The organism is Comamonas sp. GW821-FHT11H03 (genome assembly GCF_058807955.1).
In genome coordinates, this window is record NZ_JBXARF010000002.1 from 1 (window position 1) to 226,124 (window position 226,124).

Annotated in this window: 188 protein-coding genes and 1 riboswitch (1 of these 189 running past the window's edge); of the genes, 114 read left to right on the plus strand and 74 right to left on the minus strand. The window is 64.0% G+C overall.

Features of this window, described 5'->3' with window-relative positions:
• Positions 1-125 precede the first annotated feature (125 nt).
• Positions 126-1,211, minus strand: a complete 1,086-nt coding sequence (locus tag AC1RTQ_RS04550) for an MBL fold metallo-hydrolase (RefSeq protein WP_492874522.1) — start codon at positions 1,209-1,211, stop codon at positions 126-128.
• 121 nt (positions 1,212-1,332) lie between these two features.
• Between AC1RTQ_RS04550 and AC1RTQ_RS04555 the strand changes: the two genes are divergently transcribed.
• The 11 genes from AC1RTQ_RS04555 to AC1RTQ_RS04605 all read left to right on the plus strand — a co-directional run bounded on the left by AC1RTQ_RS04555 (position 1,333) and on the right by AC1RTQ_RS04605 (position 12,085).
• Positions 1,333-1,734, plus strand: coding sequence for a MerR family transcriptional regulator (locus AC1RTQ_RS04555; protein WP_302092443.1), 402 nt, complete (start codon positions 1,333-1,335; stop codon positions 1,732-1,734).
• Between the two features lie 48 nt (positions 1,735-1,782).
• A complete protein-coding gene (locus AC1RTQ_RS04560) occupies positions 1,783-2,241 on the plus strand; it encodes a PaaI family thioesterase (protein ID WP_409817224.1) in 459 nt (152 codons plus the stop codon).
• Positions 2,242-2,280: 39 nt separating this feature from the next.
• Complete coding sequence (locus AC1RTQ_RS04565) at positions 2,281-3,468, plus strand: isovaleryl-CoA dehydrogenase (protein ID WP_302092441.1); 1,188 nt, start codon at positions 2,281-2,283, stop codon at positions 3,466-3,468.
• A 50-nt stretch (positions 3,469-3,518) separates the two neighbouring features.
• The gene (can, locus tag AC1RTQ_RS04570; RefSeq protein ID WP_302092440.1) at positions 3,519-4,181 is read left to right on the plus strand and encodes a carbonate dehydratase; all 663 of its coding nucleotides are present in this window, start codon (positions 3,519-3,521) and stop codon (positions 4,179-4,181) included.
• Between the two features lie 103 nt (positions 4,182-4,284).
• Entirely contained in the window at positions 4,285-6,132 is a 1,848-nt protein-coding gene (gene aceK, locus AC1RTQ_RS04575) for a bifunctional isocitrate dehydrogenase kinase/phosphatase (RefSeq protein WP_492874523.1), read from the plus strand.
• Positions 6,133-6,173: 41 nt separating this feature from the next.
• On the plus strand, positions 6,174-7,358 hold the full coding sequence (locus AC1RTQ_RS04580; protein WP_492874524.1) for an acetyl-CoA C-acyltransferase: 1,185 nt from the start codon (positions 6,174-6,176) through the stop codon (positions 7,356-7,358).
• Positions 7,359-7,465: 107 nt separating this feature from the next.
• A complete protein-coding gene (locus AC1RTQ_RS04585; protein ID WP_492874525.1) occupies positions 7,466-8,578 on the plus strand; it encodes a hypothetical protein in 1,113 nt (370 codons plus the stop codon).
• Positions 8,575-9,204, plus strand: a complete 630-nt coding sequence (locus AC1RTQ_RS04590) for an MSMEG_1061 family FMN-dependent PPOX-type flavoprotein (RefSeq protein ID WP_409817237.1) — start codon at positions 8,575-8,577, stop codon at positions 9,202-9,204. The genes AC1RTQ_RS04585 and AC1RTQ_RS04590 overlap by 4 nt, the downstream gene beginning before the upstream one ends.
• A 77-nt stretch (positions 9,205-9,281) precedes the next feature.
• Entirely contained in the window at positions 9,282-9,953 is a 672-nt protein-coding gene (locus tag AC1RTQ_RS04595) for an SDR family oxidoreductase (protein WP_492874526.1), read from the plus strand.
• 45 nt (positions 9,954-9,998) lie between these two features.
• Positions 9,999-11,129 carry an acyl-CoA dehydrogenase family protein gene (locus AC1RTQ_RS04600; RefSeq protein WP_302092434.1) on the plus strand — a complete coding sequence of 377 codons (1,131 nt, stop codon included), beginning with the start codon at positions 9,999-10,001 and terminating at the stop codon, positions 11,127-11,129.
• Between the two features lie 164 nt (positions 11,130-11,293).
• On the plus strand, positions 11,294-12,085 hold the full coding sequence (locus AC1RTQ_RS04605; protein WP_304349595.1) for an alpha/beta fold hydrolase: 792 nt from the start codon (positions 11,294-11,296) through the stop codon (positions 12,083-12,085).
• Positions 12,086-12,117: 32 nt separating this feature from the next.
• On the opposite strand, the gene AC1RTQ_RS04610 is transcribed toward AC1RTQ_RS04605, so the two are convergent.
• Positions 12,118-12,609, minus strand: a complete 492-nt coding sequence (locus AC1RTQ_RS04610) for a DUF421 domain-containing protein (RefSeq protein WP_302092432.1) — start codon at positions 12,607-12,609, stop codon at positions 12,118-12,120.
• 130 nt (positions 12,610-12,739) lie between these two features.
• Between AC1RTQ_RS04610 and AC1RTQ_RS04615 the strand changes: the two genes are divergently transcribed.
• Positions 12,740-13,153 (plus strand): YchJ family protein, encoded by a 414-nt coding sequence (locus tag AC1RTQ_RS04615; RefSeq protein WP_492874527.1) that lies wholly within the window; start codon positions 12,740-12,742, stop codon positions 13,151-13,153.
• Positions 13,137-14,966, plus strand: coding sequence for a hybrid sensor histidine kinase/response regulator (locus AC1RTQ_RS04620; protein WP_492874528.1), 1,830 nt, complete (start codon positions 13,137-13,139; stop codon positions 14,964-14,966). The genes AC1RTQ_RS04615 and AC1RTQ_RS04620 overlap by 17 nt, the downstream gene beginning before the upstream one ends.
• Here AC1RTQ_RS04620 and AC1RTQ_RS04625 read toward each other — a convergent pair.
• Positions 14,963-15,658: a response regulator transcription factor gene (locus AC1RTQ_RS04625; protein WP_492874529.1), complete on the minus strand. Its 696-nt coding sequence runs from the start codon at positions 15,656-15,658 to the stop codon at positions 14,963-14,965. The two genes, AC1RTQ_RS04620 and AC1RTQ_RS04625, sit on opposite strands and share 4 nt — an antisense overlap.
• 155 nt (positions 15,659-15,813) lie before the next feature.
• On the opposite strand from AC1RTQ_RS04625, the gene AC1RTQ_RS04630 reads away from it, so the two are divergent.
• A complete protein-coding gene (locus AC1RTQ_RS04630) occupies positions 15,814-16,896 on the plus strand; it encodes a hypothetical protein (RefSeq protein WP_492874530.1) in 1,083 nt (360 codons plus the stop codon).
• A gap of 102 nt (positions 16,897-16,998) precedes the next feature.
• Positions 16,999-17,724, plus strand: a complete 726-nt coding sequence (locus AC1RTQ_RS04635) for an HAD family hydrolase (RefSeq protein WP_492874531.1) — start codon at positions 16,999-17,001, stop codon at positions 17,722-17,724.
• A gap of 3 nt (positions 17,725-17,727) precedes the next feature.
• Here the strand turns inward: AC1RTQ_RS04635 and AC1RTQ_RS04640 are convergent, their stop codons facing one another.
• Positions 17,728-18,423, minus strand: a complete 696-nt coding sequence (locus AC1RTQ_RS04640) for a DUF4336 domain-containing protein (protein WP_492874532.1) — start codon at positions 18,421-18,423, stop codon at positions 17,728-17,730.
• A gap of 15 nt (positions 18,424-18,438) precedes the next feature.
• Positions 18,439-19,515, minus strand: a complete 1,077-nt coding sequence (locus AC1RTQ_RS04645) for an AraC family transcriptional regulator (protein WP_492874533.1) — start codon at positions 19,513-19,515, stop codon at positions 18,439-18,441.
• Positions 19,516-19,650: 135 nt separating this feature from the next.
• Between AC1RTQ_RS04645 and AC1RTQ_RS04650 the strand changes: the two genes are divergently transcribed.
• Positions 19,651-21,426: an AMP-binding protein gene (locus AC1RTQ_RS04650; protein WP_492874534.1), complete on the plus strand. Its 1,776-nt coding sequence runs from the start codon at positions 19,651-19,653 to the stop codon at positions 21,424-21,426.
• A 104-nt stretch (positions 21,427-21,530) separates the two neighbouring features.
• Here the strand turns inward: AC1RTQ_RS04650 and AC1RTQ_RS04655 are convergent, their stop codons facing one another.
• A complete protein-coding gene (locus AC1RTQ_RS04655) occupies positions 21,531-23,261 on the minus strand; it encodes a Na+/H+ antiporter (protein WP_492874535.1) in 1,731 nt (576 codons plus the stop codon).
• A gap of 221 nt (positions 23,262-23,482) precedes the next feature.
• On the opposite strand from AC1RTQ_RS04655, the gene AC1RTQ_RS04660 reads away from it, so the two are divergent.
• From AC1RTQ_RS04660 to AC1RTQ_RS04720, 13 genes are all read left to right on the plus strand, one after another.
• Entirely contained in the window at positions 23,483-25,090 is a 1,608-nt protein-coding gene (locus tag AC1RTQ_RS04660; RefSeq protein ID WP_492874536.1) for a carboxyl transferase domain-containing protein, read from the plus strand.
• 20 nt (positions 25,091-25,110) lie between these two features.
• The gene (locus AC1RTQ_RS04665; RefSeq protein WP_492874537.1) at positions 25,111-26,049 is read left to right on the plus strand and encodes an alpha/beta hydrolase family protein; all 939 of its coding nucleotides are present in this window, start codon (positions 25,111-25,113) and stop codon (positions 26,047-26,049) included.
• Positions 26,046-26,828, plus strand: coding sequence for an enoyl-CoA hydratase/isomerase family protein (locus AC1RTQ_RS04670; protein WP_302092420.1), 783 nt, complete (start codon positions 26,046-26,048; stop codon positions 26,826-26,828). The genes AC1RTQ_RS04665 and AC1RTQ_RS04670 overlap by 4 nt, the downstream gene beginning before the upstream one ends.
• A gap of 60 nt (positions 26,829-26,888) precedes the next feature.
• Positions 26,889-27,641: a DUF4126 domain-containing protein gene (locus tag AC1RTQ_RS04675; protein WP_492874538.1), complete on the plus strand. Its 753-nt coding sequence runs from the start codon at positions 26,889-26,891 to the stop codon at positions 27,639-27,641.
• A 58-nt stretch (positions 27,642-27,699) separates the two neighbouring features.
• Positions 27,700-29,736 carry an acetyl/propionyl/methylcrotonyl-CoA carboxylase subunit alpha gene (locus AC1RTQ_RS04680; RefSeq protein ID WP_492874539.1) on the plus strand — a complete coding sequence of 679 codons (2,037 nt, stop codon included), beginning with the start codon at positions 27,700-27,702 and terminating at the stop codon, positions 29,734-29,736.
• Between the two features lie 178 nt (positions 29,737-29,914).
• Positions 29,915-30,838, plus strand: coding sequence for a 2-hydroxyacid dehydrogenase (locus tag AC1RTQ_RS04685; RefSeq protein WP_302092417.1), 924 nt, complete (start codon positions 29,915-29,917; stop codon positions 30,836-30,838).
• 16 nt (positions 30,839-30,854) lie between these two features.
• Positions 30,855-31,763: a hydroxymethylglutaryl-CoA lyase gene (locus AC1RTQ_RS04690; RefSeq protein WP_492874540.1), complete on the plus strand. Its 909-nt coding sequence runs from the start codon at positions 30,855-30,857 to the stop codon at positions 31,761-31,763.
• A gap of 51 nt (positions 31,764-31,814) precedes the next feature.
• A complete protein-coding gene (locus AC1RTQ_RS04695; RefSeq protein WP_492874541.1) occupies positions 31,815-32,393 on the plus strand; it encodes a DUF2799 domain-containing protein in 579 nt (192 codons plus the stop codon).
• A gap of 12 nt (positions 32,394-32,405) precedes the next feature.
• Complete coding sequence (locus AC1RTQ_RS04700) at positions 32,406-33,470, plus strand: hypothetical protein (protein ID WP_492874542.1); 1,065 nt, start codon at positions 32,406-32,408, stop codon at positions 33,468-33,470.
• A gap of 40 nt (positions 33,471-33,510) precedes the next feature.
• Positions 33,511-34,008, plus strand: coding sequence for a YbaK/EbsC family protein (locus AC1RTQ_RS04705; protein ID WP_302092413.1), 498 nt, complete (start codon positions 33,511-33,513; stop codon positions 34,006-34,008).
• A complete protein-coding gene (locus tag AC1RTQ_RS04710) occupies positions 34,005-34,304 on the plus strand; it encodes a DUF1289 domain-containing protein (protein WP_302092412.1) in 300 nt (99 codons plus the stop codon). The genes AC1RTQ_RS04705 and AC1RTQ_RS04710 overlap by 4 nt, the downstream gene beginning before the upstream one ends.
• A gap of 22 nt (positions 34,305-34,326) precedes the next feature.
• Entirely contained in the window at positions 34,327-34,962 is a 636-nt protein-coding gene (locus AC1RTQ_RS04715; protein ID WP_492874543.1) for a 2-hydroxychromene-2-carboxylate isomerase, read from the plus strand.
• 158 nt (positions 34,963-35,120) lie between these two features.
• A complete protein-coding gene (locus AC1RTQ_RS04720; RefSeq protein WP_492874544.1) occupies positions 35,121-35,894 on the plus strand; it encodes an SDR family oxidoreductase in 774 nt (257 codons plus the stop codon).
• Between the two features lie 169 nt (positions 35,895-36,063).
• Here AC1RTQ_RS04720 and AC1RTQ_RS04725 read toward each other — a convergent pair whose 3' ends face one another.
• Entirely contained in the window at positions 36,064-36,822 is a 759-nt protein-coding gene (locus AC1RTQ_RS04725; protein ID WP_492874545.1) for an IclR family transcriptional regulator, read from the minus strand.
• A 131-nt stretch (positions 36,823-36,953) separates the two neighbouring features.
• On the opposite strand from AC1RTQ_RS04725, the gene AC1RTQ_RS04730 reads away from it, so the two are divergent.
• From AC1RTQ_RS04730 to AC1RTQ_RS04740, 3 genes are all read left to right on the plus strand, one after another.
• Entirely contained in the window at positions 36,954-37,946 is a 993-nt protein-coding gene (locus AC1RTQ_RS04730) for a Bug family tripartite tricarboxylate transporter substrate binding protein (protein ID WP_492874546.1), read from the plus strand.
• Positions 37,947-38,140: 194 nt separating this feature from the next.
• Positions 38,141-38,827: an RraA family protein gene (locus tag AC1RTQ_RS04735; RefSeq protein WP_409817290.1), complete on the plus strand. Its 687-nt coding sequence runs from the start codon at positions 38,141-38,143 to the stop codon at positions 38,825-38,827.
• On the plus strand, positions 38,824-39,747 hold the full coding sequence (locus AC1RTQ_RS04740) for an NAD(P)-dependent oxidoreductase (RefSeq protein ID WP_492874547.1): 924 nt from the start codon (positions 38,824-38,826) through the stop codon (positions 39,745-39,747). The genes AC1RTQ_RS04735 and AC1RTQ_RS04740 overlap by 4 nt, the downstream gene beginning before the upstream one ends.
• A gap of 237 nt (positions 39,748-39,984) precedes the next feature.
• On the opposite strand, the gene AC1RTQ_RS04745 is transcribed toward AC1RTQ_RS04740, so the two are convergent.
• Positions 39,985-41,103: an NADH:flavin oxidoreductase/NADH oxidase gene (locus AC1RTQ_RS04745; RefSeq protein ID WP_492874548.1), complete on the minus strand. Its 1,119-nt coding sequence runs from the start codon at positions 41,101-41,103 to the stop codon at positions 39,985-39,987.
• Between the two features lie 355 nt (positions 41,104-41,458).
• Between AC1RTQ_RS04745 and AC1RTQ_RS04750 the strand changes: the two genes are divergently transcribed.
• Positions 41,459-42,379 (plus strand): LysR family transcriptional regulator, encoded by a 921-nt coding sequence (locus tag AC1RTQ_RS04750; protein ID WP_302092408.1) that lies wholly within the window; start codon positions 41,459-41,461, stop codon positions 42,377-42,379.
• A gap of 92 nt (positions 42,380-42,471) precedes the next feature.
• On the opposite strand, the gene AC1RTQ_RS04755 is transcribed toward AC1RTQ_RS04750, so the two are convergent.
• Positions 42,472-44,205, minus strand: a complete 1,734-nt coding sequence (locus AC1RTQ_RS04755; protein WP_492874549.1) for a cation acetate symporter — start codon at positions 44,203-44,205, stop codon at positions 42,472-42,474.
• The gene (locus AC1RTQ_RS04760) at positions 44,202-44,510 is read right to left on the minus strand and encodes a DUF485 domain-containing protein (protein ID WP_302092406.1); all 309 of its coding nucleotides are present in this window, start codon (positions 44,508-44,510) and stop codon (positions 44,202-44,204) included. Before AC1RTQ_RS04760 ends, AC1RTQ_RS04755 begins: the two co-directional genes overlap by 4 nt.
• Before the next feature lie 292 nt (positions 44,511-44,802).
• On the opposite strand from AC1RTQ_RS04760, the gene AC1RTQ_RS04765 reads away from it, so the two are divergent.
• From AC1RTQ_RS04765 to AC1RTQ_RS04795, 7 genes are all read left to right on the plus strand, one after another.
• Complete coding sequence (locus AC1RTQ_RS04765) at positions 44,803-46,485, plus strand: MFS transporter (protein ID WP_492874550.1); 1,683 nt, start codon at positions 44,803-44,805, stop codon at positions 46,483-46,485.
• A gap of 258 nt (positions 46,486-46,743) precedes the next feature.
• Positions 46,744-47,793, plus strand: coding sequence for a porin (locus AC1RTQ_RS04770; protein ID WP_492874551.1), 1,050 nt, complete (start codon positions 46,744-46,746; stop codon positions 47,791-47,793).
• Between the two features lie 220 nt (positions 47,794-48,013).
• Positions 48,014-48,151, plus strand: coding sequence for a hypothetical protein (locus tag AC1RTQ_RS04775; RefSeq protein ID WP_196354110.1), 138 nt, complete (start codon positions 48,014-48,016; stop codon positions 48,149-48,151).
• 157 nt (positions 48,152-48,308) lie between these two features.
• Complete coding sequence (gene uvrA, locus AC1RTQ_RS04780; protein ID WP_492874552.1) at positions 48,309-54,245, plus strand: excinuclease ABC subunit UvrA; 5,937 nt, start codon at positions 48,309-48,311, stop codon at positions 54,243-54,245.
• 15 nt (positions 54,246-54,260) lie between these two features.
• Complete coding sequence (locus AC1RTQ_RS04785) at positions 54,261-55,022, plus strand: hypothetical protein (protein WP_492874553.1); 762 nt, start codon at positions 54,261-54,263, stop codon at positions 55,020-55,022.
• A gap of 380 nt (positions 55,023-55,402) precedes the next feature.
• On the plus strand, positions 55,403-59,509 hold the full coding sequence (locus tag AC1RTQ_RS04790; protein WP_492874554.1) for a Pls/PosA family non-ribosomal peptide synthetase: 4,107 nt from the start codon (positions 55,403-55,405) through the stop codon (positions 59,507-59,509).
• A complete protein-coding gene (locus AC1RTQ_RS04795; protein ID WP_492874555.1) occupies positions 59,509-60,120 on the plus strand; it encodes a 4'-phosphopantetheinyl transferase family protein in 612 nt (203 codons plus the stop codon). The genes AC1RTQ_RS04790 and AC1RTQ_RS04795 overlap by 1 nt, the downstream gene beginning before the upstream one ends.
• Positions 60,121-60,194: 74 nt before the next feature.
• On the opposite strand, the gene AC1RTQ_RS04800 is transcribed toward AC1RTQ_RS04795, so the two are convergent.
• From AC1RTQ_RS04800 to AC1RTQ_RS04820, 5 genes are all read right to left on the minus strand, one after another.
• Positions 60,195-61,481, minus strand: coding sequence for a TRAP transporter large permease (locus tag AC1RTQ_RS04800; RefSeq protein WP_492874556.1), 1,287 nt, complete (start codon positions 61,479-61,481; stop codon positions 60,195-60,197).
• 314 nt (positions 61,482-61,795) lie between these two features.
• The gene (locus tag AC1RTQ_RS04805; protein WP_302092397.1) at positions 61,796-62,311 is read right to left on the minus strand and encodes a TRAP transporter small permease; all 516 of its coding nucleotides are present in this window, start codon (positions 62,309-62,311) and stop codon (positions 61,796-61,798) included.
• A 201-nt stretch (positions 62,312-62,512) separates the two neighbouring features.
• Positions 62,513-63,499, minus strand: coding sequence for a TRAP transporter substrate-binding protein (locus tag AC1RTQ_RS04810; RefSeq protein ID WP_034364127.1), 987 nt, complete (start codon positions 63,497-63,499; stop codon positions 62,513-62,515).
• Positions 63,500-63,750: 251 nt separating this feature from the next.
• Entirely contained in the window at positions 63,751-64,563 is an 813-nt protein-coding gene (locus tag AC1RTQ_RS04815; RefSeq protein WP_492874557.1) for an HAD-IIB family hydrolase, read from the minus strand.
• Between the two features lie 151 nt (positions 64,564-64,714).
• The gene (locus tag AC1RTQ_RS04820) at positions 64,715-66,343 is read right to left on the minus strand and encodes a peptide chain release factor 3 (RefSeq protein WP_211457893.1); all 1,629 of its coding nucleotides are present in this window, start codon (positions 66,341-66,343) and stop codon (positions 64,715-64,717) included.
• A 290-nt stretch (positions 66,344-66,633) separates the two neighbouring features.
• On the opposite strand from AC1RTQ_RS04820, the gene AC1RTQ_RS04825 reads away from it, so the two are divergent.
• The 12 genes from AC1RTQ_RS04825 (at position 66,634) to AC1RTQ_RS04880 (ending at position 82,097) form a co-directional block, all read left to right on the plus strand.
• Positions 66,634-67,908 carry an MFS transporter gene (locus AC1RTQ_RS04825; RefSeq protein WP_492874558.1) on the plus strand — a complete coding sequence of 425 codons (1,275 nt, stop codon included), beginning with the start codon at positions 66,634-66,636 and terminating at the stop codon, positions 67,906-67,908.
• Between the two features lie 108 nt (positions 67,909-68,016).
• Complete coding sequence (gene kdpF, locus AC1RTQ_RS04830; RefSeq protein ID WP_003061706.1) at positions 68,017-68,112, plus strand: K(+)-transporting ATPase subunit F; 96 nt, start codon at positions 68,017-68,019, stop codon at positions 68,110-68,112.
• Positions 68,113-68,227: 115 nt separating this feature from the next.
• A complete protein-coding gene (gene kdpA / locus AC1RTQ_RS04835; protein ID WP_492874559.1) occupies positions 68,228-69,934 on the plus strand; it encodes a potassium-transporting ATPase subunit KdpA in 1,707 nt (568 codons plus the stop codon).
• Positions 69,935-69,998: 64 nt separating this feature from the next.
• Positions 69,999-70,712, plus strand: a complete 714-nt coding sequence (kdpC, locus tag AC1RTQ_RS04840; RefSeq protein WP_492874560.1) for a K(+)-transporting ATPase subunit C — start codon at positions 69,999-70,001, stop codon at positions 70,710-70,712.
• 3 nt (positions 70,713-70,715) lie between these two features.
• Complete coding sequence (gene kdpB / locus AC1RTQ_RS04845) at positions 70,716-72,806, plus strand: potassium-transporting ATPase subunit KdpB (RefSeq protein ID WP_492874561.1); 2,091 nt, start codon at positions 70,716-70,718, stop codon at positions 72,804-72,806.
• A gap of 87 nt (positions 72,807-72,893) precedes the next feature.
• The gene (locus tag AC1RTQ_RS04850) at positions 72,894-73,781 is read left to right on the plus strand and encodes a TorF family putative porin (protein ID WP_492874562.1); all 888 of its coding nucleotides are present in this window, start codon (positions 72,894-72,896) and stop codon (positions 73,779-73,781) included.
• Between the two features lie 29 nt (positions 73,782-73,810).
• The gene (locus AC1RTQ_RS04855) at positions 73,811-76,504 is read left to right on the plus strand and encodes a DUF4118 domain-containing protein (protein ID WP_492874563.1); all 2,694 of its coding nucleotides are present in this window, start codon (positions 73,811-73,813) and stop codon (positions 76,502-76,504) included.
• A gap of 34 nt (positions 76,505-76,538) precedes the next feature.
• The gene (locus AC1RTQ_RS04860) at positions 76,539-77,246 is read left to right on the plus strand and encodes a response regulator (protein WP_492874564.1); all 708 of its coding nucleotides are present in this window, start codon (positions 76,539-76,541) and stop codon (positions 77,244-77,246) included.
• Between the two features lie 18 nt (positions 77,247-77,264).
• Positions 77,265-77,362: riboswitch (S-adenosyl-L-homocysteine riboswitch) on the plus strand.
• Positions 77,363-77,437: 75 nt separating this feature from the next.
• Positions 77,438-78,868, plus strand: a complete 1,431-nt coding sequence (ahcY, locus tag AC1RTQ_RS04865; RefSeq protein ID WP_302092386.1) for an adenosylhomocysteinase — start codon at positions 77,438-77,440, stop codon at positions 78,866-78,868.
• Positions 78,869-79,177: 309 nt separating this feature from the next.
• Positions 79,178-80,374, plus strand: a complete 1,197-nt coding sequence (locus AC1RTQ_RS04870) for a TlyA family RNA methyltransferase (RefSeq protein ID WP_302092385.1) — start codon at positions 79,178-79,180, stop codon at positions 80,372-80,374.
• 78 nt (positions 80,375-80,452) lie between these two features.
• Positions 80,453-81,280 carry a methylenetetrahydrofolate reductase [NAD(P)H] gene (metF, locus tag AC1RTQ_RS04875; protein ID WP_302092384.1) on the plus strand — a complete coding sequence of 276 codons (828 nt, stop codon included), beginning with the start codon at positions 80,453-80,455 and terminating at the stop codon, positions 81,278-81,280.
• A 139-nt stretch (positions 81,281-81,419) separates the two neighbouring features.
• Positions 81,420-82,097: a septal ring lytic transglycosylase RlpA family protein gene (locus tag AC1RTQ_RS04880; RefSeq protein WP_302092383.1), complete on the plus strand. Its 678-nt coding sequence runs from the start codon at positions 81,420-81,422 to the stop codon at positions 82,095-82,097.
• A gap of 113 nt (positions 82,098-82,210) precedes the next feature.
• On the opposite strand, the gene AC1RTQ_RS04885 is transcribed toward AC1RTQ_RS04880, so the two are convergent.
• A complete protein-coding gene (locus tag AC1RTQ_RS04885) occupies positions 82,211-83,077 on the minus strand; it encodes a 23S rRNA (adenine(2030)-N(6))-methyltransferase RlmJ (protein WP_302092382.1) in 867 nt (288 codons plus the stop codon).
• A 332-nt stretch (positions 83,078-83,409) separates the two neighbouring features.
• Between AC1RTQ_RS04885 and rplM the strand changes: the two genes are divergently transcribed.
• The 11 genes from rplM to AC1RTQ_RS04940 all read left to right on the plus strand — a co-directional run bounded on the left by rplM (position 83,410) and on the right by AC1RTQ_RS04940 (position 96,536).
• Positions 83,410-83,838 (plus strand): 50S ribosomal protein L13, encoded by a 429-nt coding sequence (gene rplM, locus AC1RTQ_RS04890; protein WP_003059004.1) that lies wholly within the window; start codon positions 83,410-83,412, stop codon positions 83,836-83,838.
• A 10-nt stretch (positions 83,839-83,848) separates the two neighbouring features.
• Positions 83,849-84,241, plus strand: coding sequence for a 30S ribosomal protein S9 (rpsI, locus tag AC1RTQ_RS04895; protein WP_003059002.1), 393 nt, complete (start codon positions 83,849-83,851; stop codon positions 84,239-84,241).
• Positions 84,242-84,452: 211 nt separating this feature from the next.
• On the plus strand, positions 84,453-84,818 hold the full coding sequence (erpA, locus tag AC1RTQ_RS04900; RefSeq protein ID WP_003059000.1) for an iron-sulfur cluster insertion protein ErpA: 366 nt from the start codon (positions 84,453-84,455) through the stop codon (positions 84,816-84,818).
• Between the two features lie 64 nt (positions 84,819-84,882).
• Positions 84,883-86,355 carry a multidrug transporter subunit MdtD gene (gene mdtD, locus AC1RTQ_RS04905; RefSeq protein WP_304351936.1) on the plus strand — a complete coding sequence of 491 codons (1,473 nt, stop codon included), beginning with the start codon at positions 84,883-84,885 and terminating at the stop codon, positions 86,353-86,355.
• Between the two features lie 318 nt (positions 86,356-86,673).
• Positions 86,674-88,284, plus strand: a complete 1,611-nt coding sequence (gene xdhA / locus AC1RTQ_RS04910; protein ID WP_492874565.1) for a xanthine dehydrogenase small subunit — start codon at positions 86,674-86,676, stop codon at positions 88,282-88,284.
• A gap of 1 nt (position 88,285) precedes the next feature.
• The gene (xdhB, locus tag AC1RTQ_RS04915) at positions 88,286-90,712 is read left to right on the plus strand and encodes a xanthine dehydrogenase molybdopterin binding subunit (protein WP_492874566.1); all 2,427 of its coding nucleotides are present in this window, start codon (positions 88,286-88,288) and stop codon (positions 90,710-90,712) included.
• Positions 90,713-90,874: 162 nt separating this feature from the next.
• On the plus strand, positions 90,875-92,176 hold the full coding sequence (locus tag AC1RTQ_RS04920) for an NCS2 family permease (protein ID WP_302092378.1): 1,302 nt from the start codon (positions 90,875-90,877) through the stop codon (positions 92,174-92,176).
• Between the two features lie 422 nt (positions 92,177-92,598).
• Positions 92,599-93,582, plus strand: a complete 984-nt coding sequence (locus tag AC1RTQ_RS04925) for an ABC transporter substrate-binding protein (RefSeq protein WP_492874567.1) — start codon at positions 92,599-92,601, stop codon at positions 93,580-93,582.
• A gap of 12 nt (positions 93,583-93,594) precedes the next feature.
• Entirely contained in the window at positions 93,595-94,452 is an 858-nt protein-coding gene (locus tag AC1RTQ_RS04930; RefSeq protein WP_492874568.1) for an ABC transporter permease, read from the plus strand.
• Positions 94,449-95,174: an ABC transporter ATP-binding protein gene (locus tag AC1RTQ_RS04935; protein ID WP_492874569.1), complete on the plus strand. Its 726-nt coding sequence runs from the start codon at positions 94,449-94,451 to the stop codon at positions 95,172-95,174. Before AC1RTQ_RS04930 ends, AC1RTQ_RS04935 begins: the two co-directional genes overlap by 4 nt.
• 12 nt (positions 95,175-95,186) lie before the next feature.
• On the plus strand, positions 95,187-96,536 hold the full coding sequence (locus AC1RTQ_RS04940) for an LLM class flavin-dependent oxidoreductase (RefSeq protein ID WP_492874570.1): 1,350 nt from the start codon (positions 95,187-95,189) through the stop codon (positions 96,534-96,536).
• Positions 96,537-96,564: 28 nt separating this feature from the next.
• Here AC1RTQ_RS04940 and AC1RTQ_RS04945 read toward each other — a convergent pair whose 3' ends face one another.
• Together AC1RTQ_RS04945 and AC1RTQ_RS04950 are read right to left on the minus strand one after the other, a co-directional pair.
• The gene (locus tag AC1RTQ_RS04945; RefSeq protein WP_492874571.1) at positions 96,565-97,704 is read right to left on the minus strand and encodes an anhydro-N-acetylmuramic acid kinase; all 1,140 of its coding nucleotides are present in this window, start codon (positions 97,702-97,704) and stop codon (positions 96,565-96,567) included.
• 142 nt (positions 97,705-97,846) lie between these two features.
• Positions 97,847-99,205 (minus strand): M23 family metallopeptidase, encoded by a 1,359-nt coding sequence (locus AC1RTQ_RS04950; protein WP_492874572.1) that lies wholly within the window; start codon positions 99,203-99,205, stop codon positions 97,847-97,849.
• 191 nt (positions 99,206-99,396) lie between these two features.
• On the opposite strand from AC1RTQ_RS04950, the gene tyrS reads away from it, so the two are divergent.
• The gene (gene tyrS / locus AC1RTQ_RS04955; RefSeq protein WP_492874573.1) at positions 99,397-100,629 is read left to right on the plus strand and encodes a tyrosine--tRNA ligase; all 1,233 of its coding nucleotides are present in this window, start codon (positions 99,397-99,399) and stop codon (positions 100,627-100,629) included.
• Positions 100,630-100,825: 196 nt separating this feature from the next.
• Here tyrS and AC1RTQ_RS04960 read toward each other — a convergent pair whose 3' ends face one another.
• The gene (locus tag AC1RTQ_RS04960) at positions 100,826-101,806 is read right to left on the minus strand and encodes a LysR substrate-binding domain-containing protein (RefSeq protein WP_492874574.1); all 981 of its coding nucleotides are present in this window, start codon (positions 101,804-101,806) and stop codon (positions 100,826-100,828) included.
• A gap of 104 nt (positions 101,807-101,910) precedes the next feature.
• On the opposite strand from AC1RTQ_RS04960, the gene glmU reads away from it, so the two are divergent.
• Positions 101,911-103,359, plus strand: a complete 1,449-nt coding sequence (glmU, locus tag AC1RTQ_RS04965) for a bifunctional UDP-N-acetylglucosamine diphosphorylase/glucosamine-1-phosphate N-acetyltransferase GlmU (protein WP_302092373.1) — start codon at positions 101,911-101,913, stop codon at positions 103,357-103,359.
• Positions 103,359-104,156, plus strand: coding sequence for a sensor histidine kinase (locus AC1RTQ_RS04970; RefSeq protein WP_492874575.1), 798 nt, complete (start codon positions 103,359-103,361; stop codon positions 104,154-104,156). The genes glmU and AC1RTQ_RS04970 overlap by 1 nt, the downstream gene beginning before the upstream one ends.
• Before the next feature lie 4 nt (positions 104,157-104,160).
• Here AC1RTQ_RS04970 and AC1RTQ_RS04975 read toward each other — a convergent pair whose 3' ends face one another.
• Both AC1RTQ_RS04975 and AC1RTQ_RS04980 read right to left on the minus strand, forming a co-directional pair.
• Complete coding sequence (locus AC1RTQ_RS04975; protein WP_492874576.1) at positions 104,161-105,294, minus strand: sensor domain-containing diguanylate cyclase; 1,134 nt, start codon at positions 105,292-105,294, stop codon at positions 104,161-104,163.
• A gap of 127 nt (positions 105,295-105,421) precedes the next feature.
• Positions 105,422-105,922: an Lrp/AsnC family transcriptional regulator gene (locus AC1RTQ_RS04980; RefSeq protein ID WP_492874577.1), complete on the minus strand. Its 501-nt coding sequence runs from the start codon at positions 105,920-105,922 to the stop codon at positions 105,422-105,424.
• A gap of 136 nt (positions 105,923-106,058) precedes the next feature.
• Here AC1RTQ_RS04980 and glmS point away from each other — a divergent pair, with 136 nt between their 5' ends.
• Positions 106,059-107,975, plus strand: coding sequence for a glutamine--fructose-6-phosphate transaminase (isomerizing) (glmS, locus tag AC1RTQ_RS04985; RefSeq protein ID WP_492874578.1), 1,917 nt, complete (start codon positions 106,059-106,061; stop codon positions 107,973-107,975).
• A gap of 397 nt (positions 107,976-108,372) precedes the next feature.
• On the opposite strand, the gene AC1RTQ_RS04990 is transcribed toward glmS, so the two are convergent.
• The 4 genes from AC1RTQ_RS04990 to AC1RTQ_RS05005 form a co-directional block, all read right to left on the minus strand.
• Positions 108,373-109,668: a TRAP transporter large permease gene (locus AC1RTQ_RS04990; protein WP_492874579.1), complete on the minus strand. Its 1,296-nt coding sequence runs from the start codon at positions 109,666-109,668 to the stop codon at positions 108,373-108,375.
• Positions 109,661-110,167 carry a TRAP transporter small permease gene (locus AC1RTQ_RS04995; RefSeq protein ID WP_304351207.1) on the minus strand — a complete coding sequence of 169 codons (507 nt, stop codon included), beginning with the start codon at positions 110,165-110,167 and terminating at the stop codon, positions 109,661-109,663. Before AC1RTQ_RS04995 ends, AC1RTQ_RS04990 begins: the two co-directional genes overlap by 8 nt.
• A gap of 80 nt (positions 110,168-110,247) precedes the next feature.
• Positions 110,248-111,231, minus strand: a complete 984-nt coding sequence (locus tag AC1RTQ_RS05000) for a TRAP transporter substrate-binding protein (RefSeq protein ID WP_182285590.1) — start codon at positions 111,229-111,231, stop codon at positions 110,248-110,250.
• A 171-nt stretch (positions 111,232-111,402) separates the two neighbouring features.
• Complete coding sequence (locus tag AC1RTQ_RS05005) at positions 111,403-112,080, minus strand: GntR family transcriptional regulator (protein WP_492874580.1); 678 nt, start codon at positions 112,078-112,080, stop codon at positions 111,403-111,405.
• Between the two features lie 291 nt (positions 112,081-112,371).
• Here AC1RTQ_RS05005 and AC1RTQ_RS05010 point away from each other — a divergent pair, with 291 nt between their 5' ends.
• The 7 genes from AC1RTQ_RS05010 (at position 112,372) to AC1RTQ_RS05040 (ending at position 121,548) form a co-directional block, all read left to right on the plus strand.
• Positions 112,372-113,091, plus strand: coding sequence for a DUF969 domain-containing protein (locus AC1RTQ_RS05010; protein WP_492874581.1), 720 nt, complete (start codon positions 112,372-112,374; stop codon positions 113,089-113,091).
• Positions 113,088-114,041, plus strand: coding sequence for a DUF979 domain-containing protein (locus AC1RTQ_RS05015; protein WP_492874582.1), 954 nt, complete (start codon positions 113,088-113,090; stop codon positions 114,039-114,041). The genes AC1RTQ_RS05010 and AC1RTQ_RS05015 overlap by 4 nt, the downstream gene beginning before the upstream one ends.
• A gap of 12 nt (positions 114,042-114,053) precedes the next feature.
• Complete coding sequence (gene pcp, locus AC1RTQ_RS05020) at positions 114,054-114,716, plus strand: pyroglutamyl-peptidase I (RefSeq protein WP_492874583.1); 663 nt, start codon at positions 114,054-114,056, stop codon at positions 114,714-114,716.
• Between the two features lie 20 nt (positions 114,717-114,736).
• On the plus strand, positions 114,737-115,504 hold the full coding sequence (locus AC1RTQ_RS05025; RefSeq protein WP_302093147.1) for a LamB/YcsF family protein: 768 nt from the start codon (positions 114,737-114,739) through the stop codon (positions 115,502-115,504).
• A 5-nt stretch (positions 115,505-115,509) separates the two neighbouring features.
• On the plus strand, positions 115,510-117,141 hold the full coding sequence (locus AC1RTQ_RS05030; protein WP_492874967.1) for a 5-oxoprolinase subunit B/C family protein: 1,632 nt from the start codon (positions 115,510-115,512) through the stop codon (positions 117,139-117,141).
• 11 nt (positions 117,142-117,152) lie between these two features.
• A complete protein-coding gene (locus AC1RTQ_RS05035) occupies positions 117,153-118,877 on the plus strand; it encodes an acetyl/propionyl/methylcrotonyl-CoA carboxylase subunit alpha (protein ID WP_492874584.1) in 1,725 nt (574 codons plus the stop codon).
• Positions 118,878-119,064: 187 nt separating this feature from the next.
• A complete protein-coding gene (locus AC1RTQ_RS05040; RefSeq protein WP_492874585.1) occupies positions 119,065-121,548 on the plus strand; it encodes a heavy metal translocating P-type ATPase in 2,484 nt (827 codons plus the stop codon).
• A 57-nt stretch (positions 121,549-121,605) separates the two neighbouring features.
• On the opposite strand, the gene AC1RTQ_RS05045 is transcribed toward AC1RTQ_RS05040, so the two are convergent.
• The 5 genes from AC1RTQ_RS05045 to hglS form a co-directional block, all read right to left on the minus strand.
• Positions 121,606-122,313 carry a riboflavin synthase gene (locus tag AC1RTQ_RS05045; protein ID WP_003074301.1) on the minus strand — a complete coding sequence of 236 codons (708 nt, stop codon included), beginning with the start codon at positions 122,311-122,313 and terminating at the stop codon, positions 121,606-121,608.
• A 93-nt stretch (positions 122,314-122,406) separates the two neighbouring features.
• A complete protein-coding gene (locus tag AC1RTQ_RS05050; protein WP_492874586.1) occupies positions 122,407-123,276 on the minus strand; it encodes a hypothetical protein in 870 nt (289 codons plus the stop codon).
• A gap of 144 nt (positions 123,277-123,420) precedes the next feature.
• Entirely contained in the window at positions 123,421-123,600 is a 180-nt protein-coding gene (locus AC1RTQ_RS05055) for a hypothetical protein (RefSeq protein WP_492874587.1), read from the minus strand.
• Positions 123,601-123,793: 193 nt separating this feature from the next.
• Positions 123,794-125,032: an aminotransferase-like domain-containing protein gene (locus AC1RTQ_RS05060; protein ID WP_492874588.1), complete on the minus strand. Its 1,239-nt coding sequence runs from the start codon at positions 125,030-125,032 to the stop codon at positions 123,794-123,796.
• Entirely contained in the window at positions 125,029-126,459 is a 1,431-nt protein-coding gene (hglS, locus tag AC1RTQ_RS05065) for a 2-oxoadipate dioxygenase/decarboxylase HglS (protein WP_492874589.1), read from the minus strand. The genes AC1RTQ_RS05060 and hglS overlap by 4 nt, the downstream gene beginning before the upstream one ends.
• A gap of 171 nt (positions 126,460-126,630) precedes the next feature.
• Here hglS and AC1RTQ_RS05070 point away from each other — a divergent pair, with 171 nt between their 5' ends.
• Entirely contained in the window at positions 126,631-127,551 is a 921-nt protein-coding gene (locus tag AC1RTQ_RS05070; protein WP_492874968.1) for a LysR family transcriptional regulator, read from the plus strand.
• A 122-nt stretch (positions 127,552-127,673) separates the two neighbouring features.
• On the opposite strand, the gene AC1RTQ_RS05075 is transcribed toward AC1RTQ_RS05070, so the two are convergent.
• Entirely contained in the window at positions 127,674-128,585 is a 912-nt protein-coding gene (locus AC1RTQ_RS05075) for a transporter substrate-binding domain-containing protein (RefSeq protein WP_304351216.1), read from the minus strand.
• A 465-nt stretch (positions 128,586-129,050) separates the two neighbouring features.
• Here AC1RTQ_RS05075 and AC1RTQ_RS05080 point away from each other — a divergent pair, with 465 nt between their 5' ends.
• The gene (locus AC1RTQ_RS05080; RefSeq protein ID WP_492874590.1) at positions 129,051-129,728 is read left to right on the plus strand and encodes a DUF2760 domain-containing protein; all 678 of its coding nucleotides are present in this window, start codon (positions 129,051-129,053) and stop codon (positions 129,726-129,728) included.
• Between the two features lie 3 nt (positions 129,729-129,731).
• The gene (locus AC1RTQ_RS05085) at positions 129,732-131,711 is read left to right on the plus strand and encodes an Hsp70 family protein (RefSeq protein ID WP_492874591.1); all 1,980 of its coding nucleotides are present in this window, start codon (positions 129,732-129,734) and stop codon (positions 131,709-131,711) included.
• 356 nt (positions 131,712-132,067) lie between these two features.
• Here the strand turns inward: AC1RTQ_RS05085 and AC1RTQ_RS05090 are convergent, their stop codons facing one another.
• A complete protein-coding gene (locus AC1RTQ_RS05090; RefSeq protein ID WP_304351219.1) occupies positions 132,068-133,099 on the minus strand; it encodes a porin in 1,032 nt (343 codons plus the stop codon).
• 196 nt (positions 133,100-133,295) lie between these two features.
• Here AC1RTQ_RS05090 and AC1RTQ_RS05095 point away from each other — a divergent pair, with 196 nt between their 5' ends.
• The 18 genes from AC1RTQ_RS05095 (at position 133,296) to AC1RTQ_RS05180 (ending at position 158,207) form a co-directional block, all read left to right on the plus strand.
• Complete coding sequence (locus tag AC1RTQ_RS05095) at positions 133,296-136,169, plus strand: Hsp70 family protein (RefSeq protein ID WP_492874592.1); 2,874 nt, start codon at positions 133,296-133,298, stop codon at positions 136,167-136,169.
• 195 nt (positions 136,170-136,364) lie between these two features.
• Positions 136,365-137,393, plus strand: coding sequence for a Bug family tripartite tricarboxylate transporter substrate binding protein (locus AC1RTQ_RS05100; protein ID WP_304351220.1), 1,029 nt, complete (start codon positions 136,365-136,367; stop codon positions 137,391-137,393).
• 58 nt (positions 137,394-137,451) lie between these two features.
• On the plus strand, positions 137,452-137,832 hold the full coding sequence (locus AC1RTQ_RS05105; RefSeq protein ID WP_492874969.1) for a ribosomal maturation YjgA family protein: 381 nt from the start codon (positions 137,452-137,454) through the stop codon (positions 137,830-137,832).
• Between the two features lie 145 nt (positions 137,833-137,977).
• On the plus strand, positions 137,978-139,252 hold the full coding sequence (locus AC1RTQ_RS05110) for a nitrate- and nitrite sensing domain-containing protein (RefSeq protein WP_492874593.1): 1,275 nt from the start codon (positions 137,978-137,980) through the stop codon (positions 139,250-139,252).
• 259 nt (positions 139,253-139,511) lie between these two features.
• Entirely contained in the window at positions 139,512-140,786 is a 1,275-nt protein-coding gene (locus AC1RTQ_RS05115) for a CmpA/NrtA family ABC transporter substrate-binding protein (RefSeq protein ID WP_492874594.1), read from the plus strand.
• 26 nt (positions 140,787-140,812) lie between these two features.
• The gene (gene ntrB, locus AC1RTQ_RS05120; RefSeq protein ID WP_302092337.1) at positions 140,813-141,805 is read left to right on the plus strand and encodes a nitrate ABC transporter permease; all 993 of its coding nucleotides are present in this window, start codon (positions 140,813-140,815) and stop codon (positions 141,803-141,805) included.
• A 109-nt stretch (positions 141,806-141,914) separates the two neighbouring features.
• A complete protein-coding gene (locus tag AC1RTQ_RS05125; RefSeq protein ID WP_492874595.1) occupies positions 141,915-142,727 on the plus strand; it encodes an ABC transporter ATP-binding protein in 813 nt (270 codons plus the stop codon).
• 289 nt (positions 142,728-143,016) lie between these two features.
• On the plus strand, positions 143,017-145,491 hold the full coding sequence (nirB, locus tag AC1RTQ_RS05130) for a nitrite reductase large subunit NirB (protein WP_492874596.1): 2,475 nt from the start codon (positions 143,017-143,019) through the stop codon (positions 145,489-145,491).
• 177 nt (positions 145,492-145,668) lie between these two features.
• Positions 145,669-146,067, plus strand: a complete 399-nt coding sequence (gene nirD, locus AC1RTQ_RS05135; RefSeq protein ID WP_492874597.1) for a nitrite reductase small subunit NirD — start codon at positions 145,669-145,671, stop codon at positions 146,065-146,067.
• A gap of 189 nt (positions 146,068-146,256) precedes the next feature.
• The gene (locus AC1RTQ_RS05140) at positions 146,257-149,118 is read left to right on the plus strand and encodes a nitrate reductase (RefSeq protein ID WP_492874598.1); all 2,862 of its coding nucleotides are present in this window, start codon (positions 146,257-146,259) and stop codon (positions 149,116-149,118) included.
• Positions 149,119-149,154: 36 nt separating this feature from the next.
• Complete coding sequence (cobA, locus tag AC1RTQ_RS05145) at positions 149,155-149,997, plus strand: uroporphyrinogen-III C-methyltransferase (protein WP_492874599.1); 843 nt, start codon at positions 149,155-149,157, stop codon at positions 149,995-149,997.
• Between the two features lie 145 nt (positions 149,998-150,142).
• Positions 150,143-151,585 carry an NAD-dependent succinate-semialdehyde dehydrogenase gene (locus tag AC1RTQ_RS05150; protein ID WP_492874600.1) on the plus strand — a complete coding sequence of 481 codons (1,443 nt, stop codon included), beginning with the start codon at positions 150,143-150,145 and terminating at the stop codon, positions 151,583-151,585.
• 249 nt (positions 151,586-151,834) lie between these two features.
• Entirely contained in the window at positions 151,835-153,796 is a 1,962-nt protein-coding gene (locus AC1RTQ_RS05155; RefSeq protein ID WP_492874970.1) for a TonB-dependent receptor plug domain-containing protein, read from the plus strand.
• 5 nt (positions 153,797-153,801) lie between these two features.
• Positions 153,802-154,707: a substrate-binding domain-containing protein gene (locus AC1RTQ_RS05160; RefSeq protein WP_492874601.1), complete on the plus strand. Its 906-nt coding sequence runs from the start codon at positions 153,802-153,804 to the stop codon at positions 154,705-154,707.
• A gap of 13 nt (positions 154,708-154,720) precedes the next feature.
• A complete protein-coding gene (locus AC1RTQ_RS05165) occupies positions 154,721-155,269 on the plus strand; it encodes a DUF2478 domain-containing protein (protein ID WP_492874602.1) in 549 nt (182 codons plus the stop codon).
• A complete protein-coding gene (locus AC1RTQ_RS05170) occupies positions 155,263-156,315 on the plus strand; it encodes an iron ABC transporter substrate-binding protein (RefSeq protein ID WP_492874603.1) in 1,053 nt (350 codons plus the stop codon). The genes AC1RTQ_RS05165 and AC1RTQ_RS05170 overlap by 7 nt, the downstream gene beginning before the upstream one ends.
• A gap of 135 nt (positions 156,316-156,450) precedes the next feature.
• On the plus strand, positions 156,451-157,452 hold the full coding sequence (locus AC1RTQ_RS05175) for a FecCD family ABC transporter permease (protein ID WP_492874971.1): 1,002 nt from the start codon (positions 156,451-156,453) through the stop codon (positions 157,450-157,452).
• A complete protein-coding gene (locus tag AC1RTQ_RS05180) occupies positions 157,452-158,207 on the plus strand; it encodes an ABC transporter ATP-binding protein (protein WP_492874604.1) in 756 nt (251 codons plus the stop codon). Before AC1RTQ_RS05175 ends, AC1RTQ_RS05180 begins: the two co-directional genes overlap by 1 nt.
• Positions 158,208-158,212: 5 nt before the next feature.
• On the opposite strand, the gene AC1RTQ_RS05185 is transcribed toward AC1RTQ_RS05180, so the two are convergent.
• The 3 genes from AC1RTQ_RS05185 to AC1RTQ_RS05195 form a co-directional block, all read right to left on the minus strand.
• Complete coding sequence (locus tag AC1RTQ_RS05185) at positions 158,213-160,207, minus strand: FUSC family protein (protein WP_492874605.1); 1,995 nt, start codon at positions 160,205-160,207, stop codon at positions 158,213-158,215.
• The gene (locus AC1RTQ_RS05190; protein WP_304351235.1) at positions 160,204-160,695 is read right to left on the minus strand and encodes a MarR family winged helix-turn-helix transcriptional regulator; all 492 of its coding nucleotides are present in this window, start codon (positions 160,693-160,695) and stop codon (positions 160,204-160,206) included. The genes AC1RTQ_RS05185 and AC1RTQ_RS05190 overlap by 4 nt, the downstream gene beginning before the upstream one ends.
• A 180-nt stretch (positions 160,696-160,875) precedes the next feature.
• On the minus strand, positions 160,876-161,964 hold the full coding sequence (locus AC1RTQ_RS05195) for a YeiH family protein (protein ID WP_302092324.1): 1,089 nt from the start codon (positions 161,962-161,964) through the stop codon (positions 160,876-160,878).
• 216 nt (positions 161,965-162,180) lie between these two features.
• Between AC1RTQ_RS05195 and AC1RTQ_RS05200 the strand changes: the two genes are divergently transcribed.
• Positions 162,181-163,125: a LysR family transcriptional regulator gene (locus AC1RTQ_RS05200; protein ID WP_492874606.1), complete on the plus strand. Its 945-nt coding sequence runs from the start codon at positions 162,181-162,183 to the stop codon at positions 163,123-163,125.
• A 139-nt stretch (positions 163,126-163,264) separates the two neighbouring features.
• The gene (locus tag AC1RTQ_RS05205; RefSeq protein WP_003058848.1) at positions 163,265-163,486 is read left to right on the plus strand and encodes a hypothetical protein; all 222 of its coding nucleotides are present in this window, start codon (positions 163,265-163,267) and stop codon (positions 163,484-163,486) included.
• Between the two features lie 70 nt (positions 163,487-163,556).
• On the opposite strand, the gene AC1RTQ_RS05210 is transcribed toward AC1RTQ_RS05205, so the two are convergent.
• The gene (locus tag AC1RTQ_RS05210) at positions 163,557-164,057 is read right to left on the minus strand and encodes a CreA family protein (protein WP_492874607.1); all 501 of its coding nucleotides are present in this window, start codon (positions 164,055-164,057) and stop codon (positions 163,557-163,559) included.
• 274 nt (positions 164,058-164,331) lie between these two features.
• Between AC1RTQ_RS05210 and AC1RTQ_RS05215 the strand changes: the two genes are divergently transcribed.
• Positions 164,332-165,531: an MFS transporter gene (locus AC1RTQ_RS05215; RefSeq protein WP_492874608.1), complete on the plus strand. Its 1,200-nt coding sequence runs from the start codon at positions 164,332-164,334 to the stop codon at positions 165,529-165,531.
• A gap of 11 nt (positions 165,532-165,542) precedes the next feature.
• Here the strand turns inward: AC1RTQ_RS05215 and AC1RTQ_RS05220 are convergent, their stop codons facing one another.
• From AC1RTQ_RS05220 to AC1RTQ_RS05235, 4 genes are all read right to left on the minus strand, one after another.
• Entirely contained in the window at positions 165,543-167,849 is a 2,307-nt protein-coding gene (locus tag AC1RTQ_RS05220; RefSeq protein WP_492874609.1) for a TonB-dependent receptor, read from the minus strand.
• 84 nt (positions 167,850-167,933) lie between these two features.
• Positions 167,934-168,308, minus strand: a complete 375-nt coding sequence (locus tag AC1RTQ_RS05225) for a DUF2946 family protein (RefSeq protein ID WP_302093142.1) — start codon at positions 168,306-168,308, stop codon at positions 167,934-167,936.
• A 321-nt stretch (positions 168,309-168,629) separates the two neighbouring features.
• A complete protein-coding gene (cphA, locus tag AC1RTQ_RS05230) occupies positions 168,630-171,200 on the minus strand; it encodes a cyanophycin synthetase (RefSeq protein WP_326999389.1) in 2,571 nt (856 codons plus the stop codon).
• Positions 171,201-171,295: 95 nt separating this feature from the next.
• Entirely contained in the window at positions 171,296-173,476 is a 2,181-nt protein-coding gene (locus AC1RTQ_RS05235) for a cyanophycin synthetase (RefSeq protein ID WP_302092318.1), read from the minus strand.
• A 225-nt stretch (positions 173,477-173,701) separates the two neighbouring features.
• Here AC1RTQ_RS05235 and AC1RTQ_RS05240 point away from each other — a divergent pair, with 225 nt between their 5' ends.
• The 3 genes from AC1RTQ_RS05240 to AC1RTQ_RS05250 all read left to right on the plus strand — a co-directional run bounded on the left by AC1RTQ_RS05240 (position 173,702) and on the right by AC1RTQ_RS05250 (position 177,130).
• The gene (locus tag AC1RTQ_RS05240; RefSeq protein WP_492874610.1) at positions 173,702-175,999 is read left to right on the plus strand and encodes a cyanophycin metabolism-associated ABC transporter; all 2,298 of its coding nucleotides are present in this window, start codon (positions 173,702-173,704) and stop codon (positions 175,997-175,999) included.
• A complete protein-coding gene (locus AC1RTQ_RS05245; protein WP_302092316.1) occupies positions 175,996-176,487 on the plus strand; it encodes a cyanophycin metabolism-associated DUF1854 family protein in 492 nt (163 codons plus the stop codon). Before AC1RTQ_RS05240 ends, AC1RTQ_RS05245 begins: the two co-directional genes overlap by 4 nt.
• 205 nt (positions 176,488-176,692) lie before the next feature.
• Complete coding sequence (locus tag AC1RTQ_RS05250; protein WP_492874611.1) at positions 176,693-177,130, plus strand: hypothetical protein; 438 nt, start codon at positions 176,693-176,695, stop codon at positions 177,128-177,130.
• Positions 177,131-177,196: 66 nt separating this feature from the next.
• On the opposite strand, the gene AC1RTQ_RS05255 is transcribed toward AC1RTQ_RS05250, so the two are convergent.
• From AC1RTQ_RS05255 to gspF, 4 genes are all read right to left on the minus strand, one after another.
• Entirely contained in the window at positions 177,197-177,664 is a 468-nt protein-coding gene (locus AC1RTQ_RS05255; RefSeq protein ID WP_492874612.1) for an EF-hand domain-containing protein, read from the minus strand.
• Between the two features lie 71 nt (positions 177,665-177,735).
• Positions 177,736-178,653 (minus strand): 5'-nucleotidase, encoded by a 918-nt coding sequence (locus AC1RTQ_RS05260; RefSeq protein ID WP_492874613.1) that lies wholly within the window; start codon positions 178,651-178,653, stop codon positions 177,736-177,738.
• A 61-nt stretch (positions 178,654-178,714) separates the two neighbouring features.
• Positions 178,715-179,917: an ammonium transporter gene (locus AC1RTQ_RS05265; RefSeq protein ID WP_302092297.1), complete on the minus strand. Its 1,203-nt coding sequence runs from the start codon at positions 179,915-179,917 to the stop codon at positions 178,715-178,717.
• Positions 179,918-180,048: 131 nt separating this feature from the next.
• Positions 180,049-181,272: a type II secretion system inner membrane protein GspF gene (gene gspF, locus AC1RTQ_RS05270; protein WP_492874614.1), complete on the minus strand. Its 1,224-nt coding sequence runs from the start codon at positions 181,270-181,272 to the stop codon at positions 180,049-180,051.
• A 175-nt stretch (positions 181,273-181,447) separates the two neighbouring features.
• On the opposite strand from gspF, the gene AC1RTQ_RS05275 reads away from it, so the two are divergent.
• Positions 181,448-182,197 carry an SDR family NAD(P)-dependent oxidoreductase gene (locus AC1RTQ_RS05275; protein WP_302092295.1) on the plus strand — a complete coding sequence of 250 codons (750 nt, stop codon included), beginning with the start codon at positions 181,448-181,450 and terminating at the stop codon, positions 182,195-182,197.
• 71 nt (positions 182,198-182,268) lie between these two features.
• Here AC1RTQ_RS05275 and AC1RTQ_RS05280 read toward each other — a convergent pair whose 3' ends face one another.
• The 14 genes from AC1RTQ_RS05280 to gspG form a co-directional block, all read right to left on the minus strand.
• Positions 182,269-182,925, minus strand: coding sequence for a glutathione S-transferase family protein (locus AC1RTQ_RS05280; protein ID WP_492874615.1), 657 nt, complete (start codon positions 182,923-182,925; stop codon positions 182,269-182,271).
• A gap of 93 nt (positions 182,926-183,018) precedes the next feature.
• The gene (locus AC1RTQ_RS05285) at positions 183,019-183,708 is read right to left on the minus strand and encodes a helix-turn-helix transcriptional regulator (RefSeq protein WP_492874616.1); all 690 of its coding nucleotides are present in this window, start codon (positions 183,706-183,708) and stop codon (positions 183,019-183,021) included.
• Positions 183,709-183,843: 135 nt separating this feature from the next.
• Positions 183,844-184,848 (minus strand): LLM class flavin-dependent oxidoreductase, encoded by a 1,005-nt coding sequence (locus tag AC1RTQ_RS05290; RefSeq protein WP_409813716.1) that lies wholly within the window; start codon positions 184,846-184,848, stop codon positions 183,844-183,846.
• Between the two features lie 46 nt (positions 184,849-184,894).
• Positions 184,895-185,179: a hypothetical protein gene (locus tag AC1RTQ_RS05295; protein WP_302092291.1), complete on the minus strand. Its 285-nt coding sequence runs from the start codon at positions 185,177-185,179 to the stop codon at positions 184,895-184,897.
• A 151-nt stretch (positions 185,180-185,330) separates the two neighbouring features.
• Positions 185,331-186,692 carry a GspE/PulE family protein gene (locus AC1RTQ_RS05300; RefSeq protein WP_302092290.1) on the minus strand — a complete coding sequence of 454 codons (1,362 nt, stop codon included), beginning with the start codon at positions 186,690-186,692 and terminating at the stop codon, positions 185,331-185,333.
• 13 nt (positions 186,693-186,705) lie between these two features.
• Positions 186,706-189,084, minus strand: a complete 2,379-nt coding sequence (gspD, locus tag AC1RTQ_RS05305) for a type II secretion system secretin GspD (RefSeq protein WP_492874617.1) — start codon at positions 189,082-189,084, stop codon at positions 186,706-186,708.
• 3 nt (positions 189,085-189,087) lie between these two features.
• Positions 189,088-189,918 (minus strand): type II secretion system protein N, encoded by an 831-nt coding sequence (gene gspN / locus AC1RTQ_RS05310; RefSeq protein ID WP_492874618.1) that lies wholly within the window; start codon positions 189,916-189,918, stop codon positions 189,088-189,090.
• Between the two features lie 9 nt (positions 189,919-189,927).
• The gene (locus AC1RTQ_RS05315) at positions 189,928-190,470 is read right to left on the minus strand and encodes a type II secretion system protein M (protein ID WP_492874619.1); all 543 of its coding nucleotides are present in this window, start codon (positions 190,468-190,470) and stop codon (positions 189,928-189,930) included.
• Complete coding sequence (gspL, locus tag AC1RTQ_RS05320; RefSeq protein ID WP_492874620.1) at positions 190,467-191,693, minus strand: type II secretion system protein GspL; 1,227 nt, start codon at positions 191,691-191,693, stop codon at positions 190,467-190,469. Before gspL ends, AC1RTQ_RS05315 begins: the two co-directional genes overlap by 4 nt.
• Before the next feature lie 45 nt (positions 191,694-191,738).
• On the minus strand, positions 191,739-192,809 hold the full coding sequence (gene gspK / locus AC1RTQ_RS05325) for a type II secretion system minor pseudopilin GspK (RefSeq protein ID WP_492874621.1): 1,071 nt from the start codon (positions 192,807-192,809) through the stop codon (positions 191,739-191,741).
• Positions 192,806-193,498, minus strand: a complete 693-nt coding sequence (locus AC1RTQ_RS05330) for a PulJ/GspJ family protein (RefSeq protein ID WP_492874622.1) — start codon at positions 193,496-193,498, stop codon at positions 192,806-192,808. The genes gspK and AC1RTQ_RS05330 overlap by 4 nt, the downstream gene beginning before the upstream one ends.
• Before the next feature lie 3 nt (positions 193,499-193,501).
• Complete coding sequence (gene gspI / locus AC1RTQ_RS05335; protein ID WP_034357356.1) at positions 193,502-193,867, minus strand: type II secretion system minor pseudopilin GspI; 366 nt, start codon at positions 193,865-193,867, stop codon at positions 193,502-193,504.
• A complete protein-coding gene (locus AC1RTQ_RS05340; RefSeq protein ID WP_492874623.1) occupies positions 193,864-194,304 on the minus strand; it encodes a prepilin-type N-terminal cleavage/methylation domain-containing protein in 441 nt (146 codons plus the stop codon). Before AC1RTQ_RS05340 ends, gspI begins: the two co-directional genes overlap by 4 nt.
• A 164-nt stretch (positions 194,305-194,468) precedes the next feature.
• Positions 194,469-194,897, minus strand: a complete 429-nt coding sequence (gspG, locus tag AC1RTQ_RS05345) for a type II secretion system major pseudopilin GspG (protein WP_302092282.1) — start codon at positions 194,895-194,897, stop codon at positions 194,469-194,471.
• Between the two features lie 70 nt (positions 194,898-194,967).
• Between gspG and AC1RTQ_RS05350 the strand changes: the two genes are divergently transcribed.
• Complete coding sequence (locus AC1RTQ_RS05350; protein ID WP_492874624.1) at positions 194,968-195,438, plus strand: type II secretion system protein N; 471 nt, start codon at positions 194,968-194,970, stop codon at positions 195,436-195,438.
• Here the strand turns inward: AC1RTQ_RS05350 and AC1RTQ_RS05355 are convergent.
• The 3 genes from AC1RTQ_RS05355 to ilvA form a co-directional block, all read right to left on the minus strand.
• Positions 195,431-195,994, minus strand: a complete 564-nt coding sequence (locus AC1RTQ_RS05355; RefSeq protein WP_492874625.1) for a histidine phosphatase family protein — start codon at positions 195,992-195,994, stop codon at positions 195,431-195,433. The genes AC1RTQ_RS05350 and AC1RTQ_RS05355 overlap by 8 nt on opposite strands.
• A gap of 271 nt (positions 195,995-196,265) precedes the next feature.
• Complete coding sequence (locus tag AC1RTQ_RS05360) at positions 196,266-197,093, minus strand: adenosylcobinamide-GDP ribazoletransferase (protein WP_492874626.1); 828 nt, start codon at positions 197,091-197,093, stop codon at positions 196,266-196,268.
• Positions 197,094-197,199: 106 nt separating this feature from the next.
• Entirely contained in the window at positions 197,200-198,753 is a 1,554-nt protein-coding gene (ilvA, locus tag AC1RTQ_RS05365) for a threonine ammonia-lyase, biosynthetic (protein WP_302092278.1), read from the minus strand.
• 383 nt (positions 198,754-199,136) lie between these two features.
• Here ilvA and AC1RTQ_RS05370 point away from each other — a divergent pair, with 383 nt between their 5' ends.
• The gene (locus AC1RTQ_RS05370; protein WP_435386791.1) at positions 199,137-199,589 is read left to right on the plus strand and encodes an OsmC family protein; all 453 of its coding nucleotides are present in this window, start codon (positions 199,137-199,139) and stop codon (positions 199,587-199,589) included.
• Positions 199,590-199,654: 65 nt separating this feature from the next.
• Here the strand turns inward: AC1RTQ_RS05370 and coq7 are convergent, their stop codons facing one another.
• Positions 199,655-200,272, minus strand: coding sequence for a 2-polyprenyl-3-methyl-6-methoxy-1,4-benzoquinone monooxygenase (gene coq7 / locus AC1RTQ_RS05375; RefSeq protein WP_302092276.1), 618 nt, complete (start codon positions 200,270-200,272; stop codon positions 199,655-199,657).
• 330 nt (positions 200,273-200,602) lie between these two features.
• On the opposite strand from coq7, the gene AC1RTQ_RS05380 reads away from it, so the two are divergent.
• On the plus strand, positions 200,603-201,673 hold the full coding sequence (locus AC1RTQ_RS05380; RefSeq protein WP_492874627.1) for a porin: 1,071 nt from the start codon (positions 200,603-200,605) through the stop codon (positions 201,671-201,673).
• A 229-nt stretch (positions 201,674-201,902) separates the two neighbouring features.
• Entirely contained in the window at positions 201,903-203,072 is a 1,170-nt protein-coding gene (locus tag AC1RTQ_RS05385) for a porin (RefSeq protein ID WP_492874628.1), read from the plus strand.
• A gap of 162 nt (positions 203,073-203,234) precedes the next feature.
• Here AC1RTQ_RS05385 and groL read toward each other — a convergent pair whose 3' ends face one another.
• Together groL and groES are read right to left on the minus strand one after the other, a co-directional pair.
• Positions 203,235-204,878, minus strand: coding sequence for a chaperonin GroEL (groL, locus tag AC1RTQ_RS05390; RefSeq protein ID WP_302092274.1), 1,644 nt, complete (start codon positions 204,876-204,878; stop codon positions 203,235-203,237).
• A gap of 92 nt (positions 204,879-204,970) precedes the next feature.
• Positions 204,971-205,261 (minus strand): co-chaperone GroES, encoded by a 291-nt coding sequence (gene groES, locus AC1RTQ_RS05395; RefSeq protein ID WP_003058782.1) that lies wholly within the window; start codon positions 205,259-205,261, stop codon positions 204,971-204,973.
• 245 nt (positions 205,262-205,506) lie between these two features.
• Between groES and AC1RTQ_RS05400 the strand changes: the two genes are divergently transcribed.
• Positions 205,507-208,158 carry a chemotaxis protein CheW gene (locus AC1RTQ_RS05400; protein WP_492874629.1) on the plus strand — a complete coding sequence of 884 codons (2,652 nt, stop codon included), beginning with the start codon at positions 205,507-205,509 and terminating at the stop codon, positions 208,156-208,158.
• Between the two features lie 12 nt (positions 208,159-208,170).
• Here the strand turns inward: AC1RTQ_RS05400 and AC1RTQ_RS05405 are convergent, their stop codons facing one another.
• From AC1RTQ_RS05405 to AC1RTQ_RS05430, 6 genes are all read right to left on the minus strand, one after another.
• The gene (locus tag AC1RTQ_RS05405) at positions 208,171-208,509 is read right to left on the minus strand and encodes an H-NS histone family protein (protein WP_003058775.1); all 339 of its coding nucleotides are present in this window, start codon (positions 208,507-208,509) and stop codon (positions 208,171-208,173) included.
• A gap of 188 nt (positions 208,510-208,697) precedes the next feature.
• The gene (locus AC1RTQ_RS05410) at positions 208,698-209,192 is read right to left on the minus strand and encodes a GNAT family N-acetyltransferase (protein WP_492874630.1); all 495 of its coding nucleotides are present in this window, start codon (positions 209,190-209,192) and stop codon (positions 208,698-208,700) included.
• Positions 209,193-209,258: 66 nt separating this feature from the next.
• Positions 209,259-210,419, minus strand: coding sequence for a bifunctional nicotinamide-nucleotide adenylyltransferase/Nudix hydroxylase (locus AC1RTQ_RS05415; protein WP_492874631.1), 1,161 nt, complete (start codon positions 210,417-210,419; stop codon positions 209,259-209,261).
• Between the two features lie 208 nt (positions 210,420-210,627).
• Entirely contained in the window at positions 210,628-212,331 is a 1,704-nt protein-coding gene (locus AC1RTQ_RS05420; RefSeq protein ID WP_492874632.1) for an NAD+ synthase, read from the minus strand.
• A 16-nt stretch (positions 212,332-212,347) separates the two neighbouring features.
• Positions 212,348-213,553 (minus strand): nicotinate phosphoribosyltransferase, encoded by a 1,206-nt coding sequence (gene pncB, locus AC1RTQ_RS05425; protein ID WP_302092269.1) that lies wholly within the window; start codon positions 213,551-213,553, stop codon positions 212,348-212,350.
• A gap of 154 nt (positions 213,554-213,707) precedes the next feature.
• Entirely contained in the window at positions 213,708-214,556 is an 849-nt protein-coding gene (locus tag AC1RTQ_RS05430; RefSeq protein ID WP_492874633.1) for a cysteine hydrolase family protein, read from the minus strand.
• Between the two features lie 121 nt (positions 214,557-214,677).
• Here AC1RTQ_RS05430 and AC1RTQ_RS05435 point away from each other — a divergent pair, with 121 nt between their 5' ends.
• Positions 214,678-215,361, plus strand: coding sequence for an NUDIX hydrolase (locus AC1RTQ_RS05435; RefSeq protein WP_304350193.1), 684 nt, complete (start codon positions 214,678-214,680; stop codon positions 215,359-215,361).
• A gap of 86 nt (positions 215,362-215,447) precedes the next feature.
• Here AC1RTQ_RS05435 and AC1RTQ_RS05440 read toward each other — a convergent pair whose 3' ends face one another.
• Both AC1RTQ_RS05440 and metK read right to left on the minus strand, forming a co-directional pair.
• Positions 215,448-215,621 carry a DUF1328 domain-containing protein gene (locus AC1RTQ_RS05440; RefSeq protein ID WP_003058756.1) on the minus strand — a complete coding sequence of 58 codons (174 nt, stop codon included), beginning with the start codon at positions 215,619-215,621 and terminating at the stop codon, positions 215,448-215,450.
• A gap of 194 nt (positions 215,622-215,815) precedes the next feature.
• Positions 215,816-217,003, minus strand: coding sequence for a methionine adenosyltransferase (gene metK / locus AC1RTQ_RS05445; RefSeq protein WP_302092265.1), 1,188 nt, complete (start codon positions 217,001-217,003; stop codon positions 215,816-215,818).
• Positions 217,004-217,129: 126 nt separating this feature from the next.
• Here metK and AC1RTQ_RS05450 point away from each other — a divergent pair, with 126 nt between their 5' ends.
• Positions 217,130-217,981, plus strand: a complete 852-nt coding sequence (locus tag AC1RTQ_RS05450; protein WP_492874634.1) for a lysophospholipid acyltransferase family protein — start codon at positions 217,130-217,132, stop codon at positions 217,979-217,981.
• A complete protein-coding gene (locus tag AC1RTQ_RS05455) occupies positions 217,978-218,859 on the plus strand; it encodes a lysophospholipid acyltransferase family protein (RefSeq protein ID WP_428176135.1) in 882 nt (293 codons plus the stop codon). The genes AC1RTQ_RS05450 and AC1RTQ_RS05455 overlap by 4 nt, the downstream gene beginning before the upstream one ends.
• Before the next feature lie 69 nt (positions 218,860-218,928).
• Here the strand turns inward: AC1RTQ_RS05455 and AC1RTQ_RS05460 are convergent, their stop codons facing one another.
• Both AC1RTQ_RS05460 and yihA read right to left on the minus strand, forming a co-directional pair.
• Positions 218,929-219,828 carry an alpha/beta fold hydrolase gene (locus tag AC1RTQ_RS05460; protein WP_492874635.1) on the minus strand — a complete coding sequence of 300 codons (900 nt, stop codon included), beginning with the start codon at positions 219,826-219,828 and terminating at the stop codon, positions 218,929-218,931.
• Between the two features lie 44 nt (positions 219,829-219,872).
• The gene (gene yihA / locus AC1RTQ_RS05465) at positions 219,873-220,628 is read right to left on the minus strand and encodes a ribosome biogenesis GTP-binding protein YihA/YsxC (RefSeq protein ID WP_492874636.1); all 756 of its coding nucleotides are present in this window, start codon (positions 220,626-220,628) and stop codon (positions 219,873-219,875) included.
• Positions 220,629-220,705: 77 nt separating this feature from the next.
• On the opposite strand from yihA, the gene AC1RTQ_RS05470 reads away from it, so the two are divergent.
• The 4 genes from AC1RTQ_RS05470 to msrP form a co-directional block, all read left to right on the plus strand.
• Complete coding sequence (locus tag AC1RTQ_RS05470; protein ID WP_003058744.1) at positions 220,706-221,329, plus strand: c-type cytochrome; 624 nt, start codon at positions 220,706-220,708, stop codon at positions 221,327-221,329.
• A gap of 130 nt (positions 221,330-221,459) precedes the next feature.
• Positions 221,460-223,640, plus strand: coding sequence for a cytochrome c biogenesis protein ResB (locus AC1RTQ_RS05475; protein ID WP_492874637.1), 2,181 nt, complete (start codon positions 221,460-221,462; stop codon positions 223,638-223,640).
• A complete protein-coding gene (gene ccsB / locus AC1RTQ_RS05480; RefSeq protein WP_302092260.1) occupies positions 223,637-224,971 on the plus strand; it encodes a c-type cytochrome biogenesis protein CcsB in 1,335 nt (444 codons plus the stop codon). Before AC1RTQ_RS05475 ends, ccsB begins: the two co-directional genes overlap by 4 nt.
• Before the next feature lie 194 nt (positions 224,972-225,165).
• Positions 225,166-226,124 carry the 5' portion of a protein-methionine-sulfoxide reductase catalytic subunit MsrP gene (msrP, locus tag AC1RTQ_RS05485; RefSeq protein WP_492874638.1) on the plus strand. The gene runs 34 nt beyond the window's last position, so 959 of the gene's 993 nt are visible here — the first part of the coding sequence; its start codon is at positions 225,166-225,168; the stop codon falls past the right edge of the window.

The window sequence follows — 226,124 nt, forward strand, 5'->3', positions numbered from 1 at the left end:
TCGAAAGATTACGGGGTTTTTTATTGGGCGCTTCGAAATAGGGAGCGTTTGCCGCAGGCTGTCAAAGGATTACAGCTACAAAAATACCGGAAACCCATAAAAAGAGAGCGCTAGGCGCTCTCTTTTTATTTCTGCATATCAGGGGCGTAGAAGCGCAGGATGCCGTTTTCATCCAGCCGCCGCGTCAGTTGTCGGCTGAACCAGAGGTAGTGCAGATGGGCCAGAGCCTCGCCCATGGCGAAAGTCATCTGGTGAGTGTCCAGTTGGCGTTTGAAGAGGATGGGAAGGATGTCGGCAGCGCTTAGTCCTTGCTGCCGGGAGGCCTGCATGATGTCGTTCAGACGCTCCTGATGATGGTCCAGCAGTTGCTGGACACGGGCATGCAATCCCGTGAATGGTTTGCCATGCGAGGGCAGAACAAAGGTGTTCTGGGGGAGAGCGAAGTAGCGCTTTAGCGATGTGAGAAACAGCTGTAGCGGGTTGGCTTCAGGCTCGGAAGCATGCACGCTGACATTGGCGGAAATACGGGGCAGCACCATGTCGCCGCTGATCAGTGTCTCGAGCTCGGCGCAGTAAAGCGCCATGTGCTCCGGCGCGTGACCATAGCCGGCAATGCACTGCCATGTGCGGCCGTTGATGTCTATCTCGTCGCCATCCATGATGCGGTGATAGATGTCGGGGACGGGGGCTACCAGGGAAGAGTAGTAGCTGCCGCGGCCGCGCACATGGAGCAGAAATTCCTCATCTCTTTGTCCGTGCAGGCTGTAGAAGTCCGCACCGGATTCGCCGCCGAAGCCGTCTCTGTCTTTCATGGCGACACGGGCGACGTTGTAATCGGTGGCACTGATCCACAAGGGCGCATTCCATTGATGGCAGAGCCAGCCAGCCAAACCGATATGGTCGGGGTGCATATGGGTGACGATGACTCGCAAAATAGGCAGGCCTTCAAGCGCAGAGGCAAAAATCTGTTCCCATTGCTCGCGGGCTTCGCTGCGATTGACGCAGCAGTCGATGACGGTCCAGCCCTCGCGTACCTGGCCATGCAGATCGCTCTGACGATCACGCAGCAGCCAGAGGTTGATGTGATCGAGGGCAAACGGCAAGGTCATGCGGATCCACTTGACGCCGGGTGCCACATCCAGAGTCTGGGCCGGACCGGGCAAGGTATCGCCGAGTGGGTAATGCAGTGCGGATTCTTGGCTTGAGGTCATGAGGCGGTATTTCGTTTAGCATTGACGTTAACGTAAACGTCAGTTTTGTCAAAGCATTTTAGAGACCGGCCTGCCTCGTGCAGTCACCTGTGAGATGCATGGCTTACAACCCTACAGAATCATGTCGACCATCTACACCATCAGTGACCTTGCCAAAGAGTTCGATCTCACGACCCGGGCCATCCGTTTTTATGAGGATATGGGCTTGCTGCAGCCGGAGCGCTCCGGCGCAGGCGGTCGCAATCGCGTGTATTCATCGAGAGACCGCGCACGTCTGCGCCTGACGCTGCGGGCCAAGCGCCTGGGACTGTCGCTGTCGGAGGCCAAGGAAATCATCGACATGTATGACAGCCCGCGCGATACGGGCGTGCAGTTGCGCAAGTTCCTCGATGTGCTGGCGATCCACCGCAAGCAGCTCGAAGCGCAGATGGCCGATCTGCAGGTGACTCTGGATGAGGTGCGAGAGCAGGAAAAAGAGGCTCGCATGCTATTGAAAAGGAGCGAGAGCAAAAATGGCGCATAATTGACGTTTACGTAAACGTCAATTTCAAAGCTTTGCTGGAGAGTTGCCATGTCTGTTGCAGGTGTTACCGAGTCTCTGGATTTTGTTCATCGGGTGAAGCAGAGCTTCGCGAAGCAAGGCGCCATGGCTACGATTGGCGCGCAGCTGACTCTGGTGGAGCCAGGCGTTGTCGATATCTGTCTGGACTGGGCTCCGGGCCTGACTCAGCAGCACGGCTTTTTGCACGCCGGCATGGTCTCCACTGCACTCGATTCGGCCTGCGGCTATGCGGGGCTGACGCTGATGCCAACGGATGCCGCCGTGCTGACCATCGAATTCAAGATCAATCTGCTCGCCCCGGCCAAAGGCCAGCGCTTTCGCATGGAGGGCCGGGTCATCAAGCCCGGGCGCACCATCACCGTATCCGAAGGCAAGGCCTTTGCCATTGACCAGGGAAAAGAGAAACTGATTGCCACAATGGGCTGCACTCTGATGTGTGTGCAGAACCGTGAAGGCATACAGCACTGACAAGACGATTCGTCAGACCCATATCTACAGGAGACAACCATGAGCCTTGCCAATCTGCCCGGACTGAACTTCCAGCTCGGTGAAGACATCGATGCGCTGCGCGACGCGGTGCGTGAATTTGCCCAGAGCGAGATTGCTCCGCGCGCGGCCGAGATCGACCGCAGCGACCAGTTCCCCATGGATCTGTGGCGCAAGTTCGGCGAACTGGGCGTGCTCGGCATCACCGTATCCGAGCAGTATGGCGGTGCCGACATGGGCTATCTGGCGCATATGGTGGCGATGGAGGAAATCTCGCGCGCCAGTGCCTCGGTGGGCCTGTCCTATGGCGCTCACAGCAATCTGTGCGTGAATCAGATCAATCGCAACGGCAGCGAGGCGCAAAAGGCCAAGTACCTGCCCAAGCTCATCAGCGGCGAGCATGTGGGGGCACTGGCCATGAGCGAGCCCGGCGCCGGCTCTGATGTCATCAGCATGAAGCTCAAGGCCGAGGACAAGGGCGGCTATTACCTGCTCAATGGCAGCAAGATGTGGATCACCAACGGGCCCGATGCCGACACCTTGGTGGTCTATGCCAAGAGCGAGCCGGAGATGGGCGCTCGTGGCGTGACGGCCTTTCTGATCGAGAAGGGCATGAAGGGCTTCTCGATCGCGCAAAAGCTCGACAAGCTGGGCATGCGCGGCAGCCATACGGGCGAGCTGGTGTTCCAGAACGTGGAGGTGCCGGCGGAAAACATACTGGGCGGCCTGAACATGGGCGCCAAGGTGTTGATGAGCGGCCTGGACTATGAGCGTGCCGTCCTGACTGGCGGCCCGCTGGGCATCATGCAGTCCGTCATGGATAATGTCGTCCCCTATATCCACGACCGCAAGCAGTTTGGCCAGAGCATCGGCGAGTTCCAGCTGATCCAGGGCAAGGTGGCAGACATGTACACCGTGCTGCAAGCAGGCCGCTCTTTTGCCTATACGGTCGCTAAAAACCTGGATCTTCTGGGAACCGATCATGTGCGCCAGGTTCGCAAGGACTGCGCCAGCGTGATCTTGTGGTGCGCCGAGAAGGCCACCTGGATGGCCGGCGAGGGCGTGCAAATCTATGGCGGCAATGGGTATATCAACGAGTATCCGCTCGGTCGCCTGTGGCGAGATGCGAAACTCTATGAGATTGGCGCTGGCACCAGCGAAATTCGCCGCATGCTCATAGGTCGCGAGCTGTTTGCTGAAACCTGCTGAAAAAGCAGGAGCTGCGCCGTTCTTTCAACCACAAAAAGAAGGATAGCTTCATGACAACGACCTCCATCGAAGAACTGTTTGTCCACAACCGCGAATGGGCAGACCAGATGGAGCGTGATCGTCCTGGTTTCTTTACCGGACTGATGGCGCAGCAAAAACCCAAATACATGTGGATCGGCTGCTCGGACAGCCGCGTGCCGGCCAACCAGATCACGGGTCTGGAGCCTGGCGAGGTGTTCGTGCATCGCAACGTGGCCAACGTGGTGGTGCCCAGCGATCTGAACTGCCTGTCCACCATCCAGTACTCGGTCGATCATCTGAAGATCGAGCATCTGATGGTTGTGGGCCACTATGGCTGCGGCGGCGTGTATGCGGCGCTGAACAATCTGCGCCTGGGCCTGGTGGACAACTGGACCCGCCATGTGCGCGACGTGCGTGACAAGCACATCAAGCTGCTGGAAGGCATCTCCACTCAGTTCCGCCACGATGTGCTGTGCGAGCTCAATGCCATCGAGCAGGTGGTCAACGTGGCCCAGTCCACCGTGATGCAGGACGCCTGGGCCCGCGGCCAGCAGGTGACTCTGCACGGCTGGTGCTACAGCCTCAACAACGGCCACATCACCAACCTCGAAATGACCGTGCCTGGTGTGGGCGGCCTGCAAGATGTCTACAACAAGGCTGTCGAGAAGGTCGCTGCGCGCAAGCGCGACTGATCGCTGCCGCTGCGCAGCTGCAGTGCCCTCAAGCGGACCCAAGGCCTGTGCCGCTTGTTCCGCTTGAGAGTGCTGCTCACTTATCTGGAGCGACTGGCCCGCCATGTTTCCGCAACGACTGGACGCCCCCGAGGCCTATGCCATTGCGCAGGCCCTGATGCACGGCTACAACCAGCATTACCGCATGTTCAGTGCGGAAGCTGCCCGAGCCAAGCAGCGCTTCGAGACCATGGACTGGCCGGGCCAGCAGCAGGCTCAGCGTGAACGCATAGAGTTCTACGACCGGCAGGTGCGTGCCTGCATCCAGAGGCTGGAAGAGGAGTTTGCCGCCAGCCTGCAGAGCATGGCTGTCTGGCAGCAGGTCAAGCTGCATTACATCGGGCTGATGGTCGACCATCTGCAACCCGAACTGGCCGAGACCTTCTTCAACTCGGTCACCACCAAGATTTTGCATCGCACCCATTTCCAGAACGACTTCATCTTCGTGCGTGCTGCCGTCAGCACCGAGTATCTGGAAAACACCGCGCCGGGTGCCGTACCCATCTACCGAGCCTACTACCCCGGCAACCTCGCCCAACTCGAAGGGACGCTGCAGACCCTGTTCGAGCAGCTGCAGCTGCAATGCCGCTTTGAAGACCTGCAGCGCGACGTGCACCTGCTGGCCGAGCGCATACGCCAGAGGCTGGCGGGCCTGACGCTCAGGGCCAACTTCCAGCTTCAGGTGCTGTCCAGCCTGTTCTATCGCAACAAGGGGGCGTACCTGGTGGGCAAGATCATCACCGGCTATACCGAGCTGCCGCTGGCGATCCCCATTCTGCATGGAGAGCAGGAGCAGCTCATACTGCATGCGGCCCTGTTCGGCGAGGACGACCTGCATGCGCTGTTCAGCTTTGCGCGCGCCTACTTCATGGTGGATATGGAAGTGCCCAGCGCCTATGTGAGCTTTTTGCGCAGCCTCATGCCGCGCAAGCCCAAGGCGGAAATCTATAACGCCCTGGGTCTGGCCAAGCAGGGCAAGACGCTGTTCTACCGCGACTTTCTGCATCACCTGCGCCATTCCAGCGATCAGCTGCGCATTGCGCCCGGCATCAAGGGCCTGGTCATGCTGGTGTTCGATCTGCCCAGCTTCCCCTATGTGTTCAAGCTCATCAAGGACCGTATCGCCAGCAGCAAGGATGTGTCGCGTCCCCAGGTCAAGGCCAAGTACCAGCTGGTCAAAAAGCATGACCGCGGCGGTCGCATGGCGGACACCATGGAGTACAGCCTAGTGGCTTTTCCCAGAGACCGTTTCAGCGATGAACTGCTGGCCGAGCTGCACGCCCAGGCTCCCGAGCAGATCGAGATCAGCGACCGTGATGGCGACGGGCAGGTGGAAGTCATCATCAGCCATCTCTACATCGAGCGCCGTCTGGTGCCGCTGAACCTGTTTCTGATGGAGTGCCTGGCCGAGGCAGATACCAAGCCGGAGCGCCGCGCTGCCATGGAGCGCGCGATTCTCGAATACGGCAATGCCATCAAGGACCTGGTGGCCACCAATATCTTTCCCGGCGACATGCTGTGGAAGAACTTTGGCGTCACGCGTGGCGGCAAGGTGGTGTTCTACGACTATGACGAGATCGAATACCTGACTGACTGCAACTTCCGCCAGGTGCCGCAGCCGCGAACCGAGGAAGAGGAGATGTCGGGCGACATCTGGTATTCGGTCGGCCCCAGGGATGTCTTTCCCGAGACTTTCGGACCTTTTTTGCTGGGCCATCCGGCCGTGCGCGACATCTTCATGCGCCATCACGCCGACCTGCTGGAGGCCGAGTTCTGGCGTGGTCACCAGAGCCGTATCCGTGACGGTCATTTCCTGGACGTGTTCCCCTACGAGCGCAGCCGCTTTCTGCATGCCGGCGACGCCGGACTGGACACGCAGCGTTTCGCCATTCCCGCCAATAGCCTCGCTTGAAGAGGCAGATCACAACCCTCCATTTCTGAAGGAGACAAACCATGCATCAGGATCCCGTAGTCATCGTCAGCGCCGCCCGCACTCCCATGGGCGCGTTCCAGGGCGATTTTTCCGATCTGGCCGCCCATGACCTGGGTGGCGCAGCCATCAAGGCCGCAGTCGAGCGTGCCGGCATCCGGCCCGAGCTGGTGGAGGAAGTGCTGTTCGGCAACTGCCTGATGGCCGGCCAGGGCCAGGCTCCGGCTCGTCAGGCCGGCTTCAAGGGCGGCCTGCCGCAAAGCACGGGCGCCGTGACCCTGTCCAAGATGTGCGGCGCCGGCATGGAAGCGACCATCCTGGCGCACGACCAGCTCATCGCCGGCAGCCGCGATGTGATGATTGCCGGCGGCATGGAGAGCATGACCAATGCGCCCTACCTGCTCAAGAAGGGGCGTGGCGGCTACCGAATGGGACACGACAAGATCTTCGATCACATGATGCTCGACGGTCTGGAGGACGCCTATGAAGCCGGCCGCACCATGGGCACCTTCGGTGAGGACTGCGCCGCCAAATACCAGTTCACGCGTGAAGCGCAGGACGCCTTTGCCATTGCCAGCGTGCAGCGCGCCCAGGCCGCAGCGCAAAGCGGTGCCTTCGATGCCGAAATCACGCCCGTCACCGTCAAGACCCGCAAGGGCGACGTGACCGTCAGCCTGGACGAAGGCCCGGCCAAGGCCAAGCTGGACAAGATCTCCAGCCTCAAGCCTGCGTTCAAGAAGGACGGCACCATCACGGCGGCGTCGAGCTCCAGCATCAACGATGGCGCAGCAGCCATGGTGCTGATGCGCGAGTCCACGGCCAAGCAGCTGGGCTGCAAGCCACTGGCGCGCATCGTCTCGCACGCCACCTTTGCGCAGGCCCCCGAGTGGTTCACCACCGCGCCCGTGGGCGCTACCGAAAAGGCGCTCAAGAAGGCCGGCTGGGCGGTGGAGGATGTGGACCTGTGGGAAATCAACGAAGCCTTTGCCGTGGTGCCCATGGCGCTGATGGCCGATCTCAAGGTCTCACATGACAAGGTCAACGTCAACGGCGGCGCCTGCGCTCTCGGACACCCGATTGGCGCCAGCGGCGCGCGCATTCTGGTCACCCTGCTGCACGCACTGAAGACACGCGGCAAGAAGAAGGGCCTGGCCACGCTGTGCATCGGCGGCGGCGAGGCCACGGCCATGGCCGTTGAGCTGATCTGACGCTATTTGCTCAGAATCGTCACCAGTTTGCTCTACAGTGAACGCATGTTCAACGGATTGCACGCATTCGCGCTGAATGTGTGCAGCTCACATTGCGGAAATCATTCATGAGCGCAGACATTCACCACGACGAGAGCGAGACCATCAAGCCGCTGGAGCCGCAGCAGATTGATGCTTTCTGGGGCGATTTTTCCAACCAGCTCAGTCAGCTGGAGGAGCTCGATCGCCATGAGTTTGTGGAAAGCTCCAACGAGTTGCTGCACCAATATGCGCCGGGCCTGAGTCTGGAGCTGGAAGGCAAGCTCGGGGAGGCAGGCTCCCGTCTGGTGATCTCGGCCCATGGCAACACGGCGCAGTTCGAGAATGCCCAGGCACTGGTCCGCCAGGCGCCGCGTTTCGAGCATTACAGCGTGCAGGCGTTTCGCAGCCGCGCGCTGGGCAGCAACTTCGGCATGCGCATGGACGGCTTCGAGCTGGCCTGCTCGGATATCCGCGTGGGCTATTACGATGCGGGCGGCATCATCGGCCTCAAGCTCTCGTTCGAGAAGCCCATTGCCAGGGACCTGGCCGAGCATGCGCAGCACATGGCTTTCATCATGCTGGACCATGTGCTGGGCGAGTGGGATTTTTCCGTGCGCGTGGGCCCGGTCGAGTTTGCCTCCGAGGCCGCGGCCGATGTCTACGGCTCCGCACTGCTGTCGGAGTTCCCGCCGCTGTTCGATGGCTTTATCCGCCAGCAGCTGGGCCGCAGCTATGAATTCCCCAAGGAGGACAGCGACCGCTGGCTTTCTCTGGAGGTGCGCGCGCAGGATGCCGACGAGGAGGCTCCGCCCGACATCCTGACGTTCCACGACGGTGCCAACGCCGTGGCCACGCGCGCCGATCTGTCGCACTTCATGGAGTGGCGCTTCAGCTTCTCGAGCCAGCAGGAGCTGGATGGCGTGCGCGATGCCCAGGATGCGCTGGATGAACAACTCAGCCGCGAGCAGCGCGGCATTCTTGCCTTCTCGCGTGTGGAAAACATGAGTGCCCGCGTGGCCACCTACTATGTGGAAGACCCTGCCCATGCGGTGCAGCTGGCCGCACAGCTGGGCCGCCAGCATGTGCCTGAGCTGGAGGGCGAGCTCAGCCTGAGCTTCGACCCTTCCTGGAACGAGTTCCTGTCGCTGTACGCCGCCATTCACCGCAACGACCGTCCCGAGGAGGTCCTGGCTTCATGATCACTTCGCGCGAACAACTGCTGCAGTTGTACGACCCTCCTGCCGAGCGGGCGCTGCTCAAGCAGCAGTGGGAGCTGGATCGGCATTGCCTGCGCTTTATCGCGCTGTCGCCGTTTCTGGTCATGGCCACGGGCGGTGCGGGCGGCGCCTTGCTCGATGCCTCGCCACGAGGCGGCAAGCCTGGCTTCGTCAAGGCACCGGACGCCAATACCTTGCTCATTCCCGATGCGGGCGGCAACAACCGGCTGGACAGCCTGAGCAATCTGCTCGACGACCCGCGCCTGGGCCTGCTGTTCCTTGTGCCGGGCTTCGACGAAACCCTGCGTGTCAACGGCACGGCCCAGCTGCGTGACGAGGCGCATTACACGGCCTTGTTCGCCAGCGATCATTTCCGCCCCAAGCTGGTGATCGAAGTCCGTGTGCAGGAAGCCTATCTGCACTGTGCCAAGGCGATGATGCGCTCGCGCCTGTGGAGCGAGGAAGCCAAGGTGGCACGCAACGTCATGCCCACGCTCAATCAGATCATCCATGCCCAAATGGGGCTGACCGCGCAGCCTGAATCGCAGGAAAGCATGGTGGCCCGCTATGGCGCCATGATTGCCGCCGAGCAGATCAAGAAAAATTGATAGCTGACAGCGCTTGTCATGAAAGGATTCTGGATGCAAAACGTTTTGAAACCCAACACTCATAGGCGCAAATAGCTATGGCTTTGATACTGATTTTAGGCGCATCACGCGGCCTGGGGCGAGCCCTGGCAGAGGCCTATCTGGCGCAGGGCCACCAGGTGATAGCCACCGTGCGCAAGGCTGAAGACATGGTCGAGCTGCAGGCACAGGGCGCTCGGGTGCTGCAGGTCGATCTGGCAGATCCTGCCAGCGTCAGCGGCCTGGCATGGCAGCTCGACGGGGCCAGCATCGATGTCGCGCTTTACGTGGCCGGCGTCTGGGACAGTCATGCCGCAGGCGTGCCGCCCACCCAGCAGCAGTTCGATCTGGTGATGCACAGCAATGTGCTGGGCTTTATGCAGGCCCTGCCGCAGATTGCTCCCATGGTGCAGGAGGCTGGCGGCGTGATCGGCGCCTTCTCCAGCGGCATGTCCCTGCTGGCCGATGCGGACGAGAGCGCCTGGCTGTACCGCGTCAGCAAGGCTGCGCTCAATATGGCCGTGGTCTCGGCCTGCCGCCAATGGCCGGGCCTGACGCTGCTGGCGCTGGACCCGGGCTGGGTGCAGACCGAGATGGGCGGTGCTGCGGCCCCGCTGTCGGTGGCTCAAAGCGTGCAGGGGCTGATGCAGGCCCTGGCGCAGGTCAAGCCCGAAGACCGTGGTCAGCTGCTGCGCCACGACGGCAGATACATCAAGCTTCTAGACGCCTAGCCCAGGCTGGACAACGGGCATATAGCTATAAATATCGGAGACAACATGCTGCTGAATCAGGACCAGGAAATGATCCGCGACGCTTTGCGCGATTTTGTGCGCGAGCAGATCACACCCCATGCCGCGCGCTGGGACAAGGAGCACGAGTTCCCCAAGGACGTGCACCAGGGACTGGCCGCGCTCGGTGCCTATGGCATCTGCGTGCCCGAGGAACTCGGCGGTGCGGGCCTGGACTATGTGAGCCTGGCGCTGGTGCTCGAGGAAATTGCCGCTGGCGATGGCGGCACCAGTACCGTCATCAGCGTGACCAATTGCCCGGTCAATGCCATCCTCATGAAGTACGGCAATGCCGGCCAGCAGGAGCAATGGCTGCGTCCGCTGGCGCAGGGCCAGATGCTGGGTGCCTTCTGCCTGACCGAGCCCCATGTGGGCAGCGATGCCTCGGCGCTGAGGACCACGGCCGTGCGCGATGGTGGCGACTACGTCATCAACGGAGTCAAGCAGTTCATCACCAGCGGCAAGAATGGCGATGTAGCCATCGTCATCGCCGTCACCGACAAGGCGGCGGGTAAAAAAGGCATGAGCGCCTTCATCGTGCCCACCGGCAATCCCGGCTACCAGGTGGCACGTCTGGAGGACAAGCTGGGCCAGCACAGCAGCGATACAGCGCAGATCAATTTCGAGAACTGCCGCATTCCCGCATCGAACCTGATCGGGGCCGAGGGCGAGGGCTACAGGATTGCGCTGTCCGCACTGGAGGGCGGGCGTATCGGCATTGCTGCGCAAAGCGTGGGGATGGCGCGTGCGGCCTTTGAATGCGCGCTGCAATACAGCAAGGAGCGCGAGAGCTTTGGCCAGCCCATCTTCAACCATCAGGCCGTGGGCTTCAGGCTTGCCGAATGCGCCACGCAAATTGAAGCGGCCCGGCAACTGATCTGGCATGCTGCCAGCCTGCGTGATGCGGGTCTTCCCTGCCTCAAGGAAGCCGCCATGGCCAAGCTCTTTGCCAGCGAGATGGCCGAGCGCGTATGCAGCGCCGCCATCCAGACCCTGGGCGGCTATGGCGTGGTGAGTGACTTCCCCGTGGAGCGCATCTATCGCGATGTGCGCGTGTGCCAGATCTACGAAGGCACCAGCGATGTGCAGAAGATATTGATCCAGCGGGCGCTGGCCTGATCTGTGCCTGGCGGCAAAAGCCCGCCGTTGTCAACTGCTGTGCACGAGGCTGTGGCACATCAGGGGACGGGCCGGTTGCCGATGTGATACGGCCTGCTTAGGATGTGCTCAGTTGGGGGGAGTTTCCCCAGGGGTTTCAACCATTTGCAGCAGGAGTCCACCGCATGCCTTTTGCCCAGGTCAATGGTCAGAATATCTACTACGAGGACACGGGAGGGCGTGGCCCGGCCATTGTGTTCTCGCACGGCCTGCTCATGGATCACACCATGTTCGAGCCACAGGTGCAGGCCTTGCAGGGGCTGTATCGCTGCATCAGCTGGGACGAGCGTGGTCACGGGCAGACGGCAGACCCCGAGCATTGCGAAGCGTTCAGCTACTATGACTCGGCCGACGATCTGGCGGCCTTGCTCAAATATCTGGGTGTGGAAAAAGCGGTGCTGGTGGGCATGTCGCAAGGCGGCTATCTGTCGCTGCGCTGCGCGCTGATTCATCCGGATGTCGTGGGCGCGCTGGTGCTGATAGATACCCAGGCGATGCTGGAGGATCCCGAACAGATGCCGCACCATGAGGCGCTGCTCAAGGCCTGGATGGAGCATGGGCTGTCGGATGACATGGCCACCATCGTGGAGCACACGATTCTGGGCCAGGGTTGGCCGGGTGCCGAGCAGTGGCGTGCCAAATGGAAGCAGGCCTCGCCGATCAACCTGGGACAGAGCTTTGCGACGCTGGCGCTGCGCGATGACATCAGCCCGCGCCTGGCCGAAATCAAGGTGCCTGCGCTGGTGATTCATGGCGACAAGGATGCGGCCATCGGCGTGGAGCGTGCGCGGGCCATGTTCAAGGGCTTGCCCCAGGCCCAGTGGGTGGATGTGGCCGGCGCGGGCCATGCGGCCAACCTCACGCATCCGGAACCCGTGAATGCGGCCATCAGGCAGTTTCTGGACGGCCTGCACTGAGAGCGTAGGCACGCTCTGACGCTTCGAGGCTCTCAGGCCTCCCCCAGCTCAGCCATGCTGCGCTTGCGCAGCACCACGGTGATCTGGCCGTTGGTCTCGATCGTGGCGCGCTCCACCTCATGCGCGTTGAGGCAGCCATTGGAGCGCAGGGCCGCCGCCAGGTCTTCGGCGGTGATCTGCTCCTGCGTCATCAGACTGGGTTGGACAATGCCCTGGTGAATCAGGACCTTGGGTTTGCCATTCACCAGCCTGCGAAGCCTTGCAAAGCGGTAACTCAGGCGGGAGAGCAGCGCATGGCAGGCCAGCAGCGTGCTGGCGCTGATCAGGCCGCCGATCAGCGAGTTGTCGCCCGCATTCATGGAGTTCTGTACTGCGTTGGAAAGAATCAGCAGCAACACCAGATCGAAAGGTGCGTACTGGCCGGTCTGGCGCCTGCCGGTCAGGCGCAGAAACACCAGCAGAAACAGGTAGACAGTAGTACCGCGAATCACGAACTCCCACCAGGGAGCTGCCATGGAGAACATAGGAAAGCCTTTGAGCAGCGAGCTTTGAACTGCCGCTACTGTGCAATGAGGTGACGGACTGCGCAAGCCGGCTTGCTCGTTGTTCGACTTGGCCGACAATGCAGCATTGCCAATCAAGACTGCCAAAGTTGTGAAAGAAGCCGAGAACAAGCGGGACTGTCCCTGTGGACGCAAGAATGCCAAAGGGCGGCTGCTGGCCTATGCCGATTGCTGCGGCCGCTATATCGACCACTGGGATGCCCGGCCCGCTCCCGATGCCGAGGCGCTGATGCGCTCGCGCTATACGGCCTTCGTGTCTGAGAATCAGGAATATTTGCAAGCCACCTGGCATGCCAGCCAGCGCCCGTTGCAGCTCGACTTTGATGCTGCCACCCAATGGCTGGGGCTGGATGTGAAGCAGTTTCAGCCGACCGGCGATGCCTCTGCGGAGGTCGAATTCGTCGCCCGCTATCGTCTGTCGGGTCGTGCCGTGCGCCTGCATGAGCGCAGCCGCTTTGTGCTCGAGGGTGGGCGCTGGTTCTACGTCGATGGCGACCAATTCTGAAGTCGATTCGGCGCAGTCGACCCGGCTGCAGGCCGGTCTGCGCCTGCTGCAGTCACTGGCTTCGCGTGGCTCCTCCGAAATCGCCGCATTGCTGATTCCGGCCCTGCTGCTGTGGGTCAGTACCCGCAACAGCCCAGCCGTCAGCGCTGGGCTGGCCTGGTGGTGGGGGTTGATGATCGTCATGGCGCTGGGCTTTTTGCTGTTTCGCCGCAGCCTGCATCGCCAGTGGCGGTCGGCGCGCGACTGGGAGCCATCGCGACTGCAGGCGGCATTGACAGCCTGGCAGCGACAGCTGGCGCTGGCCGCGTTGATCAACGGCCTGCTCTGGGTCAGCGTGCTGGCCTTTACCTGGAGTGGCAGCCATAGTGAGCTGCGCCTGCTGATCTATCTGGTGCTGCTGGGCGTGATGGCATCGGCCGCCACTTTTCTGGCGCCGGTGCCGCAGGTGTTCGCGGCCTTCATGGCGGGCATCTACTTGCCGATGTTGCTGTGCACGCTGCATTACTTTCCGCACAAAGGCCCTTATCTGTTGCCGCTGCTGCTGCTGTACGGCGCCATACTTGCCCGCCACGCCTGGGGGGCGCGGCGTTTTGTGCAGCAGCAGATGGCGCACGAGCTGGAGCGTCAGGCACTGGCGGAGCGCTACCGCGAAGCCAAGGAGCAGGCAGAGAATGCGCTGGCCGAAAAGAACTGGTTTATCTCCGCCGCCAGCCACGATCTGCGGCAACCCCTGCATGCCATGGGCCTGATGCTGCAAGCCGCTCATCAGCGCAATCAGGATGACGATCTGGCGCAGCTGCTGCAGGAGATGCAGGCCTGCACGCGCGATCTGGGCTCCATGTTCAACGACCTGATGGATCTGTCGCGACTGGAGGGCGACAGCTTCGCACCGCAATGGCAGGCGGTATCCATGAGTGCGGTGCTCGACGAAGCCCGGCGCCTGTTCGCGCGCGAAGCAGCGCAGCGCGGTCTGCGTCTGCGCGTGAGGCAACCAGCCCATATGCCGGCACTGTGCACGGATGCGGTACTGCTGCGGCAGATGGTTTTCAATCTGCTGCAAAACGCGCTGCGCTACACCGACCAGGGCGGGGTGCTGCTGGCGCTGCGGCACAGGCAGGGACGTTGGCTTTTGCAGGTGTGGGACAGCGGTTGTGGCATGAGCGAGCAGGAATGCGCACAGGTCTTCATGCGTCACTATCGCAGCCCTGCACGCCAGCAGCGCGATGCCAGGGATGGCGTGCCGGCGCCATTGCGCGGGCGTGGCCTGGGCCTGTCCGTGGTGGCACTGGCGGCGCAGCGGCTGGGTGTGGAATGCGGGGTTCAGTCGCGGCCGGGAACGGGGTCATGTTTCTGGCTGCGCTGGCCGCAGGATGCCGAGCAGTGGCAGGCATCGTCTGTGCTGCCGGCACCGCCGATATTGACTGGGCCGCAGTGGTTCGCCCCCTTGCAGGGGCACTGCCTGGTCGTGGAAAACGATGCGCAGCTGGCCCCGGTGCTGGTGCAGATCTTGCAGAGCTGGGGTGTGCAGGTGCAAAGAGCGCGCAGCTTGGTTGAGGCGCAGCAACTGCTGGCCGATGGATTGTGGCCAGACTTTGTGTTGTGCGACCAGCGATTGAAGGATGGCGCAAGCGGGCTTGAGTGTTTGATGCTGCTTCTGGATCAGCGTCCGCAAGCCAGCGGTGCTTTGATGAGCGGCGACGAGGAAATGCTGGAGCAGGTGCAGGATCAGGGCTATCTGGCCCTGGCGACGCCGCTGCAGCCCGACCAGCTGCATGCGGTGCTGGCCCGCTGCATGGCGATCCGCCAGCCTTAGCCCAAGTCGACCTCTATGCCTCGCATGCGCGTGATCAGCGCCACGCGGTTGCTGGCGCCCAGGCGCTGAAGCAGGGCGGTGACATGTTCCTTGACTGTGTATTCGGACAGGTTCAGTGCCTGTGCAATGGCGCGGTTGGGCTTGCCCTGCAGCAACAGGCTCAGCACCTGTGCCTGGCGGGCAGTGATGCCGAGCTCTCTGGCGCTCATATGCAGGATGCTGCCCGCAGCTGGCGCCGGAGGGGCGGTGGGGATGGGAGGCTGGGCCTCAAACCAGGTGCGGCCGCTCAGCAGGGCTAGCACTGCTGCCTGGAATTCGTGAGACGGACTGCTTTTGTGCACAAAGCCATGCACACCTGCGGCTGCGGCCTTGCTGACGATGGCCGGGTGCTTGTCGCCGCTGGTCACCAGAATGCGTGTGCCAGGAGCCAAGGCCAGAATACTGTGCACAAATTCCAGAGATGCACCGTCCTCCAGCCAGAAGTCCATAACGGTGATGACGGGCTCGCCCAGCGCAGCAATCATGGCCAGCGCCTCATTGCCGTGCGCCGCGCAGCGCACCCGCTGCACGCCGGCGCTGGTCATCAGCACATGCGCTGCACCTTCCGCGACCAGCGGGTGATCATCCACCACCAGCGCATAGGGCTGTGCGCCCAGTTGAGTGGTGCTCAGGATTTGCAGTAGATCGGGCATGAGCCTTCCTTTGGGCTTGGTAACAAAGACCCCTCCTCGGTAGGGAGCGATCTGCGCGAAAGCCTTCTGACAATGCATGTAAGGCGACGCTGATGGCTATCTCAGTGTCGGGATATGGACATTTTCAACCAACATCAAGACCGAGGAGCAAGCCCGTGCCATCTCTCAAGCAAATCACTCGTAGAACCGCAGCCCTGCTGCTGATTTCCACCCTGGCCGCCTGTGGTGGTGGTGGTGGCGGAGACGGAGGCAGCGGCACAGGCTCAGGAGGCGGCTCCGAAGGCGGCGGCAGTACGGGAGGCGGGGACAACGGCGGCGGCAATGGTGGCGGTACTGATGGTGGCACCGGCAATCAGGCCGTCACGGGGACCTACAAGATGGGCGCTCAGACCGCTACCAGCCATGCACAGATGCTGGATGCCGCCAACAGCATGGGTGCGGACGGCTATGTGCTGTTCAGTTCTCTGGCAGGATCGATCACTTCGACCGGTGCGGAGATCGGCGACTTCTATCTCACGGATACCGCGCATGCAGGGCGCAAGTTCAGCTATGTCAATCCTGCGGCGCAGCCGTCGCGCACCGCCTTTCTGGCCCAGCTGAACCAACAGGGCAGCAGCGGCTATATGTACAAGTCCGACGCCGTGTTCAGCGATGTCAGCGATATCCGCAGCGTCTATGTCAAGGACCACAGCCGCAGCGACCAGTTCAGCTACAGAACGGTGACGCCGGTGGCCACGACTGCCGAAGCCTTTGCCACGGAGCTGAACGGCCAGGGCGCCGAAGGCTATCGCTATCTGGGTCCCCAGATCATCAACAACGAGCTGTTCAGCCTGTATGCCAAGCGCAACGACAGCGTCACCTATACCTATCAGGTCGACAAGCTCCCCAGCGCATCTTCGGCCGCCGATGCGGCAGCGATGAGAACGCGCCTGGCCCAGAAGGGTGCGGACGGCTGGTTCATCCGTGGCACGCAGGGTCTGGGCAGCGACCCGCTGAACATGAACTATGTGGATGTCTTCGAGAAAAGCTCGGCGCAGAATGGCGCCATCGAGTATCTGGTCGAGGCCTCGTCAGTCAATGACGCGCTCACGACCCAGCTGAGCAATATGAATGCCAATGCGGCCAACGGCTTCTTCTATTTCAGCGGCATCATGACCGCCGACAACAAGACCAGCACCATCTACGCCAAGAACAGCGCATGGATGATTCATCCGCTGGCCGGAGTGTCCTTCCCCTGAACTCGAAAAGGGGCATGAGCGCATAATCACGCCCTCTGTTTTTTGATCCGAGGCGCCGTTGGGCGCCTTTTTTGCATCCCCTGATACGCTGGTAATGCTTCCATGACTGCTTTTGACGCTGTGCTTTTCGACTGTGATGGTGTGCTGGTGGACAGCGAATCCATCACCAATCGCGTGCTGTGCACCATGCTCAATGAATCCGGCTGGGCCATCAGCCAGGAGCAGTGCACGCGCGACTTCATCGGCAAGACGGTGCGCAGCCAGGCGGCCGTGATCGAGGCCCATACCGGCAAGCCGCTGACCGATGCCTGGATGGCCGAGTTCTACGAGCGCCGCAATGCCGCCCTGCGTGCCGAGCTGGTGGCCATCGATGGCGCGCTGGAAGCGGTCAGGCAGATTCATGCGCTGTGCAACGGGCGCATTGCCTGCGCCTCCGGTGCGGACCGTGCCAAGGTGGAGATGCAGCTCGCCAAGGTGGGCATGGAGCCTTATTTTGCAGGCCATGTCTACAGCGGCCATGAAATGCCGCGCAGCAAGCCCTTTCCGGATGTCTATCTGGCAGCGGCAAAGGCGCTGAAGGCCGATCCGGCCAAATGTCTGGTGATCGAGGACACCATGACCGGCGTTCAGGCCGGCGTGGCCGCCGGTGCCACCGTCTGGGGCTATTTCCCAGCCGATCAGGGTCATGCCACGGCAGAGCAGTTGCTCGAGGCTGGCGCCGCCTGCGTGTTCGGCGACATGGGCGATCTGCCCGCCATGTTCGATGCCGTGCGCAGGAGTGCCGCCAGCGCCTCGGCCGGCGATGTCGACGAGCACGACCTGCGCTAAAGCTCAGTCCCAGATCGACAGCGCCTCGCGCAGCTTCTTCATGGGCTGATCGTCGATCACGCTGTTGTGCAGCAGGATCACGCGCTGTACGGGCCAGCTTTCGAGCCGCTTCACCCAGTTGCGCACGGCGGCCCGGTCCCTGACCAGCAGGCGCACGGTGCGCGGCACGGTCAGGCGCTCATGCCCGCCCGTCAGGCCCAGATACATGCGTACCGGCATGCTCAGCGGTCCCTTCCAGCATTGCAGCACGTCGGTGGCGATGAGGCTGCCGCTGGCCGGATGGAACCACAGCGTCTCGTCGAGCAAGGGAAGGCCGTCCAGTGGCAGGCATTGCAGCTCGCCTGCCCAAGGGGCTTCGGAGTCCGGCGGCAAGGGCTCCAGCAGCGGCAGGTCCGGGCGCTTGCTCAGCACGCCCTGTGTGCCATAGATCCGGGCCTGTGGATAAAGCCTTGCCAGTTTGCCCACGAACAAGTGGTGCATGGCGCTGGGGGCGACGATGTGCTGCAGCGGTCCCAGGGCGTCGAGCGCCGCTTTCTGCCCGTCTGTCAGTGGCACTGCAGAGTGCGAGAACAGGCTGCCGTCGGCCAGCCGGATCACCGTCATGCGTGTGCTGACCTTGAGTCCCGCATTGCTGAAGTGATAGTTGAGTGTCCATATCCCGTCGGCGATTGGGCACCAGTTTTCTGAGGATTCCTGCATGGAGAGTTCCTTGCGTCAGACGGCACGCTGGCCGGCGGTTTTGCGAAATTCCGAAGGGGACAGCCCTGTCCAGAGGCGAAAGGCGCGGATAAAGCTTTTGTCGTTGAGAAAGCCGCAGGCCTGGGCCACGCGCTTGATGGGGCGGCTGGTGCGCAGCAGCAGCGCAATCGCACGCTCACGCCGGATATCGTCCTTGAGGGACTGCAGCGAAATACCTTCTTCCTTGAGCTGGCGGTGCAGGCTGCGCTGGGACAGATGCAGCTGGCGGGACAGCGTTTCAGCTGTCTGCTGCTCTTCCCCGCTGGCGGCCAGCAGATGGCGCACTCGCTGCACCAGAGTCTTCTCGCGTTGGTAGGGGCGCACCTGGATCGGCAAGGCGCGCTGCAGCATGCGGTTGAGGGCCGCCTCGTCGCGCGCCAGAGGCGCCTGCAGCCAGCGTGCTTCAAACTGCAGGCTGGCGACGGGGGCATCAAAAGCGATGCTGCCCGGTGCGAACAGCACCTTGTAGACGCTGGCATGTGCGGGCTCGGAAAACGGAAAGCTGGCATGCAGCAGGCTGATCGGTTCGTTGATCAGCCAGCTTGCAAAGCCGTGGATATTGCGCAGCACCGATACCATGCAGAACTCGCGCATGTCCCCCAGCGGGCGGCTTTCATGCAGGGTGAGGGTGGCAATGCCGGCTTGCTCGCTGAGCTGAAGCTGTATGTCCTGCGCAATCAGTCCGTGATGGCGGCACCAGCGCGCCAGCGCCAGGCCCAGTTGCGGAGCGCTGATGCTGGCACGCGCCAGCATGCCGTAGCTGCCCCAGGGCAGGCGGCGCTCGAACCAGCCCAAGGCTTCATCGTCCAGCTCGCGCATGGCTGCGTCGGAAAGTGCCTCCATCTGCAGGGCCGTGATGCGCTCGTCGGCATCGTCAACCAGATCTGGCGGGATTTGTGCCTTTTGCAGAGCGCCTAGCGCTGACATCTGCCTTGCTTCATAGGCGCGGACAATGGCTTGAACAAACGCCATGGGGGTAATTGCCGGGTGCGATTTGAGCACGGAACTGGCATGGTGTGGCAGTGGAGTCTTGACCAGGGAGGGGGTGAGCATTTGGCAATTATTGCAACCTTTGTGACCTCTTCTGGACAGGGCTTGCCCTTATTCTGAGGCGCAGAAAACGGTGCTGAATGGACGCTGCGCAGCCAGTTCGCAGGTGGCTGCCGGCACGCAAGGAGACACAAGACCATGCCATCGCAAGTGAACGTGCTGACCGCCAGCTATGCCAAGGGGCGCACGGATGTGCCGCTGATCGAGCAGACGATTGGCGATTTTTTTGCGGCAATGGCCGCGCGCCAGGGCTCGCGTGATGCGCTGGTCAGCCGTCATCAGGGTCTGCGCTACAGCTATGCCCAGCTGCATGTGGCCGCGCGCCAGCTGGCCAGCGCGCTGTTGTCGCAAGGGCTGGTCAAAGGCGACCGGGTGGGTATCTGGAGCCATAACAATGCCGAGTGGGTGCTGATGCAGCTGGCCACGGCTCAGGTGGGTCTGGTGCTGGTCAATATCAATCCGGCCTATCGCACCGCCGAAGTCGAATATGCGCTCAACAAGGTGGGCTGCAAGGCGCTGGTATCCATGCCGCGGTTCAAGACCAGCGACTATCTGGGCATGCTGCGCGAGCTGGCGCCCGAGCTGGCGAGCTGCGCGCCAGGCCAGCTGCAATCCCAACGCCTGCCGACCTTGCGCACCGTGGTGTGGATTGACGCGGCCTGCTCAGGCGCAGCCGGCTCAGGTGCGGCCGGCTGTGCGAGCGGCACAGGTGCAGTGGATCTGGACGCCGAACAGCCCGGCATGCTGCGCTTTTCGCAGCTGATGGCGCAGGGCACCAGTGCGGATGAGCGCATCGATGCGATTGCGGCCACGCTCAGCAACCACGATCCCATCAATATCCAGTTCACCAGCGGCACCACGGGCTTTCCCAAGGGCGCGACGCTGACGCACCGCAACATCCTCAACAACGGCTTTTTCATTGGCGAATGCATGCGCCTCACGCCCGAGGACAGGCTGTGCATCCCCGTGCCGCTGTATCACTGCTTCGGCATGGTGCTGGGCAATCTGGCCTGCTTCACCCATGGCTCGACCATCGTCTATCCCAATGACGGCTTTGACCCCCTCACGGTGCTGGAAGCGGTGCAGGCCGAGAAATGCACGGGTCTGCACGGCGTGCCCACCATGTTCATTGCCGAGCTCGATCATCCGCGCTTTGTCGAGTTCGATCTGTCCACGCTGCGCACCGGCATCATGGCCGGCTCGCCCTGTCCCATCGAGGTGATGAAGCGCGTGGTGCGCGACATGCATCTGAGCGAGATCACCATCGCCTACGGCATGACGGAAACCAGCCCCGTGAGCTGCCAGAGCGATGCCGACACGCCTCTGGAAAGACGTGTTGCCACCGTGGGCAAGGTGCAGCCGCATCTGGAGGTGAAGATTGTGGATCCGTCCACGGGCGAGGTCATGCCGCCGGGCCAGTCGGGCGAGCTGTGCACGCGCGGCTATTCCGTCATGCACGGCTACTGGGAAGACGAGGCCAGGACCCGCGAGGCCATCGACGCCGAGCAGTGGATGCATACCGGCGATCTGGCGACCATGGACGCCGAAGGCTATGTGAATATCGTGGGCCGCATCAAGGACATGGTGATCCGTGGTGGCGAGAACATCTACCCGCGTGAGATCGAGGAATTCCTCTACCGCCACCCCAAGGTGCAGGATGTGCAGGTGGTGGGCGTGCCCGATGTGCGCTATGGCGAGGAGCTGTGTGCGTGGATCATTGTCAAGCCCGGCCAGGAACTCGGCGAGGATGAGGTGCGCGACTTCTGCAAGGGGCAGATCGCGCACTACAAGGTGCCGCGCTATATCCGCTTTGTCCAGGCCTTCCCGATGACGGTGACGGGCAAGATCCAGAAGTTCAAGATTCGCGACGAGATGATCGAGTTGCTGGATCTGCGCGTCATCAAGACGGCCTGAATATGCGCTACCCCCTGAGCGGCTTCGCACCTTCCCTGCGCCGGGTGCCCCCCAAGGGGAGCGACACCCTCGGTGCGGTGCGGCCCTTCCTCGGTGTCTCTGGCCTAGTGATTGGGCGGCGTGCTGGCCGTGGGCAGACCCGCTGCGCGGCGCGCCACGATCAGACGCTTGCGCATGGCGATTTCCTGCATGTCCAGCTCGCTGACCAGACTGCGCAGCGACTCGTCGTTGATACGGTGGGCCTGTCTTTCGGCGTAGTAGAAGTCCCGCTCGGCATGAATGCACTCGATGCGGGTTTCGATCTCCATCACATAGCGCAGCTTGCGCTGGCGCACGACTTCGGGCGCCTCGCGCAGCAGCTCTATGCTTTGCGCGGCGCCGCTGCCGTCGTCGAGCAACTGGATGCGGTTGCGGTACTCCTGGGTCAGGTGACCGTTGACCTCCTGGCGCATCGCCACCCATTCGGGGTCGCGGCGCAGGATTTCCTCTTCGCTCAGCGTGAGCTTGGCCATGGCCGCCATGCAGGCCTGTTCGCGCGCCAGGCGCTCCTCGCGCACGGTGGGCGACTCTTCGTGCGGGGGCAGATGGCGCAGCACGATGGGCAGGCCCACGGCACCGATCACCAGCGTGAACAAAATGGTGCCGGTGGCGAGAAAGACCAGCATGTCGCGGCCCGGGAAGGGCTGGCCGTTGTTCAGCAGCATGGGCACGGACAGCGCACCGGCCAGCGTGACCGCGCCGCGAATGCCGGCCAGCGTGGTGGCCAGGTTCAGCAGTGGCGAGGGCCGCTCGGACATCTTGCCTTGCCGGTGGGCGCGCAGCAGCGAGCCATGCACACCCAGCACCAGCCAGATCCAGCGCATCAGCAGCAGCGCAAACGAAATCGCGGCCACATAGCCGACCAGAATCCACCAGTCATGGCCGGCCTGATGCAGCGGCACGCCGATGATGGATGGCAGCTGCAGGCCCAGCAGCAGGAAGATGGCGCCGTTGAAGGCAGCTTCCACCATGCTCCAGGTGCCTTCGGTCTGCAGGCGTTCGCTGATATAGCTGCTGCGCTCCAGGTCGGCGAAATTGGTGGCGATGCCTGCGGCCACGGCAGCCAGAATGCCGGAGACACCGATTTTTTCGCCCACGATATAGGCGGCAAAAGGCAGCAGCACCAGCAGCAACACCATCTGCGTGGCGGCGACGTCACCCAGGCGGCGTGTGATGGTGCCGCGCGCATGGCTGAAGCCCCAGCCTATCAGCGCACCCACACCCAGGCCGCCGACGGCCATCCAGGTGAATTCCTTGGCGACTTCGCCCCAGGAGAACATGCCGGTCAGCGTGGCGGCAATCGCAAATTTCAGCGCCACCAGGCCCGATGCATCATTGAGCAGCGACTCGCCCTCCAGCACATGCATGGTCTTCTCGGGCATGCCCAGATTGCGCGTGATGGCCGAAACGGCCACGGCATCGGTGGGCGAGATCACGGCGGCCAGGGCAAAGGCCACGGTCAGCGGAATCTCGGGAATCATCCAGTGGATGAGATAGCCCAGGCCCAGCACGGTGAACAGCACCAGGCCCAGGGCCAGCAGCAAAATGGGTTTGGCCAGCGCAAAGAATTCACGCTTGGGGATGCGCCAGCCGTCGGCAAACAGCAGCGGCGGAATGAACAGCAGCAGGAACAGCTCGGGGTCGAACGCGATGTGCAGACCGGCTTGCGGCCAGGCAATCAGCGCACCCAGTGCGATTTGAATCAGAGGCAGGGGGATGGCCCGTATATAGCGGGCCACAATGCCTGTCAGCGCTCCCAGCAGCAAGACAAGCAGAACAGTTTCAACAGCGTGCATGAGGCATTTTCTTCAACTGCCGTGGCAGTGCTGTGTCCGAGCAAGAAAAAAACCAAGCTCTCACATCAGTTATCAAGCGGCAAAGTACGAGCCGTACCCCATGAAACTGGCGTGTGCCAAGCACGGGACGGCCGGCAAGGGCCGCCCCGCCGCGAGGCCGTCGTCCCCCTAGGGGGAAGCGGCGCAGCCGCTCAGGGGCAATCATTTTTTAAGGGCAAGCGATGAGCATTCTGGGTACACAACTGAATCCGCGTTCGGCAAATTTCCTGGCCAACGCTGCCGCCATGCAGGCACTGGTCAATGAGCTGCACGCACGCTGCGATCAGAACGCACTGGGTGGCAATGAGGCGGCACGCGCCAAGCATGTGGCGCGCGGCAAGCTGCTGCCGCGAGAGCGCGTGCAGCGGCTGCTGGACCCCGGCACGCCGTTTCTGGAGCTGTCGCCGCTGGCCGCGCTCAATATGTACAACAACGATGCGCCGGGCGCCGGCGTGATCGTGGGCGTGGGCCGCGTCAGCGGCGTGGACTGCATGATCGTCTGCAACGACGCCACCGTGAAGGGCGGCACCTACTACCCGATGACGGTGAAAAAGCATCTGCGCGCCCAGGAAGTGGCGGCGCAGAACCGTCTGCCCTGCATCTATCTGGTCGATTCGGGCGGTGCCAATCTGCCCAATCAGGACGAGGTCTTCCCCGATCGCGAGCATTTCGGCCGCATCTTCTACAACCAGGCCAATATGAGCGCCCAGGGCATCGCCCAGATCGCCGTGGTCATGGGCTCATGCACGGCAGGCGGCGCCTATGTGCCGGCCATGAGCGACGAGTCCATCATCGTCAAGAACCAGGGCACCATCTTTCTGGGCGGCCCTCCTCTGGTCAAGGCTGCCACCGGCGAGGTGGTCAGTGCCGAGGACCTGGGCGGCGGCGATGTGCACACGCGTCTGTCGGGTGTGGCCGATCATCTGGCCGAGAACGATCTGCATGCGCTGGCGCTGGCACGCCAGGCGGTGGCGAACCTGAACAAGGCCAAGCCCGCGTCACAGGCCGATCATGCGCCAGCGGCGCCCCTCTTTGAGAGCGAAGAGCTGTATGGCGTGATTCCCGTCGATACGCGCAAGCCCTTCGATGTGCGCGAGATCATTGCCCGCATCGTGGACGGCAGCCAGTTCGACGAGTTCAAGGCCCGCTTCGGCAACACCCTGGTCTGCGGCTTTGCACGCATCGAGGGCATGCAGGTCGGCATCATCGCCAACAACGGCATCTTGTTCAGCGAGTCGGCCGTCAAGGGCGCGCACTTCATCGAGCTGTGCTGCCAGCGCAAGACTCCGTTGGTGTTCCTGCAGAACATCACGGGCTTTATGGTCGGGCGCAAATACGAGAACGAAGGCATTGCCCGCCACGGCGCCAAGCTGGTCACGGCTGTGGCCACGGCTGCGGTGCCGAAGTTCACCATCATCATCGGCGGCAGCTTTGGCGCGGGCAACTACGGCATGTGCGGCCGCGCCTATTCGCCCCGTTTCCTCTGGATGTGGCCCAACGCGCGCATCAGCGTCATGGGCGGCGAGCAGGCGGCCAGCGTGCTGGCCACCGTCAAGCGCGACGGCATCGAGGCCAAGGGCGGCAGCTGGAGTGCCGAAGAGGAGGAGCGCTTCAAGGCGCCTATCCGCCAGCAGTATGAAGATCAGGGCCATCCCTATTACGCGACGGCGCGTCTCTGGGACGACGGTGTGATCGATCCCGCCGACACGCGCCGCGTGCTGGCGCTGGGTCTGGCTGCCGCGCGCAATGCGCCGATTGAGGACACGCGCTTCGGCGTATTCCGCATGTAAGCGGGCAGAGGCTGTCAATCATGTCGCGTCGCCATTTCCTCACCTGCTTGCCGCCAGTCCTGCTGTCGGCTGCGCTGGCCATGCCCATGGCTGGCGCTGCCGAGCCAGCGGTGCAGCGCATGGATGCACGCATTCCGGTCTGGGTGCCAGCGAGCGGCGATTCGCCCGCGCACCGCGCCGAGTTGGCTGGCCATGTCTATCGTCCTCAGGGGCAGGGCCCTTGGGGGCTGATCGTGCTCAGCCACGGCACGCCCGGCGGCAAAGAGGCGCGCGAAGCCATGACCGATCGCTACGGCCCGCAGGCGAGCGCTCTGGCCGAGCTGGGCTATGTGGTGGTGACGGCTTTGCGCCGCGGCTATGGCGCATCGGACGGTCCTCTGGCCGACCGCTACGGTAGCTGCGATGCCCCCGACTACGCCCATGCGGCCCAGGAGGCTGCGCGCGATGTGGCGGCCATCATGACTTACGGGCAACAGCTGCCCTATGTCGATGGCTCGCATGTGCTGCTGCTGGGAAAGTCCGCCGGCGGCTTTGCATCGCTGGCTCTGGCGGCGCAGCAGCCTGCGGGCTTGCGCGGCGTCGTCAACTTTGCCGGCGGCCGGGGTTCACAGCCGCAGATGCGTGAGAAAGCAGCGGTTTGCGGCGAGGCGCAACTGCTCAAGACCGTGGCTGGCTTTGCCGCCACCAGCCGTGTGCCCCAGTTGTGGATCTATGCCGAGAACGATAGCTACTTTCGCCCGCCGCTGGTGCGCAAGATGGCGCAAAGCTATCTGGCCACAGGCCAGAATCTGAAGCTGGTGTTTGCGCCATCCAGTGGCGCGGAGGGACACCAGTTCTTTGACCGGGCAGCCAATATCGGGCAATGGCTGCCGCAGGTCCGTGAATTCCTGATGCAGCAGCTGCCGGGCACGGCGGCTGCGCAACTGCAAACCCCTAACTCACTGGGAGACAAGCCATGACTGCTTTGACTTTGACCGTGGATGGCGGCATCGCCCGCGTCACGCTGGCTCAGCCCGCCATTCGCAACGCCTTCAGCGATGCGGCGATTGCCGAGATCACCGCCGCCTTCCTTCAGGTCGGCGAGCGTGCCGATGTGCGTGCCGTGGTGCTGGCCGCCGAAGGACCCGCATTCTGCGCGGGCGCGGACCTGAACTGGATGCGCCGCATGGCCGATTACTCGCGCGACGAAAACCGTGTCGATGCGGGTTTGCTGGCCGAGATGCTGCGCGTCATCTACGAATGCCCCAAACCCACGATTGCGCGTGTGCAGGGCGATGTCTATGCGGGCGGCATGGGCCTGGTGGCCTGCTGCGATATGGCGGTGGCGGCCGACACGGCGGGCTTTTGCCTCAGCGAGGTCAAGATCGGCCTGATCCCCGCCACCATCAGCCCCTATGTGATCCGCGCCATGGGTGCCAGGGCCGCGCACCGCTACTTTCTCACGGGCGAGCGCTTTTCGGCGCAGGAGGCGCATCGCATCGGCTATGTGCATGAGGTGGTCGATGCCGACGGGCTGGATGCCGTTGTCGACGGCTGGCTCAAGCATTTGCTCAGCGCTGGCCCCGCCGCCGTGCGGGCCTGCAAGCAGCTGGTGCTGGACATGGCCGAGCGCGAAATCAGCGAGCAGCTGATTGCGGCGACGGTGGAGTCAATTGCCACCATCCGCGCCAGCAGCGAAGGCAAGGAAGGCGTGCAGGCCTTTCTCAACAAGCGCAAACCCAACTGGCTGCCCGGATGAGATGACCGACCTGGCGGCCGGGGCGCTTCAGCCTGCGGGCTCGCTTAGGGAATGAACACCATGGATATCTGGCAAACCATCATCGACTGGCTGCACCGAACCGGCCTGCATATCGACCCCGATACGGCCAGGGCCGTGGGCGATGCTGCCGGCCAGGTCGGAGACGTGGCTGCCAGGGCCGGGCAGGCCGTGGGACAGATGGACATGGCGTCCATGCTGGCGCTGGCGGCAGCCCTGGGCTGGGCCAGCGGCTTTCGCCTCTATGCCGTGGTGTTCGCCGTGGGCCTGCTGGGAGCCAGCGGTCTGATGCCGCTGCCCGGCGGTCTGCATGTGCTGCAGCATCCGATGGTGCTGGTCATCAGCGGCGGTCTGCTGTTCGTGGAGTTCTTTGCCGACAAGATTCCCGTGGTCGATTCGGTCTGGGACCTGTTCCAGAGCGTGTTGCGCATTCCTGCCGGCGCGGCGCTGGCGGCCTCGGTCTTTGCTGCCGACAGCACCACCATGGCCATGGCTGCGGCGCTGATGGGCGGCACGCTGGCCGCGACCAGCCAGGCGGCCAAGACCACGACGCGAGCCCTCATCAACACCTCGCCCGAACCGTTCTCCAACGTGGGAGCCAGTCTGGCGGAAGACACGGTATCGCTGGGTGCCCTCTGGCTGGCGCTGACCCATCCGCTGGTGTTTGCCGCCGTGCTGCTGGTTGTGGTGATAGCGATGTGGCTGGCGATCTGGGCGCTTTGGCGCTTTCTCAAGGCGATTATTCGACGCCTGCGCGGCAGTGGTGAGGCGCAGGATCCATTGCAAAAAACATAGCTGCTTGCGTTTGACGGATATGCGCTGAGTGGTGATTTGACCGATAACCGGAGACGATATGTTCAAGAAAATTCTGATTGCGAATAGAGGTGAAATCGCCTGCCGCGTAGCCGCCACCGCCCGTCGCATGGGTGTGAAGACCGTGGCGGTGTATTCGGATGCCGATGCCCGGGCCAAGCATGTCGCGGCCTGCGACGAGGCCGTGCATATCGGCGGCAGCGCGCCCAAGGACAGCTACCTGCGCTGGGAGCGCATTCTGGAAGCTGCCAAGGCCACGGGTGCCGAAGCCATCCACCCCGGTTATGGCTTTCTCTCCGAGAACGAGGACTTTGCCAATGCCTGCGCAGCGGCCGGCCTGGTCTTCATCGGCCCGCCCGCCAGCGCGATTCGCGCCATGGGTCTCAAGGCCGAGTCCAAGCAGCTGATGGAAAAGGCCGGCGTGCCGCTGGTGCCCGGCTATCACGGTCACGACCAGAACCCCGAGCTGCTGCAACGGGAGGCCGACCGCATTGGTTACCCCGTGCTCATCAAGGCCAGCGCGGGCGGCGGCGGCAAGGGCATGCGTCTGGTGGAAAAGAGCGAGGACTTTGCGGCCTCGCTGGAGTCCTGCAAGCGCGAGGCCATCAACAGCTTCGGCAACGACGCCGTCTTGATCGAGAAATACGTGCTGCGCCCGCGCCATATCGAGATCCAGGTGTTTGGCGACACGCAGGGCAACTGCGTCTATCTGTTCGAGCGCGACTGCTCGGTGCAGCGCCGCCACCAGAAGGTGCTCGAGGAAGCGCCGGCGCCGGGCATGACTGCCGCGCTGCGCCAGAAGATGGGCGAGGCCGCCGTGGCCGCCGCCAAGGCCGTGAACTATGTGGGCGCGGGCACGGTGGAGTTCATTGTCGAGCAGCCCGGTGGCTACGACCAGCCGGAAGCCATGAAGTTCTACTTCATGGAAATGAACACCCGGCTGCAGGTGGAGCACCCCGTGACCGAAGCCATCACGGGCGAGGATCTGGTGCGCTGGCAGCTGCTGGTGGCTTCGGGACAGCCTTTGCCCAAGGCGCAGTCGGAACTCCGTATCCAGGGGCATGCCATCGAGGCGCGCATCTGCGCCGAGAACCCCGAGAACAACTTCCTGCCCGCTACCGGCCATCTGGCCGTCTATCGCAAGCCCGAATGCAGCAGCTTCGAGATCAGCGATGTGCGCGTGGACGACGGCGTGCGCGAGGGCGATGCGATTAGCCCCTTCTACGACTCCATGATCGCCAAGCTGATCGTCCATGGCGACGACCGTGCCCAGGCGCTGGCGCGTCTGGATGCGGCGCTGGCCCGGACCCATATCGTGGGCCTGACGACCAATGTGCAGTTTCTGCGCCAGGTGGTGAAGAGCCAGGCTTTCTCCAACGCCCAGCTCGATACCGCGCTGATCGAGCGCGAGCGCGAGGCCTTGTTCGGCAAGGATTTCGTGGGCCGCGACCTGGCCGTCGCCGCCGCCATGGCCTGGCAGCTGCAGGTTGAGCAGGCAGCGCAGGGCGCAGACCCCTTCAGCCGCCGCGACGGCTGGCGCATGTCTGGCCGCTATGTGCGTGCGTTCGGCTTTGCCTACCGCGGCGAGGACTTCACGGCCGGCCTGGCATACGGCCGCGGCACGCAGGCGGCGCAGACCTATCAGCTCGGCATTGGCGAGGGCGAGAGCTGCAGCGATGCCGTGCTGCAGTGGCGCGCACTGGCCGACGGCCGGCTGGAGCTGGGCCTGGACGGCAAGCGCACGGTGGTGGTGGTCCATGCCCAGGGCGACCAGCTGTCCATCTTCACCGAGGCGGGCAGCACCCAGATCACCGTGGTCGACCAACTGGCCCATGCGGGCGACACCGGCCATGAAGGCGGCCGCCTGACGGCGCCCATGCCGGGCAAGGTGGTGTCCTTCACGGTCAAGGCCGGCGACAAGGTCAGCAAGGGCCAGCCGCTGGCGGTGATGGAGGCCATGAAGATGGAGCACACGATTGCCGCCCCCGGCGATGGCGTGGTGCTGGAGCTGCTGTATGTGCCCGGCGACCAGGTCAGCGAAGGAGCCGAGCTGCTGCGCATCGAGGTGGCCGCCTGATCCGGCCAGGGTTGAACTGTTTAACAAAATGAGCGGCTTGCGCCCGACCATCCATGAATTCAGTCACTTTCAATGATGAAATCAAGACAGGTAAAGCGCAAGAAGCTTCTTTTTTGATAGCGGTCCATTTGCCATTCGCGTCTGCAGCGGGCATGGCAAAGCGTTAGGCTTGGCATCCATGAAAGTCTTATTTTGCTGTGACGATACGCGGCCGGAACCCTGGCTCAAAGGTTTGCATGACGCGCTGCCGGGCGCGGAGATTGCCATCTGGGAGCCGGGCGCACCCCAGGCCGACTATGCGCTGGTCTGGGCGCCGCCCCAGCAGTTCCTCGACGAGCAGGCGGCTGGCCTCAAGGCCATGTTCAACATCGGCGCGGGCGTGGATGCGCTGCTGCCGCTGACTATCCCTGCGGAGTTGCCCGTCTACCGTCTCGAAGATGCGGGCATGGCCGTGCAGATGGCCGAGTATGTGGCCCAGGCCGTGATCCGATTCTTTCGCGGCCTCGATCGGTACGAGGCCGATATGGCGCAGGGCCTGTGGCAGCACCAGCGCAACCCCAGGCGTGTGGACTATCCCGTGGGCGTGATGGGCCTGGGCAAGATGGGCGAGCGCGTGGCCAGGGCGCTGACGGTGTTCGATTTCAAGGTCAATGGCTGGAGCCGCTCGCCGCGCGAGCTGCAGGGCGTTGAATGCTTCAGCGGCATGGACAGCCTGGACCGCTTTCTGTCCGAGACGCGCATTCTGGTCAACCTGCTGCCCCTGCACGACGAGACCCGCGACATCATCAACGCCCGCACGCTGGCGCTGCTGCAGCCCGGCTCCTATGTGATCAACGTGGGGCGCGGCGGCCATGTGGTCGATGCCGACCTGATTGCGCAGATCGAGTCCGGCCATGTCAGCGGCGCCATGCTGGACGTGTTCCGCGAGGAGCCGCTGCCCGAGAATCATCCGTTCTGGGAGCAGTCCAGAATCATCCTCACCCCCCATACCTCGGCCCGCACGCTGGCGGCGGACAGCATTGCCCAGATTGTGGGCAAGGTCGCCGCCATGAGCCGGGGCGAGCCCGTCACAGGTCGAGTCGACCTTGGCAAGGGCTATTGATAGCAAGGAGACAAGAATGAAATACCCCGCACGCGTCAAGATCATCGATGTGGGCCCGCGCGACGGCCTGCAGAACGAAAAGCAGCCTGTGCCTGCCGCCGTCAAGATCGAGCTGGTGCAGCGCCTGCAGGACGCAGGCCTCCAGGAGATCGAGGTCACCAGCTATGTGTCGCCCAAATGGGTGCCGCAGATGGCGGACAACGCACAAGTCATGGCTGGCATCGTGCGCAGAGCCGGGGTGCGGTATTCGGTGCTCACACCGAATCTCAAGGGCTTCGAAGCCGCGCTGGCCGGAAAGCCCGACGAGATCGTGGTGTTCGGTGCGGCCAGCGAGGCCTTCAGCCAGCGCAATATCAACTGCTCGATTGCCGAGAGCATCGAGCGCTTTGCGCCCGTGGTGCAGGCGGCTCTTGAGGCCGGCATTGCCGTGCGCGGCGCCATGAGCTGCACCGTGGGCTGCCCCTACGAGGGCGAGATCGCGCCCGAGAAGGTGGGCTATCTGGCCGGGCTGATGAAGGGCATCGGCGTGCAGCGCGTGGACGTGGCCGACACCATCGGCGTGGGCACGCCCGTCAAGGTGCAAAAGGCGCTGGAGGCCACGCTGGCACACTTCGATCTCGACCAGGTGTCCGGCCATTTCCACGATACCTACGGCCAGGCCCTGAGCAACACGCTGGCGGCGCTGGATCTGGGGGTCTGGAACTTCCAGTCCTCGGTCGCTGGCCTTGGCGGCTGTCCCTATGCCAAGGGCGCCACGGGCAATGTGGCCACCGAAGACGTGGTCTATCTGCTGCAGGGCATGGGCATAGAGACCGGCATCGACCTCGACAAGCTGATCGATGCGGGCCAGTTCATCAGCGAGCATCTGGGCCGCCCCACGCAGTCGCGCGTGGCCAAGGCCTTGCTGACCAAGCGCGCGGGTTGAGGCCCGGCCCGGCCAAGCCCGGCCCAACCGGCCCGAGCGGCCCGGACAGGCATGGGCGTTGTTACCATCGCCGCCATGCAAGCAAGATCACATTTTTCGCGGGCCCTGTGTCTGGCGGCAGCTGCCCTGCTGGGCGGCTGCGCCGGCATGGATGCCCAGGAGTGCAAGGACACGGACTGGGCCTATCTGGGCCAGCTGGATGCCATGGACGGCAAGCAGGACATCACCACCCGGGCCAAGCGCCATTTCCGTACCTGCAAGGACAACGGCGTGCAGATGGATGTGCGGGCCTATCAGCAGGGCTGGCAGCAGGGACTGCGGGGTTTTTGCACGGCTGAAAGCGGCAAGGCTTTTGCAGAGACGGGCCGCAAATACCAGTATGGCTACTGCCCGGCGCAGGTGGAGTCTGCCTTTTTGCAGGGCTATGGCCCGGTGCGCGAGCGGCTGGACATGCAGGAAGAAATGGCCCAGCTGCAGCAACGCATCGACATGAAGAAAAAAGAGCTTCGCGAAGCACGCAGCGCCAAGAACAGCTCCAGTCATATTGCTTATGTGGAGAAAGACTTGCGTGATCTGAATCTCGAGTTGCTGCAACTGCGCTTCAAGCTCGCGCAGATGCCGCCCAAGTAGGCGCAGCCGCAGATGCAGACAGCAGCAGATTTCATTGCGGCACTGGATGTGGACGAATCCGTCAAGGCCGTGCAGCTGGAGTCGATCTCGCGCGCGCTCATGCCCTGGCTGCAGCAGGCGCCAGCGGCCGAGGTCAAGCAACTGGCGCAGGCGCTGCTGGCGGGCAATACGCGCTGGCATGTGACGCTGCACGACACGTTGTCCTGGCTGGCCGACGACGACTGGCCGGCGCTGGTGGCCGCAGCCCTGCAATCGGCCCAGGCGCGCGGCAGCATGAGCGAGGCAGAGCGCACGGTGCTGGAAGCGGCCAGCTATCAACAGCCCGAACTCATCAAGCCTTTGATAGCGCCTCTTGCAGAACTGGACTGCGATGTCGAGTCATTTGAGGCTGAAGCGCAGGTGCAGAGTGCGCAAGCAGCGATGCATTTGATATTCCCTGCGCGCTATCTGGATCACGCAATTGCCTGGATTCCCCGGCACTGGCACCCCAGCTGGAATCTGCAGCACGGCCCTGAACGCTATCGCTTTGGCGGCGCGGGCGCAGGCAACTGCCAGCATTGCGGCGAGCCGCTGCAGCACCTGATCAGCTTGCCGGCCAGCAAGGTGTTTGGCCGCGATCAGCCTGCTGAGCCAACCGTGCATCTGCAGCTATGCCTGTCCTGCATGGAAAGCGGCGTGGGCGAGCTGCATTACCGCCACGATGAAACAGGCCAGGCGCATTGCCTGAACGCGGCCGCAGATGGTCAGCTGCAGGAGCCGGACTGGGAGTACGGGCCTTTGCGCGCTACCGAGGTGGCACTGGCAGAAACGCCCGCACGCTGGCAGCGCCAGGATTGGGGCCAGTCCAACGGCCGCGAGAATCTGTACCGCGTGGGGGGCGAGCCTGCGTGGATTCAATCGCCCTGGCAGCCGCTGTGCACCTGCTGCGGCCAGAGCATGCGCTTTGTGCTGCAGCTGGATTCTCAGATTCCGCAGGCTGATGGTGCAGACGCTCATTACTGGGGCAGCGGCGGCATGCTTTACGGCTTTGCCTGTACGCCTTGCGCGTGCAGCGCCTTCATCACTCAGTACACTTGATGCACGGGGCGCGGTGGGCGCTCTTTCTTCGAGAGTTTGTATGTGTGGATCAGAACTTCATGCGCTGCCGGAAGGCGTGCAGCGCGTCAGCCGCTTTTTGCAGGATGCCGGTCATCCGCATGCGCCGCAGATGCTGGATGGCGCGGCCCGCACTGCACAGGAGGCCGCCGATCAGCTCAGTATTCTGGTCGGGCAGGTGGCCAAGAGCATCATCTTCAAGCGCAGGAGCGATGGCGCGGCCGTTCTGGTCGTGACCTCGGGCGACAAGCGTGTCGATGAAACGAAAGTGACGCAACTGGTGGGCAAGGTCGGCCGCGCCGATGCCGAATTCGTCAAGTCCAGCACCGGCTTCTCGATTGGCGGCGTCAGCCCCGTGGCGCATGCCACCAAGGTCGTGACCTTGATGGATGCCGAGCTGCAGCGCTTCGAGACCGTGTGGGCCGCAGCGGGCCATCCGCACGGCGTGTTTCCCGCATCGCCCGCGCAGCTGCAGGCGCTGACGGCCGCCCCCTGGTCGGACGTGGTGGAGCAGGCATGAGTACCGAACTTCTTCAGGAACAGCAGGCCCTGCAGGCTCAGCAGGCCCAGCAGCTGACGCAACTGGCCGCCAAGGCCGAGGTGGCCCTGGTCTGGGCCGAGGCCGACCAGCCCGTGGCATCGCCCTGCATCAACGTCTGCCGCATGACGCAGGACCGCAGCCATTGCCAGGGCTGCTTCAGAACCATTGACGAGATTCGCGCCTGGTCCAAGGGCGATGCCGAGCTGCGTCTGCAGATCTGGAGCCAGCTGCTGCAGCGCGCAGGCCTCAAGGACCCGCGCCAGGCCGAGATCTGATCACCCTTTGAGGAGAGCCGACATGAAGCACATCACCTGTTATCTGGACTTTGTGTCGCCTTATGCATGGCTGGCGCTGGAGCAGATGCCCAAGGCGCTGCAAGGGCTCAGCTATCACGTGGATTACCGCCCGGTGCTGCTGGGGGCCTTGCTGCAAGGCAATGCCAACCCCGGGCCGGCCGGTATTCCTGCCAAGCGCGCCTGGACCTACCGCCATGTCACATGGCTTGGCCGGTCGCTGGGCATACCGCTGCAGATGCCGGCCCGGCATCCGTTCAAGCCGTTGCCGCTGCTGCGGCTGGCGCTGGCCCACGGACGTGAAGGCAGCATCAACCGCTTTGTGGCGCAGGCGGTGATGCAGCATGTCTGGCAGGGCGGCCATGAGGCCAATGACGCACAGCGCCTGCAGGTGCTGCGCGAGCAGCTGAAGGAGCAGCTGCGCCATGAGGAGGACGGTGCCGAGGTCAAGCAATGGCTGCGCAGCAATACGGAGCAGGCGCAGCAGGCCGGCGTATTCGGCGTGCCGGCCTGGGTCGTGGACGGCCATGTATTCTGGGGCCTGGACGGCCTGCCCATGCTGCAGGCCTATCTGCGTGGCGACGAGTGGTTTGCGCAGCAGTGGGAGGCCGCAGCCGGCGTGTCCTGGGGGCTGGAGTAGGGCTGCCGGTGTGGGGCCGCAGGTATGGGGCCTGAGCCGGGATCGAGGCGCAGGACGGTGCTTTCTGCCTGGCATCGGCCATGGCGCCTAGGCGACGCCGGGCGTGGCGGGCCTTGCATAAGCTGGTGCGGTTTGAACACCATCAAGGAGACCGCACCATGGATACCCAGCAGATGTTTTCGCTCAAGGGCCGCACGGCTCTTGTCACCGGTGGTTCGCGCGGTATCGGCCGCATGATCGCCGAAGGCTTTGTGCGCCAGGGCGCGCGCGTGTACATCTCGGCGCGCAAGGCCGAGGCCTGCGAGCAGACGGCGCGCGAGCTGTCGCAGCTGGGCCACTGCGTTTCGCTGCCCGCCGACGTGTCCACCATGGACGGCGTGAAGTCGCTGGTCGATGCCTATGCGGCGCACGAAGGCCAGCTGGGCATCCTCGTCAACAACGCGGGCGCGGCCTGGGGCGCGCCCTATGACGAATTTCCCGAAAGCGGCTGGGACAAGGTCGTGGACCTGAACATGAAGTCGCCCTTCTTCCTGACCCAGGCGCTCACGCCCATGCTGCGCAAGTCGGCCGCGGGCGCGCAGCTGGCCAAGGTCATCAACATCGCCTCCATCGACGGCGTCTCGGTCAACGCCTGGGAGACCTACTCCTACGCGGCCAGCAAGGCCGGCCTGATCCACCTGACCAAGCGCATGGCCCTGCGCCTGGCGCCTGAGCGCATCGTGGTCAGCGCCATCGCGCCGGGCCCGTTCGCCTCGGAGATGAACAAGAACGCGCGCGACCACGCGGAGGAGGCCGCAGGGCGCGTGCCCCTGGGCCGCATCGGCGAGCCCGAGGATATGGCCGGCGCGGCCATCTTCCTGGCCTCGCGCGCCGGCGACTATGTGGTGGGCTCCACCCTGGTCGTGGACGGCGGCTGCGCCTGGGCGCGCTGAGCTCGCCCGAGCGCATTCAACGCATAAAACGATAGCTGTTAGCGATTTATATATAAGAAACTCAGATACAAAAGTATTTGAGTTTCAATTTCAGTAAGCGAGAGCAGCTATTGTTTTTGAACCTTCCTTCCGACAGAAATGAATCCTTCCGGGGGCCGGTTCCCGGCCCTCAGGGATGCCACTGCGTGGCGCGCACGGGGCTGGCGGCCGGCGTGGCGGAGTTGCCGGCCAGCGCATAGGACAGCTTGTTGGCGGCGGCGATCACGGTCCGGGCCAGGGCTTCGAGCCTGGCCTCGGGCAGGCGCGATGCGGGGCCCGAGATGCAGACCGATCCCATGAGCCGCCAGTGCATGCCGAACACTGGCGCCGAGACCGTAGCCACTCCTTGCTCACGCTCGCTGATGGAGCAGTGGTAGCCCTTTTGGCGGATCTGCTCATAGACCTCGCCGGGCTCGCCCGAGAACGCCAGGATGACGCGGCCCGGCGAGCCTTTGTCCAGTGGCAGCCCCTCGCCCATGCGCGCATGGTGGCGCAAGGCCTGTGGCCCTTCCACGCGTACCAGGCAGGTGCGCACATGGCCTTCGCGCACGTAGAAGGCGGCGCTCTCGCCGCTGAGTTGGGTGAGCTCGCGCAGCGCGGGCTCCAGCACGTTCTGCACATCGAAGCCCGCCTGGTAGCGCGCGCCCAGCCAGCCCGAGGAAGGACCCAGCCGCCATTCCCCGTCCTCGCGCTGCACCATGTAGCCCGACCGGGCCAGCGTGCGCGCCAGCCGCAGCACCGTGCTCTTGTGCAGGCCGCAGCGCCGGCTGAGTTCGGCCAGCGAAAGATGCGATTCGCCCAGCGCAAAGGCCTCGAGCAGCAGCAGCGCGCGGGTGACGGCGATGACGCCGTCGCCGGACTGCTGCGCGGGTTGGGTGGGGTTGCTCATGATGCAATGCGTTTCATTGTGCGAAACAGCATTGTATGGGTTGAAACGTTTGCCTACAGTCGCTCCAGCGGTCGGGGATTCTGTCCGCACACATCAGAAAACGCTTCAAAGCGACCAACAGGAGACAACAGATGAACTTTCGCCCGCTTTCGCGCGCCCTGCCTGCCGCCGTGCTCGGCTTCGTGGCTGCCGTCACTGCCTTCGACGGCGCGCTGGCGCAGTCCGCCTATCCGGCCAAGCCGATCCGCCTGATCGTGCCGTTCCCGCCCGGCGGCGGCACGGACATGATTGCGCGCACCGTGGCCCAGAAGATGGCCGAGCAGCACAAGTGGAGCGTGGTGGTGGACAACCGCCCCGGCGCGGGCGGCAACCTGGGTGTGGACGCTGCGGCCAAGGCCGCGCCCGACGGCTACACCCTGGTCATGGGCCAGACCAGCAATCTCGCCATCAACCCCTGGCTCTACGTCAAGCTGCCCTACGACCCGATCAAGAGCCTGGCGCCCGTGGCCCTGGTGTCCTCGGCGCCCATCGTGATGGCGGCTCCCGCCAACACGCCCTACAAGACCTTTGCCGAGCTGGTGACGGCGGCCAAGGCCAGGCCCGACGGCATCACCCTGGGCTATTCGGGTAACGGCACCGTGGCCCATCTGGCGGGCGAGCAGGCCCAGAAGATCTCGGGCATGAGCCTGCGCCATGTGCCCTACAAGGGTGCAGGCCAGGCCATGACGGACCTGGTGGGCGGACAGATCGACCTGTACATGTCCGCCATTCCCACGCTGCTGGGCCAGGTGCGCAACGGCAAGCTGTGGCCCATTGTCGTGACCTCGCTGGCGCGCTCCAGCCAGCTGCCCGACACCCCCACGCTGGCCGAGCTCGGCTACAAGGACTTCGAGGCCAGCTCCTGGTATGGCGTGCTGGCGCCCGCAGGCACGCCCGAGGCCATCGTGCAGCAGCTCAACAAGGCCATCAACCAGGCTCTGAAGCAGCCCGATGTGGCCGAGAAGCTGCGCTCCGAGGGCGGCGACGTGCTGGGCGGCACGCCCCAGGCCTTTGCCCAGTTGCTGCGCACCGAGGTGCCGCGCTGGGGCCGCATCGTCAAGGACTCGGGCGCCAGCCTGGACTGAGGCCGATCACGCCACCGCGCCATCGCGCCAACCACCACCCACCACCCACCACCCACTCCCGCACACCTGCCGCGCCATGCCTGGTGCACATGCCTGGCATGTGCCCTCGCGGGCAGGACGCGGTGCGCCCGGCCACTCCTGCTCCTTCTTCACTTTCACCTCTGCAAGCGGACCGAACCGCGAACCTGACCATCATGAGCCAACTTTCAGAAATCATCCGTGACATCGAGCGCGTCAGCGCCGAGGTCGTCCAGAAGGCGTCGAGCTTTCAGGCCGCCATCCTGGCCGACGTGGCAGGCCGCCGCGGCACCATGAACGCACGTGTGGCGCCCGTGCACCAGGACATGAAGCTTGCCGGCCCGGCCTTCACCGTCGAGGTGCGCCCCGGAGACAACCTGATGATCCACGCCGCCATCGCCCTGGCCAAGCCCGGCGATATCCTGGTCATCGACGGCAAGGGAGACCAGACTGCGGCCCTGATGGGTACGCTGATGCTCAGCGCCTGCAAGAAGACAGGCCTTGGCGGCGTGATCGTCGATGGCGCGATCCGCGACAAGCTCGAGCTGCTGGAGCTGGGCTTTGCGGTGTTCAGCGCCGGCTTCAATCCTGCAGGTCCGACCAAGTTCGTGCCCGGTCGCATCAATCACCCCATCTCCTGCGGCGGTGCGACGGTGAACCCGGGCGACCTGGTGGTGGGCGACGCCGACGGCGTGGTCGTGATCGAGCGCGCCAAGGCACCGGCCATGCTGGCGCTGGCCGAGAGGAAAGTGGCCGACGAGGCCGCGCGCATCGAGGCCATCGCCCGCGGCGACACGGCCTCGAAGTGGCTGCCCGCCGCGCTGCGCGCGGCCGGCGTGCTCAAGGAGGGAGAGACGCTATGAGCACCATCATCGTCACGGGCGCAGACCTGGCACAGCAGGCACTGGATCTGCTGCAAGGCCACGACATCGTCTACGCGGGCAAGACGCCCACCGAGCAAGACCTGGTGGCCCTGTGCCGCCGGCATGATCCCGTCGCCATCATCGTGCGCTACGGCAAGGTGGGGGCCGCAGTCATGGACGCCGCACCTTCGCTCAAGGTGATTTCCAAGCACGGCAGCGGCACGGACACCATCGACAAGGCAGCGGCCGCGCAGCGCGCCATCGAGGTCGTGGCGGCGGTCGGTGCCAACGCGGCGGCCGTGGCCGAACAGGCGCTGGCCCTGCTGCTGGCCTGCGCCAAGTCGGTGGTGCAGCTGGACTCGCGCATGCACTCCGGCCATTGGGACAAGTCCACGCACAAAAGCCTGGAGCTGGCCGGGCGCACTGTGGGGCTGGTCGGCCTGGGGGCCATAGGGCTGCGCTTTGCGAAGATGGCCGATGCACTGGGCATGCGCGTGATCGGCTTCGATCCCTTTGCGGGCCAGCTGCCCGGCTACGTGCAGGCCGTAGACCTGGATACGCTGTGGCGCGAAAGCGATGCGATCTCGCTGCACTGCCCGCTGACCGAGGACAACCGCAACCTGCTCAACGCCACCACCCTGGCGTGCTGCAGGCGCGGCGTGATTGTGGTGAACACCGCACGCGGCGGTCTCATCGACGAGGCCGCGCTGCTGGCCGCCGTGCAGCAAGGCCAGGTCAGCGCCGCAGGCCTGGACAGCTTCGCCGTCGAGCCCATGGCGGCCGGCCACCCTTTCCTGCACCAGCCGGGCTTCATCCTCAGCCCGCACATCGGCGGCGTGACCTCGGATGCCTATGTGAACATGGGCGTGGGAGCGGCGCGCAACGTGCTGGCGGTGCTGGAGCGCGCCAGCGTCTGCTGAGCCGGCGCCTGTCCCGCAAGGCCGCTGAGACTGGCTGTGGGCTTTGCGGCAAGTGGGTGAGGTATCGATGCGGTGCGCTCTCTCCCGCCCTTGCGCGCGGTGGCGTCCAGTCCTGCGGTACTGGTCGTGGGGCGGGTCCGCCGGTGAAAACCGTGGCCGGCTGCATGGCGCAGGAGCGCAGGCAGCCGGGCCTCCTTGCGATCGAGATCTTTGGCGCGTTGAGGGGCGACGGCCCACTCAGGCTGCGGCCTGCTTGGCGGCGCCGCGATAGCGTTCCAGCCAGTGGGCATAGGGTGCGGGCAGGGTCCAGTCGGGGCGGGCCACGCCCAGGCTTTGCGCCAGCTGGTAGGTGTAGTGCGGATTGGCCAGATGGGCGCGGCCGATCATGACCAGATCGACCTGGCGCTCGGCCACGATGCGCTCGGCAATCTGCGGATCATCCATGCCCCAGCTCGATGCCACGGGCAGGCCGGCACTGCGGCTCACGCGCTGGGCAATGGGAGCCAGGAAGGCGGGCGTGCCCCAGGGGATCTTCACATCGGGAATCACGAAGTTGACGCTGACATTGAGCAGGTCCAGGCCGCGCTCGCGCATCTGGCGCGTGACGGCGATGGATTCCTCCAGCGTTTCCTCATCGCGGCCGTCGTACTCGATGACGCCGAAACGCGCCGTCAGTGGCAGATGCTCGGGCCAGACCTCGCGCACCTTGGCCACGGTCTCCAGCAGAAAGCGGGCGCGGTTGCTGAAGCTGCCGCCATAGGCGTCGTCGCGCTGGTTGCTGTGGGCCGAGAAAAAGCTCTGCGCCAGATAGCCGTGGGCAAAGTGCAGCTCCAGCCATTCGAAGCCGGCTGCAAGGGCGCGGCGGGCTGCCGCGACAAAGTCGCCCTGCACGCGGGCGATGTCCTCCAGTGTCATGGCGCGGGGCACGCGCGGCAGACCGCCGCCAAAGGCGATGGCCGATGGCGCAATCGGCTGCCAGCCGCGGGCATCGCCTTCGGCAATATGGTCGTCGCCTTCCCAGGGGTTGTTGGCGCTGGCCTTGCGCCCGGCATGGCCGATCTGGATGCCGGGCACGGCGCCTGCGGCCTTGATGCCGGCGGCAATGCGCGACATGCCTTCGATCTGGGCGTCGTTCCACAGGCCGGTGCAATCGGGCGAGATGCGGCCCTCGGGCGACACGCCCGTGGCTTCGACAATCACCAGCCCCGCGCCGCCGCGCGCCATGGAGGCGTAGTGAACCTGGTGCCAGTCATTGGTGAGTCCGTCCACGGCGCTGTACTGGCACATCGGCGGAATGGCGATGCGGTTGCGCAGGGTCAGGCTTTTGAGGGTGAATGGGGTAAAGAGTGCAGACATGCGGAGTATCGGTGGTGCGAATGGAATGAGTCGGCAGTCCTGCGGCAGAGCAGGATGCCAAAGGTTTGATAGCGCCTAGCGCTCTTCATTGCTGGTTTTCAGCATTAAAGGAATCTGAAAATCAATGAATGAAGGTGCTGGCAGCTATCAAAAAATCAAGGGCAGCGAAGCTCGGAAAACGGTGAATACAGGCCCTGGGCCATGAGCTGGCTGGAGACGAAGTGTTCGGTGGTGCCCGGCATGTAGTCGGCGGGCCAGTGAATGCAGTGCATGCAGGGCTTCTGTCGAAGGGAATGGGGAAATGATGGGGTCTATGGTGAAATAAATCCAATCGATATTTCTGATTTGTGAAATCATGCCGACTGATATCAAGAGTCTGGACCTGAATCTGCTCAAGGCCCTGGATGCGCTGCTGGACGAGCGCAGCGTGACGCGCGCTGCCGAGCGTCTGGCGCTGACCCAGCCGGCGGTCAGCGGCATGCTGACGCGACTGCGCGAGAGCTTCGACGACCCGCTGTTCGTGCGCACGCAGCGCGGCATCGCCCCCACGCTGCGGGCGCTGGCACTGGCCGGGCCGCTCAAGGAATTGCTGTGCAATGCCGAAGCGCTGCTGCGCCCCCAGGCCTTTGATCCGGCTACGGCACATATGACGCTGCGCATTGCCGCCACGGATTACGCGCTGCAGGCGGTGGTGCTGCCGTTTCTGGCGGTGTTGCGTCAGCGCGCGCCCGGCCTGTGTGTGGCCGTGGTGCCGGCCCAGCATCTGCCGCTGCACGAGCGGCTGGAGCGCGGCGATATCGATCTGGCGCTGGTCACGCCGGAGCGCACGGCCCCCGATCTGCATGCGCGTCGGCTGTTCGACGAACGCTATGTCTGTGTGATGCGCCAGGGCCATCCCGATGTGCGCCGGCGTGGCCTGTCGCTGGAGCGCTTCTGCGCTCTGGACCATGCGCTGGTGTCCTATGACGGAGGCAGTTTCCATGGTGTGACGGACGAGGCGCTGGAGCGCCTGGGGCGCAAGCGGCGTGTGGCGCTGTCCGTGACCAGCTTTCTGGTGCTGCCCGAAATCCTGCGCAGCAGCGATCTGATTGCCGTCGTGCCGCGGCGTCTGGTCCAGCCCGACTCGGGGCTTTTGGTGCTGGAGCCGCCGCTGGAGATTCCGGGTTTCACCAAGACGGCTGCCTGGCATGCACGCACCCATCGCTCTGCCGGACACCAATGGGCGCGCGAGCTGCTGTTCGAGCTGGCGCAGGGCGGCGGGCTGGACGTGGAATGAGCGCGGCCCGCAAAAACCGTAGCGGTCTCTGCGGGCCGAGGTGAGGGCAGATTTCTGCCCGGGCCCGGCATGGCGCCGGGCCATTCACATCATCAGTGGCCGGATGCGCCTGCGGCACCCAGACCGGTTTCCGAACGCACTTGCTGCGCAGGGAACACGGCGCGCTCCTTGGCAGCCTGCGCGCTCTTGTCGAGCACGGAGAACAGCCACACGCCGAAGAAGCCGATGGCCATGGAGAACAGCGCAGGCGAGGCATAGGGGAACCAGGCCGAGCCGGCGGGATGACCCAGAGTCGCTTCCCACACCGAGGGCGAAACGATGGTCAGGCCCACGGAGGAGAACAGGCCCATGAAGCCGCCGATCACGGCGCCCTTGGTGGTGCAGTTCTTCCACAGCACCGATAGCAGCAGCGGCGGGAAGTTGGCGGAAGCCGCCACCGCAAAGGCCAGCGAGACCATGAAGGCGATGTTCTGCTTCTCGAACACAATGCCCAGCAGCACTGCCACAAAGCCCAGGCACAGCGTGGTGATGCGCGAGACCTTGAGTTCGGAGGCGCTGTCGGCCTTGCCCTTCTTGATGACGGTGGCGTAGAGGTCGTGCGAGACGGCCGAGGCGCCGGACAGGGTCAGGCCTGCGACCACGGCGAGAATCGTGGCAAAGGCCACGGCCGAGATAAAGCCGTAGAACACATCGCCGCCCACGGTCTTGGCCACCAGCACGGCCGCCATATTGGCCGTGCCTGCGCCGCCGTGGATCACACCCTTGGCCGTGTCTGCCATTTCGGGGTTGGTGAGCACCAGGGTGATGGCGCCGAAGCCGATGATGAAGATCAGTACATAGAAGTAGCCGATCCAGGTCGTGGCCCAGAACACGCTCTTGCGTGCTTCCTTGGCGTCAGGCACGGTGAAGAAGCGCATCAGGATGTGGGGCAGGCCCAGCGTGCCGAACATCAGCGCCATGCCGAAGCTGATGGCGGAGATCGGGTCCTTGATGAAGCCGCCCGGTCCCATGATGGCCAGGCCGAGCTTCTCGGCCACAGAGGCCTCGGCACCGCCATTGGCCGCGATCTGGGTACGCACCTTCACGCCTTCGGCAAACAGTGCCTCGGGGCTGAAGCCATACTTGGCCAGCACCATGAAGCCCATGAAGGTCACGCCGGCCAGCAGCAGGCAGGCCTTGATGATCTGCACCCAGGTGGTGGCCGTCATGCCGCCGAACAGCACGTAGATCATCATCAGGCCGCCAACCATCACCACGGCGATCCAGTAGTCCAGGCCGAACAGCAGCTTGATGAGCTGACCGGCACCGACCATCTGGGCAATCAGATAGAAGGCCACCACGACCAGCGTGCCGCAGGAGGCAAAGATGCGGAACGGCGTCTGCGCAAAGCGGTAGCCGGCCACATCGGCAAAGGTGAAGCGGCCCAGATTGCGCAGGCGCTCTGCTAGCAAAAAGGTGAGCAGGGGCCAGCCGACCAGAAAGCCGATGGAGTAGATCAGGCCGTCATAGCCGCTGGCCATGACGGAGGCCGAGATGCCGAGGAAGGAGGCGGCGGACATATAGTCGCCCGCAATCGCCAGACCGTTCTGAAAGCCGGTGATGCCGCCGCCTGCGGTATAGAAGTCGGAGGCCGACTTGGTGCGGCCCGCCGCCCATTTGGTGATCCACAGGGTGGCCAGCACAAAGGCGGTGAACATGATGATGGCCGTCCAGTTGGTGGCCTGCTTGGCGGCGTTGCCGACGTCACCGCCGGCGGCCAGCACAGGAGCTGTCGCGGCCAGCGCCGCAGCGCCCGCCAGCCATTGGGAAAAGATGCGCTGCTTCATTGCTTGATGCCTTTGAGAATGTCGCGGGTGAGCTGATCAAACTCGTTGTTGGCGCGGCGCACATACAGGCCGGTAATGATCACGGAAAAAATGATGACGCCCATGCCGATGGGAATGCCCAGCGTGGTCACTCCGGCACCGATGGGCCGGGCCAGGAACTCCTTGTCGAACGCGATCAGCGCGACATAGCCGTAGTACACGACCAGCATCAGAACGGTCAGCGCCAGGCCCAGGCGGTTGCGCTTGCGGCGCAGTTGCTGGTAGGCGGGGTTGTTTTGGATTGTCTCTATCACCGGGTCTCGCACAGCGTTGTCTCCTTTGAAGTTTTCCAGCCTGCCATCCGGTGCACGGTGGCTTGCCTGCAATGCATTCTGAGAAGCCCGTCTGACCGCCTCCTTACTTACGATATCGGTGTTTGCCCCTGGTTTTTCACATCAAAAAAAAACGAATCCGGGTAAGTGCGGAGAGGGTCGGGTAATGCCCAGTCTTGAATTTTTGAGAAGCTTTTTTTTGTAAGTTAGCGGTCAGTTGTCGCTTTGATATTGGACAACCAGGTGAGTTGGCAGCGCCTGACATTCCAAAACCTAGGAGACAAACATGGCCATCAATGCGACAGCACATATGGGAGGTAAATCGGCCCCAAGGCCGATGAGCCCGGAAGAGCGCAAAGTCATCTTTGCGTCTTCACTCGGAACCGTTTTCGAGTGGTATGACTTCTATCTGTACGGATCTCTGGCGGCCATCATCGCCAAGCAGTTCTTCAGCGGTCTGGATGCAGGATCGGCCTTCATCTTCGCGTTGCTGGCCTTTGCGGCAGGCTTCATCGTGCGCCCTTTCGGCGCGCTGGTGTTCGGCCGTCTGGGCGACATGATCGGGCGCAAGTACACCTTCCTGGTGACGATTCTGATCATGGGCCTGTCCACCTTCATCGTCGGTATCCTGCCCAACTACGCCAGCATTGGTGTGGCCGCCCCCGTCATCCTGATCGCGCTGCGCATGCTGCAAGGTCTGGCCCTGGGCGGTGAGTACGGCGGCGCTGCCACCTATGTGGCAGAGCATGCGCCGCATGGCAAGCGCGGTGCTTACACCTCGTGGATTCAGACCACGGCGACGCTGGGCCTGTTCCTGTCGCTGCTGGTGATTCTGGGCGTGCGTACCTCGATGGGCGAAGAGAAGTTCGCCGACTGGGGCTGGCGCATTCCATTCCTGGTCTCCATCTTGCTGCTGGCCATCTCGGTCTGGATTCGCATGACGCTGTCCGAGTCTCCTGCCTTCCAAAAGATGAAGGCAGAAGGCAAAGTGTCCAAGGCGCCTCTGACTGAATCGTTCGGTCAGTGGAAGAACCTCAAGATCGTGATTCTGGCGCTGGTCGGCCTGACGGCAGGTCAGGCTGTGGTCTGGTATACCGGCCAGTTCTATGCGCTGTTCTTTCTGACGCAGCAGCTCAAGGTCGATGCCGTGACGGCCAATCTGATGATTGCCGCCGCACTGCTGATCGGCACGCCTTTCTTTGTGATCTTCGGCACGCTGTCCGACAAGATCGGCCGCAAGCCCATCATCATGCTGGGCTGCATTCTGGCCGTGTTGACCTACTTCCCGGTCTTCAAGGCGCTGACCGAAGCCGCCAACCCCGACCTGGCTGCGGCTCAAGCCAAGAACAAGGTGGTCGTCGTGGCCGATCCTGCGGAGTGCTCCTTCCAGTTCAACCCCACAGGTACGACCAAGTTCACCAGCTCCTGCGACGTGGCCAAGCAGGTGCTGGCTGCGGGTTCCGTGAGCTATGAAACCGAAGATGCTGCTGCAGGCACGCAGGCCATGATCCGTATCGGTGCGACCGAGATTCCCTCGTTCTCGCTCAAGGGTCTGAGCCCTGAAGACGCCAAGGCCAAGGACGGTGCGTTCAAGAAGACGGTGGCCGCCGAACTGGCCAAGGATGGCTATCCCACCAAGGCCGACCCCGCCAAGATGAACAAGGTCATGATGGTCGTGATCCTGACCTATCTGGTGCTGCTGGTGACCATGGTCTACGGTCCCATCGCGGCCATGCTGGTGGAGCTGTTCCCGACCCGCATCCGCTACACCTCGATGAGCCTGCCCTATCACATCGGCAACGGCTGGTTTGGCGGTCTGCTGCCCACCATGTCCTTCGCCATCGTGGCGCAGACCGGCAATATGTACAACGGCCTCTGGTACCCCATCATCATCGCCGGCGTGACGGCCGTGATCGGTACGCTGTTCATGCCCGAAACCAAGGATCGCGACATCTACGCCGAAGACTGATGCCAAGCGCCGATGCTGCAATTTATGCAGCATCGCATCGAAGATCTGCAAGGCTTGTGCTTTGCAGATCTTTTTTTTTGCCGCAGCACTAATGGGTTACAGCAGTGTGGCAACAAAGCATCATTGCGTTACTTTTTTGCGATGGAAATCATGCTTTCGAGAGGGGCCAACCTAGAATCACACCTAGCCGCGAGAGGGCCAACAACCTACAAGCCAATGCGGTGCAAAAAACACTATCCCAGGACATAGGAGCATTGAATGAGCAAGATGACTCGCATCGCACTGGCCGCACTGGCTGTGATGGGCGCAACCACCGCAATGGCACAAAGCAGCGTGACGCTGTACGGCCGCGTGAACACTTCGATTGAGCACCAGAAGCTGGGCGACACCTCCGCTACGGGCATGGTCAACAATGCTTCGCGCTTCGGTATCCGTGGAACGGAAGATCTGGGTGGCGGCCTGAAGGCTGGCTTCACGTTGGAGTCCGGCTTCAATTCGGATGACGGCGCAGGCACTCCCTGGACTCACGGAACTGGTTCCGGCCTGACTTTTGGTCGTCAAAGCGAGGTGAACCTTTCTGGCGGCTTCGGTATGGTCCGTCTGGGCAACTTCGTTCCCGAGTCCTACTACGCAACGGCTGACTACATCAGCATGCACAACCACGACACCGGCCCATCTTCGGATGCGCTGTACTACGATCCCGTCTGGTTCGGCGGTCTGAGCACCAAGAACAAGGTCGGCTATCGCACCCCCAACATGGGTGGCCTGACAGTGGATGCCTCCGTGTCGATGCACGAGAAGGATCCCTCGGTCGGTCCTCGCAAGAATGGCTACGATCTGGCAGCCAACTACGCCACCGGCCCCCTGCACCTGGGCGCCGGCTTCAGCAAGGTGGGCGACAACTGGCAAGCTGCCCTGCGCGGCCTGTACACATTCGGTCAAGTGACTCTGGGTGCCTACTACCAGCGTAACAAGGACGACAACCAGATCAGCGGCACCGGCGCTGGTTCGCGCAACAACTTCCGTCTGTCGGCCATGTACACCATGGGCGCTTCGGAATTCCATGCCAACGTGGGTCACGCCAACAAGTGGAGCCATATTGCTGATTCTGCGGCAACGCAATGGACGCTTGGCTACAACTACAACCTGAGCAAGCGCACCAAGGTCTATACGTACTACACACGTATCAACAACAGTAACGGCATCAGCTATCTCAATGGCGGTAGCACTATTTCCTCTCTGCGTGCAAGTGGTGGCGCAGGCAAGGACTTCAGCTCCTTTGCAGTGGGTATCCGTCACAACTTCTAATTTGTGCACCGCGCAAGCGGTGTCTCCAGCAGCTGCAGCTGATAATGCAGACCATTACTCCAAGTTCACACCCCATGTCGCAAGGCATGGGGTTTTTTCTTATGTGCAGCCTGTCTGGCAGTAAGCCACGCGCAAACTCGCTCAGGCTCAATGGTCGTGCTGACTGGCGTGGCACGAGCGGCTGCACCGGCTGCTTGTTCATAACACTCTGGAGACTGATATGTGGAAGCTGGCGATTGGTTTTGTGGTGTTTGCCGCCGTGGCGCTGTTTGTCATCATGAAGGCCGGTGACAAGGTGGATATGAGTGGAGAAAAGCATGGTGCCGAAGCGATCCATGCACCGGCGGAGTCCAAATAAAGACTGCCGCAAGCGATCAAAGGATCAAAGCCCCATCGGTCGGGGCTTTTTTATTGCACTTTTCAATGCTGCTGCGCAGCCGGAATGCACATGCGCAACCCAGGCTCTTGCCAGGACTGCCTAGAATGTTTGGCCTCCATAGAAAAGACCGCAGAACATGACGCAGGGCCTGATCCGTATCCGTGGTGCTCGCCAGCACAATCTTCGCAATCTGGACATCGATATCCGTACTGGTGAGCTGACCGTAGTCACCGGCCCCAGCGGCTCGGGAAAGTCCAGTCTGGTGTTCGACACGCTGTACGCCGAAGGTCAGCGCCGCTATGTCGAGACCTTCTCCGCCTATGCGCGCCAGTTCCTCGATCGCATGGACAAGCCGGCGGTGGACAAGGTCGAGGGTGTGCCGCCCGCGATTGCCATCGACCAGACCAACCCGGTGCGCAACTCGCGCTCCACCGTGGGCACGATGACGGAGATCAACGATCACCTCAAGCTGCTGTTTGCGCGCGCGGCCCAGCTGTTCGACAGCAGGACGGCCCTGCCGGTGCGCCACGACACGGCGGACAGCATCTATGCCGAACTGGCCCAGCGCTGCGAGGCCGCAGGCGACCCGCGCATTGCCATCACCTTCCCGGTGGAGCTGCCGGCCAATACCTCGGCCGAAGAGGTGGAGCAATGGCTGTCTGCCAGCGGCTTCACCAAGGTGCAGGCCGAGCGCGAAGTGGAGCGCGCTCACGCCGCCGCCGATGAGGTCGCCAAGGGCAAGAAAAAAGCCAAGCCAGCCCCCGAGAAGATCAAGGTGCTGGATGTGATTGCCGACCGCTTTCGCCTCGGCAAGGCCGAGCGTTCCCGCGCCATGGAGGCGATCGAGGTGGGCCTCAAGCGCGGCAGCGGCAGGCTCACGGTCTATGTGTTGCCTGAAAGCGCTGCCGAGGCGGGCGAGCCCGAGCTGTGGAAGTTCTCGCTGGGTCTGCACTGCCCCGAAAGCAATCTGACGTATCAGGAGCCGATTCCCTCGCTGTTCTCCTTCAACTCCGCGGTGGGCGCCTGCGATGCCTGCCGTGGTTTCGGTCGCGTCATCGGGGTCGACTGGGGACTGGTGGTTCCGAACGAAAAACTCACCTTGCGCACCGGTGTCATCAAGCCGATCCAGACGCCGGCCTGGAAGGAGATTCAGGACGACCTGATGCGCCATTCCGAGGCCGAGGGCATTCCGCGCGATACGGCCTGGTCCAAGCTGACCCGCGAGCAGAAGGACTGGGTGATCGAAGGCTCGCCCAACTGGAACGGCAAGTGGAGCCAGACCTGGTATGGCATTCGCCGCTTTTTCGAGTACCTCGAAAGCAAGGCCTACAAGATGCATATCCGGGTGCTGCTGTCCAAGTACCGCAGCTATACCGAATGCCCGAGCTGCGGTGGCGCCCGCCTCAAGACCGAAAGCCTGCTCTGGCGCATTGGCGGCAAGCAGGCAGCGGATGCCGTGCTGCCGCCCGGCGATGAAGGCGGGCGATACCAGCGCTTCATGCCGCAGGCGGTGGGCTGGAGCCGCGAGCAGCTCGACAGCCTGCCGGGCCTGTGCCTGCATGACCTGATGCGTCTGCCGATCACGCGCCTGCGCGACTTCTTTGCGCAGCTGGCGCCAGACAAGGATGCCGTTAAAAATGATGGCGAAGCCCAGGCCTTGAAGATGCTGCATGCAGAAGTCATGACGCGGCTGCAGTACCTGTGCGATGTGGGCATCGGCTACCTCACGCTGGACCGCCAGAGCCGCACGCTGAGCGGCGGCGAGGTGCAGCGCATCAATCTGACCACGGCGCTGGGGACCTCGCTGGTCAACACCTTGTTTGTGCTCGACGAGCCTTCGATCGGCCTGCACCCGCGCGATATGGAGCGCATCACCGAAGCCATGCAGCGCCTGCGCGATGCGGGCAATACGCTGGTGGTGGTGGAGCATGACCCCGCCGTGATGTTTGCCGCCGACCGCATGATCGACATGGGGCCGGGCCCCGGTGCGCGCGGCGGCCAGATCGTGTTCGACGGCACGCCCGAGGATCTGCGCAAGGCCGATACCCTGACCGGCGCCTATCTGGGCGGGCGCAAGCAGGTGGGCTTCGGGCTCAAGCGCATGGTGACCGAGAGCACGCCGCGCCTGATTCTCGAAGGCGCGCGCGAGCACAATCTGCGTGATATCAGCGTGGACTTTCCGCTGCAGCGCCTGGTCACCATCACCGGCGTTTCGGGCTCGGGCAAATCCACGCTGATCCAGGATGTGCTGGTGCCTGCGCTGATGCGTCACTTCGGCAAGCCCACCGATGCTGCGGGCGCGTTCGAGCGCCTGCTGGGCGCGGATCATCTGGCCGATGTGATGTTTGTGGACCAGTCGCCGATCGGCAAGACGGCGCGCTCCAACCCGGTCAGCTATGTGGGTGCCTGGGATGCGCTGCGCGAGCTGTTCGCCGTGGCTGCACTGTCACGCCAGCGCGGCTACACGGCTGCCAAGTTCAGCTTCAACAGCGGCGACGGCCGCTGCCCGACCTGCGGCGGCTCGGGCTTCGAGCATGTGGAGATGCAGTTCCTCTCGGACGTCTATCTGCGCTGCCCCGACTGCAACGGCACGCGCTATCGCCCCGAGATCCTGGAAGTGAAAATCGAGCGCAACGGCCAGTCGTTGAATGTGGCCGATGTGCTGGAGCTCACGGTGGCCGAGGCCGCGCTGCTGTTTGCGCAGGACCGTGACGTGATCCGCGCGCTGCAGCCCATCGTCGATGTGGGCCTGGAATATGTGAAGCTGGGCCAGCCCGTTCCCACCTTGTCGGGTGGCGAAGCGCAGCGCTTGAAACTGGCAGGCTTCCTGGCGGAGGCGGCTCGCGCGCAAAGCAAGTCCAAGCAGTCGCTGGCCAAGAAAGGCACGTTGTTCCTGTTCGACGAGCCCACGACCGGCCTGCATTTCGAGGACATTGCCAAGCTCATGCGCGCATTGCGCAAGCTGCTGGAAGCCGGCCACTCGCTGATCGTCATCGAGCACAATCTGGACGTGATTCGCGCCAGCGACTGGCTGATCGATCTGGGCCCCGAAGGTGGTGACGGCGGCGGTCTGATCGTGGCCGAGGGCACGCCCGAGGAGGTGCGCCATGTGAAGGAATCGCATACGGCCCAGGCCCTGCGCGAATACGACCTGGCCATGGGCGTGGGCGGCGAGGCGGTGCGCGAAGTCGCTCCCATGCTCTACAAGCCCCAGCGCAAGGCCCAGGCCGAAAAGGCACCGCAGGCCAAGAACGTGATCGAGATCGTCAATGCCAAGGAGCACAACCTCAAGTCCCTGAGCGTTCAAGTTCCGCGCGGCAAGTTCAATGTGGTGACCGGGGTGTCGGGTTCGGGCAAGTCCACGCTGGCTTTCGACATTCTGTTCAACGAAGGCCAGCGCCGCTATCTCGAATCGCTCAATGCCTATGCGCGCTCCATCGTGCAGCCTGCGGGCCGTCCCGAGGTCGATGCGGTCTATGGCATACCGCCCACGGTGGCCATCGAGCAGCGCCTGTCGCGCGGTGGTCGCAAGTCCACGGTGGGCACGACCACCGAGGTCTGGCACTTTCTGCGCCTGCTCTATGTGAAGCTGGGCGTGCAGCACTGCATCCACGACGATGCCATCGTGCAGCCGCAGACCGAGGAAAGCATTGCCGCGCAGCTGATGACGAACTTCCGTGGCCAGACCATCGGTCTGCTGAGCCCGCTGGTCGTCAACCGCAAGGGCGTCTATACCGAGCTGGCCGACTGGGCCAGACCCAAGGGCTACACGCATCTGCGCGTGGACGGCGAGTTTCTGCCGACCACGGGCTTCCCGCGCATAGACCGCTTCAAGGAACACACCATCGAGCTGCCCGTGGCCAGCGTGACGGTGACCGCGGCCAACGAGAAGGAGCTGCGCGGCCATCTGCGCCAGGCGCTGGAAATCGGCAAGGGCGTGCTGCATGTGCTGTCCGGCATCGAGAACCTGGCCGATGCCATGCAGGGGGGCCAGAGCACGGCCGGCATCGGCGCGCTGCAGGTGTTCTCCACCCAGCGTGCCTGCCCGGTCTGCGCCACCAGCTATGCCGAGCTGGATCCGCGTCTGTTCTCCTACAACAGCAAGCACGGCTGGTGCCCCGATTGCGTGGGCACGGGCGTGAAGCTGAACAAGGACCAGCGCAAGGTCTATGACGACACCCTGCTGGCCGAGGACAACCGGGGCCGTGAGGTGAAGTTCGAGGGACAGGAAGTGGAGGACCTGGCCGAGGTCGAATGCCCCAAGTGCCACGGCACACGTCTGAACCCTGTGGCGCGAGCCGTGAAGTTTCACGACGAGGCGATTACGGATATTGCCCAGTTGTCAGTCAGTGATGTGCGCCACTGGATACAGAGTCTGGAGCTTACGGGCCGCGAAGCCGATATTGCGCGCGATCTGATTCCCGAGATCCAGAGCCGTCTCGAATTCCTGGAAGAAGTCGGTCTGAACTATCTGACGCTGGACCGCGGCGCCCCCACCCTGAGCGGGGGCGAGGCCCAGCGCATCCGCCTGGCTGCGCAGCTGGGCAGCAATCTGCAAGGCGTCTGCTATGTGCTGGACGAGCCCACCATCGGCCTGCATGCGCGCGACAACCAGATCCTGCTCAATGCCTTGCACAAGCTCGGTGACAAGGGCAACACGCTGGTGGTGGTGGAGCACGACGAAGACACGATTCGCCGTGCCGACCACGTGATCGATATCGGCCCCAGCGCCGGCATTCGCGGCGGCCGTCTGGTGGCCGAAGGCACGGTGGCCGACATCATGGCGGCCGAGGATTCGGTCACGGGTCGCTATCTGCTGCACGCCATGCGCCACCCCTTCAAGCCGCGTCTGTGGGTGGGAGAGGGCGAGCCACCGGTGCAACCGGACGCTATCAATACAGAAGCTTCTGGCACCGGTGATATGGTGGTTTCAGATAAGAAAACATCCAAAACCAAGAAAAAGAAAGCGGTAGCTGCTACTGAAATTGCACTACAGCAAGAGAGCGACGCATTGCACTGGCTGACGGTGCTGGGCGCGAACCTGCACAATCTGCAGAATGTGGAGGCCCGGGTTCCGCTCAAGCGGCTGGTGGCCGTAACCGGCGTTTCCGGCTCGGGCAAGTCCACGCTGGCGCGCGATGTGCTGCTGAGCAATGTGGCGGCCTGGGTGCAGCAGCGCTCGACCAAGGCCGGGCGCGATGCCATGGATGCCGGCAAGTCGCCGGCGCTCGTGGGCTGCAAGGGGATCAAGGGCTTCGAGACCATCGATCGCGTGCTCGAAGTCGACCAGACGCCGATCGGCAAGACGCCGCGCTCCTGCCCCGCGACCTATATCGGCTTCTGGGACACGATTCGCAAGCTGTTTGCCGAGACCCTGGAGGCCAAGGCCCGGGGCTATGCGGCCGGTCGCTTCTCGTTCAACACCGGCGAAGGCCGCTGCCCGGCCTGCGAAGGCCAGGGCGTGCGCACCATCGAGATGAGCTTTCTGCCCGATGTGAAAGTGCCTTGCGAGGTCTGCCACGGTGCGCGCTTCAACCCCGAAACGCTGGCCGTGAGCTGGCGCGGCAAGAGCATTGGCGATGTGCTGAAGATGGAGGTCGACGAGGCCGTGGAGTTCTTCGCCTCCATGCCCTCGATTGCCCATCCGCTGCAGTTGCTCAAGGACGTGGGTCTGGGCTATCTCACCCTGGGTCAGCCGTCGCCCACGCTGTCGGGCGGCGAGGCCCAGCGCATCAAGCTGGTGACCGAGCTGACCAAGGTGCGCGATGATATCGGCCGCCGCGGGCAGAAGGCCCCGCACACGCTGTATGTGCTGGACGAACCCACCGTGGGCCTGCACATGGCCGATGTGGACAAGCTCATCCATGTGCTGCACCGCCTTGTCGACGGCGGCCACAGCGTGGTGGTCATCGAGCATGACCTCGACGTGATTGCCGAGGCGGACTGGATCATCGATCTGGGCCCCGAAGGCGGCAAGGAAGGCGGGCGCATCGTGGCCACGGGAACTCCCGAGGAGCTGGTCAGAATCGGCACCCATACCGGCAAGGCACTGGCGCCGGTGCTGGCGCGGTAAGAGGCGGCGCGCACCATGTCCTTCTCGCCCAGCAGCTTTCCTGCACCGGCGGATCTGGCAGCCTCGCGTGTCGCGTGGATGGCGCAGATCGAGCGCCCACCGCAGCCACCGGCGGTGCAGGCCTGGATGACCTGGGCGCTTGGCTGGCAGGATGCGCTGCCGTGGCTGCAGCTTCCTGCATGGCGTGAAGGCGCAGGCAACTGGCTCGCTATGCAGCGTGCCACCGATGCGGCCGGGCTGTGGTCCCAGACTGGTGAGTACCGCTTCGGTCTGGACCTCAAGGCCAGCACGCCCGGTGATCTGCGCTGGATCGATGGTGCGGTGGCGGATGGCTGGAGCCCGCACTGGCTGGTGCTGACCCACGGCCTGGATGGCGACCCGCTGATCGGTGACATGAGCCGGCCCGAAGTGCCTGTGCTGTGGAAGTGGCATGACGAGCCTCACCGCGCGGCCAGGCCATTGTTTGCCTCGCTCGAGGAGTTGATGGCGCACGTTCAGTCCAAGGCAGCCAAAGCGCCGCTGGTGCCGCTTGAAACGCGTTCTTCCATCATCTTCTACACCGTGCGCCTGCTGGAGCTGGGGCCCGATCCGGCCAGGGTCATGCTGGCGCTCAGGAAAATCTTCACGACGATGTCTGCGCAGGAGCTGCTGAAACTCAAGACCCGGCTGCCGCTGACGCTGCTGGACGATAGCGTCAGCGCCTTGCAAAAGGACCGCCTGGTGCAGCATTTCGAGGGTCTGGGCGCCCGTGTGGAAGTGAGTGAACGGAGCTTGTAGCGCACGCAAGGGCGGCCGATACGGCGCATGCAGTGCGTTCTTCCACAACACACCTCACCATCATCACGCATCACGCATCACGCATCACGCATCACGCATCACGCATCACGCATCACACGCGCCATTTCTGCAAAGGCAGGCTCATGGTGCTCATGGGGCAGTGGCACCGATTTTTGATCGAAGAAAAGCCCCCGTGATGCACGAAGGCCTGGCCGGTCCGCTGCAGCGACTGCTCTTCATGGATGCAAATATGTGCAACGCCGGAGCGGGAAGCCGGCTGTGCAACACTTAAAACGGTCACTCCGCTCAATAATGGCGGACAGAAAAGAGCGGTACCACCAGGTTCGGATGCATGGTTGCTCCGGGTAAGCCGCTGATCTATGTCTGACACTGTTGTTTTACGTGGGCCCGAGCGGCCAGACCTGCTGCGCCATGAGGTGCTGGCCGATATCTTCGAAGCGACTGCCGCCGCCCACCCCGAACAGATCGCGCTGATCGAGGGACAGGGCGAGACGCTGCGCCAGCGCAGCTATGCGGAGCTGGACGCCGATGCCAGCCGCGCCGCGCACCGGCTGATCGAGGCCGGCATCCGCCCCGGCGACATGGTGGGCCTGTGGCTGCCGCGCGGCATGGAGCTGCTGACGCTGCAGCTGGCGATCGCCAAGACCGGCGCGGCCTGGCTGCCCTTCGATGCCGAAACGCCCACCGAACGCATCGCCACCTGCCTCGACGATGCGAATGCCAAGGCGCTATTGATAGCGCAGCGGCAGACGCATCTGGTGAGCGCCCAGGCAGGTATTTCAGCGCAGGTCTTCAGCGACGCCGCACTGCTGGCGCCGCTGCCGGCGGGCACGGCGCTGCGCCGGCGAGATGGCGCGCAGCCCGGCCACCCGGCCTATGTGATCTATACCAGCGGCTCCACGGGCAAGCCCAAGGGTATCGCCATCACCCAGGGCAGCATCTGCCACTTTCTGCGCAGCGAGAATGCGCGGCTTGGCGTGCACCGGGGCGACAAGGTCTACCAGGGCTTCTCGGTGGCCTTCGACATGTCGTTTGAGGAGATCTGGATCAGCTATCTCGTGGGGGCGACGCTGTGGCTGGCGCCGCGAGAGATCGCCGGTGATCCGGAGGCGCTGCCGCGCGCGCTGATAGAGCAGCAGGTGACGGTGCTGCATGCCGTGCCCACGCTGCTGGCGCTGTTCGCGCAGGACGTGCCGAATCTGCGCCTCATCAATCTTGGCGGCGAGATGTGCCCCGAATCGCTGGTGGCGCGCTGGGCCAACCGGGGGGGCGGTGATCCGCGTCAGATGTTCAACACCTATGGGCCGACCGAGGCCACGGTGTCCGCGAGCCTGGCCGAGCTGCGGGCCGGCGAGCCCGTGACCATAGGCACGCCGCTGCCCAATTACGGCCTGGTGGTGGTGCGGGTGATCGAGGCCGACAGCTTTGCAGCTGGCACCGCGCCCGCTCTGGTGGGCTTGCCGCAGGGCGAGGTCGGCGAGCTGTGCATCACCGGCCCCGGCGTGGCGGCCGGCTATCTGGGTCGCCCCGATCTGACGGCCGAGAAATTCCTCCCCAACCCCTGGGCTCAGGGTCCGCACGATACGCGGCTGTACCGCACCGGGGATCTGGCGCGTATCGACGAGCATGGCCAGATCCACTGCCTGGGTCGGGCCGACGATCAGGTCAAGATCCGCGGTTTTCGCGTGGAGCTCGGCGAGATCGAAGCCGTGCTCGCTCAGCAGCCGGGCGTGGGCACCACGGCGGTGCTGCTGCGCCAGGACGAGGGCATAGACCAGCTGGTTGCCTTCTACGTGCCCACCGAGATTGCCCCGCCGCCCGTGCATTCCGCGCTGCGGGCCTCCCTGGCCGAGCGCCTGCCGCCCTATATGGTGCCCGCGCGCTTCGAGGCGCTGGCCGAGATGCCGCGCCTGACCTCGGGCAAGATAGACCGCAAGGCACTCAAGGTCCAGCAGCTGTCCTCGGCGATGGATGCTTCCGGCTCCGACCTGCCCGAGACTCCGGCCGAGGAGGTGTTGTTCGCGGCCCTGGCCCAGCTTTTTCCGGGGCAGTCCATACGCCGCGGGCTGGATTTCTTCAGCGACCTGGGCGGGCATTCCCTGTTCGCGGCGCGGCTGACCTCGCTGCTGCGTGCCGATGCGCGCTTTGCCCGGGCCACGGTGAGCACCATCTACCAGCAGCGCCACATAGGCCTGATCGCCGATGCGCTGCAGGCCGTCCAGCTGGCCGACGATGAGGCGGCAGCCGGCGTTGCGCAGAGGCCGTTCCGCATCCATTCCGCGTGGCGGCGCTGGCGCTGCGGCGCGGCCCAGGCAGTGGCGATTCCGCTGCTGGTGCTGATCAAGATGGCACAGTGGCTGGCGCCGTTCTTCACCTATCACTTCTTCACCGGCGACGAGAACGACTCGGTCGGGTTTGCCGTGGCCATGTCGGTGCTGGCTTTCGCGATCGCCACCCTGGCCGAATTCGCGATCGCCTGGGCCGGCAAATGGCTGGTCGCCGGGCGCCTCAAGCCGGGGCGCTACCCGCTGTGGGGGTGGACCTATTTCCGCTGGTGGTTTGCCGACCGGCTGGTGGAGGCCGTGCCCATCGCGATGATCACCGGCTCCTCGCTGCACCCGCTGTGGCTGCGTGCGCTGGGCGCGAAAGTGGGGCTTGAGACCAATATCGGCTCGATGACGGTGCGGGTCCCCGACCTGCTGGTCATAGGCGACGGCGTGAGTGTGGGCAATGCCGTGAGCATGGAGAACGCGCGCGTCGAAGGCGGTGAGCTGGTGCTGGGCCGTATCGCCATCGGCAACGAGGTCTGCATAGGCTCGTATGTGGTTGTGGAAGGCAATACCCGTCTCGAAGACTGGGCCCACCTCGAGGGGCAGTCGGCGCTGGCCGACGGCATGGTCCAGCCCGCGCGCAGCATCTGGGCCGGCTCGCCGGCGCGGGCGGTGGGCGAGTTCGACCCTGGCAGCTTGGCGCCGCGCCAGAGTGCCGGGCGGCTGCGCCAGGCCCTGGAGATGCTGGTCTTCCTGGCGGGGGGGCTGCTGGTGGCCACGCTGTTCTTCATGCCGGTGTTCCCGACCTTCATGCTGATCGACGTGCTCGACGTCGAGGCGATCTCGGTGCGGCCGTTGCTGGAGCAGGGCGTGGTCGATGCGGGTGGGGCCTTCGTGCTGCGCCTTCTCAAGTTCTTCGTTCTGGCGCTGCCCTCCAGCCTGGTGCTGGTGGCCTGCACGGTGCTGGCGGCAGCGCTGGTGCGCTATCTGTTCCTGCCGCGTACGCGGGCCGGCACCTGGTCGGTGCACAGCGGGCGCTACCTGGGCAAATGGCTGGTCAACCAGATCCAGGAGGCGAGCCTGTCCACGCTGCACGGCATCTACGCCACGGTCTACTCCTCCACCTGGTACCGGCTGCTGGGCGCCAAGGTCGGCAAGCAGACCGAGCTGTCCACGGCGCTGGGCGTGGTGCCCGATATGCTGACGCTGGGTGACGAGTGCTTTGTGGCCGATGCAGTGATGTTGGGCGACGAGCTCATCGACGGCGGCTGGATGACGGTCAAGCCCACGGTGGTGTCGCGCCGCAGCTTCATCGGCAACGGTGCCTATGTGCCCGATGGCTCGACCATTCCCGAAAACGTGCTCATCGGCGTGATGACGGCCGTGCCGCGCAATGCGGACATGCAAAGCGGCGACACCTGGCTGGGGGCGCCCGCGATCAATTTGCCGGCGCGCGAGGTCGCACAGGGCTATCCCGAGCATCTGACTTTTGCGCCCTCTGCATGGCGGCGAGTCGCGCGCGGATTGGTGGAGGCCGTTCGCATTGCCGTTCCCCATGCGCTGGTGATTGCCGTGGGCTACGCCATTGTGCTGGATGCGATGCCTCTGGCTTCCGAAGAGCGCTGGGGGGCCGTGGTGCTGGAGCTGGCCATTTCGGGGGTGCTCTTTGGAGTCGTGGCGTTCTTTGTGGTGGCGCTGTTCAAATGGCTGGCGATCAGGCGCTACGGCAAGACGGCCGTGCCCATGTGGACGCCTTTTGTCTGGCTCTCCGAAGCCGCGACCAATATGTACGAGGGCATGGCCGTGCCCAATTTCCTGCGTTACCTGCGTGGCACGCCCTGGCTGCCACTGGCCATGAACCTGATGGGCTGCAAGATTGCGCCCAGCGTCTATCTGGATACCACCGACATCACCGAGCATGACTGCGTGACGATCGGCGCCCACAGCGAGCTCAACGCGCTGTGCTGCCCGCAGACTCATCTGTTCGAGGACCGGGTGATGAAGATAGACCATGTGTCCATAGGCAGCCGCGTGACCATGGGCGCGCGCTGCACGGTGCTCTACAGTGCCAGCGTTGGCGATGATGTGCAGCTCGGGCCGCTGACCCTGGTGATGAAGGGCGAGACCCTGCCCGCGCGCACGCGCTGGGAGGGCGCGCCGGCCGCACCGGCCCGACGCCGCACCGGGGTGGCCTGATGCAGATCCGGCCCTGCCTCTTTGCCGGCGAGCAGCGAGCCGCAGCGCCACAGTTGAGGCTGGTGCAGGGCCTGGACGCCACAGACCGTGACAGGGCGCGCGGCCAGGCCCGGGCGGCGCTGCGTACCTGTCTGGCACCGGAGCTGGGCTGTACCGAGGCCGAGCTGGAGGTCAGCAACCTGCGCAACCGGGCACCGCGGCTGTTGCTGCGCGGCAAGCCGCTTGCGGCGCCGCACTGCTCCATCAGCCATGCGCCGGGACTGGCACTGCTGGCGTGGCATGGCCGGGGTGCGGTAGGTGTGGATATCCAGGCCGTGGACGCGACCGTGCCGCGCCACGAGCTGGAGGATGTCGTGCGTCTGTTTCTGAGACCGGAAACCGCTCAAAAGCTTCTGGACATTGCGCCGGATACTCTTTTTTTTGAAGCATTTGCGAGCGCCTGGACGCAGCACGAAGCCAGGCTCAAATGCGCTGGCCTGGGTCTGGCGGAATGGAGCGGCTCGCTGCAGGCGCGGCTGACGGGCATGGACTGCGCACCGCTGGAGACTGCAGCCGGGTATGCGGGCGCTGTGGCCTGGTACGGAGCTGCCGGCAGCGGCGGCCTGCGCTGAACAGGCGGCAGATCAGGATTCCGATCGCCCAAAAAAAGGCTGCCGGAGGCAGCCTTGTCGGGTGAGCGCAGTGCTTATTGGAAGCCCAGCGTATGCGGCAGCCAGGTCGACAACTCGGGGATAAAGGTCAGCAGGCACAGCACGATGAAGTGGGCCAGCAGGAACAGCGGCATCTCGCGCGTCAGATCGGTGATGGACACGCGCGTTGACACGGCAGTCACGAACAGCAGGCCGCCGACCGGCGGCGTGATCATGCCCAGCGTGAGGTTGACGATCACCACCATGGCGAAGTGCGTGGGATCGATGCCCAGGCTGAAGGCGATGGGCGCGAGAATGGGCACCAGAATCATCACGCCGGGCAGCGGCTCCATGAAGATGCCGAAGACCAGCAGCAGAATGTTCACGGCAATCAGGAACATGACGGGCGAGAGTTCCCAGCTCACGATCAGCTCGGACAGATACTGCGGAATGCCTTCCACCGTGAGCACCCAGGCAAAGGCGGCCGAGGTCGCCATCACCAGCAGCACCGAGGCCGTGAGCATGGCCGAGCGCGCCAGAATGCCGGGCAGGGCCGACCACTTGAGCGTGCGGTAGACCCATTTGCCGCAGACCAGCGCATAGAACACGGCCACGACGGAGGCTTCCGTGGGCGTGAAGATGCCGAAGCGGATGCCGACCACGATGAGCACGATGAGCATCAGCGCGGGGATGGCCTTGAAGCTGGTGCTCCACATCTCGCGCGCCGAGGGACGCGGCTCGGTGCTGCGGTAGTCGCGCTTCTTGCAGACCCACCAGTTGACGGCCGCCATGGCCAGCGCGATCAGAATGCCGGGAATGAAGCCGGCCATGAACAGGCCGCCTACGGACACGTGCTCATCCTGCAGCGCATAGATGATCATGCTGACCGATGGCGGAATGATGGGGCCGACGATGGCGGTGCTGGCCGTCAGCGCGGCCGCATAGGGGCGGCTGTAGCCGGCCTTGTCCATCATCTTGACCATCATGGAGCCGGGGCCGGCTGCATCGGCCAGGGCCGAGCCGGAGATGCCCGAGAACATGGTCAGCGACAGCACATTGGCATAGCCCAGGCCGCCGCGCAGATGGCCGACGAACTGGGCGGCAAAGCGCAGCAGCACGGCCGTGAGCGCGCCGCCCGACATCAGCTCTGCGGCCAGGATGAAGAAGGGCACGGCCATCAGCGGAAAGCTGTCGATGCCCGTGAACATTTCCTTGAAGACGATCAGCTGTGGATAACGTCCGCCAACAAAGACCGCCAGGGCTGCCGCAATGGCCAGCGCAAACGCCACCGGAAAGCCCAGCGTGAGCAGGGCGACGATGGCAACAAATAAAGTGATACCCATGGTGTTTCAGTCAATCAGTGATTCATGGTGTGGCGCATCAATTCGTGCGCGCACCAAGCCAGGGACAGCGAGCAAGGGCCTAGGCCGGCCGCGCCGCCCCGCAGCGGGGGCTGCCCCAGCGAGGGCTGCCCCAGCGAGGCTGTCGTCCCCCTTCCAGGGGGAAGGCGCATAGCGACTCAGATTTGCGGCGCAACGCATAAAACTGGCCTGACCCAAGCCAGGGACAGCGAGCAAGGACCGCCCTGCAGCGAGGCTGTCGTCCCCCTCCCGCGAAGCGAGAGAGGGGGAAGGCGCATAGCGACTCAGGGGGTGTTTCATATCGATGCTGCAGCGTCCGCATCCATTTCATCGGACTCGGCGAAGCTGCCGGCGGCGATGTAGCCGCGTGCGATGAACAGCAAATGGATCAGCATCAGCACAAAGCCCACGGGCATGGCACCGTAGATATAGGAGATCGGGATGTCCGTGGCCGCCGTGGTCTGAAAGCGCGTGGCGTACACGTACTGCGACGAGGTCACGGTCATCACGGCAAAGAAGATCGCCAAAATGAGCACGACAAAGCCGCGCATGGCCTGTGCCTTGCGGGTGCTCACGCTGCGGTGCAGATTGTCGATGGCCACATGGCCGCCAAAGCGCAGCACCAGGCCTGCGCCCAGGAAAGTGACCCAGATCATCATGTGGCGGGCCACTTCTTCGGCCCAGACGATGGAGTCGCCCGTGGTGTAGCGCAGCACCACGTTGGCAAAAACGATGCAGGCCATGGCCAGCAGCAGCAAGATCAGCAGCCAGCGATTGCCGGCCACGAGAAGGCGTTCGATACGATCAAGCATAGGAGTGGGGGTGAGCTGAGGCAGCGGTGAAACCAGGCGCAAGAGCCGGCTGCGTCACAAAGTTGAAGGCTGCGTCATCATCGGCGGGAATTGGCGCAAGTCCATTCGTGCTGACCGCAGCCGGGCAAGGTCCTGCCTTGCCCAGGTGGGAGAAAAATGCACGGGCCCGCCTGCACGGAGACCGGTCCATGCCGGCAGTGCTTACTTGACGGCGGTGATGGAGTCCAGCGTCTTCTGGCCGAACTTCTTGGCGTATTCCTTGTACGCGGGCTCCAGCGCGGTGCGGAAAGCGGTCTGGTCGACCTTTTCCACGACCTTCATGCCGTTGGCCTTGGCTTCTTCCACGCCCTTCTTCTCCACGTTGTCCACAAAGGCGCGCGAGGCCAGTGCACCCTTCTTGGCGGCTTCGGTGAAGGCGGTCTTCTGGGCGGCGTTCAGCGATCCCCAGAACGAGGGCGACACGATCAGGGCCATGGGGGCGTAGACGTGGGAGGTCAGGGTCAGGTGCTTTTGCACCTGCCACAGCTTGGCGGACACCAGCACGGAGATGGGGTTCTCCTGGCCGTCAATCGTGCCTTGCTGCAGCGCACCGATGACTTCGGGCCAGGACATGGGGGTGGGCGAGGCACCCAGGGTGCGGAAGGCCGTGATGTGCACGGGGTTCTCGGTCACACGGATCTTCAGGCCCTTGAGGTCGGGCACGCCATTGACGGCATGCTTGTTGTTGCTCAGATGGCGAAAGCCCTGCTCGCCCCAGGCCAGCGCGATCAGGCCGCGCTTTTGGAACTTGGCCAGCAGCTCCTGACCGAAAGCGCCGTCCATCACTGCTCGTGCGTGCTGGGTGTCGCGGAACAGGAAGGGGATGTCGACCACGCCCACATCGGGCACGAAGTTGCTCAGGGCGCCGGTGGAGACGATGGCGGCTTCCACGGTGCCCAGTTGCAGGCCTTCGATCAGCTCGCGCTCGCCACCTAGGGCGGAGGCGGGGAACTGCTTGAACTTGTAGGCGCCGTTGGTGCCTTTTTCCACGCCTTCGGCCCAGGCGTTGGCGGCCGCGCCGTAGTGGGAGTTGACGGCCAGCGCATAGCCGATCTTGACTTCCTTGCCCTGGGCAAATGCAGTGCCGGCGGTCAGGGCGGCTGTTGCGGCCACGGCCGTGGCGACGAAGGTGCGGCGAATCATGCGCATGGTGTTGGTCTCTCAGAAATGTTTTGAAATGAATCAAAAATTGTAGTGAGTGCCAACCGTGGGTTTTTACGCATCCGGGGGTCGTCTTGTACGGGTGGGTGCATCGTGTCCGGCGATGGGTGGGCATCAAAAAAGGCCTCTGTGCCGGCAAGCACGGAGGCCTTTAAAAATGAGAGCTTCTTGCGCTTGTTTTCAAACGATTTCAGGTTGTTTTTATATTGAAATCATTATGCAAAGAGCGGTTGCAGCTACTATTTTTGCTGAGCCAGCAACTGATCCAGCAACTGATCGACAAGCTGCACAAAGCCGTCGCCGCGCTCGGCCGTGGTCACATGGCGCGGCAGATGCCTGAGCTGGGGCACGAAGCGCGCGATATTGGCCACGCCCACGCTGTGGGGCATGTGCTCGAACATCTGCTGGTCGTTGGTCGAATCGCCGATATACACCCAGCGCGCCAGCGTGGCGTCCAGATCGATGTCGAACAGCTCGCGAGCGATCCAGCGCGCGCCTTCGAGCTTGTTGTGCTCGCCGAACCAGCCGTTGATGTGAATGGAGCTGACGGTGGCATTCATGCCGGCCGCCTTCATGATGGCCACGCATGCATCGATCTGTGCCTGGGGCATGTTCGTGAATTCGCTGTGGTCCACGGCGATATCGCATTCGCGGCCGGCCGAGTCCGTGGCGCGTTGGGCGCCGGGCACGGTGGCCTCGATCTGCCCGAGCACCTGCTGCATACGGGCAAAGTTGCGGGCGCGCTCATCGGCAGACTGCTGGTAGAGCTTGTCCAGGCCGCCCTGGGCATTGCGGCGCAGGGCCACGGCACCGTTCTCGGCCACGATGGCGTCCACGGGCCAGGCCGATGCAAACGGCACGCTCCAGCCGACGGGTCGGCCGGTGATGGGCACCACTTTCAGACCCGCATCCTTGAGGCGCGCAATCGCGGCCACCACATGCTCGGGCACCACGCCGTCGGTGGTCAGCGTGTCGTCGATATCGGTCAGCACGCCCAGCAGGTTCTGGGGAACCTTCAGTTCAGACAAGGGGCGCAGAAATTCTTGGCTCACAACAAACTCTCTCGATGTTGATCCTCGCCTGAAGCTAGCGCGGTCCAACTCAGAGACATCGAGCAAGAGCCGCCTCGCAGCGAGGATGTCGTCCCCCTCCGGCGAAGCCAGAGAGGGGGAAGGCGCGAAGCGCCTCAGGGGGTGACCACGCTCAGTTCGCCGAGCCCAGTGCCAATCCCGCATGCTCGCGCAGCGGGTGGAAGTGGATCTTGGGGAAACGCTCCTGGGCCAGGCGCACGTCATAGGGGCTGGTGCACAGATAGGCCAGGGTGTCGGCCGCATCATGCGCCAGGCGCATGGGGTAGGCGTTCTCGAACTCGCGCAGCTCGGCGGGCGAATCGGCAGTGATCCAGCGTGCACCTGTGTACTGGCAGCCTTCCAGGCGGACGTCGCAGTCGTACTCGGTCTTGAGGCGGTGCTGCACCACTTCGAACTGCAGCTGACCCACGGCGCCCAGCAGCATATTGCCGCCGACATCGGGCTTGAACACCTGGATCGCACCTTCCTCACCCAGCTGCATCAGGCCTTGCTGCAGCTGCTTGGTACGCAGCGGGTTCTTGAGCACCACGGTCATGAACATTTCGGGCGCGAAGAAGGGCAGGCCGGTGAACTGCAGATTGGGGCCGTCGGTGATGGAGTCGCCCAGTTGCACGCCGCCGTGAATCGTGAAGCCGATGATGTCGCCCGCATAGGCTTCGTCGACGGCTTCGCGGCGCTGCGACATGAAGGTCACCACGGACGTGGGACGCAGTTCCTTGCCGGTGCGCTGCACCTTCATCTTCATGCCAGGGGTGTACTTGCCGCTGGCCACGCGCACGAAGGCGATGCGGTCGCGGTGGTTGCTGTCCATATTGGCCTGCACCTTGAACACCACGCCTGCGAAGGTCTTGTCTTCGGGGTTGATGGTGACTTCTTCGCGCTGGCGGTTCACTTCGGTGAAGGCAACGCGCGGGCCGGGTGGGGGCGACATGTCGACCACGGCGTCCAGCACTTCCATCACACCGAAGTTGTTCACACCGGAGCCGAAGAACACGGGGGTCAGCTTGCCTGCCAGGAAGGCCTCATGGTCCCATTCGGCCGAGGCGCCAACAGCCAGTTCCATGGATTCCAGGGCATCGTCGAAAGCCTTGCCAAAGCGCGCGCGCAGCTTGTCGCCTTCGCTCAGCGGAATGACTTCAAAGTCCTTGGGGCCGCGGTCGCTGCCGGGCGTGAACACCGTCATGCTCTGCGTGCGCAGATTGATGATGCCGCCGAAGCTCTTGCCCTGACCCACGGGCCAGGTGATGGGGCAGCAGGGCATGCCCAGCTCGCGCTCGACTTCGTCCATGATGTCCAGCGGGTCGCGCACTTCCCGGTCGAACTTGTTGACGAAGGAGATGATGGGCGTGTTGCGCTGGCGGCAGACCTCGATCAGGCGGCGGGTCTGCGATTCCACGCCGTTGGCCGCGTCGATCACCATCAGCGCCGAGTCCACGGCCGTCAGCACGCGGTAGGTATCTTCCGAGAAGTCCTTGTGGCCGGGAGTGTCGAGCAGGTTGATCACATGATCGCGGTAGCTCATCTGCATCACCGACGAGGCCACCGAGATGCCGCGCTGCTTCTCGATTTCCATCCAGTCGGAGGTGGCGTGGCGCGAGGCCTTGCGGCCCTTGACGGCGCCGGCAATCTGGATCGCGCCCGAGAACAGCAGCAGCTTTTCGGTCAGCGTGGTCTTACCCGCGTCCGGGTGGGAGATGATGGCGAACGTACGACGGCGCCGGGTTTCTGGGGCGTATGACACAGTATTGAGAGCTGTAAATACAGCCGGAGAACGCCGGCTGTGACAACAAAAGGTGCGGCGGTCCGTTTGCCGCACCAGGCCCGCACCCATGCAGGGCAGACCTGTGAATAAGTCTTGAGGGCGCTTATTTTAACGGCAGGGCCAATTCTTGGAGAGGCTGCGGCCAATGCGGGACGGGCGATGCCAATGACGACGCCATTGGCTAATGGCTAAGACTAAGGCTTGCGGCTGTGGCTGGCGGCAGATGCGCAGCACAATAGCGGCCTAGTCTCAGGCCCTCATTTTTCCCCATGAACAGCGCCCCGCAGGAGGTGAACACCTCCTTAGCCACCCAGTCTCCAGCCTCTGCCGCCCCGGTATGGATCCAGCGCGGCACGCCCGAATACTGGCGGGTCAGCGTAGCGCTTTTCCTGGCGGGGTTTGCCACCTTCTCCCTGCTGTACTGCGTGCAGCCGCTGCTGCCGGAGCTGGCACACAGCTTTGCCATCAGTCCGGCCCAGAGCGCGCTGGCGCTGTCGGTCTCTACGGCCTGCCTGGCCGGCTCCATCGTGCTGGCAGGGGCCTTGTCCGAGGGGCTGGGGCGGCGCAAGCTGATGTTCATCTCCATGGCACTGGCGGCGCTGTGCAATCTGCTGGCTTCGTTGATGCCGCAGTGGCATGCGCTGCTGGCCGCACGCGCGCTGGAAGGCTTGCTGCTGGGCGGCGTGCCCGCCGTGGCCATGGCCTATCTGTCCGAAGAGATCGATCCGCCGGGCCTGGGCTTTGCCATGGGCCTGTATGTGGGCGGCACGGCACTGGGCGGCATGCTGGGCCGGGTCGGCATGAGCGCGATGACCGAGTTCTGGGGCTGGCGCCACGCCATGGCTGCGCTTTCGGTGCTCGATCTGCTGGCCGCCCTGGGCTTTGTCTGGCTGTTGCCCAACTCGCGCAACTTCGTCAAGAAGACCGGGCTGGGTGCCCGGTATCACCTGCAGGCCTGGGGGCGGCATCTGCGCCACCCGGGCCTGCCGCTGCTGTTCCTGATGGCCTTCGGCCTGATGGGCGTGTTTGTCAGCATCTACAACTATGCCGGCTTTCTGCTCAGTGCTTCGCCCTATGGTCTGAGCCAGCTGCAGATCAGCCATATCTTCTACGCCTATCTGCTGGGCACGGCGGCGTCGCCGATTGCCGGGGGGCTGGCCGACAGGCTGGGCCGCGGGCCGGTGCTGCTCGCAGGCACTTTGCTGATGGCCGCAGGCGTGGTGCTGACCCTGTTTCAGCCCCTGGCCGCCATCGTGGCCGGCATGGTGCTGCTGACGGCCGGCTTCTTTGTCGCGCATTCGGTGGCCAGCGGCTGGGTGGGGCGTCTGGCCACGCAGTCCAAGGGGCATGCGTCATCGCTATACCTCTGGGGCTATTACATGGGCTCCAGCGTGCTGGGGGCCGGGGCGGGCTGGTTCTGGTCGCGCTGGGGCTGGACGGGCGTCGGCTCCGTGGCCTTGGCTGTGCTGGCGCTGGTCAGCATGCTGGCGCTGCGCGTGCAGTGGCTGGCCGGGGTTGCGGCCGCGAATCGGGCCGCTTCTTGATGCCATCTTGATATCGGCAAGCCCAATCTCTACCCGTTCTTGACGGGCGAATTTCTACAGTTCCTCCATCGCAATCAAGCCGCGTGAACGGCTTGCGGGAGGAATGAAATGACCATCACCTGGATTGAAGCCCTGGCCGCCCTGACGGCGCTGGGGCTGTTTGCCTATTTGGGCTATGCGCTGCTGCGCCCCGAGAAATTCTGAAGGGGCTGCCATGCAAGTGCTGCAAGACCTGATTTTTGTGAGCCTGACGGTGGTCTGCTTTGTCGGACTGCTGGGCTTTGTGCGCGCCCTGGCGCGTCTGTGAAAGGGGTACATCATGTGGTTACCCTGGATGGAATTTGCCGCCGTGCTGACTGCGGCAACCTTGCTGACCATACCCATGGGCCAGTGGCTGGCGCGCTGCTTTACCAGCGAGCGCCATGGCTGGCTGGAGCGCCTGAGCTACCGGGCCATGGGCGTGAATCCGCAGGAGCGCATGGGCTGGAAGCGCTATGGCGCCGCTCTGTTGCTGAGCAATGCGCTGATGATGCTGCTCGGTTATCTGCTGCTGCGCCTGCAGGGCGCACTGCCGCTGAACCCGCTGGAGATTGCGGCGCAGGCGCCCGACCTGGCCTTCAACACCGCAGCCTCCTTCATCACCAATACCAACTGGCAGGCCTACGCGGGTGAGAACAGCCTGAGCAATGCGACGCAGATGGTAGTCATCACCTTCCTGATGTTTGCCGGTGCCACCACCGGTGTCGCCGCAGGCGCCGGTTTTGTGCGCGGTCTGGCGCGATCAAGCGCACAGGATGTCGGCAACTTCTGGGTCGACTTCGTGCGCGTGTTCTGGCGCGTTCTGCTGCCGCTGTCCTTCATCATGGCTCTGGTCTATGTCTGGCAGGGCATCCCGCAGACCCTGCACGCCGAAGCCGTGGCGACGACGCTCGAAGGGGGCCGGCAGCAGCTGCTGATGGGACCCGTGGCCAGCCTGGAGAGCATCAAGCATCTGGGCACGAATGGCGGTGGCTTCTTCAGCATGAATGCAGCCCATCCGTTCGAGAACCCGACGCCGCTGACCAACCTGCTGCATATCCTCTCGATGCTGCTGATCCCGGCCGGCATGACTTACGCCTTTGGCTCCATGCTGCTGCGCCGCAAGCAGGGCTGGGTGCTGTTCGCGGCCTGCATGGTGATGTTCGTCGGCTTTCTGAGCCTGGTGTTCGTGGCCGAGCAAAACGGCAGCCAGCTGCTGGCGCGCGCCGGAGCCGATCAGCAATACAGCCTGACCCAGAGCGGCGGCAATATGGAGGGCAAGGAGCTGCGCTTCGGCATTGCCGATACGGCCATGTTTGTGGCCACCACGACAGCGGCCACCACGGGCTCGGTCAACGCCATGCATGATTCTCTGACCCCGCTGGGCAGCATCACGCCGCTGGCGCAGATGATGCTCAACTGCGTCTTCGGCGGTGACGGCGTGGGACTGATCAATCTGATCCAGTACGCCATCCTCACGGTGTTTCTGGCCGGCATGATGATTGGTCGCACCCCTGAATTCCTGGGCAAGAAGATCGAGGTGCGCGAGATCAAGCTGGTCATGCTCGCGGTGCTGGTGCCGCCGGCCTGCATTCTGGGATTCACGGCCCTGGCCGTGCTATGGCCCGATGCCGCAGCCAGTCTCAACAACCGCGGCCCGCATGGCTTCTCGGAGATTCTCTACGCCTATGCCTCGGCCACGGCCAACAACGGCTCGGCCTTTGCAGGGCTGAATGCCAACACGCCCTTCTTCAACACCACCACGGGCCTGGCCATGCTGGCGGGGCGCTTTCTGACGCTTGTGCCCATGCTGGCCGTGGCCGGCAGCCTGGCGGCCAAGGCCACCGTGCCCGCAGGCCCGGGCACCTTCCCCACGGCCACGCCGCTGTTCATGGGTCTGCTGGTGTTCGTCGTGCTGGTGGTGGGAGGGTTGACCTTTTTGCCGGCGCTGGCCCTGGGGCCCGTGATCGAACACCTGCAAATGCTGGTGGCTCAGCTGTACGCCTAACGTTCAATCCAATTGATGCCAATGGTCTGCAGCCCATGCACGGCTGCAGATCAGGGAGCAAACCATGAAAACTTCGACTCAAACACTTTGCGCTTCAGTGCTGCCTAGCCACGCACAAGCGCAGCCCGAGGCGCAAGCCGCCTCCTGGTCACGTCTGCTGGGCTCCAGCGTGCGCGCCGCCCTGCTGGTAATGGTGGTCTCGGGCATTGCCTATCCCTTGCTGACCACGGGCGTGGCGCAGGCACTGTTTCCCCAGGCGGCCAATGGCAGCCTGATCGAGCGCCAGGGCCGGATCGTGGGCTCTGCACTGATCGGCCAGCAATTCACCGGGGCGCAGTACTTCCATGGCCGTCCCAGCGCCACGGTCGCTCCCGATCCGGGCCAGGAAGGGGCAAGCATTGCGGCTCCCTACAACGCCGGCCTGTCTGGTGCCAGCAACCAGGGGGTAACGCACAAGGACTTGTCCGAAGCCGTGGCGCAGCGTGTCACGCAGTACCGCGCCGACAACGGTCTGGCTGCAGACCAGGCGGTGCCGGTGGATGCGGTCACGGCGTCGGCATCGGGCCTGGATCCGCATATCTCGATGGCCAATGCGCTGCTGCAGCTGCCGCGTGTGGCGAAGGCGCGAGGGCTCTCGCCAGAGCAGGTGCAGCCATTGCTGGCGCAGAAAACAGAGCAGCGCACGCTGGGCTTGCTGGGCGAGCCGCGCGTGAATGTGCTGCAGCTCAATCTGGCGCTGGACGCCTTGCAGCCCGCCGCCAGCGCAGTGAAGGAGTAAGCCATGAGCACAAAGAAAATGACGGCAGGCCGCAGCCTGCTCGATGCCAAGCTGGTGAAGTCGGCTCTGTGGAATGCGGTGCGCAAACTTTCGCCGCGTACGCAGTGGGCCAATCCAGTGATGTTTGTGGTGTATCTGGGTGCGATCCTTAGCAGTCTGTTGTGGTGGCAGAGCCTGATGGAGCCGGGCAGCGAGAACAGCGGCTTTGTTCTGGCGATTGCGCTGTGGCTGTGGTTCACCGTGCTGTTTGCCAACTTTGCCGAAGCATTGGCCGAGGGCCGCAGCCGCGCCCAGGCCGCCAGCCTGCGCGGCATGAAGCGCGATACCGTGGCCAAGCTGCTGCAGCAACCGCATTTCGGCAGCTCATGGATTCCCATGCGCGCCAGCGAACTGCGCAAGGGCGTGGTCATCTTCGTGGAAGCCGGCGACACGATTGCGCTTGACGGCACGGTGATAGAAGGCGTTGCGTCGGTGGACGAAAGCGCGATCACCGGCGAATCCGCGCCCGTGATCCGCGAGGCCGGAGGCGACTTCTCGTCGGTGACCGGAGGCACACGCGTGCTGTCGGACTGGCTGGTGGTGGAAGTCACGGTCAACCCTGGCGAGTCGTTTCTGGATCGCATGATCTCCATGGTCGAGTCGGCCAAGCGCCAGAAGACGCCGAACGAGTTGGCGCTGACGATTTTGCTCGTGGGGCTGACGCTGGTCTTCCTGCTGGTCATCGTCACGCTGTGGCCTTTCTCGGCCTTTGCGGTGACGCAGGCCGGAACGGGCTCGGTGGTCGGTATTGCCGTGCTGATTGCGCTGCTGGTATGCCTGATCCCGACCACGATTGGCGGCCTGCTGTCGGCCATTGGTGTGGCCGGCATGAGCCGCATGATGCAGGCCAATGTCATCGCCACTTCGGGCCGGGCCGTGGAGGCTGCCGGTGATGTGGACGTGCTGCTGCTGGACAAGACCGGCACCATCACCCTGGGCAACCGCCAGGCCTGCGAGTTTTTGCCGGCGCCCGGAATGAGCGCCGCGCAGCTGGCCGAAGCCGCACAGCTGTCGTCTCTGGCAGATGAAACACCTGAAGGCCGCAGCGTGGTGGCTCTGGCCAGGGAGCGCCATGGCTTGCCCGATCGCAGCAGTGCGGATTTTCCGGGCGAGTTCATCCCCTTTACCGCGCAGACGCGTATGAGTGGGGTGGATCTGCAGAGCCCGCAAGGTCTGCGCAGCTTGCGCAAGGGTGCCGCCGATGCCGTGCGCCGGCATGTCGAGGCGGCGGGAGGCAGCTTCCCGGCTCAGGTGCAACTGTCCGTGGATAACGTCTCGCGCAAGGGCAGCACGCCTTTGGTGGTGGCCGATGGCGCCAAGGTGCTGGGCGTGATCGAGCTCAAGGACATCGTCAAGCCAGGCATGCGCGAGCGCTTTGCCGAACTGCGCCGCATGGGCATAAAGACGGTGATGGTGACGGGCGACAACCCGCTGACGGCAGCCGCCATTGCCGCCGAGGCCGGCGTCGATGATTACCTGGCCGAAGCCAGGCCCGAGGACAAGCTGCAGCTGATCCGCTCGCACCAGGCGGCCGGCCGTCTGGTGGCCATGACGGGGGACGGCACCAACGATGCGCCGGCCCTGGCCCAGGCTGATGTGGCCGTGGCCATGAACAGCGGCACCCAGGCTGCCAAAGAGGCCGGCAACATGGTGGATCTGGACAGCAACCCCACCAAGCTGATCGAGGTGGTGGAAACCGGCAAGCAGATGCTGATGACGCGCGGCGCGTTGACCACCTTCAGCATTGCCAACGATGTGGCCAAGTACTTCGCCATCATTCCGGCCGCCTTTGTGGGCACTTATCCGCAACTGGCATCGCTCAACGTGATGCAGCTGCACAGCGCCGATTCCGCCATCCTGAGCGCCGTGATCTTCAATGCACTGATCATCATCGCCCTGGTGCCGCTGGCCTTGCGTGGTGTGCAGTATCGCGCCGTGGGTGCGGCCCTGCTGCTGCGCCGAAACCTGCTGATCTATGGCCTGGGCGGGCTGATCGTGCCGTTTGTGGGCATCAAGCTCATCGACATGCTGCTGACCGTGCTCGGCCTCGTCTAAGTCCTATCCAGGCCTAGCTTTCTCGTCTTTGTGGCTTGTCCGCGCTCCCTGCGGGCGCGGCAAGTCTGATCTGTTTGCTTCACCATCATGCGTCTCTCTTTCCCCCAAAAAACATTCCACGCATCGCACTCCTGGGTCATCAGCTCTGCGTTGTTGATGACAGCTTTGAGCGGTGCCAATTCTTTTGCTGCCGAGGAGGCAAAAGCGCAATCTGTTTCTGAAACCACAGCGGCTGTGCCGGCCGACAGCAAGTCCTCCCTGACCGGCTCGCTGAGCCTGATCAGTGACTACCGCTTTCGCGGCATCTCGCAGACCTGGCAAGGTGCGGCAGTGCAGGGCGCAGTGGAGCTGGCCTTGCCCAAGGGCTTTTATGTGGGCACGTCGCTGTCCAATGTCTCTACCAACAGCTACGGCCGGGGCCAGGGGCTGGAGCACGATATCTATGGTGGCTGGCGCGGCGAGCTCGTGGCTGACTGGTTGCTCGATGCCGGGCTTTTGCAGTACCGCTATCCCGGCGCACGCCTGGGCGCAAGCGATGGCAGCAGCAAACGCTTTGACACCACCGAGCTCTATCTGGGGGCGACCCATGGTGGTCTGAGCCTTAAATGGTCTGTGGCACTGACGCCTTATTTCGGCCTGGGCGAGAGTACCGCCGACTCGGCGTTCGCCACTGCGCTGCGACCAGCGGGCAGCAGCCGCGGCAGCCAGTATCTGGATCTGAACTATCAGCATCCGCTGGGCGATCTCGCCACCTTGGGCCTGCATGGCGGCTATACCTGGGTGCGCAATTACAGCGATGTTTCCTATGCCGACTGGCGCATCTCGCTGTCCAGGGCCTGGGGCCCGTGGACCGCATCGCTTGCCTACGCGGGTACCTCGGCCGATGCCAGGTACTACAGCGCCGTCAACAGTCGTGGCCAATGGCGTGATCTGGCTCGCAGCGGCTGGCTGCTGGGCCTGAGTGCCGGGTTTTGACCGCACTTGAGTGATACGCTGATCGCCTGATGCCTTCATCCACACCCTCATCCGCCGCGCAGCGCCCCGACCCCGACGCGCTGGTCGCTCAACTGCAGGCAGATCGGCAGCGCGCCCATCTCGGCAAGCTACGCATCTACTTCGGCTCCAATGCCGGAGTGGGCAAGACCTATTCCATGCTGGCGGCCGCGCAGCGCGAGCGGCAGGCCGGGCGCAAGGTTCTGGTGGGGCTGGTGGAGACGCATGGCCGTGCCGAGACCGAGCAGCAACTGCATGACCTGGAACTGCTGCCACGGCGCACGCTGGCCTACCAGGGCAGGCAGCTGGACGAGTTCGACCTCGATGCAGCTCTGGAGCGCCGCCCGGAGGTGCTGCTGCTCGACGAGCTGGCACACAGCAATGTGAGCGGCTCGCGCCACCCCAAGCGCTGGCAGGATGTGCAGGAGCTGCTGGAGGCGGGCATCGAGGTGTGGACCACGCTCAACGTTCAGCACCTGGAAAGCCTCAACGATGTGGTGGGTGGCATTGTGGGCATACAGGTCCATGAGACCGTACCCGACCATATCTTTGACGATGCCGACGAGGTCATCGTGGTCGATATCCCGCCCGAGGAGCTGCTCAAGCGCCTCAAGTCGGGCAAGGTCTACCCGCTGGAGCAGGCCGAGCGGGCTTCGCGCAATTTCTTTCGCCAGGGCAATTTGCTGGCGCTGCGCGAGCTGGCCTTGCGCCGCACGGCCGATCGTGTCGATGAAGACATGCGCGACTACCGCCGCGAGCGCTCCATCGGCGATGTCTGGCCCACGCGCGAGCGTCTGCTGGTGGGTGTGGGCGGCCGCGCCGGTGATGATGCCCTGGTGCGCCAGGTGGCACGCCTGGCAAGGCGGCTGGAGGCCGACTGGGTGGTGGTCTATGTGGATGCGCCGGAGCGCCAGCATCGGCCTCGGGCGGCGCAGGAGGCCGTGCTCAAGACACTGGCGCTGGCTGCGCGTCTGGGCGCGGACACGGCCACCATTCCCGGTGCCCGTGTGGCCCAGGCTCTGGTGGACTTTGCGCGTGAGCGCAATGCCAGTCATCTGGTGCTGGCACGTGTGCATGAACCGTTGGGGCGCTGGCTGCGCTGGCGTGCCCCCAGCCTGTCCGAGCAGATTGCTGCGCTGGATCCCGGCCTGGACGTGCTGCTGCTGTCCGTCAAGCAAAGCAAGAATGACAGCCCCTTGCGATTGCCGGCGGCGCGTGAAAAGACCATTCCGTGGAAGGGCTATGCGGGCGTGACCTTGGCATGTCTGGCCGCTACGGCGGTGGCGGAGCTGCTGCTGCAGGTGTTCGACCCGGCCAATGTGGTCATGCTTTTCCTGCTGGTGGTGGTGCTGTCGGCCGTGCGCTGGGGGCGCGGTCCCGGAGCATGGGCGGCCCTGCTGTCAGTGCTGCTGTTCGACTTCTATTTTGTGCCGCCGCGCAACTCTTTCAGCGTCAACGATACGCAATACCTGTTCACCTTCAGCCTGATGCTGGGTGTGGCCCTGGTCTGCGGCCAGCTGACGGCGCGGCTGCGCCACGAGGCGCGCGTGGCCGCAGAGCGCGAAAGGCGGGCCGGCGCGCTGGCCAGGCTGGCGCGTGACCTGTCGGGTGCGCTGACGCAGGAGCAGGTCACGCAAATCGCGCTGACTACGATTTCAGGCGTTTTTGATGCCCAGACCGGGCTGCTGGTGCCCGATGCCGATGAGCGCTTGCAGCTGGCGAAGGGCAGCGAAGGTCAGATCGACATCAGCGTGGGCCGCTGGAGCATGGAGCATGGCCAGATGGCCGGCCACGGCACCGATACCCTGGCCGCCGCGCCGGCGCTTTATGTGCCGCTGATGGCACCCGTGCGCTCGCGCGGCGTGCTGGTACTGCAGTTGCGTGCGCCGCAGAAATTGCGGGTGCCCGAGGAGCGCCGCCTGCTCGATGCCTGTGCCAGCCAGATTGCCCTGGCACTGGAGCGTGTGCATTTTGTGGAGGTGGCGCAGCAGACCCAGATCGCCATGGAGGGCGAGCGCATGCGCAACACCTTGCTCTCGGCCGTCTCGCACGATCTGCGCACGCCGCTGACGGGCATCCTGGGCGCGGCCCAGGCGGCCTTGCCGCATGCGCCCCAGGGGCCGGCGCATCACATGCTGGTGCAGATCCGCAATCAGGCACAGGCGCTGCAGCAACTGGTGGACAACCTGCTGGCCATGGCGCGCCTGCAACAAGGCGGCGTGCAGCTCAAGCGCGAATGGCTGCCGGTGGACGAGCTGGTGGGCAGCGCGCTGGCGCAGATGCGCGAGCGACTGGCCGCTCATGTGCTGCAGACCTCGCTGCCGGCCGATCTGCCTTTGCTGCAGCTCGATGCCGTGCTGATGGAGCGTGTGCTGGTCAATCTGCTGGACAACGCCATCAAGTACACGCCCGAAGGCACGACGATCACCGTGACAGCGAGCGTGGCCGATGGCGACTGTGTGCTGAGCGTGCAGGACGCGGGGCCGGGCCTGCCAGTGCATCTGTCCCCCGAGCAACTGTTCGAGCCGTTCACGCGTGGGCAGGCAGAGAGTGCCGTGTTCGGCATGGGGCTCGGGCTGGCTCTGGCTCAGCGCATTGTGCAAGCCCATGGCGGCAGATTGCGGGTCGCGGCGGCAGACCCCGGGCCGGGCACCATTTTCAGCGTGCACCTGCCCGTGCCCGAGCAACCGGCCATGGACGAATGAGCCGACAATCCCGTGCATCCATTGAAACTCCGACATGACGAGCACCGCCCCCCGCATCCTGCTGATTGAAGACGACGCCAGCATCCGCCGCTTTGTGCGACTGGCATTGGAGGACGAAGGCTGGCAGGTGTTCGAGTCCGAAACCGCCAGGCGCGGCCTGATCGAGGCCGCCAGCCGCCAGCCCGACGCCGTCGTGCTGGACCTGGGGCTGCCCGATGCGGATGGCAAGACCGTGATTGCCGAGCTGCGCAGCTGGAGCCAGTTGCCGATTCTGATCCTGTCCGCGCGCGAGCGGGAAGAGGAGAAGGTGGCGGCGCTGGATGCCGGGGCCGATGACTACCTGACCAAGCCCTTTGGCGTGCCGGAGCTGCTGGCCAGGTTGCGCGTGATGCTGCGCCGCCGCCAGCAGGCATCGGGGGCAGACAAGCCCGGCAACTGTGCGCGTTTCGGCACGGTGGTGGTGGATCTGGCGGCGCACGATGTCAAGCGTGACGGAGTGGCCGTGCACCTCACACCCATTGAGTTTCGTCTGCTGGCGACGCTGATTGCCGGTCATGGCAAGGTGCTGACGCATCGCCAGCTGCTGCTGCAGGTCTGGGGGGCGGAGTATCTGGACCGCCCTCACTATCTGCGCGTGCACATGGCCAACCTGCGCCAGAAGATAGAGAGCGATCCGGCCCAGCCCCGGCATCTGGTAACCGAGTTGCAAGTCGGTTATCGCTTGGTGGGCCTGGAAGGCTGATTCCTTTATAATCGCCGTCCATCCGAGGAGCGTTGCAGCGTTCCCCCGGCCAGCCATGAGCTGGTCTGCGCGGGGCGTGAGGCTCGGATTTCATCCCGCAACGACGCTCGCCCACGCTTTCTGTGCGGTGAGCCGGTTCATTCCCCCTCTGCTGCAGAACGTGGTTTTTCATTCAAGATTTGGAGAAAACCATGAACGCTGCCGTGCGCTTCAACCCCGCTGATTCGGCCATTACCGATATTTCCCTGGCTGCCTGGGGCCGCAAGGAAATCAGGATCGCCGAAACCGAAATGCCCGGCCTGATGGCTGTGCGTGAAGAGTTCGCCGCTGCCCAGCCCCTGAAGGGCGCGCGCATCACCGGCTCGCTGCACATGACCATCCAGACGGCCGTGCTGATCGAGACGCTGACGGCTCTGGGCGCACAAGTGCGCTGGGCTTCGTGCAACATCTTCTCGACCCAGGACCATGCAGCAGCTGCCATCGCCGAAACCGGCGTGCCTGTCTACGCCATCAAGGGCGAGTCGCTGGAAGACTACTGGAACTACACCCACAGCATCTTTGAATTCGGCGCCGCCGGCACCGAAGGCGAAGGCCCCAACATGATCCTGGATGACGGCGGCGATGCCACCATGCTCATGCACCTGGGCAAGCGCGCCGAGAAGGACCTGTCCGTGCTGGCCAACCCCGGCTCGGAAGAAGAGCGCATCGTCTTCGCCGCCATCAAGGCCAAGCTGGCCGTGGACCCCACCTGGTACAGCCGCAAGTCGGCCCAGATCCTGGGCGTGACCGAAGAAACCACCACTGGCGTGCACCGCCTGAACGAAATGTCTGCCAACGGCAGCCTGCTGTTCCGCGCGATCAATGTGAATGACTCGGTGACCAAGTCCAAGTTCGACAACCTGTACGGCTGCCGCGAATCGCTGGTGGACGGCATCAAGCGCGCCACCGACGTGATGATCGCCGGCAAGGTTGCCGTGGTCGCCGGTTATGGCGACGTGGGCAAGGGCTGCGCCCAGGCGCTGTCTGCGCTGCGCGCTCAAGTGTGGGTGACCGAGATCGACCCCATCAATGCCCTGCAGGCCGCCATGGAAGGCTACAAGGTCGTGACCATGGAATATGCCGCCGACAAGTGCGACATCTTCGTGACCACCACCGGCAACAAGGACATCATCCGCCACGAGCACATGGTCGCGATGAAGGATGAGGCCATCGTCTGCAACATCGGTCACTTCGACAACGAAATCGATGTCGCTTCGATCGAGAAGTACGAGTGGGAAGAGATCAAGCCCCAGGTCGACCACATCACCTTCCCCGACGGCAAGAAGATCATCCTGCTGGCCAAGGGCCGTCTGGTGAACCTGGGTTGCGCCACCGGCCACCCCAGCTTTGTGATGTCCAACTCGTTTGCCAACCAGACCCTGGCGCAGATCGAGCTGTTCACCCGCCCCGACGCCTACGAAGTGGGCAAGGTCTATGTGCTGCCCAAGGTGCTGGACGAGAAGGTCGCACGCCTGCACCTGAAGAAGGTCGGCGCCCAGCTGACCGAGCTGAGCGACGAGCAAGCCGCTTATATCGGCGTGAGCAAGCAAGGCCCTTACAAGCCTGAAACTTATCGCTATTAATAGCACCCCCTGAGGCGCTTTGCGCCTTCCCCCTCTCTCTACGCGCTGCGCGCTAGGGGAGGGGGACGACAGCTTTGCTGCGCGGCGGCGCTTGCTCGCTGTCACTTTGCTAGGCTCTGCCAGTATTAGTGAGCGGCTGTCGTGGTTTAAATTTAATAGCTGCTTGCGCACGTCATATATAGATTTCAGGTGAATATTTATCTGAAATCAAGATGTATCAAGCGTAGGCTGCTATCTCAAAAGATTTCTTTTGCCCGCTGCATCTTTGTGCAGCGCCTGGCGCCGGTTTATTTCAAAGGAAGCGACGCTATGCGCGCAGATGTTTTTTTGGTTGAAGCAGGTCATGCTGCCACCCGTTCCCAGGCCCAGCGCCTGATCGCCTCGGGTGTGGAGTGGCGCCTGACGCCACTGGCGCCATGGAAGAAAGTGGCCAAGAACGGCGACGAGATCCCTGCCGGTGCCGAGCTGCAGCTGCTGGACGCCGCCGAGGCCAAATACATCTCACGCGGCGGACTCAAGCTCGAGGGCGCGCTGGCCGCGACCGGCCTGAGCGTCAAGGGCTTGCGCTGCCTGGATGTGGGTCAGAGCACGGGCGGCTTCACCGATTGCCTGCTGCAGGCCGGTGCGACCCAGGTCATCGGCATCGACGTGGGTCATGGCCAGCTGCACGAGCGCCTCAAAAGTGACGAGCGCGTGGTCTGCGTCGAGGGCTTCAACGCCCGCGCGCTGACGCCCGAGCTGCTGGAGAAGGCCTGCGACGAGGCGCTGTGCGAAGTCATCGAGGAAGAAGAGGACAACGACACCCAGCCCGTCGCTCCCTACGCCTGGATGCGCAACGGCGGTCAGGTCGATGAAGACTATGACGACAGCGACGATGCCAAGGAGCAGGAAGTCGAGAGCTTCAAGGCCGAGCGCGCCGCCAAGGCCAAGGCCCGGGCCGAAGGGCTGGCTCCGGTGGAGTTGCGCCGCAAGCCCGGCACCGAGCATATCGACATCAGCCCGACGTTTGATTTCGTGACCGGCGATCTGTCCTTCATCTCGCTGACCCTGGTGCTGCCTGCCGTGGTGCAGCTGCTCAAGCCCCATGGCCAGCTGCTGATGCTGGTCAAGCCCCAGTTCGAGCTGCAGCCCGGCCAGATCGGCAAGGGCGGCATTGTGCGCGACACGGCCTTGTACGCCGAGGTCGAAAAGCGCATTCGCGACTGCCTCGGCGATCTGGGGCTGAGCGTCAAGCAGTGGCTGGACTCGTCCATTGAAGGCGGCGACGGCAATCACGAATTCTTTGTCTGGGCCCAGCAGGGCGCTGAAGTCAAGGCTCCGGCCCCGGCTGTTGCAGACGAATCGGCTGCGGCCAGGCCAGCCGTCAAGGCGGCCGCCAAGCGCCCTTCGCGTGCCGACATCAAGGCCCAGCGCGCCAAGCAGGAGCTCTACGAAGACCCCGAGGTGGCCAGCTTCGGTCAGCCCGGCCCGGCCCGCAGCAAGCAGAAAAAGCGCAACGACCGTTGAGCGTTGAGTAAAAAAGCGTGGCGGGTGCCGAGCCTTCGACGCCCGCCCATGACCCAGGATTCAGAGACATAGACCGCCATGAGCTTTCCCGTCAGCTTCGAGTTTTTCCCCACCAAGACGCCCGAAGGCGCTGCCAAGCATGTGGGCGTACGCCAGGCCCTGTATGCGCGCAAGCCCGAGTTCTGCTCCGTGACCTATGGCGCGGGCGGCTCCACCCAGGCCGGCACCTTCACCATGGTGCGCGACATCCAGAACGAAGGTGTGGGCGCAGCCTCGCACTTCTCCTGCATCGGTGCCACGCATGAGAAAGTGCGCGCCGAACTGAGCGAACTCAAGGCCATGGGCGTCAAGCGCATCGTCGCCTTGCGCGGTGACCTGCCCAGCGGCTACGGCCTGGGCGGCGAGTTCCAGTACGCCAGCGATCTGGTGGCATTCGTGCGCCAGGAGTTCGGAGACTGGTTTCACATCGAAGTGGCCGCCTATCCCGAAACTCACCCCCAAGCAAAGTCCCCTCGCAGCGATCTGGACGCATTTGTTGCTAAAGTGCGCGCTGGTGCAGATTCCGCCATCACGCAATACTTCTACAATGCCGACGCATACATGCGCTTTGTCGATGAGGTGAAGGCTCTGGGGCTCGACGTGCCGGTCGTGCCAGGAATCATGCCCATTACCAGCTCTACGCAGCTGATGCGCTTCTCGGATGCATGTGGTGCCGAGATTCCGCGCTGGATTCGTCTGCGTCTGCAGGCGTTCGGAGATGACACCGCTTCCATTCGTGCGTTCGGTCTGGATGTCGTGACTCATCTATGCGAGCAGTTGCGCAGCCAGGGTGCTCCCGGGCTGCACTTCTATACGATGAACCAGAGCGTCGCCACTCTGGAGATCTGCGACCGTCTGGGCCTGTAAGCCAAAAGCTTGCCGGCCGCGAGGCGGCCGGTCTTGGGCGGCTCTCACTTGAGCTTTCAAGGAGATTGCGCCCGTGCAACCGAAATTTTGGCGCTTGCGTTGTTGTCAGTGGATAGGTCTTGCCGTCGTCACCGCGACCATGGCCGGCTGTGCTCCACTGTCGCAAAAGCCTGAGGAACAGCCTCCCGTCGTTCAGAGCCAGCCCCGAAAAAAGGGCGCGCAGCCCACGGTCTCCGCCCCCCTGCTGCCCGACGCCTATGCGCGCAGCAACTATCGCGACAAAGGCCTGGGCGTCAAGGCCAACAAGCCTGCGGATGCCGACAAGGCAGACCTGCCCGAAGACAGCACCAAGTACGAGCTGAGCCCGCCGCGTGAAAGCGACCAGGCGGGCCTGGCCTCCTGGTATGGCGAGCAGTTCCACGGCCGCAAGACGGCCAGCGGCGAGCGCTTTGACAGCATGGACTTGACGGCAGCGCACAAGACCCTGCCCTTTGGGACGCGCGTTTGCGTGCGTAGCTCCGTGACCGGCAAGAGCGTGGTGGTGCGAATCAATGACCGCGGCCCCTTCGCGCCCGGTCGCGTCATCGACCTGAGCAAGGCCGCCGCCCAGGAGCTGGGCATGCTGGGCCTGGGCATCAAGCCCGTGGAGCTGTGGCAGCTGGACGCCGATGAAGACGAGTGCCCGGCCACGCTCAATGCGTCGAGCCGAAAGCGTCACCCCAGCGTGGCGCAGGGCGCTGCCGCCGCCAAGACGCGCGCGGCATCCGCGAATCAGCCCGCGCGCAAGGTCTCCCACGCCGCCAAGCGCAAGCGCTGAACCATCATTGCCGGTTGAAGGCGGCGCGCCGCCTGCGCAACTGGTGCGCCCGGGCTGCAAGGGCGGGCAAAGGGCCGGCAAAGGTCGGCAAGGGCCGACCTGCAGCTGCTCTGTTAGCCGCCGGACTCCAGCGTGAATCCTGCATTGCTGTCCTGACCCAGCAGCTTGACCAGCTGCGGCATGGCGGGCTTGAGCTGATCCTTGAGATTGAACGGCGGGTTGATCAGAAACATGCCGCTGGCGGGCAGGCCGCCGCGCTCGGAGGTCTTGTTGCTCTTGACCGTGAGCGTTGCATGCAGCCAGCTCTTGCCGGCCTTGGTGGCCATGGTCTTGAGCCGCTTGGGCAGATCATGGGCGTCGGGGCGCGGGATGATGGGATACCAGACGGCGTAAGTGCCTGTGGGAAAGCGCTTGAGGCCGTCCGCCACCATGTCCAGCACGCGGCCGTAGTCGGTCTTCAGTTCGTAGCTCGGATCGCAGAGCAGCAAGGCGCGGCGCGATGGCGGAGGCAGGAATTTCTTCACGCCTTCAAAGCCATCCTCGTGCAGGATGACGACCTGGCGCCTGGCTTCCAGCTGGGCCATGTTGCCGATCAGCGAGCGCATGTCCGTGGGGTGCAGCTCAAAGGCCTTGAGACGGTCATGACCGCGCAGCAGTGCCTGGGTGATGAAGGGCGAGCCGGGGTAGTTGCGTATGGCATTGCCCTGGTTGAAGCGACGCACCATCTGAAGATAGTCCTGCAGCACCGGGGCCAGCTCGGCCTCCTTGGCGGCAGCCAGGCGCAGCACGCCTTCTTCGGCCTCGCCGCTCTTGCTGGCGTAGTCGCCGTCCAGGCGGTACAGGCCTGCGCCGCCGTGGGTGTCGAGCACCGTCAGCGCAGCCTCTTTTTGCGTGAGGTATTGCACGGTGGCAATCAGAACGGTGTGCTTGAGCACATCGGCGTGATTGCCTGCATGGAAGGCGTGGCGGTAACTGAACATAGAAATGGATGGTAACCAGCAGGGCAAGAGGGGAACAGCACTTTTTACCCTGTGGTCTTTAAAGGCTGTCGTCGCCTGGGTGCAGAGGGAGAAACAGGCACTGGGGGCTGTTTCACAACAGGCTGCTGCACGAAAACACGCAGATTCTGGCGTTTTTGTATAATGGCGGGCTTCGCAGCGATTTTATGGTTCCCGCGGCGAAGGCTTGGGCCAAGTTTAAATGGGTCCGAGTAACCCCGCCTAAGAGGCTTCCTTTAAAAGACCCGTCTTTTTCAAGAAGAAGCACCGACCGCGGAAAAGGGACCGCCAAACCCTCTTGAAAGAGAAAACTCATGTCTACATTCAGCGCAAAGCCCGCTGAGGTGCAACACGAGTGGTTTGTGATTGACGCCACCGATAAGGTGCTCGGACGTGTCGCCAGCGAAGTGGCACTCCGTCTGCGCGGCAAGCACAAGGCCATTTACACACCTCACGTTGACACCGGTGACTACATCGTCATCATCAACGCCTCCAAGCTCAAGGTCACTGGTACCAAGAACCTGGACAAGGTGTACTACCGTCACTCCGGTTTCCCCGGTGGCATCACTGCTACCAACTTCCGCGACCTGCAAGCCAAGTTCCCTGGCCGTGCTCTCGAGAAGGCCGTCAAGGGCATGCTGCCCAAGGGTCCTCTGGGCTACGCCATGATCAAGAAGCTGAAGGTTTACGGCGGTGCTGAGCACCCCCATACCGCACAGCAGCCTAAGGCTCTGGAAATCTAAGGAGACCTAGATGATTGGTGATTGGAATAATGGCACAGGCCGTCGCAAGTCCAGCGTCGCTCGCGTGTTTCTGAAGAAGGGCTCCGGCAAGATTACTGTGAATGGCAAAGACATTCAGCAGTACTTCGGCCGCGAAACCTCCATCATGATCGCAAAGCAACCCCTGGTTCTGACTGAGAACCTGGAGACTTTCGACATTCAAGTGAACGTCCATGGCGGCGGCGAATCCGGTCAAGCCGGTGCAACCCGTCACGGCATCACTCGTGCCCTGATCGACTATGACGCAGCTCTGAAGCCTGCACTGAGCCAAGCCGGCTTCGTGACTCGCGACGCTCGTGAAGTCGAACGTAAGAAGGTCGGTCTGCACTCCGCACGCCGCGCCAAGCAGTTCTCGAAGCGTTAATCCGCGTCCCCTGCAGGAAAGACTCTTCGGAGTCTTTTCAAGAAAAGCCGCCTCGAATGCAAGTTCCAGGCGGTTTTTTCATGGGCGGCCTGCGCCTTGTCCAGCGCTTGCGCAAAGCCCCCACTTGCTCTGGCGACAAACAGATACGGCCGGTATTCCCGAGCCCCTTGCTGTACCATTTCAGGCAATCAAGAAACTACGGAGTAATGCCATGAGCGCCGTTGCTGAAACCACGACCACCGAAATGCCTTCCCCCATCGTCTTCACCGACAGCGCTGCTGCGAAGGTGGCCGACCTGATCGCCGAAGAAGGCAATCCCGATCTGAAGCTGCGCGTTTTTGTGCAAGGTGGTGGCTGCTCCGGTTTCCAGTACGGTTTCACCTTCGACGAGATCACCAACGACGACGACACCACCATGACCAAGAACGGTGTCTCGCTGCTGATCGACTCCATGAGCTATCAGTATCTGGTGGGTGCCGAGATCGACTACAAGGAAGACCTGCAGGGCGCTCAGTTCGTGATCAAGAACCCCAATGCCTCGACCACCTGTGGTTGTGGCTCCAGCTTCTCGGTCTGAGTGAGATGATTGTCTGCGCGCCGGCCGCTCTGGTCTGGCGCTTGCATATTGCTTAAGCCGCTGCCTGTCAGCGGCTTTTTTGTTGCCGTGCCGCCTTGTTCCGGAGCTGCCCATGGGTGAGATGCCCGCTGCGCACCATAGTGCCCCCCATAAAGAAAGACTGCTGTGGCTGGTGGCCATAGGCTTTTTCATGCAGTCGCTGGACGCGACCATTCTCAACACGGCCTTGCCGGCCATGGCGACCGAGCTGGGCGAGAGCCCGATGAAGATGCAGTCCGTCATCGTGGCCTATGCGCTGACCACGGCCATGCTGATTCCGGCCACGGGCTGGGTGGCCGACCGCTTTGGCACGCGGCGCGTCTATGGCTGGGCGATAGGGCTGTTTGTGCTGGGCTCGGTGCTGTGCGCGCTCTCGCCCAGCCTGCCGTTTCTGATCGCGGCGCGCGTGGTGCAGGGCGTGGGTGGGGCCATGATGCTGCCCGTGGGGCGGCTGGCCGTGCTGCGCACCTATCCGCGTGGCGAGTTCATTCGCGCCATGAGCTTTATCGCCATTCCCGGCCAGGTCGGGCCGCTGCTGGGGCCTACCCTGGGCGGCTGGATGGTGGAGTACGCCAGCTGGCATTGGATCTTCTGGATCAATGTGCCCGTGGGCCTGATCGGGCTGTGGGCGACCTGGCGCTGGTTCCCGCGCAGCGCGCCCGTGCCCGTGCACCGCTTTGACGGCACGGGCTACGCCATGCTGGCCTTCGGCATGGTGGCCATTTCCATCGCGCTGGACGGCCTGTCCGGCATGGGGCTGGGCATGGCGCTGGTGGTGGTGCTCATGGTGTTCGGCCTGGCCAGCCTGGCCAGCTACTGGATGCATGCGCTGCGCGTGGATGAGCCGTTGTTCCCGCCGGGCCTGTTCAAGGTGCGCTCGCTGCGCGTGGGGCTGCTGGGCAATCTGTTCACCCGTTTCGGCAGCGGCGCCGCGCCGTTCCTGATCCCGCTGATGCTGCAGGTCGGCCTCAAGATGTCGCCCATGAACGCGGGTCTGATGATGCTGGCCACGGTCACCGGCAGCATGCTGGTCAAGCGCGTCGCGGTGCGCACGGTGCAGCGCTTCGGCTACAAGCGCGTGCTGCAGGTCAACTCGGTGATGCTGGCCTTGATGCTGGCCTCGTTCGGGCTGGTGGTGCCGGGAACGCCGGTCTGGCTGCTGCTGGTGCAGCTGTTCATCTTCGGCGGCTTCAACTCCATGCAGTTCTCGGCCATGAATTCGGTCACGCTCAAGGATATGGAGGGCGAGTCGGCCAGCAGCGGCAACAGCCTGCTGTCCATGGTGCAGATGCTGGCCATGAGCATGGGCGTGGCCCTGGCCGGAGCCTTGCTGACGGGCTTCAGCGATATGTGGCCGGCGCACAGCGACGAGCGCATGCAGGCCATTCGCGCGACCTTTGTGACGGTGGCTCTGATGACGCTGGCGGCAACGCTGGTGTTCAGCCAGCTCGATGCCGACGAGCCCGTGCGCCCGGCTCCGGATGGCGGCGACGCCTGAAAATTTGATAGCTGTTAGCGCTTTTCAATAAACGATTTCAGATAGTTTTGTCTTTGAAATTGTTGATTGGAGGGTGCTATTAGCTATTGATATAGGAGCGTGACTTCGCTCCCACTTCCTGGGACTTACCCGTAGGTAACCGGGTTTTGTACGGGTTCTCCCTTGATTTTGGTCATGGATATATGACGCACTACATAGCCCCTATGAGCGCGTCCATATGAGAAGCTGCCCCTGCAGGCGTAGCCTTCGATCTTGACGAATGCTGCGTTTGGAATGCATCTTGCATGCAGGCATTCAATCTCACCCAGTCCCACGATCATGAGCACCAGTCAGAACTCTCAACCGATACGCTTCTTCCACCGCGGCGAGGTGGTGGAAGTGCAAGGCCCGCACCCCACACGCTCCGTGCTGCAATGGCTGCGCGAGGATGCCCATTGCACCGGCACCAAGGAAGGCTGCAACGAAGGCGATTGCGGTGCCTGCACGGTCGTCATCGGCGAGCTGGCCGAAGCCGGCGATACCGAGGCCATCAACGGCCTGCGCCTGCAGACCGTCAATGCCTGCATTCAATTTCTGCCCAGTCTGCATGGCAAGGCCTTGTTCACGGTGGAAGACCTCAAGAGCCAGTGCGCGGGCAAGTCTGCCTGCGCCGGCAAGCCGGCGGTCCCGCAAAGCCTGCATCCGGTACAGCAGGCCATGGTGGAGTGCCATGGCTCGCAATGCGGCTTCTGCACGCCCGGCATCGTGATGACGCTGTGGTCGGCCTATGAGCATCACCAGCAGCAGGGCAGCGAGCCCACGCGCCAGCAGCTGGCCGACGAACTCTCGGGCAATCTGTGCCGCTGCACGGGCTACCGCCCGATTCTCGATGCCGGTCAGCGCATGTTCGATCTGCCTGCCGCGCGACTGGATACGGCGCCCGTGGTGGCTGCGCTGCAGGGGCTGAAGGCCGAGGCTGGCGATGCAGGGCTGAACTATGCGGCCCCCCAGGGCCTGCGCACCGACTTCTTCCACGCTCCGCGCACGCTGGCAGAGCTGGCCGGCCTGTGCGAGGCCAAGCCCAAGGCGCGCATTGTGGCCGGCTCCACCGATGTGGGGCTCTGGGTCAACAAGCAGTTTCGCGACCTGGGCGACATGATTTACGTCGGCGACGTGGCCGAGATGAAGCGCATCGAAGTGCGGCCCGACGCCGAGGGCGGCGAGCTGTATATCGGCGCCGGTGCTTCGCTGGAGTCCGCCTGGAGCGCGCTGGTGCAGCGCTGGCCCAGCCTGACCGATGTCTGGCTGCGCTTTGCCTCCACACCCATCCGCCATGCGGGGACCATGGGCGGCAATGTGGCCAACGGCTCGCCGATCGGCGACTCGCCGCCCGTGCTGATGGCGCTGGACGCCCAGATCGAGCTGCGCAAGGGCGAGCGTGTGCGCCGCATGCCGCTGACGGAGTTCTATCTGGACTATATGAAGAACCAGCTGGAGGCGGGAGAGTTCGTGCAGGCCCTGGCGGTGCCGCTGGCGGCCATGCAGCGCCAGGTGCGCGGCTACAAGATCAGCAAGCGCTTCGACTGCGATATCTCGGCCCTGTGCGCCGGCTTTGCCATCGAGCTCGATGGCGAGGTGGTGCAATCCATCCGACTGGCCTTTGGCGGCATGGCGGCCACGGTCAGAAGAGCGGCGGGCGCCGAAGCGGCCCTGCTGGGCAAGCCCTGGAGCCTTGAGAACGTGAAGGCCGCACAGGCTGCGCTGGCCCAGGATTTCAAGCCCATGAGCGATATGCGCGCCAGCGCCGATTACCGTCTCAAGGTGGCACAGAACCTGATTCAGCGTCTGTGGCTGGAAACGCGTGCCGACCAGCCGCAAAGTACCGAGGCGACCAGTGTCTGGAGCGTGATGCCCCATGTTGTTCCTGCCGCCGTGGAGCAAGGAGTCTGAAATGAACCACCCCCTTGAATTGACGAATGAACTGGTGGCGGAAGCCTTTGCCGACTACCGCAAGAACCAGGCCTATCGCATCGACGAAGTGACCGAGGCCAAGGCCCATGACCAGGGCGCGCGCGTGGGTGTCAGCCGCAAGCATGAGTCCGCACACCTGCATGTGGCCGGCGAGGCCGCCTATATCGACGACCTGCCCGAGCTGGAAGGCACGCTGCATTGCGCCCTGGGGCTCTCGCCCGTGGCTCACGGCCGTCTGACGGCGCTGGCGCTGGAGGCCGTGCGCGCCATGCCCGACGTGGTGGACGTGATCACGGCGGCCGATATTCCCGGCGTCAACGACTGCGGCTCCATCATTCATGACGACCCGATCCTGTGCGATGGCGAGATCCGCTACGTAGGCCAGCCCCTGTTCGCCGTGATTGCCCGCTCGCGCGATGCGGCGCGGCGTGCGGCTGCCCTGGCCAAGGCGGTCGCCACCATCAGTGAGCTGGCGCCCGTGCTGACGCCGCGCCAGGCCCATGAGCTGGGCCAGTACGTGATGCCGCCCATGCACCTGGAGCGCAGCACCCGCGAAGGCGGCGCGCGCGCCGCCATGGATGCCGCGCCGCACCGCCTCAAGGGCTCCTTCGATGTGGGCGGGCAGGAGCAGTTCTATCTGGAAGGGCAGATCAGCTACGCCACGCCCAAGGAGGACGGGGCCGTGCATATTCACTGCTCCACCCAGCATCCCAGCGAGATGCAGCATCTGGTGGCGCATGCCCTGGGCGTGGCTTCGCACTGCGTGCATGTGGAATGCCGGCGCATGGGCGGCGGCTTCGGCGGCAAGGAGTCGCAGTCGGCGCTGTTTGCCTGCGTGGCGGCCGTGGCGGCCACCCGGCTGCGAAAGCCGGTCAAGCTGCGCCTGGACCGCGACGACGACTTCATGATCACCGGTCGCCGTCACTGCTTCTGGTATGAGTACGACGTGGGCTATGACGATGAGGGCCGCGTGCTGGGCGCCGAGATCTCCATGGTCTCGCGCGCCGGTCACTCTGCCGATCTGTCGGCGCCGGTGATGACGCGTGCGCTGTGCCATTTCGACAATACCTACTGGCTGCCCGATGTGCTCATGCATGGCTATATGGGCAAGACCAATACCCAGAGCAATACGGCTTTCCGTGGCTTTGGTGGCCCCCAGGGCGCGATTGCCATCGAGAACATTCTGGATACGGTGGCCCGCAGCCTGGGGCGCGATCCGCTCGATGTGCGGCGCGTCAACTTCTACGGCAAGAGCGAGCGCAACATCACGCCCTACGAGCAGGTCGTGACCGATAACGTGATTCACGAGCTGGTGACCGAGCTGGAGGAGTCCAGCGACTACCGCGCGCGCCGTGCGGCCGTGAATGCCTTCAACGCCGGCAGTGCCGTGCTCAAGCGCGGCCTGGCGCTGACACCGCTGAAGTTCGGCATCTCCTTCAATGTGGCCCACTTCAATCAGGCCGGCGCACTGGTCCATATCTATACCGATGGCTCGATTCTCGTGAACCATGGCGGCACCGAAATGGGCCAGGGCCTGAACACCAAGGTGGCCCAGGTGGTGGCGCATGAGCTGGGCGTGGCCTTCGAGAATGTGCGTGTGACGGCCACCGATACCAGCAAGGTGGCCAACACCTCGGCCACGGCGGCTTCGACGGGGGCCGACCTCAACGGCAAGGCCGCGCAGGATGCCGCACGTCAGCTGCGCGAGCGTCTGGCCGAATGCGCAGCGCGCCTGCATGGCGGCGAAGCGCATGACGTGCGCTTTGCCAACAATGCGGTGCAGGTCAATGGCCAGAATGTGCCGTTTGCCGAGCTGGTGCGCGCCGCCTATCTGCAGCGTGTGCAGCTGTGGTCGGATGGCTTCTATGCGACGCCTGGCCTGCACTGGGATGGCAAGCGCATGAAGGGCCACCCCTTCTTCTACTTTGCCTATGGTGCAGCCGTCAGCGAAGTGGTCATCGATACGCTGACGGGCGAATGGAAGCTGTTGCGCGCCGATGTGCTGCATGACGTGGGCCGCTCGCTGAACCCGGCCGTCGATGTGGGCCAGGTGGAGGGCGCCTTTATCCAGGGCATGGGCTGGCTGACCACCGAAGAGCTGGTCTGGCATCCGCAAACCGGAAAGCTCACGACCCATGCGCCCAGCACCTACAAGATTCCTACTGCCAATGACTGCCCGCCGGTCTTCAATGTGCGCCTGTTCGAGGGTGACAACTATGAAGACTCCATCCACCGCAGCAAGGCCGTGGGCGAGCCGCCGCTGCTGCTGCCGTTCTCGGTGTTCTTCGCGATTCGCGATGCGGTGTCTGCCGCCGGCGAGCACCGGATGAACCCTCCACTGCAGGCACCTGCCACGTCAGAAGCCATCCTGCGCGCAGTGGAAGCCGTTCAAGGGCACACTGGCTAGTTTTTCCTCACAGGTGTTGTCGCCTTGCGGGGCGGCAGCCATTTGAGTCATGGCTGTTTGCCGCGGGGCAAGGCCATGTGCTGCGCCGCTCATTTGGCGGCGCAGGACCGGGCGCGTTCCTCGCGTTGCGCCTTGCATGCAAAACAACACGGAGACTATGCAATGAATTGGACAGAGCGGATATTCAAACTCAGGGAGCACAACACCAATGTGCGCACCGAACTGGTCGCAGGACTGACGACCTTTCTTTCAATGGCCTACATCATGTTCGTCAACCCCTCCATTCTGGGGGATGCGGGCATGCCCAAAGGCTCGGTCTTTGTCGCCACCTGCCTGATCGCAGCGCTGGGCTCGACCATTATGGCGCTGTATGCCAACTACCCGATCGCGCTTGCGCCGGGCATGGGGCTGAACGCCTATTTTGCCTACGTGGTGGTGCTCAAGATGGGCTATACGTGGGAGGCGGCTCTGGGGGCGGTGTTCATCTCGGGATGTCTGTTCCTGATCTGCACGATGCTGGGCCTGCGTGAGCTCATCATCAAGGGCATACCGCAGTCCATACGCGTGTCCATCACCGTCGGGCTGGGACTGTTCCTGGCGCTGATTGCGCTCAAGACCGCCGGTGTGGTTGCCGCTGACCAAAATACCTATGTGACGCTGGGCGATCTGCACAAGCCCGAGGTCATCATGGCGCTGCTGGGCTTTTTGCTGATCGTGGTGCTGGACCGTCTCAAGGTGCCGGGCGCATTGCTGATCGGCATCCTGGCCGTGACGGTGGCCTCGTTCTTCTTCGGCGGCAATACCTTCCACGGCATCTTCTCGGCACCTCCCTCCATCGAGCCCACCTTCATGAAGCTCGACATCAAGACGGCGCTGACCACGGGCTTCCTCAATGTGGTGCTGGTGTTCTTCCTGGTGGAGCTGTTTGATGCCACCGGCACGCTGATGGGCGTGGCGCGCCGCGCCGGCCTGCTGGTGCCTGAGCGCATGGGGCGTTTCAACCGCTCGCTGCTGGCCGATTCAGGCGCGATTTTCGTGGGCTCCATCCTGGGCACCTCCAGCACCACCGCCTATGTGGAGAGCGCTGCCGGTGTGCAGGCCGGCGGCCGTACCGGTCTGACGGCTCTCACGGTTGCCATGCTGTTCCTGGCCTGCCTGTTCATCGCACCGCTGGCCAGTGTGGTCCCCGGCTATGCCACTGCGCCTGCTTTGCTGTTCGTGGCCTGCCTGATGCTGCGTGACCTGACGGAAGTGCAGTGGGATGAAACCACCGAAGCCATACCGGCAGTCGTCACTGCGCTGATGATGCCTTTCACCTACTCCATCGCCAACGGTCTGGCCTTCGGCTTCATCACCTATGCGGTGCTCAAGCTGTGCACGGGCAAGGTCAAGGAGGTGCACTGGATCATGTGGGTGATTGCTGCCCTGTTCCTGTTCAAGTTCATCTACGTCGGCGGTCACTGAGCGTTCATGCGCTGATCGAACCCGGCCTGGCTCGATGGAGCCAGCCGGGCAGGACATCCAAGATGCGAAAAGCAGTCCGGCTACTGGTGGGTCGGGCTGCTTTTTTGCATTGCGAGCATCAGGCCTGCCGATGGCCTGTGCCTTGATGGGCAGAGGCCCGGGCGGGCGCCCATTTCCCTGGGCTTCTACAACATTGATTTCATGAGCATATTGCTGAATCAAAGCTTGTTGTGCGTTTGTGCGCCTGGCCTCGATGGGCGCCTGCCGTCTTAAGTGCCTGACAGCACAGCGAAATCCATGTGCGTCCGCTGGACCGGCACCGGCGCTCGGATGAGTTGGTTGTTTCCAAATTTGAAATCAATATTTTTGAATCGATCGACGGCTCCCTAGCATCTGCCCCATTGCATTCATGGGAGAAGAAAGTGGACAAGCGTCGATTTCTGCTGGCCGGGCCTTCGTGGCTGGCAATGGCGGCAGCCGGCATCACCGGTGCTGCGCATGCTGCGGTGGACGCCAAGACCAGGCTGGTCGTCGCTGACCAGAGCGAGCTGATTCGCCATCTGCTGGATGCAAGCGGCGAACGCAAGAAGACCGGCTTTCAGCTGGAGCTGCCCAATTTTGCCGGCGGTCCGGCCATTTTCGAGGCCATCCGCGCCGGAGCGCTGGACATGGCTTATGTCGGTGACACGCCCCCCATACAGGCGCGGGCCGCAGGCGTGAACCTGCCCATCATCGCGACTTTCACCCGGGCGAGAGCTGAATATCGTTTGCTCCAGCATGCCGGCGCGGGGGTGGAGCGCCTGAGTGATCTGCGTGGCAAGCGCGTGAGCTATGTGGAAGGCTCGGGGCGCCAGGTTTTTCTGATCGAGGCGCTGAATCGGGCGGGCCTGACGCTCAAGGATGTCACGCTGGTGCATCTGCGCGTGGCCGAACTCAACGATGCCTTGCGCGCCCGTGCCGTGGATGTCGCCACCATTGCCGAGCCGCATGTCACGCGGCTGTCCAGGCAGATCGGTGCGCGTGTGGTGCCTGATCCACTGGAGCGTCAGCTGCTACCGTCCACCTCCTATATCTATGCCCGTCCGGATGTGCTGGCCGATCCGCAGAAGGCCGAGGCCATCCGCGAATTCCTGGCCTCCTTCGTGCGCGCGGGGCGCTGGAGCAATACCCATCGCAAGGAATGGGAGCAGCATTACCTGCGCAACTTCCAGCGTCTCGATGCCGAGAGTGCGGCTGCCATCCAGGCTGCACAGGCTCCGCTCGAGTTCCAGACCGCTGCACAGGCTCAGCCTCACCACCAGAAGCTCATCGACATCCTGCATAGCGCAGGCAGTCTGCCCCAGCGTCTGGATGCCAGGGACTCCTTCCTGGCGAGCTATGACGGCGTGATCGTCGCCAATCGCTGAGGAGTGGCCGTGATGACACCGATTCCTCTGGAAGCGCGCTTGGCCGGCTGGCAGTCTCAGACCGGATCGCCGCTCGCCGCGCCACACCGCAAAGCCCCGGCGCTGGTGCCGGCCCGCCTGTCGCCGCGCATGCTGCTGGCCGGGCCGGTCCTGCTGCTGCTGGTGTGGGAGGCTGCGTCGCGCCTGGGCTATCTTGCGCCCGAGACGCTGACCGCGCCGTCGCAGGCCCTACGCACAGGCTACGAGCTGGCCCTCGACGGAAGCCTGCTGCCGCATCTGCTGGCTTCGGCTGGGCGTGCCTACACGGGGCTGTTTCTGGGCATTGTGGTGGGCGTGCTGCTGGCGCTGGCCGCCGGACTGAGCCGCAGCGGAGAGGCCCTGATCGATGGCCTGGTGCAAATCAAGCGAGCCGTGCCCACGCTGGCGCTGATTCCGCTGGCCATCATCTGGCTGGGCATCGGCGAGGCGATGAAGATCTTCCTCATCTTTACCGCAGTGCTGATTCCCATCTACATCAACACGCATGCAGCGCTGCGCAGCATCGACATCGGCCATGTGGAGCTGGCGCAGACGCTGGGACTGTCGCGTGCCGAATTCATCCGCAAGGTGGCGCTGCCGGGAGCCTTGCCGGGCTTTTTTGTGGGCCTGCGCATGGCGGTCTCGCTGTGCTGGACGGCGCTGGTGGTGCTGGAGCTGATCAACACGCAGACCGGCATCGGTTACTTGATGAACCGTGCGCGCGATTGGGGGCAGACCGATGTGATCGTGGTGGGCATCCTGATCTACGCGCTGCTGGGTCTGCTGTCGGACGCCGCGGTGCGGCGCCTGGAGGCACGTGTGCTCTCCTACCGCAGGTCGCTCGGATCATGAGCAATCCAGCATTGACCGGTTCCGTGCAACTGCACGGATTCAGCCGCAGCTTTCAAGGCAAGCAGGTGCTCGATGACATCCATCTCGATATTGCTCCCGGGCAGTTCGTGGCACTGCTGGGGGAGTCGGGCTCGGGCAAGACCACGCTGTTGCGAGCCCTGGCCGGCCTCGATGCCGAGGCCCTGAGTTCGGGCGCGGCGCTGGCGCATGGCAATGTCAGCGTGCTGTTCCAGGACTCGCGCCTGCTGCCGTGGCTCACGGTGCTGGACAACCTGACGCTGGGCCTGGACGCGCAGGCGGCCCGGTCCACTGCGGTGCAATTGCTGCGCGAGGTGGGTTTGGCGGACAAGGCCGCAGCCTGGCCTGCCACCTTGTCCGGTGGGCAAAAGCAAAGGGCTGCACTGGCTCGCTCCTTGTTGCGCGAGCCTCATGTGCTGCTGGCCGACGAGCCTTTCGGGGCCCTGGATGCCCTGACCCGCATGCGCATGCAGGGCCTACTGCGGCGCATGGTGGAGCGCATACGCCCGACGGTGATCCTGGTCACCCACGATGTGGATGAATCCCTGCTGCTGGCAGACCGGATTCTGGTGCTCAGGGACGGAAAGATTGCTGAAGACCATGCGCTGGATCTGGCCCATCCGCGGCGACCCGATCACCCCGCTTTCATGCAGCTGCGCGCGACCTTGCTGCGCAGTCTGGGTGTGGAAGCCGAATTTGCCTGAAAGAAGCTTGCCATGACAAGACAACTACACCTGAACCTGTTTCTGATGACACGAGGCCACCACGAAGGTGCCTGGCGTCACCCCGGCGCCAATCGCAAGGCCCTGACCGACCTGGATCTGTATGTGGATGCCGCCCGCATCGCCGAGGCGGCGAAGTTCGACGCCGTGTTTCTGGCGGACGGGCTGGTCGGGCCCGACAACGGGCAGATGGCCTCTTCAGGCCAGCTGGAGCCGCTGCTGCTGCTGGCCGCACTGGCGCAGCATACCGAGCGCATCGGGCTGATCGGCACAGCTTCAACCACCTACAGCCTGCCCTATACGCTGGCGCGGCAGTTCGCCACGCTGGACCATCTCTCCAAGGGGCGGGCGGGCTGGAATATCGTGACCTCCTGGCTGCCCAGGGCCGGCGAAAACTACGGGCTGCAAGAGAACGTGGAGCATGCAGAGCGCTACCGCATCGCCGACGAGTTCGTGGCCGCAGTGGATGCGCTATGGCGCAGCTTTCCGAGCGGGGCTGTGGTGGATGATGCCGAATCGGGCCGGTTCCTGGACATCGGCCAGGTGCGCCCCGTCAACTATGCGGGCACGCATATCCGTACGCGCGGACCGCTGAATGTGCCGGGCAGTCCCCAGGGCCGTCCGGTGCTGGTGCAGGCCGGGCAGTCCGAAACCGGCCGGGCCTTTGCCGCGCAATGGGCCGAGGCCATTTTCACGGCGCATGGCAGCAAGGAGTCGGCACAAGGCTTTTATGCCGATATCAAGGGGCAGGCGAAGTCCCTGGGGCGCAGTGCCGAGGGCATTGTGATTCTGCCGGGCATCAGCGCCGCGATTGGATCGACGGAGTACGAAGCCCGTCAGGTGTGGGAGGAGCTCGACAGCCTGACCAGCATCGACGTGGGGCTGGGGCGCCTGTCGGCCCGTTTTGGCGGCTATGACTTCAGCAGTCTGCCGCTGGACCGTCGGCTCACGCGGGACGACTTTCCGGACCCCGCGCTGGTCGAGGCTTCCAGGAGCCGTGCCATGGGCTATGTGGAGACCACGCTGCGCGACGGACTCACGCTGCGCCAGCTGCTCAGGCGACTGGCCGGCGCGCGCGGGCATCTGGCGATTGCGGGGACGCCCGAGCAGGTGGCGGACACGATTGAAGACTGGTTCCGCACGGGTGCTGCCGATGGTTTCAATGTGATGCCACCGGTGATCACGCAGCAGCTGGAGCTGTTTGCCAGTGAGGTCGTGCCCATTTTGCGCAAGCGCGGGCTGTTCCGCAGCGACTACCAGAGCAGCACGCTGCGTGGTCACTTCGGCTTGCCCGATCTGCCCGTGGTGACGCACAAGGCGCAGGCAGCCGAAGTCGCGGCCTGAGCCTGCAAGCGGGCCGGCAACTGCGCTGTCAAGCGGGGTGGATGGCGCCCAGAATGCGCGGGGCGCTGGCGCCCGTCACGCTGGCCAGATTGCCGGGCAGGCCCAGCAGGCATTGGCGTGCCAGCCAGGCAAAGGCGGCGGCTTCCACTTCCAGCGGGGGCAGGCCGCGCTCTGCCGTGGAGGCTACCGTCACGCCCGGCAGCAGGGCGGCCAGGCGTTGCATCAGATAGGTGTTCAGTGCACCGCCGCCGCAGACCAGCAGTTCGGTGCCGCCCCTGCCGAAACGCTGCACGGCATGGGCGCAGCTGGCGGCCGTGAATTCGGTCAGGGTCGCCTGCACATCGAGCGCGGCGGCCTGCGCCGCATGTTGCTGCAGATGCCGCTCCAGCCAGCCGGCATGAAACAGATCGCGCCCCGTGCTCTTGGGCGGCTGCTGGGCCAGATAGGGATCGCCCAGCATGGCGGCCAGCAGTTCGGGCAGGACCTTGCCGCTGGCGGCCCACCGGCCGCTGTCGTCATAGCTCTTGCCGGTATGGCGCAGGCACCAGGCGTCCATCAGCGCATTGCCGGTGCCGGTATCGAAGCCCAGCACCGAGCCGTCGGCATCCAGCACGCTGAGATTGGCAATGCCGCCGATATTGAGCACCAGGGCTGTTTCCCCGGGCTTGCCGAACACGCTTTGATGAAATGCCGGCACCAGCGGCGCACCCTGGCCGCCCGCCGCCACATCGCGGCTGCGCAGGTCGGCGACGACGGTGATGCCGGTCAGCTCGGCCAGCAGGGCGGGACTGTTGAGCTGCAGCGTATAGCCCGTGCCATCGAACATCTGCGGACGGTGGCGCACGGTCTGGCCATGGGCGCCTATGGCCGCGATCTGCCCGGGCTGGACGCCGGCTGCAGTCAGCAGTTGCTGCACCACCTGTACATAGTGGCGCACCAGTGCATTGGCAGCCAGGGCCGCGCGATGCAGCTCGTCCTGGCCGCCAGCGGTGTTGAGGGCCAGCAACTCGGCGCGCAATGCCGCGTCGAAGCCGCAGCTGGCATGTTGCAGCACGCGCGTTGCCTGGCTGAAGTCCACGAGAACCCCGTCGACGCCGTCCAGCGATGTGCCGGACATCAGGCCGATATAGAGGGAGCTTTGAGCGGCTTGTTCAATGGGATTGGGCATGGCAGATCAGACGGGTTGGCGTGCGGTTTACTATCTTAGCTATAGCGTTTGCGGCTTTCCTGGCTGTGGCTGCAAACGATCCTGATGCGGAAATGAAAAAGGGCTGCAATGTGCAGCCCTCAGGTTGTTTCGCGGCGATGGATCAGCGCGCGCTGGCCACGGCGAAGGCCTGCGTGCCGGCGTTGAGTTCGATGCGCATCTGCGCTGCCTGCTGCTCGAAGGCCGGGCGAGCGGCCTTGGAGATGGGCTGGGCGGCATCGGTGATCTGGGCAATGGTCAGCGGGTCGCGCTGCTCGCCCTTGTCGCGGAACTCGAAGTGCAGATGAGGGCCGGTGGCCCAGCCCGTGGAGCCCACGGCGCCGATGATGTCGCCCTGGTCCACGCGTTGACCGCGCTTGACGTCGATGCGGCTCAGGTGGGCATACACGGTGGTGTGCTGGTTGGCGTGATCGACAAAGATCACATTGCCGTAACCGTTTTGTACGCCGGCAAAGGACACGACGCCGTCGCCCACGGTGCGCACCTTGGTGCCCGTGGGTGCCGCGAAGTCGGTGCCCAGATGGGCGCGCCAGGTTTTCTGGATGGGGTGCACGCGCATGGAAAAACCGCTGCTGATGCGCGAGAACTCCACGGGGTAGTTCAGATACGCCTGGCGCAGGCTCTTGCCGTCCAGCGTGTAGTAGGCGCCTTTCTTGCCGGCTTCCTGGAACCACATGGCCTGATGCGACTTGCCATTGTTGTAGAACTCGGTGCTCAGCACGCGGCCGGCGCGCAGCGGCTCGCCATCGGCTTCCAGCGATTCATAGACGACGGCAAAGCGGTCGCCCTTGCGCAGGCCACGGCGGAAGTCCAGCTCGCCCTGGAAGATGTCGGCCATCTGCATGGAGACACTGTCGGGAATGTCGGAGGCATCCGTGGCGGCAAAGAAGGAGGAGCGGATCACGCCACCCGCGAGGCGGGGGCTGGCCGTGAGCTTGCCGGTCTCGATCTTGGACTGCAGCTTGCCGTCCACGCGTTCCACGGTCAGGCGCTGAAAGCTGCCGTCTTCGCTGGGGGCCCAGCGCACGGTCAGCTGGCTCAGCTGCTGGTCGGGCGTGGTCTCTGCGGACACCAGGCGGCCGGCGCGGCCCAGCACGTTCTGGCGCACGGCTTCATTGCTGCGCATGAAGGCTGCGGCCTGAGGGTCGGCAATGCCAAGGCGCTGCAGCAGCGACTCGGTGGTGTCGTTGCTGCGGGTGTATTCGGAGCGGTAGAGGGAGAAGGACTGCAGATCCGTCAGATCGGCCAGATCCTGGCCGGCGGCCAGGGAGGCGACGGGTTCGGTCAGTGTGCGTACGGGGAGGTCGGCGGGGTCGGGGCCCAGGCTGGCCACTGCGAAGGCACCGCTGCCACCGGTCAGCAAAACAGTCGCCAGCGCCGCCGTGGCGCGCTTGGGGTGTTTTTGCAGAGCCGATGTCAGCCGTGCAAGCAGGGCACCGCCGGCATTTTTCAAGCCAGTCATCAAAACATCAAATCCTTGGGAAAGCGTGTCGGTGGAGTTGGTATTTGTTACGACTGACACGTCTCCAGCAGCTCTACCGTGCCATAAGTCCATCCAAAGAGGTCTTTATGAGGGAGCAGTCTAGAATTGACCGTAACACCAAACCTCCAAGTATATCGGCCGCGTCCTACCTCGCCTGCCGAAAAACCCTTATGAATCAATCTGCTGTTACAAGTTTTCCCGTGACCGACAGAGTGAACCAGGCGCTGGAAGTCACTCTGCGTGGAGTCGATGAGCTGCTGCCGAGGGACGAGTGGGTCCAGAAGCTGGCCAGGTCCGAAGCCACCGGCGTGCCCCTGCGCATCAAGCTGGGTCTGGATCCGACAGCTCCCGACATTCACCTGGGCCATACCGTGGTGCTCAACAAGATGCGCCAGTTGCAGGATCTGGGCCATCAGGTGATTTTCCTGATCGGCGATTTCACCACGCTGATCGGCGACCCTTCGGGCCGCAACTCCACGCGCCCGCCGCTGACGGCCGAGCAGATCAAGCTCAACGCCGAGACCTATTACACCCAGGCCGCCAAGGTGCTGGACCCGGCCAGGACCGAGGTGCGCTACAACAGCGAGTGGTGCGACCAGCTGGGCGCGCGCGGCATGATCCAGTTGTCGGCCAAGTACACGGTGGCGCGCATGATGGAGCGCAACGACTTCCATACGCGCTTCACCGACGGCAGCTCCATCAGCCTGCACGAGTTTCTCTATCCGCTGCTGCAGGGCTATGACTCGGTGGCGCTCAAGTCCGATCTGGAGCTGGGCGGCACCGATCAGAAGTTCAACCTGATGATGGGTCGTCATCTGCAGGCTGAGTATGGTCAAGAGCAGCAGTGTGTGCTCACAATGCCGTTGCTGGTGGGCCTGGACGGCGTGCACAAGATGTCCAAGTCCAAGAACAACTACATCGGCATCACCGAGGACGCCAACACCATGTTCGCCAAGGTGCTGTCGATCTCGGACGAGCTGATGTGGGACTGGTACACCCTGCTGTCCTTCAAGAGCCTGGCCGAGATCGCTGCGCTCAAGGTCGAGATCGAGGCCGGCGGCAATCCCAAGCATGCCAAGGTGGCGCTGGCCAAGGAGATCACCGCGCGCTTTCACAGCGCCGAAGCCGCCGATGCGGCCGAGCAGGATTTCATCAACCGCTCCAAGGGCGGCATCCCCGACGACATCCCCGAGCTGAGCCTGTCGGGTGCGCCCGCCGGCATTGGCGCGCTGCTCAAGCAGGCCGGCCTGGCGGCATCGACCGGCGAAGCCAACCGCCTGATCGATGGCGGCGGTGTGCGTGTTGACGGCAACGTCATCAGCGACCGCGCTCTGAAGCTGGATGCCGGCACCTTTGTGCTGCAAGTGGGCAAGCGCAAGTTTGCGCGTGTCACGCTGAGCTGAGGGCCCTGGGGCGTCTTGCCCCATTCGCCCCATTCGCCTCTTTTGTGTTTCGCGCCACAGGGCAAGACCTTTGCCGCTGTGGCGTTGCCGAAAGAGGGGGTGGTAAAAATGAGAGCTGTTTACGCTTGATACATATGCGTTTCAAATCATTTTTTATTTGAAACCGTTACAGATCATGCGTGAGTAGCTCTCTTTTTTATTGCTCGCTGTGGCTCGCGCCTTGCATGGCGCTGCGGGTCTGCAGGGCTTCGGTCATCAGCCATTGGCAGAAGGCCTGCACTTCGGGCCGTTCGCTGCTGCGCGGGCCTTGCAGCAGCCAGTACGACAGGGGCGATGCCAGGCGATGCTCTGGCAATACCTCGACCAGGGTGCCGGCCGCCAGCGCATCGGCCACCAGCGGCAGGCGCGCGATGGCCAGGCCCTGGCCCGCCAGCGCGGCCTGCACGATCTGGTGGGCGTAGTTGAAGTACAGCCAGCGCGGCGGCTGCAGCTGGTCGCAGCCGTTGGCGGCAAACCAGCGCTGCCAGCTCAGCCACTCCAGCTGGGGCATGCGGTGCACGTCGCCGGTTTCAATCAGCGTGTAGCGGGCCGCATCGGCGGGGCTGCGCACGGCGGGGCCGCTCTTGAGCAGGGCTGGGCTTGCGACCAGCACCAGCTCTTCGCCAAACAGGGCCTTGGCCGCGGCATCGGAGACTCCGGCGCTGTAGCGTATGGCCAGGTCCACATCGGTGGTCTCCAGATCCACCACGGCGTCGCCCGTGTCGATGCGAATGTCGATATCGGGATGGGCGCGCTGGAAAGCTTCCAGGCGCGGAATCAGCCACATGGCGGCAAAGCTGGCCCAGGTGGTGATGGCCACGCTCTTGCGGCCCACAGTCTGGCGGATCTGGCGCACGGTGGCGTCGATCGACTCCAGCGCAGGTTGCACGGCATGCAGCAGCTGGGCACCGGCACCCGTCAGTTCCACGGCGCGCGAATGGCGCAGAAACAGCGGAATGCCGACCTCGTCTTCCAGCGACTGGATCTGTCGGCTGACGGCAGACTGGGTCAGTGCCAGCTCGTTCGCTGCGGCACGAAAGTTCAGGTGTCGGGCTACGGCCACAAAGGCGCGCAGATGGCCTGCGCCGACGGCGCGGGTGCGAAGCAGCGGAGTGGGGCTGGTGGTTGCATGAGGCATGGCAGGCAAAGCATAAGGCGTTTGCGGCCACTGTTGCCTGCGCTTGCAGTTGCCGAGCACGGCTATGGGTCGATAATCAGGCGGTTTTCATCCCACAAATCAATATGACTGCACCTCTGGACATCGTCGTCATGGCTGCCGGCAAAGGCACCCGCATGAAAAGCCGCCATCCCAAGGTGCTGCAAAAGCTGGCCGGTCGTGCCCTGTTGCAGCATGTGCTGGATACCGCTGCGCAGCTCAAGGCGCGCTCGGCGGTGGTGGTGACGGGCCATGGTGCTGCAGAAGTTGAAGCGGCCATCGCCGCTGCCAATGGCGCGAGTGGCGCGGATGGCACCCATGGTGCAATGGATCTGAGGTTTGTGCGCCAGGAGCCCCAGCTGGGAACCGGCCATGCCGTGCAGCAGGCCGTGCCTGCGCTCAAGGACGATGGTCTGGTCGTGGTGCTGTCGGGTGATGTGCCGCTGACCCAGGCCGACACGCTGCAAGGTCTGCTCGATGCCGCAGGCAGCGACAAGATGGCGCTGCTGACCGTGACCATGGCCGATCCCACGGGCTACGGCCGCATCGTGCGCAACGATGCCGGCACGGTACAGCGCATCGTCGAGCAAAAGGACGCCAGCGAAGCCGAACGTGCCATCACCGAGATCTACAGCGGCATCATGGCCGTGCCAGCCAGGCATCTGACGGCCTGGCTTGCCAAGCTCGACAACAACAATGCCCAGGGCGAGTACTACCTGACCGATATCGTCGCCATGGCCGTGGCCGACGGCGTGCCCGTGGTGGGCCACCGCATTGCCGATGCACTGCAGGTGGCGGGCGTCAACAGTCCGCTGCAACTGGCCGAGCTGGAGCGCGCCCACCAGCTGCGCCAGGCGCGCCAGCTGATGGAGCAGGGCGTGCGCATGGCCGATCCTGCGCGCTTCGACCTGCGTGACGATGCTCGCGGCACCAAGGCCAGCCTGAGCTGCGGCCAGGATGTGGAAATCGACGTGAACTGCATCTTTGCCGGCAAGGTGACGATTGGCGCCGGCGCCAGGATCGGGGCCAACTGCCATCTCAGCAATGTGAGCATTGCCGAGGATGCCGTGATCCACCCCTTCACGCATATCGATGGCGAGAAGGCCGGTGTGGAAGTGGGCCAGGGCGCGCTGATCGGCCCGTTTGCCCGCCTGCGCCCCGGAGCCAGACTGGGCCGCGAAGTGCATATCGGCAACTTCGTGGAAGTGAAGAACTCCACCCTGGCCGATGGCGCCAAGGCCAACCACCTGGCCTATCTGGGCGACGCCACGGTGGGCGAGCGCGTGAACTATGGTGCAGGCAGCATCACTGCCAACTATGACGGCGTGAACAAGCACCGCACCGTGATCGAGGCCGATGTGCATATCGGCAGCAACTGCGTGCTGGTGGCTCCGGTGACGATTGCCGCCGGCGGCACGGTGGGCGGTGGCTCTACCGTGACCAAGAATACGGAGGCAGGAGCGTTGACGGTAGGACGTGGCAGGCAGGTCAGCATCCGCAACTGGAAGCGCCCTGAGAAACTGCCCAAAGCCTGATGGAACAAGTGCAGCAAGCTTTGGAGCGCCTGGCGCCTCAGTCCCTGGACGAGGCGCTGGCGCTGCTGGCCAGGCGCGAGGCCGAGCTGGCCGCCTTGCGCACGGCCCAGCAGGAATGGATGCATGCCGTCTCGCATGATTTGCGGGCGCCGCTGCGCCATCTGCTGGCTTTCAATCCGCTGGTTGCCGAGTTGCTGCAGTCCCCCAGCCCTGGTGTCGAGGACCTGGAGGAAGCGCGCAGCTTTTTGCAGACCATGGACCAGTCTGCCCAGCGCATGGCGGCCATGTTCGACGGTTTGCTGCAGCTGAATCGGGCTCAGATGCATGTGCTGCGGCCGCAGCCCGTGGACTTGCAGGCCTTGCTGCCCGGTATTCGGCAGCGTTTGCAGGCTGGCTCGGAAGTCCGAAGCATCGAGTGGTGTCTGCCTGCTGCAGCGCCCATGTTGCTGGCCGATCCTCATCTGCTGGAGCAGGCTTTGACTGCGGCTCTCGCCAATGCCGTCAAGTTCACGCGCACCATGTCTCTGGCGCGCATTCAGGTCGATGTGCAGCGCGACGGGCAAGGCGGTTGCTGCATCTCGGTGACGGACAACGGAGTCGGCTTCGAGCAGGCGCGCGCGGGCAAGCTGTTTGGCGTCTTTCAGCGCATGCATCGCGAGGCCGAGTTCGAGGGCCTCGGTGTCGGTCTGGCACTGGTGCGCGATATATGTCGTCGCCATGGTGGCGAGGCGGAAATCCAGGCCCGGCCCAATGCGGGATGCCAGTTGCAGATGCACTGGCCAACCTGCCTGCCCTGAGTGCTCAGACCACGTCGCGGTCCAGGTTTTCCTGCCCGGCGCTCGATGGGCTGATTCGCGTGGATTCCGCTCGCATGGGCATGGTCGAGGGACTGTGCTGCCGCTCGGGTTGCTGCGTGGCATCCATCACCTGGTCGCGCCCGCCGCTCTTGGCGCTGTAAAGCGCACTGTCGGCCGCTTTGATCCACTCGGTCACCGAGCCAAAACTGTGATCGGCGGCCGCAACGCCGATACTCGCACTGAGGTGCAGCTGTGGATATTCGCGAATGCGTATCTGAGCAATTTTTTCGCAAATACGCATGGCGACCGAATATGCCTCCTTGGCCGTGGTGTGCTTGCAAAGCACGGTGAATTCATCGCCACCGTAGCGCCCTGCAATATCGTTGTTGCGCAGGCTGCTTCTAATCGCCAGCCCGATCATTTTCAAAACATCGTCGCCCACAATATGGCCGTACAGATCATTCACGCTTTTGAACCGGTCAATGTCAATCACCAGCAGGCAGGTCTGCTCCTTGACGGTGCGGTGCTGGTGCAGCGCGACACGGGCTTTCTTCCACCAGTAATCGCGGCTGTATACCGTGGTCAGCGGATCAATGCGCCCCAATAACTTGAGCTGCAGGTTCTGCCTGGCCAGAGCCTTGAGCATCCGGCTGTTGGACCAGCTGGCATAGGCGCTGTGCAAAATGATCAGCGGCAGCAGGCTGAGCTGCACCGCCAGTGGTGCGTCCCATTGCGGGGTGGGCGTTATGGCGATGCCCATGAACAGCATGCCGCACAGCAGCGCGATCAGGGAAGGCAGCCAGCGGCGCTTCAAACCGGTATAGAAGCGGTCGGCCACGCCGATGGCCAGAATGCAGATGCTGGGCAGCAGGCCCCAGTGCATCAGAGAAATCCAGCAGCCGACGATCAGCGCATCTATCAGAGAATTGAAATACTCCGCATGGAACTGATCCTGTTGCCGGCTCGAATGCAAAAACGCAATATGCGGCCATAGCAGCGCACTGACCGCAGTGAATGCCCACCAGGCGAGATTGGTCGGGAGATACGACAGGCTCGCTGCCACCACTGCTCCGCCCAGTGCCATATAAGAGGCGCGTAGAGGGTAGGTCCGGCGGTGAATATCTCGATGCAAGGGCATCTGGTGGAGTTGGCTTAAGTCAAGGTTGCGAGAATAATCCAATTAATACAATTTGTATCAATCATTGAGGGGCTTGCGCGGCGTCCGCACCACACATGGCGGTCCAAAAATAAAGGCGTGCAAGTCCCTAATGATTGGGGACGGGCAAGGGCAGTGCGGTACTGAATTTGGCTCGCTTGATGCTGAAGAAGGCTTTGACATTGCGCACATTGGCATCCTGCGTGAACAGCTTCTGGCTCAATGCCAGGTAGGCCGGCATATCGATGCTGGCAATGACAAGGATGAAGTCGGGGCCGGGAGAGACGCGCCAGCATTGCTGCACGCCTGGTTCGGCCACTGCTTTGTGCTCGAATTGCAGCAGTGAGCTGCTGTCTTGTCGGTCCAGCGAGACTTCCACAATGGCCTGCAGGCCATGACCGGTGAGGCGGGCGATGTGTTCGCTGCTCAGAATGGCGACTTGTTTCTCGATCAGGCCCAGCTCCTGCAGGCGCTTGACCCGGCGCAGGCAGGTAGGGGCAGACAGCTCGAGATGCCGGGCCAGGGCCTGGTTGCTCAGGCTGGCATCCAGCTGCAATTGCTGTAGCAGTTGCAAGTCGGTATCGTCCAGATTGATGGAATTTTCATTCATTTATATGAATTTTATTGAATAAATAATCAATATTCCGATTTGGTGAAATTTTCAATCATTTCGTTGTTTTTATTGATTGAAAATTTTTTATTGCAGCCGTTAGCATGCTCGCTCAAACAACCTAAGGTGTACCTCTATGTGTGGCATTGTTGCTGCGGTGTCTCATCGCAATATCGTTCCGGTTCTGGTCCAGGGTCTGCAGCGACTCGAGTATCGCGGTTATGACTCCTGTGGTGTGGCTGTACAGGCCGCAGATGCCAACGGCTTGAGCCAGGGCTTGCAGCGCGCGCGCTCTACAGCCCGCGTGGCCGAGTTGATGGAGCAGGTCAAGACCGAGCATGTGGAAGGTTTCACCGGCATTGCCCATACCCGCTGGGCCACTCATGGCGAGCCTGCGGTGCGCAATGCCCATCCGCACTTCAGCCATGGTCCCGGCATCTCGCCCGTGGCCGATGCCGATGCACCGGCACGCGTGGCATTGGTGCACAACGGCATCATCGAGAACTACGAAGCCTTGCGTGCCGAGCTGCAGGCCAAGGGCTATGTATTTGCCAGCCAGACCGACACCGAGGTCATTGCTCACTTGGTGGACAGTCTCTACAACGGCGATCTTTTCGACGCCGTGCAAGCCGCAACGGCTCGCCTGCATGGCGCCTATGCGATTGGCGTGATGCACCGGGACGAACCTCGCCGTGTGGTGGGTGCTCGTGCCGGCTCGCCGCTGATTCTGGGTGTGGGCAAGGACGGCGCGGAGCATTTCCTGGCCAGCGATGCCATGGCGCTGGCGGGTGTGACCGACCAGATCGTGTACCTGGAAGAGGGCGATCTGATCGATCTGCAGCCGGGACGCTACTGGGTCATCAGCAAGAGCGGCGAGCGCCTGACAGAGCAGCAGCGGCCGGTCAGAACCGTGATGGCGCACAGCGGCGCAGCCGAACTGGGCCCTTATCGCCACTATATGCAGAAGGAAATCTTCGAGCAGCCGCGCGCTTTGGGCGATACGCTGGAAGGGCTGAAGAACATTGCCCCCGAGCTGTTTGACGGGGTTACTTCGGAAGGCAAGACCGGCGCGGCGGCCTGGCGAGTATTCAAGGAAATTGATCGGGTCCTGATTCTGGCCTGCGGCACCAGCTATTACAGCGGCTGCACGGCCAAGTACTGGATAGAGGCGATCGCCGGCATTCCCTGCAATGTGGAGGTGGCCAGCGAGTACCGCTATCGCACCAGCGTGCCCGATCCCAAGACGCTGATCGTGACCATCAGCCAGTCGGGCGAGACCGCCGATACATTGGCGGCCCTGCGCCATGCCCAGAGCCTGGGCATGAAGCACAGCCTGACCATCTGCAATGTGGCCACCAGCGCCATGGTGCGCGAGTGCGAGCTGGCCTACATCACGCGCGCCGGCGTGGAGATCGGCGTGGCATCGACCAAGGCCTTCACGACACAGCTTGCAGGCCTGTTCCTGCTGACGCTGGCGCTGGCTCAGTCCAAGGGACGCCTGGCTGAAGAGAAGGAGCAGCAATATCTGACGGCCATGCGCCACCTTCCCGTGGCCCTGCAATCCGTGCTGGCGCTGGAGCCGCAAATCATCAGCTGGGCTGAAGACTTTGCAAAGAAGGAAAACGCACTGTTCCTGGGTCGCGGCATTCACTACCCCATTGCACTGGAAGGTGCGCTCAAGCTCAAGGAAATCAGCTACATCCACGCCGAGGCCTATCCCGCCGGCGAGCTCAAGCATGGCCCGCTGGCACTGGTGGACAGCCAGATGCCTGTGGTCACCGTGGCTCCCAACGACGAACTGCTGGAAAAGCTCAAGAGCAATATGCAGGAAGTGCGTGCGCGCGGCGGTGTTCTCTATGTGCTGGCCGATGCCAAGACCAATATCGAAAGCAGCGAAGGCATGCATGTGATTCGCATGCCCGAGAACTATGGTGCGCTGAGCCCCATCCTGCACGTGGTGCCGCTTCAGCTGCTGGCCTATCACACGGCGGTGGCACGCGGCACCGATGTGGACAAGCCGCGCAACCTGGCCAAGTCGGTCACGGTGGAATAAGCCAATGGCTTCGTGCCACGAAAAAGCGCTCCATGGGAGCGCTTTTTTGTTTGGGCATGGCAGGAGGATGGCTGGCTTCAGCGCTGGCTAGACTCCTGCCGCTTTGAAGACCCGGCGCAGTACCTGCATGGGCAGAAACTTCACGCGGCGGCGTTTGAGTTCATGTCGGTAGAGGCGCTCCCTCTCAATGAAGTTGATTTTTTCTTTCATTGGATGTGTCTGGATGGCTAACCCGACTAATCTAACAGCGTAGTGCGCATTTTCCGTAACACCCTGTCAGCGGGATTCGGCATCCACATCCCGGAGCTGACGCCTACATGGGCTGGCATGCATCCAGCCATCCTGGTTCGCCCATGAAAAACGCCCCTTTCGGGGCGTTGGTGCCAAGCGATTTTGCTTACATATTGTTGGGCAGCACGGTCACGATCTGCGGGAAGAACCACAGTATCACGAGTGCCAGCACCATCAGCAGGAAGTACGGCGCGCAGACGCGGGCCAGATAGGTGATCTGCTTGCCCGTCATGCCCTGGAGCACAAACAGGTTGAAGCCCACCGGTGGCGTGATCTGGGCGGTCTCCACCGTGATCACGAGGAAGATGCCGAACCACAGGGGGTCGATTCCTGCAGCCTGGATGATGGGCAGAACCACGCTGGAGGTCAGCACAATGGTGGAGATGCCGTCCAGAAAGCAGCCGATGAGAATGTAGAACAGACCCAGCACCACAATCAGCATGGCTGGCGACAGGTTCAGGCTGCCCACGTATTCGGCCAGTTGGCGTGGCAGGCCGATATAGCCCATGGACAAGGTCATGAAGGCTGCACCGGCGAGGATCAGCGCAATCATGCAGTACAGACGGGTGGCTCCGAACAGCGATTCCTTGAAGTTCTGCCAGGTCAAAGCTCCTTGCAGGGCCGACAGAATCAGCGCTCCCGTCACGCCGATGCCGGCCGCTTCGGTCGCGGTGGCGATGCCGCTGTAGATGCTGGCAATCACGCCCGAGATCAGCAGCACGACAGGGATCAGGTGCCGCGACTCGTAGACTTTTTGCCTGAAGCTCATGGAGCTGTCGGCCTTGGGCACCTTGTCCGGGTTCATCAAGGCCCAGACCATGATCCAGCCGCTGAACATCAGTGCCAGCATGATGCCCGGCAGCACGCCCGCCATGAAGAGCTTTGAGATCGACAGCTCGGCCGACACGCCATAGACGATCAAGATGATGGAGGGCGGGATCAGCAGACCCAGTGTGGCGGGGCCGCCCAGTGAGCCGATCACCATGCTCTCGGGATAGCCGCGTTTGCGCAGCTCGGGCACATTCATCTTGCCCACGGTGGCGCAGGTGGCGGCCGAGGAGCCGGACACCGCTGCGAAAATCGTGCAGCCGATGACATTGGTGTGCAGCAGGCGGCCCGGCAGCGCGTTGACCCAGGGTGCCAGACCGCGGAACATGCTCTCGGACAGATTGGTGCGGTAGAGAATCTCGCCCATCCAGACAAACAGCGGCAAAGCCGTCAAGGTCCAGCTGCTGGCAGAGCTCCAGATGGTCATGGCCATGGCATCGCCCGCAGCGCGCGCGGTGAAGAACTCCATGCCGAACCAGGCAACGCCTGCCAGAGTCAGTCCGACCCAGACACCGCCGCCAAGCAGGATCAGCAGCACCACGATCAGAGCAATGCTTGCGGTGATTTCATTCATGAGGGGTTCCCTCCTTCTCTACCGCCTTGCGTTTGCCCAGCAGCTCCAGCACCAGTTCGTCGCAGAACGCGATGCAGAAAACAATCGTGCCCAGAGCCATGAAAATCTGCGGAATCCACAGCGGTGTGGCGTCGATGCCCACGGAGATGTCTTCGATCTCCCAGGACTGCCAGACCAGGCGCGTGGAATAGAAAGCCAGAAAGGCCGAAAGAATGGTGGCGATGCCAAGGGCGGTCAGCTCCAGCACCTTGTAGGCCTTGCCCTTGAGCGCGCCCAGCAGCAGGGTGACGCGGATATGTTCACCTTTCTTCAAGGTGCTGGCCAGGGCCATGAAGCCGGCCCCGGCCATGGCGTAGCCTGCGTAGGCATCGGTGCCGGGGGCGCTGAAACCAAAGAGTCGGCTGGTGATGGTCAGCAGCACCATCGCCAACACGCCGATCATGGCGATGCCGGCAAGCCAGGCACTGCCGTCATAGAGGCCGTTGAGTAACTTGCGCATACTTGTCTTCCTGAGCGGATGAGGTCATCGGCCGCGCGGCCCCGAATGCCAGGGCCGGGCGGCCAGATGCAATCTGCGCCTTACTTGCCAGCCTTGTAGCCGTCGAGAATGGCCTGGCCGTCAGCACCGGCCTTGTCCGTCCATTCCTTGATCACGGTCGCGCCGATCTTGCCCAGGTCTGCCTTGAGCTGGGCGGAGGGCTGCTCGACCTGCATGCCGCCTTGCTTGAGGGCTGCTATCGAGCGCGCATCCACTTCCCTGGACTCTTTCCAACCGCGCTGCTCGGCGGCGGCAGCGGCCTTGAGCACGGCCTCCTGTGTGCTCTTGTCCAGTGCGCCAAAGGCCTTCTTGCTCACTGTCACGGCATTCTTGGGAATCCAGGCCTGCACGTTGTAGTAGTACTTCAGGCTTTCAAACAGCTTGTTGTCGGCACCGGTTGCGCTGGAGGTGATCAGGCCATCCACCACGCCGGTAGCCAGAGCCTGGGACAGCTCGGCCTCCTGCACGGTCACGGGCTGGGCGCCGATCAGCTCGCCAATGCGGGCGGTGGTCGGGGAGTAGACGCGCCACTTCATGCCCTTGAGATCGGCCGCAGAGTTGACGGGCTTTTTGGTGTAGATCCCCTGGGGAGGCCAGGCCACGGAATACAGCAGTACCTGCCCCTGCTTGTCCAGCAGCTTTTGCAGCGCGGGTTTCTGCGCCTGATAGAGCTTGTAGGCGTCGTCATAGTTGCTCACCAGGAACGGGAGTCCGTCGACACCGAAGATCTGCGACTCGTTCTGAAAGCTCACCAGAAAGAATTCGCCCATCTGTGCATTGCCGGTTTGCACGGCACGCTTGATTTCGGGCATCTTGAACAGCGATGCACCAAAGTGCGGCGTGATCTTGAGCTTGCCGCCCGTGGCGGCATCCACATCCTTCACGAACAGTTCGTTGTTTTTGGAGTGAAAGTTTCCAGGCCCGTATGCGGTGGCGAAATCCCACTTGGTTTGTGCCATGGCATGACCGGCAATGCCGATGCCGGCGAGCAAGGTTGCGGTGGCGCAGAAGATGCGACGCTTCATGAGAACTCCTCGGATAAGAGATGCGGACAAATGAACTCAGGCAAGAGTTGTGCCAAAAGTAGCATTTGTCTCAACAAACATCCATGAGGGATTTCAACGAGTTTCAAAGAAACGTAGGGTGCTTTATTGCTTTGTTTCTATTGAAAATGCCATTTTGTTGAACAAAATACCTCAAGGGGCCTTGATCCCCGCCTCTGCCAGACGTCGGGCATAGGCGGCCAGAATGATGCGTTCCGAATGCACCAGGTAGGCACTGAGCTCCTGTGCCGCCTCCGCAGGCCTGCCGGCTTCGAAGATCTGCAGAATCTTCAGATTCATGGCCACATAGGGGGCATGCAGAAAATGCGGGTCGCGCAGCAGGCCGAAGGCCAGGCGCAACTCCGCCAGCAGATGCGAGAACATCTCGTTGAGGCGTTCGCTGTCTGCCAGGGCCACGATGGCTTTGTGAAACGCCATATTGGCGGTACCCACCTCGGACCAGTCCTCGGCCTCGCTGTGCCGCTGGCCGCTTTCCACGGCCTCGCGCATCCGCGTCAGTGCAGGGTGCATGGGGTAAGCCTGTGCCAGGGCCTGGCACTCGATCATGCGTCGCACGCGATAGATGTCGATGATGGACGCCATGCTGGGCACGGCCACCGATACGCCCTTGTTGGGCTCGTGTACCAGCAGACCTTCCTTGGTCAGCATGCGAAACACCTCGCGCAAGGTGTTGCGCGAAATATCCAGCGCTTCGCTGAGTGCTGCTTCTGACAGTCGCTGGCCCGGGCTCAGCACGCCCTTGACCAGCTGGCTGCGTATTTCTTCGGCGATGCGTTCGGTCAGGTTCTGGACCTCTGCGACGACTTTCATGGCATTCCCTTTTGGCTGTCGCCAGAGTGTAGCCATCGTTCTGTTGACCCAGAGAAGTTCAAAAGAGTGGTGAGACCTAGGGTTTGCTCTATTACAAAGTCTGTTTGTTCTGCAAACAATTTCATTTGTGGAATCAATCTAAATAGATTGTTCAACAATTTGAGGAATGAAGCAGATCTGAAACAGAGCTGATCAACCTTCTTCGAAAGAGCTGGGCGGGGGCCGATAGCGTTCCCGTCTTTGGTAGAGCCCGCCGCGCAGCGGATCAGGGCGTGATTTCCGGAGGCTTCCATGCCTGTAGACGTAAACCTGTGGCCGCTGATCGGCGTGCTCATCATCATTGCCGGCTTCGCGCTGCGCTTTAACCCCATGCTGGTGGTCATCGTGACCGCCATCGGCACGGCCTTTGCGGCGGGCTTTCCGCTGGACAAGGTTCTGGCCGCCATCGGGACCGGCTTCATCAAGACCCGCAATCTGCCGCTCATCATCTTGCTGCCGCTGGCCGTGATCGGCCTGCTGGAGCGTCATGGCCTGCGTCAGCATGCGCAGAACTGGATCAGCTCCATCAAGTCGGCCACCGCCGGTCGCCTGCTGATCGTCTACCTGGCAGCGCGTCAGCTCACGGCAGCCATCGGGCTGACCAGCCTCGGCGGGCATCCCCAGATGGTGCGTCCGCTGCTGGCCCCCATGGCCGAAGGCGCGACCGAAAACCGCTACGGCAAGCTGTCGGGCAAGGTGCGCGAGAAGCTGCGTGCCATGTCGGCTGCCACGGACAACGTGGGCTTGTTCTTTGGTGAAGACATCTTCGTGGCCTTCGGTGCGATCGTGCTGATGACCACCTTCCTGAAGGAGGCGGGCATTGAGGTCGAGCCGATTCATGTCGCGTTGTGGGGCATTCCCACGGCCGTCTCGGCCTTTGTCATCCATGCCGTGCGCCTGCACCGCCTGGACAAGCAACTGGCGCGTGACATTGCTGCGGAAAAGAAAGCTGCTCAGGGAGAACAGGCATGACCATCACCATTCAATACCTGTACTACCTCGTCGGCCTGGTGCTGGCGGTGACGGCCTTGATGACGCTGCGCGACGGCAGCAACCCGCGCCGTTTCTCGGCGGGCCTGTTCTGGGCGCTGTACGCGCTGGTGTTCCTCGTCGGTGATCTGCTGCCGCCCGTATGGGTGGGGGCGGTCGCGGTCGTCATGGCCCTGATTGCCGGCTTCGGCGGCGTGATGGGCGGCAAGCATCAGCCGCGCACCGATGCGCAGTACCTGGAAAGCGCCAAGCGCCTGGGCAACAAGCTGTTCGTGCCGGCGCTGGCCATCCCGCTGATCACCATGGTGGGCACGCTGTCGGCCAAGCATCTGGTCTTTGGCGGCACTCCCCTGATCGACCCCAAGAACAGCACGCTGGTCAGTCTGGGCATCGGCTGCGTGATTGCGCTGGTGCTGGCCTGCAAGATGACACGCGAGACCCCCGTGCAGGGCCTGCGCGAGTCGCACCGCCTGATCGACGCGCTGGGCTGGGCCCTGGTGCTGCCGCAGATGCTGGGCATGCTGGGTCTGGTGTTCTCGGATGCCGGCGTGGGCAAGGCAGTGGCCTATGTGACCACCACCTACATCAACATGGATGTGCGCTTTGTGGCCGTGGCCGTGTATGTGATCGGCATGGCGCTGTTCACCGTCATCATGGGCAACGGCTTTGCGGCCTTTCCGGTGATGACCGGCGGCGTGGGCGTGCCCGTGCTGGTTGGCGTCTACCATGGTGACCCGGCCGTGATGGCGGCAGTCGGCATGCTGTCGGGCTACTGCGGCACCTTGCTCACGCCCATGGCGGCCAACTTCAACCTGGTGCCCGCAGCACTGCTGGAAATTGACAAAAATGCCGTCATCCGTGCGCAGGTTCCCACGGCCATCACGCTGCTGATCGTGAATGTGTTCCTGCTCAACTTGCTGATGTTCCGATAAGAGAGAGTTGCCATGACTGAGGCTGCCCACCGAATCCTGCTGACCGGCTTTGAGCCCTTCGATAAAGATAGCGTCAACCCCTCGTGGGAAGTGGCGCGCGCGCTGGACGGCGAGCTGATCGCGGATGGCGTGGTGCATGCTGTGCAACTGCCCTGCGTGTTCGGCGCGGCCATGGAGGCGCTGGACGAGGCGCTGGCGCGGCTGCAGCCCTCGCTCATCATCAGCCTGGGGCTGGCCGGTGGGCGATCGGAAATCACGCCCGAGCGAGTGGCCATCAATATCGACGATGCCCGCATTCCGGACAACGCGGGCCATCAGCCCGTCGATCAGAGCGTGGTGCGCGATGCGCCTGCGGCCTATTTCTCGACCCTGCCCATCAAGGCCATGGTGCGCCATCTGCGGGACGCGGGCATTCCGGCTTCGGTATCGAACACGGCGGGCACTTTTGTCTGCAACCATGTGTTCTATGCCCTGATGCACAGGCTGTCGCGCCGTGCGGGCCCCGGCGTGCGCGGGGGCTTTATTCACATACCCGCGCTGCCGCAGCAGGCCGCGCGCCAGCCCGGCATGGCCAGCATGGCGCTGGAGACACAGATTCAGGGCATCCGCGCTGCCATTCATACGGCCATGACGGTGCAGCAGGATTTGCTGGAACACGCAGGTCAGCTGCATTGATGCTGACCGGGAGACGAATGATGAAAATGGATTTGAACAGCGATCTGGGCGAGAGCTTCGGCGCCTGGCGCATGGGCGACGATGCGGCCATGCTGGACATCGTCAGCAGCGCCAATGTGGCTTGCGGCTTTCATGCCGGCGACGCGGCCGGGATACTGGCCACGCTCAAGGCCGCCAAGGCGCGCGGCGTGGTCGTCGGCGCGCATGTGGCCTACCGCGATCTGTCGGGTTTCGGGCGTCGCAACATGGATGTGGCCAGCGGCGATCTGGTGGCCGATGTGATCTACCAGATCGGCGCTCTGCAGGGCCTTGCGCAGGCGGCCGGTACCAGCGTCCAGTACGTCAAGCCGCACGGCGCGCTCTACAACACCATTGCCCAGGACAGACGTCAGGCCATGGATGTGATCAATGCCATCAAGGCCATCGATCCCAGGCTGGTGCTGATGGCGCTGGCAGGTGCGCCCCTGATCGAGTGGGCCCGCGATGCGGGCCTGAACGTGGTGGCCGAGGCCTTTGCCGATCGCGGCTATACGCCGGGCGGTGCCCTGGTCTCGCGCCGCGAGCCCGGTGCCGTGCTGCACGATGAAAACCTGATTGCCCAGCGCATGTTGACCCTGGTGCGTGAGGGCGTGATCGAGGCCGTGGACGGCACTCTGGTGCGTGTGCAGGCCGACTCCATCTGCGTGCATGGCGACAGCCCCGGTGCCGTGGCCATTGCGCGCAACATCCGCCAGCGCTTCGAGCAGGAGGGTGTGCAGATCACCTCTTTTGTGGACACCGCGCCATGAGTGCCATGCGCTTTTTGCCCGTCAACCGCCACGCCATCCTGGTGGAGCTGGCCGACCTGCAGCAGACGCTGGTGCTGCTGGGCGCCTTGCAGGCCAGTCCCATAGAAGGCGTGCAGGAGCTGGTGCCTGCCGCGCGCACCATTCTGGTTCAGTTCGCGCCCCATATCATCGGCGCGGCGCAGCTGGTGCGGCGCATTGCTGCCTGCGATCTGAGCGGCAGCGTGCAGCGCTCGGACGTGCTGGTGCAGATTCCCGTGCGCTATGACGGCGAGGATCTGGCTGAAGTCGCCCAGATACTGGGCATCACCGCCCAAGAGGTGGTGCGCCGCCACACGGGCAGCGAATGGTCGGTGGCCTTTACCGGCTTTGCGCCGGGCTTTGCCTATCTGAGCGGCGGCGACCCCGTCTTCAATGTGCCGCGCCGGGCCACGCCACGCACCAAGGTGCCTGCGGGTGCCGTGGCGCTGGCCGGCAGCTTCAGCGCGGTGTATCCACAGGCCAGCCCCGGCGGCTGGCAGATCATCGGCGTGACCGATGCCGCGATGTGGGATCTGGCGCGTGATCTGCCGGCCTTGCTGCAGCCCGGCTATCGCGTTCAGTTTGTCGATATTGCTATGCAAAAGGAAGCTGCTAGCGCTCTACCTAATTCGATTTCAGATAGAAAAATATCTGAAATCAATAAGGAACATGCGCAAGCAGCTACGAATCTTGAGGCGAATGCCGGTGCCTTGCGTGTGCGCGCCACAGGCCTGCTCACGCTGTTCCAGGACCGGGGTCGCCATGGCCAGGCCGGCCAGGGCGTGTCGGCCTCAGGTGCCATGGATCAGGCGGCGTTCAAGACGGCCAACCGGCTGGTCGGCAATGCCAGCCATTTGCCGGTGCTGGAGACGGTAGGCGGCGGCCTGTCGCTGCAAAGCGTGGGCGAGAACGTGGTGGCCGTGACCGGCGCGGACGCTCCTCTTGGCATCACCACGGCCGACGGACGCCGCTGGTCTGCGCCGCGCTGCGCCGCAGTTGCGCTGGCCGATGGCGACACGCTAAGCCTTGGCCAACCCGTGGCCGGTGCCCGCTGCTATGTGGCGGTGCGCGGTGGCTACGAAGTGGCACCCGTGCTGGGCAGTGCTTCGACGGACACCCTGGCCCATGTCGGCCCGCCCGCCCTGCACAGCGGCCAGTTGCTGGCAGTGCTGCCGGCCCCCCATGCCGTGGTGGCCGAGCTGGCCCTGCCGGTGCAGGAGCTGCCGGCCCCGGACGGCGAGGTGGTGCTGGATGTGGAGCTGGGCCCGCGCACCGACTGGTTCACGCCCGAGGCCGTAGCCTTGCTGGCTGCCCAGCGCTGGCAGGTCACGCCACAGTCCAATCGCGTGGGCTTGCGCCTTGCCGGCGAGCAGGCGCTGACGCGCGCCGTGACCAGCGAGCTGCCCAGCGAAGGCACGCCACTGGGGGCCATCCAGGTTCCCGCCAGCGGCCAGCCCGTGCTGTTTCTGGCCGACCACCCCCTGACCGGCGGCTATCCCGTCATCGGCTGTGTGGCTCCCCATCATCTGGACCTTGCGGGGCAGATTCCCGTAGGTGCCTGGATTCGTTTTAACCCCATCCGCGCCTTTGCAGAGCTGGTGCCTGCAGCCGCAGAGTGAGGAGTGAGTTGATGAAAAAAGTTCTGATTGCCAACCGTGGCGAGATCGCTGTGCGCATCGCGCGAGCCTGCGCCGACTATGGCGTGAAATCCGTCGCCGTCTATGCCGATGCTGATATCGATGCCCTGCATGTGCGCCGTGCCGATGAAGCCTACGGCCTCGATGGCGACAAGAGCGCGGACACCTATCTGAACATCGCCAAGCTGATTGCGATCGCCAGGCGTTCGGGGGCCGACGCCGTCCATCCCGGCTACGGCTTTCTGTCCGAGAGCGAAGCCTTTGCGCAGGCCGTGCTGGATGCCGGTCTGATCTGGATCGGCCCGCGCCCCGACACCATTGCCAAGCTGGGCGACAAGGTCGAGGCGCGCAAGATTGCGCTGCAGGTCGGAGCGCCGCTGGTGGCCGGCACGCCCGATCCCGTCAAGGATGCCGACGAAGTGCTGGCCTTTGCCCAGCAGCATGGTCTGCCCATCATCATCAAGGCTGCCTTTGGTGGCGGTGGCCGTGGCATGAAGATCGCCTGGCGCATGGACGAAGTGGCCGAGCTGTATGCCTCTGCCGTGCGCGAGGCGGTGACGGCTTTCGGTCGCGGTGAATGCTTTGTGGAGCAGTTCCTCGACAAGCCGCGCCATATCGAGGCGCAGGTGATTGCCGACACGCATGGCAATGTGGTGGTGCTGGGCACGCGCGATTGCTCGCTGCAGCGCCGCAACCAGAAGCTGGTGGAAGAAGCGCCGGCCCCCTTCATCACCGAGGCCCAGCGCGAACGCATTCACAGCGCGGCGAAGGCTATCTGCGCGCAAGCCGGCTATGTCAGCGCCGGCACCGTGGAGTTTCTGCTTAGCGGCAATGGTGCCATCTCCTTCCTCGAGGTCAATACCCGCTTGCAGGTCGAGCACACTGTGACCGAGGAAACCACGGGCATCGATCTGGTGCAGGAGCAGCTGCGTGTGGCCGACGGCCTGCCGCTGTCTTTCACGCAGACACCGGCGCCGCGTGCCCATTCCATCGAGTTCCGTATCAATGCCGAAGATGTGGGGCGCGGCTTTCTGCCCACACCGGGTCTGATCACGCGCTTTGCGCCTCCTTCGGGGCCGGGTGTGCGACTCGATTCGGGCGTCGAAACCGGCTCGGTGATTCCCGGCTCCTTCGACTCCATGATGGCCAAGCTCATCGTCACGGGGGCCACGCGTGAGCAGGCCCTGGCCCGTGCGCGCCGCGCACTGGCCGAGTTCCGCATCGAGGGCGTGGCCTCGGTGCTGCCCTTTCACAAGGCCGTGCTGAATCAGGCCGACTTTGTGGGAGCGAATGGCTTCAATGTCCACACCCGCTGGATCGAAACCGAGTTTGCCGAGCCACTGGCCGCAGCCGCCCGCGCCGAACCTGTGGCCGACACCAGCCTGCTGCGCACCGCCATCGAGATCGACGGCCGCCGCGTGCAGCTGGGCCTGCCCGCCATGCTGCTGCAAGGTCTGTCTGCGCCGACGACGGGCGTGGCTCAGGCCGCCGCGCAGCAAAGCGTGGACCCTGATGCGGTCATCTCGCCCATTGCCGGCAATCTGCATGCTTGGAAGGTCGCCGATGGCGACGAGGTCAAGGAAGGCGATGTGATCGCCGTGATGGAAGCCATGAAAATGGAGATGCAGGTCTCTGCCCACAAGAGCGGTCGCGTCACGCTGGCCGTGCAGCCGGGCACTGCGCAGGCCCTGAGTGCCGTGATCGCGCATATCCGATAGGCCCCGCCAGGCCCGGCCCGGCCCGCACAAAGCGCGACCTCTGTGTCGCGCTTTGTTTTTTCTGGCCTTGCTGCACACAAGCCAAACTCCGCATGTTTGCACCCTGCCGAAAGAGGTTCTTGCCGGGCGCTTGACATTTACATGATGTCAATCTTTACAGTGGCCTTCAACGTGAATGGAGAACGCGATGAATGCACTGACCAAAAGCGGAGCCTTTGAGCTGTCTGTGGAAGGAATGACCTGCGCTTCCTGCGTGGGCCGGGTGGAGCGTGCGCTCAAGAAAGTGCCCGGCGTGCAGGAGGCCGTGGTCAATCTGGCCACGGAAAAAGCCAGCCTCACCGTGGCCGATCCGGCGCAGGCTGCAGCCATCTTGCCGCAGGCCGTAGCGGCGATTGAAAAAGCGGGCTACGCGGTGCCCGCGCAAAGCGTGGATCTGCAGGTGGGCGGCATGACCTGTGCGTCCTGCGTGGGCCGTGTGGAGCGTGCGCTCAAGAAAGTGCCCGGTGTCCAGAGTGCAGTGGTGAATCTGGCGACCGAGCGTGCCAGCGTGCAACTGCAGGGCAACGTGGATGTAAGCCGCTTGATTGCAGCGATCGAAAAGGCCGGCTATGAAGCGCAAGCCGTGCTGCACAACGCTGGCGCGACTGGCGAGGACGCCACAGCCCAGCGCCAGGCGCAGGAGCGCGAGTCGCTCAAGCGTTCGCTGATCTTTGCGACCGTGTTCGCACTGCCCGTGTTTGTGCTGGAGATGGGCGCTCACATGGTGCCCGCGTTTCATCACTGGATTGCGGGCACCATCGGCACGCAGAACAGCTGGTACATCCAGTTCGCGCTGACGGCCGTGGTGCTGTTCGGGCCGGGTCGGCGCTTTTTCGAGAAGGGCGTGCCCGCGCTGCTGCGCGCAGCGCCCGACATGAATTCGCTGGTCGCGGTGGGCACCTCGGCGGCATTTGCCTATTCGGTGGTGGCGACCTTTGTGCCGCAATGGCTGCCCGCAGGCACCGTGAATGTGTACTTCGAAGCCGCGGCCGTCATCGTCGCGCTGATCCTGCTGGGCCGCTTTCTGGAGGCGCGTGCCAAGGGCAATACCTCGGAGGCCATTCGCCGCCTGGTGCAGCTGCAGGCCAAGACTGCGCGCGTGCGCAAGGGCGGCGTGGTGCAGGAAATCGACATTGCCCAGGTGCGCGGCGGCGATGTGATCGAAGTGCGCCCTGGCGAGCGCATTCCCGTCGATGGCCTGGTCATCGAAGGCCACAGCTTTGTCGACGAATCCATGATCAGCGGCGAACCCGTGCCGGTCGAGAAGGCCGAGGGCGCCGAAGTGGTGGGAGGCACGGTCAATCAGAATGGCGCGCTGGCTTTCAGCGCAACAAAGGTGGGGGCAGACACGCTGCTGGCGCAGATCATCCGCATGGTGGAGCAGGCCCAGGGCAGCAAGCTGCCGATCCAGGCGCTGGTGGACAAGATCACCATGTGGTTTGTGCCGGCCGTCATGGCTGCGGCCCTGCTGACCTTTGTGGTCTGGCTGATCTGGGGCCCCGATCCCGCGCTGAGCTTTGCCCTGGTCAATGCGGTGGCCGTGCTCATCATTGCCTGCCCCTGTGCCATGGGGCTGGCTACGCCGACTTCCATCATGGTGAGCACCGGCCGCGCCGCGCAAATGGGAGTGCTGCTGCGCAAGGGCGAGGCGCTGCAGCAGCTCAAGGATGCCAGGGTGGTGGCGGTGGACAAGACCGGCACGCTGACCCGTGGTCGCCCCGAACTCACCGATCTGGTGCTGGCCGAAGGGTTTGAACGTGCCGTCGTTCTGGCACAGGTAGCAGCCGTGGAAGACCGTAGCGAGCACCCGATTGCGCGCGCCATTGTCGATGCTGCCAAGTCAGAGGGACTGGAGATTCCATCCATCAGCGACTTCGCATCGGTGACCGGTTTCGGCGTGCGTGCCGTGGTGCTGGGCGATCAGGTGGAGATTGGTGCCGACCGCTTCATGCGCGAACTTGGCCTGAGTGTTGACGGCTTTGCGGCCGAGGCCGAGCGCCTGGGCAGCGAAGGCAAGACGCCTCTGTATGCCGCCATCGGCGGCAAGGTGGCGGCCATGATTGCCGTGGCCGATCCGATCAAGCCCACCACCAAGCCGGCGATCGACGCCTTGCATGCGCTGGGCCTGAAGGTGGCCATGATTACCGGCGACAACCGCCACACGGCCGAGGCAATCGCCAGACAGTTGGGCATTGACGAGGTGGTGGCCGAGGTCCTGCCGGGCGGCAAGGTCGAAACCGTAAAGCGTCTCAAGGCCGAGCATGGGACTCTGGCCTATGTGGGCGACGGCATCAACGACGCGCCGGCCCTGGCCGAGGCCGATGTGGGCATCGCCATCGGCACGGGCACCGATATTGCGATCGAGGCTGCCGATGTGGTGCTGATGTCGGGCGACCTCTCGGGAGTGTCGAATGCGATTGCGCTGTCCAAGGCCACGATGAAGAACATTGGCGAGAACCTGTTCTGGGCCTTTGCCTACAACGTGGCGCTGATACCGGTGGCGGCGGGTCTGCTCTACCCGTTCAACGGCATGCTGCTGTCGCCCGTGTTTGCGGCCGGAGCCATGGCACTTTCCAGCGTATTTGTGCTCTCCAACGCGCTGCGGCTCAAGCGCTTCAAACCCGTCCTCTGAAAGCAGGGCATGGGGTGGGCGCCGGACGATGCTCTGACGCTTGCCCCGCATCCGGGACTATGGCTTGGGCAGTTGCGGCACATCCACAAAATCGTCGAGGCTCAGGCCTTTTTCCTGCAGCAGGGCTTCGAGCACGGGCTTGAGCCGGCCCAGGCTGGCTTCCACGGTTTCGCGCACGGTATCGACCACTACCTGGGTGCTGCGTTCGATCTCGATATTGACCAGATCGCCGACCTTCTTGTCGCCGAACACCGTCATGCGCAGGGTTTCGGGAATCAGCCAGACCTCGAACCAGCCCTCCTTGCGATTCACCTCGGCCACCGTCAGGCTGGCGCCGTTGACGGCGATGTAGCCCTTGGCAAACACATAGGGGCGGAAGGCCTCGGGAATGCCGAAGCGGATCTTGTGGTTGGTCTCGGTCTGCATCACCTCCAGCAGCGGCGCCGTGAAGTCCACATGGCCCGACAGCGGGTGGCCGCCGATCTCGGCACCATCCCTGGCGGCGCGCTCCACATTGAGCGTGTCGCCCGCCTTGTAGCTGCCCAGCGTGGTGATGTTCAGGCTTTGCAGCATCACATCAAAGCTGGCGCTGGTGGGCGAGAGGTTCTCGGTCACCGTCAGGCAGACGCCGTCGTGCGAGACGCTGGCACCAATGGCCAGATCCTGGCAGAAGCCTTCGGGGAACTCCATGATGAAAGTGCGCAGGCCGTCCTGGTCGCGCAGCGCGGCAATCTTTGCCACGGCCTGAATGATGCCGGTAAACACGGGGCAGACTCTCTTATCAACAGGCGGGCGCCGGGCGCCAGCCTTGGGTCAAAACGGCTATTTTGCCTGTTTGCCCGGTAACCCGGCCAGCGTCTAGGCGAAGGCCGGCCGGCCTTCCCAGAAGCCGCTGATCAGCGCCTCGGGCTTTTTCAGCGCACGCACCCAGGCGCAGTCGGGCCAGGCCTGCATCTGCACATTCATGCCGGCAAACACGCCGTAGCCCGGGCCGGCCGCAATCTCGCCCTCGGCCTGCAGGGTCTCGCCACTGCGGATGCTGCAGGCCGCGCGGATATCGCCCTGGGCCTTGATGCCCCAGCCGGCCTGAATATGGTTGCCGCACAGAATGCCGTCGTTGCCGGCAATGCCGTGACCGACATCGAGCAGGCCCTGCACCTCGATGGCGCCGCCTGCTTTCAGGCCCTTGCCGCAGTGCATATCGCCTTGCACCTGCACTTCCTGGCCGATATGGGCATTGCCCTTGAGCCTCACATGGCTGCCGCCGCGCAGCTCCCAGCCGCAGCGCAGGTCTTCGGCGCGCAGCTCGCCCTCGACTTCCACGCTCCAGGCCGCCTTGATGCTGCCGCCGGCCTGCAGCAGCTCAGCCGCGAAGATGGCGCCGCCGCATTGAATCTCTTCGCCCGCTTCGAGCTTGCCCGCCCGTATGCCGCCGCCCGCCTGCAGGCTGCGGCCCACCAGCAACTGGCCGGGCACGCGCACATCGCCATGCACGATCAGCGTGCCGGCATAGACGAAGTGGTCGGCCTCCAGGTGCTCGAGCTCCAGCACGCTGTTGGTGGAGCCGAAGTTCTCCAGCAGCCAGCGCGCGTCTTCCACGCGGCCGGCGGCCACCTGGGTGTCCATGGCGGCCTGGTAGTCGCCGCCGGCCAGGTTGTTGCGCACAAACCAGCGATAACCCATGGCACAGGGATTTTTACCGCGCAAGAAATTTTGAGTGAGTTCCATGTCCATGGCTGACCTCCGGATCGTCCTTTGAGCAAGATGCGGTGCGTCTGGCGGTACGTCGCCTCGAAGGCGTGGATGTACCTCTCCCATGCACCTGGGAAATGCTGTTTGGGAAGGCCGTGCGGAGGATGTGAGCTGTGTGCTTCAAGCCATCCGCACGGCGGCGGAAAGCATGGCCGTGACACCGCTCAGGCTCACGAATGCGGTAGGAATGCCATGGCGGCGGGTGCGCAGCGCACGCAGCACGCAGGCACGCGCGGGCAGCTCTGCGGCAAGGGCAGAGCGGCGCAGGCGGGCGGCGGTGGACAGGTGCAGGCAGGCCATGGGCAAGAAGATGTCTGGGCCCCGATTATGCCGCGCAGCCCGGGCCGGTGCAGCCCGGCTCCTGCATCTCCGTGATTTCATGGCGCTGTGCATGGCCGGGAGCCGCGCAAGGGCCGCCCCGCAGCGTCGGTGCCGTCCCCTCAGGCGAAGCCAGAGAGGGGGGAGGACGCGAAGCGGCCAGGGGGGCTTTATCTCAGCGGCTTTGCGCTGCGGCCCGGCACAGGCGTTCCACGGCCTGCGCGATCTGCGGCACCTCGGGCGCGGCAAACGACATGCGCAGCGTGTGCAGGTCGGGGTCGGCCGGATAGAAGGCCTTGCCGGGCACATAGACCACGCCCTGGGCGACGGCGGCGTCGAAGAGCTTTTGCGGATCGATGCGGTGGTCCAGCTCGGCCCAGACGAACATGCCGCCGGCGGGGCGCGAGCAGCGTATGCCGCTGTCCGCTGCCGCGTTCAGGCCCTGGACTAGGGCCTGCATGCGGCGCTGGTATTCCTGGCGCGCGCGCTGCACGGTGGCCGGGTAGCGGCCGCTGGCCAGATAGCAGGCGGCGACCGACTGCGTCAGCGGCGAGGTGCACAGGTCGGCCGTTTGCTTGGCCACCGTGCAGCGGCGCAGCAGCGGCGCGTCGGCCAGCATCCATCCCACGCGCAGCGCGGGGGCCACGGTCTTGGAGAGGCTGGACAGATAGATGACGGGGTTGGCGCCGGGCCCGGCCAGGCGCTCGCCGGCGGCGCGCACGGTGCCCGGCATGGCTTGAGGAGCACCGCCGGGATCGTCGAAGCGCAGCTCGCCATAGGGATCGTCCTCGACCACCCAGAAGCCGTGCTGCAGCGCCAGTTGCACCAGGGCTTCGCGGCGCTCGGCCGCCAGCAGCGTGCCGCGCGGGTTGGAAAAATTCGGCACGGTGTAGAGCAGCTTGGGGCGTTGGTCTGCGGGTAGTGCGGCCAGCAGATCGGCAAGGGCTTCGGTCTGCAGGCCCTGCTCGTCCATGGGAATGGGCAGGATGCGGGCCTGCGCCAGGCGCAGGGCCTGCAGCGTGGCGGGATAGGCCGGCACCTCGACCAGCACCGTGTCGCCGGGCTCCACGAGCACGCGCACCAGCAGGTCAAAGGCCTGCTGCGATCCGGTGGTCACCAGGATGTCGGCGGCCGTCGCCTGCATGCCGCGCTCGCGCGCCTGCTGCGCCAGGGCCTCGCGCAGCTCGCCCAGGCCTTCGGTGGCGCCATATTGCAGCGCGCCCGGGCCCTGGGCCATTGCCTGTGCGGCGGCCTGGGCCAGGCCCTCGGCATCGAAGAGGCTGGGCGATGGATAGCCGCCGGCCAGCGAGATCATGCCGGGGCGCGAGAGATAGGGAAACAGCTCGCGTATCGGAGACCCCGCAGGCTCGGCAAACACGGCGGCAAAGGGAGCCAGTGCGCTGTCCTGACTCATGCTGCAGCTCCCGCCAGCATCCCGAGAACCTGGGCTCTGGATTGCTGCTCGGAGGCCTCGTACAAGGCGATTTCGTCATGCACGCGTGCGCCCAGTGCGCCCTCGAAGACCTGCTGCGCGGCATGGGCCTGGTATTGCTTTTGCTCCTCGCCGCCGAGGTTGGACTGGAAGATGCCGGCCGCGCTCACGGGCAGGAAATCCTCATAGGTGATCGGCTCGGCCTGCACCAGACCCTTGTCGATCAGCGCTTCCAGGTCTGCCTCGGCAGCGCCCCGGGGCAACGGAGCCTGAGCCTGAGCCTGAGCCTGTTCGGTCAGGCGGTAGCGGTAGAAAGCCAGGCCCTGGCGGCGCAATTGCTCGTGCGTGTCTGGAAACTGCGTGAAGACCTGCTGCAGACGGTGCGCATAGTCGGGTGCGGCGCTGCCTGCACTGTCTATGCCGCGCACCAGACCCAGCAGCTCGTCGTACAGGGCGCGGCCCTTGCGTGTCAGCGCGACGCCGCGTTGCTCGATCTCGCCAAAGCGGGCGGTATGGGCGCCGGCACTGTCCGCGTTGGCGTCGGCATCGGTAAAGCGCACAGCCTCCTTGAGCGCCTTGAAGCTGGTCTGGCGCAGCAAGATAGGGCAGGCGCGCTGTGGCGGGCCTTCGACCACGTCCTTGGCATCCATGCCGCGCGTGGGCATATCGGCCTGGGCCATGTCGATGTCCAGCGTGCGTGGCGTCAGATGGTTGATGTGCGGGCCCTTGAAGCACACCACATCGGCCACCAGGCGGTGGGCTTTTTGCAGGGCGTTGTAGGTGGCGGCGTCCACGGTGGCATCGCTGTGCCAGCGGAAGGTCTCCAGGGCCTGCTGCACAAAGGCGTCTGCGTCGCTGCTGTCCAGTCCTGCGTCACGCTCGGCCTGGGCAATGAGCTCCAGCGCGCGCGGCGTGAAGATGCAACGGCGCTGGAGGATCTCGGCGGCCTTCGCGCGCAGCGCCTCATCGGCAATCAGCTCCAGGCGCAGCAGCGAGGTGAAGACGCGAAACGGGTTGGCCAGCAGCGCCTCGTCGTGCACGGGACGAAAGGCCGTGGAGTGCACGGGAACGCCGGCCACCGAGAGGTCGTAATAGCCCACGGGCTCCATGCCCATCACGGCAAACAGGCGGCGCAGCGTGGCCAGCTCCTCGGCCGTGCCCACGCGGATGGCGCCATGGCGCTCCACATCCAGGCGTTCGAGCTCGCCGCTGCTGGTCATGCGCTGGCGCAGCTCGGGGTCGGCCTGCAGCGTCACGGCGTTGACATCGGCCACCAGGTCGATCAGGGTGCCGTACTGCGGCACTTCCTTACGGTACATCTCGGACATGGCACGCGAGAAGCGCGTGCGGATCTCGTCGACGCTGACAAAGCGGGCTGCGGTGGAAGAGGCGTGGGGCGTGGCGCTCATGACAAAACAGAAGGGTCTTGGGGTCGAGGGATGGCCGCGCCGCTGGCGGGGCCGCAGGAATATGCAGCATGTTCCGCGCCGTCATGACTTTGGTCAAACGATAATCCGGCCTGCAGGTCATACCCGCACGGAATGAACCTGCACCCTAATCATTTCCATATCCTTGCCGCCATGCAGCTATCCCGTCGCTTTCTGCCACCCATGTCCCTGCTCTGCGCCTTCGAGGCCTCGGCGCGGCATCAGAGCTTTACCGCAGCGGCCGCCGAGCTGCATCTCACGCAAAGCGCCGTCAGCCGCCAGATCCGCGCGCTGGAGGAGCGCCTGGGCACGGAGCTGTTCGTGCGCGAGCGCCAGACCGTGCGCCTGAGCGCTGCGGGCCAGGTCTATGCCCAGGAGATCCGTGCCGCCCTGGCGCGCATCTCCAATGCCACGCTGGGCTTTCGCACCAATCCTCAGGGCGGCAGCCTGAATCTGGCGATCCTGCCGACCTTCGGCACGCGCTGGCTGGCGCCGCGGCTGCCGCAGTTCTTCAGCGCCCATCCGGGCATCACCATCAACCTGACCACGCGGCTGTCGCAGTTCGATTTCCAGCTCGAAGCCGTGGATGCGGCCATTCATTTCGGCCTGCCGAACTGGCCGGGCGCGGAGCTGGAGTTCCTCATGAGCGAGACGGTGGTGCCGGCCTGCAGCCCCGATGTGGCGGCCCGCCATGGCTTTGCCCGGCCCGAGGATCTGCTGCGCGCACCCTTGCTGCATCTGGCTTCGCGTCCCGACGCCTGGCAGCGCTGGTTCGGCAGCCAGGGCTGCCAGGGCGGCGATATGCAGGGCATGCTGTTCGATCAGTTCGCCACGGCGGCGCAGGCGGCGATTGCCGGCGTGGGTGTGGCGCTGCTGCCCAAGTTTCTGATCCAGCGCGAGCTGCTAAGCGGCGATCTGGTTCAGGCCCTGCCGCTGCTGCCAGAGGTGGAAAGTGCCGAGCGCTACTACCTGGCCTGGCCGACCAGCCGCTCGACCTATCCGCCGCTGCAGGCCTTCCAGGGCTGGCTCAAGCAGGTCGCGCAGGAGTTTGCTTGCTCTGCATCTCTAAAATAAAAAAGGAGCTGCCAGCGCAGCTCCTTCAAGGGATTCAGATATAAAAGTACCTGAAATGCTGACTCAACAAGCGCAACAAGCTATCAATAAAGCATGACTTCAGGCGCACTCTAGTAGCCGGTTCAGCTGTTGTAGGCTTCCAGCGGCTTGTCATTGGGCGCCTGCAGCAGTTGCTTGAGCATCTCGCTCATGGGCAGGTTCAGCGGCATTTCCTTGGGCGGAATGGGCTGCATAAACCATTTGTCGTAGATCTTCGCCACTTCGCCGGACTTCATCATGCGCACCAGGGCATCGTCCACGGCCTTCTTGAAGCCGGGATCGTCCTTGCGCATCAGCAGCGCGATGGGCTCCGATCCCAGCGCCTCGCCCACGATCTTGTAGCCTTTGGGGTCCTTGGAGTTGGCGATCACGCCGGCCAGCAGATTGTCGTCAAGTACAAAAGCGTCAGCGCGGCCGGACTCCAGCATCAGAAAACTCTCGAAATGGTCCTTGCCCAGCTGGGTCGGCAGCTTCACATTGTTGTCATGACTGTATTTGCGCAGCAGCTGCACGGCGGTGGTGCCTGCCGATGCTGCCACGGTCTTGCCGTCCAGCTGCTTGAACGAGGTCACGGGCGAGTCTGCGCGCACGGCCATGCGCACCTGGCTGACATAGGTAGTGACGGCAAACGAGACCTGCTTTTGGCGGCTGAGGTTGTTGGTCGTGGGGCCGCAGCCCAGATCCACCGTGCCGTTCTGCACCAGCGGCATGGTGTTCTGCGCGGTGATGGCCATGTATTCGATCTTGGCGCTGGGCGCGATCTGGGCCAGCACCTTTTCGCATAACTCCACGTGGTAGCCGGTGAAGCGGTGGTTGGCACCTAGGGCATAGGCCATGGGGGCCGAGCTTTCGCGCACGCCTATGACCACCTTGCCGGTCTTTTGCAGCTTCTCCAGCGTGCCGCCGGGGGCGGTCTGGGCCTGGACGCCGGAGGCGGCCATGGCGGCTAAAAGGGCGGTACATGCCAGCGTTATGTTCGCGGTCATCAGGCGCATGGGGGAAGTCTCCTCGGGAAGTGGGCGTATCGAAAACGCAATGCAGTTGTTGTTCGGTCGTCCATGGGGCTGCGCATTGCCTGCAGCCCATGAATCGGCAAGACCCGTTTCCGGGGTGGCCTGTTTGTCAAGATACTGCATCAACTATCGGGCAAATAGCAGCCGCTTCATAACGATGAAACGGAAGAAGGTCATGCTTGCGGCGTATGACCCGGCAGCGCGCGTCCGGGCGCGGCAGCCGGCGCGGCAAAGCCATAGCGGCAGGGCAGACCGGGCTTTTTGGGTAATATCTGCGCCTGTTGCACAGGCCCGCGCGCATCGCTTGCGGCGCGTCCAGCCTTGTGCCGCCAGGGCCGGCCGTGTCGCTGCCGCCTGGTCCGGCTCCGTTTTCGGTTCGCGCAGCGCAGCTCGCAAGGGCGCCACAGAATGACTCTGCATGCGTGAACCTGTTTTGAGACAGACTCCATGACTGCCAATACCCCCCCCTCATTCCTGAGCCGCATCGCCATCGCGATCGGCAGTTTCTTTGCCATTCTCGGTAACGCGCGCCTGGCCGCCGACGTGAGTCGTGTGCGCGCCGGTGAGGCTTTTGCCGCCGACGTCGCCCCCAGGGAAGTACGCGTGGAAGTGCCGGTCGAGAAGATCGTCGAGGTTCGCGTCGAAGTACCGGTCGAAAAAATCGTGGAAAAGACCGTCGAGAAGCGCGTCGAGGTTCCGGTCGAGAAGCTGATCGAAAAAACCGTCGAGGTGGAAAAGCTCGTCGCCACCGACAGCGCCGCCCTGCAACTGCTGGGCCTGATGCAGCGCGAGGCCCGTTTTGTGGACTTCATCCAGGAAGATGTCGCGCCCTATACCGATGCCGAAATCGGCGCAGCCGCGCGCGTGGTGCATGAAGGCTGCCGCAAGGTGCTGCGCGAGCATTTCACGCTCTCCCCCGTGCGCAGCGAAGCCGAAGGCTCACGCATCACTTTGCAGGCCGGTTTTGACGCTGCTGCCGTGCGACTGACGGGCAATGTGGTCGGCCAGCCACCGTTTACCGGCACGCTGTCCCACCGGGGCTGGCTGGTGACTCAGGTCAGGCTCCCCCAGCTCACCGACATTCAGGCCGCCAAGGTCATCGCCCAAGCCGAAGTGGAGCTGTAAACCATGAACATGTTTGCCTCCATCGCCGCATCGGGTGCGGCCCCCCAGGACGCTACCGTGGCGGACTCCGTGGCTGCTGTCTCTCAGCCGCAAAGCAGCGCTGCTGGCCCGGTCGATGCTCCATCTGCCGGCGCTAGCTACAGCATCGGCATCGATCTGGGCACCACCCACTGCGCGCTGTCTTATGTGAACAAGATCGCCAGCGATGGCGAGAAGGTGGTGCAGGGCGTGCTGGACATTCCCCAGCTCACGGCTCCCGGCAGTGTCGAGGCCAGGCCCCTGCTGCCGTCCTTTCTCTATCTGCCGCACGAGAGCGAGCTGACCGAAGCCGAGCGCAGCCTGCCCGGTGCGCCCGGCGACTTCATCACCGGCGAATTCGCCCGCAGCCGTGGCGCGGCCACGCCCATCCGTCTGGTCAGCAGTGCCAAGAGCTGGCTCTGCCACCCCGGCGTCGATCGCCGCGCCGGCATTCTCCCCGCCGATGCACCGGAGGAGGTCAGCCGCATTTCGCCGCTGACGGCCTCCACCCGCTATCTTGAGCATCTGCGCCGCGCCTGGGAGCAGGCCCACCCCGAGGCCCCGTTTGACCAGCAGGACATTACCGTCACCATCCCGGCATCGTTCGACCCCGCCGCGCGCGAGCTGACGGCCGAGGCCTGCAAGGCCGCGGGCTTTGCCAAGCTGACGCTGCTCGAAGAACCCCAGGCCGCGCTGTACAGCTGGATCCAGGCCAGCGGCGGCCAGTGGCGCAAGCAGGTCAAGCATGGCGACATCATCCTCGTCGTGGACGTGGGCGGCGGCACCACCGACCTCTCGCTGATCGCCGTGCTGGAGCGCGAAGGCAATCTGCAGCTGCAGCGCATTGCCGTGGGCGAGCACATCCTGCTGGGCGGCGACAACATGGATCTGGCCCTGGCCTATGGCGTGGCGCGCAAGCTGGCGGCCGAGGGCAAGCAGCTCGATGCCTGGCAAACCCGCGCGCTGGCCCATGGCTGCCGCGCCGCCAAGGAGCAATTGCTGGCTGACGCCAACTTGCAGGCCGTGCCCGTGGTCGTGCCCAGCCGGGGCAGCAAGCTCATCGGCGGCAGCATTCGCACCGAAGTGACACGCGACGAAGTGCTGGCCATGCTGGTCGAGGGCTTTTTCCCCAAGGTGGCCGTCAGCGACAAGCCCAAGAGCCGCGCGCGCGGCGCGCTCACGCAGCTGGGCCTGCCCTATGCGCAGGATGCGGCCGTCACGCGCCATCTGGCGGCCTTTCTGAGCCGCCAGGTCAATGCACTGGCCGAGATTGACGGTCTGAACGGTGAGCAGGTCGAAGGCTCGACCTTTCTGCACCCCACAGCCATTTTGTTCAACGGCGGCGTGCTCAAGGCGCCCCAGATCGAGCAGCGCATCCTGGAAGTCATCAACGGCTGGCTGGACGACGAGGCCTGCGAGCCTGCGCGACTGCTGGACGGCGCCAACCTCGATCTGGCCGTGGCGCGCGGCGCGGCCTATTACGGCCATATCGCCAACAGCGGCCGTGGCGTGCGCATTCGCGGCGGCACGGCCCAGTCCTATTACGTGGGCGTGGAGAGCAATATGCCCGCCATCCCCGGCATGGAGCCGCCCCTGTCCGCCCTGTGCCTGGCACCGTTCGGCATGGAAGAGGGCACGGAAGTCGCGCTGCCTGACGAAGAGTTCGGCCTGGTCGTAGGCGAGCCCGTGCGTCTGCGCTTCTTCGGCTCCTCCGTGCGCCGCACCGACCAGGTCGGCACCATGCTGGACTTCTGGTCGCCCGAAGAGCTGGTGGAGCTGCAGGAGATCGAGCTGAATCTGCCCGCTGCCGGCCGCGCGGCCGGTGAGGTGGTGCCCGTGACCCTGGCGGCACGCGTGACCGATATCGGCACCCTGGAGCTCAATGCCGTGCCCGTGGGCGGAAGCGAACGCTGGAAAGTGGAATTCGATGTACGCGCGGAAACCTCTGCGGAGGCTGCCGAGTAAGGCCGCTGAGTTGCTTGACGGCGAAAGCCCGCTGGCCGGTTGGCTGGCGGGCTTTTTTTGTTCTGGGCACGACTTGCGCAGAACGGGTTCAGGCAAGACGACTGCCTCTGCAGGCAGGCCCTTGTCGCGTTCTTGTTTGCGGAAGGCCCACCGGAGCTTGCGGCTGCATTTCTGCCACTGATCAAGGCATGTCGCCCCAGCAAGCCCGTGGCAGCAGCGATCTGAAGCAGGAACTTCAAGCCAGATCAGCCTCCAGCCCAATCACGGAATGCGCGATCAGCTCATTTTTTTGAGGAAGCAGGGCGCGCGCCACGCCCACCAGCAACATGGCACGCACCCGCCACTCAAGCAGAGCTCTAGAACGCGTGGCGCAGACCCACGCTCAGGCTGCTGGCATCTTGCCCATAGCCCACGCCACCCTTGAAGTTATAGCCATAGGCCACGCCGGATCCGTTGTCGATGCGCGTGTAGGCCGCATAGAGCTTGGTGCGTTTGCTCAGGTGGTGGTTGTAGCCAAGAATCCACTGGCGCGCGCTGCTGCCGGGCACATGGCTCCATCGGCTGGCCCAGCCGTAGCCAAGGGCAAGCTCCGAAGCGCCGGCCCGGTAGACCGCCGTCACGCGCGCAGCGTCTCGCGTGCCGCAACCGGCACCGCCATTGGCGCACAGCGAGCCCGAGCCGTTGTCCGAGCGCTGGTAGTAGGCACCGACCTGCAGCGCATTCCAGAGGTAGTGGCCGCGCAGGGCAAACTGCCTGTCGTCACCCAACTGGGTAAAGCCCGCACCCAGGGCCAACGGGCCGCGTTCCCAGTTGGCATAGAGGTCGTAGCCGTTCTTTTGCACGGCGCCTGTCGTCTTTTCGTGTAGCGATGCCTGAGCTTCCAATGTCAGCCCGGCCAGCACAGGGCTGCGGTAGGCGATCTTGTTGGTGTTGCGCATGACGTAGTCGTAGAGCGCATCGGCGATGGAGCCGGTGTCGTGGTTGGGCTCATCCAGTGCACCATAGTCTGCAATGCCGAAATAGGTGGCAGCACCAAAACGGCCCAGGCGCAGCTTGCCCAGACTGCCCGAGAGGTTGACTTCGCTTTGACGTTGAAAGGCCAGGGCGCCGGTGCTGCCTGTGCCGGCACCGGTGTCGGACTCAAAGCCGGATTCGAGCTGGAAGCCGGCCTTGAGGCCGCCGCCCAGGTCTTCGCTGCCCACAAAGCCAAAGCGCGAGTTGTTGTTGAAGAGACCGGTCAGGGTGCTGCCTCCAACCTTCTGATGCTCGAGTGAGGTGTTGAGGCGGCCATAGATCTGAACGCTGCTCTGTGCGAGAGCGGCGCAAGCTCCGGCGGAGGCCAAAGCGGCGAGGAGGACACGAGACACCGTTGTTGTTTTGACTGGCATGTAGCGACTAGCCTTCGATCTTTGCTATGAAACTTGCTCGAACCTGCGCGCTGGTTACAAGGCAAATCCCGTGCCAGCCACCGTGCACTGCATTGGACAGTTGTCGTCGCGGCAACGGCTCATCCCGGCAGGCGGTTCGGGCATCCGGCTCTTGTTACGATCGGCGACAGAGTTTTACGTGTCTTTGTCTCAGCCCATGCATCCATCTCGCCCCACCCACGCCGTCGGCATCGACCTGGGCACCAGTCACACGGTCGTGGCAAGCGTTGCGCTGGACGGTGCGACAAGCGATATCGCGCTGCTCGATATTCCGCAGCGCACCACGGCTGGCGAGCTTGTGGCCCAGCCACTGCTGCCTTCGGTGCGTTACCAGGCGGCAAAGGGCGAGCTGGGCGAGGCCTGGCAGCAGCCCTGGCCGCCGCAGGGCGCGGATGAAGCTGCGCCTGCCGTCATAGGCCGCTGGGCGCGAGATCTGGGGGCTGCCGTTCCGGGACGGCTGGTGGCCAGTGCCAAAAGCTGGCTCTCGCATACCGGCGTGGATCGCACGGCCGCCATCCTGCCCTGGGGGGCTGGCGAGGACGTGGCCAAGATATCGCCGCTGGCGGCCTCAAGCTCCTACCTGGCCCATGTGCGAGCAGCATGGGACCAAGCGCATCCCGAAGCGCCGCTGCACCAGCAAAGCGTGGTGCTGACGGTACCTGCTTCATTTGACGAGGGCGCGCGTGCGCTGACGCTGGAGGCCGCGCAGATGGCAGGTCTGCCGCGCGTGCAGCTGCTGGAGGAGCCCAAGGCCGCGTTTCACGACTGGCTGGTGCTGCAGGGCAATGGGCTGGCGGCGCAACTGGCGGACAGCCGCCTGGTGCTGGTGGTGGATGTGGGCGGGGGGACTACCGATCTGACGCTGATCCGCGTGGATGCAGCGCCCGACGGCGGCCTGCCCACGCTGACGCGCACGGCCGTCGGCGAGCACCTGATGCTGGGCGGCGACAACATGGATCTGGCGCTGGCCCATCAGCTTGAGACGGCGTTTGCGGCCAAGGCCGAAGCGCAGGGCCAGAGGCTGTCCCTGCAGCGCTTTGCCCAGCTGGTGCAGCGCTGCCGCACGGCCAAGGAGCAGTTGCTGGCGCAGAACGCGCCCGAGCAGATCGGCATCACCTTGCTGGGCGGCGGCAGCAAGCTGCTGGCGGCAAGCCAGAGCGTCACGCTGACCCGTGAGCAGGTGCGCCAGTCGGTGGTCGACGGCTTTTTGCCGGTCGCGCAGATCAGCGATATGCCCGCCAGGCGGCAGGGCGCGCTGCGCGGCTTTGGGCTGCCCTATCCGGCCGATGCGGCCATCAGCCGTCATCTGGCGCAATTTCTCGGCCAGCATGCAAGCGGGGGGCTGCCCGATACCGTGTTGCTCAACGGCGGCGTGTTCCACGCCCATGCCATGGTGCAGCGTCTGACGGAGCTGCTTGGCCGCTGGCGCGGCAGCCCGGTGCGTGTGCTGCACAATCCGCACCCGGACTGGGCCGTGGCGCGCGGTGCGGCAGCCTACGGGCTGGCACGCCATCAGGCAGAGCTGGCGGTGGCTCAGATTGCTGCGCCCAACCTGCCTGAAGCACAGTCTGGGCAGGCTTTGGAAACGGTCAAACCCGTGGTGCCACACATTGGCGGCGGTTCGGCTCGCAGCTACTGGTTGCTGCTGCCGGGCAAGAAGGGCGAGGCTCCGCAAGGCCTGTGCCTGCTGCCGCGTGGCACGCAAGAGGGCGTGCGCATGGTGCTCTCTGGCCGGCGTTTTTCGCTCAAGCTGGGCCAGGCCGTGCGCTTCAATTTGCTGGCCAATAGCCAGAGCCACGCGCCCGCGCAGGCCGGCCAGATTGCACCTCTGAGCGGCGATGGCTGGGTGGAGCTGCCGCCGCTGGCCACCGTTCTGCCTGTGCCCGAAGGCCGCTCTGCTGCCCAGGTCGAGGTGCAGCTGCAAGCGTGCATGAGCGAGGTCGGCACGCTGGAAGTGCGCTGCGTCGCCGTGCAGGATGCGGGCCAGTCCTGGCTGCTGCCCTTTGCCGTGCGCGGTGCTGCGGCTTCTGAATCAATCGCTGACAACGCAGATGCACAAAGCGCTGAAGGCCCGAAACAGTCTAGTTCTTTGGCCGACAGGCTGCCCGAAGCCGTGGCGCTGGTGGATCGCATCTTCGGCACGCAGGCGCAGGAGGTGGCGGCCCGGGAAGTGCGCCAGCTGCGCCAGTCGCTCGAAAGAGTCCTCGGCCCGCGCGAGGGCTGGGAGCTGGGCCTGCTGCGTGCCCTGTTCGATGCGCTGCTGGCCCGTGCCAGGCGCCGCCGCCGCACGGCCGAGCATGAGCGCGTCTGGTTCAACCTTGCCGGCTGGTGTCTGCGTCCCGGCGTGGGAGCGCAGCTCGATGGCTGGCGCATAGACCAGGTCTGGGCCTTGTATGGCCAGGGACTGGGTCATGCCAAAGAGGCCGCCAACTGGACGGAGTGGTGGGTGTTCTGGCGCCGCGTGGCGGCGGGTCTGAACGAGGCCCGGCAGATGGAGCTGCTCGAAGACGTGGCCGGCCATATGCACAAGGCCGTGCAGCAGAACGCGCGCGGTAAATCCAGCCATGGCAGCTATGACGACATGCTGCGCCTGTTCGCGGCCATGGAGGCCGTGCCCTGGCAGTACCGCCAGGAAATGGGGCAGTGGATGCTGCAGCGCCTCAGGCGCGAGGATGAAACCGTGCAGACCTGGTGGGCCATAGGCCGCCTGGCGGCACGCCAGTCGCTGGCCGCGAACGCCCATTTGGTGATGCCGCCCGAGGCGGCGCTGGAGTTCCTGAACGCCACTCTGGCCCAGGACTGGCGCAAGAACGAAACCGCGATGTTTGCCGCCGTGCAGATGGCCCGCATGACGGGCGACCGCGCGCGTGACCTGCCCGACGAGATACGTGCCCAGGTACTGGAAAAAATGCGCGACTCCGGCGCGCCCCAGCGCTGGATCAGCATGGTCGAGCAGGTGGTGCAGATGGAGGCCGAGGATCACAAGCGCAGTCTGGGCGACAGCCTGCCGCCGGGGCTGGTGCTGCTGTGAAGAGAGCATCCCGCTGCGGCCAGGCTTGGGGGCACGGCATTTGCAGGAGGCTGCCCCTATCAAAGACGATGGCCGAAGCGGGAGTGCGGCTGCAGCCGCCCGGCCAGCGATGCAACAATGGCCTGTTGCATGGAACGGCAGGCCGGCAGGGTGGGCTGGCAGCGTCCATGTCCACGACCACAGAAAGTGATTGCCATGAAGTTTGAAGAAGCTGCGCGCACCGAGATGGCGCGAGACGCTGTTTTTATCTCTGCAAACCAACGCCGCTCGCTGCTGCTGGCGGCCGTGGCTGCCGTGGTGGCGGCTCCTCTGACGCAAGCACTGGCGCAGGCCGGCAACTGGCCTGCCAAGCCGATTACCTTTGTCGTGCCCCAGGCACCGGGCGGTGCCAACGATGTGATTGCGCGTGCCGTGGCCCAGGGGCTGGAGAATTCGCTGGGCCAGCCCGTCATCGTGGAAAACCGCGCCGGTGCCAACGGCAATCTGGGCACGGGCCAGGTGGCGCGCAGCGCGGCCGATGGCTACACCTTTCTGGTCACGGCACAAAGCGCCTACACCATCAATCCGGCGCTTTATTCCAAGGTGCCGTTCGATCCCATCAAGGATTTCACTGCCGTGATGCAGCTGGCCGTCGCGCCTTATCTGCTGGTGGTGAATCCGAATTTTCCGGCCAGAAATCTGGACGAACTGGTGGCCTATGCCAAGGCGCATCCGGGCAAGGTGGAATACGCTTCTGCCGGCAACGGCACGCTCAACCATCTGCTGGGCGAGATGCTGAAAAAGCAGAAGAACGTGAGCCTGCTGCATGTGCCTTACAAGGGGGCGTCGGCCGCCGCCACCGATGTGGTGGCCGGCCAGTTGCCGGTGACCTTCGGCAGCTTTCCCGGCGTGATGCCTTTTGTCAGCAGCGGCAAGCTGCGCGTGCTGGGCGTGGCCTCCGACAGGCCCACATCGCTGGCGCCCGAGATTCCCGTGCTGGGCAAGGGCCTGGCCGTGACCAGCTGGTACGGCTTGTTTGCACCGGCCGGTACGCCGCAGCCGGTGGTGGACAGGCTTTATCAGGCCGTCAAGACCGTGCTGGACAGGCCCGAGATGGCCGAGCGCCTCAAGACTCTGGGCGCCGAGCGCGTGGAGTCCACGCCGCAAAGCTTCAAGGCCATGCTGCCGGCCGAGCTGGCGTACTGGAAGCAGGTGGTCAAGGACTCCGGCGCGCATATCGACTGAAGGGGACGACAGCTTGTTGATACATCTGGCCGCTACCGGGCCTTTTCGTCGCTCACGGATGGTGTTGACCCTGCTCATTGTGGCGGTCATCGCCATCGGGCTGGCGTCCCGCCGGGGCTATGTGCCCTTTCCCGCCGTGCTGGGCAACTATCCGGGCGATGCGCTCTGGGCCTGGGTGGTGCTGCTGTGCGTGGCCTGGCTGCGGCCGGCCGTCACGCGCGGCAGGCTCATGGCTTGGTCCCTGCTCATCGCCTTTGCCATCGAGTTCCTGCAGCTCTATCAGGCCCCCTGGATGCAGGCTGTGCGCGCCAACAAGCTGGCCTATCTGGTGCTGGGCAATGGCTTCGATCCCCTGGATCTGCTGGCCTATGTCGTGGGAATCGGTGTGGGCGTCATGGTGGACTGGCTCTGGGAGAGGCAGAAGCGTCGGCTTGCCTGAGATGGCATGAATCGTGCTGATCGTCCATGGCATCAACACGACCGCGACTTACGCAAAACGGGTTCAGGCCGGGCGACTGCCTCAAGAGGCAGGCCGTTGTTGCCTTCTTGTTTGCGTAAGTCCTAATGACGACAAGCACTACCCCATGAAAACGCCTCTGCACTATCTGGTGGCCGCAAGGCAAAGCGAGATTGCCGAGCTGGAGCAGATCAGCCGCGCCAGCAGCCTGGTGGCGAGCGTGTCCGAGCTCGTCCATGCGCTGCAAAAAGAGCGCGGTCTCTCGAATATCTTTCTGGTCAGCGGCGGAGCACAGGCGCAGCAGAGCCTGCTCGATCATGGCCGGCATGTGGACCGTGTCATGGAGCGTGTCTGCCTTGCGCTTGAAGAGCTGGGCGCGCGGGCGCCGGGCGCGCATGGCGCTCGCCTGTTCAATGCGATCGCCAATGCGCTGCAAGGCTTTGAAGCCCTGCCGCTGCTGCGCCGTCGGCGCGATGCGCTGCAGCTCAGTGCCGAGGATTGCACGCAGGCGCTGATCCGCATGATTGCGGCCTGCCTGACCGTGGTGTTCGAGGCGGCGGACAGCGCTTGCGATCCCGATATCGCGAAACTGCTGGTGGCGCTGTTTCATTTCATGCAGGGCAAGGAGCTGGCGGGGCAGGAGCGCGCCACGGGGGTCGCGGCGTTTACCGCAGGGGGCGGCAGGTCGGAGCGTCAGCGCCATTGGCTGCATCTGATCGAGTCGCAGGAGCGCTGCTTTCAGGTGTTTGCAGACTTCGCCAGCCCCTCGGGGATGGAGCGCTGGCAGCAGCAATGCGGGGCCTGTCCCGATATGACGGTGATCGAGCGGCTGCGTCGCATGGGCTGCACGGCCGGGGACGGCATGGCGCTGGACCGCAGCCTGAGCTCGCCGTGGTTCGAGGCCTGTTCCAGCCGGCTCGATGCCATGCACCAGATTGAGGCATTTCTGGCCGATGAGCTGCAGGCCCAATGTCTGCGCAAGCTGGAGCAGGCGGGGGCGGCGCTGAGCCAGCAACTGGCGCTGCTGGAGATGCAGCCGCAGCCTGGGACTCGCGCCGAAGCGGCTGCGGCCTTTCTGGGAGCCACGCAGTCAGCTGCCTCCTTGCCTGCGGAGGGGGCGTACGGGTTGCAGCTTGAGAAAAGCATTGTCTTGCTGGTGCAGGAGCAATCCATGCGCCTGCAGGACATGCAGACCGAAATCGACAAGGCACGTGCCACGCTCAAGGAACGCAAGACCATAGAACGCGCCAAGGGCGTGCTCATGAACTACCGCCAGCTCAGCGAGGGCGATGCCTACAAGCTGATCCGCCAGACGGCCATGAACCAGAACCGGCGCATGCTGGATGTGGCCGAGGCCATTCTGGCCACGGTGGACCTGCTGCCGGGCAGCACCAATTCATAGCCTTGGCAGTGCTGCGTTTGTTGCGCTGCACCAAATATGGGCCACCACCGGGGGCGCAAAGCTTGCTCCGCCTCTGATCAAGGTCTGGCATGGTTTGTGCATGACTGTTGATGTCAAGCAGACCAAAGGCGGTCGCGCTTAAAGCGTTATTACGAGTGACCTGGGACAACGGCGTCCTTTTCTCCTCACACCCGAGGAGGGAAGGGCGCCTTTTTGTTTTCCGGATCGCCTTCACCACGATTCTTGATGGAGTTTTCTCATGAGCCAGCGCCTTCCTTCGTCTACTGCTCCTGTGCCCGAGCCCGTATCTGCCGGCGGCCGGCGTGAGCTTCTGCGCGTGGCCGGTGCCGCCGCCCTCTATGGCACGCTGGGCCACCATGGCGCCTGGGCCGCAGGCTCCGACGCGCCGGAGAAGAAAGAGGTCAAGATCGGCTTCATCCCGCTGACCGATTGCGCCAGCGTGGTCATGGCCTCGGTGCTGGGCTTCGATCAGAAATACGGCGTGAAGATCGTCCCCAGCAAGGAGGCGAGCTGGGCCGGCGTGCGCGACAAGCTGGTCAACGGCGAGCTGGACTTCGCCCATGTGCTCTACGGCCTGGTCTACGGCCTGCACCTGGGCGTGGGCGGCCCCAGGAAGGACATGGCGGTGCTCATGAGCCTGAACAACAACGGCCAGGCGATCACACTGTCCAAGGCCCTGGCCGACAAGGGCGCGGTCGACGGCGCCAGCCTGGCCAAGGTGATGGCCAGGGAAAAGCGCGAATACACCTTCGCCGGCACCTTCCCCACCGGCACCCATGCCATGTGGATGCATTACTGGCTGGCGGCTGCGGGCATCAACCCGTTATCCGAGGCCAAGCTGATCACCGTGCCGCCGCCCCAGATGGTGGCCAATATGCGTGTGGGCAACATGGATGGCTTCTGCGTGGGCGAACCCTGGAACCATCGCGCCATCATGGACGGCATAGGCATCACCGCCAATACCACGCAGGACATCTGGAAGGATCACCCCGAGAAGGTGCTGGGCACCACGGGCGAGTTCGCGCAGAAGAACCCCAACACCTGCCGCGCCGTGATGATGGCGATTCTGGAGGCCGGCCGCTGGATCGACGCCAGCTTGCAGAACAAGACGAAGATGGCCGAGACCGTGGCCCAGAAGTCCTACATCAACACCAGTGTGGACGCCATCAACCAGCGCATTCTGGGCCGCTACCAGAACGGCCTGGGCAAGACCTGGGACGACCCCAACCACATGAAGTTCTTCAACGACGGGGCCGTGAACTTCCCCTATCTGTCGGACGGCATGTGGTTCCTCACCCAGCACAAGCGCTGGGGTCTGCTCAAGGCTCATCCCGACTATCTGGCCGTGGCCAGGCAGATCAACCGCATCGACCTCTACCAGCAGGCGGCAAGCCAGCTCAAGGTCAGCGTGCCCAAGGATGTACTGCGCACCAGCAAGCTGATCGACGGCGTGGTGTGGGACGGCAAGAACCCTGCCCAGTACGCCGACAGCTTCAAGATCAAGGCCGCCTGAGGCCGCCACCTTCACGGAGAACCATCATGGTCAGTGCCGTCCTTCAATCACCGCTCGAACTCGACCCCCCGCACGATCCGCAGCTGGCAGCCCAGGCGGCCAATGATGCGCTGCTCGAAGCTTCAAAAGAGATAGCCGCTGGCACAGAACTTGTAAAGGCTGAAGTGCAAAAAGATATCAAACCCAAGGCGATAGTCACGGCTGCGGTTGCGGTGGCACCCAGCCGCTTGCGCCAGTGGGCTGAGCAGCTATTTGGTCAGGCCCTGCCGCCGCTGCTGGGGCTGGCGCTGCTGGTCGGCCTGTGGTCGCTGGTCTCCAGCACCACCGGCAAGAGCATTCCGACCCCGGCCGAGACCTGGGAGCAGGCCTTGCAGGTGTTCAGCGACCCGTTCTACCGCAACGGACCCAATGACCAGGGCGTGGGCTGGAATGTACTGTCCTCGCTGCAGCGCGTGGCCCTGGGTTTCGGTCTGGCGGCACTGGTCGGCATCCCTTTGGGTTTCGTGATCGGGCGCTTCAGCTTTCTGTCGCGCATGTTCAACCCGCTGATCAGCCTGTTGCGTCCGGTGTCGCCGCTGGCCTGGCTGCCGATCGGCCTGCTGGTGTTCAAGGGCGCCAATCCGGCAGCCATCTGGACCATCTTCATCTGCTCGATCTGGCCCATGGTCATCAACACCGCCGTGGGCGTGCAGCGTGTGCCCCAGGACTATATGAATGTGGCGCGCGTGCTCAATCTGTCGGAGTGGAAGATCGCCACCACCATTCTGTTTCCGGCGGTGCTGCCCTATATGCTGACCGGCGTGCGCCTGGCCGTGGGCACGGCCTGGCTGGTGATCGTGGCCGCCGAGATGCTGACGGGCGGGGTGGGCATAGGTTTCTGGGTCTGGGACGAGTGGAACAACCTCAACGTCAAGAACATCATCATCGCCATCTTCGTGATCGGCATCGTGGGCCTGGTGCTGGAGTGGGCTCTGGTCAAGCTGGCTTCGGCCTTTACGTTTGAAGAGGTCAAGACTTAACCCACCCCTGAGCCGCGCCCTCGGGCGCGTCACCCCCTCAATGGGGCACCACCGGTGGCCCGGCAAAGCCGGCGCCACGGTGGCCTCGGAAAAAAGCAAGGAGTACCTCATGCATACATCTCTCAGCACCAAGTACATCGAGATCCACGGGGTGGAGCAGACCTTCAAGACAGCCAAGGGACTGTTTCCCGCGCTGCGCGACATCAATGTGAACATTGCCAAGGGCGAGTTCGTCAGTCTCATCGGGCACTCGGGCTGCGGCAAGTCGACGCTGCTCAATCTGATTGCCGGCCTGACCATTCCCACGGGCGGCGCATTGCTGTGTGCCAACAAGGAAATCAAGGGCCCCGGCCCCGAGCGTGCGGTGGTCTTCCAGAACCATTCGCTGCTGCCCTGGCTGAGCTGCTGGGGCAATGTGCACCTGGCCGTGGAGCGAGTCTTCGGCAAGCGCGAAAGCAAGGCACAGCTGGCGCAGCGCACCGATGCGGCGCTGGCCATGGTGGGCCTCAGCCATGCGGCGCAAAAGCGCCCCGGCGAAATCTCGGGCGGCATGAAGCAGCGCGTGGGCATTGCGCGCGCGCTGTCCATGGAGCCGCAGGTGCTGCTCATGGATGAGCCCTTCGGCGCTCTCGACGCCCTGACGCGTGCCAAGCTGCAGGACGAGTTGCTGGAGATCGTGGCTCGCACCCACAGCACCGTGGTCATGGTCACGCACGATGTGGACGAGGCCGTGCTGCTGTCCGACAAGATCGTGATGATGACCAACGGGCCGGCAGCCACGATTGGCGAGGTGCTGCATGTGGCATTGCCGCGCCCGCGCAGCCGGGTGGAACTGGCTGAAGATGCCCGTTATCAAAGCTACCGCAAGGCGGTGATCGACTTTCTCTACACGCGTCAGGGCCACGTGGAAAAAGCGGCCTGAGCCTTTTCTATTTCAAGCTGCATGGCGCCTTGGGGCGCCATGTTTGTCTTGCACAGCAATAAAGCGGCCATGCACAAAAGCAGTGCATGCCGCGGGATGGAATAGCCTTTGCAGGCTGAGAAAAGCTGGCACAGCAATTGCGTGTTGTTCAGCGTGGCCAAGGTGGGTCACCGGGGGATGGTGCAAGGCTGGACCAGAACCCACAGACAAAGACGTCTACGCGTTCATGCAAGTCATGAAGCGCGCAGACGTCTTTTTTTTGGCTTTGCAAATGCCCACGGGGACTCAGATGAAAAAATCCAAACTGGTCATGATTGGTAACGGAATGGCAGGCGTGCGTGCGCTGGAAGAGCTGCTGGCCATTGCCCCCGATCTGTACGACATCACGGTCTTCGGCGCCGAGCCGCATCCCAACTACAACCGCATTCTGCTGTCGCCCGTGCTCGCCGGCGAGCAGACGCTCGGCGATATCGTGCTCAACGACTGGTCCTGGTACCAGGACCACCATATCTTGCTGCACGCCGGCTATACCGTGACGGCGGTCGACCGGGCCCGGCGCACGGTGCATGCGGTCAATGCCCTGGGCGAGAGTGCCAGCGCCGAGTACGACCGCCTGATCATGGCGACGGGCTCCAAGCCCTTCATCCTGCCCATCCCGGGCAAGGACCTGGAGGGCGTGCTGGCCTACCGCGACATTGCCGACACCGAGGCCATGATCGAAGCGGCAAAGACACTCAAGCATGCGGTGGTGATCGGCGGTGGCCTGCTGGGACTGGAGGCGGCCAACGGCCTCATGAAGCGCGGCATGCAGGTCACCGTGGTGCATGTCGGCGACTGGCTGATGGAGCGCCAGCTCGACGATCAGGCGGGCCGCATGCTGCAGAAGTCGCTGGCCGAGCGCGGAATGCAGTTCCGCATGCAGGCGCAGACGCAGGAGCTGCTGGGCGACGAGGACGCAGGGCGCAGTGGCCGCGTGCGCGCCGTGCGTTTCAAGGACGGCAGCGAGATCCCGGCCGAGCTGGTGGTGATGGCCGTGGGCATCCGGCCCAGCACCGAACTGGCCGAGTCCATGCATCTGCATGTGAGTCGCGGCATCGTGGTCAGCGATACGCTGCAGACCGTGACCGATCCGCGCATCTATGCCGTGGGCGAATGCGCGGCACACCGAGGCATTGCCTACGGACTGGTGGCGCCCCTGTTCGAGCAGGGCAAGGTGCTGGCCAACCATCTGGCCGAGTTCGGCATCGGCCGCTACCTGGGTTCGCTGACCTCGACCAAGCTCAAGGTCACGGGCATTGATCTGTTCTCTGCAGGCGATTTCCAGGGCGGCGGCGACACCGAGGAAATTCTCATGAGCGACCCCTATGCGGGGGTCTACAAAAAGCTGGTCATCAAGGACGACAAGCTGGTCGGTGCCTGCCTCTACGGCGACACGGTGGACGGCAGCTGGTACTTCAAGCTGCTGCGCGAGGGCCGCAGCGTGGCCGATATCCGCGACAAGCTGATGTTTGGCGAATCCAATCTCGGCGACACCGGCCACCAGGGGCAGAGCAAGGCTGCGGCCATGGCCGACGGCGACGAGGTCTGCGGCTGCAACGGCGTGACCAAGGGCGCGATCTGCAAGGCCATCAAGGACAAGGGCCTGTTCACGCTCGACGATGTGCGCAAGCACACCAAGGCCAGTGCCAGCTGCGGCTCCTGCACGGGACTGGTGGAGCAGATCATCATGTTCACGGCGGGCGGCGACTACTCGGCAGCTCCCAAGACCAAGGCCATGTGCGGCTGCACCGATCACGGGCACCAGGCCGTGCGCGATGCGATCGCTGAGCACAAGCTGCTGAGCACGGATGCGGTGTTCCGCTTCATGGAGTGGCGCACGCCCAATGGCTGTGCCTCCTGCCGTCCGGCCGTCAACTACTATCTTGTAAGCACCTGGCCCAAGGAAGCCAGGGACGACCCGCAAAGCCGCTTCATCAACGAACGCAGCCACGCCAATATCCAGAAGGACGGCAGCTACAGCGTGATTCCGCGCATGTGGGGCGGCGAGACCACGGCTGCCGAGCTGCGCCGCATTGCCGATGTGGTGGACAAATACCAGATCCCCACCGTGAAGGTCACGGGCGGCCAGCGCATCGATCTGCTGGGCGTTAAGAAGGAGGATCTGCAGGCCGTCTGGAACGATATCGGCATGCCCTGCGGCCATGCCTATGCCAAGGCGCTGCGCACGGTCAAGACCTGTGTGGGCAGCGAATGGTGCCGCATGGGCACGCAGGACAGCACCCAGATGGGCAAGGACCTGGAGCGCGCCATGTGGCGCATGTACGCCCCGCACAAGGTGAAGTTCGCCGTCAGCGGCTGCCCGCGCAACTGCGCGGAGTCCGGCATCAAGGATGTGGGAATCATCGGCGTGGACTCGGGCTGGGAGATGTATGTGGGCGGCAACGGCGGCATCAAGACCGAGGTGGCGCACTTCTTCACCAAGCTCAAGACCGCCGAAGAGGTGATGGAGTACACGGGTGCCTTCATGCAGCTGTACCGCCTGGAAGGCTGGTATCTGGAGCGCACGGTGCACTACATCAATCGCGTGGGTCTGGACTATGTCAAGCGACGCATTCTCGACGATGCCGAGGGCCGCAGGGCGCTGTGGGAGCAGCTGCAGTTTGCACTGGACGGCGAGCCCGATCCCTGGTTCGAGGCCGACAAGGCGTCCGTGGATGTGCGGCAGTTCCAGGCTTTGCCCGCTGGTGTGTCAGTTATTGCCTGAAACCGAGAACCTCTTTCAATTTTTCAGCAGTTTACGAACCTGGCGCGGCATAGCCAAGGGACGGCGAGCAAGGGCCTGGGCGGCCCGGCCGCCCCGTAGTGAGGCCGTCGTCCCCCTCCCGCGAAGCGAGAGAGGGGGAAGCCGCAAAGCGGCTCAGGGGGAGCTTAGGAGATGCAAATGAGCGAATGGATTTCTATCTGCACGATGGACGACATCCCTGTGCTGGGAGCGCGCCGCGTGGCGCGTGCGCAAGGGCTGGATGTGGCCGTATTCCGCAATGCCGACAACGAGGTGTTCGCGCTGCTGGACCGCTGCCCGCACAAGGGCGGGCCGCTGTCGCAAGGCATTGTGTTCGGGCGCAGCGTGGCCTGCCCGCTGCACAACTGGACGATTGCGCTGAGCAGCGGCGAGGCGGCAGCGCCCGATGAAGGCTGCACGCCTTATTTCAGCGTACGTGTGCAGGACGGCGAAGTGCAGCTGCACGCCGATGAACTGGCCAGCCGCGCCCTGGAGCAGACCCGCCCGCATGCCGGTCCTGCGCATTGCGCCGCCAGGTCCGGCTGTGCTGCCGCCTAGCGTCTTGATGGGTATGAATTGAGTAGCAGCATGCGCCTGATAGTCGCGCGCTGCGGTGCAATTTCACTGAAAGTCTGCCATGCATGAGACCCGATCCACTTGTCCCTGCTGCGGCGTGGGCTGCGGACTCGCCTTCGGCGGTCCGCGTTGCTGTGAGCATGAACGCCGCTGCATCTGTCTGGGGACGCCATGAACGAAACCAGGTCCACTTGCCCCTATTGCGGTGTCGGCTGCGGCGTGGTCATCGAGTCCGATGGCCTGCAGATTACCGGCGTGCGTGGCGATCCCGAGCATCCTGCCAACTTGGGCCGTCTTTGCACCAAGGGCAGCACCCTGCATCTGACGGCCGCGCCCGCCTATGCGCAGCAGGCCCGTTTGCTGCAGCCCATGCGCAGGCTGGAGCGGACATCCGCACCACAGGCCGCGAGCTGGGATCAGGCCCTTGATGAACTGGCTGCGCGTATCGTCGGCATTCGCGCCGCACATGGGCCCGATGCGCTGGGGTTCTATCTCAGCGGGCAGTTGCTGACCGAGGACTACTACGTCTTCAACAAGCTGGTCAAAGGCCTGCTGGGCACCAACAATCTCGACACCAATTCGCGCCTGTGCATGAGCAGCGCCGTGGCTGGCTACAAGGCCACGCTGGGCGCCGATGCGCCACCGGCCTGCTACGAGGACATAGACCTGGCCGGCTGCATGTTCATCACGGGCAGCAATATGGCCTGGGCGCATCCGATTCTGTTCAGGCGTGTGGAAGAGGCCATGGCGCGCAACCCGCAGCTCAGGATCATCGTGGCCGACCCGCGCCGTACCGAAACCGCAGAGCTGGCCGATCTCTATCTGCCGCTGCAGCCGGGCAGCGATGTGATGCTGTTTCACGGTCTGCTGCACATCATGCTGTGGGAGGGCTGGACGGACAGCACCTTCATCGCGCAGCACACCAGTGGCTTTGCAGCGCTCAAGGAGCTGGTGCGCGAAGCCACGCCCGAGAGGGTCGCTGCCATCTGCGGCCTGCCCGTGGCGGACCTGTACCGGGCGGCGCGCTGGATGGCGCTGGGCGGTGCCCAGGAGCCGACGGGCGCGCGTCGTCCCACGCTCAGCCTGTACTGCCAGGGCTTGAACCAAAGCCGCAGCGGCACGGCCAATAATGCGGCGCTGATCAATCTGCATCTGGCGACGGGCCAGATCGGCAGGCCCGGCGCCGGGCCTCTGTCGCTGACTGGCCAGCCCAATGCCATGGGCGGGCGCGAGGTGGGCGGGCTGTCCAATCTGCTGAGCGCGCATCGTGATCTGGCCAAGCCGGAGCATCGGGCCGAAGTGGCACGGCTATGGGGAGTGGAGTCGATTCCCGCGCAGCCCGGAAAGTCCGCGCTGGAGATGTTCGAGGCCGCTGCCGACGGCCAGATCAAGGCCTTGTGGATTGCCTGCACCAATCCCGCGCAAAGCATGCCCGAACAGGCCATGGTGCGCAGGGCGCTGGAGCGCGCCGAGCTGGTGGTGGTGCAGGAGGCTTTTGCCGCGACCGAGACCACGGCCTATGCCGACTGGTTGCTGCCGGCCTCCACCTGGGGCGAGAAGCTGGGCACGGTCACCAACAGCGAGCGGCGCATCTCGCGAGTGCGCGCCGCCGTGGTCGCACCGGGTGCGGCGCGCCATGACTGGCAGATAGGCGTGCAGCTGGCGCGGCGTCTGGAGCAGCATCTGCGGCCCTCGCAGCCAAGCTTGTTTCCCTATGACACGGCGAACCCGCAAGCGGGTGCCGAAGCCATCTGGAACGAGCATCGCGAGTCCACACGCGGACGCGATCTGGATATCACGGGTCTGAGCTGGGCGGTGCTGGAGGTCAAGGGGCCCCAGCAGTGGCCCATGCCTCAAGGCGCCAGCCAGGGCCGGCAGCGTCTGTATGGCGATGCGGTGTTTGCGACCGAGGACGGGCGTGCACGCTTTGATGCGCAGCCCTGGCAGACGGTGGCCGTGCCGCGCGATGCGCGGCATCCGTTCAGTCTCAACACCGGCCGCCTGCGCGATCAATGGCACGGCATGACGCGCACCGGCCAGCTGGGGCGCCTGTTCGCGCATGCCGGCGAACCGCAGTTGCAGGTCAGTCCCCAGGATATGCAGCGGCTGCAGCTGCAGGAGGGCGACCTGGTCCACCTGTCCAACCGCTATGGCGCCATCGTGCTGCCCGTGCAGGAGGAAGGGGGGCTGCAGCCCGCACAGCTGTATCTGCCCATGCATTGGGGCAGCATGTATCTGAGCGGTCTGGGCTCCAAGGGACAGCGGCTTGCGGGCGTCAACGCCTTGACCACGCCCGAGCGCTGCCCGCGCTCCAAGCAGCCCGAGCTCAAGCATGTGGCCGTCAGGCTGCTCAAGGCCGAGCTGCCCTGGACCTGTCTGGGCATGGCCTGGCTGGATGAGCAGCAGGTGCAGTCGGTTCGCCAGGCGTTGACCGAATTGATGGCCGAATTTGACTTTGCCAGCTGCGTGCTGTTCGGGCGCGCCGTGCCGCTGGAAAAAGCGGATCAGGGCCGCACCGGCGTGCAGTTCCGCGCAGCGGCCTATGCGCAGCCCAGTGCCCAGGTGCTGGCGCGGCTGCATGGCCTGCTGCAGCTCGATGGCCCGCAGGCCATGCGCTATGCCGACGCGCGCCGCCAATGCAGCCGGGCCATGGCGATAGGCCGGCAGACCGAGGAGCCCAGGCTCGATGCCTTTTTGCTCTGCGGTGATGCCAGTGCCGGCCGCTGGCTGGGGCCGGTACTGCGCGACGAGCAATCGGTGCAAAGCTATGGGCGTCTGCTGCTGTCCTCGGGGGCCAGGCCGCCCGCCGCCATGCCGGCCCGGTCGCCACAGATCTGTGCCTGCATGAATGTGGATGAGGCCAGCATCAGCTCGACGCTGGCCACGTGCGAGGGCAGCGCCGACGAGCGACTCGCCCAGCTCAAGTCCTGCCTGGGTTGCGGCACGCGCTGCGGCTCCTGCATTCCCAGGATCAAACAACTGGTGCATGCGACGCCTGCGCCGCAGTCGGCAGCCCTGCCGGTTGCTGCCTAGATTCCGATGTCCGGCAATGCATATGAAAGGCCAGCCATGACAAACAGCCATGCCACTTCCCTGTCGCCCGTGGGCCGTTGCTATCTGGTCGGTGCCGGCCCCGGCGATCCGGAGCTGCTCACGCTCAAGGCGCTGAGACTGATCCAGTCCGCCACGCTGCTGCTGGCCGACGACCTGGTGTCGGCCGACATCGTGAAGCTCGCCAGCGCAGGCGCCCGCGTCGTTCACGTGGGCAAGCGCGGCGGGCGCGAAAGCACCTCGCAGGAATTCATCGAAAAGCTCATGATCATGGCGGCCCGCCAGGGCGAGCTGGTGGTGCGCCTCAAGGGGGGCGATCCCTTCATCTTCGGCCGGGGCGGCGAAGAGGTCGAGCATTTGCGCATGGCGGGCATAGCCGTCGAAGTGGTCAACGGCATCACCGCCGGGCTGGCCGCCGCCACCAGCCTGGGCGTTCCGCTGACCCATCGCGACCATGCCCATGGCGTGGTGTTCATCACCGGTCACGCCAAGCCAGGCAGTGCCGGTCATGACTGGCAGCTGCTGGCCGGCACGGCCCGGATGCTGGGGCTGACGCTGGTGATCTACATGGGCGTTGCCACTGCCGCCGTCATCCAGCAGCAGTTGCTGGCCGGCGGACTGCCGGCCTCTACGCCAGTAGCTCTGGTCCAGAACGCCAGCCTGCCTGCACAGCAGCAGATCCTGACCGAGCTGGGGCAGATGACGCAGGCGCTGGCATGCAGCGGACTGGGCAGTCCCTGCGTGTTCGTGGTGGGCGACGTCGTCGGTCTTGCCGCATCGTACGGCGATGGCCTGGGCGGATTGATGGAGAAGGTGGAGCAGGTGGAGCAGGTGGAGCGACGCCGGGCCGTGGGTGCATGAGGTCGATTGCTGACAGCTGTCCCCCTTTTGTCTGAGTGCCGAGCCCGCATGACTAGAATTTGTCCGGCAACCCCTGAACATTTGTCACACCCGGCCGCGCCAGTCTGCAGGGGGATAGCGGCGGCCGACACCTATGAGTCATGCGATGAGCACTGCATATCCTGATACCCAGCTTTTGATCGACGGTCAGTGGCAGGACGCTGCCAGCGGCAAGAAAATTGATGTGCGCAACCCGGCCACGGGCGAGGTGATTGGCCGCGTGGCCCATGCCGATATTGCCGACCTGGACCGCGCCCTGGCGGCGGCCGACAAGGGCTTTCAGGTCTGGCGCAAGGTGTCTGCCCATGAGCGCGGCGCCATCATGCGCCGTGCCGCGGCCTTGCTGAAGGAACGCGCCGACGAGATCGCCGCGCTGCTGACGCAGGAGCAGGGCAAGCCGCTGGCCGAGGCCAAGGTGGAAATCATTGCCGGCGCCGGCATCATCGAATGGTTTGCCGACGAGGCTTTGCGTGTCTATGGCCGTATCGTGCCTTCGCGTCGCACCGAGCAGCAGCAGCTGGTGATCAAGGAGCCCGTGGGCCCGGTCGCCGCCTTCACGCCCTGGAACTTCCCCGTCAACCAGATCGTGCGCAAGATCGGTGCGGCCCTGGCTTCGGGCTGCTCCTTCCTGGTCAAGGCGCCCGAGGAAACTCCGGCTTCCCCCGCCGCCCTGCTCAAGTGTTTCGTCGATGCCGGCATTCCTGCCGGTGTCGTGGGCCTGGTCTATGGCAACCCCGCGCAGATTTCCGAATATCTGATTGCCCACCCTGTGATCCGCAAGGTGACCTTCACGGGCTCCACGGCTGTGGGCAAGCAGCTGGCGGCGCTTGCCGGCCTGCACATGAAGCGCTCCACCATGGAGCTCGGCGGCCATGCCCCCGTGATCGTGGCCGAGGATGCCGATGTGCAACTGGCCGTGAGGGCCGCAGGCGCAGCCAAGTTCCGCAATGCGGGCCAGGTCTGCATCTCGCCCACACGCTTTCTGGTGCACAACAGCGTGCGCGAGGAGTTCACGCGTGCGATGGTCGCCCATGCCCAGGCATTGAAGGTCGGCAACGGCCTGGAGCAGGGCACGCAGATGGGCCCGCTGGCCAATCCGCGCCGCGTGACGGCGTTGACCCAGCTGATCCAGAACGCCGAGCAAAGCGGTGCCAAGCTGATGACGGGCGGCGAATCCTTTGGGTCTGCCGGTAACTTCTTTGCCCCCACGGTGCTGGCCGACGTGCCCTTGACGGCCGATATCTTCAACCAGGAGCCCTTCGGCCCCGTGGCGGCGATTCGCGGCTTCGACAAGATCGAAGAGGCCATTCAGGAGGCCAATCGCCTCTCCTATGGCCTGGCGGCCTATGCCTTCACGCGCTCGCTCAAGACGACGCACCAGCTGTCTCAGGATGTGGAAGCCGGCATGCTCTGGATCAACCAGCCGGCCCTGCCATCGGCCGAGCTGCCCTTTGGCGGCATCAAGGATTCGGGCTACGGCTCCGAAGGCGGCCCTGAGGCGCTGGAGGCCTATCTGGTGGCCAAGGCCGTGGCAATCAGCTGCGTTTGAAGCTGCAAGGCATTTGATGCAAGGCCACCCTCGGGTGGCCTTTTTCATGGAATGTGTATGCCGTGCGGGTTATGGAGACTGTTTGCCGATCGTTATTCCAAAAATGAATAGCGGTGGATAGAATCGACGGTTTTTTACATTCGACAACAAATTCCAGCCCGCGCCATGTCATTGCACTCCACGGTTTCCTCGCTCCATCCACCGAATTTTGTTCTCCGCCGCAGCTGGCTCTGGGCTGCCCTGGCCGTCATGCCCATGGGTACGGTCTGGGCCCAGGTGGCCACTGCGGGCGCAGCCGAAGCCGCGAGCCAGACCTTCACGCTGGGTACGGTGGAAGTCAGCGTGCGGCGCGAGGCCGAGGAGCTCGGGGCCGGCGACATGCAGCGTGTATCCAGTGCCGAAATGGAGCGCAGCAACGCCGGCACCGTGGCCGATGCCGTGCGCAATCTCCCCGGCGTGAGCCTCTCGCGCAACATCCGCAACGAGGAAATGATCAATCTGCGCGGCTTCGATTCGCGCCAGGTGCCCATCTTTGTAGACGGCGTGCCTTTGTATGTGCCCTATGACGGCTATGTGGATCTGGGCCGTTTCACCACCTTCGACCTGGCCGAGATCAACGTGGCCAAGGCCGGCGCCTCGCTGCTGTACGGTCCCAATACGCTGGGCGGCGCCGTCAATCTGGTCACGCGCAAACCGGTCAAGCCCTTCGAGGGCGACGTGCGCCTCGGAGTGGGCAGCGGTGGCGAGCGCAGGGCGAGCTTCAACCTGGGGGGCAACCAGGGCAACTGGTACTACCAGCTGGGCGCCTCCTACCTGGAGGCTGACAGCTTTCCTCTGCCCCGGGGCTTCAGGGATTACAAAAAGCAGCCCACCGATACCGGCAGCAAGCGCGAGAACGCGGACCGCACCGACAAACGCCTGTCCTTCAAGCTCGGACTCACGCCCAATGCCACGGACGAATATGCCATCGGCTATGTGCGCCAGGAAGGCGAGAAGGGCAACCCGGTCTACACCGGCCAGTCCACGCAGAAGAACGCCGTGCGTTACTGGCGCTGGCCCTATTGGAACAAGGACAGCCTGTATTTCCTGAGCACCACCCGTCTGAACGGCAGCAATGTGCTCAAGACCCGCCTCTACCACGACACCTACAAAAACGGTCTCGACATGTACAAGGACGCCAGCTACACGGCCCACGACCCGACCAGCAGCTACAAGGATGTGAGCAAGGGTGCCAGCGTGGAGTGGGTCAACTACGCCTTCTCCGGTCATGAGCTGCATGCGGCCTTCCACTACAAGCAGGACGAGCACACCGACGCGAAGGACCCGCAGAAGCACTACCGCGATGTGACCACCTCGCTGGTGCTCGAGGATCACATCGCCCTGGCCGAGCGCTGGCGCCTGACGCTGGGCCTGAGCCACGACCAGCGCGATGCCAGGCAGGTCTACCAGTGGCCCACGGGCTCCACCAGCGCCACCAACGGCCTGGCACGCCTGAGCTATGCGCTCACGGCCCAGGGCGACGAGGTCTATCTGATTGCCTCGCACAAGAGCCGCTTTGCGACCATCAAGGACCGCTATTCGGCACGCATGGGAACGGCCCTGGCCAACCCCGACCTCAAGCCCGAGGTGGCCAGCCATCTGGAGCTGGGCCTGAGCGGCAAGCCCTGGCAGGGCGGCAAGGGACAGGCGGCCGTGTTCTACAGCCGGGTGCGCGACCAGATCCAGACCATGGTTGTGGACTCCACGGCCTGCGGCGGCAAGACCTGCAACCAGGCGCAGAACGTGGGACGCACGCGCAATGTCGGTTTTGAGGTGTCGCTGGCGCAGCAGCTGTCGGCCCAATGGGCTGTGCATGCGGGCTACACCTATCTGAGCCGCACCAATCTCAGCGATCGCAGCATCACGCTGACGGACACGCCGCGCCAGCGCCTGACGGCAGCGCTGCAATGGAGTCCGCAGGCCCAGTGGCAGCTGCGTGCCGAGCTGGAGGCAGAACAGGGCCGCAAGGTGCCGCTGTCGGCCAGCGGACAGGCACAGGTCTATCAGATGGCCGGCTACGGCGTGGCCAATCTGCGTGCGCGCTATCTGCCGCGCCCGGACACCACGCTGGACTTCGGCGTGGCCAATCTGGGCGACAAGTGGTATCAGCTGGCCGACGGTCTGCCCATGCCGGGGCGCAGCTGGTACGTGAATCTGGGCTACCGGTTCTGATGGCCATGGAACACCTGCTTCAGACATCGCTGACCTCGCTGACAAGACGTGACTGGCTGCGGAGTCTGGCGGCCCTGGGCATGGCCGGCGGCCCGGCCCTGGCGGCGGGAGCGCAACCCGCTTCGGACGCCGGCATACAGGTGGCGGCCGTGGGCGGGCTTGTGCTGTGCGGCGTGTGGCCGCGCGTGGCCGAGCAGGCCAGCCACGCCCTGACCATGCCGGTCACCACCGTGGCGGCCGCACCCAAGGAGGGCGTGGTGCCCGCCTTCGCGCGCGGCCAGGCGCAGATGCTGCTGATCCACGCCAGCGACGAAGCCATGGCACTGGAGGCCAGCGGCATGGCAGGCTCTGCGCGCGTCTGGGGCTGGAACGAGCATGTCATTGCCGGTCCCGCTCATGACCCCGCCGGCGTGCGTTCGGCCGCTGACGGCACGCAGGCGCTGCAGCGCATTGCCCAGACCGGCGCCCCCTTTATCGCGCTGCGCGATCCCGGCAGCTATACCGTGGTGCAGCGCCTGTGGCGGCGCGGGGGCATACGCCCCGATGCGCGCTGGCTGCGCGCCGACACCGGCCCGCGACCACAGGCCGTGCTGGAGCTGGCAGCGCGCGAGCAGGCCTATGCCGTGGTCGGCCATATTCCCCTGGCCTTCGGCAAGATGGGCGCCCCCGGCATAGAGCTGCTGCTGCACGGCGATCCGCTGATGCGCAGACCCTATGTGCTGCTCACACCGGGCCCGCGCCATCCGGCCACAGCGCAGCAGCGCCAGGCGGCAGGCCTTTTGGCCGAGTACCTGCTGTCTGCGCCTGGCCAGCGTGCGCTGGAAGCGGCCAGCGGTGCGAACGGTCCTTGGGTGTTTGCGCGCGACAGCGTGCCCGCCGGCATGAGCGCCGGTGTCGATGGACAGACTTGAGCGAAGGAGCAGCATGAGCACCGCTATGACGCCGCCGCTGGCGGCATTGATTTACCCCGATGAGCGGCACGATATCGAGGACTTGCTGGAAGGCGTGGCGCGGCGGCTGCAGCAGTCGGGCCGCAGCGTGGGCGGGCTGGTGCATCGGCAAAGCTGCTATGCCAACGGCAACAAATGCATGCGTCTCGTGGATCTGCGCAGCGGCCAGCAGTTCGAGATGACCGAGGATCTGGGCGCGGCTTCGCGGGCCTGCAGTCTCAATCCTCAGGCCCTGGCCCGGGCCAGCGAGGTGCTGCGCCAGGCGCTGGCCGATGGTGTGGAGCTGGCCGTCGTCAACTGCTTCGGCCAGCTCGAAGCCGCCGGCGGCGGTTTTGTCCAGGAGATCGCCGCCTTTGTCGAGGCCGGCATTCCCGTGATCACGGCCGTGGCGGCCCGCCACGAGGCCGGCTGGCAGAGCTTTACCGGCGGCGCCTTCGTGCGCCTGCCGGTCGATGAACAGGCACTGCTGCACTGGTGCCGCCAGCAGCTGCAGCGCGAAGACCAGGGAGACCGGTCATGCTGACGCGGCGCCAATGGCTGCAGGCCGGTGCTGCGACGTTGGCCTCGGGCCTGCATCAGAGCGGGGTCTGGGCTCAGGATGGCGGCTCGGTCATTGCAGCGCGCTTTGGCTCGCTGCCGGCACGGCCTGGCCGCGTGTTCGCTTCGGGGCCGCCGGCAGGCGTGCTGCTGGCCGCGCTGGCGCCGCAGCAACTGCTGGGCTGGCCCATGCAGCTCAGCGACGCGGCGCGCGCCCATCTGGGTGCGCCACTGCAGGCTTTGCCCTATCTCGGGCGCCTGTCGGGCCGGGGCAGCACGCTGCCGCTCGAAAAGCTGCTGGCGCTGCAACCCGATCTGGTGCTGGACTCCGGGACCTCCGACGCCACCCATGTCTCTGCCGCCGAGCGTCTGGCGCGCCAGACGGGCCTGGCCTGCGTGCTGGTGCAAGGCAGCCTGCCCGAACATGCGCGCCAGCTGCGCGAGGTCGGCGCCCTGCTGGGTGCGGCCGAGCGCGGCCGGGCCCTGGCCCGCCATGCGGACGAGGTCGCCGCTTTGGTGCGCGCCGTGACTGCCGGACTCGGTGAGCAGGCCCGGCCGCGTGTCTATCTGGGGCGCGGCGCCAACGGTCTGGAAACCGGGCTGGCCGGCTCCATCAATGTCGAGGTGATCGAGTATGCGGGCGGTCGCAATGTGGCGGCCCAGGCCGGCAGGGGCGGACTCACGCGCGTCTCCATGGAGCAGATCCTGGCCTGGGACCCCGAAGTCATACTGACCCAGGAGGCGGGCTTTGCCGAGCGCGTGCGCCAGGACCCCTTGTGGCGCGGCGTCAGCGCCGTGCGCAGCGGCCGTGTGCACTGCGCGCCCGTGCTGCCCTTTGGCTGGCTGGACGGCCCGCCCAGCGTGAACCGGCTGATCGGCGTGCGCTGGCTGCTTGAGAAGCTGCATCCGGGCCGCTTCCCCCAGCAAGGTGTCAAAACCCTGGAGCAGGCGGTGAGCGAGTTCCATGCGCTGTTCTATGGTGTGCAGCTGTCGTCGGCCCAGCTGCATGGGCTGCTGCAGCTGGCGCGCTGAATGCATGAGGCTGGCATGAAGTCATTCGATATCGGGGAAGGTGCCCAAAGGTCGAAAGAAGCGGCAAGTCCGCAAAGCGCGGCATCGAGCAATGCCGCCGGGCATGGTCGCCAGCGCGGCCCTCTGCGTGCGGGCATGGGTTGGTGGCTGGCCCTGCTCTTGCTGGCTCTGGTGCTGCTGTGGGCGCTGGGCTCGGGCCAGTTTGCGCTGGCGCCGGCACAACTGGCCGAAGCGCTATGGGCGCGGGCCACGGGGGCGGATTCGCCGCTGGCGCCAGCGGCCGAAACCGTGCTCTGGAACATCAGGCTGCCTCGCATCGCAGCCGGCATGGCGGTCGGTGCGATGCTGGGTGCGGCCGGTGCGGCCTACCAGGGCATGTTTCGCAACCCGCTGGTCTCGCCCGATATTCTGGGCGTGTCGGCCGGCGCGGGTCTGGGCGCCGTGGTCGCCATCTATCTGGGGCTGTCGATGTTCGCCGTGCAATGGCTGGCCTTTGGCGGCGGGCTGGTCGCCGTGGCTGTCGTGGTGGCCGTCAGCGCCTGCGTGCGCAGACATGATCCGGTGCTGGTTCTGGTGCTGGCCGGTATTGCGCTGGGCGCCTTGCTGGGGGCCGGCATTGCCCTGATCAAGACCCTGGCCGACCCGAACACCCAGCTGCCGTCCATCACCTTCTGGCTCATGGGCGGCCTGTCGGCCGTGACGCTGCAGGAAGTGGCCGCCACGGCTCCTGTGATGCTGGCGGCCCTGCTGCCTTTGCTGCTGCTGCGCTGGCGCATCAACCTGCTGGCTCTGCCCGATGAGGAAGCGCGGGCTCTGGGCGTGCCGGTCGCGCGGCTGCGCCTGGTGCTGGTGGTTTGCGCCACGCTGGGCACGGCGGCGGCCGTGTCGCTGGCCGGCATCATCGGCTGGGTCGGGCTGGTGGTGCCGCATGTGGCGCGCCTGCTGGTCGGCCCCGATTTCGTGCGCCTGCTGCCGGCCTCGGCCCTGCTGGGCGCGGGCTTTGTGGTGGTGGCCGATACGTTGGCCCGCACCATGGCGCGCATCGAGCTGCCGCTGGGCATTTTGACGGCCCTGGTTGGCGCACCATTCTTTCTGTATCTGCTGGCCCGCACGGGTCGCCGTGAAGGACAGGCCTGATGGCGGTGCTGGACTTGCTCGGGCTGCGCACCGGCCACGGTCGCCGTGTGGTCAGCGAATCGGTGGACCTGTCCATTTCCACCGGCGAGGTGCTTTGTCTGCTGGGCCCCAACGGCTGCGGCAAGACCACGCTGTTTCGAACGGTTCTGGGCCTGCTGCCGCCGCTGGCGGGGCGGGTGCTGGTGCAGGGCCAGCCGGTGCAGCACTGGCCGCGCGCGGAGTTCGCGCGCCGCGTCGGCTATGTGCCCCAGGCCCAGGCCGGAGTGTTTGCCTTCGAGGCGCTGGACATGGTGCTCATGGGCCGCGCTGCGCGCCTGCCCCTGCTGGCCAGGCCCTGCGGCGCGGACCGCGCCATGGCACTGGCCTGCATGGAGCGGCTGCACATCGCACATCTGGCCGCACGCCGCTACACGGAGCTCAGCGGCGGCGAGCGGCAACTGGTGCTGATTGCGCGCGCGCTGGCGCAGGAGCCGGCGCTGCTGGTCATGGACGAGCCCACGGCCAGCCTGGACTTCGGCAACCAGATTCGCGTGCTGGAGCAGATCGAGGCGCTGAGCGCCCAGGGCATGGCCATGCTGCTGTCCACCCACCAGCCCGAGCACGGCTTGCGTGTGGCCAGCCGGATCGCTCTGCTGGGCCATGGGCGGCTGCTGGGCGTGGGCGAGCCGCGCGCCGTGGCCGCGCCCGCAGCGCTGGCTGAGCTCTATGGTGTCAGCGAGGCGGCGATTGCCGCCCATCTATCGGGCGGCCGCTGAAGTGATCAGCGCAACGAGGCGCTGGAGGCAAAGAAGGCCGGATGCTCGTAGATGTCCTGGGCAGCGAGTCGCAGTTGCAGCGCCTGCTCTGGCTGGCGCTGCTGTATGCGCCGGGCCAGGCCTTGCAGCAGCGGCACGGCCCTGGCGGGAGCGCTGGGCAGTTGTTGCAGTCTCTGCAGCGCGCTGTGCACAACGCGCAAGGTGCTTTCGGACAGGAGTACATCCGCTTGCAACTGGTGCAGGATCAGCACGGCCTTGCCCACCCGCAGCGCGGCCAGGCCGCAGTCGGCCGCGTCCTGCACGGCGGGGGCGCTGACTTTTTCGCAGGCACGCACCAGGCGCAGCAGGCGGTGGTAGAGGCGGGCGCGCCACACGCGCACGTCTCGGGCGTGCGCCGGGGCCGAGGCCATGTCCTGCAGCTCATGGACCATCATGGCGCGCAGGCCGTCCAGCCTGCCTTGCGCGGTGACGGGCAGGATGAAGCGATAGGCCGCCCAGCCGGCCAGCGGGCCGGTAACGATGGCAAAAGCCATGGACAGCGAGTGGCCCACATCGAGCTGATAGGGGAAATGCGGCGACAGTGCCAGCAGGATCACCATATTGCAGTCGAAGCCGTACAGCGTGGTGCGGCGGTGGCTGAGCAGCAGGGCGCCAAGGAAGATAAAGGGCAGCATCATCAGCACCATCTGCAACTGGCTGTTGGCAAACGGCCAGGCAAACCACTGGCAGGCCAGCGCCACGCCCGCGCCCATGGCCTGACCCAGAATCACAAAGCGCATGGTGAAGGCCGGGTTCTCGAAAGAGGAGAACACGGTGATCATCACCGACAGGCCCAGCAACATATAGGCGCCGCCATGCCAGCCGGTGACCACCCAGATCAGGCCGACCAGAAAAATGGAGCTGAATGCCCGCAGCATGGCCCGGCGCGCGCCCACCCAGTCGCTGTGTAGGACCACGGGCAACTGACGTGCGCGATGGTGGGCTGGCAGAGTCAGGTCGCTGGCAGCCACAAAGTGGGCCTGCAGGGCCAGGCCGATATTGCCCAGAATCTCTTCGGCATGGCCCCAGCCTGCGGCGGCGTTGCGGGCCGTGGCAATGGCGTCGATGGCGGCCAGCGGTGCGGGCTGGGTTTCCAGCAGCTTGGCAGCTTGCCTCAGTGCAGCCGTCATGGCTTGGGCGTGGTCGGGCGAGAACTCGGCCGTGAGGGTCTTGCCCGCGCTGTCGCGCAGCCAGAGCAGGGCCGAGATCTGGGTATTGATCAGGCGGCGCAGCGCCCGCACGGCGCGGCGCGAACGCTGCGAGCCTGCGGCATGGGGGTCCAACCCTTCCTCGATGGCAGCCATCACGGCAAGGCGCTCGGCCAGGTCCCTGGGGCTGAGGGCGCTATGCCCGCTGGCCGTGGCCTGGGCGGCGTCGGCGATGTCGCGCAGCAGACGGGCGCAGAGCCGGCGCACCCGGCCGTCACCGGGGATTTCGGCGCCCACGGGCGTGAACAGCCAGCCTACGACCAGGGCGGCGGCCACACCGGTCAGGGCGGTAAACAGGCGATCCCAGCCCAGCGCGTAGACATGGGCAGGGTTGCCGTTGTCCAGCAAAGCCACCATGGAGGCCGAATAGCCGGCCAGCATGGTGCCGTAGGAGGCAAAGCTGCGCTGCAGATTGCCCATGCCCGCGCAAATGCCGATCCACACCGCCAGTCCCGTGACCAGCCAGAGCAGATCGCCATTGGCCACCAGCACCAGCACTACGCCGGCAGCCGTTCCGACCAGCGTGCCCGTGGTGCGGAAAAAGCTTTTCTCCAGCAGTTGGCCGCGCAGCGGCTGGGAGGCGGCCCAGACCGTCATGCCTGCCCATTGCGGGTGCTCCAGCCCCAGGGCCCAGGCGGCGAACACGGCAATGCAGGCGGCAAAAGCCGTGCGCAGATGCTGGCGCAGGCGGGCGCTGTCAAAGCCCCATCGCGTGGCACTCTCCAGCAGGCGGTCGTAGGCTGCCACGCTCATGCGCGCTCCTCGGTGCCGCAATGGGCTTGGGCTGAGTGCTGCTCGTGCATCTGCTCGATGCGGGCGCGAATCTTGTTGACGCCGCCCAGCATGGCTTCGACCTCGGAGTCCTCAAGGTCCTGCAGCAGACTGAGCTCGGCTTCGAGCATGGTGGCGCGGATGCTGTCCACGGCGCTATTGCCTTCGGCAGTGAGAAAGATGCGCTTGCTGCGGCGGTCGGCCGCATCGGCACGGCGCTCCACCCAGCCCTTGCCCTCAAGAATGTCCAGCAGGCGAACCAGGCTGGAGCCGTCCAGCCCCACGCGCTCGGCCAGTTCCTTTTGCGTCACGCCGTCACCCCAGGCGCGCAGGTGCAACAGCGGCGTCCAGGTGGCGTCGGTCAGGCCGCTGGCGGCCAGCTGTTCTTCGACAAAGCGCCGCCATTGGCGGGTCAGGGTGACCATGAGAAAGCCCAGGCGGTCGCGGGAGGGAGCATCGGCAAAAGACATGGCCGAATTTTGATGCTTTTGCAATTAATTTGCAATTCAAACTAATTGAGTCTGCATTGATATATAGGGTATTTCCCTGTTTCTCTGCGGCATAAAAAAAGAGAGCTACAAGCGCTCTCTTTCAAAGGGTTTCAGACCTTTAGATGTTGTATTTCTAATCCAGTCAAGCGCAAGTCGCTATCAAAACAGTGTCGGAATCCAGAGATTCAGTACCAGTCCGGCGACCAGCAGCCAGGCGAACAAAGCCAGGGCCAGAATCAGCGGCCGGGTGCCGGCAGCGCGCACGGCGCGGATATGGGTGGTCAGACCCAGAGCGGCCATGGCCAGGGCCAGCAGCGCGTTGTCGAGTTGAATGCCGACGCTGACCACTTCCTTGGGCAGCACGCCCAGGGAGTTGACGCCGGCCATGGCCACGAAGCCCACGGCAAACCAGGGAATGGTGATCCGGTTGGCGGGCTGGCCGTTGTTCACACCCAGGGCCCGCTCGCTGCGTGTCAGCCACATGGACAGCACCAGCAGGAAGGGGGCCAGCATCATCACGCGCACCATCTTGGCGATCACGGCCGTGTCTGCGGCCTGGCTGCCGATGGCTTCGCCGGCGGCCACGACCTGGGCCACCTCATGCACGGTGGAGCCGACGAAAACGCCGTACTGCTGCATGCTGGTGTCTATCCAGCCGTACTCGGCATTCCAGTGAAACAGCGCGGGGTAGAGAAAGGTGCCGATGGTGCCGAACACCACCACGGTGGCCACGGCAACGGCCACGTCTTCTGCGCGGCCCTTGACCACGGGTTCGGTGGCCAGCACGGCGGCAGCGCCGCAGATGGAGGCGCCGGCCCCCACCAGCATGGTGGTTCGCTTGTCCATGCCCAGCAGCTTCTGGCCTATCCACTGCGCCAGCAAAAAGGTGCTGGACAGCACCAGCGCATCGATCACCACGCCGGCCATGCCGACCTGGCCGATGTCCTGGAAGGTCAGGCGCAGACCGTAGAGCACGATGCCGGTGCGCAGCAGGCGGGCCTTGGTGAAGGCGATGCCGCTGGCACACTGGCTGGCGATGGCGGGATAGACGGTGTTGCCGATCAGCAGACCGATGATGATGGCCAGCGTCAGCGCGCTCAGGCCGTTGTTCTTGATGACCGGAAACTGCGCGGCCCAGGTGGCCACGGCAGCGATGGCGCCCGCCAGCAGCAGGCCGGGGATCATCCCGCCGGTCTTGTGCATCCAGCCTTGCGAGGGTGCGGAGTTTTTCAGTGTTGTAGTGTTCATCGTGACCTTTCGCAGCAGGCAAGACAACAGGTCTGATTGCCGGCATGGAGGTCACTTTAGATTTCTTGGTTATATTTGTATAACTAATAGTTTTTGTAAGATCAACCTGTAAAACAGGTAGATTGGGCTATCTGGCTCCTGCAATCCGACTCAATCATGGGCGGGATGAGCCGGCGCTAGCCTGCTGTCATCGATACGAATATACGAATCATCGTCATGCTGCATCTCACCTTGCGTCAGTTCGAGATCTTCTGCGCCGTGGCCCAAAGCGGAACCACGGTGGCGGCCGCAGAGGCCGTAGCGCTTTCCCAGTCGGCCACCAGTGCCGCGCTGCAGCAGCTGGAGCAAGGCCTGGGCGTGCAGCTGTTCGAGCGCGTGGGCAAGCGCCTGGTGCTCAACGATGCAGGCCGCGCGCTGCTGCCCCAGGCCCTGGGCGTGCTGGAGCAGGCAAGAGGCATAGAGCAGACGTTTTCCGCGCGTGCGGCCAATATGCCGGTGCGCCTGCGCGTGGCGGCCAGCACCACCATCGGCACCTATGCGCTGCCCGAAGTGCTGGCGCGGCTGGCGCGCTCGCATCCGCTGGTGCGCGTGGACCTGCAGATCGCCAATACCCAGGAGGTGGGCGAAGCCGTGCTGGCCATGGAGGTCGACATGGGCCTGATCGAGGGCAGCAGCCACTGGCAGGGGCTGGAGGTCGAGCCCTGGCTGCGCGACGAACTGGTCATCGTGGCATCGCCGCAGGACCCGCTGGCCGAGCAGGCGCGCAACAAGCCGCTGGGCGTGGCAGCGCTGCGCAAGGCGGCATGGCTGCTGCGCGAGGCGGGCTCGGGCACGCGCGAGATGGTCGAGCATGCGCTGCTGCCGCATCTGCACCAGCTGCCTGCAACGGCCACGCTGGGCAGCTCCGAGGCGATTGCGCGCTGTGTCGAGCAGGGGCTGGGCATCAGCTGTCTGTCGCGCGTGCTGGTGCAGTCACAGCTGCAGGCGGGGGCGCTGGAGATTCTGCCCACCACCTTGCCGCGCATGTGGCGCAACTTCTCTTTGGTGCAGCGCGCCGGAAAGCGCCGCTCGCCAGCCTTGCAGGCCTTTGTCGATGCTTGCAAGGCCGGCGAGCCGCTGCCGCTTGCAGCGTCCGCAGCCCAAGCGCCCGACATGCTGTAGCGCTTGAATGACAGTCGCAGGCAGCTATGGTTTTCTTGACAATGATTTTGCTTGCGGCGGCGGTTTTTGCCCCTATATTGGATAGACAAGTCGGGCGCGGGTTGCACAGCGCCTGCTTCCACAAGCAGGGAGGAACACCATGAAAACTATCGATGAAATGCTGCACCTGGACCTGCTCACTCATGAACAGCATCTGCAGATCAGCCACTGGATCGACGATGCGCAGTCCCCCGAGGCCATTTTGCAGATGCCTGCCGGACTGTGGCAGGCCGTGGAGCGCGCCAGCCAGGCCATGGGCGTGAACGAGGATTTGCTGCGTCCGCCGGCGCTGGACGCAGGCGGCCTGACTTTCAGTCAGTAAGTCGCTGCACCTGGCCTTGAGCTAAGACTGTCTCAAACGCAGGCTGCACAAGCGCAGCCTGCTCTGATTTTCATTTCAGCGGGATCGCTGTTGCCTGCGGCACGGCCACGGCGGTGACGCTGTTCTGGGGCGAGCCCTCGATCACCCGGTCCGAGTAGGTCATATAGATCAGGGCATTGCGCTTGGCATCCACCATGCGCACCACACGCAGGCGCTTGAACAGCAGCGAGGTGCGCTCGGTGAACACTTCTTCCTGCTGCCTGAGCGGCGCGGGGAACTGGATATTGCCCGTGGCCTGGCAGGCGATCGACGCCTCCGAGCGATCCTCGGCCAGGCCCAGGCCGCCCTTGATGCCGCCGGTCTTGGCGCGCGAGACATAGCAGGTCACGCCCGGCACCTTGGGGTCGTCATAGGCATCGACCACGATCTTGTGATCCGGGCCAATCCACTTGAAGACGGTGTCCACGGCGCCGATCTGCTCGGCATGGCTCATGCCGACAAAGGCCATGGTTCCTACGGTGGCGGCCGCAACGGCCAGAGCGGCAGAGAGCAATTTCATGGTGGTGCGCATACGTTGAGTTAAGGGTTAACCCTTGTTTTTTGACAGGGCATTGAGTCCTGGGCAAGGGATTGGCAGCCGGCCTTAGGACAATACCCGCTGCTGCAGAACTTTCTGTATTGCATCACGGTTTGCCCCGGCCTGCTGGCGGGCACCGGCTGCTGAGACGCCGCCACAGGCATGACACAGCGCATGCCGGACTTCCGAACTCCCTCTTTGATCTGCGACGGCCCCTTGGGCGGTGGCTCCATGCAAGTGCCGCATCCGCCGGATGTGGCCGTTATCTATGTCAGTGAACGTTTCCGCGCCCGGTCTGAGCGCTTCCTCCCTGCTGTTGATGGCACTGGCCTGTGGCCTGTGCGCGGGCGGCAATTATTTCAATCAGCCACTGCTGCACTCGATTGCCTCTCATTTCTCGGTCAGCGAGTCGGCGGCCGCGACCAGCGTGACGCTGGCCCAGGTGGCCTATGCAGCAGGCCTTTTGCTGCTCGCTCCGCTGGGCGACAAGCTGCAGCGCCGCGGCCTGGCCGTGAGCCTGATGCTGCTGGCGGCCCTGGGGCAGGCGATGTGCGGCCTGGCGGGCCAGTTCGACCTGTTCCTGCTGGGCACGCTGATGGCCGGTCTGTTCTCGGTTGCGGCCCAGGTGCTGGTGCCCATGGCGGCGGCACTGGCCCAGCCGGGGCAAAGCGGGCGGGCGGTGGGCTGGGTGATGAGCGGTCTGCTGCTGGGCATCTTGCTGGCCCGCAGCGTGGCCGGCATGGTCTCGGAGGCCTGGGGCTGGCAGGCCGTCTACCAGGGCGCTGCGCTGGTGATGGCCGTGGTGGCGCTGTGGCTGTGGAAGGCGCTGCCGGCATCGCGCAACCCCAGTCCTGTCAGTTATCCACAGGTGCTCAGAAGCATGTGGCATCTGCTGCGCAGCCAGCCGGGTCTGCGCCAGCGTACCCTGGTCAGCGCGCTGGCGTTCGCCTCGGTCAGCGTGCTGTTCTCGACCATGGCGCTGCAGTTGTCCAGCGGCCCCCTGGGCCTGGATGACGGGCAGATCGGCCTGATCGGTCTGGCCGGCGCGGCAGGAGCCCTGGTGGCCACACAGGCGGGGAGGCTGGTGGACAAGGGCCTGGGCCGCGTGAGCTGCGCCATCGGGGCGCTGGCCCTGCTGCTGTCCTGGCCCCTGCTGTGGGTAGGCGGAGCGCATCTGGGCTGGTTTGTGCTGGGCATGGTGGTGATCGATCTGGGCCTGCAATGCCTGAACATCACCAACCAGGCCACGGTGGCCCAGTTGCTGCCCGCAGCGCGCGGCCGCATGAATGCTGTCTATATGACGGGCTATTTCACGGGCGCGGCGGCGGGCTCGGCCCTGGGGACTCTCGCCTGGGGCATTGACGGCTGGCAAGGTGCCTGCGTGCTGGGCCTGGCCCTGGCGCTGCTGGCCTGCCTGGGCACTTTCAGGATGCGCAAGACCCATGGCAGGCTTGCCAGTCTGGTCTAGAGCCAGCGGCTTTAGAGATCCCAGCGCAGGGAGGCGCTAAAGGTTCTCTGCGGATAGGGGTGGAAGTTCCAATACTTGGCATTGTTGGCGTTGTCTATGCCAAAGGCCGCCGACAGCTGTCTGTCGATCTGATAGCGTGCCCGCAGATCGACGCTGAAATACTGGCTGGCTCCCATATAGGTGTCGGCATGCACGTCGCTGTTGTCCAGATTCGAGTACTGGCGCCCGCTGTAGCGCGCTGCCACGGTCAAGGCCCAACGCTCGTCGGGCTTGTAGGTGGCCCAGGCCGTGGCGCGCCAGCGCGGCACCCGGGGCTGCCATTTGCCGACGCTGGCCGGGTTGGCCGCATTGGCCGTGATGCGCGAATTGGCCCAGGTCAGGCTGCCGCCCAGGTCCAGGCCACGTATCCACACCGACTGCGCCGAGTAAGCCAGCTCCAGCCCCGAGGTCCTGACCTGATCCACGTTCTGCACCGCAGAGACGGTGGTGCCGGCAATCAGCTGGCTGTAGAGCGCATCGCGCGTGCGTTCATGGAACCAGGTGGCGCGTAGCAGGCCATTGCCCAGATCCTGCTCGGCCGTCAGCTCGCCCGTCCAGGACTTTTCGGGTTTCAGATTCGGGTCGTTGATGAAGGACAGCGCCCCGCCCGAGGTCGCGCCATACAGCTCGCCCACGGTGGGAAAGCGCACGGCCCGGCCCAGCGATGCCTTGAGCGTGGTGCTGCGGGCCAGCTGATAAGCCAGCGCCGCCTTGGGCGAGAAATGCGATTCGCTGCGCTGGGCGTAGTCCAGCTGACTGCTGGCTGTGGCGGTGTGGCCCTGGCTGGCCGTCCAGTCTTCCCAGCGCAGGCCCAGCACGGCCTTCCAGTCCCTGGCCAGCTGCCAGCTGTCCTGTGCCCAGGCGTAGCGGGTCTCCGCCCTGCCGCCGACCTGGCTGACGACCGATTGCGCGTTGGCCGGGCCGGACTGCCAGTCGCCGAGCACGTTGTATTTGCTGATGTTCAGCCTGTAGGCGTCGCGGCCCAGGCCGAAGTCCACGATATGTGCACCTTTCATTCCCTGCGGCCGCCATGTGCCCTTGGCGGCCAGTGTGTTCCAGCCCGTGCCGTCCTGGTCCTGTAGCGTGCCCTTGCCGCCCAGATTGGCGGCAGGCTGGGCCACGGTGGGAACTCGCTGCTGATCCTTGCCGTAGTCGTACAGGCTGGCGCTGAGCTCCCAGTCAAACTCGCCCTGCGTATGGCTTTTGAGCGACACCCCGTGCATGGTGTGGGTCTGCTGGTCCTGGCTCAGGCCGAAGGCGGTGTCGGCCAGCTTGTAGGTCTTGCCGTCGATATTGATGTTGCCGCTGTAGACCGGCTGGGCATTGGGTCCGCGCAGATAGGTCTCGGAGCTGCCCTGGGCGCTGTTCTGCCACCAGCCCAGCGTGTAGCTGGCGCGCAGCGTGGGCGTGATGTCATAGGCCAGCTTGATCTTGGCGTGATCCTGCCGGGTGCGGTACTGCGTGCCCGCGCCCAGGATGTACCAGGGCTGGTTGGTGGTGTTGAGCCCGGCAATCGCCCCGGTCACGGGCGTGCCGGCACCGCCCGCAACGCCGGCGGACTGCAGCACGGTGGGGAAGGTCATGGGCTGGCCCTGGCTGTCGCTGCGACTGAGGTTGATCCAGTACGACCAGCCTGCGCTTCTGCTGCCGATGGAGGCGCTGGTATTCCAGCTGCGGTATTGGCCGCTGCTGCCCAGCACGTCGGCGCTCTGGTGGGCATAGCCAGCGGCCACATGGGCTTCGAGCTTGTCGGGCATGCGCGTCACATAGTCCACCACGGCACCGGCGGAGTTGCCGGGGTAGGCGGCCGAGAACGGACCGTACATGACATCGACGCGTTCGATCTCCTCGGGCGTCACCAGGCCCCAGCGCGGCGCATAGTTGCTGCCGTTGGCAATGCCATTGCCCAGATAGTTGGACAGCAGAATGCCGTCGGCATAGACGGCCGAGCGCGCGCTATTGCCCGTGCCCGAAGCCCGCGTGGAGAGGATGGCGTGGTTGTAGTCGCCGATATAGCGCTTGCGCACCAGCAGGCTGGGCAGATATTTGAGCGCATCCTCGCTGTCGGTGGCATTGATGCGGGTCTCGATCTCCTCGCGCGTGATGCCTTCGATGGTGGTCGGAATCTGCGTGGGCAGCGAGCTGGGCTGGCCGCCGTTGACGGTGACCACGCCCAGGGTCTTGGAGCGCTCGGGCAGGTCAGCGGAATCGGTTGAGGTCTGGGCCAGGCACGGCCATGCAATACCACTGACCACCAGTGGCAGAAAAATCTGTTTCATGAATGCTTACCTTGGGACGTGGTTGTCCCTATGAATCTGATAGCGGCCAGCGCAGATCAGAACTGCGCTAGAGCCCGAAATGGTTCAGAGGTAAGCGGGAGGCGGCCCGCGCGCGGGCAGGGGCGCGGCGGTCAGCGAGGCGATGCGCGCCCGCTGCACGGGCAGCAGCGCATGCCACAGCGGTGACTCGGTAGGGGGCGGCAGTTGCAGCGCGGGCGGAGGCAGTGCTGCATGGGGCAGGCACATGGGGCAATCGAGGTGACCCGCACCCAGAACGCTGCTGCCGTCTTCGCCCTTGACGATCAGCTTGACCGCGCCGGTGCTGGTGCAGATCAGCTCAAACCCCTGAGACTGGATCAGCGGCGCGGCAGCCGCGACCCCCATGGACAGTGCCAGCCATGCCAGCACGCACCGGCCCAGCAGGCAGGTGGCTATGCGGCGAAGCGGTTGCAAGGTCATGGGTCGGTCGGTGCGGATATGCGTTCGCATCATACGGCGTCTGCCGGCTCAGACCATGCGTGAAAACCGCCGCGCAGCCCCTGTGGCCGGTGCAAAGTGCTGTGACTTCAAAGACAAAACCCGGCGCAAGGCCGGGTTTGAAAAACTGAAAACTGGCGCACTCCAGGCCAGTGACAGCAAGCAAGGGCCTGGGCGGCCCCGCCGCCGCGCAGCGAGGGCTGCCCCAGCAAGGGCTGCCCCAGCAAGGGTTGCCCCAGCGAGGCTGTCGTCCCCCTCGTGAGGGGGAAGGCGCGTCAGCGCCTCAGGGGGGCTGTTATGGGGTTACTGCCCTGCAACGTGTTTGCGCAGGTGCTCCAGAGCTTCTTCCACCTGGTCCACCAGCACCAGGCACAGGTCGCCGGGCTGCAGGCGCTCCAGTGCGTGGTCGATGGCGAGGAACTCGCCATGGATCTCGGTGCTGTAGCTGGTGCGCGGCGCGCCTTCCAGGCCCTTTTTCAGCAGGGCCAGCACTTCGCCATCCACGCGGCCACGTTGGCAGGCGTCCTGATAGAGCACCACATCGTCGAACACCTTGCCCAGAATCTGGGTCTGTTCGGTGATGTCCTGGTCGCGGCGGTCGCCGGCGCCCGAGATCACCACGCTGCGGCGCTTGGCGGGCATGGCTTCCACGGCCTGGGATAGCGCGCGAATGGCGTCGGGGTTGTGGCCGTAGTCGGCAATGATGGTGGCGCCCTTGTAATCCATCACATTGAAGCGGGCAGGGGCATTGTCGCTGTCGTTGAGGAAGCCGGCCAGACCGCGGCGGATGGTCTGCCAGGGCAGGCCTGCGGCCCAAGCGGCGCCGATGGAGGCCATGACGTTTTCCACCTGGAAGGTGATGGTGCCGTTGCGGGTCAGCGGAATGTCGCGCAGCGCGATGCTCTCGCGCCAGGAGCCTTCCGCGGCCACGATGGCGTCGCCATCGACATAGACCACGCGGCTGCCCTGGGCACGGTGTGTGGCCATGACGGGGTGGTGGCGGTCAGCGGCAAAGAAGATGACCTTGCCGGGGCAGACATGGGCCATGGCCGCAACCAGCGGGTCGGCGGCGTTGAGCACGGCATAGCCCGTGGGGGCCACGTTCTGCACGATGACGCGCTTGAGAACGCCGACATCTTCCTTGGTGGTGATGAAGTTCAGACCCAGGTGGTCGCCTTCGCCCACATTGGTGACCACGGCGACCTGGCAGCGGTCAAAGCCCAGGCCTTCACGCAAGATGCCGCCGCGTGCGCATTCCAGCACGGCCGCATCGGTCTCGGGGTGGGCCAGGGCGTTGCGCGCACTCTTGGGGCCGGAGCAGTCGCCGCTGTCGATCTGGCGACCGTTGACATACACGCCATCGGTGTTGGTCATGGCGGTGCGCCAGCCATGCGAGGTGAACAGATGGGCGATCACGCGCGTGGTCGTGGTCTTGCCATTGGTGCCGGTGACGGCGACCAGGGGGATGCGGCCGTCGTCGCCGGGCGCGAACAGCTCGTCCACCATGGGAACGCCCACATTGCGGGGACGGCCGAAGGAGGGCGCCAGGTGCATGCGCAGGCCGGGAGCGGCGTTGACTTCGACAATGCCGCCGCTTTGCTCTTCCAGGGGCTTGAGCATGGTTTCGCAGACCACGTCCACACCGCAGATATGCAGGCCGATGGTCTGTGCGGCCTCGATGGCGCGGGCGGCGATTTCGGGATGCACATCATCGGTCACGTCGGTGGCGCTGCCGCCGGTGGACAGATTGGCGTTGTTGCGCAGCACCACGCGCTGACCCTGGGCGGGCACGCTGTCAGGCGTCAGGCCTTCGCTGGCAATGCGGGCGATGGCGATATCGTCCAGGCGCACCTTGGTCAATGCCGTGCCGTGGCCGGAGCCTCGGCGGGGGTCCTGGTTGACGATGTTCACCAGCTCGCGGATGGTGTGCTGGCCGTCGCCCAGTACCTGGGGCGGCTCGCGGCGGGCGGCTGCCACCAACTGGCCGCCGACGACCAGCATGCGGAAGTCATGGCCGGGCAAAAAGCGCTCGACGAGGATCTCGTCGCCAAACTCGCTGGCGGTCTTGAAGGCGGCTTCCAGACCTTCGCGGGTGGTGATGTTCACCACCACGCCCTTGCCCTGGTTGCCGTCCTGGGGTTTGACCACCACGGGCAGTCCCACTTCCTGGGCCACGGCCCAGGCGTCTTCCACGTCGGTGACGGGGCGGCCCATGGGCACGGGCACGCCGGCTGCATGCAGCAGGCGCTTGGTCAGATCCTTGTCCTGCGCAATGGATTCGGCCACGGCGCTGGTGGAGTCCAGCTCGGCGGCCTGAAAACGGCGGGCGCGCGAGCCCCAGCCCAGCTGTACCAGCGAGCCGGTGGTCAGGCGACGGAAGGGAATGCCGCGCGCTACGGCGGCATCGACGATGGCGCCGGTCGAGGGGCCGATACGGTCGTCCTCGTCGAGCTCGCGCAGCTCGGCAATCGTTGCGTCGGCATCGAAGGGGGTGTCGTTCAATGCGGCCTGAATCAGGGCTTCGGCGCGCTCCATGGCCAGCTTGCCCACGGACTCCTCGGTGTACTCGACCACCACCTGGAAGGTGCCGTGATCCACGGTCTCATGGGTGCGGCTGAAGGTGACGGGGCAGCCCGCCTGGGCCTGCAGCGACAGGGCGGCAACTTCCAGCACATGGGCCAGCGACAGGCGCTGGTCTGCGCCATGCGGCTGCAGCGTACCGATGGTGGGGAAACGCGCACGCAGCTTTTCTTCAAAGCCGGGCATGGCCGTGTACAACAGCTCGCTGTCTTCGCAGTGCACGATGGCTTCGATGGCGGTGCTGCGGGTCCAGAGGTTGGGGCCGCGCAAGGCTCGGGTGCGAGTGATCTGCATAGTGTTTCTTTCAGCTGGATTTCAAGCTATTTCTTGGTTTGACGCTTATCTGATAAGCGTCAGCAGCTATATCTGTTGAAGCGTTTATGAGGCAATCAGGCCTGGTATTCAAAGGTCTTGATGCCGGCGCCGATCAGCTCGGGCGTGATGTCCAGGGCCCAGGCGGTGGCAATCGCAGCCAGCAGCGCGCTGGTGTCGGGGCGCTTGCCGCCGGCCAGGGACAGTGCTTGCAGCGTGCCTAGCACGCGTTCCTGGGTGCCGGTGGCCAGCACCACGCTGCTGCCCTTGATGAAGACGGCGCGGCCGCCTTCATGCCGGGCTTCGGTGTTGGCGCGGTGGGTCGCGACAAATTCATTGTCGGCGCCGGTGGCGTAGAGAATGACTTCGCCATCGCAGAGCTCGGCCAGATCGGCCACTTCGGGCAGGTCGGCGTTGAGCACGCCCGCACCTTCGTCCAGCACCACGTCGATCTGGGTGCGCATCACGCGGCGCATCTGGCCGGGCTCCAGCACATCGTGATCGGCCAGTTGCTCGTAGCCGTCCATGTCGGTGACCACACCGACCAGGCAACGGTCATAGGCCAGACCTTCTTCCAGAATGGAGCGGGCCGTGGTCTGGATGACGGCGGCTTCGGCCAGACGGTTGGTCAGCAGGCGATGGGCGCCTGCCCAGTTGGCGGTATTGGTCTTTTGTGTCTGGCGATTGGCGAGGAACATGCCTTCGCCGCTGGCCACGCCGGTCAGCTTGCCCGACAGCTGCAGCAGCCAGCCGACCAGGCGCGAGATGAAGGCGTTGTTGCGTGTGCCCACAATGCCGACCACGGGGATGCGACCGGCGCCGGCACCGTCTTCGCGGGGGAAGAGATGGTCGGCAATGGCCATGCCCACGGGGCGCGGCGCGCCGCTGGTGGGCTTGAGGTGCATCAGCAGGCCGGGGCCGGCGTTGACTTCCAGGATCGCTCCCTGGCCCTGCATGGGCTTGGAGACATCCTTGAGGATCATGTCCATGCCGGCAATGTCCAGGCCGACGATCTTGGCGGCCAGCACGGCGTAGTAAGCCACGTCGGGGTGCACGTCGTCCAGGCAGTCGATGGCCATATTGCCGTTGCGCTGCAGCAGCACGCTCTGGCCCTGGGGAATCACGCTGTCGGGCGTCACATGCTGGCGGTTGAGCTCCAGCTTGACGGCACCGGCTTCCAGATTGATCCAGTCCAGCGGGTATTCCTGCTCGGGGCCGCGGCGCGGGTCCTGGTTCAACACTTCCACCAGCTCGCGCAGCGTGGCATTGCCGTTGCCGTAGACGGAAACCGTCTCGCCCTTGGTCGCTGCCACCACCTTGCCACCCACGACCAGCAGGCGGTGCTCCACGCCGTCGATGAATTTCTCGACGATCACGTCCGAGCCTTCGGGCTGCGCCAGTGCAAACGCGGCCTTGATGTCCGCTTCCTTGGACAGCTCCAGGGTCACGCCACGGGCATGGTTGCCGTCCGAGGGCTTGACGGTCACGGGAAAGCCGATGTCCTGCGCCACTTCCCAGGCCTCTTCGGGCGATGCCACGACCTGGCCTTCGGGCACGGGCACACCGCAGGCGGCCAGCAGGCGCTTGGTGAAATCCTTGTCCTGGGCAATGCCTTCGGCGATGGCGCTGGTCTGGTCGGACTCTGCCGTCCAGATGCGGCGCTGCGCCGCGCCATAACCGAGCTGCACCAGATTGCCGTCATTCAGGCGGATATGGGGGATGCGGCGCTCGCTGGCGGCATCGACGATGCAGCCGGTCGAGGGGCCCAGGTAGCGGTCGTTGATGGCCGTCTTGATGGCATGCACGGCGGGCTTGATGTCGAATGGCTCGTCATTGATGGCCGCCATCAGCAGCTTGTGCCCGTATTCCAGCGCCACGCGGGCCACGGCCTCTTCGGGGCAGCGGAACACCATGCGGTACACGCCGCGCCTGGAAATTTCGCGGGTCTGACCGAACTCGGCGGGCATGCCGGCCAGGTTCAGCAACTCGATGATGACATGCTCCAACACATGACCCATCCAGGTGCCGCCTTCCAGGCGCTGGATGAAGCCACCGCGCTCGCCGACGCCGCAGGTGTGCTCGATCAGGTCGGGCAGCCAACTGGTCAGGCGCTCGTTGAGGCCGGGAATCTTGTTGGACGGATAGTCTTCCAGCTCTCCCAGATCCAGCCAGACCTCCAGTACCGGGCGGTAGGTCCAGACACTGGGGCCACGCAGGAAAGTTGTGCGCAAGAGTTGGATGTCGTTGAATTTCGCCATGTTGATCAGCGGATAGGAATGAGGAGAGCAGGTTTTCTTAAACTCCTGCCCCTGATAGGTTGGCATTGTGCGCCCAGAATCTGCATTGTGAAGCTTGTCAGCCTAAATGCAGGTTCGCGCGTTAACCAGGGTGTATCGGACGTCAGGCGCAGCCATATTTACCATGCCGATGCGGTTGCCCGCATGACTCTTGGAGCCGCCATCGGCGGAGAAAAATAACTCAACATGCAACATCACCATACTGTGGACGCCTCGGCAGTCTTTGCCGGCCCCCTGGGGGGCGAGCTGCGAGTCAGACTCGCTGAACATGAAAACGTATTAGCCGTCGTCCCGGTTGACCTGAGTGCGGATTTGCAGTTCGGCAGCGGCCTGCTGGCCCTGACGCAGGAGCGTCTGCTGGCCTGCGATCCCAAGACCCGGCAGTGGCGTGAATGGGCCCTGGCGGTAGATCAAAGCCTGCGCCTGCAGGATCATGGCGGTGTGGGCAATCTGGAGCTGCATGACCCTCGCGAGCGGTTGGCGCACTGGCTCATCACCCTGAAGCACCAGACTGCCATGCTGCAGCTGATGCAGCAGTTCGACCGCCAGCGCGAGCGCATCGCCCGTCAGGAGGCCTACAGCGCGGTCAACGAAGAGAATGTGGCGCATTGCCCGGTCTGCCACTCGGTGCTGCCGCCCGATACCGAAGAATGCCCGGCCTGCGCACGCCAGCAGGCGCCCCAGACCTCGACCTGGGTGCTGCTGCGCCTGTGGCGTTTTGCCAAACCCTATCAGGGCCAGCTGCTGCTGGGCTTCTTGCTGACCCTGGCCACCACGGCGGCCCAGCTGGTGGCACCTTATCTGACCATCCCGCTGATGGACAAGATACTGATTCCGTTCCAGAACGGTGAAAAAATCGACCAGGATCTCGTTTTCTTCTATCTGGGCATGCTGCTGCTGTCGGCGCTGCTGGCCTGGGCATTGGGCTGGGGGCGTACTTTCGTGCTGGCCAAGGTGTCCGAGCGCATCGGCTCCAATCTGCGCACCACCACTTACAACCACTTGCTGAATCTGTCGGTGGATTACTACGGCAGCAAGCGCACGGGGGATCTGATGGCGCGTATCGGTGCTGAAACCGATCGCATCAATCTGTTTCTGTCGCTCAACGCACTAGATTTTGCAACCGATGTGCTGATGATCGTGATGACATCGGCCATCCTGTTCTCCATCAACCCCTGGCTGGCGCTGGTCACACTGGTGCCGCTGCCCTTCATCGCCTGGATGATCCATACCGTGCGCGACCGTCTGCGCACGGGCTTCGAGAAGATAGACCGCGTCTGGTCCGAGGTGACCAATGTGCTGGCCGACACCATTCCCGGCATCCGCGTGGTCAAGGCCTTCGCCCAGGAAAAGCGTGAAGCCGACCGCTTTGCCGACGCCAACCTGATCAATCTGCAGGCCAACGACAAGGTCAACAAGACCTGGTCGCTGTTCACTCCCACGGTGACGCTGCTGACCGAGGTCGGCATTCTGGTGGTCTGGGGCTTCGGCATCTATCTGGTGGCCGGCGGCTCCATCACTGTCGGTGTGCTGACGGCCTTCATCGCCTATATTGGCCGCTTCTATACCCGCCTGGATTCGATGAGCCGCATTGTCTCGGTCACGCAGAAGGCGGCGGCCGGTGCCAAGCGCATCTTCGACATCCTCGACCATGTCAGCAATGTGCCCGAGCCCAGCAACCCCGTGAAGCTGCCCGGCAAGGCCAAGGGCGCCATCACCATGGAGGATGTGGGCTTTCGCTACGGCAGCCGCGCCGTCATCAAGCATCTGAACCTGCAGATCAAGCCCGGCGAGATGATCGGACTGGTCGGCCACAGCGGCTCGGGCAAGAGCACCCTGGTCAATCTGATCTGCCGGTTCTACGACGTCTCCGAGGGCTCCATCCAGCTCGACGGCGTGGACGTGCGCCGCATGTCCGTGTCCGACTACCGCAGCAATATCGGCCTGGTGCTGCAGGAGCCCTTTTTGTTCTTCGGCACGATCGCCGAGAACATCGCCTACGGCAAGCCCGACGCCACGCGCGAGGAAATCGTGGCCGCAGCACGTGCCGCCCATGCCCACGAGTTCATCCTGCGCCTGCCTCATGGCTATGACTCCCTGGTCGGCGAGCGCGGCCAGGGCCTTTCGGGCGGCGAGCGCCAGCGCATCTCTATCGCGCGTGCGCTGCTGATCGATCCGCGCATCCTGATCCTCGACGAAGCCACTTCGGCGGTGGATACCGAGACCGAAAAGGAAATCCAGAAGGCACTGGACAATCTGGTCCAGGGGCGCACCACGATCGCCATTGCCCACCGTCTGTCCACCTTGCGCAAGGCCGACCGTCTGGTGGTCATGGATCGTGGCGAGATCGTCGAAGTGGGCCCGCACGACGAGCTGATGGACCTCAAGGGCCATTACTTCCGTCTGTACGACGCGCAGGCGCGCCGTGCCGAAGAGGATGCGCAAGCGGCCGGCCTGAAGCTGCAGACCAAGGAACCCCAATGATCGAAGCTCCCCAATCCAATCTGAACGGCATGCAACTGGTGCGCAATGCCCATGGCCGTCTGGTGCTGACCCTGGGCAACGGCCTGGTCTACGAAGCGGTGGTTCCCGTGCGCGCATTCCCCATCGCGGCTCCCACCGAAGGGCTGTCGCTGATTGCGGCCGATGGCAAGGAAGCGCTGTGGGTGGCCCGCATGGCCGACCTGCAGCCCGAGCATCGCCAGCTGATCGAGCAGGACCTGGCTGTGCGCGAGTTTGTGCCGACCATCGAGCGCATCCTCAATGTCTCCAGTTTTTCCACCCCCAGCACCTGGGACCTGCAGACGGATCGCGGCCCGACGCAGATGGTGCTCAAGGCCGAGGAAGACATCCGCAAGCTGGCCGGTCGCACCCGGCTGCAGATCACGGGCCAGGATGGCGTGCAGTACCGGATTCCCGACAGCAGCAAGCTGGACAGGCATTCGCGCAAGCTGCTGGAGCGCTTTCTGTAAGCCGCGCAGGGCAACGTTTTCGAGGGTCTCGCACGAATGCGAGGCCCTTTTTTGTATCAAATTGCGCAACGGCGCTTGATATATATAGGCTAATAGCTATCAAAATAGGATTGAAAATAATCCTACAGTTTTCTCAAGCGTGGCCGATAACAGGGCGAGATAGCTGATTTTTCGCCTGCACCTTTTTACTGCCGAGGGCCAAGCCATGCAAATTCCACCTCTAGACCGGACACAGACGCCCTGGCGTACCCAGGGTGCGGATTTGTACTCCACAGGCGCCTCTGGCGCCGCGCCGGTGCGTCCCGTGAATGCGGTGAATGCCTCTGAGTCGGTTGACAAGATCGGCGAGGGCCGCACGGTACGCGAACCCGAGAAGCCATCGGCTCCCGATACCGAGAACCGCGACTGGACGCTGGCCGAGGAGATCAAGCAAAAAGAAGAGGTGGAGGAGCCGCCCAAGGAGCCCATCTCCAAGCAGCTGATCGAGTTCATCCAGTCCATGTGGCGCGCCAGCGCCCAGGCGGTGGAGCAGGCGCAGGAAACCAGCAAGTCGGAAGATCTGCTGCAGAGCAAGCAGCACGCGCGCAATGAGCCGCTGACTTATTCCGAGCCACGGGTCAAGCGCAGCGGCAACGCCAAGTAAGGCGTTCGCTTCGATTTTGATAGCTGATTGCGCTTGATATTCAAGCGATTCAGCTATTTTTATGCCTTATTTTCTTTCAGGGTCAGCGCTGTTAGCTTCTGATTTGTGAGCGTCATCCTTGGCCGGCGCAGTCGCCACGGCTTCGGCGGCCTTGGCCTTTTCACGCTCTGCACGGTATTTGACGGCAAAGGCGCGCACTTCCTCATAGGTGACGAAGCCGTCCTTGTTGGTGTCGGTTTCGTCAAAGGCGGCGGCCAGCTTCGGGATGATGGCCACTTCCTTGCGGCTGAGCTTGCCATCCTGATTGAAGTCCAGCATCTTGAACTGCTGCTGGGCCTTGATCTCGCCCTTGGACAGCTGGGTTCCCTGCCTCTCCCCCATCTTGTCGCCCGAGGGTTCCTCGGCGCGCACCGTGGGCAGCAGCAGCACGGCGCTGGTCAGCAGCACGCCCATGGCGGTCTTCATGACCGAGCTGCTGCGCGCGACGATGGGGTGGTTCTTGGCTTTTGACATAGCAGTACAGATGAGGGCCATGACGGCATTCTCAACCTTCTGCCCGCCGCACTTTCAAAGTTTTGCATTCGCTTGCCGGACTTTGCCAAGCTTTACGTAGGCAGCGCCGCCTTGTCATGGGCAATGCCGCTGCGCACATGGCCAGAGGGAACATGTCCGGCCGCATTGCGTACATGGCCGGTCTGGTCGTCGAAGAAGAAGTCGGGCTCGAACTCGCGCAGAAACCCGCCCTTGGCCAGTCCGCCAAGGAACATGGCCTCATCGACATCGATCTTCCAGTCCATCAGCGTATTGAGCGCGCGCTCATGGGCCGGGGCGCTGCGCGCCGTGACCAGGGCCGTGCGCACGCGCATGTCCGCCACATCGGCCTGCTGCAGCCGGTGCAGGGCGGCCAGCAGGGGCTTGAACGGGCCTTCGGGCAGCGGCTGGGCGGCCTTTTCCAGCTCATGCTGCTGGAAAGCCTCCAGGCCCTGGGTCTGGAAGATGCGCTCGGCCTCGTCGGAAAACAGCACGGCATCGCCGTCGAAAGCGATGCGCACTTCGCGCGGATGGCTGCTGCTGGCGCGCATGGAGTCGGTGAACACATGGGCTGCCGGGTAGCCCAGCTGCAGTGCCTGGGTCACGTCCTCGGCATTCGCCGACAGAAAAAGCTGGGCCCCCAGCGGGCGCAGATAGCCGAATGGGTCGCGCCCCTGGGTGAATACGCCGCGCTGTATGGAGTGCAGGCCATGGGCCTTGGCCGAGCGGAAGACGCGCATGCCGCTGACGGGGTCGTTGCGCGAGAGCAGCACCACCTCCACATGCTGCTGTCCTTCGGTGTTGAAGGCCAGCAGCTTCTTGACCAGCGAGAAGGCCACACCGGGCGCGGCAGGCACGTCCAGCCGCTCGCGCTGCAGGCGCAGATAGCTCGCCGGGTCGCTGTCCTCGAAGAGGCGGTTTTCCTCCTCGAAATCGAAAAGGGCTCGCGAGGAGATGGCGACGACGAGCTTGTCGTTCAGGGTCATGGCCATGGCGGTACGGCTTTAAGCGGATGTGCAGACAAGCTCTGATGATACGCAGCCCGCCACGCCCTCACCAGTTGGCTTCGCGCTCGGGCGTGGCACTGATGTGGTGTATGGACAGGTCTGCGCCGTCGAACTCCTGCTCCTGGCTCAGGCGCAGCCCCACGGTTTTCTTGAGCAGGCCGTAGACCAGCAGGCCGCCCAGCGCGGCCCAGGCCACGCCCATCAGCGTGCCTATGAGCTGGGCCAGAGGGTGCACGCCGCCAAGCCCGCCCAGCGCCTGCGTGCCGAAGATGCCGGCCGCAATGCCGCCCCAGGCGCCGCACAGACCGTGCAGCGGCCACACGCCCAGCACATCGTCGATCTTCCATTTGTTCTGCGTCAGCGTGAACATGAATACAAAGATGGCACCGGCGGCAGCCCCCACGACCAGCGCCCCCAGAGGGTGCATCAGATCCGAGCCCGCGCAGACGGCGACCAGGCCGGCCAGCGGGCCGTTGTGCACAAACCCCGGGTCGTTTTTGCCCACAGCCAGGGCGGCCAGCGTGCCGCCCACCATGGCCATCAGCGAGTTCACGGCGACCAGGCCGGAGATCTTGTCCAGATTCTGGGCACTCATCACATTGAAGCCGAACCAGCCCACGATCAAAATCCAGGCGCCCAGCGCCAGGAAGGGAATGCTGGAGGGCGGTGTGGCGGCAATCGCTCCGCCCTGGCGGTAGCGGTTGCGGCGCGGGCCCAGCAGCAGCACGGCGCCCAGGGCGATCCAGCCGCCGACGGCGTGGACCACCACGCTGCCGGCAAAGTCGTGGAATTCGGAGCCGGTCAGCGCCTTGATCCAGGCCTGCACGCCGAAATGCTGGTTCCAGACAATGCCCTCGAAGAAGGGGTAGATCAGGCCCACGATCACGGCCGTGGCGATCAGCTGGGGCCAGAACTTGGCGCGTTCGGCAATGCCGCCCGAGATGATGGCGGGAATGGCGGCGGCGAAGGTCAGCAGAAAGAAGAACTTGACCAGGCCATAGCCGTTGAGTGCCGCCAGCTGCTCGGCGCCCACGAAAAAGTGCGTGCCGTAGGCCACGCCATAGCCGAGCGCGAAATAGACCACGGTGGAGACCGAGAAGTCGACCAGGATCTTGACCAGGGCATTGACCTGGTTCTTGCGGCGCACGGTGCCCAGCTCCAGAAAGGCGAAACCGGCGTGCATGGCCAGGACCATGACGGCGCCCATCAAAATGAACAGGGCATCTGCGCCCTGTTTTAGTGCTTGCATGAAAACGCTCCAGCTGAAATTTGCTATTTATTGGTGCGAAATTGCGGGAAAAACCCGCAATGCACTAAAAGAAAGCAAGAATTGCGCCAAGCTGGAGTGGGCGCTTCCGCAACGCTACGGGCGCGGCCGGCCTATTTGACGAACTGGTTGAGCTGGATGATGGGCATGAGCACGGCCAGCACGATGAGCATGACCACCAGCCCCATGACGACGATGAGCAGGGGCTCCAAAATCGTGGCCAGGTGCATGGCACGACGCTGGACTTCGGTGGACAGCTGGGTGGCGGCACGCTGCAGCATCAGCGGCAGCTGGCCCGTCTGCTCGCCCAGTCGGGCGAACATGGCGAGCAGGCCCGGAAAGCGCTTCTTCTGTGCCAGGGCCGAGGCCAGTGGCGCGCCTTCGCGCACCAGCACCAGCGCATCCATGGCATCGGCGCGCAGGGCGCGGTTGTTCAGCGTCTCGGCGGCGGCCTGCAAGGCCTTGAGAATGGGCACGCCCGCGCCGGCCAGCATGGCCAGGGTACCGGCAAAGCGCGCCGCGTTATAGCTGCGCGAGAGCCGGCCTATGAGTGGCAGATGCAGCCACTGGGCATCGAAGCGCTCGCGAAACGCCTCGTTCTTGAGCGCCAGCCGAAAACCCGCGGCAGCCAGCAGCAGCACGGCCAGCATGAACCAGCCATAGCTGCGCACAAAGCTGCTGATGCCGAGCATGACCACGGTGAGAAACGGCAGCGCACGCTTGGTGCCGGCAAATACGCCGGCGACCTGCGGCACGACATAGCTGACCAGAAAGGTCACGATGACGATGGCCACCAGCGTCACGATGGCCGGATACAGCGAGGCGCCGATGAGCTTGGACTGCAGTGCCTGACGCGCCTCCAGGTCGTCGGCCAGGTTCTCCAGCACCGGGCCCAGGCTGCCGCTGGATTCGCCGGCACCGATCACGGCGCAGAAGATGTCGGAAAACTCGCGTGGATGCTGCTCGAGCGCCCTGGCAAAGCTGGAGCCGGCATTGACTTCTGCCCTCAGCGCGGCGACCAGTTGATGCTGGCGTTCGTCCTCGGCTTCCTCGGCCAGCGCGGCCAGCGCGCGCTCTATGGGCAGGCCGGAGCTGACCAGCCCCGAGAGCTGGCGGGTCCAGACTGCCAGACTCGTGGAGTTGAAGGCCGGGCGCGTGAGCCATCCGGATGCGCCTGTCCGGCCCCGGCCCTGGCCTGCGGCGACGGGTTCGACCTGCAGCGGCACCAGGGCCTGACTGCGCAGCTGGCTGCGCGCGGCACGGGCGTTGTCGGCTTCCAGGGTGCCCTTGCGGGTCTGGCCCTGGGCATCCAGGGCTTCAAAGGTAAAGGCGGGCATGCGCGAATCGATCTGACGGGTGACGGGTTAGAACATGTTTACGTTCTTGGGATGGTAGCGACTAATGATGTCAGCACATCGGCATTGGAGAGCACGCCGCAGACTTGAGGCAGGTCATGACGGTCGCGGGCGAGGTCGGCACAATGGTCTGCCAATTCAAGAACGGGAGGTTTCGATGCTCAAGGACAAGGTTGCATTGGTGACGGGGGCTGCGTCCGGCATAGGCCGCTGTGTCGCTCTGACATGGGCCCGGGAAGGCGCGCGGGTGGTGCTGGCGGACCTCAACGAGGAGCAGGGCCAGGAGACCGCAGCCCTGGTGCGCGAGCTGGGTGCCGAGGCACTGTATCTGCGCGCCGACGCCGGCAGCGCGGCGGATCATGAAGCGCTGGTGGCCTTGACCATGCGCCACTTCGGCCGTCTGGATGTGGCCTGCAACAACGCCGGCATCGGCGGTGTCAGTGCGCCCACGGCCGACTATCCACTGGATGCCTGGGAGCAGGTGCTGCGCGTCAATCTCTCTGGCGTGTTCTATGCCTGCAAATACCAGATCGCCGCCATGCTGCAGGGCGGCGGCGGCTCCATCATCAATATGGCGTCCATCCTCGGTGCCGTGGGCTTTGCCAACTCTGCGGCCTACACGGCCGCCAAGCATGGCGTGCTGGGCCTGACCAAGGCGGCAGCGCTCGAATATTCGGCCAGAGGCGTGCGGGTCAATGCCGTGGGGCCGGGCTTTATCCACACTCCCATGATCAGCGGTCTGGAGCAGGACCCGAGCACGCATGCGGCGCTGGTGGCGGCCCACCCCATGGGACGCCTGGGCCAGCCCGAGGAGATCGCCGAGCTGGTGGCCTGGCTGGCCAGTGACCGCGCGTCGTTTGTGACGGGCGCTTATTACCCGGTCGACGGCGGTTACTTGGCGCGCTGAGTGGTTGGCAGCGGCTTGCTCCAGGTGTTGATGGCCCTGCGCCTGACTGGCAGGCGCTACGGGCCAAAACCTTAAACGACTGGTGCCATGGCGGCGGCTTGCATATCGCCGTCGATCTCGTCGGCGCGCACCGAGGCTGCGCGCTGCAGCAGCGGCGTGGCATAGGCCTCGAATTCGGGCCGCCTGGGCAAGCTGCCGTCCATCATGCTCCAGCCGATATAGCTGGCCAGATACAGATCGGCGGCCGTGAAGTGGTCGCCGCAGACATAGCGTTTGCCGGCCACCGCATGCAGCAATGTGTTCAGCACATCGTCAAAGCGGCCAAAGCCCGCGCTCATGGCCTGCTGATGAGTTTGCGATTGCAGCCAGCCTTCGTTGCGGGCGGTTGTGACGGCCTCCACCGGCCCAGCGACAAAGAACAGCCAGCGAAAGTAGCTGGCGCGCTCCGGGCTGCCCATCGCCGGGGCCAGTCGTTTCTCGGGGAAAAGATCGGCCAGATAGGCGAGGATGGCTCCGGTCTCGGTGACCACGGCATCGCCATGCTGCAGCGCCGGGACCTTGCCCATGGGGTTGATGGACAGGTACTCGGGCGACTTCATCTCGGGTCCGAATTCCAGCTCAACGGTTTCATAGTCGGCACCGCATTCCTCCAGCATCCAGCGCACCATGCGGGCGCGTGATCTGGGGTTGCTGAAAAAGCGCAGCTTGGGCTGGTGAGGTGTGGACATTGCGGTTCTCCTTGGCGGGCTGTTGTGACATGGCAAAAACGCCATGCAGCCAATGTAGGAGCGGGGGCTGACAGTTTCTGTCAGCAGCACCGTTCAATCCAGCGTGTAGCCGGTTTCGTCCAGCCAGCGCTGTATCAGCGCCTGGCGCCTTTGTGGATAGCGTTCGCCCAGATCCTCCAGGGCATCCACACGGTCAGCGCGAAAGTGACGAAAGGCCTGGCGCAGCTCGCACCAGGCCGATACCACGCGGGAGCGCTCGAAGTAGGCCATGGCAAACGGCCAGACCCGGCGCTGGCTTGGCACGCCATGCTGGTCCCGGTAGTGCAGCACGACCTTGTGTTCGGCGCGGATGGCGCGGCGCAGCGCGGCCTGCCAGGGCTCGGCCGGCGGGTCTGTCTGCATATTGGGAACCAGCAGACCGCTGGTGTCGACGGCGATGCGCAGCTCCAGCGGCAGTGCCGAGCGTATGCGGTCCATGGCGGCGGTGGCGGCCTGGGCCAATTGCGGATCGGCCTGCAGGCTGGCCCAGCGCGCGCCCAGCAACAGCGCCTCCAGTTCGTCGGCGTTGAACATCAGGGGCGGCAGCAAAAAGCCGGGCCGCATCTCGAAGCCTATGCCGGGGTCGCCCAGAATGTCGGCGCCCTGAGTGCGCAAGGTGGCGATGTCGCGGTACAGCGTGCGCAGGCTGACGCCCAGCGCCTGGGCCAGCTCGGGCCCGGTCTGCGGCAGACGGGCGCGGCGCAGCATATCCAGCAATTGCAGCAGACGGGCGGAGCGGCTCATGGGTGAAATCCGAGAGGTGAACGACGCAGGAGTTTGGCATGCTCCCATACCGGGACGCCGGGACGCCGGTCTGCCGCTATCCCTGAGCTTCCTCCTGCCGCACAGCGAGAGAGGAGGGCGCTGCCAGGGAAGCGATCAGGCGCAGTTCATTGCGCCAGCCGTGATCTCCAGGCTGCGCAGGCGCAGCTCGGCGTCATAGACATCGCTGACGATCATGAATTCATCGGCCTGGGTCTCATCGGCCAGCTTTTGCAGGCCCTGGCGCACGGTATCGGGGCCGCCGATGACGCCCACGGCCAGAAAATCGGCAATCGCCGCCTGGGCGCGCCCATCGAGCTGCTCCCAGAAGTCCGCTATGGGCGGCATGAGCCGGGTGCGGTTGCCGGTCAGGATGCCGAGCACGCGCTGATAGGTGCTGCTGGCCAGAAAGCGGGCCTCTTCATCGCTGGGGGCTGCAATCACGGGCACGCCGACAATCGCGTAAGGCTTGGCCAGTGTGGCGCTGGGCTTGAACATCTGGCGGTACAGGGCCAGGGCCTGGTGCAGCATGCGCGGCGCAAAGTGCGAGGCAAAGGCATAGGGCAGGCCCATGTGTGCAGCCAGCTGGGCCGAGAACAGACTGGAGCCCAGCAGCCAGATCGGGACATGCGTGCCCGCGCCCGGCATGGCGATGATGCGGGCTCCATCCTGGTGATCGCCCAGCAGACGCTGCAGCTCCTGTACGTCGCGCGGGAAGTCCTCCTCGGTCTCCACGCGGTCGCGGCGCAGGGCGCGCATGGTCGCTGCGTCGGTGCCCGGCGCGCGGCCCAGGCCCAGGTCGATGCGGCCCGGGTAGAGCTCGGCCAGCGTGCCGAAGGCCTCGGCCACCACCAGCGGTGCATGGTTGGGCAGCATGATGCCGCCCGAGCCCACACGAATCTTCTGCGTGGCACCTGCGATGTGGCCGATCAGCACGGCCGTTGCCGAACTCGCAATGCCCGGCATATTGTGGTGCTCGGCCAGCCAGTAGCGGGTGAAGCCCAGCTTCTCGGCCTGCTGCGCGGTGCGCACGGCAATCTGCAGTGCATTGGCCACCGTTGCGCCTTCGCGCACGGCGACCAGGTCCAGCATGGACAGCTTGACGTTGTTCAGGGATTTCATGGCGATTGATCCATATGGTTTTGATGGCTTTCAGCGCTTTTTTGAATCAGCGCTTGCGGCCGAGCTCACGTCCAAGAATAATGCCGACCAGCACGCCCCAGGCCAGCAACACGGCGGCCATGGCGTAATAGGTGCTGCCGGCCTGCATGGCGAATACCGAGCCCAGCAAGGCCACCAGCGCCGCCATGCGGATCACGCGGCGTAGCTGATCCACGGGGAAACGGCCTTTGAGGTTGAACAGCACGGCAAGGCTGACAATGGCCAGGGCGATCAGCAGCAGAAACAGATCGCCGCCATAGGGCTGGACGGAAGTGCGAAGGTTTTCAAGCATGCCGATGATTCTGGCAAAGGCTCAATGACCGGTGCTGACCGAGGCCATGCGTGAAGAGCCCGCCAGGCGGCGGGCCGATTGCGTGCGGTTGCTGCTCGCGGCCCTGCCTTGCTGCGTCACTGCGCTGGCGCAAGTGAGTCGCGGGGGGCGCTCAGTCCCGCGTGACGCGCATGACTTCGGCTTGCGTGGTGACGCCTTCGCGCACCAGGCGTTCGCCATCCTCGCGCATGAGCTGCATGCCGGCGGCCATGGCGGTCTCGCGAATCTCTGCCTCGCTGGCGCCGCGATGGATCTGGGCGCGAATGGCATCGTCCACCGCCAGCAGCTCGAAGATGCCGGTGCGGCCCCGGTAGCCGCTGGGCTCGCTTGGGTCGACCTTGCGCACCAGGCGCTGTGCCAGCACTCCCAGCAGCGAGGAGGACAGCAAAAAGGGCTCAACCCCCATGTCGATCAGACGGGTGACGGCGCTGGGTGCGTCGTTGGTGTGCAGCGTGGCCAGCACCAGGTGGCCGGTGAGCGAAGCCTGGATGGCGATCTGCGCGGTTTCGAAGTCGCGGATTTCGCCGATCATGATCACGTCCGGGTCCTGGCGCAGCAAAGCGCGCAAGGCCTTGGCAAAGGTCAGCTCGATCTTGGCGTTGACCTGGGTCTGGCCCACGCCGGCCAGCTCATATTCGATGGGATCTTCCACCGTCATGATGTTGCTGTGGCTGGAGTCCATGCGCTGCAGCGCGGCATACAGCGTGGTGGTCTTGCCCGAGCCCGTGGGGCCGGTGACCAGCACGATGCCGTGCGGCTGCGCCGTCAGATGGGTGAAGCGTCTGAGCGTCTCGCCGCCCATGCCCACGGCTTCCAGGCTGAGCTTGCTCTCGCTCTTGTCCAGCAGACGCAGCACGGCGCGCTCGCCGTGGGCGCTGGGCAGGGTGGAGACGCGCACGTCAATGGCTCGCGTACCCAGGCGCAGGCTGATGCGGCCGTCCTGCGGCAGGCGTTTCTCAGCAATGTCCAGGTCGGCCATGATCTTCAGGCGGCTGATCAGGGCAGCATGCAGGGCGCGGTTGGGTTGCACCACCTCACGCAGATCGCCGTCCACGCGAAAGCGCACGCTGGAATGGCGCTCGTAGGGCTCGATGTGGATGTCCGAGGCACCGTCGCGCGCCGCCTGCGTGAGCAGGGCGTTGAGCATGCGGATGATGGGGGCGTCGTCGGCGGTTTCCAGCAAGTCCTCCACGGCAGGCAGCTCCTGCATCATGCGCGTCAGATCGGCATCGGACTCGACCTCGCTGACCACCATGGCCGCGCTGGAGTCGCTTTGCGCATAGGCCGCGCTGATGCGGTGGGCCAGCGCGCCGCTGTCCAGCAACTGCCAGCGTTGCACTGCATGCTTGCGCTGCACTTCGGAGATGGCCGACCAGTCGGGCTGCGGACCATGCCAGAGCACGGGCTCCTGGCCGTCATCCTCGATCAGCAGCTGGCTGCTGCGGGCAAAGCCATAGGGCAGTGGATAGCGCATGCGTGGCCTTCGCTTACAGGGTGCCCGCAGGCAGGGTGGCGGGCGTTGCAGGCGTCACGGTCACGGGCTGGCCGTTCACCGTGGGCTGGCCGGGGCGCGTGAAGTCCACGATCTCGGGCTTGGCTCCAGGCACGATGACCACATTGGGCGCGCTTGCCTGCGCAGCACCGCTGGATGCGGGCAGCAAGGGCGCTGCATTGACGTTGCGCATCAGCAGATTGGGGTCAGGCTGCACGGTTTGCTGCATGCCGCGAATGGACTCATAGCGGTCCTGCGAAAGCTGACTGGTGGAGTTGGCGTCGCGCAGCACGGTGGGGCGCAGAAACACCATCAGATTGGTTTTCTTGCGCTCGCGGCTGGTGTTGCGGAACAGGTTGCCCAGCAGGGGAATGTCGCCCAGCAGCGGCACGCGCTCCTGGCTCTGGCTGTATTCGTCGGCAATCAGGCCGCCCAGCACCACGATGGCGCCATCCTCGACCAGCACATTCGACTCGATGGAGCGCTTGGTGGTGGTGGCGCCGGACTGGGCATTGGCCGTTCCCTGCTTGACTGCCGAGTTCTCCTGGTAGACGGCCATCTTGATGGTGCCGTTCTCGTTGATCTGCGGGCGAATCTTGAGCAGCGTACCCACGTCCTTGCGCTCATAGGTGGTGAAGGGATTGACCGAGCCCGAGGTGCCCGCAGTGTTGGTGTAGGAGCCCGTGGGGAAGGGGACGTTCTCGCCCACCATGATGCTGGCCTCCTCGTTGTCCAGCGTCATCAGATTGGGTGTGGAGAGGATGTTGGTGTCGCCGTCGCCCTGCATCAGGTTGACCAGGGCACCCAGGCTGGTGTTGCCGTTGACGCTCTGGGTGAAGCCCAGGTTCATGCCCTTCATGCCGCCGATGGCCGAGGCCTGGCTGTCGGTCAGGGGCGTGCCGTTGACCAGACTGCCCACTGCACCCGACAGGCCGAAGATGTTGGAGATGCCGCTGATGGAGGTGCCGTTGCCAAGCACGCCCAGCACGCGGCCGTTGTTGCGGATCACCGAGCTCCACTGCACGCCCAACTGGGCCGCCTTGTCGGCGGAGACTTCGACAATCAGCGCTTCTATCAGCACCTGGGCGCGGCGGCCGTCGAGCTTGTCGATGACGGTGCGCAACTGACGGTACAGCGGGCCGGGGGCGGTGATGATCAGCGAGTTGGTCGTGGGGTCGGCCTGGATCATGCCGCCCGTGGAGGGTTGCTGTGCGGTGCCGAAGCGCGAGCTGGGGCCGCTGTTGCCGCCGCCCAGGCCGACGGTTGCGCTGCCGTCCGTGCCGCGCGAGATCATGGGCTGGGAGCTTGCTGCATTGATGGTCGAGCCGGCCGCCGCCGTCATGCCAGGCTGGCCGCCCAGGGCGGTGCTGGCGCTGGTCTGGGCGTTGATGGCGGCACGCAGCGTGGCGGCCAGGGACACCGCGTCGGCGTTCTTGAGATACACCACATTGATATTGCCGTCGTCGCCATTGCCCGTCATGGCCGGCTGGTCCAGACGCGCGATCAGCGAGCGGATCAGCGACAGCTTGGCGGGGTTGGCGGCGCGGATCAGCACCGAGTTGCTGCGCGGCTCGGCCAGTATGGAGGTGCGGAAGCTGGTGTCGGCCTGGCCTGTGGCGGCACCCGCTCCCGCCTGGATCGCGCCGCCGGCGGTGGCCGAGCCACCTTCCATCAGGCGATTGACCAGGGCTACCATATCGGCGGCCACGGCATGGCGCAGCGAGATGACTTCCACATCGGTGGCGTTGGAGACATCGGTGCTGGCGATGATGCGCGAGATGCGCTGCAGATTGTCGGCGTAGTCGGTGATGATCAGCGAGTTGTTGCCGGGGTTGACGTTGATGGTGTTGTTGGGGCTGATCAGCGGCCGCAGCACGGGCACCAGATTGTTGGCGTTCTCGTAGTTGAGCTTGAAGATCTGCGTGACGATCTGTCCACCGCCCTGGCTGGCGCGTCCGCCCTGTCCCACGGAGACTTCGCTGGACTGCAGCTTGGCATCGGCTTCTGGAATCACCTTGAACAGGCCTGCCGACTCCGTCACAGTGAAGCCCTGCATGCGCAGCGCCGCCAGATATTGCTGGTAGGCCGTGGCCGGTGAGACGGCCTTGTCGGTCAGCAGCGTGATCTGGCCCTTGACGCGCGGATCCACCACCACGTTGCGGTTGGTGATGGCGGCCATGGCGCGCGACACCGCCTCGATATCGGCATTGGTGAAGTTCAGCGTGACCGGCTCGCCGGGTCGCAAACTAGGAGTGGCATTCGCTTGTCCACTCTGGGTTTGAGCATGAATGGGCGCTGAAATGCAGACGGCAAGCGAGGCAACAGCTATCGAATGCAGTGTGTTTTGCCAGGCGGTGCGTGAATGCTGAGTCATGGGTCAACCAAAGGTGATGATGGAGCGCGCACCCTGGCGGCGCCCCAAGATATTGAGCAAGTTCGATAGAGCGGCTTCGCGCTCGGGGCTGGCAGAGGCTTCGCCCCTGAAGTGCAGGCGCGAGCCCACCCATTGGCCCTGGCCGCTGAGCTGCAGGTCGCCGCCCAGCGTGGTCAGATTCAGCTGGGGATTGTCTCCGCCCTGTATGTCGAGGCGGTAGCTGCCCAGGGGCTTGAGCGACGACAGTCTTGACGATACGGCCAATGCTTCCAGCCGCGTCAGGCCCTGGCTGGTGGCCCGGCCGGCGCGATATTGCAGTGTCAGAGCGACCGTGGACAGGCGCAACTGGCCCTGCAGGGCCACGGTGTTCCAGGGCGTGCCAAGGCCGGCCAGCATGTCGGCGGGCAGTTGCAGCACGCTGTCCTTGAAGCGTACCGTCATGGCGTTCCAGCCCGGCTGCAACTGCGCCAGCATCGGGGTGCTGGTGCAGCAATCGCTTTGCAGGCTGATGCTGGCACCGCTCAGGCTGGGGCGCAGTGTCCAGTTCAGACGCGTGGGCAAGCTGCTCTGGTCCTGGCTGTCCTTGCCGCCCGTAAGCACCAGTCGGGCCGAGCCACGCCAGAGCGTGCCGCGCGGCTCCTGCAGCAGTACCTGGTTGGCGCTGACCGATTGCACGCCGGCAGCCAGCCAGGCCGCAGGGGCCTGGATCAGCACCGCCAGCACAGCGCCCAGCAAGGCACCGCCCACGGCCCAGCGGCGCGGCGAACGCGGATCGCCCGCCTCGCGCGGTCTGCGCAGGGCTGGGATGGCGGGGCGTGACCGGGACAGGTTCATGGCCTGGACTCAGTTCGGTGCGCCCGCGTTGCCGGGCAGCTCGAGCAGCAGATTGCCGCTCCAGCGGGTGATGGCCGCGCCATCGGCGGCTTCGCCGAGGATGCGGTTGAGCTTCATCTCGGCCACCGAAGCGTGGCTGTTGTCGCGCACCTGAGCCAGCCAGCGGGCCAGTGCCGGTGCGGCGGTCTGGGTCAGGCTGATCTGGGCGCGGTTGCCCAGCCACTGCAGCTGGGCGCTGCTGCCGAGTTCGGTCTTGAGCGACTGCTCCAGCTGTGTGCGTGCATCGGCGCTATTGCCCTGCGGCTGCTGACGCAGCAACTCGGCCTGGGCCTGCATCTGCAGCATGTTCTGCAGCTCAAGCTCCGCGGCCGCATGGCGCGCGGGGGCCGTGCGCAGGCTGTGCAGGGCCGGCGCCAGCGCCAGCCACCAGAGCAGGGCCAGCAGCACGACACTGGCGGCGAGCAGCAATAGATTCTGTTCGCGCGGGGCCAGGGCGCTCCAGCGCTGGCCCAGCGGAGCCAGTGCGGTTTTCAAGGTGTTTTTCTGCTTCATGGCCTAGCCTTTGCACTCAGCACCAGTTCTGTTCCTTCGCGTTGCAGCACATAGCCGTTGGCCTGCAGACTTTGCTGCGCGTCGCCCAGTGCTTCGGGGCTCAGGTCCAGGCCCGAGATGCGCAGCTGCTTGTCCTGGTATTGCAGGCTCCTGGCATCTTGCACGCCCTGAATGCCGGCGCTGGCGGCCAGCAGGGCCTCTAGGTCGCTGGCGGACAGGGCGCCGGAGTTGCTGCGCAGCAGGTCCAGTTCGCGTTGCATCTGTACCGGAGCATCGATGATGACGGGCACGTGTGGGAAGGTGCTCTGAAGTACCTGCTTGGCCTGCTGCTGGCGCAGTTCGATGGCACGGTTTTCCCTGAAGGCCCAGGCGTTGAGTCCGGCCAGCTGGGCAACGATGGCAATGCCTGCCGCCCAGCGCGCAGCACGCCATTGCGGGGCCTTGGCAAAACCATGCCAGGCATCGAGCAGGCGGCGCTTGGCGCGGGTGCTGCCGCCCAGATCCAGATCGAACTGGGCCAGGTCGCCTGCGTAGCCATGGCTTTGCAGCAGTCGCTGGGCAGCCGTGAAGATGGTGACCGGGCGCTGCAGCGCTTCCGCGCTGCGTGCCAGATGGGGTTCGGCCAGTACCGGCAGATCCTCGGGCAGGCGAGCCAGCAGTGGCGGCAGCAGGCTGGCATCCGCATTTAGGGGCAGGACGACGAGGCATGCCTGTGCATCCAGTCCGGTGGCGCTCAGCTGGGGTTGGGTGCTGTCGCCCGACAAAAGCAGCTGGGCCGCGCTGTTGGGCCATTGCTCGGGCAGCAGGCGGCTGGCGGCATGACCATGCTGCTCCAGTGCCTGCAGATGGGATTGCAGCCAGCTCTTGTCGCAGGCCGCTACCCAGCAGGTCTGGCCTGCTGCCGAGCCTGCGTCCAGCGCCAGATGCATGCTGGCCGGCTCATCGAGCAGCTTTTCTTCCAGCAAACCATCGAGCACGGCGCGAAGACGCTGCTGGCGCCGGCTTTGCACATTCAGTCCCAAAGGCAGGGTGACGGCATGCCAGGACAGCTGAGCGGCAGGGATGACGGCCGAGACCTGGGTCGTGCGGCTGGTGGCCGGCAGCAGCGACACCGCAGCCTGGCCGCTGCGCTGAATGCTTTGGCCATCGTCGCTGAGGACGTAGAAGTATTCCGTGGCGGAGTTGGCGGGCTTCGCCGACAGCTGTATTAGCAATGTGCTCATGAGGGAAGATGCAGCATTCTATGGGGGCAATGTGACATCAGGGTGTCAGGGTCTGGCAACTGCGGGCATACCCCAGTCGGCATGCTCCTGCCACAGGGTAGTCACGTTCATGTTCCTGCGCTGAATCAATGAGCGCTGGCTCAAGACGTTGTCCCCGAGACGCAGGCGACCGCGGGCTTCGAAATAGCTGGTGGTCACGGAGTGCGTGGCACTGTTGAAGACGCCGCTCAGACCTATGGCCGCAGCCGCTGCATTCAGGGACTTGAAAGGCGAGACATCGCGCAACTGCACCAGCTGGTTGGCGCGAGCCCAGTCCAGATCATCGGTGCTGGCCCAGATGACCTCGGCGCTGGCCGTGTTGAGATTGACCGTGGTGCGCTCGGGCAGCAGCGAGACATAGGGTTCGATGCGCGCGATGAGACGAGGATCGACGCCCAGCCAGCCCAGTTGCCCGACGGTGCGGGGCATCAGCGCCGCAGTCTGGCTCTTGCCGCGCATGGCTTGCTGCAAGGCCGTGGCGATCTGCATGACGGAGCTGCCGGGCAGGCCCAGGCGCTCGAACAGACGCTGAAAAGGCCTGAGGTCTTCCTCCTTCACGCTCGAATCGGCCCCGCTGAGCAGATTGCGCAGATTCAGGCGCGACTGCAGATCCACGATCTCGCCCGAGAGAAAAGCGTCCTGCATGTCGGCAAGGCCGTCATCGACCTGGCTGACATTGTTCTTGGCGGCCAGGAATGTGGACAGGCGAGCCTCCTTCAGCGGCACCGCCCAGGGCTCGCCCAGATGGTCGACGGGGTTGCTGCGGTTGGCGCGCGAGTCCTCCTGCAGCACCACGCGCGACCAGTCCAGCGCGCCCAGCAGCAACCAGTTGGCCTGAACTCTATTGCGTTCGGCGGTCTCGATTTCCACATCGCGCCATTGCTGCCAGAGAGCGGCCGAGGCCAGGCTGGCAACCAGCACCACCGTCAGCATGGCCGCCAGCAGCGCCGCACCGCGCTGGCGCGCGCGTCTGAAACTGGCGCGCCCCAAGCCCGAAACCCCGAGCAAGGGCCGCCCCGCAGCGATGGGGTTGTTCCCCTGGGGGGAAGGCGCTAAGCGACGCAGGGGGGATTTCATGATCTAGAGTTCGAGCGCAGCGGGTTGACCCAGTCCACCGTCATCACGCCGTTGAGCGCGCGGCCTGGGGGCAGTGTCAGCTCGATGCGGATGCCGTCGGGCACATTGGGCAGCACGGGATTGCCATCGCTGCCGACGCTGCTGCCGTCATCGTTGCCCTGATCGCTGGACTGCGGGTTGGTCCAGGCGTTGCTGCGGTAGTAGTAGACACGCCAGAGGTCCAGAGGTATCAGCACGGTTTCGCGGCGCATCTGATCGCTGGAGGGATTGCGGCCCCATTGGGCCGCCTGGTTCCAGGCATCGTTCCATTCGCTGACCGTGCGTGCGGGCAGCGATTGCCAGCGCACCCATTGAGACCGGCCGTCCACATTGCGACGGCTCCAGGCCACGATGAGCGCCCCGTTGTCGACGGCGGCACTGGTCTTGCGCGTCAGGCGCAGCACCTGGCCGTCCCAGTCGAGCACCTGGCGGCCCTGCAGCGGCATCAGTGCGTTGAGGTCGGCATTCCACTGGGCCAGCACGGTCTGCATGACGGCGTGCTGCTCGCCCTGCTCGCGCGTCACCTCCTGCGCGCGCAGCATGCCGTCGATGCCGCGCCAGCTCATGATGGACAGCAAGGCCATGGCGGCCAGGGCCACCAGCAGCTCGATCAGCGTGAAGCCATTGTTTCTGTTGCGCATGCTGCTCATGACTCAGTAGCGGCCGACGATGGTGGAGACGCGCAGCACCGCAGCCGCTTCGGAAAACACCTGGGCATCCACGCGTCTGAAGCTGGGGTTGGGCGTAGGGCGCACGCTGAGCTGTACCTGCATCTGTCTGCCGGCCTGCTGGCACTGGATGGTGGTGTCGCCGACGGCAGGCATCTGATTGAACAGGCGCAGTCGCACCAGCTCGTTTTGCGCGCAGAGCTGGGCCAGAATGACGTCGGACTGGCGCTGGGCATTGCGCGTCAGGGCGCTGCTGGCCTGAAGGCCGGCCAGCAGGGTGACGCCGACGATACCTACCGCGACCAGCACCTCGATCAGCGTGAAGCCGCGCTGCAGCAGGGCGGGCTTCATGGCGTCACCTGCTGGCTTTGAATGCTGAACGGACGCAGCCCGTCGGTGGCCAGCCGCAGCGGTGCCGAGTTGCTGCCGGGCAGCGACAGCGTAATGCTCTGCCTTGGAATCAGTGGCTCCGGCCCCAGCACCACGGGCGTATTGGGCTGCACCAGCACTGGAGTCTGCAGCCATTGCGTGGGCATTTTGACGTTGGGTGGCAGGCCTTCGAAGCGAAAGCCTTGCGGCATGGGACGCCAGATCACCAGGGTGCCGTTGGTGCGGGCCTGGGCGCGTGCCGATTCCAGCAGCGTGGCCAGGCGCTGGGCTTCGCGCTCGAGCTGCTGCTCGCCGCTGTCGCGGATAGCCAGGCTCACGCCGGCCGTTGCCAGCGCCATGATGGAAATCACCACCAGCAACTCCAGCAAGGTAAAGCCAGCATGTGTGAGGCGACGCATGAGAGGTACCTGACTATGCAGTTATGCGTTGATGGCGCAACTGGCTAAGTGGTGGGCGGGTTTTGCCGCCGGGCCGCCCCAAGGCAAAAGTCGGCGAATGCCGGTCGGATCCCCCTCGGGGGGCAGCGACCACACGCAGTGAGGGAGCGTGGGGGCCTTAACGCTCATTGCCAGGAACCAATATCCGCATCCTTGCCTTCGCCGCCGGCCTTGCCGTCAGCGCCAAAGGACATGATGTCGATGGGGCCCTTCACGCCTGGGTTCAGGTATTGATAAGGATTGCCCCAGGGGTCATTGGGCAGCTTTTCCAGGTAGGGCTTCCAGTTCTGTGGAGCGGGGCCGGTGGTTGGTTTGGCTACCAGCGCCTGCAGGCCCTGTTCGGCCGTTGGATAGCGCTGGTTGTCGAGGCGGTAGAGCTTGAGCGCCTGGTTGATATTGGCGATATCGGTCTTGGCTGCGGTCACGCGCGCATCGTCGGCGCGGTCCAGCACATTGGGCACGATAAGCGCTGCCAGCACGCCAATGATGACCAGCACCACCATCAATTCGATCAGGGTAAAGCCGCGTGATGCGGCGTGGCGAATAGCAGACATCGGATGACGGCAGTTGGTGCTCATTGGAAACTGTAGGAAAAATGCAGTATTGCACCATCATAATCGTCGAATGCGACTGCAATCTTTCAATACCGGTCAGGGCCTTTCCATGACGGTCAAACTCACTACCCTGCTGCTGTGGGCGATGGCCGCTGCGGTGGTGGTGTTCTGGACACTGCGCTTCGTCGGCAGCGCCAGCGAGCAGTTGCCCTCGGTCGTACCTGCGCAGCCGGTACAGGCCAATGCCCAGGCCATGGCCAAGGCTTTGGGGGCGGTCGCAGCGCCTGTCGCCGCCGTGGCCGCGCCAGTGGCCAGTCGCTATGCGCTGCTGGGGGTGCTGGCAGGGCGCGAAACAGGTGGCGGCGCCGCCGTGATTGCCGTGGAAGGCAAGGGCAGCAAGGCCGTGCGTGTGGGCGAGGCCGTGGAGGAGGGCGTGATTTTGCAATCTCTGGCGGCACGCGAAGCGCGACTGGGCCCTGCCAACGGGCCTGCCAGCACGGTGCTGCAATTGCCCAGGCCGCCCATCGCGGCATTCAACTGAGTTCGAGCCGCAGCCACTGCCCGTAGGCGGGCGCCGGCAAGGTCCACTCATGGCTTTGCGGCAGCCGGTGGCCATGCTGCAGCAGCCACTGCGCGCAGCGCGCCACGCCTGCGTGGCAGATCCACACCATATGCTCGCTGTTGCTGCTGAGCGCGTCCTGCAGCGCCTCGTGGACGCGCTGCAGCATCTGTGCCAGGGATTCGCCGTCGCCGGGCGCATGCAGCGCCAGATCGTGCGCCCAGGCACCGATGGCAGCTTCGCCGATGTCATTCCAGCGCAGGCCTTCCCAATGGCCGAAATCCATCTCCAGCAAACGGCCGTCGGGGATGGAGACGAAATCCGGCTCCAGCGTCTGAAGGTAAAGTGCCAGCTGTCTGCAGCGTTGCAGCGGCGAATGCCGGATCTGCAACTGGCCATGCAGGGGCTGCAAAGATTGCCGCAAGTCCTGTGCGGCTTGCCGGGTGGCTTCTGCATCGGCGGCGATATCGAGGCGGCCGTAACAGCGCTCGGTATCGATCAAGGGGCGTGCGTGGCGCACCAGCCATAGTGTTTTCATGCCTCAGAACTTGTTTGCGATCTCTACGCAGCCGCGTTGGAGCGCAATCGGGATGAGTTCGAAGCGATGACTCGCTGCTTGCACCGGGGTGCAAGCAAGAGACAGCGCGCAGAAATCGCCCGATTTCGCTCCAACCCTTCGGGACAGGGGCTTTGCGGGCGGTCTGCGGCGTTGCGAATCCTCGCAATAGCACGGCTATTGCTGCGGTATCGCGCCTAGCATCCTATCCCGCAAAGCCTCTGTCGCGGCGCGAGGAGATCGTAAATACGTTCTAAAGCAACTGGCGCAGATAGATGCAGCTGGTCAGCAGCAGCGCCAGTTCATTGAGCTGCTGGCAGGCGCCCAGGCAGTCGCCCGTCATGCCGCCCAGACGCTGCAGCAGCCAGCGCCGCAGCAGCCAGGTGGTGACCAGCATGGCCGACAGCAGGCTGGGCACAAAGCTCCAGACGCCGAGCCAGCCCAGCAGGCCCAGTGCCGGCAGGCACCAGAGGCCGCCGGTCAGCAGGCCTTGCCAGCCCAGTTGCCGGCCCGCGATATGCAGGGTCTTGCTACTCGCGGCCAGACCGATATGAGGCAGGCTGCGCATCAGCACCAGCGGCGCAAAGCGTGACAGCACATGAATGCAGCACACGAGGATGAGCACCGGAGTCGGCCCCCACAACGGCTGCATGACGGACAGCAGTAGGGCGATCAGCACGACCTTGGTGAGCAGGGCCAAGAGCAGCGCCATCACGCCATAGGCGCCGATGCGCGAGTCCTTCATGATCTCCAGCGCACGCTCGGCTGGCACCAGGCCGCCCAGCCCGTCGGCGACATCGGCCAGGCCGTCCTCATGAAAACCGCCGGTCAGCCACAGGGTGCCGGCGGTGCTGATGAGCGCGGCCGCCAGCGGCGACCAGGGGCTTGCCGGCAGCAGCCAGAGCAGTGCTGCCAGCAGCAGTGCTGCCCATAGACCCACCAGCCATCCCACGCCCGGCAGATGCGCGGCGCTGGCACGCTGCATCTCCGGGCTCCAGCCCACCCAGGCCGCCAGACGCCCGGCCACGGGGATGCGGCTGAAGAACTGGACGGCCAGCAGATAGTGGCGCAGGGCTTGCATGGTGTTGTGAATAAAAAAGGAGCTGGTTGCGCTTTGTGCTCCTTGATTTCAGGGTATTTTCTATCTGAAATCAATACAGGAAGAGCGGTTGCAGCTCCTGTTTTTATTACTTCAAGAACAGTTGGTAGGCAGGATTACCGGTTTCCTCCACCCAGGGATAGCCGAGGTTCTTGAGGAAGCTGTCGAACTTCTTGTGGTCCTTGGCCGGCACCTGCATGCCCACCAGAATGCGGCCGTAGTCGGCGCCCTGGTTGCGGTAGTGAAACAGCGAGATATTCCAGGTCGGCGCCATCAGGCTCAGGAACTTGAACAGCGCGCCGGGACGCTCGGGGAAGACAAAGCGCAGCAGGCGCTCTTCCTGGGCCAGCGGCGAGTGGCCGCCCACCATATGGCGCAGATGCTCCTTGGCCATCTCGTCAAAGGTCAGATCCAGCGCCTCGAAGCCGTTCTTCTGGAAGTTCTTGCAGATCTTCTCGCTCTCGCCCTTGGTCGGCGTGGTCAGGCCCACAAACACATGGGCCTTGCTGTCGTGGCTGATGCGGTAGTTGAACTCGGTCACGCTGCGCGGGCCGCCGGGCAGCTTGCCCACCACCTCGCAAAAATGCTTGAAGCTGCCGCGTTCCTCGGGGATGGTGACGGCGAACAGGGCTTCGCGCTCCTCGCCGACCTCGGCGCGCTCGGCCACAAAGCGCAGGCGGTCGAAGTTCATATTGGCGCCGCTCAGTATGGCGGCATAGGTCTCGCCCTTGGTCTTGTGCCTGGCCACGTACTGCTTGATGGCCGCAACGCCCAGGGCGCCCGATGGCTCGACGATGGAGCGGGTGTCGGTAAAGATGTCCTTGATGGCGGCGCAGACGGCATCGGTGTCCACGGTCACATAGTCGTCCACCAGGCCCTGGGTGACACGGAAGGTTTCCGCCCCCACCAGCTTCACGGCCGTGCCGTCGGCGAACAGACCCACATCGGCCAGCTCCACACGCTCGCCCGCCTGCACGGACTGCATCATGGCGTTCGAGTCCTTGGTATGCACGCCGATCACCTTCACCTCAGGGCGCACGGCCTTGATGTAGTTGGCAATGCCGGCAATCAGGCCGCCGCCGCCGATGGGCACGAAGATGGCATCCAGACGCTGGCTGCCCAGTTTTTGCAGCTGGCGCAGCAGCTCCATGGCGATGGTGCCCTGGCCGGCAATCACATCGGGGTCGTCAAAGGGGTGGACAAAGGTCAGGCCCTCGGACTTTTGCAGCTTGACGGCGTGCTTGTAGGCGTCCGAGTAACTCTCTCCGGCCAGTACCGCCTCGCCGCCCAGCGCGATCACGGCATCGATCTTCACCTGGGGCGTAGTGGTGGGCATCACGATCACGGCGCGGCAGCCCAGCTTCTTGGCGCTCATGGCCGTGCCCTGGGCGTGGTTGCCCGCGCTGGCGCAGATCACGCCCTTTTGAAGCTGCTCGGCCGTCAGATTGGCCATCTTGTTATAGGCGCCGCGCAATTTGAAGCTGAACACGGGCTGCTGATCCTCGCGCTTCAGAAGCACTTTGTTGTGCAGGCGACGGCTGAGGTTCTTGGCAATGTCCAGATCCGACTCCACGGCCACGTCATAGACGCGTGCATTGAGGATGCGAGTCAGATAATCGGCAGGGGTCAGGGCTTGAGTCATGGTGCAAATCGAAAGCAGAGCACCAGAGCCAGGGCAATCAGCCTGCCGGGTGCATGGAAGCCGACCATGATAGGCGCTTGCTTGCTGCGCTGCAGTACTCGCTCAAGAGGTGCATGCTGCTGCTCTGAGAAGCACGATGAGCAGGCACGAAAAAAAGCCCCTAGCTCAAGAGCTAGGGGCTGAATCCACCATTAGAGGAGGTGGAGGAGACAAATGGTGCGATACAGATCGGTGTTAACCAGTAATCTGCAGTCTGCCTGCGGGTTTGACCTCACAGGTAACGCTTGAGTTGTATTGTATGAGGCTTGTGTTTTCTGTACATCAAAAGATTCGGGTTTTTGTGTATTTGATGCAAAATTGCAACAGTTTCGAGAGGAAAGACAATGGAATGCACGGTTAGTTGGACAGGCGCGGCCACCGGCACGCGCTCGGGCATGGGTTTTGTGGCAGAGACCGGCAGCGGCCATGTGGTCAATATGGATGGCGCGCCGGACGAGAAGAACCCGGCCAACGGCGGTCGCAACCAGGCGCCGCGCCCCATGGAGATGCTGCTGGCTGGTGCCGGCGGCTGCACGGCCTACGACGTGGTGCTCATCCTCAAGCGTGGTCGCCACGATGTGAGGGGCTGCAGTGTGCAACTGAGCTCCGAGCGCGCTGATGCCGACCCCAAGGTGTTCACCAAGATCCACATGCAGTTCACGGTCAGTGGCAAGAATCTGCCCACCGGTGCCGTCGAGCGGGCCATCGCCATGAGCCACGACAAATACTGCTCGGCCACCATCATGCTGGGCAAAACGGCCGAAATCACTACCGGCTTTGACATCGTTGAAGCCTGAGCTTGAGCTGGACGTGCGATCGAAAAGCGGGCCTCAGCGGCCCGTTTTTGTTGAACAGGCGCTAATCAGATGCGATGCGCTGTAATGGTCATGACCTTGGCCGCCACGCGCATCAGCCCCTGGGCAATCGGGGGCAGTTGCATCGCACCTTCGTCGATCGCTGCAGCGGCATGACGTTCCTCGTCATCCTTCATGCGCTCGACCACGGCACGCGAAGCCTCGTCCTCCTCGGGCAGGCGGCCCAGATGGCTTCCCAGGTGGGCGGAGACCTGGTTTTCGGTCTCGACCACAAAACCCAGACTGGTGGCATCGCTGATCTTGGCGGCAATCGTGCCAATCGCAAAAGCGCCCGCAAACCACAGCGGGTTCAGCAGCGAAGGCCTGCCACCCAAGGCATGCAGGCGTTCGCGGGTCCAGGCCAGGTGGTCCATTTCCTCGCGAGCGGCATGCAGCAGATGCTCGCGCAGTTCCATGTCCTTGGTGACCATGGCCTGGGCGTTGTACAGCGCCTGGGCGCAGACCTCTCCCACATGATTGACGCGCATCAAGGCTGCGGAGAGCCTGCGTTGCTCATCGCTCAAATCGGCTTCGGCAATTCCTGTAGCGGGCGAACGCTCTGCGGCCACCGGGTCGGCAAACAGAGTGCGAAGAGCTGCATCGGCAGCGGTCAGAAACTTGTCCATGGCTAAAAAGAACTCAGTGCGGCGCCTGTGTGGCGTCAATGCACATAAGGTACACCAGAGTGGCTCATCCGCAACTTGCGCTGGGGCAATGCTAGGCCGAAACCCTTAAGGGTGTGCCCGTTAGTGCGGCTTGGTGTTTGTTGCGGTGGTGCAACGAAAACGCGCCGAATCGAGCAGTTTTGGGTGAATTCCTTTGCGCTGGGCTCGGTGGTCTGGTGCAATAGACCCAACTTCCCCACCAGGAGGTTGGCGCGGGAAACCGGTGGAGCTCGAGGCTCAAGTCTCTCTCCCATAGAACCGGCGCCCTTCTAAACCTTGGAGTAACTCGTAATGAAAAAATCTCTGATCGCCCTGGCAGTGCTGGCCGCTTCCGGCGCCGCAATGGCTCAATCTTCCGTGACAATGTTCGGCGTGGTTGACACCGGCGTGTCCTACATCAAGGGCAGCGGCGGCAATTCCAACTACGGTCTGTCCACTGGCAACATGTCTTCTTCTCGTCTGGGCTTCCGCGGCGTGGAAGACCTGGGTGGTGGCCTGAAGGCTGGCTTCTGGCTGGAAGGTGGCTTCAATGCTGACGCTGGCGACGGCAAGGCTGCTGGCGCTTCCGGTTCGGGCTTTGAATTTGCTCGCCGTTCCACCGTGAGCCTGATGGGCAACTTCGGTGAAGTGCGTCTGGGTCGTGACGAAACCGCTGCTTACAACAAGCTGTCGGCTTACTCCAACTTCAGCGTGATCGGCATGGGCGGTTTCCGCGGCTGGAACTCCACCACCGGCAATGGCATCCGTCAAAACAACATGATTGCCTACTTCACGCCTAACTTCAACGGCTTCACAGCTGGCGTGGACTATGCTTTCGGTGAAGTTGCTGGTAGCAGCAAGACCGGTCGTTATTTCGGCGGCTTTGCTGCTTACAACAACGGTCCCCTGAGCGTGACTGTGGGCGCTGACCGCAAGAACAACGCCAACGAAGCCGTTGCCGGTTTCGCTAACGCAGCCAAGCTGGATACATACGGCCTGGGCGCTTCCTATGACTTCGGCGTGGCCAAGGTGAACGGCCTGGTGCTGCAAGCCAAGGAAAAGGACGCTGGCGTTAACACCAAGCAAACCAGCTACGCTCTGGGCGTGTCCGCTCCCGTGGGTGGCGTGGGTGTTGTGAAGGCTCAGTACGCTCTGTACAACGCCAAGAACGACACTGCTGCTAACACTGGCAAGGCTCACCAACTGAGCCTGGGCTATGAGCACAACCTGTCCAAGCGCACTGCTGTGTACGGTTACTACTCCTACCTGAAGAACAAGTCTGATCGTCAGATGACTCTGAACACTTCCAATGTGGGTTCCTACAATGTCGGCGCTGGCAAGGCTAGCAACGGCGTGCAAGTTGGTATCCGCCACGCTTTCTAATCAATTGCTGGTGTAAGCCAGTAACTGCTTAAAAGCCAAAAGGCCTGTCGAAAGACAGGCCTTTTTTGTTTCTGGGGTTAAACCTGAAAGGGTGTTTGCTGAGAGGTTTGTCCCCAAAGGGAAAGGCCTGTGTTGTGCTTGTGCCAATGCGCGCGCGGTTGAGGAAAGCATTTCTAGAATGAATTTTCCACCAACTGTTTGCGAATTGAATTAAGAGAGAGGCAACACAATGGCAGCTTCATTTGTGAAAAAAACATTGGCCTTGGCTGTGCTGGGAACCTTGGGAACTCTGGCATATGCACAAAGCAGCGTTCAGCTATATGGCATTGTGGATGCAGCAATTCGCCATACGAATAATGAGGGAGCGAATAAAAGCGGTCTGACCAAAATGATCGGCGGCGGCATGTCCGAGAGCCGCTGGGGTATCAATATCAAGGAAGATCTGGGTGGCGGCTTGTCGGCGATTGCCAATCTGGAAAATCGTTTCTGGACGGATTCGGGTACGCCCAGCACCGCTCAGCCTTACTTTGCGCAGTCCTGGGTAGGCTTGCGCAGCACCAGTTTCGGTCAGGTGACCATGGGGCGCCAATACAACGTGCTGTTTGATCTGGTGACCTCCACCTATGCATCGTTCCCATATTCGCCTTATATGGATGCCTACAAGCCTGAAATCGGCATGTCTCTGGGGGCGCGTGCAAACAATATGCTCAAGTACGTTGCCGAGTTCGGGCCGGTTCGTGCAGGGCTGCAGTATTCTTTTGACGAAGGAAATACCTTTGCCAAGAAAGGCGGCAGTATTGATATGACGCCAGGTGGTTTGGCGTTGAAAACCGCAGGCGGCTATCTGCGCTATTCTGCCAACGGCATTTCTGTGGGGGGCGCTTTCCAGCGCTCGACCTTGCCGGCCGGCACCGATGTGGATGCCTGGACACTGGGTGGTTCCTATCGCACCGGGCCTCTTTATCTGATGGCAGGCTACGGCCAGAACAAGGTCAAGGATAGTCTGGGGGCTGCGGGCGCGGGTGCGATTTTTGATGCTGGCTTGCTCAACGCATATTGGACAGGTTCGTCCAATGGTGGCTTTATCGCGGGCAATGCCCCTGGCAACTTTGCCAACAAGCGTGAGATGTTCAAGGTGGGCTTTGGCTATCAGGTCACGCCGCAGCTCAATGCAGGCCTGCATTACTACCATGCCAAGCAATCGGGATCGGCGACTGGCGCCTTCAACGGCAAGGCTGACTTTATCGTTGCCGTGGCCGACTATGCCTTCTCCAAGCGTACCGATGCCTATTTCGCGGTGGACCACACCAAGACCAAGGGCGGTGCGGGCGTGATGCTTGATGCCAATGGCGCGAAAAAGCGTACCGGCATCACCATCGGTCTGCGTCATCGCTTCTGAGGCCAATCCCTGGGTAAAAAAGCCAGCCGATATTGGCTGGCTTTTTTGTTCTCGGAGCCGAGCAGCTCGTGAAGCGCGACGCAAAAGGAAAAGGCCGCAGATGCGGCCTTTTCCTTTTGTGCATAACCGGATGGTGAAGACCACCCGGTAGCAGCAGAGCAATTACATGCCCATGCCGCCCATGCCGCCCATGCCACCCATGTCGGGCATGGCAGGACCTGCGTCAGCCTTGGGGGCTTCGGCGATCATGCACTCGGTGGTCAGCAGCAGGGAAGCCACGGAAGCGGCGTTCTGCAGAGCAGTGCGAGTCACCTTGGTGGGGTCCAGAATGCCCATTTCCAGCATGTCGCCGTAGGTGTCGTTGGCAGCATTGAAGCCGTAGTTGCCGGAGCCGTTCAGCACGGCGTTCACGACCACCGAGGGCTCGCCACCGGCGTTGGCCACGATTTCGCGCAGAGGGGCTTCGATAGCCTTGAGCACCAGCTTGATGCCGGCGTCTTGTTCGGCATTGCCGGTAGCCAGGGCGCCAACGGCTTGCTTGGCGCGCAGCAGGGCCACGCCACCGCCGGCCACGATGCCTTCTTCCACAGCAGCGCGGGTAGCGTGCAGGGCGTCTTCCACGCGGGCCTTCTTTTCCTTCATTTCGACTTCGGTGGCCGCGCCAACCTTGATCACGGCAACACCGCCGGCCAGCTTGGCCACGCGCTCTTGCAGCTTTTCACGGTCATAGTCGCTGGTCGCTTCTTCGATCTGGGCGCGGATTTGCTTGACGCGGGCTTCGATTTCAGCAGCTTGGCCAGCACCGTCGATGATGGTGGTGTTTTCCTTGCCGATTTCGACGCGTTGGGCTTGGCCCAGGTCTTCCAGGGTCACCTTTTCCAGCGACAGGCCCACTTCTTCAGCGATGACCTTGCCACCAGTCAGGATGGCGATGTCTTCCAGCATGGCCTTGCGGCGGTCGCCGAAGCCAGGTGCCTTCACGGCCACAACCTTCAGGATGCCGCGGATGGTGTTGACCACCAGAGTCGCCAGGGCTTCGCCTTCGACGTCTTCGGCAATGATCAGCAGAGGACGGCCGGCCTTGGCCACAGCTTCCAGTGTGGGCAGCAGGTCACGGATGTTGCTGATCTTCTTGTCGAACAGCAGCACGAAGGGGTTGTCCAGAACAGCGGCTTGCTTTTCGGGGTTGTTGATGAAGTAGGGCGACAGGTAACCGCGGTCGAACTGCATGCCTTCGACAACGTCGAGTTCGTTGTCCAGCGACTTGCCTTCTTCAACGGTGATCACGCCTTCCTTGCCGACCTTGTCCATCGCGTCGGCAATGATCTTGCCCACGGATTCGTCGGAGTTGGCGGAGATCGAGCCGACTTGAGCGATTTCCTTGGAGGTGGTGGTGGCCTTGGATTGCTTCTTCAGCTCTTCCACCAGGGCGGCGACAGCCTTGTCGATGCCGCGCTTCAGATCCATGGGGTTCAGGCCGGAAGCCACGTACTTGGAGCCTTCGCGCACGATGGCCTGGGCCAGCACGGTAGCGGTGGTCGTGCCGTCACCAGCGATGTCGTTGGTCTTGGAGGCCACTTCCTTCACGAGCTGGGCGCCCATGTTCTGCAGCTTGTCCTTGAGTTCGATTTCCTTGGCTACGGACACGCCGTCCTTGGTCACGGTGGGGGCGCCGAAGGAGCGCTCCAGCACCACGTTGCGACCCTTGGGGCCCAGGGTAACCTTGACTGCGTTAGCCAGAATGTTCACGCCTTCAACCATGCGTGCACGTGCTTCACCGCCGAAAACTACGTCTTTTGCTGCCATTTTTGGCTCCTAAAGAATGGGGTTCAAATGTTCTGCCAGCGTTTATCAATCAATCGCTGGCAGCTATGAATAGGGGTTGTGTTCGGGAAGGATTACTTCTCGACGACTGCGAACAGGTCGTCTTCCTTCATGACCAGCAGCTCGTCGCCGTGGATCTTCACGGTTTGGCCAGAGTACTTGCCGAACAGGACGCGGTCGCCGACCTTCACGTTCAGAGCGATCAGTTCGCCCTTGTCATTGCGCTTGCCGGGACCCACAGCCAGCACTTCGCCTTGGTCAGGCTTCTCGGTGGCAGCATCAGGGAGCACGATGCCCGAGGCTGTCTTGGTTTCGTTTTCGAGGCGCTTGACGATCACGCGATCGTGCAGGGGACGCAGGTTCATACCAACTCCTAAATACATCAACAAAGTTGAAACAAGACTTGCCAGCCATCCTGGCTGACATTCGGATATCTAGGGTCAAGCTGTTAGCACTCAACCCCATCGAGTGCTAATAATAAGGCAATTTCCCGAGCTTTCAAGACCTCTCCCCCGCCGAACAGAGGGCAAATCTGTCAGGAAACAGGGTTTGTTCTTAGTCATGTGTAACGTGTTTTTACAAATAGGCCTGGCTTTTGCTCTGGCAGAACATGCCTCTAGAAACCATGACTGCCCCGGCGCAGCGCGCCCAGGATCTGCTGCAGACAGACGTCTTCATTCCTCATATGCGCCAGGTCGGGCGCTGCGAGAGTTCGCTCAGGGAGCTGAATCTGATGTGGCGGCTCATAGAGTCCTCCGCCAAGATGAATTGCCCGCAGGAAGCGCAGGCCTTGCTGCCCATGATGGCCGCCACGCGTGGCGGCTTCGAGCGGCTGGAGCAGGACCTGGTGCAGTCCATGGTGATGCAGGCTGTGACGGGGGTGACGGCGGGGCTGGCCAGTCAGGCACAGCATCTGATCGATACCCTGGTGCGCAATCTCTACGAGCGCACGGCCGACGTGGGGTTTCTGGCGACCGATGCCATGCTGTGCGGTTTCATGGCCGGGCTGGATGGTGATGAGGCGGCCATCACCCAGCGTCTGCGTGCCTACCGCAGCAAGTACACGGTCTACGCGGACATTTTGCTGCTGGATGCCGAAGGCCTGGTGCGAGCGAGTGCACGCGAGAGGAGTCGGGTCACAGATCAGCCATGCCGGGATGCGTTGATCTCCCGTGTCCTGCAAAGCCAGGGCTTTGTGCAGAGCTTTGGTGCTACCGACCTGCTGCCGGGCCATGACAGCGGCCTGATCTATGCACATCGCATGCTGCACCCCATCAACCGGCAGGCCATGGGCGTGCTGTGCCTGTGCTTCGACTTCGACGGCGAGATGCAAGGCATCTGGAGTGGACGCGACCAGGCTGACGGCAGTGGCGTTCCAGAGGCGCAGACCAGCATCGCCCTGCTGCTGGATGAGCAGGGCCAGGTGCTGGCCAGCAGCGATCTGCACTGGATTGGTGTGGGTGCGAATGTGCGCCCTCACCATGATGGTGCGAGCGCGCTGCATGTGCATGGAGGACGCACCTATCTGGTGCAGTCTGCGGTGTCGGCAGGCTATCAAGGCTATATGGGGCCCCGGGGCTGGCGGGCGCAGATCATGACTCCGCTGGAGCTGGCCTTCGGCCTTCAGTCGCAAGCGGGCCTGGATGGACTGGATGCGGCCGTGGCCCAGGGCCTGCTGGCGCATGCGCATCGCTTCTGCCCGCCTTTGCACGCCATTCACAGCGCGGCGGACACCATACGCCGTGTGGTCTGGAACGGGCGGGTGATGACGGCAGGCAAGCAGATGGACAACACGCGGCTGCAGGCCGTGCTGGAGCAGATTGGCGAGACAGGGGCGCGGACCAACGAGGTTTTCTCTCAATCCATTGATGCGCTCTATGGCACGGTGCTCAATACCGCACTGCGGGACAACAGCCTGTTGACGAGTCTGTTGGTGGATCTGCTAGATCGCAATCTCTATGAGCGTGCCAACGACTGCCGCTGGTGGGCGCTGACGCCGCAGCTGTCCGAACTGCTGGAGGCCCTGGCCTTGGGGGAGAGGGCCGGGGATCAGGTGAGCGAGGTGTGCGAGCTGCTCACCGCCATTCACGACCTGTATACGGTCTACCAGCAAATCATGGTCTATGACGCCCGCGGCAAAGTCGTGGCCGTCAGCCGCAGAGGGCAGGCACAGAGCCAGGAACTGCTGGGCAGCCATATAGAGGCGGACAGCCTGCACCAGGTCCTGGCGCTGGCAGAGACCCAGGCCTATCACGTGTCCCCATGGCGCCCCTGTGTGCAGCACGAGGATGAAGGACCGACCTATGTCTATCACGCGGCCATACGCAACGCCGATGGCATGGTGCTGGGCGGAATCGGCCTGGTGTTTCATGCGCAGCGTGAATTCAAAGCCATGCTGGAGGGCGTGACCGGCGTGACCGGCGTGCAGGCAGGAGGCGCAGGCAGCAGGCAGGTGTCCTACCTGAGCCGCTCGGGCATGGTCATGTCTTCTTCGGATGTGCAGTTGCAGCCGGGGGTGCAGCTGGAACTGCCGCCCGTCATGCTGGCCCTGGCACCCGGGCAGAGCATGGCCCGTGCCATGGTGTATCAGGGCCAGTATTGCGTGGTGGCGATCACGGCGGGCAGCGGCTATCGGGAGTTCAAGCGCAGCGATGGCTATCGTGAAGAGGTGCTGGCCTTGTCCGTGCAGGCGTTTGGCGCCGTGCACGACGATGCGCTGGCAGCAGTCTCGCGCCGCAATACCAGGGTGCAAAGCCTGGCGGCGGCCAGCCAGGGCAGTGCCGCCGGCATGGAGATGGCGACCTTTTTTGTGGAGCGCAGCGTGCTTGCCGTCGATGCGGCCTGCGTGCTCGAGGCCCAGAGTGCCTCGGCCATCGCTCCCGTTTCGGCCGGACGCTTGCCGCACTGTGTGGGTACGCTGGCCAGGCGCAGCCAGGGGGCTGTGGCCGGCTATGTATGGGTCTTCGATCTGGGGGCGCTGCTCTTTGGCAAGCCCGTGACCAGGACGGCGCAAAGCCAGGTAATTGTGCTGGAGCACCAGGGGCTCAAGCTGGGCGTGCTGGTCAGCGATCTCGAAGGCGTGGTGCGCTTCGAGAACGGGCAGTTGCGACTGGCTCCTGCAATGGCGGGTGCGGCGGATCAGCTGGTGGACCGCTTGATCCGGGCCAATGAAGGCGATCTGCTGATCCAGTGCCTGAACGTGGCTGCCCTGGTGCGCATGCTCAAGGCGCCACTGCCGGCGGAGCAGGGCGCTGTCGGCTGAGCGGCCGGCCGCTTACTGAACCGGGAACGGGTTTTTTTCGTCGCGCGGCGCGTTGAAGTCCACGCTGGGCGTGGTCTTGATCTCGTACTGGCTGCGGTCCTTGCTCTCTATCCACTTCGGGGGCTTGCCGCGGCCGGTCCAGGTCGCGCCGCTTTCGGGGTCGTAGTACCTGGCTTCGACCTTCTTCTTCTCCTCAGGCCTCCAGGGAAAGACTTGCTGCGAGGTGAAGCCGAAGGTGGCGATCAGTTGCTTGACGGTGGCCAGGGCTTCCTTGGCTTCGGTGCTGCGCGCTTCTTCGATGCGCTTGTCCAGCGCATTTTTCTGAGCGATGAGTTCTTGATAGCTTGGCATTCTGGATTCCAGAGAGAGTGTGAAAGGTCAGCACTGATTGCCGCCTTTATTATTGTTTTGCAGAACCGTTCATTTTGGCGCAAGCGCGAACGCGCCGTATTGTTGATGTTGCGTACACTCAATCTGCAAAGGGACGCACATCACTTCGAAGGGCTGCATGCATCACTCTGGATGATCCGGCCTGCGGCTCAAGCCTGTTTGTCACCTGTGGCCATGGCCTGCAGGGCCGAGCCCGTCATGCGATAGCGGATCCACTCGGTCTGCGGCACGGCTCCCAGGCTGTCATAGAACTTGATGGAGGGGGTGTTCCAGTCCAGGCAGCTCCATTCAAAGCGGCCGCAGTCCTTTTCCATTGCAATCCGGGCCAGATGCTGGAGCATGGCCTTGCCGGCGCCGTGGCCGCGTGCGTCGGGAGTGATGTACAGGTCTTCCAGGTACAGGCCGTGCTGGCCCTGCCAGGTGGAATAGTTGAAGAAATACACGGCAAAGCCCACGGCCTTGCCCTCGATCTCGCAGATCAGGCCGAAGACAGCAGGGTTGGCGCAGAACAGCGTGCGGCGCACATGGTCGGGCGTGGCCTTGACCTCATTCTCGGCCTTTTCATAGATGGCGAGTTCACGCACAAAGTGCAGGATCAGGTCGATGTCTTGTTCGGTGGCAGGGCGGATATGGAGCTGGCTCATGGAGTTGCAGGAAAAAGTAGCTTAAGCGCTTGATGGTAAAGCGCTTGCAGCTATGGTTTTGATATATCAAGCGACCTGAAGCTCGGGCTCGCTCTGAGCCAGAGTCACGGGCAGGAACTGGCACAGGATCTGGAAATGGTCCTCGAAGAACTCTGCCTCCATACGGGGCAGATCGGCAATCGGCACCCAGCGGGCCAGGGCGGCGTCGTCCGCGCCCTGTACCGGAGGCAGGCTGGGCTGCACGCCCAGATCCAGATAGTGCACATGGGTAATGGTACGCCCGCGCAGGCTGCGGTCCGGGTGATCGAAGACCTGCACGGCCTGCAGGGCCGCTAGCAGATCGGCCTCACTGATGGAGGAGCAGGTCTCTTCACGCAACTCGCGCATGCAGGATTGCCAGAGGCTGTCACGCTGCTCGAGAAAGCCGCCGGGCAGCGCCCAAAGACCCTGGCCCGGCGCATGGCCGCGCTGAATCAGCAGCACCTGGTCCTGGCCCTTGGCGCGGCAGCGCAGCAGCGCATCCACGGTGACGAACACCGGCGCATAGGGCGCCTTGGCCCAGGCCCGCTTGTAGTCCTGCAGCATATGCCACTCTTTTTGCAGGCGCAGATACAGCGGGGTCTGGGTCCAGCGGCGCAAAAACTCCAGCGTGCTCTCGGGCATCTGGGAGGAGAGCTTGGCCAGGGCGGCATCCATGGCTTCGGGCGAGGCGCCACCTTCGCCAAAGAAGATTTCGCGCAGCGGAGTGGCGTCGAACTGACCCAGGCGCGGCAGACTGATCAGTTCCCAGCCCGGAAAGCGGGCCAGATAGCTGCTGCTGGAGTCCTTGAAATGCCCGACCAGGGCCACGCTCGCGCCTTCGGGTACATGGGCATGCACGGCTTCGCGCACGGCATGCACCCACAGCGGCTCGTTGTAATAGTCGCGCACGGGAACGCAGCGCACGCGCCCGGCATCCTCTTTCGATAGCGCATTGCGCAACATCTGTGCGCGCTCCTGCCAGCTGAACGGGTTTTTGGGATTGGGAGCCTGCCAGGCGCTGCCCAGTACCACCACGACTTGGCGAGCCCGCTCCAGTGCGGCATGCAGCAAGGCCATGTGGCCGTTGTGCAGTGGCTGAAAGCGGCCGATCAGCACGGCGGTATGCAGGGGCACGGAGGTGGGCAGAGTCTCTGGTGAGGCGGCAATGACACGCTTGCTGGAGGTGTTGGGACTGGCTTGAGGCATGAGAGCGAAACCCGTACAGAAATCGGCGCCCGCAAGGGCAAATATTGGTGAAAACTGGGCTAAGCGCTTACCAGGTAAGTGCATGAAGCTCACTTTTTTGAATGGCTAACCCGTCCTGGCACCACGAAGTCGGTGCGGCGAAGGCCCTGGCGGCACCAGCGCGGCAGCCAGGCTTTGCCACTATGTCCCAAGCGGGTGTTGGGCATTGCTACTCGTAGTGTGCCGCAATCGGCATCTGCCGGCCCGTGCCAAAGGCCCGTGGGCGTACTCTGAGCATGGGCGGAGCCTGGCGGCGCTTGTATTCGCTGCCGAACACCAGCTTTTGCACGCGGGCAATGGTCTCGGGCCCGCCTGCTTCGGTGCGAAGCCTGGCCACAAAGGCTGCGGCCTGCGCATATTCCTTGCTGGACAGATGCTGGCCCTCGATATGCCATTTGAGAATCTCGTCGAGCACGGCATAGGGCGGCAGGCTGTCCTCGTCCTTCTGGCCGGGAGCCAGTTCGGCCGAGGGCGGCTTGTCGATGATGGCCTGCGGAATCAGCTCGCGCCCCGCATGGCGGTTGATATGGCGCGAGAGCTCGAAGACTTCGGTCTTGTACAGATCGCCAAGCAGGCCCAGACCGCCGTTGGTGTCGCCATAGAGGGTGCAGTAGCCCACCGAGACTTCGGACTTGTTGCCCGTGGTCAGCAGCAGATGGCCGAAGGCATTGGAAAACTCCATCAGCGTGGTGCCGCGTGCGCGGGCTTGCAGGTTTTCCAGCGCCAGGCCCTTGAGCGGCTCGCCAAAGCTGGCCTCGAACTGGCGTGCATAGGTGGTGACCAGCTCCTTGATCGGATGCTCGTACAGTCTGATGCCCAGATTGCGGCACAGCAGCACCGAGTCGTCGACCGAGCCTGCCGAGGAATAGCTGGACGGCATGGTGATGCCGACCACGTTGTCCGCCCCCAGGGCATCGACGGCCAGGGCCAGCGTCAAGGCCGAATCAATGCCGCCCGAGCTGCCCACCACTACCTGCTTGAAACCGCAGCGGCGTGCATAGTCGCGCAGGCCCAGCACGATCTGCTGGCGGTAGAACTCCATGGTGGGCAGGCCCTGGGCCGCCACAGCAGGCAAGGCCGTGCCGTCGCAGGCCTGAAACCGGCCCTGCGCATTCAGCTCCAGTGTGCAGACATCTTCCTCGAAGCGCCTGGCTTCAAACACCAGCCCCGCTTCGGGCTCCACGGCAAACGAGGCGCCGTCGAACACGATCTGGTCCTGGCCGCCGATCTGGTTGATGTAGAGGATGGCCAGCTTGTGACGTGCCGCTGCCTGGGTGAAGACCTCGTGGCGCTGCTCGCGCTTGCCCAGGTGGCTGGGGCTGGCGTTGATGCTGATGACCAGGTCTGGGGCCGCATCGCCCATGCGTACAAAGGGGTTGGTCGCGTAGTCGGCGCCCTGGTCGTTCCAGCCGTCCTCGCAGACCAGAAAGCCCACCTGGCAGTTGCCCACGCGCAGCACCTTGGCCGTGTCGGCCCCGGGCTCGAAGTGGCGGCGCTCGTCAAAGATGTTGTAGGTGGGCAGCAGTTGCTTGTCGTACTGCAGGCGAATCTGTCCGTTCTTGAGCACCAGCAGGCTGTTGTGCAGTGGTTTGCCGGGTCCATTGTGCCGGGTGGGCGCGCCCACGACCCAGTGCAGATCGGGGAGCTGGCGCGTGGCCTGCAGCAGCTCCTGCAGACCTGCATCCAGTCTTTGCAGAAAGCTGGGCTCGTCCAGCAGGTCGCCGGGATAGTAGCCGCTCAGCGACAGTTCGGAAAACACCACCAGGTCGGCCTGCTCGGCTGCCGCCTTGGTTGCGGCCTCTCTCATGCGGCGGATATTGCCGCTGATGTCGCCCACCATGTAGTTGAGTTGGGCGAGGGTGACTTTCAGCATGGTTGCCTCCGAAGATTCAGGCTGCCTTGGCAGCAGGCTCAGGGATGTTGAAGACCTGGCGCAGATAGGCCAGATAGGTCTCGTCGTTGCATAGCGTCTTGCCGGGCGAGTCCGAAATCTTGGCCACGGGCTGGCCGTTGGCATGGGTCAGCTTCATCACGATATTGATCGTGGTCAGTCCCATGTCATTGGTCAATCGCGTGCCTATGCCGAAGCCGCACTGGATGCGATCGGCAAAGCGGTGGTAGAGCGCCAGGGCCGTGTCCAGATCCAGCCCGTCCGAGAACACCAGACGCTTGCTCTGCGGGGCAATGCGCAGCTTGTCATAGTGGGCAATGGCCTTCTCGCCCCATTCGAACGGATCGCCGGAGTCATGACGCAGGCCGTCGAACAGCTTGGCAAAGTACATGTCGAAGTCGGCCAGAAAGGCGTCCATGCCCACGGTATCGGTCAGGGCGATACCCAGGTCGCCGCGGTATTCCTGCACCCAGTCCTCGAGGGCGGCTACCTGGAAGTCGCGCAGACGCACGCCCAGTGCTTGATAGGTCTGCAGATACTCATGGGCCATGGTGCCTATGGGCACCAGATTCAGATCGCGCGCCAGCAGCACATTGGACGTGCCCTTGAACCACAGCGCGGTTTCCTGGGCAAAAGCCTGCACCACCTCGCGTTGCCAGGCTCCCGAGAAGCGGCGGCGCACGCCGAAGTCAAACAGCTCGAAGGGGTTGCGCAGCCTGGCCTCGACTGCCAGATGCTTGAGCTGGGCAAGCTTGACCTGCAGGCGTTTGCGGCCTTCGACAAGTGCGGACTCGGCGTCGAAGCGGCGGAAGTACAGCTCGTTGACGATGGCCAGCACATAGATCTCGAAGCCCATGACATGGACTTGCGGGCCCTTGGCCACGATATGGAGCTGGTCGCCTTCGGCCCAGGCGCGGATGAAGGCGCGCTGGAACTGGAAAATGCGCAGAAAGTCGATGAAGTCGCTCTTCATGAAGCGTAGACCAGCCAGATAGTCCAGCTCGCCCTTGTCGAAGCGCAGAGTGCACAGGGCGTCCAGCTCGCGCTCCACCTCGGGCAGCAACTCGGCCAGGGGGAAGGCCGTGGGCGTGCGGCAGACAAACTCGTACGCGGCCTCGGTCTGGGGGTGGCGGTGCAGCATGGCCTGCCACATGGTGAACTTGTAGAGGTCGGTGTCCAGCAGGCTGGTGATGATGGGCTTCATGCCGTTCTTCTTTTCTAGGACTTACGCAAACAAGAATGCAACAACGGCCTGCCTTCTGCGGCAGTCGCCCGGCCCGAACCCGTTTTGCGTAAGTCGTGTTTTCAAAATATGAGCTGCTAGCGCTTGATCCAGAAGTGCTAGAGGCTGATTTGTCTCATAAGCCAAAGCTGGCGCTGGTTTCGCAGCGTACACCGGTTGCACGCATGCGTTGCAGGAAGTCGTGGTGCGCGGCCTCGAATCCGGCGACCGGGCTCATGCAGTCAGTCAGCAGCACGATGCGCGAGAAATCATCGCTTTCCCAGTGCTCCACGATGTGCTCGGTGGTGGCGCGCACGCAGTGGCTGCTGGCCTCGCCCGCAATCACCAGGGTGCTACTCTGGCGCAACTGGGCCAGCAGGGCGGTGTTCAGGCCGGTTTCGGGGTCCTGCGGATCGGGCACTTCGGCACAAATGGCGCTGTAATGCTCGGTCCAGGGGTTCATGCCCTTGAAGACATGGCGGGTGGCACGGTGCTGCAACTCCTGCCACTGGCGGCAGGCCGCGAGCACGCTGGCATGCATGCCATGGCCCCAGCTACCGATCTCGCAGTGCAGCGGCCAGACCATGAGGCTGTAGCTGCCCTGGGCCTCCAGCTGATTCAGGTATTGCAGCGTGCGTTCACGTTCGGCAGCGTTGCGCGGTGCATAGTCGCCGGTACGGACCTGCGCTGCCGTGATCGGGGTGAATGGCAGGACGGCACGGCCATCGCGCTGCTGCCAGAAGGCGGGATGAGCAATGTCGTAAGCCTGGTGCGAGTCCAGAGTGATGGTGATCTGGTCCAGCTTGCCTCCCTGGGCTGCCATCCAGCTGCTCAGGCGCTGCATATCGGCATGAGCGCCCGTTACCGGAAGGCTGGGTGCTATCGCCTGACGAGTGCCAGGCGAGCGGGGGCACCAGTCGGCGGGCAGATCGCAGAAGTCGTTTTGCGGGTCAATGATGAGCAGCTGGGTTTGTGGATGACTCATGGTGTTCAGCTTTCATGCGAGATGCAATGTTGGCAGTCTAAGTTACTTAAAATATATTTGCAACTAAGTATTTTGGATTGATGTGAAATAATTAGGAGAGAAAAACGAAGTTGGTAAAAAAATGAATCAAAGTGATGAGCGCAGGGAACCGGTGCAGGTGAGTGTGGATGTGGTGCTGCTGACCCTGGTGGAGCAGCAGTTGCATGCCGTGCTGCTGCGTCGTCAGGCTGCGCCTTTTGCCGGGGTATGGGCTTTGCCCGGCGGCTTTATTCATACCGAGGAGGATGCGGACGCCAAGGCCAGTGCGGCGCGCGTGCTCAGAACCAAGGTGGGCATAGAAGGTGCGTATCTTGAGCAACTGGCCACGTTCAGCGGCCCGGCGCGCGATCCGCGCGGCTGGTCGGTGGCGATCGCCTATTGCGCTTTGCTGCCCGTGCAGAACCTGCCGCCGAATCGCTCCGACATCAGCGTGGTGCCGCTCTCGGCCTTGCCGCAGCTGCCGTTCGACCACCGTGCCATCCTGGACGCCGCCTTGGAGCGCGTGCGCAGCAAAAGCCTGTATTCCTCCTTGCCCGTGCACCTGTGCGGCGAAACCTTCACGCTGCCGCAGCTGCAGCAGGTCTATGAAAACATTCTGGGTGAGCCGCTGAACAAGGTCAGCTTCAGGCGCAAGATGGACGAGATGGACTGGCTGGAGGCCGTGCCAGGGGCCATGCTGGGTGGCGGGGCGCATCGGCCCGCCCAGCTTTACCGCGCCAAGCCCGGCTTCAGCCAGACGCTGGCGCTGACTGCCCGGGGGCTTTGAGAACGCGTAAACACGCTCCGAGGCCGCTGTGCATGAAAAATGCCTGCACAAGGCAGGCATTTGGGCGGGTTTGCAGCTGAGGGCGGCTAGCTCACAGCCCCTATGCCCAGCAGCGCCAGAACGACAAAGATCACTGCAACGGCAATAAAAATAAAGAACAGGATCTTGGCTATGCCGGCTGCGCCTGCAGCTACGCCGGTGAAGCCGAAAACACCGGCTACCAGGGAAATGATGGCAAAAATAATGGCCCACTTGAGCATCGGAACTCCTTTGTCTGAAGCGATGTTTCAAGCCTAAGCCGCCGGGTACAGGCTTGTGGTGCTCATTTTGGGGAAATCCTTGTCGGCTTGATCCGACAACAAAAAAGCCACCGCGATGGTTCGCGATGGCTTCTTGAGGAGGCTTGAGGGCCCAAGCCCTCAGATACTCAGACCCGCTTTTGCGGGTGTCCGAATCACTTCAGGCCGGCAGCGGCGCGCAGCAAAGCCGCCTTGTCGGTGCGTTCCCAGGTGAACTCGGGCTCTTCGCGGCCAAAGTGACCGTAAGCCGCAGTCTTGCTGTAGATGGGGCGCAGCAGATCCAGCATCTGGATGATGCCCTTGGGGCGCAGGTCGAAATGCGCGGCCACCAGCTTGGCGATTTCCGCATCGGGAATCACGCCGGTTCCTTCGGTGTACACGGTGATGTTCATGGGGCGGGCCACGCCGATGGCGTAGGCAACCTGCACCTGGCACTGGCGCGCCAGACCAGCGGCCACCACGTTCTTGGCTACATAGCGCGCGGCGTAGGCGGCCGAGCGGTCCACCTTGGTTGGATCCTTGCCGGAGAACGCACCGCCACCATGGGGGCAGGCACCGCCGTAGGTGTCCACAATGATCTTGCGGCCGGTCAGGCCGCAGTCGCCCTGAGGGCCGCCCACGACGAAGCGGCCCGTGGGGTTGATCAGGTACTTGGTGTCCAGCAGCCACTCGGAGGGCAGCACGGGCTTGATGATCTCTTCGATGATGGCTTCGGTGAACGATGCCTTCATCTTGGTTGCCGTTTCCGACTGATCGGGGCTGTGCTGGGTGGACAGCACCACGGTGTCGATGCTGTGGGGCTTGCCGTCCACATAGCGCAGGGTCACCTGGCTCTTGGCGTCTGGGCGCAGGAAAGGCAGACGGCCATCCTTGCGCAACTGGGCCTGGCGTTCCATCAGACGGTGGGCGTAATAGATGGGCGCGGGCATCAGCTCGGGCGTTTCGTCGCAGGCGTAGCCGAACATCAGGCCCTGGTCGCCAGCGCCGGTGTTCAGTTCGTCATCGCTGGCCTTGTTCACGCCCTGGGCGATGTCCTGGCTTTGCTTGTCGTAGGCGACGAGCACCGCACAACCCTTGTAGTCGATGCCGTATTCGGTGTTGTCGTAGCCGATGCGCTTGATGGTGTCGCGTGCGACCTGGATGTAGTCCACATTCGCACCGGTGGTGATTTCACCAGCCAATACCACCAGACCGGTGTTGGTCAGTGTCTCGGCAGCCACGCGGCTGTGCGGGTCTTGGGTGAAAATAGCGTCCAGAATCGCGTCAGAGATCTGGTCGGCAACCTTGTCGGGGTGGCCTTCAGAAACCGATTCCGAGGTAAATAGAAAATCGCTGTTCGCCATTGATATAACTCCTTGTAGCTTGGGCAATTGCGTTGCCCGAGCTTCGAAGTCTGGCGAACGCTTTAGCAGTTTTGTTTTTACGTCGCCCTGCAAGTTGCTCTTTAACTCAGCGACCCCGCTATTCTAATGCCTTCCCTGTTTCGACTGTTTGCTGCACTGCCTTTATGGCTATTGCATGGCCTTGGCGCTGCCATGGGTTGGGTGACCTGGGCGCTATCTCCCACCTATCGGCGCCGATTTGCAGCCAATGCCGCGCAGGCCGGCTATGGGTTTGCCCAGGTCAGGGCTGCGGTGGGGCATGCGGGGCGCATGGTGTTCGAGATGCCGCGCATCTGGCTGGGCCAGTTGCCGGACTGCGACATTGTCAATGGCGAATGCGCCGAACAGGCATATGCCAAGGGCAAGGGTATCGTCTTTCTTACGCCCCACCTGGGTTGCTTCGAGATGTCGGTGCAGGCCGCAGCGCGGCGCTGGTCGGATCGGCATGGCGCAATCACCGTGCTCTACCGCCCCGCACGCCAGGGCTGGCTGGCCGAAATTCTGGAAACCGCGCGCAATCGTCCTGGCGTTCACGCCGTTCCGACCACCCTGGCGGGCGTGCGTCAGATGATCAAGGCGCTGCGCCAGGGCGCGGCCGTGGGGCTGCTGCCCGATCAGGTGCCGCCCAATGGTCTGGGCATCTGGTCGCCTTTTTTCGGGCGCGATGCGTATACGATGACATTGGCGGCACGCCTAGTGCTGCAGACCGGGGCCACGGTGATCGTGGCCCGGTGCGAGCGCAAGTCCTGGGGGCGGGGCTACACGCTGTATCTAGAGGAATTGCCTGTGCCCGAATCTCAATCGCTGGACGCCACCGTGGCGCTTATCAATCGCGCCATGGAAACCACCATTCGCCAGTCTCCGCAGCAATATCTGTGGGGCTATGGCCGCTACAAGCAGCCACGTGAAGACAAGCAACTCTCGGGGGAGAAGGCATGAGCGCCAGCAAGATCGCCATTGCCGGCATGCATGTGCTGGCCAAGCTGCCGCTGCCCGTGCTGCGTGGCCTGGGCAAGCTTGTGGGGCGTGTGCTGTTTGTGGTGGCGGGCCAACGCCGGCGCATCGCGCTGCGCAACTTCGAGCTGTGCTTTCCCGATGTGCCTGAGGTGCAGCGCAAAGCTTGGGCGAAAGAGTCCTTTGAAGTCTTTTGCCAGACTTTTCTCGACAGAAGCTGGCTGTGGTTCGGCTCCGAGGAGCTGGTGCGCAGCCGTGTCAAATTGGTCGGGGCCACGCATGAGCTGGAGGGCGATACGCCCACCATCGTCTTCGCGCCGCACTTCTACAGCATGGATGCCGGTGGCCTGGCCCTGCCGCTCAATACCGAGCGCGAGTTCACCTCCATCTTTGCCACCAATCCCGATCCGGACCTGGATGCCTGGTTCATGAATGGCCGTCAGCGCTTCGGCAATGTGAAGATGCTCAACCGCGCCGATGGCGTCAAACCCATCATCCAGTGCCTGCGCAAGGGCGGGCTGCTGTATCTGCTGCCCGATATGGACTATGGCAAGAACGATTCGGTGTTCGTGCCCTTTTTTGCGGTGGAAAACACGGCCACGATTCCCTCGCTTTCGCGCTTTGCGCGCCTGGGCAAGGCCAAGGTGGTGGCGCTCTACAACCGCATGACGCCTGAAGGCTATGTGGCCGAGCTGACGCCGGCCTGGGAGAGCTTCCCGACTGACGACCATGTGGCCGACACCGCCCGCATGAACCGTGAGCTGCAGGCCGCCATCATGACCATGGTTCCGCAGTATTACTGGGTGCACAAACGCTTCAAGACCCGCCCGGATGGCGAGCCATCGCTGTATTCCAAAGAGTAAACATCAAAGCGGCTTGAAAGCCCGGGTGGAAAGAAGCCGGCTGCTTCCTTTTTCAGGAGCGACCTGGCATCAGCAGAACTCGGCCAGGGCGCGCTGCACGGCCTCGGGCCTCTCATGGACCACCCAGTGGCTGCAGCCCTGGAGATGCTCTATCTCCAGCTGCGGCACCCATTGCTCCAGCCCATGCAGCAGAGCAGGCTGTAGCGCCAGGTCGCTGTCCCCCCAGAGAATGCGCACCGGCACAGGGATATGCAGCATTTCATCGGGAAGGCTGAGTTCGCGAATGTCCTGCAGTTCATCGGCGCTGCCGCCCGGACGGGGCGGCACCAGCGGGCTGGCTGCATAGAACATGCAGGCGCCGTGCACGCCCAGGTCCCAATGCTCGCGGTATTGCTGCTTGCGCTCGGGCGTCAGCCATGCGGGCATGCTGCCGTCGGGGTTCTGAAAAAATCCGAGCATGCGCTGCCAGCCGTTTTCGGCCAGCAGCTCGTGCGCATCGGGTCGGCGCAGAAAGTGCATGTATTGGCTGGCGGACTGCTGCACAGGGTTGGACTGAAGTTCGCGCAAGAAGCTGCCGGGATGCGGGGAGTTGAGTATGAGCAGCCGCTCAAGCTGCTGGGGATAGCGGTTGGCCAGGCCCCAGGCCACGGCGCCCCCCCAGTCATGGGCAATCACGCAGGCAGCGCGCTTGGCAGGGTTTTCCAGCGCAATCAGGGCGGCAAGATCCTCCACCAGGTATTTGGCACGGTAGTCGCTGATGGCCGTGGGCTGGCTGGAGCGGCCATAGCCGCGCAGATTGGGCGCCACGCAGCGGTAGCGGCTGCCAAACTGCTCAAGCATCCCATCCCAGATGAAGGCCCCTTCGGGAAAGCCGTGCAGAAACAGCAACAGGGGCTGACCCGGCTTGCCGGTGGTGCGGCATTCCAGTTCAACCCCTGTGGACAGGGTATGCATGCAAGTCGTGACCATGAAGCTCTCCTTTTTGTAGCTTCTGGCGCTTGCAAGATAAGCGCCTATGGCTGATTTTGCGCAGGAGTCTCGTCCGCAGGCGTCGCTTGGGTGACGGGAGCGGCCTGGGGCAATCCCGCCTGGGGCAATCCCTCGGGGTGGCACCAGTGCCACAGCAGTTGGGCCACATCGTCCACCCCCTGCTTTTTGAGGGCGGAGAACAGGCGCACCTCACCTCCGCCGGCATTGAGCTTGGTGATGGACAGAATCTTGGCTTGCTCGGCGCGGGTCAGCTTGTCGGCCTTGGTCAGCACGATGAGAAACTTCAGGCCTTGCTCCACGCGTGGGCGGATGGCATCCAGCAGGGCTTCGTCGAGTTCGGTCAGGCCCAGACGCGGGTCGCACAGCAGCACCACGGCGGACAGGCTTTCGCGGCTCATCAGATAGTTGAGCATGACGCGCTGCCAGCGCTCCTTGTCGGTGCGGGAGACGGCAGCGTAGCCATAGCCGGGCAAGTCGGCCAGCACGGCATCGGTCACGCCCTGCTTGCCCAGTGCAAACAGGTTGATGTGCTGGGTACGGCCTGGCTTCTTGGAAGCGAAAGCCAGCTGCTTTTGCTGGGTCAGCGTGTTGATGGCGGTGGACTTGCCGGCGTTGGAGCGACCGACGAAGGCAATCTCGGGAACGTCGACCTTGGGCAACTGGTTGAGCTGGGCCGCAGTCGTGAAAAAACGTGCGGTGTGCATCCAGCCCATCGCAAGCTTGCTGTCGATCAAAGAAAGTGTTTTTCCGGCAGTGGTATCCGGGGAAGCATGGGTCATGACGGTAACTATTTCAGGGAGGCCCATTGTAGAATTTGACGGATTCGAGCTCTCAACAATAGACCCTGCCCCTTGATATGAAGTTGCTTGCCTCTTTGCTGACTGCTGCCATTTTCGCAGCACCTGCCTTCCCCGCATTTTCTGCGGGAGAAACACCTGTCAAGGCGGATGCTGCCAAAGGGCAAGCCAGTTATGGGGCGGTCTGCGCCGCCTGTCATGCCGCAGACGGCAATTCCACCATTCCCCTGCAGCCCAAGCTGGCAGGCCAGCACCCCGAGTATCTGGTCAAGCAGCTGCGCGAGTTCAAGGATGGCAAGCGCAACGACCCGGTGATGAAGGGCTTTGCCTCCACGCTCAGCGATGGCGACATGCAGAACATTGCAGCCTGGCTGCATACCCAGGCACCCAAGAACGGCTTCTCCAAGGACAAGGACTCCATCGCCCTGGGTGAACGCATCTACCGCGGCGGCATTCAGGAGCGCCAGATTGCCGCCTGCGCGGGCTGCCACAGCCCCAACGGCTCCGGCATTCCGGCCCAGTACCCGCGTCTGTCGGGTCAGCATGCGGATTACACCGTGAAGTCGTTGACGGATTTTCGCGACGGCAAGCGCAGCAATAGCATTCCCATGGCCCAGGTTGCTGCCAAGCTTAATGATCGCGAAATCAAGGCCGTGGCAGACTATATAGCTGGCTTGCGTTAAAAATCCTTTTCACCAGATGCGCGGGTGACTTCGGGAACTTTCAGGCATCTGGCACCCCCCAAGTCAGGCGGGCCCATCGGCTAGTTCAGCAGATGGCCCGCCTTTTTGCGTTCGGCTCTATCTCATCCTCATGTCAGACCTTCCACTTCGCGATCGTGACTCCTCTCGCTCACAGGCAGTGCGCGCGACTTTGGAGTTGCTGGCCTCCATGCGCTTTGCGATTTCACTGCTCACGGTGATCTGCATCGCATCGGTCATCGGCACGGTGCTCAAGCAACATGAACCGCTGGTCAACTATGTCAACCAGTTCGGCCCTTTCTGGGCGCAGCTGTTTCTGGCGCTCAAGCTCAATGCGGTCTACAGCGCCTGGTGGTTTTTGCTGATTCTGGCGTTTCTGGTCATCAGCACCTCGCTGTGCGTGAGCCGCCATGCCCCCAAATATCTGGCCGACATCCGCAACTACAAGGAAAACCTGCGCGAACAAAGCCTCAAGGCTTTCCACCATCGCGCCGAGGCCGATGTGGCGGGCAGCACCGAAGAGGCGGCCCAGCGCATCGGCCGACAACTGGCATCTGGCGGCTGGAAGGTCAAGATGCAGCAGCGCGACACGGCGGCCGGTCCCGGCACCGGCTGGATGCTGGCGGCCAAGGCCGGCGCGGTCAACAAGCTGGGCTATATCGCCGCGCACTGTGCGATTGTGCTGATCTGCATTGGCGGGCTGTTTGACGGCGACCTCATCGTGCGGGCGCAGATGCTGCTGGGCGGAAAAACACCTTACACCGGCGGCGGCATGATCTCGGACGTGGCACCCGAGCACCGTCTGTCCATCAAGAATCCGACCTTCCGCGGCAACCTCATGGTCTCCGAAGGTACGCAGTCCGGCACTGCCATCCTGAATCAATCGGACGGTATCCTGCTGCAAGATCTGCCATTTTCGGTGGAACTCAAGAAATTCATCGTGGAGTATTACTCCACCGGCATGCCCAAGCTGTTTGCCAGCGATATCGTGATTCATGACCGCGCCACGGGCGAGAAGCTGGAAAAGCGCGTGGAAGTGAACCATCCGGCCAGCTACAAGGGCATCGAGATCTATCAGAGCAGCTTCGATGACGGCGGCTCCAGCGTCAAGCTGCATGCCGTGCCCATGGATGGCGTCTCCCAGCCCTTCGACGTGGAGGGCGTGATCGGCAACTCCACCGAGTTCGTGCGCAAGCTGGCCGATGGCCAACAGGACAAGGTGACGCTGGAGTACACGGCACTGCGCACCATCAATGTGGAGAACTTCGGCGGCCAGGACAAGGGCGGCGTCGGCACCGATGTGCGCAAGGTCGATCTGAGGCAGGCCATCGACGCGCGCCTGGGCGCAGGCCACAAGACGATGGACAAAAAGGATTTGCGCAATATCGGCCCCAGCGTGGGCTACAAGTTGCGCGATGCCTCGGGTCAGGCGCGCGAGTTCCAGAACTACATGCTGCCCGTGGATACGGGCGACGGCCAGCCCGTATTCCTGCTCGGCGTGCGTGAGAACCAGGCCGATCAGATGCGTTATCTGCGCGTGCCTGCCGACCCTGAAGGCACGATGAACACCTTCATGCAGCTGCGTCAGGCCATGCAGAGCAAGGCCCTGGCCGAAAAGGCAGCGCGTGCCTATGTGCAGCGGGCGGTCGATGCCTCCAGGCCCGAGCTGGCCGAGCCGTTGACGCAGTCCGCGCTCAAGGCGCTGGAGCTGTTTGCCGGTCAGGACAGCAAGCTCAAGGGCCCTGACGGTCGCCAGCTCGGTGGTCTGCAGGCGATATCGGACTTCATGGACAGCAATGTGCCCGAGGCCGAGCGCGAGCGCGCCGGCGAGGTGCTGGTGCGGATTCTGAACGGCGTGCTGTTCGAGCTGGCCCAGCAGGTGCGCCAGCAGGCGGGACTCAAGCCTTTCGAGAACGATGAAAAGACCCAGGCCTTCATGACGCAATCGGTGTTCTCGCTCAGCGATGCGCAGTTCTACCCGGCGCCCGTGGTCTTCATGCTGCAAGACTTCAAGCAGGTGCAGGCCAGCGTGTTCCAGGTGGCGCGCGCTCCCGGTAAAAACATTGTTTACCTGGGGTGTCTCTTCCTGATCATCGGCGTTTTTGCCATGCTGTACGTGCGTGACCGCCGCATCTGGATCTGGCTGACCCCTGCGAATGGTGCCAGCCATGCGAACATGGCCTTGTCCACCAACCGCAAGACCATGGATGGCGACCGCGAGTTCGTCATGCTGGCCGACAAGCTGATCGGGGCCAAGCCCTTACAAAAGAAGACTCCCGGAGGTTCTGTATGAACACCGCAACCACGACATTGACTCTGAACGAAGGCTATTTCGCCCGCCGCAACTGGTTTGACTGGTTGTTCGCGGTCGTGGTGGCCGTGGGCCTGGGCTATGCGCTGCAGCGCTACGCCGCCTATATGGATGTGTATGAGAAGGGCATTTTGCTGGCGACCATCCCGGCCATGATCTGGATGGGCTGGTTCTGGCGCCCGCTGGCAGTGTTGATGCTGACCGTGGCCGGCTTCTCGCTGATGGCCATCGGCCTGTACCAGGGAGGGGATGGCGGGGAGCTGGCGCGATCGGAGAGCGTCTTCGGCCTGAAGTACTTCCTCTCCAGCCAGTCCGCCATCCTGTGGATGAGCATGGTGTTCTTCATCAGCACGGCTTTCTACTGGATCGGCGTGTTTGCCAAGGGCGAGCGCTCGGTCATGTCGCTGCTGGGCTCGCGCCTGGCGTGGCTGGCCGTGGCCATGGCGCTGATCGGCACCATGGTGCGCTGGTACGAGAGCTATCTGCTGGGCCCGGACATCGGCCATATCCCTGTCAGCAATCTCTACGAAGTGTTCGTCATGTTCTGCTGGATGACGTCTATCTTCTATCTGTACTACGAGCAGCACTACGACACGCGTGCCCTGGGCGGCTTTGTGATGCTGGTGGTCAGCGCGGCGGTGGGCTTTTTGCTCTGGTACACGCTGGTGCGCCAGGCCCATGAGATTCAGCCCCTGGTGCCAGCCCTCAAGAGCTGGTGGATGAAGCTGCATGTGCCCGCCAACTTCATCGGCTACGGCACGTTTGCGCTGTCGGCCATGGTGGCGTTTGCCTACCTGATCAAGCAGCAGGCCACCGAGACCAAATGGTACAAGCTTGCGCCGCTGTGGCTGCTGGGCGTGGTGCTGTGCTTCGAGCCCATCGTCTTTCGCAAGGGCGCGACCGAGAACGGCGGCAGCTACTGGATGGTGTACTTCGGCATCTCGGCGCTGATCGTGGCCGGCATCCTGCTCTCGCGCAAGCGCATTGCCGCACGTCTGCCTTCGTTCGAGATTCTGGACGACGTGATGTACAAGGCCATCGCCGTGGGCTTTGCCTTCTTCACCATCGCCACCGTGCTCGGCGCTCTGTGGGCGGCAGAGGCCTGGGGTGGTTACTGGAGCTGGGACCCCAAGGAAACCTGGGCGCTGATCGTCTGGCTCAACTACGCCGCCTGGCTGCATATGCGCCTGATGAAGGGTCTGCGCGGCACGGTGTCCGCCTGGTGGGCGCTGGCGGGTCTGGCCGTCACGACCTTTGCTTTCCTGGGCGTGAACATGTTTCTGTCGGGGCTGCACAGCTACGGCGAGCTGTAGGCTTCGCACCAGGCACTCCAGAAAATAGGAGCTGCTTGCGCTGATTGAATAAGGATTTCAGGTTGAAAACAATCTGAAACCGTTGATCATCAAGCGTAAGCAGCTCCTTTTTTATTGAGGAGTTCGGAGGAACTTTGCTGACCCAGAGGGCTTCCAAATCGCACTACTCTTGATCGTCGTTTGGGAGCATTCCTATGCTGATACGTCACCGCAACCAAGGCTTTGAACATCCACTGAGCAGCGAGATCACGCCTCAGACCCAATACCTGCAGCGCCGGGATTTTCTGCAGACCCTGGCCATGGGGGCGGCTGGCGCCACCTTGGCCGGCTGGGCCGGCCGTGACGCGCTGGCTGCTGCCGATCGCGTGCATCTGCCCGCCCTGAAGGGCGTGGTCAGCAAGGTGGCCGGTGCCATGACCGTGGAGGCGACCACCAGCTACCAGGACGTGACCAGCTACAACAACTACTACGAGTTCGGTCTGGACAAGGACGAGCCCGCACGCAATGCGCACACGCTCAAGACCCGGCCCTGGACGGTACGCATAGAAGGTCTGGTGCAGAAGCCGCAGACCCTGGACATCGACAGCCTGCTCAAGCTCGCGCCCATGGAGGAGCGCATCTACCGCCTGCGCTGCGTGGAGGGTTGGTCCATGGTCATCCCCTGGGTTGGCTATTCGCTGTCCGAGCTGCTCAGGAAGGTGCAGCCGCTCTCAGGCGCCAAGTATGTGGAATTCGTCACCCTGGCCGACAAGGCCCAGATGCCCGGACTCAGAAGTGGCGTGCTGGACTGGCCCTATACCGAAGGCTTGCGGCTGGATGAGGCCATGCACCCGCTGACGCTGCTGGCCTTCGGCATGTATGGCGAGGTTCTGCCCAACCAGAATGGTGCGCCGCTGCGCCTGGTCGTGCCCTGGAAATATGGTTTCAAGAGTGCCAAGTCGTTGGTGGCGATCCGCCTGACCGACAAGGAGCCGGGCACGGCCTGGAACAAGGCGGCACGCAACGAGTACGGCTTTTATTCCAATGTGAATCCCGAGGTCGATCATCCACGCTGGAGCCAGGCCACCGAGCGGCGCATCGGTGAGGGCGGGCTGTTCGCCAAGCGCCGCAAGACTCTGCTGTTCAACGGCTATGGCGATCAGGTGGCGTCGCT

What these genes read in the sequence shown, in the direction of transcription:
- AC1RTQ_RS04550 (WP_492874522.1), bottom strand. Translation starts at nt 1,211, where the DNA reads ATGACCTCAAGCCAAGAATCCGCACTGCATTACCCACTCGGCGATACC.
- AC1RTQ_RS04555 (WP_302092443.1), top strand. Translation starts at nt 1,333, where the DNA reads ATGTCGACCATCTACACCATCAGTGACCTTGCCAAAGAGTTCGATCTC.
- AC1RTQ_RS04560 (WP_409817224.1), top strand. Translation starts at nt 1,783, where the DNA reads ATGTCTGTTGCAGGTGTTACCGAGTCTCTGGATTTTGTTCATCGGGTG.
- AC1RTQ_RS04565 (WP_302092441.1), top strand. Translation starts at nt 2,281, where the DNA reads ATGAGCCTTGCCAATCTGCCCGGACTGAACTTCCAGCTCGGTGAAGAC.
- can (WP_302092440.1), top strand. Translation starts at nt 3,519, where the DNA reads ATGACAACGACCTCCATCGAAGAACTGTTTGTCCACAACCGCGAATGG.
- aceK (WP_492874523.1), top strand. Translation starts at nt 4,285, where the DNA reads ATGTTTCCGCAACGACTGGACGCCCCCGAGGCCTATGCCATTGCGCAG.
- AC1RTQ_RS04580 (WP_492874524.1), top strand. Translation starts at nt 6,174, where the DNA reads ATGCATCAGGATCCCGTAGTCATCGTCAGCGCCGCCCGCACTCCCATG.
- AC1RTQ_RS04585 (WP_492874525.1), top strand. Translation starts at nt 7,466, where the DNA reads ATGAGCGCAGACATTCACCACGACGAGAGCGAGACCATCAAGCCGCTG.
- AC1RTQ_RS04590 (WP_409817237.1), top strand. Translation starts at nt 8,575, where the DNA reads ATGATCACTTCGCGCGAACAACTGCTGCAGTTGTACGACCCTCCTGCC.
- AC1RTQ_RS04595 (WP_492874526.1), top strand. Translation starts at nt 9,282, where the DNA reads ATGGCTTTGATACTGATTTTAGGCGCATCACGCGGCCTGGGGCGAGCC.
- AC1RTQ_RS04600 (WP_302092434.1), top strand. Translation starts at nt 9,999, where the DNA reads ATGCTGCTGAATCAGGACCAGGAAATGATCCGCGACGCTTTGCGCGAT.
- AC1RTQ_RS04605 (WP_304349595.1), top strand. Translation starts at nt 11,294, where the DNA reads ATGCCTTTTGCCCAGGTCAATGGTCAGAATATCTACTACGAGGACACG.
- AC1RTQ_RS04610 (WP_302092432.1), bottom strand. Translation starts at nt 12,609, where the DNA reads ATGTTCTCCATGGCAGCTCCCTGGTGGGAGTTCGTGATTCGCGGTACT.
- AC1RTQ_RS04620 (WP_492874528.1), top strand. Translation starts at nt 13,137, where the DNA reads ATGGCGACCAATTCTGAAGTCGATTCGGCGCAGTCGACCCGGCTGCAG.
- AC1RTQ_RS04625 (WP_492874529.1), bottom strand. Translation starts at nt 15,658, where the DNA reads ATGCCCGATCTACTGCAAATCCTGAGCACCACTCAACTGGGCGCACAG.
- AC1RTQ_RS04635 (WP_492874531.1), top strand. Translation starts at nt 16,999, where the DNA reads ATGACTGCTTTTGACGCTGTGCTTTTCGACTGTGATGGTGTGCTGGTG.
- AC1RTQ_RS04640 (WP_492874532.1), bottom strand. Translation starts at nt 18,423, where the DNA reads ATGCAGGAATCCTCAGAAAACTGGTGCCCAATCGCCGACGGGATATGG.
- AC1RTQ_RS04645 (WP_492874533.1), bottom strand. Translation starts at nt 19,515, where the DNA reads ATGCTCACCCCCTCCCTGGTCAAGACTCCACTGCCACACCATGCCAGT.
- AC1RTQ_RS04650 (WP_492874534.1), top strand. Translation starts at nt 19,651, where the DNA reads ATGCCATCGCAAGTGAACGTGCTGACCGCCAGCTATGCCAAGGGGCGC.
- AC1RTQ_RS04655 (WP_492874535.1), bottom strand. Translation starts at nt 23,261, where the DNA reads ATGCACGCTGTTGAAACTGTTCTGCTTGTCTTGCTGCTGGGAGCGCTG.
- AC1RTQ_RS04660 (WP_492874536.1), top strand. Translation starts at nt 23,483, where the DNA reads ATGAGCATTCTGGGTACACAACTGAATCCGCGTTCGGCAAATTTCCTG.
- AC1RTQ_RS04665 (WP_492874537.1), top strand. Translation starts at nt 25,111, where the DNA reads ATGTCGCGTCGCCATTTCCTCACCTGCTTGCCGCCAGTCCTGCTGTCG.
- AC1RTQ_RS04670 (WP_302092420.1), top strand. Translation starts at nt 26,046, where the DNA reads ATGACTGCTTTGACTTTGACCGTGGATGGCGGCATCGCCCGCGTCACG.
- AC1RTQ_RS04675 (WP_492874538.1), top strand. Translation starts at nt 26,889, where the DNA reads ATGGATATCTGGCAAACCATCATCGACTGGCTGCACCGAACCGGCCTG.
- AC1RTQ_RS04680 (WP_492874539.1), top strand. Translation starts at nt 27,700, where the DNA reads ATGTTCAAGAAAATTCTGATTGCGAATAGAGGTGAAATCGCCTGCCGC.
- AC1RTQ_RS04685 (WP_302092417.1), top strand. Translation starts at nt 29,915, where the DNA reads ATGAAAGTCTTATTTTGCTGTGACGATACGCGGCCGGAACCCTGGCTC.
- AC1RTQ_RS04690 (WP_492874540.1), top strand. Translation starts at nt 30,855, where the DNA reads ATGAAATACCCCGCACGCGTCAAGATCATCGATGTGGGCCCGCGCGAC.
- AC1RTQ_RS04695 (WP_492874541.1), top strand. Translation starts at nt 31,815, where the DNA reads ATGGGCGTTGTTACCATCGCCGCCATGCAAGCAAGATCACATTTTTCG.
- AC1RTQ_RS04700 (WP_492874542.1), top strand. Translation starts at nt 32,406, where the DNA reads ATGCAGACAGCAGCAGATTTCATTGCGGCACTGGATGTGGACGAATCC.
- AC1RTQ_RS04705 (WP_302092413.1), top strand. Translation starts at nt 33,511, where the DNA reads ATGTGTGGATCAGAACTTCATGCGCTGCCGGAAGGCGTGCAGCGCGTC.
- AC1RTQ_RS04710 (WP_302092412.1), top strand. Translation starts at nt 34,005, where the DNA reads ATGAGTACCGAACTTCTTCAGGAACAGCAGGCCCTGCAGGCTCAGCAG.
- AC1RTQ_RS04715 (WP_492874543.1), top strand. Translation starts at nt 34,327, where the DNA reads ATGAAGCACATCACCTGTTATCTGGACTTTGTGTCGCCTTATGCATGG.
- AC1RTQ_RS04720 (WP_492874544.1), top strand. Translation starts at nt 35,121, where the DNA reads ATGGATACCCAGCAGATGTTTTCGCTCAAGGGCCGCACGGCTCTTGTC.
- AC1RTQ_RS04725 (WP_492874545.1), bottom strand. Translation starts at nt 36,822, where the DNA reads ATGAGCAACCCCACCCAACCCGCGCAGCAGTCCGGCGACGGCGTCATC.
- AC1RTQ_RS04730 (WP_492874546.1), top strand. Translation starts at nt 36,954, where the DNA reads ATGAACTTTCGCCCGCTTTCGCGCGCCCTGCCTGCCGCCGTGCTCGGC.
- AC1RTQ_RS04735 (WP_409817290.1), top strand. Translation starts at nt 38,141, where the DNA reads ATGAGCCAACTTTCAGAAATCATCCGTGACATCGAGCGCGTCAGCGCC.
- AC1RTQ_RS04740 (WP_492874547.1), top strand. Translation starts at nt 38,824, where the DNA reads ATGAGCACCATCATCGTCACGGGCGCAGACCTGGCACAGCAGGCACTG.
- AC1RTQ_RS04745 (WP_492874548.1), bottom strand. Translation starts at nt 41,103, where the DNA reads ATGTCTGCACTCTTTACCCCATTCACCCTCAAAAGCCTGACCCTGCGC.
- AC1RTQ_RS04750 (WP_302092408.1), top strand. Translation starts at nt 41,459, where the DNA reads ATGCCGACTGATATCAAGAGTCTGGACCTGAATCTGCTCAAGGCCCTG.
- AC1RTQ_RS04755 (WP_492874549.1), bottom strand. Translation starts at nt 44,205, where the DNA reads ATGAAGCAGCGCATCTTTTCCCAATGGCTGGCGGGCGCTGCGGCGCTG.
- AC1RTQ_RS04765 (WP_492874550.1), top strand. Translation starts at nt 44,803, where the DNA reads ATGGCCATCAATGCGACAGCACATATGGGAGGTAAATCGGCCCCAAGG.
- AC1RTQ_RS04770 (WP_492874551.1), top strand. Translation starts at nt 46,744, where the DNA reads ATGAGCAAGATGACTCGCATCGCACTGGCCGCACTGGCTGTGATGGGC.
- AC1RTQ_RS04775 (WP_196354110.1), top strand. Translation starts at nt 48,014, where the DNA reads ATGTGGAAGCTGGCGATTGGTTTTGTGGTGTTTGCCGCCGTGGCGCTG.
- uvrA (WP_492874552.1), top strand. Translation starts at nt 48,309, where the DNA reads ATGACGCAGGGCCTGATCCGTATCCGTGGTGCTCGCCAGCACAATCTT.
- AC1RTQ_RS04785 (WP_492874553.1), top strand. Translation starts at nt 54,261, where the DNA reads ATGTCCTTCTCGCCCAGCAGCTTTCCTGCACCGGCGGATCTGGCAGCC.
- AC1RTQ_RS04790 (WP_492874554.1), top strand. Translation starts at nt 55,403, where the DNA reads ATGTCTGACACTGTTGTTTTACGTGGGCCCGAGCGGCCAGACCTGCTG.
- AC1RTQ_RS04795 (WP_492874555.1), top strand. Translation starts at nt 59,509, where the DNA reads ATGCAGATCCGGCCCTGCCTCTTTGCCGGCGAGCAGCGAGCCGCAGCG.
- AC1RTQ_RS04800 (WP_492874556.1), bottom strand. Translation starts at nt 61,481, where the DNA reads ATGGGTATCACTTTATTTGTTGCCATCGTCGCCCTGCTCACGCTGGGC.
- AC1RTQ_RS04805 (WP_302092397.1), bottom strand. Translation starts at nt 62,311, where the DNA reads ATGCTTGATCGTATCGAACGCCTTCTCGTGGCCGGCAATCGCTGGCTG.
- AC1RTQ_RS04810 (WP_034364127.1), bottom strand. Translation starts at nt 63,499, where the DNA reads ATGCGCATGATTCGCCGCACCTTCGTCGCCACGGCCGTGGCCGCAACA.
- AC1RTQ_RS04825 (WP_492874558.1), top strand. Translation starts at nt 66,634, where the DNA reads ATGAACAGCGCCCCGCAGGAGGTGAACACCTCCTTAGCCACCCAGTCT.
- kdpF (WP_003061706.1), top strand. Translation starts at nt 68,017, where the DNA reads ATGACCATCACCTGGATTGAAGCCCTGGCCGCCCTGACGGCGCTGGGG.
- kdpA (WP_492874559.1), top strand. Translation starts at nt 68,228, where the DNA reads ATGTGGTTACCCTGGATGGAATTTGCCGCCGTGCTGACTGCGGCAACC.
- kdpC (WP_492874560.1), top strand. Translation starts at nt 69,999, where the DNA reads ATGAAAACTTCGACTCAAACACTTTGCGCTTCAGTGCTGCCTAGCCAC.
- kdpB (WP_492874561.1), top strand. Translation starts at nt 70,716, where the DNA reads ATGAGCACAAAGAAAATGACGGCAGGCCGCAGCCTGCTCGATGCCAAG.
- AC1RTQ_RS04850 (WP_492874562.1), top strand. Translation starts at nt 72,894, where the DNA reads ATGCGTCTCTCTTTCCCCCAAAAAACATTCCACGCATCGCACTCCTGG.
- AC1RTQ_RS04855 (WP_492874563.1), top strand. Translation starts at nt 73,811, where the DNA reads ATGCCTTCATCCACACCCTCATCCGCCGCGCAGCGCCCCGACCCCGAC.
- AC1RTQ_RS04860 (WP_492874564.1), top strand. Translation starts at nt 76,539, where the DNA reads ATGACGAGCACCGCCCCCCGCATCCTGCTGATTGAAGACGACGCCAGC.
- ahcY (WP_302092386.1), top strand. Translation starts at nt 77,438, where the DNA reads ATGAACGCTGCCGTGCGCTTCAACCCCGCTGATTCGGCCATTACCGAT.
- AC1RTQ_RS04870 (WP_302092385.1), top strand. Translation starts at nt 79,178, where the DNA reads ATGCGCGCAGATGTTTTTTTGGTTGAAGCAGGTCATGCTGCCACCCGT.
- metF (WP_302092384.1), top strand. Translation starts at nt 80,453, where the DNA reads ATGAGCTTTCCCGTCAGCTTCGAGTTTTTCCCCACCAAGACGCCCGAA.
- AC1RTQ_RS04880 (WP_302092383.1), top strand. Translation starts at nt 81,420, where the DNA reads ATGGCCGGCTGTGCTCCACTGTCGCAAAAGCCTGAGGAACAGCCTCCC.
- AC1RTQ_RS04885 (WP_302092382.1), bottom strand. Translation starts at nt 83,077, where the DNA reads ATGTTCAGTTACCGCCACGCCTTCCATGCAGGCAATCACGCCGATGTG.
- rplM (WP_003059004.1), top strand. Translation starts at nt 83,410, where the DNA reads ATGTCTACATTCAGCGCAAAGCCCGCTGAGGTGCAACACGAGTGGTTT.
- rpsI (WP_003059002.1), top strand. Translation starts at nt 83,849, where the DNA reads ATGATTGGTGATTGGAATAATGGCACAGGCCGTCGCAAGTCCAGCGTC.
- erpA (WP_003059000.1), top strand. Translation starts at nt 84,453, where the DNA reads ATGAGCGCCGTTGCTGAAACCACGACCACCGAAATGCCTTCCCCCATC.
- xdhA (WP_492874565.1), top strand. Translation starts at nt 86,674, where the DNA reads ATGAGCACCAGTCAGAACTCTCAACCGATACGCTTCTTCCACCGCGGC.
- xdhB (WP_492874566.1), top strand. Translation starts at nt 88,286, where the DNA reads ATGAACCACCCCCTTGAATTGACGAATGAACTGGTGGCGGAAGCCTTT.
- AC1RTQ_RS04920 (WP_302092378.1), top strand. Translation starts at nt 90,875, where the DNA reads ATGAATTGGACAGAGCGGATATTCAAACTCAGGGAGCACAACACCAAT.
- AC1RTQ_RS04930 (WP_492874568.1), top strand. Translation starts at nt 93,595, where the DNA reads ATGACACCGATTCCTCTGGAAGCGCGCTTGGCCGGCTGGCAGTCTCAG.
- AC1RTQ_RS04935 (WP_492874569.1), top strand. Translation starts at nt 94,449, where the DNA reads ATGAGCAATCCAGCATTGACCGGTTCCGTGCAACTGCACGGATTCAGC.
- AC1RTQ_RS04940 (WP_492874570.1), top strand. Translation starts at nt 95,187, where the DNA reads ATGACAAGACAACTACACCTGAACCTGTTTCTGATGACACGAGGCCAC.
- AC1RTQ_RS04945 (WP_492874571.1), bottom strand. Translation starts at nt 97,704, where the DNA reads ATGCCCAATCCCATTGAACAAGCCGCTCAAAGCTCCCTCTATATCGGC.
- AC1RTQ_RS04950 (WP_492874572.1), bottom strand. Translation starts at nt 99,205, where the DNA reads ATGACTGGCTTGAAAAATGCCGGCGGTGCCCTGCTTGCACGGCTGACA.
- tyrS (WP_492874573.1), top strand. Translation starts at nt 99,397, where the DNA reads ATGAATCAATCTGCTGTTACAAGTTTTCCCGTGACCGACAGAGTGAAC.
- AC1RTQ_RS04960 (WP_492874574.1), bottom strand. Translation starts at nt 101,806, where the DNA reads ATGCCTCATGCAACCACCAGCCCCACTCCGCTGCTTCGCACCCGCGCC.
- glmU (WP_302092373.1), top strand. Translation starts at nt 101,911, where the DNA reads ATGACTGCACCTCTGGACATCGTCGTCATGGCTGCCGGCAAAGGCACC.
- AC1RTQ_RS04970 (WP_492874575.1), top strand. Translation starts at nt 103,359, where the DNA reads ATGGAACAAGTGCAGCAAGCTTTGGAGCGCCTGGCGCCTCAGTCCCTG.
- AC1RTQ_RS04975 (WP_492874576.1), bottom strand. Translation starts at nt 105,294, where the DNA reads ATGCCCTTGCATCGAGATATTCACCGCCGGACCTACCCTCTACGCGCC.
- AC1RTQ_RS04980 (WP_492874577.1), bottom strand. Translation starts at nt 105,922, where the DNA reads ATGAATGAAAATTCCATCAATCTGGACGATACCGACTTGCAACTGCTA.
- glmS (WP_492874578.1), top strand. Translation starts at nt 106,059, where the DNA reads ATGTGTGGCATTGTTGCTGCGGTGTCTCATCGCAATATCGTTCCGGTT.
- AC1RTQ_RS04990 (WP_492874579.1), bottom strand. Translation starts at nt 109,668, where the DNA reads ATGAATGAAATCACCGCAAGCATTGCTCTGATCGTGGTGCTGCTGATC.
- AC1RTQ_RS04995 (WP_304351207.1), bottom strand. Translation starts at nt 110,167, where the DNA reads ATGCGCAAGTTACTCAACGGCCTCTATGACGGCAGTGCCTGGCTTGCC.
- AC1RTQ_RS05000 (WP_182285590.1), bottom strand. Translation starts at nt 111,231, where the DNA reads ATGAAGCGTCGCATCTTCTGCGCCACCGCAACCTTGCTCGCCGGCATC.
- AC1RTQ_RS05005 (WP_492874580.1), bottom strand. Translation starts at nt 112,080, where the DNA reads ATGAAAGTCGTCGCAGAGGTCCAGAACCTGACCGAACGCATCGCCGAA.
- AC1RTQ_RS05010 (WP_492874581.1), top strand. Translation starts at nt 112,372, where the DNA reads ATGCCTGTAGACGTAAACCTGTGGCCGCTGATCGGCGTGCTCATCATC.
- AC1RTQ_RS05015 (WP_492874582.1), top strand. Translation starts at nt 113,088, where the DNA reads ATGACCATCACCATTCAATACCTGTACTACCTCGTCGGCCTGGTGCTG.
- pcp (WP_492874583.1), top strand. Translation starts at nt 114,054, where the DNA reads ATGACTGAGGCTGCCCACCGAATCCTGCTGACCGGCTTTGAGCCCTTC.
- AC1RTQ_RS05025 (WP_302093147.1), top strand. Translation starts at nt 114,737, where the DNA reads ATGAAAATGGATTTGAACAGCGATCTGGGCGAGAGCTTCGGCGCCTGG.
- AC1RTQ_RS05030 (WP_492874967.1), top strand. Translation starts at nt 115,510, where the DNA reads ATGCGCTTTTTGCCCGTCAACCGCCACGCCATCCTGGTGGAGCTGGCC.
- AC1RTQ_RS05035 (WP_492874584.1), top strand. Translation starts at nt 117,153, where the DNA reads ATGAAAAAAGTTCTGATTGCCAACCGTGGCGAGATCGCTGTGCGCATC.
- AC1RTQ_RS05040 (WP_492874585.1), top strand. Translation starts at nt 119,065, where the DNA reads ATGAATGCACTGACCAAAAGCGGAGCCTTTGAGCTGTCTGTGGAAGGA.
- AC1RTQ_RS05050 (WP_492874586.1), bottom strand. Translation starts at nt 123,276, where the DNA reads ATGGAACTCACTCAAAATTTCTTGCGCGGTAAAAATCCCTGTGCCATG.
- AC1RTQ_RS05055 (WP_492874587.1), bottom strand. Translation starts at nt 123,600, where the DNA reads ATGGCCTGCCTGCACCTGTCCACCGCCGCCCGCCTGCGCCGCTCTGCC.
- AC1RTQ_RS05060 (WP_492874588.1), bottom strand. Translation starts at nt 125,032, where the DNA reads ATGAGTCAGGACAGCGCACTGGCTCCCTTTGCCGCCGTGTTTGCCGAG.
- hglS (WP_492874589.1), bottom strand. Translation starts at nt 126,459, where the DNA reads ATGAGCGCCACGCCCCACGCCTCTTCCACCGCAGCCCGCTTTGTCAGC.
- AC1RTQ_RS05070 (WP_492874968.1), top strand. Translation starts at nt 126,631, where the DNA reads ATGCAGCTATCCCGTCGCTTTCTGCCACCCATGTCCCTGCTCTGCGCC.
- AC1RTQ_RS05075 (WP_304351216.1), bottom strand. Translation starts at nt 128,585, where the DNA reads ATGCGCCTGATGACCGCGAACATAACGCTGGCATGTACCGCCCTTTTA.
- AC1RTQ_RS05080 (WP_492874590.1), top strand. Translation starts at nt 129,051, where the DNA reads ATGACTGCCAATACCCCCCCCTCATTCCTGAGCCGCATCGCCATCGCG.
- AC1RTQ_RS05085 (WP_492874591.1), top strand. Translation starts at nt 129,732, where the DNA reads ATGAACATGTTTGCCTCCATCGCCGCATCGGGTGCGGCCCCCCAGGAC.
- AC1RTQ_RS05090 (WP_304351219.1), bottom strand. Translation starts at nt 133,099, where the DNA reads ATGCCAGTCAAAACAACAACGGTGTCTCGTGTCCTCCTCGCCGCTTTG.
- AC1RTQ_RS05095 (WP_492874592.1), top strand. Translation starts at nt 133,296, where the DNA reads ATGCATCCATCTCGCCCCACCCACGCCGTCGGCATCGACCTGGGCACC.
- AC1RTQ_RS05100 (WP_304351220.1), top strand. Translation starts at nt 136,365, where the DNA reads ATGAAGTTTGAAGAAGCTGCGCGCACCGAGATGGCGCGAGACGCTGTT.
- AC1RTQ_RS05105 (WP_492874969.1), top strand. Translation starts at nt 137,452, where the DNA reads ATGGTGTTGACCCTGCTCATTGTGGCGGTCATCGCCATCGGGCTGGCG.
- AC1RTQ_RS05110 (WP_492874593.1), top strand. Translation starts at nt 137,978, where the DNA reads ATGAAAACGCCTCTGCACTATCTGGTGGCCGCAAGGCAAAGCGAGATT.
- AC1RTQ_RS05115 (WP_492874594.1), top strand. Translation starts at nt 139,512, where the DNA reads ATGAGCCAGCGCCTTCCTTCGTCTACTGCTCCTGTGCCCGAGCCCGTA.
- ntrB (WP_302092337.1), top strand. Translation starts at nt 140,813, where the DNA reads ATGGTCAGTGCCGTCCTTCAATCACCGCTCGAACTCGACCCCCCGCAC.
- AC1RTQ_RS05125 (WP_492874595.1), top strand. Translation starts at nt 141,915, where the DNA reads ATGCATACATCTCTCAGCACCAAGTACATCGAGATCCACGGGGTGGAG.
- nirB (WP_492874596.1), top strand. Translation starts at nt 143,017, where the DNA reads ATGAAAAAATCCAAACTGGTCATGATTGGTAACGGAATGGCAGGCGTG.
- nirD (WP_492874597.1), top strand. Translation starts at nt 145,669, where the DNA reads ATGAGCGAATGGATTTCTATCTGCACGATGGACGACATCCCTGTGCTG.
- AC1RTQ_RS05140 (WP_492874598.1), top strand. Translation starts at nt 146,257, where the DNA reads ATGAACGAAACCAGGTCCACTTGCCCCTATTGCGGTGTCGGCTGCGGC.
- cobA (WP_492874599.1), top strand. Translation starts at nt 149,155, where the DNA reads ATGACAAACAGCCATGCCACTTCCCTGTCGCCCGTGGGCCGTTGCTAT.
- AC1RTQ_RS05150 (WP_492874600.1), top strand. Translation starts at nt 150,143, where the DNA reads ATGAGCACTGCATATCCTGATACCCAGCTTTTGATCGACGGTCAGTGG.
- AC1RTQ_RS05155 (WP_492874970.1), top strand. Translation starts at nt 151,835, where the DNA reads ATGCCCATGGGTACGGTCTGGGCCCAGGTGGCCACTGCGGGCGCAGCC.
- AC1RTQ_RS05160 (WP_492874601.1), top strand. Translation starts at nt 153,802, where the DNA reads ATGGAACACCTGCTTCAGACATCGCTGACCTCGCTGACAAGACGTGAC.
- AC1RTQ_RS05165 (WP_492874602.1), top strand. Translation starts at nt 154,721, where the DNA reads ATGAGCACCGCTATGACGCCGCCGCTGGCGGCATTGATTTACCCCGAT.
- AC1RTQ_RS05170 (WP_492874603.1), top strand. Translation starts at nt 155,263, where the DNA reads ATGCTGACGCGGCGCCAATGGCTGCAGGCCGGTGCTGCGACGTTGGCC.
- AC1RTQ_RS05175 (WP_492874971.1), top strand. Translation starts at nt 156,451, where the DNA reads ATGGGTTGGTGGCTGGCCCTGCTCTTGCTGGCTCTGGTGCTGCTGTGG.
- AC1RTQ_RS05180 (WP_492874604.1), top strand. Translation starts at nt 157,452, where the DNA reads ATGGCGGTGCTGGACTTGCTCGGGCTGCGCACCGGCCACGGTCGCCGT.
- AC1RTQ_RS05185 (WP_492874605.1), bottom strand. Translation starts at nt 160,207, where the DNA reads ATGAGCGTGGCAGCCTACGACCGCCTGCTGGAGAGTGCCACGCGATGG.
- AC1RTQ_RS05190 (WP_304351235.1), bottom strand. Translation starts at nt 160,695, where the DNA reads ATGTCTTTTGCCGATGCTCCCTCCCGCGACCGCCTGGGCTTTCTCATG.
- AC1RTQ_RS05195 (WP_302092324.1), bottom strand. Translation starts at nt 161,964, where the DNA reads ATGAACACTACAACACTGAAAAACTCCGCACCCTCGCAAGGCTGGATG.
- AC1RTQ_RS05200 (WP_492874606.1), top strand. Translation starts at nt 162,181, where the DNA reads ATGCTGCATCTCACCTTGCGTCAGTTCGAGATCTTCTGCGCCGTGGCC.
- AC1RTQ_RS05205 (WP_003058848.1), top strand. Translation starts at nt 163,265, where the DNA reads ATGAAAACTATCGATGAAATGCTGCACCTGGACCTGCTCACTCATGAA.
- AC1RTQ_RS05210 (WP_492874607.1), bottom strand. Translation starts at nt 164,057, where the DNA reads ATGCGCACCACCATGAAATTGCTCTCTGCCGCTCTGGCCGTTGCGGCC.
- AC1RTQ_RS05215 (WP_492874608.1), top strand. Translation starts at nt 164,332, where the DNA reads ATGTCAGTGAACGTTTCCGCGCCCGGTCTGAGCGCTTCCTCCCTGCTG.
- AC1RTQ_RS05220 (WP_492874609.1), bottom strand. Translation starts at nt 167,849, where the DNA reads ATGAAACAGATTTTTCTGCCACTGGTGGTCAGTGGTATTGCATGGCCG.
- AC1RTQ_RS05225 (WP_302093142.1), bottom strand. Translation starts at nt 168,308, where the DNA reads ATGACCTTGCAACCGCTTCGCCGCATAGCCACCTGCCTGCTGGGCCGG.
- cphA (WP_326999389.1), bottom strand. Translation starts at nt 171,200, where the DNA reads ATGCAGATCACTCGCACCCGAGCCTTGCGCGGCCCCAACCTCTGGACC.
- AC1RTQ_RS05235 (WP_302092318.1), bottom strand. Translation starts at nt 173,476, where the DNA reads ATGGCGAAATTCAACGACATCCAACTCTTGCGCACAACTTTCCTGCGT.
- AC1RTQ_RS05240 (WP_492874610.1), top strand. Translation starts at nt 173,702, where the DNA reads ATGCAACATCACCATACTGTGGACGCCTCGGCAGTCTTTGCCGGCCCC.
- AC1RTQ_RS05245 (WP_302092316.1), top strand. Translation starts at nt 175,996, where the DNA reads ATGATCGAAGCTCCCCAATCCAATCTGAACGGCATGCAACTGGTGCGC.
- AC1RTQ_RS05250 (WP_492874611.1), top strand. Translation starts at nt 176,693, where the DNA reads ATGCAAATTCCACCTCTAGACCGGACACAGACGCCCTGGCGTACCCAG.
- AC1RTQ_RS05255 (WP_492874612.1), bottom strand. Translation starts at nt 177,664, where the DNA reads ATGGCCCTCATCTGTACTGCTATGTCAAAAGCCAAGAACCACCCCATC.
- AC1RTQ_RS05260 (WP_492874613.1), bottom strand. Translation starts at nt 178,653, where the DNA reads ATGGCCATGACCCTGAACGACAAGCTCGTCGTCGCCATCTCCTCGCGA.
- AC1RTQ_RS05265 (WP_302092297.1), bottom strand. Translation starts at nt 179,917, where the DNA reads ATGCAAGCACTAAAACAGGGCGCAGATGCCCTGTTCATTTTGATGGGC.
- gspF (WP_492874614.1), bottom strand. Translation starts at nt 181,272, where the DNA reads ATGCCCGCCTTTACCTTTGAAGCCCTGGATGCCCAGGGCCAGACCCGC.
- AC1RTQ_RS05275 (WP_302092295.1), top strand. Translation starts at nt 181,448, where the DNA reads ATGCTCAAGGACAAGGTTGCATTGGTGACGGGGGCTGCGTCCGGCATA.
- AC1RTQ_RS05280 (WP_492874615.1), bottom strand. Translation starts at nt 182,925, where the DNA reads ATGTCCACACCTCACCAGCCCAAGCTGCGCTTTTTCAGCAACCCCAGA.
- AC1RTQ_RS05285 (WP_492874616.1), bottom strand. Translation starts at nt 183,708, where the DNA reads ATGAGCCGCTCCGCCCGTCTGCTGCAATTGCTGGATATGCTGCGCCGC.
- AC1RTQ_RS05290 (WP_409813716.1), bottom strand. Translation starts at nt 184,848, where the DNA reads ATGAAATCCCTGAACAACGTCAAGCTGTCCATGCTGGACCTGGTCGCC.
- AC1RTQ_RS05295 (WP_302092291.1), bottom strand. Translation starts at nt 185,179, where the DNA reads ATGCTTGAAAACCTTCGCACTTCCGTCCAGCCCTATGGCGGCGATCTG.
- AC1RTQ_RS05300 (WP_302092290.1), bottom strand. Translation starts at nt 186,692, where the DNA reads ATGCGCTATCCACTGCCCTATGGCTTTGCCCGCAGCAGCCAGCTGCTG.
- gspD (WP_492874617.1), bottom strand. Translation starts at nt 189,084, where the DNA reads ATGACTCAGCATTCACGCACCGCCTGGCAAAACACACTGCATTCGATA.
- gspN (WP_492874618.1), bottom strand. Translation starts at nt 189,918, where the DNA reads ATGAACCTGTCCCGGTCACGCCCCGCCATCCCAGCCCTGCGCAGACCG.
- AC1RTQ_RS05315 (WP_492874619.1), bottom strand. Translation starts at nt 190,470, where the DNA reads ATGAAGCAGAAAAACACCTTGAAAACCGCACTGGCTCCGCTGGGCCAG.
- gspL (WP_492874620.1), bottom strand. Translation starts at nt 191,693, where the DNA reads ATGAGCACATTGCTAATACAGCTGTCGGCGAAGCCCGCCAACTCCGCC.
- gspK (WP_492874621.1), bottom strand. Translation starts at nt 192,809, where the DNA reads ATGAAATCCCCCCTGCGTCGCTTAGCGCCTTCCCCCCAGGGGAACAAC.
- AC1RTQ_RS05330 (WP_492874622.1), bottom strand. Translation starts at nt 193,498, where the DNA reads ATGAGCAGCATGCGCAACAGAAACAATGGCTTCACGCTGATCGAGCTG.
- gspI (WP_034357356.1), bottom strand. Translation starts at nt 193,867, where the DNA reads ATGAAGCCCGCCCTGCTGCAGCGCGGCTTCACGCTGATCGAGGTGCTG.
- AC1RTQ_RS05340 (WP_492874623.1), bottom strand. Translation starts at nt 194,304, where the DNA reads ATGCGTCGCCTCACACATGCTGGCTTTACCTTGCTGGAGTTGCTGGTG.
- gspG (WP_302092282.1), bottom strand. Translation starts at nt 194,897, where the DNA reads ATGTCTGCTATTCGCCACGCCGCATCACGCGGCTTTACCCTGATCGAA.
- AC1RTQ_RS05350 (WP_492874624.1), top strand. Translation starts at nt 194,968, where the DNA reads ATGCGACTGCAATCTTTCAATACCGGTCAGGGCCTTTCCATGACGGTC.
- AC1RTQ_RS05355 (WP_492874625.1), bottom strand. Translation starts at nt 195,994, where the DNA reads ATGAAAACACTATGGCTGGTGCGCCACGCACGCCCCTTGATCGATACC.
- AC1RTQ_RS05360 (WP_492874626.1), bottom strand. Translation starts at nt 197,093, where the DNA reads ATGCAAGCCCTGCGCCACTATCTGCTGGCCGTCCAGTTCTTCAGCCGC.
- ilvA (WP_302092278.1), bottom strand. Translation starts at nt 198,753, where the DNA reads ATGACTCAAGCCCTGACCCCTGCCGATTATCTGACTCGCATCCTCAAT.
- AC1RTQ_RS05370 (WP_435386791.1), top strand. Translation starts at nt 199,137, where the DNA reads ATGGAATGCACGGTTAGTTGGACAGGCGCGGCCACCGGCACGCGCTCG.
- coq7 (WP_302092276.1), bottom strand. Translation starts at nt 200,272, where the DNA reads ATGGACAAGTTTCTGACCGCTGCCGATGCAGCTCTTCGCACTCTGTTT.
- AC1RTQ_RS05380 (WP_492874627.1), top strand. Translation starts at nt 200,603, where the DNA reads ATGAAAAAATCTCTGATCGCCCTGGCAGTGCTGGCCGCTTCCGGCGCC.
- AC1RTQ_RS05385 (WP_492874628.1), top strand. Translation starts at nt 201,903, where the DNA reads ATGGCAGCTTCATTTGTGAAAAAAACATTGGCCTTGGCTGTGCTGGGA.
- groL (WP_302092274.1), bottom strand. Translation starts at nt 204,878, where the DNA reads ATGGCAGCAAAAGACGTAGTTTTCGGCGGTGAAGCACGTGCACGCATG.
- groES (WP_003058782.1), bottom strand. Translation starts at nt 205,261, where the DNA reads ATGAACCTGCGTCCCCTGCACGATCGCGTGATCGTCAAGCGCCTCGAA.
- AC1RTQ_RS05400 (WP_492874629.1), top strand. Translation starts at nt 205,507, where the DNA reads ATGCCTCTAGAAACCATGACTGCCCCGGCGCAGCGCGCCCAGGATCTG.
- AC1RTQ_RS05405 (WP_003058775.1), bottom strand. Translation starts at nt 208,509, where the DNA reads ATGCCAAGCTATCAAGAACTCATCGCTCAGAAAAATGCGCTGGACAAG.
- AC1RTQ_RS05410 (WP_492874630.1), bottom strand. Translation starts at nt 209,192, where the DNA reads ATGAGCCAGCTCCATATCCGCCCTGCCACCGAACAAGACATCGACCTG.
- AC1RTQ_RS05415 (WP_492874631.1), bottom strand. Translation starts at nt 210,419, where the DNA reads ATGCCTCAAGCCAGTCCCAACACCTCCAGCAAGCGTGTCATTGCCGCC.
- AC1RTQ_RS05420 (WP_492874632.1), bottom strand. Translation starts at nt 212,331, where the DNA reads ATGCTGAAAGTCACCCTCGCCCAACTCAACTACATGGTGGGCGACATC.
- pncB (WP_302092269.1), bottom strand. Translation starts at nt 213,553, where the DNA reads ATGAAGCCCATCATCACCAGCCTGCTGGACACCGACCTCTACAAGTTC.
- AC1RTQ_RS05430 (WP_492874633.1), bottom strand. Translation starts at nt 214,556, where the DNA reads ATGAGTCATCCACAAACCCAGCTGCTCATCATTGACCCGCAAAACGAC.
- AC1RTQ_RS05435 (WP_304350193.1), top strand. Translation starts at nt 214,678, where the DNA reads ATGAATCAAAGTGATGAGCGCAGGGAACCGGTGCAGGTGAGTGTGGAT.
- AC1RTQ_RS05440 (WP_003058756.1), bottom strand. Translation starts at nt 215,621, where the DNA reads ATGCTCAAGTGGGCCATTATTTTTGCCATCATTTCCCTGGTAGCCGGT.
- metK (WP_302092265.1), bottom strand. Translation starts at nt 217,003, where the DNA reads ATGGCGAACAGCGATTTTCTATTTACCTCGGAATCGGTTTCTGAAGGC.
- AC1RTQ_RS05450 (WP_492874634.1), top strand. Translation starts at nt 217,130, where the DNA reads ATGCCTTCCCTGTTTCGACTGTTTGCTGCACTGCCTTTATGGCTATTG.
- AC1RTQ_RS05455 (WP_428176135.1), top strand. Translation starts at nt 217,978, where the DNA reads ATGAGCGCCAGCAAGATCGCCATTGCCGGCATGCATGTGCTGGCCAAG.
- AC1RTQ_RS05460 (WP_492874635.1), bottom strand. Translation starts at nt 219,828, where the DNA reads ATGGTCACGACTTGCATGCATACCCTGTCCACAGGGGTTGAACTGGAA.
- yihA (WP_492874636.1), bottom strand. Translation starts at nt 220,628, where the DNA reads ATGACCCATGCTTCCCCGGATACCACTGCCGGAAAAACACTTTCTTTG.
- AC1RTQ_RS05470 (WP_003058744.1), top strand. Translation starts at nt 220,706, where the DNA reads ATGAAGTTGCTTGCCTCTTTGCTGACTGCTGCCATTTTCGCAGCACCT.
- AC1RTQ_RS05475 (WP_492874637.1), top strand. Translation starts at nt 221,460, where the DNA reads ATGTCAGACCTTCCACTTCGCGATCGTGACTCCTCTCGCTCACAGGCA.
- ccsB (WP_302092260.1), top strand. Translation starts at nt 223,637, where the DNA reads ATGAACACCGCAACCACGACATTGACTCTGAACGAAGGCTATTTCGCC.